This is a genomic window from Thermanaerothrix daxensis (assembly GCF_001306145.1).
Lineage (GTDB): Bacteria > Chloroflexota > Anaerolineae > Anaerolineales > Anaerolineaceae > Thermanaerothrix > Thermanaerothrix daxensis.
Window position 1 is genome coordinate 1 of sequence record NZ_LGKO01000005.1, and the last position, 227,575, is coordinate 227,575.

The 227,575-nt window shown below is 59.4% G+C and carries 215 protein-coding genes, 4 tRNA genes, 1 other RNA gene and 1 CRISPR repeat array (1 of these 221 cut by a window edge); of the genes, 120 read left to right on the plus strand and 100 right to left on the minus strand.

All coding sequences use genetic code 11. The annotated features are described in order from the left end of the window. On the minus strand, positions 1-320 hold a 320-nt coding region (locus SE15_RS14180; protein ID WP_160316692.1), incomplete at its 3' end, for a class II aldolase/adducin family protein. 227 nt (positions 321-547) lie between these two features. Here SE15_RS14180 and SE15_RS08670 point away from each other — a divergent pair. The 3 genes from SE15_RS08670 to gtfA all read left to right on the plus strand — a co-directional run bounded on the left by SE15_RS08670 (position 548) and on the right by gtfA (position 3,555). Next, positions 548-1,555 (plus strand): LacI family DNA-binding transcriptional regulator, encoded by a 1,008-nt coding sequence (locus SE15_RS08670; protein ID WP_054521737.1) that lies wholly within the window; start codon positions 548-550, stop codon positions 1,553-1,555. A gap of 75 nt (positions 1,556-1,630) precedes the next feature. Continuing rightward, complete coding sequence (locus tag SE15_RS08675) at positions 1,631-1,864, plus strand: hypothetical protein (protein WP_054521738.1); 234 nt, start codon at positions 1,631-1,633, stop codon at positions 1,862-1,864. Between the two features lie 176 nt (positions 1,865-2,040). Further along, positions 2,041-3,555 carry a sucrose phosphorylase gene (gtfA, locus tag SE15_RS08680; protein ID WP_054521739.1) on the plus strand — a complete coding sequence of 505 codons (1,515 nt, stop codon included), beginning with the start codon at positions 2,041-2,043 and terminating at the stop codon, positions 3,553-3,555. Positions 3,556-3,730: 175 nt separating this feature from the next. Here gtfA and SE15_RS08685 read toward each other — a convergent pair whose 3' ends face one another. The 4 genes from SE15_RS08685 to SE15_RS08700 all read right to left on the minus strand — a co-directional run bounded on the left by SE15_RS08685 (position 3,731) and on the right by SE15_RS08700 (position 7,838). Continuing rightward, positions 3,731-4,135 (minus strand): hypothetical protein, encoded by a 405-nt coding sequence (locus SE15_RS08685; protein ID WP_054521740.1) that lies wholly within the window; start codon positions 4,133-4,135, stop codon positions 3,731-3,733. 350 nt (positions 4,136-4,485) lie between these two features. Next, positions 4,486-5,715: an ABC transporter permease gene (locus tag SE15_RS08690; RefSeq protein WP_054521741.1), complete on the minus strand. Its 1,230-nt coding sequence runs from the start codon at positions 5,713-5,715 to the stop codon at positions 4,486-4,488. Between the two features lie 18 nt (positions 5,716-5,733). Next, complete coding sequence (locus SE15_RS08695) at positions 5,734-6,936, minus strand: ABC transporter permease (protein WP_054521742.1); 1,203 nt, start codon at positions 6,934-6,936, stop codon at positions 5,734-5,736. Next, positions 6,933-7,838 carry an ABC transporter ATP-binding protein gene (locus tag SE15_RS08700; protein ID WP_054521743.1) on the minus strand — a complete coding sequence of 302 codons (906 nt, stop codon included), beginning with the start codon at positions 7,836-7,838 and terminating at the stop codon, positions 6,933-6,935. Before SE15_RS08700 ends, SE15_RS08695 begins: the two co-directional genes overlap by 4 nt. A gap of 370 nt (positions 7,839-8,208) precedes the next feature. On the opposite strand from SE15_RS08700, the gene SE15_RS08705 reads away from it, so the two are divergent. Continuing rightward, positions 8,209-8,282, plus strand: a tRNA-Arg gene (locus SE15_RS08705). 79 nt (positions 8,283-8,361) lie between these two features. Here the strand turns inward: SE15_RS08705 and SE15_RS08710 are convergent. Continuing rightward, positions 8,362-8,718, minus strand: coding sequence for a hypothetical protein (locus SE15_RS08710; protein ID WP_054521744.1), 357 nt, complete (start codon positions 8,716-8,718; stop codon positions 8,362-8,364). Between the two features lie 204 nt (positions 8,719-8,922). Between SE15_RS08710 and phnF the strand changes: the two genes are divergently transcribed. From phnF to SE15_RS08755, 9 genes are all read left to right on the plus strand, one after another. Continuing rightward, complete coding sequence (gene phnF / locus SE15_RS08715) at positions 8,923-9,651, plus strand: phosphonate metabolism transcriptional regulator PhnF (RefSeq protein WP_054521745.1); 729 nt, start codon at positions 8,923-8,925, stop codon at positions 9,649-9,651. Between the two features lie 25 nt (positions 9,652-9,676). Next, entirely contained in the window at positions 9,677-10,660 is a 984-nt protein-coding gene (locus SE15_RS08720) for an ROK family protein (RefSeq protein ID WP_054521746.1), read from the plus strand. Positions 10,661-10,741: 81 nt separating this feature from the next. Continuing rightward, a complete protein-coding gene (locus SE15_RS08725; protein ID WP_201778083.1) occupies positions 10,742-12,079 on the plus strand; it encodes an ABC transporter substrate-binding protein in 1,338 nt (445 codons plus the stop codon). 81 nt (positions 12,080-12,160) lie between these two features. Then, a complete protein-coding gene (locus SE15_RS08730) occupies positions 12,161-13,087 on the plus strand; it encodes a carbohydrate ABC transporter permease (protein WP_054521747.1) in 927 nt (308 codons plus the stop codon). Positions 13,088-13,097: 10 nt separating this feature from the next. Further along, positions 13,098-13,979: a carbohydrate ABC transporter permease gene (locus SE15_RS08735; protein WP_083461838.1), complete on the plus strand. Its 882-nt coding sequence runs from the start codon at positions 13,098-13,100 to the stop codon at positions 13,977-13,979. A 20-nt stretch (positions 13,980-13,999) separates the two neighbouring features. After that, a complete protein-coding gene (locus tag SE15_RS08740) occupies positions 14,000-15,007 on the plus strand; it encodes a Gfo/Idh/MocA family protein (protein ID WP_054521748.1) in 1,008 nt (335 codons plus the stop codon). Next, complete coding sequence (locus SE15_RS08745; RefSeq protein ID WP_201778084.1) at positions 15,004-16,014, plus strand: Gfo/Idh/MocA family protein; 1,011 nt, start codon at positions 15,004-15,006, stop codon at positions 16,012-16,014. Before SE15_RS08740 ends, SE15_RS08745 begins: the two co-directional genes overlap by 4 nt. A gap of 71 nt (positions 16,015-16,085) precedes the next feature. Continuing rightward, positions 16,086-17,276: an N-acetylglucosamine-6-phosphate deacetylase gene (nagA, locus tag SE15_RS08750; RefSeq protein WP_083461839.1), complete on the plus strand. Its 1,191-nt coding sequence runs from the start codon at positions 16,086-16,088 to the stop codon at positions 17,274-17,276. Then, a complete protein-coding gene (locus SE15_RS08755) occupies positions 17,273-18,310 on the plus strand; it encodes an SIS domain-containing protein (protein WP_054521749.1) in 1,038 nt (345 codons plus the stop codon). The genes nagA and SE15_RS08755 overlap by 4 nt, the downstream gene beginning before the upstream one ends. A gap of 14 nt (positions 18,311-18,324) precedes the next feature. On the opposite strand, the gene SE15_RS08760 is transcribed toward SE15_RS08755, so the two are convergent. Continuing rightward, positions 18,325-18,690 (minus strand): DUF488 domain-containing protein, encoded by a 366-nt coding sequence (locus SE15_RS08760; RefSeq protein ID WP_054521750.1) that lies wholly within the window; start codon positions 18,688-18,690, stop codon positions 18,325-18,327. A gap of 204 nt (positions 18,691-18,894) precedes the next feature. Between SE15_RS08760 and rarD the strand changes: the two genes are divergently transcribed. Continuing rightward, positions 18,895-19,881 (plus strand): EamA family transporter RarD, encoded by a 987-nt coding sequence (gene rarD, locus SE15_RS08765; protein WP_083461840.1) that lies wholly within the window; start codon positions 18,895-18,897, stop codon positions 19,879-19,881. Here the strand turns inward: rarD and SE15_RS08770 are convergent. From SE15_RS08770 to SE15_RS08790, 5 genes are all read right to left on the minus strand, one after another. Continuing rightward, positions 19,803-20,726 (minus strand): cation diffusion facilitator family transporter, encoded by a 924-nt coding sequence (locus tag SE15_RS08770; RefSeq protein ID WP_054521751.1) that lies wholly within the window; start codon positions 20,724-20,726, stop codon positions 19,803-19,805. The genes rarD and SE15_RS08770 overlap by 79 nt on opposite strands. Positions 20,727-20,729: 3 nt before the next feature. Then, on the minus strand, positions 20,730-21,206 hold the full coding sequence (locus SE15_RS08775) for a GbsR/MarR family transcriptional regulator (RefSeq protein ID WP_054521752.1): 477 nt from the start codon (positions 21,204-21,206) through the stop codon (positions 20,730-20,732). A 90-nt stretch (positions 21,207-21,296) separates the two neighbouring features. After that, entirely contained in the window at positions 21,297-21,470 is a 174-nt protein-coding gene (locus SE15_RS14500) for a hypothetical protein (RefSeq protein ID WP_160316693.1), read from the minus strand. A gap of 121 nt (positions 21,471-21,591) precedes the next feature. Further along, positions 21,592-23,115 (minus strand): glycosyltransferase family 39 protein, encoded by a 1,524-nt coding sequence (locus tag SE15_RS08785; protein ID WP_054521754.1) that lies wholly within the window; start codon positions 23,113-23,115, stop codon positions 21,592-21,594. Next, the gene (locus SE15_RS08790; RefSeq protein WP_054521755.1) at positions 23,102-24,343 is read right to left on the minus strand and encodes a glycosyltransferase family 87 protein; all 1,242 of its coding nucleotides are present in this window, start codon (positions 24,341-24,343) and stop codon (positions 23,102-23,104) included. Before SE15_RS08790 ends, SE15_RS08785 begins: the two co-directional genes overlap by 14 nt. Before the next feature lie 199 nt (positions 24,344-24,542). Between SE15_RS08790 and SE15_RS08795 the strand changes: the two genes are divergently transcribed. The 4 genes from SE15_RS08795 to SE15_RS08810 are packed head-to-tail and all read left to right on the plus strand — an operon-like array spanning position 24,543 to position 27,505. Continuing rightward, the gene (locus SE15_RS08795; protein ID WP_054521756.1) at positions 24,543-24,800 is read left to right on the plus strand and encodes a glutaredoxin family protein; all 258 of its coding nucleotides are present in this window, start codon (positions 24,543-24,545) and stop codon (positions 24,798-24,800) included. A gap of 35 nt (positions 24,801-24,835) precedes the next feature. After that, positions 24,836-25,123, plus strand: a complete 288-nt coding sequence (locus SE15_RS08800) for a co-chaperone GroES (RefSeq protein WP_054521757.1) — start codon at positions 24,836-24,838, stop codon at positions 25,121-25,123. A gap of 24 nt (positions 25,124-25,147) precedes the next feature. After that, positions 25,148-26,134, plus strand: coding sequence for an NAD(P)/FAD-dependent oxidoreductase (locus SE15_RS08805; protein ID WP_054521758.1), 987 nt, complete (start codon positions 25,148-25,150; stop codon positions 26,132-26,134). 21 nt (positions 26,135-26,155) lie between these two features. Continuing rightward, on the plus strand, positions 26,156-27,505 hold the full coding sequence (locus tag SE15_RS08810; RefSeq protein ID WP_054521759.1) for a dihydrolipoyl dehydrogenase family protein: 1,350 nt from the start codon (positions 26,156-26,158) through the stop codon (positions 27,503-27,505). Here the strand turns inward: SE15_RS08810 and SE15_RS08815 are convergent, their stop codons facing one another. The 6 genes from SE15_RS08815 to thrC form a co-directional block, all read right to left on the minus strand. After that, positions 27,506-28,069, minus strand: a complete 564-nt coding sequence (locus SE15_RS08815; RefSeq protein ID WP_054521760.1) for a DUF4126 domain-containing protein — start codon at positions 28,067-28,069, stop codon at positions 27,506-27,508. A gap of 18 nt (positions 28,070-28,087) precedes the next feature. After that, on the minus strand, positions 28,088-28,888 hold the full coding sequence (locus SE15_RS08820; protein ID WP_054521761.1) for a DUF2085 domain-containing protein: 801 nt from the start codon (positions 28,886-28,888) through the stop codon (positions 28,088-28,090). A gap of 25 nt (positions 28,889-28,913) precedes the next feature. After that, positions 28,914-29,678, minus strand: a complete 765-nt coding sequence (locus tag SE15_RS08825; RefSeq protein ID WP_054521762.1) for a sulfite exporter TauE/SafE family protein — start codon at positions 29,676-29,678, stop codon at positions 28,914-28,916. Between the two features lie 153 nt (positions 29,679-29,831). Continuing rightward, positions 29,832-30,455, minus strand: a complete 624-nt coding sequence (locus tag SE15_RS08830; RefSeq protein WP_054521763.1) for a DUF3267 domain-containing protein — start codon at positions 30,453-30,455, stop codon at positions 29,832-29,834. Continuing rightward, complete coding sequence (gene thrB, locus SE15_RS08835; protein WP_054521764.1) at positions 30,452-31,393, minus strand: homoserine kinase; 942 nt, start codon at positions 31,391-31,393, stop codon at positions 30,452-30,454. Before thrB ends, SE15_RS08830 begins: the two co-directional genes overlap by 4 nt. Further along, positions 31,390-32,457 (minus strand): threonine synthase, encoded by a 1,068-nt coding sequence (thrC, locus tag SE15_RS08840; RefSeq protein WP_054521765.1) that lies wholly within the window; start codon positions 32,455-32,457, stop codon positions 31,390-31,392. The genes thrB and thrC overlap by 4 nt, the downstream gene beginning before the upstream one ends. Positions 32,458-32,705: 248 nt before the next feature. Here thrC and fbp point away from each other — a divergent pair, with 248 nt between their 5' ends. Next, positions 32,706-33,806, plus strand: coding sequence for a fructose-1,6-bisphosphate aldolase/phosphatase (fbp, locus tag SE15_RS08845; protein ID WP_054521766.1), 1,101 nt, complete (start codon positions 32,706-32,708; stop codon positions 33,804-33,806). 9 nt (positions 33,807-33,815) lie between these two features. On the opposite strand, the gene SE15_RS08850 is transcribed toward fbp, so the two are convergent. Then, positions 33,816-34,529 carry a 2-phosphosulfolactate phosphatase gene (locus tag SE15_RS08850; protein ID WP_054521767.1) on the minus strand — a complete coding sequence of 238 codons (714 nt, stop codon included), beginning with the start codon at positions 34,527-34,529 and terminating at the stop codon, positions 33,816-33,818. A gap of 282 nt (positions 34,530-34,811) precedes the next feature. Here SE15_RS08850 and SE15_RS08855 point away from each other — a divergent pair, with 282 nt between their 5' ends. Beyond that, the gene (locus SE15_RS08855) at positions 34,812-36,854 is read left to right on the plus strand and encodes a hypothetical protein (RefSeq protein ID WP_152965583.1); all 2,043 of its coding nucleotides are present in this window, start codon (positions 34,812-34,814) and stop codon (positions 36,852-36,854) included. After that, on the plus strand, positions 36,851-38,407 hold the full coding sequence (locus SE15_RS08860) for a phospholipid carrier-dependent glycosyltransferase (protein WP_054521769.1): 1,557 nt from the start codon (positions 36,851-36,853) through the stop codon (positions 38,405-38,407). Before SE15_RS08855 ends, SE15_RS08860 begins: the two co-directional genes overlap by 4 nt. 112 nt (positions 38,408-38,519) lie before the next feature. Here SE15_RS08860 and SE15_RS08865 read toward each other — a convergent pair whose 3' ends face one another. Genes SE15_RS08865 through fadR form a run of 6 tightly spaced genes read right to left on the minus strand, consistent with a single transcriptional unit; the run spans position 38,520 to position 44,953 of the window. Further along, positions 38,520-38,993, minus strand: coding sequence for a glycosyltransferase family 2 protein (locus tag SE15_RS08865; RefSeq protein ID WP_054521770.1), 474 nt, complete (start codon positions 38,991-38,993; stop codon positions 38,520-38,522). A 59-nt stretch (positions 38,994-39,052) separates the two neighbouring features. Next, positions 39,053-39,274, minus strand: coding sequence for a glycosyltransferase (locus SE15_RS14945; protein ID WP_054521771.1), 222 nt, complete (start codon positions 39,272-39,274; stop codon positions 39,053-39,055). A gap of 4 nt (positions 39,275-39,278) precedes the next feature. Further along, the gene (locus tag SE15_RS08875) at positions 39,279-40,838 is read right to left on the minus strand and encodes an FGGY-family carbohydrate kinase (RefSeq protein WP_054521772.1); all 1,560 of its coding nucleotides are present in this window, start codon (positions 40,836-40,838) and stop codon (positions 39,279-39,281) included. 1 nt (position 40,839) lies between these two features. Continuing rightward, positions 40,840-42,582, minus strand: a complete 1,743-nt coding sequence (locus SE15_RS08880; protein ID WP_054521773.1) for an FAD-binding oxidoreductase — start codon at positions 42,580-42,582, stop codon at positions 40,840-40,842. 18 nt (positions 42,583-42,600) lie between these two features. After that, entirely contained in the window at positions 42,601-44,190 is a 1,590-nt protein-coding gene (locus tag SE15_RS08885; protein WP_054521774.1) for a glycerol-3-phosphate dehydrogenase/oxidase, read from the minus strand. A 52-nt stretch (positions 44,191-44,242) separates the two neighbouring features. Then, positions 44,243-44,953 carry a fatty acid metabolism transcriptional regulator FadR gene (gene fadR, locus SE15_RS08890; RefSeq protein WP_054521775.1) on the minus strand — a complete coding sequence of 237 codons (711 nt, stop codon included), beginning with the start codon at positions 44,951-44,953 and terminating at the stop codon, positions 44,243-44,245. A gap of 120 nt (positions 44,954-45,073) precedes the next feature. Here fadR and SE15_RS08895 point away from each other — a divergent pair, with 120 nt between their 5' ends. The 3 genes from SE15_RS08895 to galE all read left to right on the plus strand — a co-directional run bounded on the left by SE15_RS08895 (position 45,074) and on the right by galE (position 49,244). Next, positions 45,074-46,078, plus strand: a complete 1,005-nt coding sequence (locus tag SE15_RS08895) for a glycosyltransferase family 2 protein (RefSeq protein WP_054521776.1) — start codon at positions 45,074-45,076, stop codon at positions 46,076-46,078. Next, complete coding sequence (locus SE15_RS08900; protein ID WP_054521777.1) at positions 46,047-48,086, plus strand: hypothetical protein; 2,040 nt, start codon at positions 46,047-46,049, stop codon at positions 48,084-48,086. The genes SE15_RS08895 and SE15_RS08900 overlap by 32 nt, the downstream gene beginning before the upstream one ends. Positions 48,087-48,152: 66 nt before the next feature. Continuing rightward, positions 48,153-49,244, plus strand: coding sequence for a UDP-glucose 4-epimerase GalE (gene galE, locus SE15_RS08905; RefSeq protein WP_083461843.1), 1,092 nt, complete (start codon positions 48,153-48,155; stop codon positions 49,242-49,244). A gap of 6 nt (positions 49,245-49,250) precedes the next feature. Here the strand turns inward: galE and SE15_RS08910 are convergent, their stop codons facing one another. The 9 genes from SE15_RS08910 to SE15_RS08950 all read right to left on the minus strand — a co-directional run bounded on the left by SE15_RS08910 (position 49,251) and on the right by SE15_RS08950 (position 59,330). Beyond that, positions 49,251-50,681: a Gfo/Idh/MocA family protein gene (locus SE15_RS08910; RefSeq protein WP_083461844.1), complete on the minus strand. Its 1,431-nt coding sequence runs from the start codon at positions 50,679-50,681 to the stop codon at positions 49,251-49,253. A gap of 175 nt (positions 50,682-50,856) precedes the next feature. Beyond that, the gene (locus SE15_RS08915) at positions 50,857-51,855 is read right to left on the minus strand and encodes an ABC transporter ATP-binding protein (protein WP_054521778.1); all 999 of its coding nucleotides are present in this window, start codon (positions 51,853-51,855) and stop codon (positions 50,857-50,859) included. Next, a complete protein-coding gene (locus SE15_RS08920) occupies positions 51,852-52,838 on the minus strand; it encodes an ABC transporter ATP-binding protein (protein WP_054521779.1) in 987 nt (328 codons plus the stop codon). The genes SE15_RS08915 and SE15_RS08920 overlap by 4 nt, the downstream gene beginning before the upstream one ends. A 16-nt stretch (positions 52,839-52,854) precedes the next feature. Beyond that, entirely contained in the window at positions 52,855-53,811 is a 957-nt protein-coding gene (locus SE15_RS08925) for an ABC transporter permease (RefSeq protein ID WP_054521780.1), read from the minus strand. A 12-nt stretch (positions 53,812-53,823) separates the two neighbouring features. After that, positions 53,824-54,978 (minus strand): ABC transporter permease, encoded by a 1,155-nt coding sequence (locus tag SE15_RS08930; RefSeq protein ID WP_054521781.1) that lies wholly within the window; start codon positions 54,976-54,978, stop codon positions 53,824-53,826. A gap of 216 nt (positions 54,979-55,194) precedes the next feature. After that, positions 55,195-57,264, minus strand: a complete 2,070-nt coding sequence (locus tag SE15_RS08935) for an ABC transporter substrate-binding protein (RefSeq protein WP_054521782.1) — start codon at positions 57,262-57,264, stop codon at positions 55,195-55,197. 256 nt (positions 57,265-57,520) lie between these two features. Next, on the minus strand, positions 57,521-58,021 hold the full coding sequence (locus SE15_RS08940; RefSeq protein WP_054521783.1) for a DUF402 domain-containing protein: 501 nt from the start codon (positions 58,019-58,021) through the stop codon (positions 57,521-57,523). Next, entirely contained in the window at positions 58,018-59,076 is a 1,059-nt protein-coding gene (locus SE15_RS08945) for an ABC transporter ATP-binding protein (RefSeq protein WP_054521784.1), read from the minus strand. Before SE15_RS08945 ends, SE15_RS08940 begins: the two co-directional genes overlap by 4 nt. Positions 59,077-59,248: 172 nt before the next feature. Continuing rightward, positions 59,249-59,330, minus strand: a tRNA-Leu gene (locus SE15_RS08950). A gap of 55 nt (positions 59,331-59,385) precedes the next feature. Here SE15_RS08950 and ychF point away from each other — a divergent pair. The 9 genes from ychF (at position 59,386) to SE15_RS08995 (ending at position 68,867) form a co-directional block, all read left to right on the plus strand. Further along, complete coding sequence (gene ychF, locus SE15_RS08955; RefSeq protein WP_054521785.1) at positions 59,386-60,453, plus strand: redox-regulated ATPase YchF; 1,068 nt, start codon at positions 59,386-59,388, stop codon at positions 60,451-60,453. Positions 60,454-60,547: 94 nt separating this feature from the next. Then, a complete protein-coding gene (locus tag SE15_RS08960; protein WP_054521786.1) occupies positions 60,548-61,561 on the plus strand; it encodes a hypothetical protein in 1,014 nt (337 codons plus the stop codon). 42 nt (positions 61,562-61,603) lie between these two features. Then, a complete protein-coding gene (locus SE15_RS08965) occupies positions 61,604-63,232 on the plus strand; it encodes a R3H domain-containing nucleic acid-binding protein (RefSeq protein ID WP_152965584.1) in 1,629 nt (542 codons plus the stop codon). A gap of 31 nt (positions 63,233-63,263) precedes the next feature. Beyond that, entirely contained in the window at positions 63,264-63,923 is a 660-nt protein-coding gene (tmk, locus tag SE15_RS08970) for a dTMP kinase (protein WP_054521787.1), read from the plus strand. Next, entirely contained in the window at positions 63,920-65,158 is a 1,239-nt protein-coding gene (locus SE15_RS14185; RefSeq protein WP_083461845.1) for a peptidylprolyl isomerase, read from the plus strand. The genes tmk and SE15_RS14185 overlap by 4 nt, the downstream gene beginning before the upstream one ends. Then, positions 65,155-66,402, plus strand: a complete 1,248-nt coding sequence (locus SE15_RS08980) for a PrsW family glutamic-type intramembrane protease (protein WP_054521788.1) — start codon at positions 65,155-65,157, stop codon at positions 66,400-66,402. The genes SE15_RS14185 and SE15_RS08980 overlap by 4 nt, the downstream gene beginning before the upstream one ends. 21 nt (positions 66,403-66,423) lie before the next feature. Then, on the plus strand, positions 66,424-67,092 hold the full coding sequence (locus SE15_RS08985; protein ID WP_054521789.1) for a DedA family protein: 669 nt from the start codon (positions 66,424-66,426) through the stop codon (positions 67,090-67,092). An 18-nt stretch (positions 67,093-67,110) separates the two neighbouring features. Continuing rightward, entirely contained in the window at positions 67,111-67,842 is a 732-nt protein-coding gene (locus SE15_RS08990) for a lysophospholipid acyltransferase family protein (RefSeq protein ID WP_054521790.1), read from the plus strand. A 77-nt stretch (positions 67,843-67,919) separates the two neighbouring features. Then, positions 67,920-68,867: a DMT family transporter gene (locus tag SE15_RS08995; protein ID WP_160316694.1), complete on the plus strand. Its 948-nt coding sequence runs from the start codon at positions 67,920-67,922 to the stop codon at positions 68,865-68,867. Here the strand turns inward: SE15_RS08995 and SE15_RS09000 are convergent. Then, positions 68,854-69,372, minus strand: a complete 519-nt coding sequence (locus SE15_RS09000; RefSeq protein WP_054521792.1) for a redoxin domain-containing protein — start codon at positions 69,370-69,372, stop codon at positions 68,854-68,856. The two genes, SE15_RS08995 and SE15_RS09000, sit on opposite strands and share 14 nt — an antisense overlap. A gap of 204 nt (positions 69,373-69,576) precedes the next feature. On the opposite strand from SE15_RS09000, the gene SE15_RS09005 reads away from it, so the two are divergent. From SE15_RS09005 to SE15_RS09025, 5 genes are all read left to right on the plus strand, one after another. Then, the gene (locus tag SE15_RS09005) at positions 69,577-70,875 is read left to right on the plus strand and encodes a hydroxymethylglutaryl-CoA reductase, degradative (protein ID WP_054521793.1); all 1,299 of its coding nucleotides are present in this window, start codon (positions 69,577-69,579) and stop codon (positions 70,873-70,875) included. Continuing rightward, positions 70,872-71,951, plus strand: coding sequence for a hydroxymethylglutaryl-CoA synthase (locus tag SE15_RS09010; RefSeq protein WP_054521794.1), 1,080 nt, complete (start codon positions 70,872-70,874; stop codon positions 71,949-71,951). The genes SE15_RS09005 and SE15_RS09010 overlap by 4 nt, the downstream gene beginning before the upstream one ends. Positions 71,952-71,962: 11 nt before the next feature. Then, positions 71,963-73,123 carry a thiolase C-terminal domain-containing protein gene (locus tag SE15_RS09015; RefSeq protein WP_054522467.1) on the plus strand — a complete coding sequence of 387 codons (1,161 nt, stop codon included), beginning with the start codon at positions 71,963-71,965 and terminating at the stop codon, positions 73,121-73,123. A 101-nt stretch (positions 73,124-73,224) separates the two neighbouring features. After that, entirely contained in the window at positions 73,225-73,632 is a 408-nt protein-coding gene (locus SE15_RS09020) for a Zn-ribbon domain-containing OB-fold protein (RefSeq protein WP_054521795.1), read from the plus strand. Between the two features lie 589 nt (positions 73,633-74,221). Then, positions 74,222-74,782 (plus strand): PH domain-containing protein, encoded by a 561-nt coding sequence (locus tag SE15_RS09025; protein WP_054521796.1) that lies wholly within the window; start codon positions 74,222-74,224, stop codon positions 74,780-74,782. Between the two features lie 833 nt (positions 74,783-75,615). On the opposite strand, the gene SE15_RS09030 is transcribed toward SE15_RS09025, so the two are convergent. The 4 genes from SE15_RS09030 to SE15_RS09045 are packed head-to-tail and all read right to left on the minus strand — an operon-like array spanning position 75,616 to position 81,045. Further along, positions 75,616-76,788 (minus strand): HlyD family secretion protein, encoded by a 1,173-nt coding sequence (locus tag SE15_RS09030; protein ID WP_054521797.1) that lies wholly within the window; start codon positions 76,786-76,788, stop codon positions 75,616-75,618. 22 nt (positions 76,789-76,810) lie between these two features. After that, positions 76,811-79,219 (minus strand): ABC transporter permease, encoded by a 2,409-nt coding sequence (locus tag SE15_RS09035; RefSeq protein WP_054521798.1) that lies wholly within the window; start codon positions 79,217-79,219, stop codon positions 76,811-76,813. Further along, the gene (locus SE15_RS09040) at positions 79,216-80,289 is read right to left on the minus strand and encodes an ABC transporter ATP-binding protein (protein ID WP_083461848.1); all 1,074 of its coding nucleotides are present in this window, start codon (positions 80,287-80,289) and stop codon (positions 79,216-79,218) included. Before SE15_RS09040 ends, SE15_RS09035 begins: the two co-directional genes overlap by 4 nt. Before the next feature lie 12 nt (positions 80,290-80,301). Beyond that, the gene (locus SE15_RS09045) at positions 80,302-81,045 is read right to left on the minus strand and encodes an ABC transporter ATP-binding protein (protein WP_054521799.1); all 744 of its coding nucleotides are present in this window, start codon (positions 81,043-81,045) and stop codon (positions 80,302-80,304) included. 120 nt (positions 81,046-81,165) lie between these two features. Between SE15_RS09045 and SE15_RS09050 the strand changes: the two genes are divergently transcribed. After that, positions 81,166-81,828 carry a TetR/AcrR family transcriptional regulator gene (locus tag SE15_RS09050; protein ID WP_054521800.1) on the plus strand — a complete coding sequence of 221 codons (663 nt, stop codon included), beginning with the start codon at positions 81,166-81,168 and terminating at the stop codon, positions 81,826-81,828. Between the two features lie 108 nt (positions 81,829-81,936). Next, positions 81,937-82,533: a DoxX family protein gene (locus SE15_RS09055; RefSeq protein WP_054521801.1), complete on the plus strand. Its 597-nt coding sequence runs from the start codon at positions 81,937-81,939 to the stop codon at positions 82,531-82,533. A 96-nt stretch (positions 82,534-82,629) separates the two neighbouring features. Here the strand turns inward: SE15_RS09055 and SE15_RS09060 are convergent, their stop codons facing one another. The 3 genes from SE15_RS09060 to SE15_RS14550 all read right to left on the minus strand — a co-directional run bounded on the left by SE15_RS09060 (position 82,630) and on the right by SE15_RS14550 (position 84,559). After that, the gene (locus SE15_RS09060; protein WP_054521802.1) at positions 82,630-83,529 is read right to left on the minus strand and encodes a prenyltransferase; all 900 of its coding nucleotides are present in this window, start codon (positions 83,527-83,529) and stop codon (positions 82,630-82,632) included. Positions 83,530-83,656: 127 nt separating this feature from the next. Then, complete coding sequence (locus SE15_RS09065; RefSeq protein ID WP_054521803.1) at positions 83,657-84,391, minus strand: hypothetical protein; 735 nt, start codon at positions 84,389-84,391, stop codon at positions 83,657-83,659. Between the two features lie 24 nt (positions 84,392-84,415). Further along, the gene (locus SE15_RS14550; protein ID WP_169786538.1) at positions 84,416-84,559 is read right to left on the minus strand and encodes a hypothetical protein; all 144 of its coding nucleotides are present in this window, start codon (positions 84,557-84,559) and stop codon (positions 84,416-84,418) included. A gap of 146 nt (positions 84,560-84,705) precedes the next feature. On the opposite strand from SE15_RS14550, the gene SE15_RS09070 reads away from it, so the two are divergent. Then, positions 84,706-85,797, plus strand: coding sequence for a pyridoxal-phosphate-dependent aminotransferase family protein (locus SE15_RS09070; RefSeq protein ID WP_054521804.1), 1,092 nt, complete (start codon positions 84,706-84,708; stop codon positions 85,795-85,797). Here SE15_RS09070 and SE15_RS09075 read toward each other — a convergent pair. The 5 genes from SE15_RS09075 to SE15_RS09095 form a co-directional block, all read right to left on the minus strand. Then, positions 85,794-86,564 carry an HAD family hydrolase gene (locus SE15_RS09075; protein ID WP_054521805.1) on the minus strand — a complete coding sequence of 257 codons (771 nt, stop codon included), beginning with the start codon at positions 86,562-86,564 and terminating at the stop codon, positions 85,794-85,796. The genes SE15_RS09070 and SE15_RS09075 overlap by 4 nt on opposite strands. Positions 86,565-86,573: 9 nt before the next feature. Beyond that, positions 86,574-87,596 carry a D-2-hydroxyacid dehydrogenase gene (locus SE15_RS09080; RefSeq protein WP_054521806.1) on the minus strand — a complete coding sequence of 341 codons (1,023 nt, stop codon included), beginning with the start codon at positions 87,594-87,596 and terminating at the stop codon, positions 86,574-86,576. Positions 87,597-87,627: 31 nt separating this feature from the next. Continuing rightward, positions 87,628-88,389 carry a CoA-transferase subunit beta gene (locus SE15_RS09085; RefSeq protein WP_054521807.1) on the minus strand — a complete coding sequence of 254 codons (762 nt, stop codon included), beginning with the start codon at positions 88,387-88,389 and terminating at the stop codon, positions 87,628-87,630. A gap of 1 nt (position 88,390) precedes the next feature. Further along, positions 88,391-89,299: a CoA transferase subunit A gene (locus SE15_RS09090; protein ID WP_054521808.1), complete on the minus strand. Its 909-nt coding sequence runs from the start codon at positions 89,297-89,299 to the stop codon at positions 88,391-88,393. A gap of 76 nt (positions 89,300-89,375) precedes the next feature. Further along, a complete protein-coding gene (locus SE15_RS09095; RefSeq protein ID WP_054521809.1) occupies positions 89,376-90,962 on the minus strand; it encodes an aldehyde dehydrogenase family protein in 1,587 nt (528 codons plus the stop codon). Positions 90,963-91,121: 159 nt separating this feature from the next. Here SE15_RS09095 and SE15_RS09100 point away from each other — a divergent pair, with 159 nt between their 5' ends. The 8 genes from SE15_RS09100 (at position 91,122) to SE15_RS09135 (ending at position 102,453) form a co-directional block, all read left to right on the plus strand. Beyond that, entirely contained in the window at positions 91,122-92,450 is a 1,329-nt protein-coding gene (locus SE15_RS09100) for a C39 family peptidase (RefSeq protein ID WP_152965585.1), read from the plus strand. Beyond that, positions 92,371-93,729, plus strand: coding sequence for a metallophosphoesterase family protein (locus SE15_RS09105; protein WP_160316695.1), 1,359 nt, complete (start codon positions 92,371-92,373; stop codon positions 93,727-93,729). The genes SE15_RS09100 and SE15_RS09105 overlap by 80 nt, the downstream gene beginning before the upstream one ends. A 32-nt stretch (positions 93,730-93,761) precedes the next feature. Next, positions 93,762-95,087: a hemolysin family protein gene (locus SE15_RS09110; RefSeq protein WP_054521812.1), complete on the plus strand. Its 1,326-nt coding sequence runs from the start codon at positions 93,762-93,764 to the stop codon at positions 95,085-95,087. Next, complete coding sequence (locus SE15_RS09115; protein ID WP_054521813.1) at positions 95,084-97,648, plus strand: SbcC/MukB-like Walker B domain-containing protein; 2,565 nt, start codon at positions 95,084-95,086, stop codon at positions 97,646-97,648. Before SE15_RS09110 ends, SE15_RS09115 begins: the two co-directional genes overlap by 4 nt. Next, positions 97,636-98,790 carry a glycosyltransferase gene (locus SE15_RS09120; RefSeq protein WP_054521814.1) on the plus strand — a complete coding sequence of 385 codons (1,155 nt, stop codon included), beginning with the start codon at positions 97,636-97,638 and terminating at the stop codon, positions 98,788-98,790. The genes SE15_RS09115 and SE15_RS09120 overlap by 13 nt, the downstream gene beginning before the upstream one ends. After that, positions 98,781-99,968, plus strand: a complete 1,188-nt coding sequence (locus SE15_RS09125) for a glycosyltransferase (protein ID WP_054521815.1) — start codon at positions 98,781-98,783, stop codon at positions 99,966-99,968. Before SE15_RS09120 ends, SE15_RS09125 begins: the two co-directional genes overlap by 10 nt. 64 nt (positions 99,969-100,032) lie before the next feature. Continuing rightward, positions 100,033-100,995: an ADP-ribosylglycohydrolase family protein gene (locus SE15_RS09130; protein WP_054521816.1), complete on the plus strand. Its 963-nt coding sequence runs from the start codon at positions 100,033-100,035 to the stop codon at positions 100,993-100,995. Positions 100,996-101,178: 183 nt separating this feature from the next. Further along, positions 101,179-102,453 (plus strand): PQQ-dependent sugar dehydrogenase, encoded by a 1,275-nt coding sequence (locus SE15_RS09135; protein WP_054521817.1) that lies wholly within the window; start codon positions 101,179-101,181, stop codon positions 102,451-102,453. Between the two features lie 51 nt (positions 102,454-102,504). On the opposite strand, the gene SE15_RS09140 is transcribed toward SE15_RS09135, so the two are convergent. From SE15_RS09140 to SE15_RS09235, 20 genes are all read right to left on the minus strand, one after another. Continuing rightward, the gene (locus SE15_RS09140) at positions 102,505-103,140 is read right to left on the minus strand and encodes a hypothetical protein (RefSeq protein ID WP_054521818.1); all 636 of its coding nucleotides are present in this window, start codon (positions 103,138-103,140) and stop codon (positions 102,505-102,507) included. Between the two features lie 9 nt (positions 103,141-103,149). Then, the gene (locus SE15_RS09145) at positions 103,150-103,431 is read right to left on the minus strand and encodes a thioredoxin family protein (protein WP_054521819.1); all 282 of its coding nucleotides are present in this window, start codon (positions 103,429-103,431) and stop codon (positions 103,150-103,152) included. 23 nt (positions 103,432-103,454) lie between these two features. Next, positions 103,455-103,832 (minus strand): YlbF family regulator, encoded by a 378-nt coding sequence (locus SE15_RS09150; RefSeq protein ID WP_054521820.1) that lies wholly within the window; start codon positions 103,830-103,832, stop codon positions 103,455-103,457. Positions 103,833-103,864: 32 nt separating this feature from the next. Beyond that, a complete protein-coding gene (locus SE15_RS09155) occupies positions 103,865-104,260 on the minus strand; it encodes a YlbF family regulator (protein ID WP_054521821.1) in 396 nt (131 codons plus the stop codon). A 157-nt stretch (positions 104,261-104,417) separates the two neighbouring features. After that, on the minus strand, positions 104,418-105,254 hold the full coding sequence (locus tag SE15_RS09160; RefSeq protein WP_054521822.1) for a hypothetical protein: 837 nt from the start codon (positions 105,252-105,254) through the stop codon (positions 104,418-104,420). An 89-nt stretch (positions 105,255-105,343) separates the two neighbouring features. Next, entirely contained in the window at positions 105,344-105,907 is a 564-nt protein-coding gene (locus SE15_RS09165; protein WP_054521823.1) for a 2'-5' RNA ligase family protein, read from the minus strand. Between the two features lie 178 nt (positions 105,908-106,085). Beyond that, positions 106,086-107,348 (minus strand): diaminopropionate ammonia-lyase, encoded by a 1,263-nt coding sequence (locus SE15_RS09170; RefSeq protein WP_054521824.1) that lies wholly within the window; start codon positions 107,346-107,348, stop codon positions 106,086-106,088. 153 nt (positions 107,349-107,501) lie between these two features. Next, positions 107,502-108,482 carry a phytoene/squalene synthase family protein gene (locus SE15_RS09175; protein WP_054521825.1) on the minus strand — a complete coding sequence of 327 codons (981 nt, stop codon included), beginning with the start codon at positions 108,480-108,482 and terminating at the stop codon, positions 107,502-107,504. Between the two features lie 13 nt (positions 108,483-108,495). Continuing rightward, positions 108,496-109,989, minus strand: coding sequence for a phytoene desaturase (locus tag SE15_RS09180; RefSeq protein ID WP_054521826.1), 1,494 nt, complete (start codon positions 109,987-109,989; stop codon positions 108,496-108,498). A gap of 145 nt (positions 109,990-110,134) precedes the next feature. After that, positions 110,135-110,593: an SRPBCC family protein gene (locus SE15_RS09185; protein WP_054521827.1), complete on the minus strand. Its 459-nt coding sequence runs from the start codon at positions 110,591-110,593 to the stop codon at positions 110,135-110,137. 7 nt (positions 110,594-110,600) lie between these two features. Continuing rightward, complete coding sequence (locus SE15_RS09190) at positions 110,601-111,824, minus strand: MFS transporter (protein WP_054521828.1); 1,224 nt, start codon at positions 111,822-111,824, stop codon at positions 110,601-110,603. A gap of 7 nt (positions 111,825-111,831) precedes the next feature. Beyond that, positions 111,832-112,803, minus strand: a complete 972-nt coding sequence (locus SE15_RS09195; protein ID WP_054521829.1) for a MerR family transcriptional regulator — start codon at positions 112,801-112,803, stop codon at positions 111,832-111,834. Positions 112,804-112,916: 113 nt separating this feature from the next. Continuing rightward, a complete protein-coding gene (locus tag SE15_RS09200) occupies positions 112,917-113,882 on the minus strand; it encodes a MerR family transcriptional regulator (protein WP_054521830.1) in 966 nt (321 codons plus the stop codon). 247 nt (positions 113,883-114,129) lie between these two features. Further along, positions 114,130-114,831 carry a hypothetical protein gene (locus SE15_RS09205; RefSeq protein WP_054521831.1) on the minus strand — a complete coding sequence of 234 codons (702 nt, stop codon included), beginning with the start codon at positions 114,829-114,831 and terminating at the stop codon, positions 114,130-114,132. 53 nt (positions 114,832-114,884) lie between these two features. Further along, positions 114,885-115,490, minus strand: coding sequence for a hypothetical protein (locus tag SE15_RS09210; RefSeq protein WP_054521832.1), 606 nt, complete (start codon positions 115,488-115,490; stop codon positions 114,885-114,887). Positions 115,491-115,493: 3 nt separating this feature from the next. Continuing rightward, the gene (locus tag SE15_RS09215) at positions 115,494-116,360 is read right to left on the minus strand and encodes a protoheme IX farnesyltransferase (RefSeq protein ID WP_054521833.1); all 867 of its coding nucleotides are present in this window, start codon (positions 116,358-116,360) and stop codon (positions 115,494-115,496) included. A gap of 27 nt (positions 116,361-116,387) precedes the next feature. Continuing rightward, entirely contained in the window at positions 116,388-117,329 is a 942-nt protein-coding gene (locus tag SE15_RS09220) for a formylglycine-generating enzyme family protein (RefSeq protein WP_054521834.1), read from the minus strand. Then, entirely contained in the window at positions 117,326-118,804 is a 1,479-nt protein-coding gene (locus tag SE15_RS09225) for a hypothetical protein (RefSeq protein WP_054521835.1), read from the minus strand. Before SE15_RS09225 ends, SE15_RS09220 begins: the two co-directional genes overlap by 4 nt. A 173-nt stretch (positions 118,805-118,977) precedes the next feature. Next, positions 118,978-119,754 carry a hypothetical protein gene (locus tag SE15_RS09230; RefSeq protein WP_054521836.1) on the minus strand — a complete coding sequence of 259 codons (777 nt, stop codon included), beginning with the start codon at positions 119,752-119,754 and terminating at the stop codon, positions 118,978-118,980. Between the two features lie 17 nt (positions 119,755-119,771). Continuing rightward, entirely contained in the window at positions 119,772-120,203 is a 432-nt protein-coding gene (locus SE15_RS09235; protein ID WP_054521837.1) for a hypothetical protein, read from the minus strand. 82 nt (positions 120,204-120,285) lie between these two features. On the opposite strand from SE15_RS09235, the gene SE15_RS09240 reads away from it, so the two are divergent. The 3 genes from SE15_RS09240 (at position 120,286) to trxB (ending at position 123,456) form a co-directional block, all read left to right on the plus strand. Beyond that, positions 120,286-120,957: a Crp/Fnr family transcriptional regulator gene (locus tag SE15_RS09240; RefSeq protein ID WP_054521838.1), complete on the plus strand. Its 672-nt coding sequence runs from the start codon at positions 120,286-120,288 to the stop codon at positions 120,955-120,957. 92 nt (positions 120,958-121,049) lie between these two features. Then, complete coding sequence (locus SE15_RS09245; protein ID WP_054521839.1) at positions 121,050-122,399, plus strand: aminotransferase class III-fold pyridoxal phosphate-dependent enzyme; 1,350 nt, start codon at positions 121,050-121,052, stop codon at positions 122,397-122,399. A gap of 85 nt (positions 122,400-122,484) precedes the next feature. Next, entirely contained in the window at positions 122,485-123,456 is a 972-nt protein-coding gene (gene trxB, locus SE15_RS09250; protein ID WP_054521840.1) for a thioredoxin-disulfide reductase, read from the plus strand. Positions 123,457-123,550: 94 nt separating this feature from the next. Here trxB and SE15_RS09255 read toward each other — a convergent pair whose 3' ends face one another. Both SE15_RS09255 and SE15_RS09260 read right to left on the minus strand, forming a co-directional pair. Next, entirely contained in the window at positions 123,551-124,690 is a 1,140-nt protein-coding gene (locus SE15_RS09255; protein WP_054521841.1) for a LysM peptidoglycan-binding domain-containing protein, read from the minus strand. A gap of 97 nt (positions 124,691-124,787) precedes the next feature. Further along, on the minus strand, positions 124,788-125,819 hold the full coding sequence (locus SE15_RS09260; RefSeq protein WP_054521842.1) for a L,D-transpeptidase: 1,032 nt from the start codon (positions 125,817-125,819) through the stop codon (positions 124,788-124,790). Positions 125,820-125,854: 35 nt separating this feature from the next. On the opposite strand from SE15_RS09260, the gene SE15_RS09265 reads away from it, so the two are divergent. The 12 genes from SE15_RS09265 (at position 125,855) to glpX (ending at position 136,447) form a co-directional block, all read left to right on the plus strand. Next, positions 125,855-126,709: a DMT family transporter gene (locus SE15_RS09265; RefSeq protein ID WP_054521843.1), complete on the plus strand. Its 855-nt coding sequence runs from the start codon at positions 125,855-125,857 to the stop codon at positions 126,707-126,709. 156 nt (positions 126,710-126,865) lie between these two features. Next, a complete protein-coding gene (locus SE15_RS14360) occupies positions 126,866-127,279 on the plus strand; it encodes a hypothetical protein (protein WP_054521844.1) in 414 nt (137 codons plus the stop codon). Between the two features lie 99 nt (positions 127,280-127,378). After that, positions 127,379-127,702, plus strand: coding sequence for an Asp-tRNA(Asn)/Glu-tRNA(Gln) amidotransferase subunit GatC (gatC, locus tag SE15_RS09275; RefSeq protein WP_054521845.1), 324 nt, complete (start codon positions 127,379-127,381; stop codon positions 127,700-127,702). A gap of 18 nt (positions 127,703-127,720) precedes the next feature. Next, positions 127,721-129,319 (plus strand): amidase, encoded by a 1,599-nt coding sequence (locus SE15_RS09280; protein ID WP_054521846.1) that lies wholly within the window; start codon positions 127,721-127,723, stop codon positions 129,317-129,319. 22 nt (positions 129,320-129,341) lie between these two features. Beyond that, complete coding sequence (locus SE15_RS09285) at positions 129,342-130,283, plus strand: DUF4870 domain-containing protein (RefSeq protein ID WP_054521847.1); 942 nt, start codon at positions 129,342-129,344, stop codon at positions 130,281-130,283. Next, entirely contained in the window at positions 130,280-131,737 is a 1,458-nt protein-coding gene (gene gatB / locus SE15_RS09290; protein WP_054521848.1) for an Asp-tRNA(Asn)/Glu-tRNA(Gln) amidotransferase subunit GatB, read from the plus strand. The genes SE15_RS09285 and gatB overlap by 4 nt, the downstream gene beginning before the upstream one ends. 152 nt (positions 131,738-131,889) lie before the next feature. Further along, positions 131,890-132,642 (plus strand): class I SAM-dependent DNA methyltransferase, encoded by a 753-nt coding sequence (locus tag SE15_RS09295; protein WP_054521849.1) that lies wholly within the window; start codon positions 131,890-131,892, stop codon positions 132,640-132,642. A gap of 39 nt (positions 132,643-132,681) precedes the next feature. After that, a complete protein-coding gene (locus SE15_RS09300) occupies positions 132,682-133,035 on the plus strand; it encodes a cupin domain-containing protein (protein ID WP_054521850.1) in 354 nt (117 codons plus the stop codon). A 235-nt stretch (positions 133,036-133,270) separates the two neighbouring features. After that, positions 133,271-133,828 (plus strand): ribosome recycling factor, encoded by a 558-nt coding sequence (gene frr / locus SE15_RS09305; RefSeq protein WP_054521851.1) that lies wholly within the window; start codon positions 133,271-133,273, stop codon positions 133,826-133,828. 4 nt (positions 133,829-133,832) lie between these two features. Further along, positions 133,833-134,585, plus strand: coding sequence for an isoprenyl transferase (locus SE15_RS09310; protein ID WP_054521852.1), 753 nt, complete (start codon positions 133,833-133,835; stop codon positions 134,583-134,585). A gap of 3 nt (positions 134,586-134,588) precedes the next feature. Then, positions 134,589-135,404, plus strand: coding sequence for a phosphatidate cytidylyltransferase (locus SE15_RS09315; protein WP_054521853.1), 816 nt, complete (start codon positions 134,589-134,591; stop codon positions 135,402-135,404). 29 nt (positions 135,405-135,433) lie between these two features. Continuing rightward, positions 135,434-136,447 (plus strand): class II fructose-bisphosphatase, encoded by a 1,014-nt coding sequence (gene glpX / locus SE15_RS09320; RefSeq protein ID WP_054521854.1) that lies wholly within the window; start codon positions 135,434-135,436, stop codon positions 136,445-136,447. Between the two features lie 68 nt (positions 136,448-136,515). Here the strand turns inward: glpX and SE15_RS09325 are convergent, their stop codons facing one another. The 4 genes from SE15_RS09325 to SE15_RS09340 all read right to left on the minus strand — a co-directional run bounded on the left by SE15_RS09325 (position 136,516) and on the right by SE15_RS09340 (position 139,927). Further along, the gene (locus SE15_RS09325) at positions 136,516-137,229 is read right to left on the minus strand and encodes an SIMPL domain-containing protein (RefSeq protein ID WP_083461855.1); all 714 of its coding nucleotides are present in this window, start codon (positions 137,227-137,229) and stop codon (positions 136,516-136,518) included. Between the two features lie 124 nt (positions 137,230-137,353). Then, positions 137,354-138,412 (minus strand): LiaF transmembrane domain-containing protein, encoded by a 1,059-nt coding sequence (locus SE15_RS09330; RefSeq protein ID WP_054521856.1) that lies wholly within the window; start codon positions 138,410-138,412, stop codon positions 137,354-137,356. A 14-nt stretch (positions 138,413-138,426) separates the two neighbouring features. Continuing rightward, positions 138,427-139,071 carry a hypothetical protein gene (locus SE15_RS09335; RefSeq protein ID WP_054521857.1) on the minus strand — a complete coding sequence of 215 codons (645 nt, stop codon included), beginning with the start codon at positions 139,069-139,071 and terminating at the stop codon, positions 138,427-138,429. Between the two features lie 61 nt (positions 139,072-139,132). After that, positions 139,133-139,927, minus strand: a complete 795-nt coding sequence (locus SE15_RS09340; RefSeq protein ID WP_054521858.1) for a LiaI-LiaF-like domain-containing protein — start codon at positions 139,925-139,927, stop codon at positions 139,133-139,135. 232 nt (positions 139,928-140,159) lie between these two features. On the opposite strand from SE15_RS09340, the gene SE15_RS09345 reads away from it, so the two are divergent. The 4 genes from SE15_RS09345 (at position 140,160) to SE15_RS09355 (ending at position 142,354) form a co-directional block, all read left to right on the plus strand. Then, positions 140,160-140,453 carry a hypothetical protein gene (locus SE15_RS09345; RefSeq protein ID WP_054521859.1) on the plus strand — a complete coding sequence of 98 codons (294 nt, stop codon included), beginning with the start codon at positions 140,160-140,162 and terminating at the stop codon, positions 140,451-140,453. A 9-nt stretch (positions 140,454-140,462) separates the two neighbouring features. Then, a complete protein-coding gene (locus SE15_RS09350) occupies positions 140,463-141,266 on the plus strand; it encodes an N-formylglutamate amidohydrolase (protein ID WP_152965586.1) in 804 nt (267 codons plus the stop codon). Between the two features lie 80 nt (positions 141,267-141,346). Then, positions 141,347-141,446, plus strand: an RNA gene (ffs, locus tag SE15_RS14195) — signal recognition particle sRNA small type. 23 nt (positions 141,447-141,469) lie between these two features. Beyond that, the gene (locus SE15_RS09355) at positions 141,470-142,354 is read left to right on the plus strand and encodes a methyltransferase domain-containing protein (RefSeq protein ID WP_054521861.1); all 885 of its coding nucleotides are present in this window, start codon (positions 141,470-141,472) and stop codon (positions 142,352-142,354) included. On the opposite strand, the gene SE15_RS09360 is transcribed toward SE15_RS09355, so the two are convergent. Genes SE15_RS09360 through SE15_RS09370 form a run of 3 tightly spaced genes read right to left on the minus strand, consistent with a single transcriptional unit; the run spans position 142,351 to position 145,488 of the window. Beyond that, positions 142,351-143,112 carry a class I SAM-dependent methyltransferase gene (locus tag SE15_RS09360; protein ID WP_054521862.1) on the minus strand — a complete coding sequence of 254 codons (762 nt, stop codon included), beginning with the start codon at positions 143,110-143,112 and terminating at the stop codon, positions 142,351-142,353. The genes SE15_RS09355 and SE15_RS09360 overlap by 4 nt on opposite strands. After that, positions 143,109-143,813, minus strand: coding sequence for a ubiquinone/menaquinone biosynthesis methyltransferase (locus tag SE15_RS09365; RefSeq protein ID WP_054521863.1), 705 nt, complete (start codon positions 143,811-143,813; stop codon positions 143,109-143,111). Before SE15_RS09365 ends, SE15_RS09360 begins: the two co-directional genes overlap by 4 nt. Continuing rightward, on the minus strand, positions 143,803-145,488 hold the full coding sequence (locus tag SE15_RS09370) for a GAF domain-containing sensor histidine kinase (RefSeq protein ID WP_054521864.1): 1,686 nt from the start codon (positions 145,486-145,488) through the stop codon (positions 143,803-143,805). Before SE15_RS09370 ends, SE15_RS09365 begins: the two co-directional genes overlap by 11 nt. 207 nt (positions 145,489-145,695) lie before the next feature. Here SE15_RS09370 and SE15_RS09375 point away from each other — a divergent pair, with 207 nt between their 5' ends. The 5 genes from SE15_RS09375 to SE15_RS09395 all read left to right on the plus strand — a co-directional run bounded on the left by SE15_RS09375 (position 145,696) and on the right by SE15_RS09395 (position 149,238). Then, on the plus strand, positions 145,696-146,394 hold the full coding sequence (locus SE15_RS09375; RefSeq protein WP_054521865.1) for a phage protease: 699 nt from the start codon (positions 145,696-145,698) through the stop codon (positions 146,392-146,394). A 227-nt stretch (positions 146,395-146,621) separates the two neighbouring features. After that, the gene (locus SE15_RS09380) at positions 146,622-146,969 is read left to right on the plus strand and encodes a roadblock/LC7 domain-containing protein (protein WP_054521866.1); all 348 of its coding nucleotides are present in this window, start codon (positions 146,622-146,624) and stop codon (positions 146,967-146,969) included. 9 nt (positions 146,970-146,978) lie between these two features. After that, on the plus strand, positions 146,979-147,611 hold the full coding sequence (locus SE15_RS09385) for a V4R domain-containing protein (RefSeq protein ID WP_054521867.1): 633 nt from the start codon (positions 146,979-146,981) through the stop codon (positions 147,609-147,611). Between the two features lie 2 nt (positions 147,612-147,613). Then, positions 147,614-148,486: a response regulator transcription factor gene (locus SE15_RS09390; protein WP_054521868.1), complete on the plus strand. Its 873-nt coding sequence runs from the start codon at positions 147,614-147,616 to the stop codon at positions 148,484-148,486. Continuing rightward, complete coding sequence (locus SE15_RS09395) at positions 148,483-149,238, plus strand: polyprenol monophosphomannose synthase (protein WP_054521869.1); 756 nt, start codon at positions 148,483-148,485, stop codon at positions 149,236-149,238. Before SE15_RS09390 ends, SE15_RS09395 begins: the two co-directional genes overlap by 4 nt. Here the strand turns inward: SE15_RS09395 and rsmA are convergent. From rsmA to SE15_RS09410, 3 genes are read right to left on the minus strand one after another with little or no spacing between them, the layout of a single operon-like run. Further along, entirely contained in the window at positions 149,214-150,089 is an 876-nt protein-coding gene (gene rsmA, locus SE15_RS09400; protein WP_201778085.1) for a 16S rRNA (adenine(1518)-N(6)/adenine(1519)-N(6))-dimethyltransferase RsmA, read from the minus strand. The two genes, SE15_RS09395 and rsmA, sit on opposite strands and share 25 nt — an antisense overlap. After that, positions 150,074-151,480 (minus strand): ubiquitin-like domain-containing protein, encoded by a 1,407-nt coding sequence (locus tag SE15_RS09405; protein ID WP_054521870.1) that lies wholly within the window; start codon positions 151,478-151,480, stop codon positions 150,074-150,076. The genes rsmA and SE15_RS09405 overlap by 16 nt, the downstream gene beginning before the upstream one ends. Before the next feature lie 34 nt (positions 151,481-151,514). After that, entirely contained in the window at positions 151,515-153,125 is a 1,611-nt protein-coding gene (locus tag SE15_RS09410; protein WP_054521871.1) for a hypothetical protein, read from the minus strand. Between the two features lie 76 nt (positions 153,126-153,201). Here SE15_RS09410 and SE15_RS09415 point away from each other — a divergent pair, with 76 nt between their 5' ends. Continuing rightward, positions 153,202-153,474: a hypothetical protein gene (locus tag SE15_RS09415; protein ID WP_054521872.1), complete on the plus strand. Its 273-nt coding sequence runs from the start codon at positions 153,202-153,204 to the stop codon at positions 153,472-153,474. On the opposite strand, the gene SE15_RS09420 is transcribed toward SE15_RS09415, so the two are convergent. Together SE15_RS09420 and SE15_RS09425 are read right to left on the minus strand one after the other, a co-directional pair. Then, positions 153,448-154,392, minus strand: coding sequence for an SWIM zinc finger family protein (locus SE15_RS09420; RefSeq protein WP_054521873.1), 945 nt, complete (start codon positions 154,390-154,392; stop codon positions 153,448-153,450). The genes SE15_RS09415 and SE15_RS09420 overlap by 27 nt on opposite strands. Beyond that, a complete protein-coding gene (locus SE15_RS09425) occupies positions 154,376-157,543 on the minus strand; it encodes a DEAD/DEAH box helicase (protein ID WP_054521874.1) in 3,168 nt (1,055 codons plus the stop codon). Before SE15_RS09425 ends, SE15_RS09420 begins: the two co-directional genes overlap by 17 nt. Before the next feature lie 400 nt (positions 157,544-157,943). On the opposite strand from SE15_RS09425, the gene SE15_RS09430 reads away from it, so the two are divergent. From SE15_RS09430 to SE15_RS09480, 11 genes are all read left to right on the plus strand, one after another. Further along, positions 157,944-159,008 carry an ArsR/SmtB family transcription factor gene (locus SE15_RS09430; protein ID WP_054521875.1) on the plus strand — a complete coding sequence of 355 codons (1,065 nt, stop codon included), beginning with the start codon at positions 157,944-157,946 and terminating at the stop codon, positions 159,006-159,008. A gap of 17 nt (positions 159,009-159,025) precedes the next feature. Continuing rightward, on the plus strand, positions 159,026-160,333 hold the full coding sequence (locus SE15_RS09435; protein ID WP_054521876.1) for an MFS transporter: 1,308 nt from the start codon (positions 159,026-159,028) through the stop codon (positions 160,331-160,333). 40 nt (positions 160,334-160,373) lie between these two features. Further along, positions 160,374-160,781, plus strand: a complete 408-nt coding sequence (locus tag SE15_RS09440) for an OsmC family protein (RefSeq protein WP_054521877.1) — start codon at positions 160,374-160,376, stop codon at positions 160,779-160,781. A gap of 100 nt (positions 160,782-160,881) precedes the next feature. Further along, positions 160,882-161,385: an LptM family lipoprotein gene (locus SE15_RS09445; RefSeq protein WP_054521878.1), complete on the plus strand. Its 504-nt coding sequence runs from the start codon at positions 160,882-160,884 to the stop codon at positions 161,383-161,385. A 43-nt stretch (positions 161,386-161,428) separates the two neighbouring features. Then, complete coding sequence (cas6, locus tag SE15_RS09450; protein ID WP_054521879.1) at positions 161,429-162,307, plus strand: CRISPR system precrRNA processing endoribonuclease RAMP protein Cas6; 879 nt, start codon at positions 161,429-161,431, stop codon at positions 162,305-162,307. Positions 162,308-162,403: 96 nt separating this feature from the next. After that, on the plus strand, positions 162,404-163,414 hold the full coding sequence (cas1, locus tag SE15_RS09455; protein ID WP_054521880.1) for a CRISPR-associated endonuclease Cas1: 1,011 nt from the start codon (positions 162,404-162,406) through the stop codon (positions 163,412-163,414). Then, complete coding sequence (cas2, locus tag SE15_RS09460) at positions 163,414-163,704, plus strand: CRISPR-associated endonuclease Cas2 (protein WP_054521881.1); 291 nt, start codon at positions 163,414-163,416, stop codon at positions 163,702-163,704. The genes cas1 and cas2 overlap by 1 nt, the downstream gene beginning before the upstream one ends. A gap of 433 nt (positions 163,705-164,137) precedes the next feature. Beyond that, positions 164,138-166,066: direct repeats of the CRISPR family, unit length 36 nt; unit sequence GTCTGAATCATTGAATGCCCGTAAGGGCATTAAGAC. A 540-nt stretch (positions 166,067-166,606) separates the two neighbouring features. Continuing rightward, positions 166,607-166,680, plus strand: a tRNA-Val gene (locus tag SE15_RS09465). Positions 166,681-166,870: 190 nt separating this feature from the next. Continuing rightward, positions 166,871-168,070, plus strand: coding sequence for a DUF5666 domain-containing protein (locus SE15_RS09470; protein ID WP_054521882.1), 1,200 nt, complete (start codon positions 166,871-166,873; stop codon positions 168,068-168,070). Between the two features lie 183 nt (positions 168,071-168,253). Further along, positions 168,254-168,793 carry a sigma-70 family RNA polymerase sigma factor gene (locus tag SE15_RS09475; protein WP_054521883.1) on the plus strand — a complete coding sequence of 180 codons (540 nt, stop codon included), beginning with the start codon at positions 168,254-168,256 and terminating at the stop codon, positions 168,791-168,793. Continuing rightward, entirely contained in the window at positions 168,790-169,986 is a 1,197-nt protein-coding gene (locus SE15_RS09480) for a DUF5667 domain-containing protein (RefSeq protein WP_054521884.1), read from the plus strand. Before SE15_RS09475 ends, SE15_RS09480 begins: the two co-directional genes overlap by 4 nt. A gap of 12 nt (positions 169,987-169,998) precedes the next feature. Here SE15_RS09480 and SE15_RS09485 read toward each other — a convergent pair whose 3' ends face one another. Then, a complete protein-coding gene (locus SE15_RS09485; RefSeq protein WP_054521885.1) occupies positions 169,999-170,505 on the minus strand; it encodes an HIT family protein in 507 nt (168 codons plus the stop codon). A gap of 220 nt (positions 170,506-170,725) precedes the next feature. On the opposite strand from SE15_RS09485, the gene SE15_RS09490 reads away from it, so the two are divergent. The 3 genes from SE15_RS09490 to SE15_RS09500 are packed head-to-tail and all read left to right on the plus strand — an operon-like array spanning position 170,726 to position 173,472. Beyond that, the gene (locus SE15_RS09490; protein ID WP_054521886.1) at positions 170,726-171,787 is read left to right on the plus strand and encodes an L-threonylcarbamoyladenylate synthase; all 1,062 of its coding nucleotides are present in this window, start codon (positions 170,726-170,728) and stop codon (positions 171,785-171,787) included. Positions 171,788-171,803: 16 nt separating this feature from the next. Next, positions 171,804-173,075: an alkaline phosphatase family protein gene (locus SE15_RS09495; RefSeq protein WP_054521887.1), complete on the plus strand. Its 1,272-nt coding sequence runs from the start codon at positions 171,804-171,806 to the stop codon at positions 173,073-173,075. Position 173,076: 1 nt separating this feature from the next. Then, the gene (locus tag SE15_RS09500) at positions 173,077-173,472 is read left to right on the plus strand and encodes a thiol-disulfide oxidoreductase DCC family protein (RefSeq protein WP_054521888.1); all 396 of its coding nucleotides are present in this window, start codon (positions 173,077-173,079) and stop codon (positions 173,470-173,472) included. A gap of 131 nt (positions 173,473-173,603) precedes the next feature. On the opposite strand, the gene SE15_RS09505 is transcribed toward SE15_RS09500, so the two are convergent. The 4 genes from SE15_RS09505 to SE15_RS09520 all read right to left on the minus strand — a co-directional run bounded on the left by SE15_RS09505 (position 173,604) and on the right by SE15_RS09520 (position 180,880). Continuing rightward, complete coding sequence (locus tag SE15_RS09505; RefSeq protein WP_054521889.1) at positions 173,604-177,617, minus strand: GAF domain-containing protein; 4,014 nt, start codon at positions 177,615-177,617, stop codon at positions 173,604-173,606. A 23-nt stretch (positions 177,618-177,640) separates the two neighbouring features. Continuing rightward, on the minus strand, positions 177,641-178,159 hold the full coding sequence (nusG, locus tag SE15_RS09510) for a transcription termination/antitermination protein NusG (RefSeq protein WP_054521890.1): 519 nt from the start codon (positions 178,157-178,159) through the stop codon (positions 177,641-177,643). Between the two features lie 95 nt (positions 178,160-178,254). Next, entirely contained in the window at positions 178,255-179,982 is a 1,728-nt protein-coding gene (locus SE15_RS09515) for a DUF2207 domain-containing protein (RefSeq protein ID WP_054521891.1), read from the minus strand. A 16-nt stretch (positions 179,983-179,998) separates the two neighbouring features. Beyond that, positions 179,999-180,880, minus strand: coding sequence for a CPBP family intramembrane glutamic endopeptidase (locus tag SE15_RS09520; RefSeq protein WP_054521892.1), 882 nt, complete (start codon positions 180,878-180,880; stop codon positions 179,999-180,001). A gap of 123 nt (positions 180,881-181,003) precedes the next feature. Here SE15_RS09520 and SE15_RS09525 point away from each other — a divergent pair, with 123 nt between their 5' ends. From SE15_RS09525 to SE15_RS09600, 16 genes are all read left to right on the plus strand, one after another. Next, positions 181,004-182,875: a hypothetical protein gene (locus tag SE15_RS09525; RefSeq protein WP_054521893.1), complete on the plus strand. Its 1,872-nt coding sequence runs from the start codon at positions 181,004-181,006 to the stop codon at positions 182,873-182,875. A 134-nt stretch (positions 182,876-183,009) separates the two neighbouring features. Next, positions 183,010-183,366 carry an NADH-quinone oxidoreductase subunit A gene (locus tag SE15_RS09530; protein ID WP_054521894.1) on the plus strand — a complete coding sequence of 119 codons (357 nt, stop codon included), beginning with the start codon at positions 183,010-183,012 and terminating at the stop codon, positions 183,364-183,366. Continuing rightward, on the plus strand, positions 183,357-183,839 hold the full coding sequence (locus tag SE15_RS09535) for an NADH-quinone oxidoreductase subunit B (protein WP_054521895.1): 483 nt from the start codon (positions 183,357-183,359) through the stop codon (positions 183,837-183,839). The genes SE15_RS09530 and SE15_RS09535 overlap by 10 nt, the downstream gene beginning before the upstream one ends. A gap of 85 nt (positions 183,840-183,924) precedes the next feature. Then, positions 183,925-184,449 carry an NADH-quinone oxidoreductase subunit C gene (locus SE15_RS09540; RefSeq protein ID WP_152965588.1) on the plus strand — a complete coding sequence of 175 codons (525 nt, stop codon included), beginning with the start codon at positions 183,925-183,927 and terminating at the stop codon, positions 184,447-184,449. Positions 184,450-184,451: 2 nt separating this feature from the next. Further along, positions 184,452-185,693, plus strand: coding sequence for an NADH dehydrogenase (quinone) subunit D (nuoD, locus tag SE15_RS09545; protein WP_456243298.1), 1,242 nt, complete (start codon positions 184,452-184,454; stop codon positions 185,691-185,693). After that, positions 185,690-186,211 carry an NADH-quinone oxidoreductase subunit NuoE family protein gene (locus SE15_RS09550; protein WP_054521896.1) on the plus strand — a complete coding sequence of 174 codons (522 nt, stop codon included), beginning with the start codon at positions 185,690-185,692 and terminating at the stop codon, positions 186,209-186,211. Before nuoD ends, SE15_RS09550 begins: the two co-directional genes overlap by 4 nt. Beyond that, positions 186,208-187,473 carry an NADH-quinone oxidoreductase subunit NuoF gene (gene nuoF, locus SE15_RS09555; protein ID WP_054521897.1) on the plus strand — a complete coding sequence of 422 codons (1,266 nt, stop codon included), beginning with the start codon at positions 186,208-186,210 and terminating at the stop codon, positions 187,471-187,473. Before SE15_RS09550 ends, nuoF begins: the two co-directional genes overlap by 4 nt. Beyond that, the gene (gene nuoG / locus SE15_RS09560; RefSeq protein WP_054521898.1) at positions 187,466-189,937 is read left to right on the plus strand and encodes an NADH-quinone oxidoreductase subunit NuoG; all 2,472 of its coding nucleotides are present in this window, start codon (positions 187,466-187,468) and stop codon (positions 189,935-189,937) included. The genes nuoF and nuoG overlap by 8 nt, the downstream gene beginning before the upstream one ends. A gap of 15 nt (positions 189,938-189,952) precedes the next feature. Further along, the gene (nuoH, locus tag SE15_RS09565; RefSeq protein ID WP_054521899.1) at positions 189,953-190,957 is read left to right on the plus strand and encodes an NADH-quinone oxidoreductase subunit NuoH; all 1,005 of its coding nucleotides are present in this window, start codon (positions 189,953-189,955) and stop codon (positions 190,955-190,957) included. A 3-nt stretch (positions 190,958-190,960) separates the two neighbouring features. After that, the gene (gene nuoI / locus SE15_RS09570) at positions 190,961-191,452 is read left to right on the plus strand and encodes an NADH-quinone oxidoreductase subunit NuoI (RefSeq protein ID WP_054521900.1); all 492 of its coding nucleotides are present in this window, start codon (positions 190,961-190,963) and stop codon (positions 191,450-191,452) included. 9 nt (positions 191,453-191,461) lie between these two features. Then, on the plus strand, positions 191,462-192,022 hold the full coding sequence (locus tag SE15_RS09575) for an NADH-quinone oxidoreductase subunit J family protein (RefSeq protein WP_054521901.1): 561 nt from the start codon (positions 191,462-191,464) through the stop codon (positions 192,020-192,022). A gap of 4 nt (positions 192,023-192,026) precedes the next feature. After that, entirely contained in the window at positions 192,027-192,326 is a 300-nt protein-coding gene (gene nuoK / locus SE15_RS09580; RefSeq protein ID WP_054521902.1) for an NADH-quinone oxidoreductase subunit NuoK, read from the plus strand. A 7-nt stretch (positions 192,327-192,333) separates the two neighbouring features. After that, positions 192,334-194,313: an NADH-quinone oxidoreductase subunit L gene (gene nuoL, locus SE15_RS09585; RefSeq protein ID WP_054521903.1), complete on the plus strand. Its 1,980-nt coding sequence runs from the start codon at positions 192,334-192,336 to the stop codon at positions 194,311-194,313. A 42-nt stretch (positions 194,314-194,355) separates the two neighbouring features. Continuing rightward, positions 194,356-195,864, plus strand: coding sequence for a complex I subunit 4 family protein (locus SE15_RS09590; protein ID WP_054521904.1), 1,509 nt, complete (start codon positions 194,356-194,358; stop codon positions 195,862-195,864). A gap of 11 nt (positions 195,865-195,875) precedes the next feature. Continuing rightward, positions 195,876-197,321 (plus strand): NADH-quinone oxidoreductase subunit N, encoded by a 1,446-nt coding sequence (locus SE15_RS09595; protein ID WP_054521905.1) that lies wholly within the window; start codon positions 195,876-195,878, stop codon positions 197,319-197,321. Positions 197,322-197,348: 27 nt separating this feature from the next. Beyond that, positions 197,349-197,422: transfer RNA gene (locus tag SE15_RS09600), tRNA-Arg, on the plus strand. Positions 197,423-197,528: 106 nt separating this feature from the next. On the opposite strand, the gene SE15_RS09605 is transcribed toward SE15_RS09600, so the two are convergent. Then, a complete protein-coding gene (locus tag SE15_RS09605) occupies positions 197,529-198,350 on the minus strand; it encodes an alpha/beta hydrolase (RefSeq protein ID WP_054521906.1) in 822 nt (273 codons plus the stop codon). 137 nt (positions 198,351-198,487) lie between these two features. Between SE15_RS09605 and SE15_RS09610 the strand changes: the two genes are divergently transcribed. The 5 genes from SE15_RS09610 to SE15_RS09630 all read left to right on the plus strand — a co-directional run bounded on the left by SE15_RS09610 (position 198,488) and on the right by SE15_RS09630 (position 202,477). Next, on the plus strand, positions 198,488-198,925 hold the full coding sequence (locus SE15_RS09610) for a Fur family transcriptional regulator (RefSeq protein ID WP_054521907.1): 438 nt from the start codon (positions 198,488-198,490) through the stop codon (positions 198,923-198,925). 54 nt (positions 198,926-198,979) lie between these two features. Further along, positions 198,980-199,951: a metal ABC transporter solute-binding protein, Zn/Mn family gene (locus SE15_RS09615; RefSeq protein WP_054521908.1), complete on the plus strand. Its 972-nt coding sequence runs from the start codon at positions 198,980-198,982 to the stop codon at positions 199,949-199,951. A gap of 26 nt (positions 199,952-199,977) precedes the next feature. Continuing rightward, positions 199,978-200,829, plus strand: a complete 852-nt coding sequence (locus SE15_RS09620; protein WP_083461859.1) for a metal ABC transporter ATP-binding protein — start codon at positions 199,978-199,980, stop codon at positions 200,827-200,829. After that, entirely contained in the window at positions 200,822-201,673 is an 852-nt protein-coding gene (locus tag SE15_RS09625; RefSeq protein ID WP_054522472.1) for a metal ABC transporter permease, read from the plus strand. Before SE15_RS09620 ends, SE15_RS09625 begins: the two co-directional genes overlap by 8 nt. A gap of 66 nt (positions 201,674-201,739) precedes the next feature. After that, the gene (locus SE15_RS09630; RefSeq protein ID WP_054521909.1) at positions 201,740-202,477 is read left to right on the plus strand and encodes a sulfite exporter TauE/SafE family protein; all 738 of its coding nucleotides are present in this window, start codon (positions 201,740-201,742) and stop codon (positions 202,475-202,477) included. 16 nt (positions 202,478-202,493) lie between these two features. On the opposite strand, the gene SE15_RS09635 is transcribed toward SE15_RS09630, so the two are convergent. Continuing rightward, positions 202,494-203,402, minus strand: a complete 909-nt coding sequence (locus SE15_RS09635; protein ID WP_054521910.1) for a hypothetical protein — start codon at positions 203,400-203,402, stop codon at positions 202,494-202,496. Positions 203,403-203,712: 310 nt separating this feature from the next. Between SE15_RS09635 and SE15_RS09640 the strand changes: the two genes are divergently transcribed. From SE15_RS09640 to SE15_RS09660, 5 genes are all read left to right on the plus strand, one after another. Further along, positions 203,713-205,449 (plus strand): ABC transporter substrate-binding protein, encoded by a 1,737-nt coding sequence (locus tag SE15_RS09640; RefSeq protein ID WP_054521911.1) that lies wholly within the window; start codon positions 203,713-203,715, stop codon positions 205,447-205,449. Between the two features lie 98 nt (positions 205,450-205,547). Further along, complete coding sequence (locus SE15_RS09645) at positions 205,548-206,627, plus strand: ABC transporter permease (protein WP_054521912.1); 1,080 nt, start codon at positions 205,548-205,550, stop codon at positions 206,625-206,627. A gap of 6 nt (positions 206,628-206,633) precedes the next feature. Then, the gene (locus tag SE15_RS09650; RefSeq protein WP_054521913.1) at positions 206,634-207,572 is read left to right on the plus strand and encodes an ABC transporter permease; all 939 of its coding nucleotides are present in this window, start codon (positions 206,634-206,636) and stop codon (positions 207,570-207,572) included. Positions 207,573-207,582: 10 nt separating this feature from the next. Further along, positions 207,583-208,641 (plus strand): ABC transporter ATP-binding protein, encoded by a 1,059-nt coding sequence (locus SE15_RS09655; RefSeq protein ID WP_054521914.1) that lies wholly within the window; start codon positions 207,583-207,585, stop codon positions 208,639-208,641. Between the two features lie 5 nt (positions 208,642-208,646). Further along, the gene (locus tag SE15_RS09660; protein WP_330218235.1) at positions 208,647-209,693 is read left to right on the plus strand and encodes an ABC transporter ATP-binding protein; all 1,047 of its coding nucleotides are present in this window, start codon (positions 208,647-208,649) and stop codon (positions 209,691-209,693) included. Here SE15_RS09660 and SE15_RS09665 read toward each other — a convergent pair. Both SE15_RS09665 and SE15_RS09670 read right to left on the minus strand, forming a co-directional pair. Further along, a complete protein-coding gene (locus SE15_RS09665; RefSeq protein ID WP_054521915.1) occupies positions 209,674-210,759 on the minus strand; it encodes a WD40 repeat domain-containing protein in 1,086 nt (361 codons plus the stop codon). The two genes, SE15_RS09660 and SE15_RS09665, sit on opposite strands and share 20 nt — an antisense overlap. Positions 210,760-210,812: 53 nt before the next feature. Continuing rightward, positions 210,813-211,808: a glycosyltransferase family 2 protein gene (locus SE15_RS09670; RefSeq protein ID WP_054521916.1), complete on the minus strand. Its 996-nt coding sequence runs from the start codon at positions 211,806-211,808 to the stop codon at positions 210,813-210,815. 202 nt (positions 211,809-212,010) lie between these two features. On the opposite strand from SE15_RS09670, the gene SE15_RS09675 reads away from it, so the two are divergent. The 4 genes from SE15_RS09675 (at position 212,011) to lexA (ending at position 215,922) form a co-directional block, all read left to right on the plus strand. Beyond that, positions 212,011-212,742 carry a hypothetical protein gene (locus tag SE15_RS09675; RefSeq protein ID WP_054521917.1) on the plus strand — a complete coding sequence of 244 codons (732 nt, stop codon included), beginning with the start codon at positions 212,011-212,013 and terminating at the stop codon, positions 212,740-212,742. A gap of 224 nt (positions 212,743-212,966) precedes the next feature. Beyond that, complete coding sequence (gene greA / locus SE15_RS09680) at positions 212,967-213,431, plus strand: transcription elongation factor GreA (protein WP_054521918.1); 465 nt, start codon at positions 212,967-212,969, stop codon at positions 213,429-213,431. 101 nt (positions 213,432-213,532) lie between these two features. Next, complete coding sequence (gene lysS / locus SE15_RS09685; protein ID WP_054521919.1) at positions 213,533-215,050, plus strand: lysine--tRNA ligase; 1,518 nt, start codon at positions 213,533-213,535, stop codon at positions 215,048-215,050. A gap of 161 nt (positions 215,051-215,211) precedes the next feature. After that, positions 215,212-215,922, plus strand: coding sequence for a transcriptional repressor LexA (gene lexA / locus SE15_RS09690; protein ID WP_054521920.1), 711 nt, complete (start codon positions 215,212-215,214; stop codon positions 215,920-215,922). Here lexA and SE15_RS09695 read toward each other — a convergent pair. From SE15_RS09695 to SE15_RS14365, 6 genes are read right to left on the minus strand one after another with little or no spacing between them, the layout of a single operon-like run. Beyond that, on the minus strand, positions 215,894-216,280 hold the full coding sequence (locus SE15_RS09695) for a hypothetical protein (RefSeq protein ID WP_054521921.1): 387 nt from the start codon (positions 216,278-216,280) through the stop codon (positions 215,894-215,896). The genes lexA and SE15_RS09695 overlap by 29 nt on opposite strands. An 8-nt stretch (positions 216,281-216,288) precedes the next feature. Then, on the minus strand, positions 216,289-217,605 hold the full coding sequence (locus SE15_RS09700) for an ABC transporter substrate-binding protein (RefSeq protein WP_083461860.1): 1,317 nt from the start codon (positions 217,603-217,605) through the stop codon (positions 216,289-216,291). Positions 217,606-217,616: 11 nt separating this feature from the next. Beyond that, complete coding sequence (locus SE15_RS09705) at positions 217,617-218,615, minus strand: M42 family metallopeptidase (protein ID WP_054521923.1); 999 nt, start codon at positions 218,613-218,615, stop codon at positions 217,617-217,619. 25 nt (positions 218,616-218,640) lie between these two features. Further along, on the minus strand, positions 218,641-219,696 hold the full coding sequence (locus tag SE15_RS09710) for a M42 family metallopeptidase (protein WP_054521924.1): 1,056 nt from the start codon (positions 219,694-219,696) through the stop codon (positions 218,641-218,643). Positions 219,697-219,699: 3 nt separating this feature from the next. Next, positions 219,700-220,764: a zinc-binding metallopeptidase family protein gene (locus SE15_RS09715; RefSeq protein WP_054521925.1), complete on the minus strand. Its 1,065-nt coding sequence runs from the start codon at positions 220,762-220,764 to the stop codon at positions 219,700-219,702. A 32-nt stretch (positions 220,765-220,796) separates the two neighbouring features. Next, complete coding sequence (locus tag SE15_RS14365; RefSeq protein ID WP_054521926.1) at positions 220,797-221,207, minus strand: hypothetical protein; 411 nt, start codon at positions 221,205-221,207, stop codon at positions 220,797-220,799. Between the two features lie 176 nt (positions 221,208-221,383). On the opposite strand from SE15_RS14365, the gene SE15_RS09725 reads away from it, so the two are divergent. Further along, positions 221,384-221,872, plus strand: a complete 489-nt coding sequence (locus SE15_RS09725) for a SixA phosphatase family protein (protein WP_054521927.1) — start codon at positions 221,384-221,386, stop codon at positions 221,870-221,872. 10 nt (positions 221,873-221,882) lie between these two features. Here SE15_RS09725 and SE15_RS09730 read toward each other — a convergent pair whose 3' ends face one another. The 4 genes from SE15_RS09730 to murJ form a co-directional block, all read right to left on the minus strand. Continuing rightward, positions 221,883-223,760 carry a cellulase family glycosylhydrolase gene (locus tag SE15_RS09730; protein WP_054521928.1) on the minus strand — a complete coding sequence of 626 codons (1,878 nt, stop codon included), beginning with the start codon at positions 223,758-223,760 and terminating at the stop codon, positions 221,883-221,885. A gap of 63 nt (positions 223,761-223,823) precedes the next feature. Further along, entirely contained in the window at positions 223,824-224,573 is a 750-nt protein-coding gene (locus SE15_RS09735) for a SagB/ThcOx family dehydrogenase (protein WP_054521929.1), read from the minus strand. Further along, a complete protein-coding gene (locus SE15_RS09740; protein ID WP_054521930.1) occupies positions 224,570-225,199 on the minus strand; it encodes a GNAT family N-acetyltransferase in 630 nt (209 codons plus the stop codon). The genes SE15_RS09735 and SE15_RS09740 overlap by 4 nt, the downstream gene beginning before the upstream one ends. Further along, a complete protein-coding gene (gene murJ, locus SE15_RS09745) occupies positions 225,196-226,830 on the minus strand; it encodes a murein biosynthesis integral membrane protein MurJ (RefSeq protein ID WP_054521931.1) in 1,635 nt (544 codons plus the stop codon). The genes SE15_RS09740 and murJ overlap by 4 nt, the downstream gene beginning before the upstream one ends. A 78-nt stretch (positions 226,831-226,908) precedes the next feature. On the opposite strand from murJ, the gene SE15_RS09750 reads away from it, so the two are divergent. After that, positions 226,909-227,575, plus strand: the 5' portion of a protein-coding gene (locus SE15_RS09750; RefSeq protein ID WP_054521932.1) for a rhomboid family intramembrane serine protease. 35 nt of this gene lie beyond the right edge of the window; 667 of the gene's 702 nt are visible here — the first part of the coding sequence; it begins with the start codon at positions 226,909-226,911; the stop codon falls past the right edge of the window.

Genomic DNA, 227,575 nt, shown 5'->3' on the forward strand with positions numbered 1-227,575 from the left:
GAGAGGGAGCAGAAGGGGAGGACGTGGAAAGGGTGGGCGTGGATGACCGCCTGGACGTTCGGGAAGGTTTGGTAGATGAGGAGATGGGCTTTGCCCTCCCGGGAAAAGCGGGGGTGATGGAGCCAGTGGTCCAACGTCAGGGGGCCGCTGAGGATGTCCTGAGGGGACAGTTGCCAGTGGTATCGGCTGCCGCTGTATTTGGGGGTGATGTAGAGGGTGTCGCCTTCTCTGGCACTGATGTTGCCTCCGGACATGTCGGTCAAGCGTCGTTCAAACATTCGGCGCCCGATTTGAGCAATTTGTTCGGGAAGAGATGCCATTAGGAACATCCTTAAAAATAATTTTATAAATTGTATCATATTGTCGAATGTCAATAACAAAAGAAAAACTTTTTGGGCCTCTTTGCTATGTGATATTCCTAAAAAGGTAAAGTGCTCATAGATGGGGTAAGCATTGGTTACACCCATTGGTCAAAATGGTTGACAAGCATTTCCCGTCAATGGTATAAAAGGTGAAAGTGCTTTCATCAGTTGTTAGAGGTTGTTTTATGATCAATGGAAACAAAAGGCCAACCATATATGATGTGGCCAGGCATGCCGGGGTCAGCATTACCACGGTCTCGCGTGTGCTCAATGATCCCGGCAGGGTCAATCCCGAGACGCGAAGAAAGATATTGGCTTCCATAGATGCATTGGGCTTTGTCCCCAAGGCCGAGGCACGTGCCCGTGCAATGCAGAAGAACGGTCGTATTGGGGTGGTAACCCCCTTCTTTACGGCTCCGTCATTTGTTCAGCGTTTGCGGGGCATTGCCACGGTTCTATCCTCGAAAAACTTTGAATTGGTGATTTATCCGGTCTATTCGGCCGATCATTTACAGCGCTACCTTTCCACACTGCCGCTGACCGGTAACCTGGATGGGTTAATTGTCCTGTCGCTGCCGGTCAACGATGAAGAAGCAGAGAGGTTGATTCGGCACAATCTGCCAACGGTCTTGATCGAGTATCCTCACCCTGCCCTGAACTGCGTAGAGATTGATGATGTGGAGGGCGGGCGCATGGCTGCCAATTATCTGCTCAGCAAGGGGCACCGCCGGATTGCCTTCCTGGGAGACACGGATCTGCCGGAGTATGCGATTCATCCGGTCAGCCTACGCCTGAGCGGCTTTCGTCAGGCATTGAAGGAAGCGGGTATAGATCTCCCTGAGGCCTTTGTGCGCCTCGCCCCTTATACGCAGGAGCAAACCCGGCAAGTGGCCAAGGAATTGCTTGAGTTGCCCGAGCCACCCACTGCCATATTTGCGGCCACGGATTTCCAGGCGTTGGGAGTGCTTAAGGCAGCCCGCCAATTGGGGGTGGAGGTGCCGGGCCAGCTGGCGGTAATTGGGTTTGATGACCTGGATATGGCGGAGTATGCGGATCTAACAACCATAAGCCAGCACCTGGACGAATCGGGAAAACTGGCAGTGGAGATATTGTTTGCGCAATTAGAATCACCATCGCGCTTGCCGAGGCACGTAAAGCTCCCACTCACGTTGATCGAACGAAAAACCGCCTGAATATCGAAAGGCTCTTGGAATGGATATTGACTTTTTAGTGGATTTGTTGTACTATCTCACTTAGAAAGTGCTTTCATGTTACTTCTTTCTAACAGCCTGATTGTTCTTCAACTATATATGGCGTGTGGTGTTGATGACGAACTTTATGATATGAGCATTAGATTCCGCGACCTGGCTAATGAACACGGGATTGATTTGACTTATGAAGAGGGCCCCGGGGCGCATACTTGGGAATTCTGGAATGAGTACTTTCCTCGCGCATTGGAATGGCTCGATCGAAACTTTATCCAGGAAAAACGCACTCATTAAAAATACGCTCTTGGTTTTTGTGGGATGGTTAGGAAAGGGTGGGCTTTGGTGTGGCGGTATTTTTTTGTGACAATGGGCGACTTTTGTGACGTGAGTTGCGGTTTGCTTCTCTCGGAAAAACACCCGGGCAGACCCTTTGAAGGCAACACCTTTATGCTACGACATATCGGGGTACTATGAAAAACCAAGTTCAACTCATCACCTACGTAGACCGCCTGGGAAGCGGTAACATCAAAACACTCCACCAATTGCTGCGTGGCCCCCTGGCTGGCTTATTCGGCGGTGTCCACCTTCTCCCCTTCTATTACCCCATTAAGGGAGCCGATGCCGGGTTTGATCCGATTGATCACACCCGGGTTGACCCCTGTCTGGGCAGTTGGGAGGATATCAGGGCATTGGGGCAGGATGTTGACTTAATGGCGGACTTAATCGTTAACCATATTTCATCGTCCTCGCCCCAGTTCCTGGATTATTTGGAGAAGGGGGACGACTCGATCTACAAAGATTTGTTTCTTACGATGAGCAGTGTTTTCCCGAACGGTGCCACCGAAGCCGACTTATTGACCATTTATCGCCCCAGACCCGGTTTGCCTTTTTCTTATATAACCCTGAAGAACGGCCAAAAACGTTTATTGTGGACCACCTTCTCCAGGCAGCAGATTGACATCAATGTATTGCACCCTATGGGGAGAGAGTACCTGCACTCGGTATTGCGCACTCTGCATGAAAACGGCATTCGCATGGTGCGTCTGGATGCTGTTGGGTATGCCGTCAAAAAGGCGGGAACCACTTGTTTTATGATCCCCGAGACGTTTGATTTTATTGAAAACCTGACCCATCAAGCCCAGGAATTGGGGATGGAGGTCTTGGTCGAAATCCACTCGCACTATCGCAAGCAAATTGAGATTGCCCGTCAGGTGGATCGTGTCTACGATTTTGCTTTGCCCCCCCTGGTTCTGCACGCCATATTCAATCGCACGGCATACTACCTAAAGCAATGGCTGAGTATCAGCCCGCGCAATGCGATTACCGTTCTGGATACGCATGATGGCATTGGGGTGATTGACATCGGCGCCGACAGCAGTGATCCACAAAACTACCCCGGTCTCATTCCTCCGGAAGAATTAGAGGCTTTAGTGGAGCAAATTCATCTTAACAGCAACGGGCAGAGCCGTCTGGCCAGCGGTGCCGCCGCCTCCAACTTGGATTTATATCAGGTGAATTGCACTTTTTATGATGCGCTCGGGCGCAACGACCGTGATTATTTGTTGGCACGCGCCATTCAGTTCTTCTCGCCGGGCATCCCTCAGGTTTACTACGTGGGTTTGCTGGCGGGCGAAAATGACATGGATCTGCTGGCCCGCACGGGTGTCGGGCGTGATATCAACCGGCATTACTACACCCTGGAGGAGATTGCCCAGGCCATCCAGCGCCCCGTGGTGCAATCGCTGTTCCGGCTGATTCGCTTTCGCAACCAGCACCCCGCTTTTAACGGGGCGTTTAGCATGCCCGAATCCCCGGATTCCCGGCTCATCTTGCGTTGGGATAATGGGGCAGCCTGGGCGGTATTAGAGGTGGATTTTGCTGCCGGGACCTTTTCCATTTCCGGTTCGCCGTTAGAGGGGGCGGAACCCATAGAGGCGTTACCAGGTGCCCACCCAGACAACCGCTACGGGGGTATCGCCACTTAATGGGTTTATGCTTCACCGCGTTGTTGAAAAACGCTCACCCAAGGTTGCTCCTCGGGTGAGCGTTTTACCCGCTAACGAGGTGCTCATGAGGTGAGGGGTTGATCCCCTGCGGCAGTTGTGCGAAGCACTTGCGACAAGGCGCCCTGTGATCAGAAGAGAGGGAGAAACCCCGCCGTTACTTCACCTCAAACTCGACCGTCTTGGCCAGTTTGTCGTCCAGGTAGAGCTCGACCTTGTACTTGCCTTGTGGCCAGGGGTTGTTGTTGCTTAGACTGAAGTGAACAAGCCCGCTCCCAGAGACAAACTCGGTCTCATAAATGGTGAGATTGGGATCCGCGCCTTCCACATCTACCGCGATCCAGACCGCTTTGAGCCTGGTGTCATCGGGCGCATTGCGCAAATCGGCCTGGACGTAAAAGACGGCGTTCGGCGTATAAACCGTAGTACGATTATTGCCCTCTTCGTCTGTGGACATCCAGGCATCGGCAATGTTGGCTGTGGTAACACTTCCGCTGCAGGCCAGGACGGACAACACGATCACCAGCAGCCCGATCAAAATGGGTAGTTTGTTGGAACGCATTATTGGGGTCTCCTCTCTAAAATGGGGGATGGCTTTCAGAATTGCCGCCTGGGGGAATGTGCTCAGCGGAGCGAGGGCGCGCCGGAAGAGCAAAGGGTCCAGCCGGGTGTGCCTAATTGGTTTTAAACCTAAAAACCTAATTTGAGATATTGTACCGCTTATTTGAGTACGGGCTACCCTCCATAACCCCGGATATCGGTGTTCTTGGGACTTGCGCGCCCTTACAGGCATGGGGGATGGAGCGGTGCGTGCTCTCTTGCCCCGTATATACGAGGTACCGCGGCACCTGCTCCTTTGCCCCGTGGGGCGGTCTTCGCTCACGGGGACATCCCTCTCTGCTGAGTGGGGGGTCAGACCTTACCGATCAGCGCGCGGAAGAAGAGGCCCAGGTTAAACGGTTGCCCCGAGAGCAGGTTTTGAGCGCGGAACATGCCTGCCACCACGCGAATCACCAGGAAAGCCGTGAGGGCCTGCAGCACGGCACCCAGCCCCAACTGCCAGGTCGGCACCGGCTCCGCCGCCAGACGCGTCATCATGGCCACCGGCGAGGTAAACGGGAACAGGCTCAGGACGAGGGATAAAGCCGAATCGGGGCGGTTGATCAGCAGTTGAAGGAACATGAGGGGGATGATGAGCGGCAGAATTACCAGAGAAGTGACTTGCGAGGCTTCGCGCAGGTTGGGTGCCAGGGCACCGATGCCCCCCATCAGCGCGGCGAAAATAGTGTAGCCCAGGATGAAGTACAAGATGCCCCACCCCAGGAGGTTGGGGGGTAGTTGAATCCCCTGCAAGGCGGTAAAGGTCCTGCTGCTGAACTGCAACAGCCACAGCCCGGCTGCCAGCCAGACCGTCATCTGCAGCAAGCCCACCAGCCCCAAGCCGATGATTTTTCCGGCCATCATTTGCGAGGGGGTGGCTGAGGAGAGCAGGATTTCAATGACGCGGTTTTGTTTCTCTGTGTTGACACTGCTCAATAAGAGCGAGGAGGTGCCCAAAATAAAAAGATAAAAGAACATGGCAATGCCGTAAGGCACAAAAAAGGCAACCGTCTCATTTGTGGCGCGCGGCGGTTTTTCCGAAGCCACCCGTTCCACGCTCAGGTTCATTGAGACGGTAATGCGGTCAAACAGGGCCGGCCGGTCTTTGAACAGGTTGTAGGAAATGAGCCAATCAACCGGATAAGCGGTGCGGGCATCCTGAAACGGGTTGATTTCTTGTGCGTAGAGTTCAATTTTCCCACTGCTAAGGTAATCCGGCGCGACCACGTAGAGCATGGTGATCTCGCCGGCCTGCAAAGCGCGCAGCCCGGCCTCCGGGCTGGGGTAAGGGCGCACCTGCCCTTCCATTGCGGGGGGAATTTCCCGGATCAGACCGCTCAGATCCACCACCCCTTTGATGGGGGGCTTTTCTGGGGTGAGCAAGGTGATTGGGTCTGGGCTGGGGTTGCGGCGTTGAAGGGCACCCGCGATCAGCAGGATGATGAAGGAAACCAACGGTACCAGGATCAAGGCCAGAAGGAACGAACGGCTGCGCAGGGTGGTCAGGGCCTCGTGACTCAGAATAAGCCAGGTTTTGTGCATTGGAGGAGCCTCCCTTTGTCAGCGGGAACGGAGGATTTGAGCCAGGGTCAATCGCTTTCCGTAAAGCAGCATGCCCAGGCGAAAAGCACGGCTTGCCAGCCAGATGGCGGCGGCAGCGGCTGCCCACAGCACGGCGACCGAAAGGACGATTTGCCAGACTGGGAGGTTTGTCACCATGGCGCGCAGGGGCAGAGTCATTGGTGCGGTGAAGGGGAAGAGGCTGAATCCGATGGCCAGAGGGCTATTGGGATGCTCGATGATGGCGCCCATAAACCAGAAAGGCACGATGGCTGGTAAGGTGAACAAACCAGCAATTTGCTGAGCCTCGCGCGATTCGGTGGCCGTTGCCCCGACCGTGGTCATCAGCGCGGCGATCATTACGAATCCCGGGAGAAATGTGAGCGCCACCAACCCGAAAAAGGAGGCGTTGATCTCCATGCCTTGAAAATCGGGGAAAGCCCGCAGCGCAAACAGGGCGGCCAGCCCACCCATGAGCAGCCAGAACAGCAACTGGGTGAGTCCAACACACAAGTTGCCCAGCACCTTGCCGACCATGAGTGAGTCGGTGGAAATAGAGGTCAATATCACTTCAATCGTGCGGTTTTCTTTCTCCTCCACAACTGCCCGGAGCAGATACCCGCCGCTGGTGCTGATGGCGATCACGAATATGACGCCGCAGAACAAGGCGACCAGCAAACTGAAGAAGTTGCGGGAGCCAATTTTCTGGTTGCTGGTGAGGGTGTGCAAGGTCAGGTTCGGCCCTTCCAGAACGCGGTCACGCACGGTGGGGTCTTCATCCTTCAACAAGTGGGTCAGCAGAAACTTCGAAAACTGACGGTGAATATCTGCCTCTACGGTATGGCTGGTCACCAACCTGACATTGCCCGTGCGGAGATAATCTGCCGCGATCACGTAATAAGCCTGAATTTCACCGGCTTCGAGGGCACGGCGGGCGGCGGCTTCATTCTCAAAGGGACGCATTTCTACATCACGGTCCAGCCAGCCGGTGTTTTGGGGCGGCAGGGGCTGTGCATTGGCAAACAATCCCGAAAGGTCCACATAACCCACCGGCCGCATGTCCTCGCTCGAGAGAGCCGCCACGATGCTGATCCCCATGCTCACGACCAGGAAGATGGGAATGGAAAGCAGTCCCAGAATGAAGCCTTTGCGCTTGACATGGCGCAGGTATTCATGACGGAAGACAATCCAGGTCTTGCTCATAGGGGTTCTCCGCGCGCGGTGACGATCTGGATGAAAATCTCATCCAGCGTGGGCAGGGCCACTTCAAAGCGCTCCAGGGCCACCCCTTGTTCAACCAGGTGTTTTAGAATGGCCTGGGGATGGGTGTGTTCTGTCAGGTGTAGCAGGTAGCCGGAGTTTTCCCGCTCGATGCGCTGGACACCGGGGAGATCGGCGGGCAAATCCCCCAGGGGACACACCAGAATTTTGCGCGCAGCGTAGCGCCGGCGGATTCCGTCCAAATCCCCATATAACATGACCTTTCCATGATTGATCAGTACCAGCCGGTCGCAGAGTTCCTCGACCTGATGCATTTGATGGGTGCACATGATGATGGTCTTTCCGCGCTCCCGTTCCTCGCGCAACAGGTCTTTGACCATTTGAGTGTTAACCGGATCCAGCGCGCTGAAGGGTTCATCCACGATGATCAACTCCGGATCGTGGACCAGGGTGGCGATCAACTGGGCTTTTTGCTGCATTCCTTTGCTTAATGCTTTGACCTTTTTCTTGCGATGTTCGTAAAGGTCAAAGCGTTTCAGGCTTTGTTCAATGCGGTGAGCCGCCTCTGTCGGCTTCAGACCCTTTAAACGAGCCAGGTAGTTCAGGCAAACTTCCAGCGAGATATCCTGATACAATCCCCGCTCTTCGGGCAAGTAGCCGATGCGGTTTTTCTTCTCCTCGTTCATGGGCCCGCCAAGGACCTCGACCTCGCCGCTGTCGGGTTTGAAAATATCCAGGATGATCCGAATGGTGGTGGTTTTACCGGCGCCGTTTGGGCCCAGAAGACCGAAGATTTCGCCGCGTTGAACTTCAAAGGAGACGTGATCCACAACTTGTTGATTGCCAAAGCGTTTGGTAATTTGATTAACTTTGACCGTTGACATGGGAACTTGGCCTTTCTCAGGGAACGTGAGCATTATGTTTACGTAAATGCTGAGACGCTGGTTTCAGTCGGGGCGAGCATCTCCATTTGATTATAAAGAATTGCCTTGCAGAACCTTCCCCAAATGCGTCAGCGGATTGCCCAAATGGGGGCAGGCTCTGCCTGGCCGTTGGGTTGAAGCGGGCGCTTCCCGATGAGGTTTGGGTGGAACTCGGGGTGGGAAGGCAGACTTCTTGCATTCGTGCGGGTAAATGAGGGGGCAGCGTTACCTGGCGCGATAGCGACACCTGCCACGGGCGCAACCGCGATGGGGGATTAGAGGGCGGCACCCCGCCAGATGGCCGATGACCGTGTTATAATAATTGCACCGCGCCCCAGTAGCTCAAAAGGATAGAGCAAGGCACTCCTAACGCCTTGGTTGGGGGTTCGAGTCCCTCCTGGGGCACACCCCCCATAGAAACAGCCCCTTCCCAGATGCGGAAGGGGCTTTGGGTTGTCATGAAAGCAGGGAGGTGCCGCCGCGCTCAGTTGTTGTAGTCGTCGCGGTCTTCAAAATCGCTGCCGATCTCCTCGGCTTCTTCGTGCTTGTGGCGCACCCACAAGAAGAGCACCTGCCCTTCGGGGGTCTCGACCGAGCGCGCCGCCAGGATCGGCACGCGTTCTTCTAGCCCCAGCGGGTTGCGGAAGTGAAGGTAAATCGGCTGCTGGCGCCGCCACATGCGGTGACAACGTTCGACCAGCGCCGTGCCGTTAAAGGTGCGCAGGCGGGTCAGCGCCATATGATACAGGTTGGGGCTTTCATTGAGCCCCAGTGCCCACCCGTCATCCACTTCTTCAAATACCGGGGGTGGGCCTTCAATGATCGTGATTCGGTCGTCCATAGGTCAGTTCACCTCAAGCCCCAATCATATCACAAAGCCAGCAAAAGCGGGAATAGGAAAACCCCTCAACCTTAAAAATTTGTCGGTCCGGCTTAAAAAATGCGCTGGCCTATTGATTTTCTCCTTCGATTTCTATATAGTAAAAATATCCACGTCCCAACGTCATGATGTCATAACAATATATTTACCCCGTCCCTCTGGTTCATGCTGAACGCAAATAGCCCCATTCCCCTCTATCACCAATTGAAGAGTTACCTTCAGGATCAGATCCTGCAGGGGCTGCTTAAGCCGGGTGAACGCATTCCCACGGAAAGAGAATTGGAGAAGCGCTTCAAGATCAGCCGCACCACGGTGCGCCAGGCGATTGGAGATTTGATCAACGAGGGATTGCTGGTGCGGGTGCACGGCAAGGGCACGTTTGTGGCCCAGCCGCGCATCCAGCAGCATCTGGGGTTGCTCACCTCATTTACGCAGGATATGGAAGCCCAGCGCCGCACGCCCGCCTCGCGCGTCCTGCAGTTTGAAATGCTGCCGGCCTCGCCGCAGGTAGCGCGGGCTTTGCAACTTAAAATCGGCGAGATGGTGATCGTCCTCAAACGGGTGCGGCTGGCCGATGGACAACCCCTAGCGCTGGAAACCGCCTACCTCCCGGCGGGACCGTTTCGCGCACTGCTTGACCTGGATATGAGTCAGCGTTCTCTCTATGCCACCCTCAAGGCACACTTTGGGGTGGAGCCGTGGCGAGCCCTGCAGCAAATTGAAGCAGTGGCCTGCCCGGCGGAAGAAGCCCGTCATCTGCAGGTGAGCAAGGGCGGGCCGATTCTCCATATCTACCGCACCACGTTTGATCAGTCCAATCACCCTTTTGAGTTTGTGGAATCTTACTACCGCAGTGATCGCTACTTCTTCACCGTCGAAATCTGGAGTAGGTAACCCGCATTTTGATGGAACAAATGCAATGAACACCCTCGCCATTGGTATTGACATTGGTGCTACCAAGATCGCCGCGGTTCTGGTAACCGCAGAGGGTCAGGTGCTGGAGGCGCGGCATCTGCCCACCCTGCCCCAACGCGGTCCGGCGGCGGTGCTGGATGATATTGGAACTGAGATCAACCGGCTGAGCGCCGTGGCGAATGCGTATGGGGGAAATCTCCAAGGTGTGGGGATGGGCAGTCCCGGTCTGGTCAACCCTGTGGAAGGCAGTGTGCGCAATGCGGTTAACCTGGGCTGGGAGGAGGTCTTCCTGGTGCGCGAGGTGCAGGCGCGCCTGAGCACTCCGTTGCCAGTCTGGATCGAGAAAGACACCAACGCCGCCGCACTGGGCGAATACTACTGGGGGGCGGCGCGGGGGTGCGAGGATTTCGTTTTCCTGGGCATCGGCTCGGGGCTGGGCGGAGGCATCATTGCCCATGGCGACCTGATACGCGGCGCAGATGGCAATGCCGCGGAGGTTGGCCACATTGCATTGGATCCCGAGCATGGGCGGCTGTGTGCATGTGGTTTGCGCGGCTGTGTGGAGACGGTGGTTTCCGGGCCGGGGCTGGTGGCGGTTGCCCGGCGGCTTTTAGCCGCACAGGCGCACCCCACGCACCTCTCGGTAGAGGCGGTGCAGGAAGCGCATGCTGTGGTTCAGGCTGCCGCAGCAGGTGATCCGCTGGCGCTGGCGGCAATAGACGAAGTGGCCGCCGCGTTGACCACCCTGGTTGCCTTCATTGTGGGGTTACTCAACCCCGCCCGCATTGTAATCGGCGGAGGTTTGGGGCTGGCGATTTTTGATCACCTGCGGGCGCGTTTACAGCGCGATTTGCCCCGGCGGGTTCTGCCGGCCAGCCACCAGAACCTGCACATCGTCGCTTCCCAATTGCAGAATCCGGCGCTGGGGGCGGCGTGTCTGGTCTGGCAGGCCGCCCGGCGCGCAGAGAAGAAAGGAGGTGGTCGGTAGCCGAAAGTCATACAAACTGGACCCGGTTGCCTCGATGTGTGTCCCACCAATCTTGAATTCTGAGAAATGAGGAGGAAGAAGATGCGTAAGCAAGTGTTTCTGGCCATGTTGCTTCTGATAGCGCTGGTGCTTTCTGCCTGTGCGCAAGCCACCCCTACCCAGGCTCCCCCCGCAGGTGAGGCGACCCAGCCCCCCGCAGCCGGCGAAGCCACTCAGCCACCTGCCGCGGGTGAAAAGGTCACTCTGATCATTGAATCCTGGCGCAACGATGACTTGCCCATCTGGCAGGATGTGATCATCCCCGCTTTTGAGGCAAAGCACCCCGATATCCATGTGGTGTTCAGCCCCACCGCGCCGGCAGAGTACAACGGCGTGCTGAACTCTAAACTGGAAGCGGGCACCGCGGGCGATTTGATCACCTGCCGCCCCTTCGATGCCTCGTTGAAACTCTATGAGAAGGGCTACCTGGCTCCGCTCAACGACCTGCCCGGAATGGAGAACTTCACCGATTTTGCCAAGACCGCATGGAGCACGGACGATCTTTCCGTGACCTTCTGCGTGCCGATGGCCTCGGTGATCCACGGCTTCTTCTACAACAAAGAGGCGTTTGATAAATTGGGCCTTCAGGAACCCACCACCTGGGATGAGTTCTACCAGGTGCTGGATAAGATCAAGGCCGATGGCACCTACATCCCGCTGGTAATGGGGACGGCGGATATGTGGGAAGCCGCCACCATGGGGTTCCAGAACATTGGGCCGAATTACTGGAAGGGTGAGGAAGGCCGCTTGGCGCTCATCCGCGGCGAGGCCAAGTTCACCGATGAACCCTACATCAAAACCTGGCAGCAACTGGCGCGCTGGCGCGATTACCTGCCGCCGGGCTTCGAATCGGTGAAGTACCCGGATGCGCAGGCGCTCTTCACGCTGGGCAAGGGCGCCATCTACCCGACCGGCTCGTGGGAGATTGCCCTGTTTGAGAAGCAGGCCTCCTTCCCGTTGGGCATCTTCAAGCCCCCGGTGGAGAAAGCCGGCGATCAGTGCTACATCAGCGATCACGTGGATATTGCGCTGGGCATGAACGCGGCCACCAAACATCCCGAAGCGGCGCGGACCTTCCTCTCCTGGGTGGCTTCTGCCGAGTTCGCCGAGTTGTACGGCAACGAACTGCCCGGCTTTTTCCCGCTCCACAGCACGCCGGTTGAGTTGAAGGACCCGCTGGCGCAGGAATTCGTCTCCTGGCGCAATGAGTGCAAATCCACCATCCGCAACTCGTACCACATCCTCTCGCGGGGTGAGCCCAACCTCGAGAACGAGTTGTGGCGCGTGAGCGCAGCGGTGATCAACGGCACTCTGACCCCCGAACAGGCCGCGCAGGAAATCCAGGCCGGTCTGGATAAGTGGTATAAACCCAAGCAGTAGGGCAGATAGGGCAGAAGGGGGTGGCCTTCCTGACATGGGGTCACCCCCGCCCCAATTCCAATTAGCGTTGGAGGGGTGAACGTGAGCACAAAACCCGGGTCACGCGCTTTTCCTATCCATATTGTGGTTTTTCTGGCGCCGGCGGTCATTGTTTATACCCTGTTCATGATTTATCCGCTCATTGATTCCCTGCGTCTCTCGTTTTTTGCTATCGGATCGGACAACCGGGAGTACTTCGTCGGGTTGCGCAATTACGTCCTTTTATTTACCGATTCCAATTACGCCCCGCGTTTCTGGGGGGCACTCAAAAATAATATTGTTTTCTTCCTGGTGCACATGCTGGTGCAGAATCCCATCGGGCTTTTGCTGGCGGCACTGCTTGCCAGTGGTGGGTGGGGGCGCAAATTTTATCGCACCGTGCTCTTCATGCCTACGGTGCTTTCCTTTGTCATCATTGGTTTTATCTGGAACCTGATCCTCAGCCCGCTGTGGGGCGTGGCTGAAAGCATTCTAAAGGCGGTGGGGCTGGGCTCGCTTTTCCGCCCCTGGCTGGGGTTGGAAAGCACGGCCCTGGTGACCATCTCTCTGATCTCGGTGTGGCAGTTTGTGGGAATTCCCATGGTGCTCTTTTACGCCGCGCTCATCGGCATTCCTGAGGAGTTGCTTGAAGCAGCCCGGGTGGATGGGGCTACCGGCTGGCAGGTGTTTTGGCGCATCAAGTTCCCGCTCATCCTGCCCACCGTGGGTATTGTGGGCATCCTGACCTTTGTGGGCAATTTCAATGCCTTTGATCTCATCTACACCATCAAGGGAGCGCTGGCCGGACCGAACTTCTCCACAGACATCATGGGCACCCTCTTCTACCGCACTTTCTTCGGCCAGCAGTTGCAATTGGGCAACCCGACCATGGGCGCTACCGTGGCTGCGATGATGTTCATTATCATCCTGAGTGGCGTTTTGATTTACATGTTCTTGTGGCAGCGGCGTATCCAAGCGGTTGAGATGTAAGGAGGCCTGGATGAGCACCTCTTCGCGTTCCCTCACCTACGGCAAGGATTTTGGCCTGCTCTACCGCCTGCGCCTGCTGTTGGGCGGGTTTGTGCCACACCTGATCCTGACCAGTTACTCCCTGCTGGCTGTTTTTCCGGTGGTGATGATCTTGATCAACTCGTTCAAGACGCGCAAGGCCATCTTTGGCGAACCGTTCGCTTTCCCCAACGCTTCCACGTTCAGTCTCATCGGTTATGAAACGGTGCTGAGCCGTTCCAATTTCACGCAGAACTTCATCAACAGCATTGTGGTCACCGGGGTGTCGTTGTTGTTCATCCTGTTGTTTGGCTCCATGGCGGCCTTTGCCCTCTCGGAGTACAACTTCCGTGGTAACACCCTGACAGCACTTTACCTTTCGATTGGGATCATGATCCCCATCCGTCTGGGCACGGTCAGCTTGCTGCGTTTGATGGTTAAATTGGGGCTGGTCAATACCCTGACCGGGTTGATCCTGGTTTATATTGCGCAGGGGTTGCCGCTGACCATCTTTATTTTGAGTCAGTTCATGCGTCAGGTGCCCAAAGAATTGAAAGACGCGGCCCGTATTGATGGGGCCAGCGAATACCGCATCTACACCATGGTCCTGCCGTTGGTACGTCCGGCGCTGGGTGCCATCGGCATCTTCACCATGATTCCCATCTGGAACGATTTGTGGTTCCCGCTGGTGATCGCTCCCAGTGCCAAAACGGCGACCATTACCCTGGGGGTGCAGCAGTTCCTGGGGCAGTTTGTCAGTGATTGGAACGCCGTGCTTTCCTCGCTCAGCCTGGCCATGGTGCCGATTCTCATCCTCTATGTGATCTTCTCGCAGCAGATGATCCGCAGTATTACTGCGGGTGCGCTCAAATGATCTCTATCAGGGAGGTTTCCATGCGCGTTGGAATTGCCGGAGTTGGTTTTATGGGCTCCACCCATGCGGCGGCGTGGGCGGAGACCGAAGCGCAAATTGTGGGGTTTGTGGCAGAAACCGTGGAGGAGGCCCAACCCATTGCCCAGCAGTACGGCGCCAGGGTCTTCCCGGATTTTGCCTCAATGCTCGAAGCGGTGGATGTGGTGGATATCTGCACCCCCACCCACCTGCACGTGCCGATGATCCTGGAAGCGGCCGCCAGAGGCAAGCACATCATCTGCGAAAAGCCCCTGGCCCTTTCCGTGGAAGATGCGCTGGAAGCCGTGCGTGTCTGCCGCCGCGCCGGGGTCCAGCTCTATGTAGCCCACGTGGTGCGCTTTTTCCCGGAGTACGCCCTGGCTAAGCAGATTATCGCCCAGGGGCAAATTGGGCAGGTGGCCACCCTGCGCTTGCTGCGTGGCAGTTATCGCCCTAAGAAGCCCGTGGGCAACTGGTTCCTGGATGAGACCAAGTCGGGTGGCATCCTGATGGATTTGATGATTCACGATATGGATTATGCCCGTTGGGTGGCCGGCGAGGTGGAAAGCGTCTTTGCCCGCAAGGTCAGCGCGGTGCACCAGGGCAGCCCCGTGGATTATGGTCTGGTCATCCTCAAACACCGCAACGGTGCGATCTCCCATGTGGCGGGGGCCTGGGCCTATCCCCCGCCCACGTTCCGCACCCGCTTTGAACTCTCGGGGGATCGTGGGATGATCGAATTCGACTCACAGGCCACTTCGCCCATTGAGAGCCTGATCATCAAGCCCCATGCCGAAGCGCCGGACGTGGGGTTGCCATCCAGCCCGGTACGCGAAAGCCCTTACACCACGGAGATTAAAGAATTCTACGTAGCCCTCAAAGAGGGCAAGACACCGCGCGTAACCGCCGAGGACGGTCTGGCGGCTGTGCAGATTGCGGCTGCTGCCGTGCAATCTGCGCAGAGCGGTAAGGTGGTCTATCTCGAATCGTTAGGGGAGAGGCTGCTATGAGCATCCGAATTGGGATTATGTCCTTTGCCCATTTACACGCCGAGGCGTATATCCAAAATCTGCGCGCCATCCCCGGCGTGGAGATGATTGGCCTGGCTGATGATGACCCTCAGCGGGGAGAGCACTTTGCGCGCCTTTTCGGGGCGCATCGTTTTCGCAGTTACGAGGAACTGCTGGAAGCCAGACCCGATGGGGTGATCATCTGTTCCGAGAACAGCCGCCACCTGCCTCTGGTTAAACTGGCGGCGGAGGCGGGGGCCCACATTTTGTGCGAAAAGCCGCTGGCCACAACGGCCCAGGATGCGGAAGCCATTGTGCGTACCTGCCGCCAGGCGGGGGTATTGCTGATGACGGCTTTCCCCATGCGCTTTTCCACGCCGCTTCTGGAAGTTAAATCCCGTCTGGATGGGGGTGAACTGGGGCAGGTCTACTGCTTCAACTCCTCCAACCAGGGCGAACTTCCCAAGAAGCATCGCGCCTGGTTTGTGGACAAAGCGCTGGCGGGGGGCGGTGCGATCATGGATCATACGGTTCACCTGGTGGATATCATGCGCTGGTACCTGGGCAGTGAAGTGACCGAGGTGTATGCGGTTGCCAACCGCATCTTCCATGCGGATGAAGTGGAGGTAGAGACGGGCGGGATGGTTTGGGTGACCTTCGAAAATGGGGTCTTCGCCACCATTGATTGTTCCTGGTCGCGCCCGCCTTACTGGCCATCGTGGGGTGGTCTGTCGTTTGAGATGGTAACCGACCGCGGCGCCGTGTGGGTGGATGCTTTTCGGCAGAATCTGACCGTCTTCACCCATGCCCTGCAACGTCCCTACTGGGCGTTCTGGGGCTCAGATCCCAACCAGGCTATGATTGAGGACTTTGTTCAGGCCATCCGTGCTCAACGTCCACCGCGGGTGAGCGGCGAAGATGGTCTGCGCGCGGTCGAGGTGGTTGAAGCCGCCTACCGGTCTGTGGAGAGCGGCCAGCCGGTGCACCTGGAACGGCGCCAGGTCTAGGCAATGGATGCCGGGCCATATCACCCTCGAGATAACCCCTTCGATCCTCGAAGGTAGGAGGAGACCCTTGCATGCTTCTCATTGACAATGCCACACTCTATACCCCTACCGAATGTTTTCACCCCGGCCGGCTGTTAATTGAGGATGGGCGCATCCTTGCGTTGGGAACGCCAGAGCACCTGACGGCGCCTGCGGAGACGCCCACCCTGGATGCTCACGGCCTTATGGTGACCCCGGGGTGGCTGGAACTGCAAATCAACGGCGGGTTCGGTCACGATTTTACCGAAGCCCCGGCCACCATTTGGGAGGTGGCGCGTCACCTGCCCCGTTACGGCGTGACCGCTTTTCTGCCCACCATTGTTACCAGCCCGCTGTCGCAGGTGGAAACCGCCATGGAAGCCTGGCACAGTGGTCGCCCTGCCGATTTCCACGGCGCCGAGCCGCTTGGCTGGCATGTGGAGGGGCCTTTCCTCAACCCGGGGCGCAAGGGAGCGCACAACCCGGCTCACCTGCAACTCCCCAGCCTGGGCGCAGTGGAGGGCTGGCAGCCGGCCAATGGGGTACGGCTGGTCACACTGGCGCCGGAACTGCCGGGGGCAGATGCAGTGATCCACTACCTGGTCAGCACCGGAGTGCGCGTCTCCGCCGGGCACAGCCTGGCGACCTACGAGCAGGCGCTACATGCGTTCGATCTCGGTGTAACTTACGGCACGCACCTCTTCAATGCCATGCCGCCGTTGGAACATCGCGCGCCGGGTTTGGCGGGGGCGTTGCTCACCCACCCCGATTTGACGGTGGGTCTCATTGTAGATGGCATTCACGTTCACCCCGCCATGGTTGCGCTGGCCTGGCGGGCCAAGGGGCCAAACCGCTTGAATTTGGTCACGGATGCCATTGCAGCGTTGGGGATGCCCCCGGGCGAGTACCGCCTGGGTGACCTGGAAATCCGCGTAGATGCCACCTCGGTGCGCCTGCCCGATGGCACTCTGGCCGGCAGTCTGCTCAGCCTGGATGCGGCCGTGCGCAACCTGATGGCCTTTACAGGGTGTACCCTGCCGGAGGCTCTCTGCACGGTGACCACGACCCCTGCGGCGGTGTTGGGGTTGAGCGATCGCGGCCGACTGGCGCCGGGTTACCGCGCCGACCTGGTTTTGCTCTCACCTCAGCACGAGGTGGTCATGACCCTGATCGGTGGGCAACCCGCATTCGGGGCTGAGGCCTTTGAAGAACGCCTGCACGGGCGGGTGGAGAGAAGCCCATGAGCCTGGAAAATGAGATTTTTGAGCAGCCCCGAACGTTGCAGCGTTTATTAGATGAGGGCTGGCCGCGCATCCAGGCCATTGCCGAAGGACTTCAGCGCCAGCCGTTTGATTACGTCTTTCTGGCGGCGCGGGGCACCTCGGATAATGCGGGGCGGTATGCTCAGTACTTGTGGGGGGCGTTCAACCGCCTGCCCATTGCCCTGGCTACCCCCTCGCTCTTCAGCCTCTATCAATCGCCTCCGCGTTTGAGCGGCGCACTGGTGGTGGGTATTTCACAATCCGGGCGCTCTCCGGATCTTCTCAGTGTCATGCACGAAGCGCGCCGTCAGGGTTGCCCGACCCTGGCGATCACCAACACGCCCGATTCGCCCCTGGCCCAGGCCGCCGATTTTGTGGTGGATATCCTGGCCGGTCACGAAGAGGCGGTGGCGGCTACCAAGAGTTACACCGGGGAATTGCTGGCCATTGCCTTGCTCTCTATTGCCCTGGCCGGGGATGCGGAGCGCCTGGCGGTGCTGACTCATCTGCCCGAATGGGTGGAAGCCATGCTGGCCCAGCATGCGGCCATTCAACAACTGGCGCAGCGCTACCGCTTCATGGAACAGTGTGTGGTCCTGGGACGCGGCTTCAACTATGCCACGGCGTTTGAGTGGTCGCTCAAATTGAAGGAACTGTGCTACATTGCGGCAGAGCCCTACTCCTCCGCCGATTTTCAGCACGGCCCTATTGCACTGGTGGAGCACGGCTATCCGGTGATGGCGGTGGTACCAGCAGGCAGAGTTTACGCCGGTATGTTGGAGTTGCTCCGTTACCTGCGCCATGAGCGCCACGCCGAACTCCTGGTGCTTTCGGATCAACCCGAGGCGCTGCGCCTGGGGCAGGCAGCCGTGGCGCTCCCCGCCGAAGTGCCCGAATGGCTCACGCCGCTGGTCAGCATCATTCCGGCGCAATTATTTTGCTACCACCTCAGCGTGGCACGCGGTTTTAGCCCCGAACGTCCGCGCGGCCTGCGCAAGGTAACCGAGACCGAGTGAAAGGCGAGTGCGGGTCAGGGTTGCTCCTGGCCCGCCCGTCGCAATAAGTACTCCCGCAGCGCTACTGCCTGGTTGTGTGCCTCATCCCGCGCTGCAAACAACAGGGTGACCCGCTGTTCGCGTGCCAGCGCCAGCAGATGTTCCACGGGCTGAGGGTTGGCATCTAACTCGGCAAAGTAGCGGTTCTTGAAGGCCTCCCAGCGCGCGGGAGCGTGCCCAAACCACTGCCGCAGGGCTGTGCTGGGGGCTACTTCTTTAAGCCACAGGTCGGCGTGCAAGGCCTCGCGCGTCATTCCGCGCGGCCAGACGCGATCCACCAGGATGCGCACGCCGTCCTCCGCTGTGGCTGGTGCATACACGCGCTTAACCCGAATCTCCATGTCATACACCTGCTTGTAACAAATAGCATAACACTAAAAGAGGCCGGGCATAGGGGTGATTTTTGATGCGGATGTTCGGCATTGGGGGATAGAAAGGGGCGGGGATTTTCTAATCACCAGTCGGTGGGAGAAGATTGCCGGCCCGATGCGTCCCTGGTTTGGGGTGGATGGGAGTATAATCGCCAGAACGTAGAGGAGGAAGCCATGAGAACAAAGTTGAACAGCGGTGTGCTCTTCGCCGCAACGGCCTACACGCTGTGGGGCTTTTTTCCGATTTACTTTAAGGCCCTTCAGGGGGTGCCGGCCCTTCAAGTGCTGGCCCATCGCATCGTGTGGGCTTTCCTCTTTCTGCTCGTTGTGCTGGCTTGGCGAGGAGAGATAGGCCATTTGCGGCGCTTGCTCACCCCACGCATCGGGCTGAGTTACCTGGGGGCGGGGGTTTTGCTGGCAATCAACTGGCTGACCTATGTTTGGGGGGTCACGGCCGGGTTGATTGTCGAGACCAGCCTGGGCTATTTCATCAACCCGCTGGTGAGCGTGGTGTTGGGGGTGGTCTTTCTGCGTGAGCGTCTGCGCCCCCTGCAGTGGCTGCCGGTGGGCCTGGCGGCAGTGGGTGTGACTTACCTGACCCTGGCCTATGGCCGGTTGCCCTGGCTGGCTCTGGTGCTGGCTTTCTCCTTTGGGTTTTATGGGCTGCTCAAGAAATTAGCGCCGCTAAACGCGCTCCACGGTCTTACCCTGGAAACGGGTAGCGTCTTCCTGCCGGCGCTGGGTTACCTGGTGGCTGTGGAAATTGGCGGTCAGGCAGCGTTTGGGCATGGGCCGGCCAACCAGACCCTGCTGCTGGCGCTTTCGGGTGCGGTTACGGCCGTACCTCTTTTACTCTTTGCCGGTGGGGCACGGCGTGTGCCCCTCAGCACGCTGGGGCTGTTGCAGTACATCGCGCCTTCCCTCCAGTTCTTGCTGGGGGTCTTTGTTTACGGCGAGCCGTTCGGAACCAGCCGCTTGGTGGGCTTCAGTCTGATCTGGCTGGCGCTGGCGCTTTTTTCTGCCGAGAGCGCGCTGGCCCAGCGCCGCCATGTTTCGGCCACCTCCGCCGCGGTTGGCAGTGGCTATGAATACGCAGAGGGGACGGTTGCCGGCGCCGGCTCTGGGTGCACGGTCACATCCGCATCGGGTAAAAGCGTCTGAATAGTGCGCTCCACGTCTTCGGTCAGGGTGTGCACGGCGGTAAAATCCATCTCCGGTGCGACCAGGATATGCACATCCGCGAAGGGCTGGGGGCCGGCATAGCGCAGACGCACGTGGTGGCAATCCACCACCCCCGGCAAGCGCTCGACGGCTTGTTTGATGGCATTGGCTTTGTCGCGGGGGGCGGCGTCTAGAAGGGCCTGGATGGCACGTTCGCCCAGTTGCAGGCTGATGTAGATCACGATGAGCGCCACCACCAACGCAGCCATAGCATCCGCCTGGCGCAGGAAACCCAACTGGGGGTGGATCGCGGAAAGTTTTACCCCGATCAATCCCAAAATTACCACGCTACTACTCCAGATGTCGGTGCTGAAGTGGAGCGCATCGGCTTCTAGGGCCTGGCTGTTGTGCTTGCGAGCCGCCCGGTAGAGCACGCGCGAGCGGGTGAGATCCACGGCAATGGACACGAACATGACCAGGAAAGCCCAGAACGTGACCTCGATCTCCACATGGCGGAAGAAGAGCCGTTGCACGGCTTCATAGATGATCCACACACAGGTGATCAGGAGCAGGAGCGTCTCGAAGAGAGCGGAGATGTTTTCGATCTTCCCATGGCCGTAGAGATGCTGATCGTCGGCGGGCTTGCTGGAAAGGCGCACGGCAAAGAAGGTCATGAGGGCAGCCAGTAAATCCAGTCCTGAGTGGGCGGCTTCGGCCAGGATGCCCAGACTGCCGGTGCTCACCCCGACAACAAGTTTGAAGGTGGTCAAGCCCACAGCGGCCACTACCGAAGATAGGGCCGCCGCATGTTTTTCGCCATCCGCGGTTTGCAGATAGGAGGTCAAGGTTCAAGCCTCCGAAGCGGGGGATAGAGGATGAAGTGGAGCCGCGGTCTGCTGGCGGACGCGACGCGCCGCCTCCATATCGGCAAAGACCGCCGGCAGGCGCGCCTCCAGAGCGGAAAAGAGATCGTGGGCTTCCAGCAGGCGCTGTTGGTTCTCGGGGGTGGGATGAGCGAGCAGGGTCAGCCCATGCTCTGAAAGCGCGTGCAGGGTACGCAGATGGTCCAGCCATTGTTGCAGGTAGGCAACCCACCCTCCGGGTTTGAAACGGTAGTAGTCCCGGCGCGCATGTAGCCCGGGCACTTGCTCGATCAGCCCGCGCTCGGCTAACAATCGCACCATCTGGCTGACGGCGCCTTTGCTGGCGTTCAGGGCAGCGGTCATTTCGCCCAGGGATTGGGCGGGTGGCTCACAAATGAGCAGCCAGGCCAGGATGCGCCCGGCCAGGCGGGGCAGGCCAGCGGCTTCCAGTGCCAGCGCCATGGCGTCAACAAACTGCTGCTGCGCCTCACCTGGCGCGGTGGTATAGAAGAGGGAGCATGATGCTGCGTTCTTGTTTTCATTGTTTCGTGATTATAAAACTTTCCAAACATCGTCAATGGTATTGGGTTCTTGCCTGGCAGGGTCTTTAGCACGATTGGATGGTTTCTCGCCAGGCTGGATGGTCCAGAAGGTCATCGCCCCCGACAATGGGATGACCAGGCTGATGCGTACCCAGGGAGGCTCGGCCGGTATTATCAAGGCCATGCTTGCGCAATTGACACAGCGCCGGCAACCCCGCACCCGCCGGCCTAGTGGGGGCAGCAGGTCGGTGGCTTGCGTGCAAAAAAACAGCACCCCCAAAAAGTCCCTTCATAGCCGGTAGGCCTCAGGGGGTGTGCTCAAATGTGAGGATCCACAGGTCGCCGTAGCGCTCGCGGGCGCGTGGGGTAAAATGCTCGGAAAGCCAGCGGATGATAGCGTGCTCGGTGTACCCCATTTCGTGGTATTCCTGAATGGCCTTCTCAAAGACGATGAACGCCACTGCGTCGCATCCCTGGACGGCGGCCTCAATGGAAGGGGTGGGGAACAGGCCAATGGCCGCTTGCGTGGCCGGGGCGTAGGTATCGTTGTGCGAGCCGGGCACATCCGCCAGGAAGGTCTGCGGCAGGTCACGGGCGTAGAAATGGCTGGGGAAGAAACTCAACTTATTATCGTGCACAATACATAAACGCTTGCTCTCGGAAGCGGCGCGCCGGGAAATCTCCTGCACGCTCTGCATGGCGGCTTGAAAGGGGGAGCGTGGAAATGCGGCATACCCGGCTTGGTAGAGGAGGCCGCCCAGGCTGCCCACTGTCAACAAAATTCCCAGGAGTACTGCCGGTGCGCGCCGAGTCGGGTGGGTCAGCACCCGGCTGCAAAAGAGAAAATACACCACCTGGCTGAGCATGAAAGCCCGTGGGACGAAGATAGGGCGCATCAGGTAGGAGGCAATGAAGAGCAAGGCGGGTGGGAGCAGGCCAGCCGTGAGCAATAACCCTTCTTCGGCCCGACGGGGCTGATAACGCAGTGTCTCAAACACAACCAGCGTCACGCCGGTAAGGGTGATGAAGAGCGCTCCGCCCAGCCAGAGGGATGGCAGGGGCAGATTGGTGTGGAAGATGACCAGCGCCTGTAAAATTTCCACTACGCCCGGGCGCGGTGTCCAAAAGGCAGCCTGGATCTTTGCCACTTGCCCCGGCACCAGCCACAGCCAGGGCAGGCTCAGTAGCCCGATCCCCGCCATGGCCCCCAGCCAGTTACGCAGCAGCCGCCATTCCCGGCGGATGAGTAAAAACACCCCCGGAAAAACCAGGGTGAAGGGCGCCAGGTTGTGGGTGTACATGGCAAGTGCACCCGTCAGGACCAGCCCTACCCAGGCGCGCCAATCCTGCCGTTGCCCGGCCCGGTGAGCCTGCCAGAGGCGCACAAAGGCCAGGGTGTAGCCTACCAGCATCAAGGTTAGCAAGGCGTACATGCGCACTTCCTGCGCGTGGTAGACCTGCAACGGTGAAAGGGCTGTCAGCCAGGCGGCTGCCAGGCCGCTTGGGGCGTTCCAGAGCCGCCGGCCCAGGGCATACACCCCCAGGATGATCGCACAGGAGAGGATCACGTTCAAGCCGCGGATGAAGGCGATGGAATTCCCCAGGTGCAGCCATCCATGCAGAAGGAAGTAGTACAGCGGCGGCATGGTGTCTGCCGCCGTGCCCTGGATGATGGCGCTCAAGGGACGCTCGGACAGGAAGATTGAGAAGGCGTCATCGTACCAAATCCCCCGATCGGCGAGGTGATAGAGGCGCACGCCCACTCCCAGAAGCAAAATGGCTGCCAGCATCCAGCCGTGGGTGTGGGTGGAGCGTTTATCCGGTTTCATCGTGGCTCCTTGCCAACCCTGCCCGCCGTGCCCAGAGCAGCCCGATCAGGCAAAAGAACGGTAACGGCGGGTACATCCATGGCGATTCCGTATTTCCCTCCAGAGTAGCAAAAAACAAAACCCAGTGTCCCACAAATAGCAACAGCGCCCATCCCCAGACCCACGCGCGGCCCCATTGTTCTCTGCGCTCTTCAATGGCTCGGAAGATCAAAAACACGGCCGGTAATAGTGCTGTGTAGTGGGGGGTGGCTGTGCGCAAGGCGATAAGATTGGTGATCGTCAGGGTTAACAGGGTGGCAAAAAGGAATTTCTCTCGGTCCTTGCCGAGGGCGCGCCACCATTCTACTGCCAGATAGAGGGCGCATCCTGTATGGAGGATGACGTTGAGCGGTGTTTCCAATCCGGGCACCTGACTGGCAAGGATGGAAAGGGTAGAGCCAATCCGGTTGGTGTAGGAGGGATACTCCAGTAACTGACGCAAAAATTGCATTGGCCAGCCAGGAAGCAGCGCCAGCGAGCCGAGCATCAGCAGGGTTAATCCCCCTACCAGCCCGCCCGCGAGGCGCCATCGGCGCGTGGAGAGTGCCCACAGCAAGACGAAAGGCAGCAGCAGGAAGGTCATCTGAGGTTTGCTGGCAGTGAGGGCCAGCACCAACCCACCTTCCAAATCACGCCTGTGGTAGATGAGAGCAATGCCGACTACGATGAGGAATGCATTCAGCCCGGCAAATTGTCCCAGGATGATGGTGCGAATGCCAATATACCCCAAGAGGCCGAAGAGCACCCACAGCGCCAGCGCCCCACCGCGCGCCCGATACCCTGCCAAACGCAGACTGAGCGGGGTGAGCGCCACCAGGGTTACTTCCAGCACGGTCATCCATAAGGCCCGCGCCAGTGTGTAATCGAGCAGGCCGAAGGGGGCAAAAAAGAGCATGGAGAAGAGAGGATAGACAAAATGGGCAATATCCTCCCCTTGGCTTGCGTCAGCAGGGCGCCCATAAATGGCGTATTGCGAAGCCAGGCTGACCCGGTCGTCGTAAGGGCTGAGCCCCTCTTTCAACCACATGTGGGCGCCCATCCAGCGGGCCAGGAAGTCGTTGCCGCCGGGGTTGGCAAGGGCAAAACGGTAGTTCATCCAGGTCAGGCCGGCCAGGGTGACCAGTACCAGGAGCATGACCCCCAGGTAGGTCCACAAAGTGGGTTGTGCCGTCCGTGCTTGGGAGGGCATGGTTGACCCCATACAGGATGATTCTATCCAAGGTGGGCACATGGGTCAAACCGGAGTGTGCGCTGTTCTTGCCAGTGGGTGACCGGGGGTACAGGCCGGCTGTTTGCTTGCGTGGAGGGTGCTCTCAGGTTGTAACTTTTTGTCAGGTGGTGCATCTAATCAAACGGATTAATTCTCACGCGGAGGGAAAAAGCGAGGTATGAGCACTGGCACGACGTCTCAACCCCGGGTGATTGTATTTTCTACCCCGAACTGCCCCTTCTGCAACATGGCGAAGCGCTATTTGCGCGAACGGGGCATCAAGTTTCGCGATGTAGATGTCAGCCGCGATGCCGCTGCGGCGCGGGATATGGTGCGCCGCTCTGGTCAGCAGGGCGTCCCGGTCATTGACATCAATGGCAAAATTGTGGTCGGTTTCGATCGGCCAAAAATTGACCGCCTACTAGGCCTGAAATAATCCTGTATAATGAACATACTAAGGAGGTTCTGATTATGAGCGAAACCCTTACCAATCCCCCCATTCAACCCCTGGGTTCACGGGTGCTCATTCGCCCACTGGATCAGGAAGCACGCACGGCCTCGGGTATCCTGCTCCCCGAGACGGCCAAGGAGAAGCCCCAGACCGGTGTTGTGGTGGCGGTTGGGGACGATGAAGAGATCAAGGTGCAGGTGGGCGACAAGGTCATCTTTGCCAAGTACACCGGCACTGAGTTTCGTCATGACGGCACAGAATATTTGATCATGGAAGCCAGTGATATTCTGGCCAAGATCACGCAGTAAACCAGATTTGAAAGGAGGTTGCGCATGGGCCTGGAATTCGGTTTGGAACTACCCCTCGGCGGTGAAGAAACCGTCTATGATGTGGCGATCATCGGTGGAGGGCCGGCCGGTACAACCGCGGCCATCTACACCGCCCGTGCCAACCTCAAAACGGTGGTGATTGACAAAGGCCTCACGGCCGGCGCCCTCGGCATCACCAGTAAGATTGCCAATTATCCCGGCATTCCGGAAGAGATCAGCGGAGCCGAGTTGCTTCTGCGCATGCGGCGGCAGGCGGAGCAATTTGGGGCGCAGTTCATTCAAGATAAAATCCAGGGCTGCGAACTGCAGCGCGACCCCAAGGTGCTTTACGGTAATAACGGCACCTACCTGGCACGGACGGTGATCATCGCCACTGGCTCGATGGGGCGCGGCAACCGCGTGCCGGGTGAGGACCGCTTGCTGGGGCGCGGAGTTTCGTACTGCGCGACTTGCGATGCGGCCTTCTTCCGCGATCAGGAGGTGGTGGTGGCGGGTAACAACGATGAGGCCATCGAGGAGGCCCTCTTTTTGACTCGCTTTGTCCGTCGCGTGCATTTCCTCTCGCCCACTCCCGATCTCAAAGCCCCGGCTGAATTGGCGGAGGAGTTGCTTCACCATCCCAAGGTCACGTTCTACCCCGGTGCGGTTTTGAAGGAGATCGTGGGTGAGGAACGGGTTGAGGGGGTGCGCTTCCGCCAGCGCGGTCAGCCCGAGCAAACCCTCTCGGTCAGTGGTGCGTTCATTTACCTGCAAGGTGGTCAACCAATTACCGATTTCCTGCAGGGGCAATTGCCGCTGAGCGAAACCGGCTGCTTGATCGTGGACCGCGAGTTCCAGACCGCCATCCCGGGGGTTTTTGCTGTGGGGGATGTACTGTGCAATCACGTCAAGCAAGCCGTGGTGGCGGCAGCGGAGGGGGCCGTAGCCGCCATGGCCGTGGAAAAACTGCTGCGCGGGCGCGAGAAACTGGCCGTGGATTGGTCGAAGTAGCCGCTTGCACGGAGGTTGTCCATGCCCCGTCTGGTCGTTATCGGCGGTGGCCCGGCTGGGGTCACCGCCGCCCTTGAGGCTGCCCACCGGGGAGCCCAGGTCACCCTGGTGGAAGCGGCGCATCTGGGCGGACGTGCCACCTGGCACAGCCTGGTGCCCAGCAAAGTCTTTTTGAGCGCTGCCGAAGCCCTGGGCACTGCCCGGCCCTGGCTGGATGCGCCTCTGCCGCGCCCACCGCTGGCACTCCTGCGTGAGCGCATTCACGCCCTGGCAGTCGCTCAAAGTCGGGCTCAGCAGGAAGCGTTGATCCATGCCGGAGTGACTCTGGTTCAGGCGGTGGCGGCCTTTGAGTCTCCGCACATCTTGCGTCTGGAAGGCGAGGATGGTCGTCAAATGCGCCTGGAATTTGATATAGCCATCCTTGCCACCGGTTCCGAGCCAATCTTCCTGCCCCAATTGAAGCCGGATGGTAAGCGTCTGCTGGCGCCGCGTGCCATGGCGCATCTGGAAACCTGGCCTGAGCACCTGATCATGATCGGCGGTGGGGTGACGGGCAGTGAGTACGTCTCCTTTTTTAACCAGATGGGCGTGCCGACTACCTGGGTGACCGATCTGCCCACCTTCCTGCCGCGTGTGGATGCGGATGTGGCGGCGGCTTTTGCTGCCATCATGGCGGCGCGTGGGGTTGCGCTTTATCCCAATGCGCCGGTGGAGGCTGCCGAGAGCGATGGCCAGGGGGTACGGGTGGTGCTGCGCGATGGGCGCGTTCTGGAGGGCAGCCACGTGTTCATCGCCATCGGACGACAAGCCGATACCGCCCGACTCAACCTTGCGGCAGTCGGGCTGAGTGCCAGCCGCCGGGGTCTGGTAGTGGATGCGTTTGGGCGTACGGCGCTCTCTCATATTTATGCCATTGGCGACGTGGCCGGCCCACCTTACACGGTCAACCGTGCCCAGGCCCAGGCGCGCGTGGCGGTTCGACATGCGCTGGGGCTGCCCACTTTGCCCCTGGATGCGGTAGTCACCGCAGAAGCCATTTACAGCGATCCTCAGGTTGCGCAGGTGGGGTTGGGGGAGGATGCGGCGCGCCAGCAGGGGCGCATGGTGCGCATATTGCGGGCCGATTTTGCCCAAGGGCTCAAGCCCCAACTCGGGGCTCATGCACAGGGCTTTCTAAAACTGGTGGTGGAGGCCCAGAGCGGGCATCTGTTGGGCGCCGCCGCACTTGGCAGTCATGCTGCCGAACTGATCAATGCGCTGGCGGTTGCCGTTCAAATGCGGGCAACGCTGGATGATCTGGCCCGCTGGGCGCCTGCCTACCCTACCCTGGGAGATCTGGTCGGCATTGCTGTGCACGGGTATGGGGTGTGATTATCCAGCGGCGCGCTTTGCCCGTCGGTAGAAGCGGAACACGATCCACGACGTGACGATGATCAGCACACAGGCAATCACAACCGGCACCACCACGGCGAGGATGGAGACCAGGGTGGCGGTCAGGTCTTCCAGGAGGCTGACCGGCACATTGCCCGCTCCGCCGGTGGTGGCGGTGACCGCCGGGCGCACGGCCAGGGTTTTGGTCGCGTGCACGCCCCCGGCCACCAGCAGTCCCAGCGCCAGTGCCAGCACGGGGTGAATCTCGGTGATCACGTTGGCGCTGGCGGCAAAAACGATGGCACCGGCAGTTGGACGCACGAAGGTTTGGAGGATGTCGTTAATGTGATTGACGGCGGGGATTTTATCGGCAAAGAACTCAATCAGCGCCAGCACAACCAGCAGGGCAATGATCCAACCATTGCTCAGGGTGTCCCAGGGCGGGCGCAGGGTGATTAATGTGGTGTAGCGCCCGAGCAGTGCCACGACCAGCAGTGGGATGTAGGCGTTTAGCCCCGCGCTGGCGGAGAGGCCAAAAGCCGAAAAGATGCCCAGTACTTCCATAACTCCCTTCCTTCTCGCTTAGGGAAGCACAAAGCCGGCCCAGGTGCCGGTGAGAAAGAAACGCACGCCATCTACCAGAAAAATCTGAAGCAAGGCGGTGCCCAGCCCGGCCAGCAGGAACCCACGCAGGGCGTTCCAATCGCTGAAGGAATTCTCACGTTTCAGCAGGAGAATCCAGAACAGGGTGTAGCACAGGGTGAGCAGGGTCAGCACGCCCAGCGCGCTAAGCAGCGCCAGCGGAAGGACGAGAATCGGAATGTGAGAGGCAATGCCAAGCGCGCCCAGTGCTGTGGTGCCAAGCAAGCCGAATAACTGCCACCCCTGCGACAGAGCCGGCTCGGGGCAAGGATCGGTCCATACCACCTGGCTGAAAAGAGGGACAAGCAAGACCGATATCCCCAGTCCGAAGCCGCTGCCGGTGGCCAGGCGTAGGAGATTATTGGGTGGGTAGAGTGCAGGTAGGTGAGGTATCAGACTGAGGAATGAATTGACCCCATCCAGTACAAAAGCCAGGGCAAAGGCAATGAATACCAGCCGGAAGGGCCAGGAAGGGGCCAGGGCACGCCGTCCGCGGGGCAGTTGAAAAGTCAGCCCGATCAGGGCGCCCAGAAAAGTGCCGCTGCAACGGGCGCACAGGGGGAGCGGACGGTCGCCGAGGAAGAACGAGTGCGAGGGGATGCGATGGCAAACGGCGTAACCAATGGCATCGGCTTTACCCAGCACCCCCGGTGGGGTGAATTCCCACCAGGCCAGCAACACTCCCAGGGCCAAAGCCCCCAGGCCTGCCTTCAGCCACAGTTGCCAGGGTGGGCGCTGCATGAAGGTATTTTAGCACAAATGGGGGTTAGCCCCGCACAAAGTAAATGAGAGCCACCAGGATGCCGATGGTGACCACGATCCAGCGCAAGACGATGGGGCGTACCCGCCCGGCCAACATGCCGCCCAGCATGCCCCCCACCAGGGCTCCCACAGCCATTACCACAGCCGCCGACCAGAGCACCCGGCCCGAGGCCACGAAATACAGCGCCGCGGTCAGGTTGGCGGCCAACGAAAGCCCCTGCTTGAGCGCGTTGAGGCGGGTGAGGGTGTCTTCGAGCACCAGGCCCAATACGGCCAGCAAGATCACGCTCAGCCCGGCGCCGAAATAGCCCCCATACACACAAGCCAGGAAGATGGGTAAAAAGGCCAGGGCTTCGCGCGAGGCGCCAGGTTGATGGGGGTCGGGATGAGCGAATACACGTCGGCGGATCTCATCCTGGACCGCCAGCAAAAGCGCGGCAAAGAGGATCAGGTAAGGTACCAGGGCGCGGAAGAGACGCTCGCCGCTGAGCAGAAGCAGCAGCCCGCCCACCAGGCCGCCTGCCAGCGCGGCGGGCAGCAGCACGCGCAGGCGATTGCCCTGCCCCTGGAGGTCGGTGCGTTGGGCCCAGGTGCCGCCCAGGTAACCCGGCAACAGGGCCACGGTGTTGGTCACATTGGCAACCACCGCTGGCACTCCCACTGCCATCAGTGTGGGGAAGGTGATCAGGGTGCCGCCGCCGGCCAGGGCATTCACCGCCCCCGCGGCCACTGCGGCCAGGGCGATGCTGAGGTAGGATAACCAGTCCATAGATGATACCTCGATGAATGGAGCATTAACCGCGCCAATGATAACATACCCCTTGCCGTCTGGCGGATTTCAGGGCTGGCGAGACGAATCCCACTGGGGATTGAGGGTTGTCACGCCTGGGCGCCTCCCCCGGTGCAGATTCTATGTGTCGGGCTAGCGCTCGGCGCCAAACCGGGCGGATTGGGGTACGTAGGCCACGGTGCGGGTGTGGAAATCTTGCACCAGCGCGTTGCGGGGCAGGGTGAACAACCAGCCAACGATCATGACATCGCCAATGGCCCCCGCCGCGTTCATCGTCAGTAAGGCCCAGGTGGGCACAATCCAGGATTCCGGCAGGAGAGGTGCCAGTGCCAACCCCAGCAGGCTGATCCCGAATAACGGAAGCAGCCCGATGATGGCGTAGGCCGGGAGGGTGAAGTACCATCCGGGCGCTGAGGCTGAGGCGTACCAACCCTTGAAGGTAAATTGAGGCCGGCTGCGGGTAAAGAGCCAAAAAGCCAGGCCGTGCAGTCCTTCGTGCAAAACGATCATCAACACCAGCAGGACGAGGAAGGTCAGCAACGTGCTCAACACTTGCCACGGCGTCTCGCTGCGGAAAATCAAGATGAACTCGCCTGTGTGTGGGCGCAGGCGGGTGAACAGCACTGCGAACAACCAGCCTGCGCCGACCAGCAGCACCAGACCGATCAGATTCATGGCCATGAGTAGGCGCGAATTTTCCAGGTTAAATTCGCCTCGTTCTACATAATCGGGTGGCAGTTCGGAATAGGCTCTCATGGGGGTGTTTCCTCAACGGGCGGAAATTCAGGCACACTGACCCACTCCCAGGTTGCTCCGCCTGGGCTGAGATGGAGTTGCCAGGTGCGTGCCGGCAGACCAGCCCCTTCAAAGGCGGTCTGCATGGCCTCCGCCAGGGGCTCGGTGTGGGTACGGGTAAAGGCGATCACGCTCGGTCCTGCCCCTGAAAGGGCAGCGGCAGCTCCCAGGCGCTGCGCCGCCTCCAGGGCCTGCGCTGCTCCGGGGATCAGCGGCAGGCGATAGGGTTGGTGGAGACGATCTTGCATGGCCCGGCGCAGCAGGGGCAGGTTGCCCTGGATCAGCGCCTGCACGACCAGCGCGGTGCGCCCCAGGTTGTACACAGCCTGCTCCAGGCTTACCTGGCGCGGCAGGGCCGCGCGTGCGGCGTGGGTCGGAAGGTCAACCTGCGGCAGCGTCACAACCGCCCGCCAGGGGGCCGGGTTGAAGCGGTGGGCAATCCAGCGGTCCTCGTCGTTCAATACGACCACCAGCCCACCCAGCAATGCCGCTGCTGCATTGTCGGCATGGCCTTCCAGATCCACTGCCAGGTTGAGCAAGGCGGAGGCATCCAGGGGATGCTGGCTGAGGGCACTGGCGGCCAGCAAACCGGCCACGGTCGCCATCGCACTGGAACCCAGGCCTGAGCCGGGCGGAATGCGGTTATATTGGAGAATTTCCAGCGGGGGCGGGGCACTCTGCAAGCATTGCTGGTAAAAATAGTGAATGGCCTGCACCAAGCGGTTGGCTTCCAGGGGCAGGTCGCGTCCTTCGCCTGCGATGCGCACCTGGGTGCCCCTTGGGCTTGGGCGCACCCAGGCTTCATTCCACATCTCCAACGCCAGGCCAAGGGCATCAAAACCCGGGCCCAGGTTGGCTGTGGTGGCCGGTACGCGTACGTGCACCCAAGCGGCGTTCATCGCACCTCCGTCAGAAGAGCCTCGGTCAGTGCTTCCAGGCGGGCGGGAAGGGTGCGCGGGGGGGGGCTCCAGCGGGTGACGATATCGGGATCCTTGAGCCCGTGCCCGGTGCAGACCACCACAATGCGCTGACCGCGCGGGTTAAGACGGCCTGAGGCGATCTCGTGGGCCAGGCCGGCAGCGCCCGCGGCAGAAGCCGGTTCCACCCAAACGCCGTGGCTGGCCAGACGGCGTTGCATGGCCAGGATCTCATCATCCGTGACGGCAATGATGCGTCCGCCGGATTCCTCGGCGGCTTGCAGGGCCTGCTCGCCCCGCGCTGGTCGCCCAATGCGGATGGCCGTGGCAACCGTCTCGGGTTTTTCTACCGGGTGTCCCAGGACCAGTGGGGCTGCACCGGTGGCCTGCACACCCAGGAGATGCGGCAACCCACTCCCCTGCCGGGCGTGGTACTGGCGAAAGCCCATCCAGTAAGCGGTAATGTTGCCGGCGTTGCCCACCGGCAGACACAGCCAGTCGGGGGCCGCTCCCAGCGCATCGCAGATTTCGAAGGCCGCGGTTTTCTGACCTTCCAGGCGGTAGGGGTTGAGCGAATTGACCAGGGCAATGGGGTAGTTCTGGCTGATTTCCACCACCAGTGCCAGGGCATCATCAAATGAACCGTCAATTTGGATGACTTCGGCGCCGTAGGCCAGGGCTCCTGCCAGTTTGCCCAGGGCCACCTTGCCCTGGGGGATGAGCACAATGGCGCGCAATCCAGCGCGGGCGGCATAGGCAGCGGCTGAGGCCGCGGTGTTGCCGGTGGAGGCGCAGATGACCGCGCGCACCCCGCGCCCGAGCGCCTCGCTAATGGCGGCCGTCATGCCGCGATCTTTGAACGAGCCGCTGGGGTTTAGTCCCTCGTATTTGATATATAGTTCAAACCCCCCACCGAGTTCCTCGGCCAGGCGCGGCATGGGGATGAGAGGGGTATTGCCTTCCAAAAGGGTGACGGGGTGGGTGTAAGGGGGCAGGTCAAGCCATTCCCGGTAGCGATGGAGCAAGCCTGAGTAGGGCGTATGCATGATAGACCTCGGCGGTCAATAAGGTGCCGTGGGAGATTGGATTGATTATACCTAAAAATAAAACGAGGGATCCGGATTTGGAGAGAGTTGAATAAGAGATGGGGCACAATGGTTCGATCCGATGTGTGGAGTTCGAAATCAAGGATTGAATCCCATGTTCTATCGTGTCATAATGTTAATAAAATTGACACGTTGACATCGTACTTGCCACCATCGTTGCCGTGTACCTGAAGAAAAGGGAGGGAGCCATGGCAACGCTAACGTTAAGTGTGATCAAAGCCGATGTGGGCGGTTTTGTGGGGCATTCCGCCTGTCACGAGGCCCTGCTTGAGGAAGCGCGCACTTTGCTGGCACAGGCTCAGGCAAAAGGGCTGTTACTGGATTTCTACGTTACCGCGTGTGGGGATGATTTGCAACTCATTCTCACCCATCGCCATAGTACCGATCATCCTGAAATTCACCACCTGGCCTGGGATGTCTTCAAGGCCTGCACCGAGGTGGCGCGTCGGCTCAAACTTTACGGCGCAGGGCAAGACCTGCTGGCGGATGCTTTTTCAGGCAATGTGCGCGGCATGGGACCGGGTGTTGCCGAGATGACGATTGAGGAACGCCCCTCCGAGCCGGTGATCATCTTCATGGCGGACAAAACCTCCGCCGGGGCGTGGAACCTGCCCCTCTACAAGATGTTTGCCGACCCTTTCAACACGGCAGGACTGGTGATCTCGCCCAGCATGCACGCGGGCTTTCGCTTTGAGGTCCACGATGTGCTCGAGCATCGGCGCATCTTTTTCGATACCCCCGAGGAGGCTTATGATCTGCTGGTTTTCATCGGGGCGGCGGGACGTTACATGGTCAAGGCGGTTTACACCAAGAGCGGTACCGTTGCCGCGGTGTCCTCTACCCAGCGTTTGGCCCTGATTGCCGGTAAGTATGTGGGGAAGGATGATCCGGTGTGCATTGTGCGCTGTCAGGGCGAATTTCCGGCGGTGGGAGAGGTGCTGGAGCCTTTCACCCTGCCCCACATCGTAGAAGGGTGGATGCGCGGCTCGCACTACGGCCCACTGATGCCGGTGCCGGTGCGCCATGCCACGCCTAGCCGGTTTGACGGTCCGCCGCGCGTGATTGCGCTGGGCTTCCAGCTCGCCGAGGGGCACTTGATCGGCCCGCGTGACCTGTTTGATGATCCCGGGTTCGACGAAGCGCGCCGACTGTGTAATCAGTTAGCGGATGCCTTGCGCCAGCATGGTCCGTTTGAGCCGCACCGCCTGCCGATGGAGGCCATGGAGTATACCACCCTGCCCGAGGTGATGGCGCGCCTGGCCGAGCGCTGGCAGCCCCTGGAAGAGTGAGGGACGTCCTCAGGTGATCTGATGCGGGTCAACTGCTTGCAGAACCCACAGGTCGCCTGTGCGGGTCGCCACCATGGCGAAGTTGAAGCGGTCTATGGCCGTGCAATAATCCAGATCGGAGGGTGGAAAATCTGGGCTGCCAAGGGCCAGGAATTTACGCGCGGTGGAAGACTCGCGTACCCGTTGAATGAAAGGCTCGGGGGCAGGATTCTGACCGCTTAAAAGCGCCTCGATGTAGTCGGCACAGGCGGCGTCCTCTTCTCCGCCGTCCTCGGCGCGCTGGCCTGTGATGACGAAGGTGATGGTGGTGGGTGATAGGCGGCGCAGGTACTCGGCGGTGGCGTGAGCCGTGCAGAAGGCAGTTGCCAGCAGGGGCTGTGCCTGCCGGCTGCGTACGATTCCCTGCGTGCCAGCGGTGGTGCGCTGGATGAGGGTACGTCCGTGCAGATCGCGGCCCACGATTTGGGTGGGCGAGTTGCAGAAATCAAACCCCGGCACGCTGAAGCCGTTGACCTCGCCGATTATCAGAGCGCCGGGGAAACGTTGTTTGAGCGTGAAGGCTTCCTCAACCTCGCCGACCAGCAGGATGCGTTCGGCGCCCGCGGCAAATGCATAAGCCGCAGTGCTAAACGCACGTAGAACATCAATGACCACCACGGCGCCGGTGGCCTGAGCGCAGGTTTCGAGGGTGGCGCGCTGGAAGGTGAAGGAAGAGGGGGGCATGAGGTGTCTCCTGAAGAAGGGGGGTATTATAAACTCGGGTCTATTATAGCCTGGCAGGCATTCTCAGAAGGAGAATGCCGAAGCGTTATTCGGAGCTTTTCTAAATCTGACGCGCACTGCATATCAGGAAGGGGCTGATGGCGCTTCCCTATAACCTGAGCCCTCCATGAAGCCCCAAAGAGCGGTGCAAATCTGAAAAGGGGAGGGCGGTGGCTTCAACGGATGGGGCAAATCTATTGTAAAATTCAGGCACAATCCCTGTGTGCGCATTCTCCTAATTCTGTGATAACATCCGGGTTTTCCTCTTCTGAGCACTCCCCTACCTCTCGCGATCCCGCTCGCGGCTGGCTGCTGGGATTAATTTTGCTCAATCTGGTGGTTGCGCTCTTTACGTTTGATGATTTTGGCTTCGCCTGGGACGAGCCGCTTTTTTACGCCTACGGGGATGCGGTGGATTATGCCTACTCGATCTCGGCGCGTCTGAGCGGGAATTTCGACATCGAGAACGCCTACGGCCCGAGTGCTGGCGACCATAAGTATTACGGCCCGGCTTACCTTCTGCTGGTGCGCCCCCTGGTGGATGCCCTCCGCCAGTTACCTGTGCCCGGTGTGCATCGGGATGAATGGTGGCATTTGGTGAATTTTCTCACCCTGCAAGTCGGTGTCGTGTTTTTCTATAAATTGGCTCGTCGTTGGGTGGGGCCTTGGGCAGGGCTGGGGGCCGCTGCGCTCTTTGCCACTCAGCCGGTGGTGTGGGGACATGGCATGATCAATCCCAAGGATATGCCGTTCATGGTTTTCTTCATCCTGGCGGTGGAAAGCGGGCTGACCCTGGTGGATCACTTAAGGGCAACCTCTCCCCCAGCCTCTACTGAAGCCGCACCGCCGGGGGAAGTCTTTGCACTGGCGCGGTGGACGCTGTGGCGGGTGGCCGTGTTGGTGGTAGGGAGTATGGTGCTGCTCACCTATCTCCTCGCGGGCCCGATCCAGAATGGGATTCGCGCCCTGGTGGAGGCGGCCTATCAAGCAGCACCGGGTAGTTTGCTCGGGCGGTGGTTCCTCTGGGTGGCTGCCCGCGCACCCGAGACTCCGCCAGACGCCTATGTTAACAAGGCCTGGGCCCTATTCCTGCGCCTGCGCACGGGGGTCACGGTGCTGAGCGTGCCACTGGTGCTCCACACGCTGGTGGGGCTGATCTGGCCGGCGGGGATGCAAAATCTGGGCCGGGCCCTAAGCGCGCGCCTGGCTCCGTTGCCGACCTGGCCGCAGTGGCGGGCCGGTGCACCTTTCCGATGGCGCAATGCGGGTTGGCGCCTGGGTGTGGCGGCGCTGATGCTGGGGCTGTTGACCTCAATACGAGTGCTGGGGCCGCTGGTCGGGGCGCTGGTGGTGCTCTATTTTCTCCTTCAATCTTACCCACGCAGTTGGAAGCCTTTGCTCGTGTACGGACTGATCGCAGCAGGGGTGACCTACCTTACCTGGCCGTTCCTGTGGGACAATCCCCTTGTTCGACTCATTGAAGTGGCCCGCCACATGGCAAACAATCCGCACATCTTGCCGGTGCTTTTCAATGGGCAGGTATTCCCTTCCAATCAACTCCCGCGCAGTTACCTGCCAACGCTGCTGGGGCTGACCCTGACCGAGCCGGTCTTCCCGCTGTTGGTGCTCGGCTCAGGCGTGGGGCTGGTGCGTTTCTGGCGGCGGAGCCTGGAATGGCGGTCCTTCTTAATCCTTCTCCTCTGGGTGGGCCTGCCCCTGGCTTACGTGCTGTGGCGTCGCCCCCCCATGTACGATGGGTATCGTCACTTTCTGTTTTTACTGCCGCCGCTCTTTGTGCTGGCCGGCCTGGGCCTGGATGCGCTCTTTGGGTGGCTGCGCCGGGGGTGGCAGCGTGTGGGGTTGGGTTTCCTTCTGCTCCTCCCGGGGGTGATTGGCCTGGTACGCTTGCATCCTTATCCATATGCCTACTACAATGCGTTCATGGGCGGGGTGGGGGGTGCGTTTCGCCGCTATGAAACCGACTACTGGCTGACCTGCTACAAGGAAACCATGTGCTTGATCAATGCAGAGGCCAGGGATCATCCAGTGACCCTGTTTGTCCTGCGCCAACCCCAGATTGCTCGTCGTTATGCGGCGCCGGGGGTTACGGTGCAAAGTTTTGATCCGGCAAATGATGCTACCTACCCGGGCAGTTGGCTGTTGCTCATCACCCGCTATAACCAGGATTTGACCAACCATCCGGAAGATCCGGTGCGCTACGCGGTGGGACGCGCCGGAGCGGTTTTCTGCGTGGTCAAAGAGGTGGGAGGGACGGCAGTCCCATGAAGGCATCCCGTTGGAACGAAGCGATCTTCTTTGTTGGGGGATCATTGCTCTTGAGTGTGGTGGGAGGGGTGTGGCTCTCTACCTCAACCCCCTATGGAATGGGGTTGGTCAATGATTCGGCAGTATATATTGGTGGGGCGCGCAGCCTGTTGGCCGGGAATGGGTATATGCGCCTGTCAGGTGACTTAGGGCTTAAGCCGATCACGCATTTTCCACCCCTCTTCTCGTTGACGCTGATGCTGGCAGCGCTGGTAAGCCAGAGCGATCCTCTGCTGGCAGCGCGCTGGCTGATGCCGTTGCTCTTTGGCCTCAACATCTCCTTGTTGGGCGGGTGGGTGTATCTGATGACGCGGAGGCGGGACCTGGCTTTGCTGGCTTCTGCGTTGTGGGCTTTTTCTGATTGGGGATTGAACCTGCATACGTATGTGCTGAGTGAACCCCTGTTTTTAACCTTCTTTTTGCTGGCGTTCATTACCTGGTTGGCGTACCAGCACCAGCCCCGTCCGTATTGGGCCGGGTTGAATGGCTTTCTGGCGAGCCTGGCTTACCTGACGCGCTACGCAGGAGCAACGTTGCTGGCGACGTTTGGCCTGCTGTTGCTGGGGTATGCCTGGCGGGAGCAGCGCCGCTGGAAGGATCTGAGGCGTTGGCTGATTGGAGCGTTACCTCTGCCGGCATTGTGGACCCTCTACACTTGGCGGGTGGGTGAGGGGGTGGGCAACCGACAAATTGCCTGGCATCCCATTCCCTTGGATACCTTGCGGCACGGGCTGCAAAACAGCCTGAACGCGCTGGCACCGGATTGGTTGATTCGCCTTTTTCCACCGCTGGGAAGCCTTTTCTCGGCGCTGGGATTATTGGCCAGCCTGGGGCTGGTGATTGGTATCGGGTTAGGGGTCTGGCGGGTGTGCCGGCAGCCGAAGGCAGTGTTTCCGCAATGGCTGGCGCCGGTCTTGTTTGGAGGAAATTACTGGGGCTTTTTGGTCCTTTCCATCAGCCTGCTGGATGCCAGTACACCTCTGGATGACCGCGTCCTGGGGCCGCTCTATCTCACCCTCCTGGCCTTGAGCTTGGTGGGGTTGGGGTGGCTTTTGCGCTACCCTGGGCGCTGGTTGCGCCTGATTGCTCTGATAGGGGTGGTGGTAGGGGTGCCGCTTCTGATGGGAGATGGTGTGATGCGGGGGCAAGCCTTGCGTCAGGAGGGGCTGGGTTTCGCTCACCGTGAAGTACAGACCACGCGCTTGTGGGACCTGCTCCGCCAGTATCCGGCGGGGAAGTACGTGTACAGTGATCGTCCAGCGGCCATTCATCTTTATGCTGAACGCCCCTGCTTGCCCCTGCCTGCGCCCGTGGACCCGGTGCAGGCGCGGTTTCGCCCGGACTATGAGGCGGATCTGGCGGAGATGAAGGCGCGCATTCGTGCTGGCCAGGCCATTCTAGTGCTATTTGATTTGCACCGCAGTGGTGATGCAGCCTATCTGGGCGAGATCACGGCTGACCTGGGTGATCCGCAGATGGTGGATTTTGTGTGGGTGTACGGTGTCCTCAGGTAAAGAGTGACCGAGGTGGGGCACTTAGCAATACTTTGCCCTTACCCTTTCTTTGCATCTATTGGGAAGATTGTGCGAACTTGAGGGAGAAGTTATACTACCTACTAGAGTCAATTCACCATTGGCAAGATGCCCTCATCTTGGACATGGTTCGAATGATTAGTTTTCCAGCGCGCCGAGTGCTGTCTTCCCCTTCTGGATAAATGCGTCGTCCAATCGTAAGGTCAGCATTTTGTTGCCTATGGACCTCCAACATCGCGGGTATATCTTCTAAACAGTGCTGACCATCGGCGTCAATGGTAATTAGGTAGGGAGTGGTGCATTGGCTGATGCCGGTTGTAAGGGCCGCTCCATAGCCTCGATTGACCTTGTGATGAATAATCCGAACAAGGGGGTGGTGAGCGTAATTGGCAAGGATTGCGGCTGTTTGATCGCGAGATCCATCGTTGACGATGATCAATTTCCAGTTATTGGTTTCGCAGAACTTAATAATCTCAGGCAGAACCCGTGGAAGTGCCTTTTCTTCGTTGAAGCAAGGCATCACAATGGTGAGTTCGTGGAGAGAGCTGTTGGGTTGGGTTTCTTCCATGAAACTTTTACCCCGAAGAACTTGAATGGGTTTTGCTCAACATGAAATAAAGATAATTGTTATAGTGCGCCAGGTTCATACTGGTCATCCGAGTTAATAAAGCCAATGATCTCGCCTTGGCAAATGCGCAGGCCTTTGTTGAGTGCATGGGATTGTCCTCGATCGGGTTCGTTCCACCACCGGATCCGGTCGGCGTATTTCTCTAAAATTTCTTGGGTTCCATCTGATGAGCCACCGTCAAAAACCAAGTACTCCGGGTCGGGGTAATTTTGCCCTAACATCTCTCTATTCGTTTCCCGCTTTCTCCATCTCCTCCATTTCGGCGTAGAGCGGGCGGAGGCGGTCGTAGAGGCGACGGTAGATGCGGTGGTACAGGGCGTTGTAGCGCCGATGGTGTTCCGGGATGGGCTCAAAACGTTTGCCCGGACGGGTCATGGCTTGCGCAGCGCTCTCAAAATCGCGGTGCAGGCCCAGCCCTACCGCCACCACAATGGCGGCGCCAAGCCCCGAGGCTTCGTAGATATGTGGACGGGACGCCGGCAGGCCGAAGATATCGGCGGTCAGTTGCATGGCCGCTTCGCTTTGACTGCCACCCCCGGCCACGCGCAATTCACGGATCGGCACGCGCGTGCGCCGCACAATGCGTTCGCCCCCTTCGCGCAGGGCATAAGCCACCCCTTCCAGGATGGCGCGGTAGAGGTGGGCGCGGGTGTGCAGATCGCGAAAGCCAATCACCGCGCCGCGTGCCTCCGGTCCCGGTTTCTTCAGCCCGGGGGACCAGTAGGGCTGCAGGATCAATCCATCGGCACCCGGCGGCACGGCATTGACCAGGCGATCAAAGAGCGTTTCCGGTTCCTGGCCCTGCTCCCGTGCCAGCGCTTCTTCGGGCTGGCCGAACTGACTGCGGAACCAGGTGACCATCCAATAGCCCCGGTACACCTGCACTTCCAGGCTGTAGGCACCGGGCATCGCCGAGGGATAGGGGGGTAGCAACGGCGTGACTTCCAGGTAGCGCTGCGAGGTCACGTTGATGGTGGCGGTAGTGCCGTAACTCAGGCAGGCCAGGTCCGGCAGCAGGCAACCGCTACCCAGCACTTCACAGGCTTTGTCCGCGGCGGTAGCAATCAGAGGCAGCCCTGCCGGTATCCCGGTGGCCTCAGCGGCGGTGGGGGTGATATACCCAAGGACCTCGCCCGGGCGGCGCAGCGGTGGCAGGGCTTCGCGTGGCAGTGGGACCACTTGCCATTTCCAGTCCCAGGCGGCGGCCCAGTCCTGCTTTTTGTAGTCGAAAGGCAGGTAGCCCACCTGGCAGCCGGTCGAATCCACCAATTCTCCCACCAGACGGTAGGTCAGGTAGCCGGAGAGCAAGACGTACTTGTGGGTCTGAGCCCAAATTTCGGGCTGGTGGGTGCGGATCCAGGAAGCCTCGGCCTCGGCCTGCAGGTAATTGACCGTGGCGGTCATCCCGCTGAGGCGGAAAGCCAACCCCCACAGCCCACCGATGGGCTTAAGCCCCGGCGTACGCCGCTGGTCCATCCACACAATGGCCGGACGTAGCGGGCGCAAGTCGCGATCCAGGTTAATGACCGTGGCACGCTGGGTGGTCAGCCCCACACCACGGATGCTGGCCTTATTCACGCCTGGCTGCTGCCATAACTTCTGGCAGGCAGAGCAAATGGCCTGCCAGAAAACTTCGGGGTCCTGTTCGGCCCAGCCGGGTGCAGGGGAGTAGTAGGGTTCGATTTTTTGCTGTCCTTTGGCCAGCAAATTGCCCTGCAAATCAAAAAGAAGCGCGCGGGCGCTCTGGGTGCCCATATCAATGGCCAGCAGTGTCGGTTCGCTCATCTTACCCTCCCTGGTTTTTACCCCAGCGTTTAGCGGCTTGCTCCGGGGTCATATCCAGTCCCAGCGTACCCCCCGGATTGAGAATGTGGTGGGGATCAAAGTAATTCTTCAGGGCGCGCAGGACACCCATGGCGGTGGAATCCAATTGTTCTACCAACCAGGGGGCCGTCTGCTTACCGACCCCGTGGTGGTGGCTAACCGCTGCACCGCTTGTTTGAATGGCTTCGATCAGGGCATATTGTACATCCAGATAGTCGGCGATGGAGGTGTAGGGGAGGATGAAGATGAAGTACAGGTTGGCGCCCTGGGGATAGACATGGGAGATGTGGGTCATGACCAGGGGGACCCCGTGCGCCTGCGCGGCGGCACGCACCGCCTGGTAAGTGATTGGGAGGCGCGTCCAGGTACCTGCACATTCGAGTGTGTCAATGACAACGCCGAAATCCAGCAAGTCCTCGCGCAAATAGGGGTCGCGAAAGCGCTCACGCTCCCAGCGCTGCGTGATGGGCAGAAGGCTGAGGTTAAGAGCGCCGTGATCGCCGCAGATTATGCGGATGCGTCGTTGCAAATGACTGCAAAAGCCGCGTTCGCCATCGCAGGAGCCGATGAGCAGGCAACGCTCCCAGGGGCGGTAGCCCAACCGGGTAAGTAGCCCATCCAGGGGGGTGCCGGCCAGGCCGTACATGTGCATGGCCACCTCGGTTTCGTCCCCGTCAGAAAGGCGGAAGATGGAGGGAGCACCGGCCTCATCCTGCATGATCTCGCGCAAGGCGGCCTGACCCTGCTCCCAGGACTTGAAGAGGAAAGCAAAGCGGCGCGTGTTTTCGGGCTGGTAGCGGAAAATGCGCAGGGTGGCATTCAGCAGGATTCCATAGGCCCCTTCACTGCCGATCATAATCTGGTCCAGGTCGGGCCCAATCGCGGCGCGTGGATAGGGGGGCGTCCGCAGTCGCCCAACCGGGGTGGCGTATTCCTGTGCCAGCACCAGATCTTCGATCTTACCGTAGTAGGTGGAGTTCTGGCCGGCCGAACGGGTGACAATCCAACCTCCCAGACTGGAATATTCGAAAGATTGGGGAAAATGCCCGCAGGTGTAGCGTCGTCTGGCTGCGAAACGCTGGGGGGCCTGGTTGAGCGCCGCTTCCAGGTCAGGGCCACGGATGCCGGCTTCGGCGGTCACGGTTTGATCGGTTTCGCTAAAGTCCAGAATGCGGTTTAGGTGGCGGCTTAGATCGAGCGCTACCCCACCCAGCACGGCTTCACGTCCGCGGGTGACCGTGGAGCCACCGCCGTACACATAGAGTGGAATGCGCTGGGCATGGCAGTAATCCACAATTGCCTGGACCTCATTCGGTGTGCGGGGACTGAGCACGGCGGCGGGCAGGTTTTCCAGAATGCCCAGGCGCAGGCGCAGTTGATCTACCATGCCCGCACCGTAGGAGGCGCGTACCCGGCTAAAAGGATCCGTCCGCACATTCTCTGCACCCACCAGATCGCGCAGGGCGTTCAGGTGGGTACCCTCTAGAGGGATGGGAAGCGCTTCCGGCAAGGGACGTAGCCCCAGCCATTCTGGGGTTGGCTCGGTTCGGAAGGCGATCCCCAGGCGGTCCTGCAAGAGGCGCACCAGGCCGAGGTTGGGGTGCTTGAACGTGTGTGGGTCGCCCCATTTGAAGATGGCACGAAATGAGCCGGGAGGGGGCGGGCTTTCAATCCAGCGGGGCGCGGAGACGGAGTTGGGTGTCATGCAAACCTCCTGAGGGGATTAGCCGGTTGGACGAGGGCTGTAAAAACGCCACCAGGTTTCACGATAGGCATTGACCTCTGCTTCCCAGCGAGCATCTTCCCAACCTAATTCGGTTTGTACCAGAGCCCGAATGCGGTCGAGGTGGTCCATTCCGCCGTTGGGCAGGAGTAGCCCCAGGCGCACCCGGCGCAGGAGCAGATCTTCCAAGTGCACCACTCCCTCATGGCGGGCTGCCCAGCGCACTTCTGCCCACACGTTGGGCAGGGTAGGAATGGGTTGCCACTCTGCAGGGGGCATTTCGGCAAGAAACTGGGGCAAGTCGGGGCCGAGTCGCCCGGCCAGGTAAGCCAAGGTTTCAAAATCGAGATCGGGGGCTGCTACTTCCGCCGGGGCAGGGGAAAAGAAGGAGGCGCGCGGGCGAGGAACTGCGCGCAGGTTCAGGTATGGAGCGGCCAGGCGCAACGTGTCCAGTGCCATGCGCCGGAAGGTGGTCAATTTTCCCCCGGTGATGGTGATCAGCCCTTGCTCGTCCCAGACGCTGTGGGCACGAGATTCCTTGGAAGGATGCTCCGCCCCACTGCGTATAATCGGGCGCAAGCCGGCAAAAGTGGCGATGAGATCCTGATCGCCAGCCTCTACGCCGGGGAAGACGGTGTGCAGGGCTTCCAGCAAGTAGTCAATCTCCTCAGAGGTGGCAAACGGTTCGCGATCTTCCCACTCTTTGGGGTGATCCAGGTCGGTGGTGCCGAGCAGGGTTACCCCCTCCCAGGGGATGGCGAACATGGCGCGGCGATCGCGCGGGTGAAGCAGGGTAACGGCTTCGCTGAGTGGGAAGCGTGCATGGGGGAAGACCAGGTGGCTACCGCGAGTGCGGCGCAGGCGAGGAACCCCGCCGACTTGCTGACGCAGGTCATCCGTCCAGGGGCCGGTAGCGTTGATCACCACCCGGGCGCGTATTTCAGCGGTGCGTTCGTGGGGGTCGGCTTCATCCCGCACCACGGCGCCGCACACCTGCCCGGAGGCGGTGCGTAACAGTGCAGTGGCACGGGCGTATGAAAGGGCGACAGCCCCGGCCTGAACGGCCTCACGTAGCAGGCGCAACACCAGGCGCGAATCATCCACCCGTGCATCTCCATAATAAACTCCACCTGCCAGGTCGGTGGGGTTGAGCCAGGGACAGCGTGCCAGCAGATTCTGCGGGGTGAGTTTTCCGTGCTGCCAGCGCAGGGCCATGCCATCGTAGATAAGTACCCCCATCTGAAATTGGCGCAAGGATGCGCGGTAATAGGGGTAAACCGGCAGGACAAAGGAGAGCGGCGTCACCAGGTGCGGTGCGGCACGCAGCAGCCATTCCCGCTCGCGTACCGACTCGAAGGTGACATTGAACTGACGATTGCGCAGATAGCGGAAACCCCCATGCACCAGTTTTGAGGAACGACTGGAAGTACCGAAAGAAAAATCGCGAGCCTCAATCAGCAAGGCGCGCAGTCCGTAAAACGTGCACAAGCGCAATAAACCGGCCCCGGTCACCCCGCCCCCGATGATGAGCACATCCCAGGGGCGATCCAGAGATGCCCAGACGGCATCGCGCCAACCACGAGACCACATAATCATAACCTCCTGAAGGGGTAAAAGCACGAAATGAAGGCGAGCGAGGGCTTCAGAGCGCCGAATTCCCGTTGCGAACTGTGGCTTCCCACAGGCGGATGCTCTCCAGCATGACGGCTCGTGTCAGGGCTTCGGCGGCATCCGGCTGATTCTGGCGGGCATATTCGAGCAAGCCCTCATAATAGGCGCGCGAGCGGGCGCGGGCGGCGGCGCGAGCGAAGTAGCGCCGGGCCATGCTCAGGTAGAGTTCGCGAAACCCGTTGAGAATGAGCGTGAATACCGGGTTGCCCGAAAGCACGGTCAGAGTGTGATGCAACTGCCAATCTGCGGAAGCAAAGGCATCTGCTTCGTCGGGGACTCCACACAAGGTTTCCAGCAGGGCTTCTACCTCACCGCGGGCGCGCTCGAAAGCCAGGCGACAGTAGGCCGGTGTCAGCAGGACACGTACCTGCAGTAAATCCGGGATGAACGTGGGGGGAAGGGCTTCGGGGTGGTTGATGAGCGCGCTCAGGATGTTGAGGTTGCCCTCGCGCCAGTAGTCGCGCACACGAGTGGGCTTGCCGTGGTGAATCTCGATCCAGCCATCCCGCGCCAGGCGTTGGAGTGCCTCACGTAGCGTGGGACGGGTAATGCCCAGGCGGGCCGCCAGATCACGTTCGTTGGGCAGGGTGCTACCTGGGGGGAACGTGCCGGTGAGAATGGCTTCGATGAGGCGGTTTTCGGCGATTTCGGCAGGGCGGGGGGGAGGGGGCAGCCAATCCATAAGAGGCTCCTGATAGGTAAGAGGTCATACCAGTTACAGTATAGTGAAGTCGGACCCAAAAAGCAAGTGGTTTTTCTGATATACTTACTTTGAACTTATTTCCTGACGATTGTTCCTGCGTTGATCTCAAAAAACGCTCTCCCCTCTCAGGTTGCCATTGTGGTGCCGGTTTACAATGAAGAAGCCGTGGTGGACGCGTTTCATCAGCGTCTGCGCAGGGTGATTGACGTGCTTCCCGTTACCTTTTCGATCATTTACGTCAACGATGGTTCTACCGATGGTACCCAGGTTGCTCTTGAAGCAATAGCGCAGGCGGACCCGCGGGTCGTCGTGGTGGAACTGAGCCGCAACTTTGGGCATCAGGCCGCCCTGACCGCGGGTCTGGATCAGGTCGAGGCCGAGTGGGTCATCAGCATGGATGGGGATGGTGAGCATCCTCCTGAACTGATTCCCGAAATGCTGGCGCTGGCAACCCAGGGCTACGAGGTGGTGCTGGCTCAGCGGCAAGAGCCCCAACAGGCAGGTTGGTTCAAGCGCTGGACCTCGGAGGCTTTTTACTACCTGATCAATCGAATCGCCTCCACTCCCATTCCACCGGGGGTTTCGGATTTTCGCCTGCTCCATCGCCGGGCTTTGGAAGCCCTCCGTCAGATGCGCGAATATCACCGCTTTCTGCGGGGGATGGTGGCCTGGGCGGGCTTTCGTACGGTGATTTTGCCTTATGCGCCCACCCCACGCCTGGGCGGGCACTCGCACTATTCTCTGCAAAAAATGTTACGCCTGGCGTTCAATGCCATCTTTTCTTTCTCCTTGGTTCCTCTCTATCTCGGGATTTCGCTGGGGGGCGTCTTCTTGTTCCTGGCCCTGCTGGAAGCCCTCTATGTGCTCAGTTTCTGGTTAACCGGGCGCCAGGCCAGTCTGGCGCCGGGCTGGTCTTCGCTCATGTTTGTTCTGCTCTTTGTGGGCGGCTCTTTGATGATCATGTTGGGAATCATTGGGTTGTACGTGGGGTATATCTTCCAGGAGGTTAAGCAGCGCCCCATCTACTTTATCCGACGGATGGTCACCTTTTCCTCGGATGCTGAGTCCAAGCATGACCCGCATGCCCCTACGACGCCTGATTGAGTTTCTGCATACCCTTCCTTTCCCCCTGTGGTTGGCCGGGATTCTCCTTCTTGCCTATGGCCCCTTCCTGCCCTGGCTGGGATTCTACTGGGATGATTTGCCCCTATTATGGATTGCCAATACTTACGGTGCAGAAGGGTTACAACGTTATTTTTCCACGAATCGCCCGATCTGGGGGGTGTTTTACCAAATCTCGATGAGCTTCATGGGCACGGTGCCCTGGCAATGGCAACTCTACGCGCTGTTCTGGCGCTGGATGGCCGGTCTCACGTTGTGGTTGACCCTGCGGCAGGTTTGGCCGCAGCGCTCGGCAGAGGCGGCCTGGATGGCTTTGGGGTTCAGCCTGTATCCCGGCTTTGGGCAGCAACCGATCAGCATCGTGTACAGCCACTTTTTCATTGTTTTAACGGCGTTTTTTACCTCGCTCTATGCCATGCTGCGCGCGGTTCGTTCCTCTTCTCGTGGCTGGGGCTGGCATCTCCCTGGTCTGGGGCTAAGTGCGATCAACCTGCTGAGCATGGAGTATTTCTTCCTGCTCGATCTGTTGCGTCCGCTGTTGTTGGCGCAGATACTGCCGGGGGAGTACACCCAGCGCTGGCGCAAGGCCCTTCGCCTTAGCCTGCCCTACCTGGCAGTGTTTGTGGGGGTGGCGCTTTGGCGTGCCTTTTTCTTCCCCTACCAGACCTATAATTATCAGCCGCACCTCCTGCAATCCCTGAGCCTTCAGCCCCTGGCCGTGTTGGGGCAACTGCTGGGGCGCATGCTTCGCGACATTCTGCTTACCGGCATATTGGCCTGGTTTCACCCCTTAGCCCGTCTGACGGCACTCCCCGAAGCGGGTCCGCGTACATTGCTCCTCACCGCAGGGGTTCTGGTTGTGGCGCTGGGAGTATTTTATTGGCTGGTGCGGTGGGTCTGGCCACTCTGTGGGGGTAGCCGTCTGGTGGAGCGGTGGGCAGAGGCACGCCCTCTCCTGATCCTGGGTGGGGTTAGCCTGCTTCTGGCTGGCTGGCCGTTCTGGCTCACCGACCTGCCGATCCAACTTGGTTTCCCTTACGATCGCTTCACGTTGCCCTTCATGCTTGGGGCGGCATGCCTGTTGGTGGGTCTGGCGCGACTTCTGCCGGCAACTTGGGGGACGGCAGCCCTGGGGATTGTGGTTGGGCTGGCTGCGGCCTTTCAAACCCAGAATGCGGGTGAGTACCGGCGGGATTGGGAGACCCAGCGCGCGTTCTTCTGGCAAATGGCCTGGCGCATTCCTGATCTTAAGCCTGGGACTACCGTGGTTGTGCAGGGACTGCCGCTAACTCATTACAGCGATAACTCCCTGACTGCGCCGCTGAACTGGATTTACGCTCCGGAAAACCGCACCCAGCAGATGGACTACCTGCTGATGGACCTTGACGTGCGTCGTTCTTATCCGGCTCTTCAGGCAGGCATTCCGCATCAACCGGTGGTGTTGGATTATCTGGCCGCCACATTCAATGGAACTACCGATCAGGTGCTGGTGCTTTTCTTCCGGCCCCCTGCCTGCCTGCGGGTCATTGACCCTGCCCTGGAGGCCGACAACCTGTTCTTACCCCCACAATTGCGTCGGGTGGCCGCACGACTAGGTGCCCCGGCGCAAATTGAGGCTCAGGCCGATCCGCCCAGCTTGCCTGCGTTTTACGGCCGTGAACCGGCGCATGGCTGGTGTTACTACTACGAGCAGGCCGATTTAGCCCGCCAGCGTCAGGACTGGGAGACCGTGGTGCGTCTGGCTGAAGCCGCTTTTGCCCTCGGCGATTACCCCAACGATCCTGCCGAGCGCCTGCCCTTCATTGAAGGGTACGCCCATGTGGGTGAGTGGGAGCATGCGCTGACCCAGAGCCTGGAAGCCGCCCGGGTGGCTCCGACCATGCAGGAGGTGGTATGCCGCTTGTGGCAGCGTCTGCTACGTGAGACCGCGCCAAGCCCACAGCGTGACCGGGCAACCATGACTTTACGTCAAGAAATTACCTGCCCTTAGTTGGAGGATGCGCCAAAATCGTCTATAATCTCACCCGTGTGAGCATTTCCATCCCCAAGGAGGCGTATGAAGATTCTAGTCAGCGGTGGTGCCGGTTATATTGGGAGTACCATCTGCTCCGCTCTGCTGGATGCCGGCCACACCCCCATCATCCTGGATAATCTCTCCACCGGGCGGGTGGAATTCACCCGCGGGCGCATTTTTTACCATGGTGACATTGCGGATGTCGTGCTCCTGGAACGCATTTTTCGGGAGCATCCCGACATCCACGCGGCCATTCACTGCGCGGCGCTGATTGTTGTCCCGGAGTCTATGGAGAAGCCCTACGAGTACTATCGCGAGAATGTGGGCAAATCCATAGAATTTTTCTACCACCTTCAGCGGCTGGGTTGTAAGCGCGTGGTCTTCAGTTCCTCTGCCTCGCTGTACGATGTGGTGCCGGGGTTCATGGTGCGTGAAGACTCGCCGCTCAAGCCTTCCAGCCCCTATGCACGCACTAAATATATGATGGAGATGGTGCTGCGGGATTACTGCCTCAGTTATGGCATGTACGGCATTGCCCTGCGCTACTTCAACCCCATTGGGGCCGACCCCAAGATGCGCAGTGGCATCCATGTGGAAAATCCCACCCATGTTTTAGGGCGGATGGTGGACACCGCATTGGGGAAGTACCCCTATTTTGAGATTACCGGCACCCAATGGCCAACCCGCGATGGCACGGGGATTCGTGATTACATCCACGTTTGGGATCTGGCCGAGGCCCACCTGGCCGCCGTCCTGGACTTCGACGCCGTCTTTGAACGGGCTGGCAACCCACCGGATCGCTATCTGGTGATCAACCTGGGGACGGGCCGTGGGGTGACCGTGCGTGAATTGCTGGAGGCCTTCCAGAAGGTCATTGGGCGGTCCATCCCGGTGCGGGAAGCCCCGCCGCGCCCCGGCGACATTGCGGGCTCCTACGCCAACGCGGATACCGCAGAGCGCTTGCTGGGGTGGAAGGCGCGCCTTTCAATTGAGCAGGGCATCCGGGATGCGTTGCGCTGGGCGGAGATCCGCCGGCAGATCTTAAACGCTGGAAATGCCGGCACAGTCTCGCTCCAAAGCGCGGTGTCTGAAGTGGATTCGTCGGCTTTAGATCACGGCCCGGTGCACCCGTGAGGCATTTCACTCAAAAGTGAACACGCGCCCGGTGAGGCGGGATTCCTCAGCAGCAAAAGCCAGACGGTGGCTCTCCAGCGCCTCGCGCGCTGTTTGCAGTACCTCGGCGGGGTTGCCCCCGGCCCGCACGCAGGCAACAAAGTGTTCCATCAACCCCATATCGCCGCCGCCGTGTCCCTGGCCCGGGGGTGGGCTGGTATCGTAGGTGCGGCGGGTAAGGGTGCGGTGCTCCTCGACTTGAATCCATCCCCCGCCATTGCCAGCGATGCTCATCAAGCGTCCGCGGGTGCCTTCGATGCGCGTGGAACGGTGCTCCACATGCGAATGCCCGTGCATGGTCAGGGTGACCGTGGTGCCGTTGTCGAATACCATGCTCACTACCTGATGATCTACCACGTCGTTATCGCAGTGGTAAACGCAGCGTCCATAGGGACCGAGACGCAGGGCCTCCAGCAGGTTTTCGGGCGTGGGATCAAGCGCCAGGACCGTCAGCGGCCAGCCGCGGTACTCGGTGATCTGGCGCAGGTCAGGGTAGACTCGACTCAGGGCACGCACCAGGCCGGGCCGCTTGACCTGCTGCTGGGTGGCCCAGCGGGCAATACCGCGCGGCGCTGTCTCGGCGTAGTTGTGCCAGAAGGGCTTCATCTCCAGGTAGATGTAAGGCGCGTAGTAGGGGCAGGTTTCTGCTGCCGGACAGCCATCCAGGCAGCGCTCCGGAGCACCGGGGGGAGCATTTTCGGGGCGGAAGTGCAGCAGGCTGCCCACGCTGTAAAGGCGGCGGCAGCGCTGCCCCAGGGCCCAGGGCAGCATATCCAGGTCGTGGCAGCATTTGGCCAGAATCATTGGGCTGGAAAGGGCCTGATTGCGCCAGTTGCCGCGGACGTAGGAGTGTGCCATGTGCCAGAATGCAACATTCTCGCGGTGATCCACATCCACAATTTGCCCCAGCACACCGGATTGCACAATCTCGCGCAGCAGGCGGTAGTGGCGGGTATAGCGCATGACGTGCCCCACGTGCAACTGCCGGCCGGTGGCTTCGCTGGTCGCCACGAGTCGCTCGCACTCCTCCAGGCGCGGGGCAAGGGGTTTTTCCAGCAGGATGTGGTAGCCGGCACGCATTGCCGCCAGTGCGGGGGCGGTGTGCAAGGTATCCTGAGTGCAGATCAGCGCGGCGTCGGCCATCTGGGGTTCATCCAGTAAATCTTCCCAGGTGGTGTACTGACGCTCGCGTGGAATGTGGTGCTGGGCAGCGAAGCGAGCACGACGCTGGGGATCCGGCTCGGCGACCGCCACAAATCGCAATTGATCGGGGTGTTGTAAGGCGTAAGGGGCGTAGGCTTCGGCGCCGCGTTGTCCGGCGCCGATCAGCACAGCGGTGACAGGTTGCGAGGGCATTGGCAGGGCTCCTTCCAGAGTACGGGCTGGAGGGGGGATCATGACACCCACTCCCGGCTAATTATATCTGCCTTGCGACTGCGGGTGGGGCGCGTTAGCAGGGCATTTTTCGTTGCCGTTGGTGTGCTCGGTGGAGAGGCAGTGCCATGCCCTCCCAAACGACTCAAAACGCCGGGCATATAGCCCGGCGCTGGGTCGCTGAGCAATCGAAGGAGGCCTATACCCGGTAGCAAGCGGCTAGGTGGCCCCCGCCTTTATCTTCCAGAGGGGGGTGGTCATTATCTTCACAGACTTTGGCGGCAATGGGGCAGCGCTCGAAGAAGCGGCAGCGCGGGGCCGGGTTGATGGGCTTGCTGATACTGCCTTTGATCTCGGGTGTGCCGCGCTTGAAGGTCGGATCGGGCACCGGCACGGCTGAGATCAGCGCACGGGTGTAGGGGTGCAGAGGGTGATGCAGTACCTCCTCGGTGGGCCCGTATTCCACGATTTTGCCCATGTACATCACGGCCAGCATGTCGCTGGTGTAGCGCGCCACGGCCAGGTCGTGGGTGATGTAAAGGTAACTCACCTCGAGTTGCTGGGCCAGGTCCATCATCAGGTTCATGACCCCGGTGCGGATCGAGACATCCAGCATGGAGGTGGGCTCGTCGGCAACCACAAAACTGGGGTTGATCACAAGAGCACGGGCAATGGCCACGCGCTGGCGCTGCCCGCCCGAAAGTTCATGGGGGTAGCGGAACATGAACGAGGTGGCCGGGGTCAGCCCAACCTGCTCCAGCATCCTGGCAACCATGACCTCGCGATCCAGCACGGTCCCGATGCCCTGTACCGCCAGCGGCTCGGCGACGATGTCGAAGATGGTGAGGCGCGGGTTGAGCGACTCATACGGGTCCTGGAAGATCATTTGCACCCGGCGGCGGAAGCGTTTCAATTCCTTGCCTTTGAGCGCGGCCAGGTCCACCAGATTGTTTTTCTCGTCGGCAATGAGGATCTTGCCCTCGGTGGGATCAATCAGGCGGGTGAGCAACTTGCCGGTGGTGGTCTTCCCGCAGCCCGATTCGCCGACCAGGCCGAGGGATTTGCCGGCGAGGATGGTGAAAGAAATATCATCCACGGCGTGCACTTTGAGCCTGCCAGGATTGAAGATGTTCCCCCCCACCGGATAATATTTCTTGAGACCTGTGACCTGTACCAGAGGGATGCCGTTTGGGGTCATGATTGCACCTCCGCCACCGGAGCGGGATTCCAGCAAGCCAGGTAGTGGCCGCCGCCGATATCTTCAAAGGGGGGCTGTTGCTGTTTGCAGATATCCAGTGCGCGCGGGCAGCGAGGGTGGAAGCGGCAGCCCGGGGGCGGGAAAAGGAGATCCGGGGGCTCGCCGCCCAGCGCAACCAACGGACGCTTCTCGCCGACGATGCTGGGGAAAGCCGACATCAAAGCCACGGTGTAGGGGTGACGCGGGCGCTTGAAGATTTCCACCGCATCGGCCAGTTCACATAAGCGCCCGGCGTACATGATGGCAATGCGCTCGGCCACTTCGGCGATCACGGCGATATCGTGGGAGATGTAGATCATGCTCATGCCCATCTGCTTCTGCACCTGGCGCAGTTCACGCAGCACCTGGTCCTGGACGATCACGTCCAGGGCGGTAGTGGGCTCGTCGGCGATGATCAGGTCGGGGTTGCAGGCCAGGGCCATGGCGATGATGGCGCGCTGACGCATCCCGCCGCTGAATTCGTGGGGGTAGCGATCGGCCATTTTAGGGTCAATGCCCACCAGGTGGAAGAGGGCTTCCACGCGCTTGCGTGCTTCGGCGGGGTCAATATCCCGCTCGTGACGCTCGATGGCTTCGATGATTTGATCGCCCACTTTATACACCGGGTCCAGGGCATTCATCGCCGCCTGAAAGACCATCGAGATGCGCTTCCAACGCACGTTCTGCATCTCTTCTTCGCTGAGTGTGGTCAAGTCCATTCCATCCAGCAGGATTTGCCCGCCGGTGATCTGCGCGTTGTCGGGCAGAAGGCGCAAAAGCGCCATGGCCACCGAGGTCTTCCCGCAGCCCGATTCGCCGACCAGGCCAAGGGATTCACCGCGCTTCAAATCGAAAGAGACGTCATCAATGGCCGAGACCGGGCCTTTGCGCGTCTTGTAGATCATGGTGAGGTTGCGAACCGAAAGCAAGGGTTTTTCTGCCATAGGTCTATCCTCGGGTTTAGCGCCGACGCAGGCGCGGGTTGACCACTTCGTCCAGCGCACGCCCTACCAGGTAAAAGGCACTGCACAGGAGGGTGATCGCCAGGCCTGGCGGAACGATCAGGTACCAGTATTTCCAACCGCCCAGCAGGTAACCTGCGGCCTGGGTGGTGTTGATCATGATGCCCCAGGACATGCGCAGGTTGAGCAGGCCAAAGAAGGATAGAGCCGCTTCAGAGAAGATGGCTCCGGTGACGGTAAACATCATGTTGAGGAAAGCTAGGGGCATCAGATTGGGGACAATGTGGCGGAAGATGATATGCAGGTCGCTGCCTCCGGCCACCTTGGCGGCTTCGATGTAGGGCTTGACCTTAATGGTCAGCGCCTGGGCTTTGAAGATGATGGTAGTGCCGCCAAAGCCGGAGAGGATTCCGATCAATAGCGCCAGTTCAATCATCCCAAAGTCGAAAAAGGCTGTCAGCACCACCAGGAGGGCGATAAAGGGCAGAATGTTAATCAGGTCGGCCAGACGCATGAAGAAAGCATCCAGCGCACCACCAAAGTAGGCCGAGATGGCGCCCACCGAGGTGGCAATGGTTACGGTGACGATGGCAGCCAGCAAGCCCAGGACGAACTCCGATTGCGTGCTGTACATTAACTGGCTGAGCACATCCCGTCCGACCGGGTCGGTGCCCAGCAGGTGACGTGCTGAAGGTGGGGAGGGGTGCTGCAAAATTGTGGGGTCGTTGCCGATGAAGGGATCGTAGATGTTCGGTTCCCACACCGTGTGCATCAGAATGGGGTGCGCCAGTGCCATCAAGCCGAAGAAGACGATGATTCCCAGCCCCACCAGGCCGATTTTGTTCTCGGTAAAGAGGGCCCAGCTCTGCTTCAGCCCTTTCCAGGCGATGCGCAGGCGGATTTTCCACAGCGGTTCCTGTATGTGAAAAGCGGTTTCGGCAGGTGCAGTGGTCATGATTCGGCTCCCTCAGGCATAACGAATACGCGGATCCAGGAAGGCATAGGCAATATCTGCCACCAGGTGGGCCAGCAGGGCCAAGGTTCCGATGAACAGGAAGGACCCCATGACCAGGGGGATATCCCCTGTGGTAGAAGCCGTGAGCAGCGTTAACCCCAACCCCTCCCAGGAGAAAACGGTTTCGGTGATGATGCCGCCGCCGAGAATGAAGGGCAAAGAGATGATCAGGCTGGTGAAGACCGGCAAGACCGCATTGCGTGCGGCGTGCTTATCGCGCACTACACGTTCCGGCAAGCCCTTGGCGCGGGCTGCCATGATGTAGTCTTCGCGCAGGGTTTCCAGCATGGTCGTACGGGTGAGGAGCATGGTGCCCGAGAAGTTGATCAGGGTCAGCACGATGATGGGCAGCGCCATGTGGTAGAGAATATCCCAGGCGTACTTAGCCACTGGCGAGGCTGCCCAGTAGCCCACGACAATGGCGGCACCGCCGATCAGAGCGCTCCAGCGGAACAGCGAGGCGCGGTAGGGGTTCATACGGCGGGTGAGGTAGTACACCACCACCAGAGCGACTGCCAGGAGGGTCATGGTGAGCAATAAGTTGATAAAGATTTGATTGGCCGTCAGCCCTTTAGGAGCGGCGCGCCAGAGAGTCACATCCAGGAACTTGCCAATGGGGAACCACTTAAGGGTGAACCCAAACAGGTAAATCATCATTAACGCAAACCAGGGTGTGAAGACGGTGTAGAAGAAGGCTCCTACGACTGTGATCCCGTATTCCAGCCCCGTTCCGCGCTGCCAGGCCAGCACGCGTCCTAACCAGTAGCCCACGAAGAACTCGATCAGAGTTGCCGTGAGAAAGAGAAAGATGGTGCGCGGCGCGCGCTCGAGGAGGACATCCATGACCGGTTTGCGATACTGATACGATTCGCCCAGGTCACCGCGCAGGGTGTTGCCCATCCACTGGAAAAACCGCACGTAAGCGGGCTTGTCCAGCCCCAGGCGGCGGCGCAGGGCTTCGCGCTGTTCCTTGGTGAACTTGGGGTTGTTGACGTATTGGAGAGTGATGTCGCCGGGTTGGGCATCCAGAATGAAGTACGTCAGCGCGAAAAACACGAACAGGGTGACCACAATCTGCAACAGGCGGTTGGCGATATACTTGAGCATCCCAACTCCTCAGCGTGGATTAGATACCAGATTGTGCAATCTTATCATGATCTTAATGACATGTCACCCCAAGTACGGGTAACAAATATCAGTCAAAGCGGATGATTTTTGACCCAAGATGATTGAACAAACCCTCTTTGTGATCATAAAAACGAGGTTGAGGGGGGAGAGTCCCCTCAACCTCGCAGGTTACCGCTTCAGGTGCGCACCTGGGGGTTACTGAGCGGCAGGTTTGGCAATAGTGGGCGCACCATAGAGCCCGGAGCCGATTCCATCCAGCACCTCGGTGTAGGGGTATTCGAGGTTGCGGAAGGCATCGTAGATCGGGTTGGTGAAGAGTGTGATATAGGGCAGTTCGGTCGCCAGGATGTTCTGGATTTCGAACGCCAGCTCTTTGGCCTTATCAACATCGGTCTCGAGCAGGAAGGCATCGCATTTTTCCTTCAGCGCGGCGCTCTCGTACCCATAGGGGTTGGTGGGCACGCCGCTGTCGAAGAAGGTGCAGATGTAATCCGGATAGATGCTCAAGCCCCAGCCGAGGATGAACATGTCGTAATCACCCGTGTCGTAGACGGCGGAGAGGATGTTGTTGAAGTTGGTCAACTCAGCCGTGGCGGGGATGCCTAACTGGCGCATCCACTGCTCAATATACACACCCGTGGTGGCGCGCAGGGGGTCATAGCCCGCGGAGGGCGCCAGTAATTTCACCTCGGGGAACTTCTCGCCGTTGGGCAGTTTCAGCCCCTGACCGTACTCCACCGAACCGCCGCGAGCAGGGTTCCAGGTGGGCTCTTTCTCCCAGGTGAAACCAGCGTCCTTGAGAATCTGCACGGCTTTCTCCATGCGGGTCTTGGTATCATCCCCAACGCACCACTTGGGCACATCCGGGTTGTGCCAGAAGCCATTGCCCTCGGGCACTAGCGTGTACACCGGTAGTACCGCGCCCTGGAGCACGCGCTCAGTGAGGAAGTCCAGGTCAATCATGCAGGCAATGGCCTGGCGCAGGGCCTTACCCGCCTCGCCCTTGAAGTAAGAGCGGTTCTGGTTGAAAGCCAGGTAGCGGAAGCCGTTCTGCTCGTTCTCCACGATGGTGATATTGGGATCTTCTTTCAACTGATCCACAAAGCCCTGCTGCAAGCCGCTGGGGTTGAGCAGGAAATCTACATCGTTGTTGCGCAGGGCCAGCACGGCGGCATCCGGATTGCCGTAGAGGGTGTAGAGCGCGCTGTCAAAGTACGGACCGCTCTTGTACTCAAGCACCTTTTCGCCCTCGGGGGTGCCGTAGGCGACGAATTCATAGGAGCCGTCTTCCTTGTACTCGCGGTAGGCGCCGTTGGCGTATTCCTCAACTACCGTGCCGATGAAGAAGTTATTTTCATTGACGCGGTTCTCAGCGAAAGCGCCGACTTCCCACTTCTCCAGCCGCCAGGCGCCGAAGGTGGGCTCACCTTCATTGTCCAATTTGTGCAGGATGTCCACGGCTTCAGCAAGCTTGGCATCCAATTCGGCCTGCTTGGCATCCAGTTCTTCCTGGGTAGCGGTGCCTTCCTTGACAGCCTTCTCGAGGTCGGCGACTTCCTGTTCAAGCGCCTTGTACTCGTCGCTCTCCAGCACGGCCAGTGCTTCGGCGACTTTGGGCTCCCAGTAGGCCTTGCTCACAAACGGAGTTTGTAGAGCCCCGTACTGCCACAGTGAAAGGCCCGGAATCTGGTTGTAGTAGTACTTCACCGTCAAGGGATCCACCGCTTCGGCCTTGACCAGGAAGTCGGGATTGTAACCCGATTGCCAGTTGAGGCCCAGTTTGAACTTAAGGACGGTGTTGACGGTGAAGGCCACATCCTCGGCTGTGACCGGGCTGCCATCGCTCCACACCAGCCCGTCTTTGAGTTTCACCGTGGCAACGTAGAGGTCACCTTCCTGAGTGAAATCGCTGGGGAAATCGGCCGCTACTGCGGGGATGAAATCATAGCGCTGATCCGAGAGGGTGAACAGCGTAGGCCAGTGATAAATCTGGACGACATAGTTCCAGTAGGACGCTCCTACATCATCGAAAAGGGCCCATACGTTGGTGGTGGTCAAGTCCTCCAGCGTAGCGAAGCGGATGACCGGCGCTCGCTCAGTAACGGGCTGGGTGGGTTGTTCTGCCGGAGGTTGGGTGGGCTGCTCCTGCGCGGGCGGTTGCGTGGCTGCAGCCGGGGGTTGGGTCGGCGTGGCCTGAGCGCACGCAGCCAGCACCATGCTGGCAATGAGCAGCAGGCTGAAAACGAACAACAGATGACGCTTCATTTTTCTCTCCTCCTTACCTTGGAATGGGAATTAAGAGGGACTTACTTAACAAAACGGCATGGGGAAGCCCCGGACTGCCCTCTCGACAGCCCACCGGTCCAGTCCCATAGCAGAAAGGGGTGAGTGAGCCGGTGGTTTTCCAGTCCATGCAGGCATTCTCCAGCCTGACAACTGCCCATGTGGGCAAGGAAAGTATAGCATAAATAAAAAATAGGCGTCAAGTTAAATACCAAATGGGACTAATTGTCTCTACAATTCAAGGGCGAAACAAGGAGCGCAGGCCACTCAGGAGTGCCAGCCCCTGGGGAGAAGCGGTGTGGGTTTGCAGTTCTCCCAGGGCTGCCAATGCCTGCAAGCGCTCTTCCTGGCTCAGCGGCAGGGCGGCGAACTCCTCTTCATCCAGTACTTTTTGCTGTCCATCGGGGTAGATCAGCAGATCCAGGGCCAGGTCCACGTATGCGATGGTTTCCGTGCCGATTTCAGCCGGGCGGGTGATGTTGGCATACCAGGCTTTCAGGGCATCGGTATCGCGGTCGTGAATTTCAAAGATGTTGTACCAGCGATCGCCGAAATAGGCTTCGAGGAAGCGATCGCCTGGGCGCAGAACGAGGCCGAAGAAGGGCATCTCGGCGCGGTCGAAAAAAGCCTCCAGAAGCACCCTTTGCGGCTGTCGCTCCAGCACCCGCCCGCGGTAGCGCCACACCTCGCGCCCATGCAGGTCTTTTTTGATCACCCACACCCATTCGGGGCCGGTCATGGCTCGGACTCCAGCACCAGGATGCCAGCCGGGTCTAGGCTGAGAGTCAGGGAAGTGCCGGGTTGGACCGCGTGGCTCAGGGTGAAACCCAGGCGCAGTCCGGTGGAAGTGCGCAGTACCAGGCGGTAACCTTCACCCCGAAAGGTGACATCTTCTACCAGGCCCTCGATGCGGTTGGGGGCGGCCGTGTCCGGCGCAACCGTGCGGGCCGCAGCGGGCCGAAGCAGTGCGGTAACCCGCTGGCCGATTTGCCAGGGCAGGGCTGTGCCATCATGGGCGGCTTCCAGTATTCCCAAGGGGGTTTCCAGGCGTAGGGGAGAAACGCTCTGCACCCGTGCCGGGAGCAGGTTGGTCAGGCCGAGGAAACGCGCTACCCAGGGGGTGGCCGGGCGGGCGTAGACGGCGTCTGGCGGGCCGTCCTGGACCACCTGCCCCTCGTGGAGCAGGATCAGGCGATCGGCGATGGCAAAGGCCTCCTCCTGATCGTGGGTCACGTAAATGGTTGGGATGCCACTTTCGTGCAGGAGACGGCGTAGGAACTCGCTTAGTTGTTCACGCAGGGCACGATCCAGTGCACCTAGGGGTTCATCCAGCATCAGCAGGCGCGGTCGGGGGGCCAGCGCACGCGCCAGTGCCACCCGCTGCTGCTCACCGCCCGAGAGGTCGGTGACACGGCGATGGGCAAAATCGTGCAGGTTGACGCGGGCGAGGGCTTCTGCTACGCGGCGGGCTATCTCCGTACGAGGTAGCCCCTGCATGCGCAGGCCAAAGGCTACATTCTCGGCCACGGTGCGGTGTGGGAAGAGGGCGTAATCCTGGAACATTAACCCAAAGCGGCGCTGGTGCACCGCTACCCCGGCCAGATCCTTCCCCTCCCACAGAACCTGCCCCTGTTCGGGGGCTTCTAACCCGGCAATGATGCGCAGGAGGGTGCTCTTGCCACTGCCTGAGGGTCCCAGCAGGCATACCGTTTCGCCGGCCTGCACCCGGAACGAGACCCCGCAGAGTAAGGGCTGGCCTTCGTAGGATTTCCAGATGTTGCGGACTTCAAGCATGGTGCGCCTCTTGCTTGTGCCGGGATGCGTTCTATATCCTACCATAAAACGCCGCCGGGGCGGCCAACGGAGGGCAGTGTGGGCGAGGGATGAGGCGTGTTATAATTTGACCCGGCAATAAAAAAGGCGCCGCCAGGGACGCCAAACCGGGTTGAAAGGATCGGGAAGTTAGTGCCGAAGGTGGGAGTCGAACCCACACCCCTTTCGGGACACGATTTTGAGTCGTGCGCGTCTGCCTGTTCCGCCACTTCGGCTGGTTGCGCTTCTTAGTATAATGAGAACTCTTTTCAGGGTCAAGGGATATTAATCATGCGTCTTGGAATCATCGGGTTACCTCAATCGGGAAAGACTACTATCTTTAATGCGCTCACCCGTGGTCACCAGCCCACCGGTCTCTCAGCCGGTAAGGTGGCCATGCACACCGCGGTGGTGGATGTGCCGGACCCGCGAGTGGATCGCCTGGCGGCGATGTTCAATCCCAAGAAGGTGATTTACGCTAAGGTAACCTACGTGGATATTGCGGGGATTGAGGGCACGCGCAGTCAGAGCGGGCTGCCAGGCCCACTGCTGAACCAGTTAACCCAGATGGATGGTTTTATCCAGGTGGTGCGCTGTTTTGAGGATGATGCATTGCCTCACCCGCTGGGGAGCGTGAACCCCCAGCGCGACATTGACGTCATGGAGAGCGAATTCATCCTCAACGACTTGATTGCGGTGGAGCGCAAATTGGAACGCCTGAACGAAGAACGGCGCAAGGGGGCACGCGATAAAGGCAGTCTGGAACGAGAGGTGGCGCTCTTTGAGCGCCTGCACCAGGCGCTCAGTGCCGAAACGCCACTGCGTGATCTGGAACTCAGCCCCGAGGATGAGCATATGCTGGCGGGGTTTGGCTTCCTCACCCGCAAGCCCATGCTGATCGTGCTTAACCTAGCGGAGGGGCAGACGCCCCCTACAATCTCCTATCCTCATCAGCGCAGTCAGGTGGTGCCTTTGCAGGGAAAATTAGAAATGGAGATCGCTCAGTTGCCTCCTGAGGAAGCCACGGAATTCATGCAAGCCTACGGCTTGAGTGAGCCCAGCCTCAACCGCGTGATTCGTCTTTCGTATGAATTGTTGGGGTTGCAGTCGTTCTTCACGGTTGGGCCGGATGAAGTGCGTGCCTGGACGGTGCACCGGGGTGCCACTGCGCCCGAAGCGGCGGGTGAGATCCACACCGATATGCAGAAAGGCTTCATCCGCGCTGAGGTCATCAGTTACGAGGACCTGATGGCGCTGGGCGGGATGAGCGAGGCGCGTGCCAGGGGAAAACTGCGCTTGGAAGGCAAGGAGTATGTGGTGCAGGATGGCGATATCCTGACCATCCGCTTCAGCGCCTAGGCCGGCGCGGAAATGATAGCAATTTTGTTCTATTGCTATTGTCTGAACCGGGCAGACGTGGTAAAATCAAACCCAGAAAAAGCGGCGCTTCGGTGTGAGACCTGGAGTTGGCACGATAAAGGCGCGACCTTTTAACTGGGCTGATTTAGTAACCTTATATCGCTACCGTCATCAAATTGCGTGTCTGGATAGTATCCTGGCGCTGACGCGTGGCCAGCCGTTAGGATTCTGGGTGGTTTTGCGCCACCTGCGGTTAGAAGAGAATGCCTTTACCACCGTCCTGCATCCCAGCGATGGCAAGCCTGCGCTGATTGGTCAGGCTAGCCTGCGCAACGGCGGCAGTTTGGGCCAGATGACCTTCGTCCTGCCGGCTGTTGCAAGCCAAACCGCATTGGTGCCGTTCCTGATCGAGGAACTGGTACGGCAGGTGGGGCAGCAGGGAGGGCTGGGTCTGCTTGCGGCAGTGGATGAAGAGAGTCCACTGTTTGAGGGACTGCGCCACAGCGGGTTTGCGGTATATGCCTGGCAACGCATCTGGCGGCTGATGGGAGCGCCCCTGATGGGCAACGGCCAGGGCGATTGGCTGCCGACGACCGGGCTGGATGAATTCGCCATTCGCAGCCTGTACCAGGCGCTGACACCCCCGTTGGTGCAGCGAGCCGAACCCCTTGCTGAGCGTGCGCTGGCGGGCATGGTCTTCCAGCAGGAAGGTGAGATCCTGGCCTATATGGAAGCCCACTTTGGGCCGCGTGGCATTCTGCTCTTCCCGCTCTTCCACCCCGATGTGCAGCGGCCGGCAGAGGTGCTAAAGGCTTACCTGCGCGGTCTGCACTTCTCGCTGGGACGGCCCGTGTACGTGGCGGTGCGCTCCTATCAGGCGTGGTTGGAGGATGCGTTGACCGATCTCCAGGGCGAACTTTATCGCCAGCAGGCCCTCATGGTGCGCTACCTGACGGTGACGACGCGGTCAGCGGTGTGGGCGCCAGTCAAGGCAGGGCGCGACAACCGCCAGCCGGCGTTGATCGGCCCCCTGCCCAGAGAGATGTGCGTGGCGCCAATCCAACGTGTGACTGAAACCGCTACGTTGAGCGAAACTCATTACAATTGAAATATGAACCTTTTGGAACGAAGTAACAGGTGAAGAACGACTATGACACAACTGCGAATTACTGATGACTTGCAAGCCTTGTTGGATGTCCTGCCGCCGCGGGTCGCTGAGGCGGTGGTGCGCGTGGACGACAGCGACAATTTACTGGAGATTATCCTCGATCTTGGGCGGCCTCCCATGGCGCGCTTCGTAGATCGAGAGGTCGTTTTACTGGAAGAAGAGGTTACCCACGAGGACATTCAAACGGTGGTCTCCAGGGTGGGTGAATTTGATGCCGACAACCGCGCTGGCCTGGAGCGCACCCTGCACCGCATTTCGGCCATCCGTAATCGCAAGGGCTACATTGTGGGGTTGACCTGTCGGGTGGGGCGCGCTGTTTACGGCACCATTGACATCATCCAGGACCTCATCGAATCGGGTAAGAGCATTTTGCTCCTGGGACGCCCCGGCGTGGGTAAAACCACCATGCTGCGCGAGGCAGCGCGCATTTTGGCCGAGAAGGCACGCGTGGTGATCGTGGACACCTCGAATGAAATCGGTGGGGACGGCGATGTGCCGCACCCGGCCGTGGGCAAAGCCCGCCGTATGCAGGTGCCCACGCCCTCGCTCCAGCACGAGGTCATGATCGAGGCGGTGGAGAACCACAACCCCGAGGTGATCATCATTGACGAAATCGGGCGCGAACTGGAGGCCCAGGCGGCCCGCACCATTGCCGAACGTGGGGTGCAACTGGTAGCCACGGCTCACGGGCGCACTCTGGAAAACCTACTGCTCAACCCCACCCTTTCTGACCTGGTGGGAGGCGTGGAGTCGGTGACCCTTTCGGACGAGGAGGCGCGCCGCCGCGGCACGCAGAAGACGGTGCTGGAGCGCCGTTCTCCGCCCACCTTTGATGTGCTGATTGAGATCCAGGAGCGCAACCGCTTGCACGTTCATGCGGATGTGGCGGCCGCCGTGGATGCCCTGCTGCGAGGGTACCCGATCCCGCCGGAAGTTCGCTACCGCGATGAAAACGGCGAGATTCACATCGAGCGCCCGGCGGCGCCGGCCATGCCGCGTGCCCTACCGAGCGGTCTGCGGCGTGCCTTTGGCAATGCCAGCGAGTACGCCCCGGCCACCGGGCGGGGGACACGCACCCCGGCCACGCCCTCGCCTTCACCTTCCCTGCCGGAGTACGAGCCGGCTTCGCCTTCCACCCCCACCCCGCTGCCGACCATTCGCATCTACCTATATGGGGTGGCGCGCAATCGCCTGCTGCAGGCTGCCAAGCGCCTGGGCGTACCGGCCATCGTGGTGCCCACGCTAGAAGAGGCGGATGTGCTGATGACCCTGCGCACCTACTACCGCTCCCGCCAGCAGCCGGTGGTGATGGCCGAGGAGCGGCAGATGCCGATTTACGTCCTGCGTGCCAACACCATCAACCAAATGGAGCAATCGCTGGTGGAGATTTTTAACCTGACCCCAGAAAATACGCCAGCGGAGTGGGAAGTCATTGCGGCGCAGACTCAGATTGCCATTCAGAGTGTGCTGAACGGCCAGCGCTATGTGGATTTACCTCCCGCTTCGGCAGAAGTGCGCCGCTTCCAGCACCAGATGGCCCGGCAGTACAATCTGGTCTCGCATTCTTACGGCAAGGAACCCAACCGCCGGGTGCGCATTTTTCGCGATTAAGCCTGCCGGTTGACTTCAGGAGCATGCCACGGTGTTCATCACTCTGGAAGGACCGGAAGGCAGTGGAAAGACGACCCAGGCGCGGGAACTGGCCGAGTTCCTGCGCCAGCAGGGTTATGCCATTCTGACCACGCGCGAACCCGGGGGAACCAGCATTGGGGATCAGGTGCGGGCGATCCTGACCGATTTGCAGAATGCGACCATGCATCCCCGCACCGAGATTTTGCTTTTCCTGGCTGCGCGTGCGCAACTGGTGGAAGAGGTGATTCGTCCGGCGCTGGCACGGGGCTATGTGGTGCTGTGTGACCGTTATGCCGATTCCACCCTCGCTTATCAAGGATACGGGCACGGTGTCAGTCTGGAGACCCTGCGCGCCTTGCTGGCTTTTGCCACCGGGGGGCTGATTCCCGATTTGACGCTGTTGCTGGATGTGGACCCTGAGGTGGGGCTGCAGCGGCGCAGGCGAGCCGGGCAGTGGAACCGCCTGGATGCCTACGACTTGGATTTTCACCGGCGGGTGCGTCAGGGCTACCTGGAATTAGCGCGCCAGGAACCTCACCGTTGGTTCGTGGTAGATGCGTCGCAACCGGCAGAGGTGGTACAATCTACCCTGCGGCAGGTGGTGATGGAGCGCTTGCGCCTTCACCCTGCCTCAGCGACTCCAGCTGAAAGAAAGGATCCCCTTGCATGAGGAAATTACTCTGGTTAATCCTTCTGAGCCTGGTCGTGGGTGCTTGTGCGCCTGCTACCCCAGCCCCCACGCCCACCCCAACCAGCGCCCCCACCGAGGCGGCACCTCCGACCGAGTGCCGGGTGGTGGATTTGTTCCCAAGTCCAAAGAATCCCGCTGACCTAAGGTTACCGGCGATCACCGCGCAGGATCACAGCCGTGGTGCCAACAAAGCCCGTGTGACCATTCTGGAATACACCGACCTTCAGTGCCCGTATTGTGCTCTGGCGGCGGGCTTTCTCAAAGATTTTGAGAATCAACACGCTCAGGAAGTACGGGTGGTCTTTCGCCATTTTCCGCTGAATTCGCATGATAAAGCGCAATTGGCAGCGCAGGCCACTGAAGCGGCGGCTTTGCAGGGTAAGTTCTGGGAAATGCACGATTTTCTGTTTGAACAGCAACCGGCTTGGGCAATGAAGACACCCACCGAATTTGAAGCCTGGGTCATAGAGCAGGCTGCCACGCTGGGGCTAGATACTCAGCGACTGGCCAGGGATATGAAGAGCGATGCCGTGGTGGAAAAGGTGAAGAAATCCCTGCAGGAGGCGATTGATCTGGGGCTGGGCGGCACTCCATCTTTATTTATCTTCCTGGATGATCAACTCACCTTTGTGCCCAATGATCGGGTGCCCTATGATGCGCAGACCCTCAACCTCATCCTTGACCTGCATAAACTGCGCGATCGCCAATACAAGCAATGCCCGCCCATGGTCATCAATCCAACCAGGCAATACACGGCCACCCTCAAAACCGAAAAAGGCGATATTGTGATTCGGCTCTATGCCGATAAGGCTCCCTTTACAGTGAACAACTTTGTCTTTCTGGCGCGCAACGGGTGGTACAACGGGGTGACCTTTCACCGGGTCATTCCGGATTTCGTCGCCCAAACCGGTGATCCGACCGGTACGGGCCTGGGTGGGCCAGGGTATCAATTCCCGAATGAGATTGACCCCAATTTGAAGTACGACCGTGCGGGTATCGTGGGGATGGCGAACGCCGGCCCCAATACCAACGGCAGTCAATTCTTTATTACCTACCAGGCCTTGCCGGATTTGGACGGCAATTATCCTATCTTCGGCGAAGTGATTTCTGGGATGGACGTGCTCAAAGCCCTGACCCCACGCGATCCTGATCAGAGTCAGGGTGTTCTTCCGCCGGGAGATAAGATTCTCAGCGTCACCATCGAAGAGAAATGATACCCTCATCCTTCACTCCGTCGGCGCCTCCCGCGTGGCAATCCGTGCTCTTTCTGGTCTTCAGCAGCCTGGGAACGCTGCTGGGCCTGGGCGGTGCGGTGATGTTGGCGTTTTTGGGGCTAGTGGCATTGGTAGCCGGGGAGGCCGGGGGCGTGCAACAGGTAACCGGCGCGCTGAGTCTGGCGGCGACGGCGCTGTTGGTGACCTTATTGTGCCTGCCGGGAGTGATCCACGCTTACCGCGCCTTGCGGGGCCATGTGCGCCCCATGCGCCCGCTGGGACGCGGATTGCCTTGGCTCACCCTGGGCGTGCTGGCCTGGCCTTTGCTGGTGGGGCTGTATGGGGCGCTGGAAAAAGCACCGGGTGCGTGGCTGGTTCTCCCCCCTTTGATTGTAGTGAGCGCACTGTTGCCTTTGCTTTGGTTCCTCTATCTGGGGGCGCAAGGTCTGGCTCTGGATTGGGAGAGCGATGGGTGGGGGGTGATAAGCACCAGCCTGGTGATTACCATGCCGCTAATCCTTGTGGTGGAGGTGGGGCTGTTCCTGGTGCTGGCCGTGGGAGCATTCGTCTGGGTGGCAGGACGGCCGGAACTGGCTCAGCAATTGCAGGACCTGGTGCGCACTCTGGAAACGGTGGATCCGCGGGTGCTGGAGGCCTACCTTCAGGATGTGTTTTCCCAGCCCAGTGCCCTCACCTTGCTCCTCCTGCTCGTCGCGGGGGCCATTCCGCTGATTGAGGAATTCTTCAAACCGCTGGCCGTTTGGACGTTTGCGGGGCGCAAGATTACCCCGGCACAAGGGTACCTGATTGGATTGCTGGCCGGCGCCTGCTTTGCCCTCTTAGAGAATTTGAGCGCGCTCAGTGGGGTGGCCGGGATGGGCAGTCTGCCCACGCTGGTAGGGCGGGTAGGCACGGCTCTGCTTCATATGACCACCAGCGGTCTGGTGGGCTGGAGCCTGGCCAGTGCCTGGCAAGGGCACAGCCCCTGGCGGGTGCTGGGCACCTATCTGCTGGCTGTGTTTTTGCACGGTCTGTGGAATGCTTTTGGATTGCTGATGGGCATCGGGACCCTTTTCCCGATGCCGTCAAGCGCTACTTCACAACTGGCTCATCTTGGTTCGCTGGCTCCGATCATCTTGGGAATTTTAGCGATCTTCAACTTTATTTTCATCCTCGCCGCTAACCGGCATTTCCGCCGCGAAGTGGCGGCAGGCAGGGAAACCCCACCGCCGACGGTGGGATAAATCTTTTAGGGAGTGTGGTTTGTGGACTGGATTTCGTTCGGCATTGATCTGATCCTGCACCTGGATCGTTATCTTGATCTCATCATCCGCAGTTTTGGGCTGTGGACGTATCTAATCCTTTTTGTGGTGATCTTTATCGAGACCGGCCTGGTGGTAACACCCTTCCTGCCGGGGGACTCGCTGCTCTTTGCGGCCGGGGCCTTTGCCGCTAAGGGGTCATTTAACGTGTCTTTCTTGTTTTTCATGCTCTGGCTGGCGGCGGTATTGGGAGATACGGTGAACTACTGGATTGGACACTATGTGGGGCCGCGCGTCTTCCGCGAGAATGTGCGCTGGCTCAAACGCGAGTATCTGGAGCGCACCCAGGCTTTTTACGAGAAGCACGGCGGTAAGACCATCTTTCTAGCGCGTTTTATCCCCATCATTCGCACGTTTGCTCCCTTTGTGGCCGGGATCGGCAAAATGCGCTACGGTTACTTCATCACCTATAACGTGGTGGGCGGGCTGGTTTGGACCGCCCTGTTCATCTTTGGGGGGTATTTCTTCGGCAATTTGCCGGTGGTGAAGCATAATTTTTCCTTAATCATCATTGCGATCATTGTGATCTCGGTGATGCCTGCAGTTGTGGAGGCGCTGCGCAGTCGGCGCGCTCCGGCTTCGGTGGCGCCGCCTAAAACCTCAGTAGATTAAGAGGGTTATACTTTAAACATGGAGCATTCCCTGCGCCGTTCGGCTCACCCGGTCATGACCCGCGAGCAACTGCAAGCCCTGTTGCGCTTTCTGTACCGACACCTCACCCGCACGGAATTTGTCGGGTTGGAACACTTGCCGCGTGAGGGCGGGGTGCTGGTGGTAACCAACCACGTCAGCCGTTTGGACGTGCCTTTGCTTTTCATCAACCCGGTGCGGCCGGATATCACCGCGTTGGTGGCGGACAAATACCTGCGTTATCCGCTTTTCCGCTTTATGGTCGAGGTGGCTGAAGCCATCTGGATTGACCGCAGTAAAGCAGATTTTACGGCGCTCAAGCAGGCGGTTGAGGTTCTGCGCCAGGGTCGGGCGTTGGGCATTGCTCCCGAAGGCACGCGTAGCAAGACCGGCCAACTGCTGGAAGGCAAACCGGGGACGGTGCTGGTGGCGCAGCGAGCCAACGTCCCGATTGTCCCGGTAGGGCTGGCCGGCACGGAAAAAGCCCTCCGCTCTTTGCTCACTCTGCGCCGCGGGCGGATTGTGGCGCGCTTCGGCCCGGCCTTCCGCCTGCCGCCGCTGGATCCGGCCAACCGCCAGGAGGACCTGCGCCGTCAGACGGATGAGATCATGTGCCGTATCGCGGTTTTGCTGCCCGCATCCTACCGCGGCTATTATGCCGATCATCCGCGCGTGAAGGAATTGGAGGCCGAAGGCAACCCGCCCCCGCCGCAAGAGGTGGTGCGCCTGTAGGCGGGGCTTACCGGCTGCGTCAATTCATTTTCCCTTGCCCTCCCATGCCGGTCCGGGTCATTCCCCACACTCATTCGATGAGCACTGCTGCCCATCGTCGGGCTGTGCTGGAAGCGTTGCTGGTTACCTTCCTGTGGTCCACCTCTTGGGTGCTGATCAAACTGGGGCTGCGGGCCGATCTGCCCTCTCTGACCTTTGCCGGCTTGCGTTACTGCCTGGCGTTTGTGTGCCTGCTGCCCTGGTTATTGGGATCACCGGAGCATCGGGCCACTTTGCGCAGGCTTCCGCGTGCCTTGTGGGGGCAGTTGCTTCTCTACGGAATTATCTCCTACGCCGTGGCACAGGGGGCGCAATTTTTCAGCCTGGGTTTATTGCCTTCGGCGACCGTTTCGTTGGTGCTCAACCTTTCCCCTCTGGCCGTAGCCGGCCTGGCTGCCGGGCTGACCCGCGAACGCCCGGCAGGGTGGCAGTGGGTGGGGGTGGGACTTTCTGCCGCCGGGACGCTGCTCTACTTCCTGCCCCTTAACCTGGCCGGCGCCGGGTTGGTGGGTTTGCTGGCGGCGGGGGTGGGGATGCTGGCCAATGCAGGGGCTTCAATCCTGGGACGGGCCATTAATGCACGTAGCGGGCTCTCGCCGCTGGTAGTCACCACGCTTAGCATGGGGTTGGGTTCCTGGCCAATGTTGGCGGCGGGGTGGCTCTGGCAGGGGCCGGCCACCCTGGGGCCGCTTCAATGGGCCATCATTGCCTGGCTGGCAGTTGTCAATACCGCCCTGGCGTTCACGCTTTGGAACCGCACCTTGCAAACTCTGAGCGCCGTAGAATCCAGCCTGATGGCCAACACCATGCTCCCTCAGATCGTCCTGCTAACCTGGCTTTGTTTGGGTGAAGCCGTGGGTGTGAAGGGCATTATTGGTCTGGTGCTGGTCACCCTGGGGGTGGCGCTGGTGCAGTGGTCATCTTCTGGCGCGCAGGGGGCTGCCCGTGATGAGGGCCCAGGCGTGCCGCAGGCTAGTGGAGAGTAAGGGCACAGCCGTAAGCCAGCGTTTCGCGCACCTCCGGTAAGCGACCTGCCAGCAAGGCCTGCACGGCTTCATCTACGTAAAATCGGGTGGGGGTGCGCTGACGGAAGGTTACGTCATCAAAGGCGCCCTGATAGCGCAGGAGGCCTATCGTGTCAACCACGAAGAAATGTGGGGTGGTTTGGACGACATAATGCCTGGCTACGGCTTGATCGGCGTCATGCAGTACACGTGGCAGGCCACGCTCGATAGCGGCTTGTTTCAATTGGGCCGGAGTTTCTTCCAGCACGGAGGCGATCGGAAGCAATACCACCGGCTCACCCCAACTGGCAGCACGCTCCACCACACGGGGATCGGTGCGCTGACACCAGGCGCATTCTGCCGACCAGAAGTACAACACCACAATTTTGCCCCGCAGGTTTTCCAGGGACCAGATGTGCCCTTCCAGATCCGGCAGGGAGAACAAAGGGGCGGGTTGATCCAGAGGTAGAGAGGGTGGAGTAGCCATAGGTGAGGTTTTCCTTGTCAGGGATAAATGCCAGGAAAGTGTCTGTGATGCAAATTATAGCAGGAGATAAGCGATCAGAATTTTCCGGTTTCCTGAATTCCGAATCGTGTATAACCTTTGTTTCACAAATTGATAGATTTTGAGGGTTGCCCCCGAGTATGATAGGGCCAGGTAAGTGAATTTGAGCCGTGAGGAGTGCTTTCTGTGGCCGAAACATCTACCGGGACAACCCCGAAATTTTACGATCTCACCCTGGAACAGCGCTGGCAGTGGTTGCAGACGCACACGAATCTGAGCGCGGAAGAGATTGCCGCGCTGAGCGGGAAGGCGGGTTTGAGCGCCGAACAGGCCGATCACATGATTGAAAACGTGATCGGTACCTTTGCCCTGCCGCTGGGAATTGCGCGTCACTTTGTTGTCAATGGACGTGAAGTGTTGGTGCCGATGGCGGTCGAGGAGCCTTCGGTGGTTGCGGGGGCGTCTTTTGCGGCGCGCCTGGCCCGTGCCGGGGGCGGCTTTACGGCCCATACGACCGAGCCGCACATGATCGGACAAATGCAAATCCTGGATCTGCCCGACCCATCCTCGGCGCGCCTACGCCTGCTGGAAGCCCGTGAGGCCCTGCTGGCCGAAGCAGCGGCGGTGGATCCGGTGCTGCAACGCCTGGGTGGGGGGCCGCGTGATTTAGAGGTGCGGCTGATCGAATCCTCCCCCATTGGGCCGTTCCTGGTGCTGCACCTTATCTATGACGTGCGCGATGCCATGGGGGCGAATGCCGTCAACACGGCGGTAGAGCGCCTGGCCGGGCGAGTGCAGGCCATCACGGGAGGCAGGGTGCTTTTGCGCATTCTCTCCAACCTGGCCGATCGCCGTCTGGCGCGGGCGCGCTGCACCATTCCCCTCCGTGAACTGGCCTTTGGTGATTTTCGCCCCGAGACGGTGCGAGATGGCATCATCGCCGCCTGGGCTTTTGCGGCGGCTGACCCCTACCGCGCCGCCACGCATAACAAAGGCATTATGAACGGCGTGGATGCGGTGGTCATCGCGACTGGCAACGACTGGCGTGCGGTGGAGGCCGGGGCACATGCTTACGCGGCGCGCAGTGGGCGCTATACCAGCCTGAGCACCTGGGGAAAGGATGCCGAGGGCAACCTGGTGGGCACGCTGGAGATGCCGTTGGCGGTGGGCATCGTCGGTGGGGCAACCCGGGTGCACCCGGCGGCGCGGGCGGCGCTCAAACTGATGGGCGTTTCAACCGCGCGTGAACTGGCTGAGATCATTGTCTCGGTGGGGCTGGCGCAGAACCTGGCGGCGCTGCGTGCCCTGGCAACCGAGGGCATCCAGCGCGGGCACATGGCCCTGCACGCCCGCCAGGTGGCGATTGCTGCCGGAGCGACTGGTGAGATGATCGAGCGCCTGGCCGAGCAACTGGTGCGTGAAAATACCGTGCGCATAGACCGCGCCGAAGAAATCCTACGTGAATGGAGTCAGAAACACTCATGACGGAGACTTTCCCTCAAACTACGTTTGCGCCTTTGAAACCCGATCGCCCGGTTGGAATAATTGGCTACGGGGCATATGTTCCCCAGTATCGCCTGCCCGCGAGCGAGGTCGCTCGCATCTGGAAGGGGGGACGGGCTGCCACGCCCATCAAGGAGAAGGCCGTGGCGGGCCTGGACGAGGACGTGGCAACCATGGCCATTGAGGCAGCACGCAATGCTCTCAAGCGCGCTGGCATTCCGGCGGATCACCTGCGTGCTGTGTGGGTGGGTTCGGAATCGCACCCCTACGCGGTCAAACCCACTTCCACCATTGTGGCAGAGGCCATCGGTGCAGTGCCGCATATCCAGGCCGCCGACTGGGAATTTGCGTGCAAGGCCGGCACGGAGGCGCTGGTGGCCAGCATGGGTCTGGTGGGTTCGGGCATGGCGCGCTACGCCATGGCCATTGGTGCCGATACGGCCCAGGGGCGCCCCGGCGACGAACTGGAATTCACCGCGGCCTCGGGGGCGGCGGCCTACATCGTGGGTCCGGCAGAGGAGGCGTTGGCGGTGATCGAGGCCTCGTTCTCCTATGTCACCGATACCCCCGATTTTTGGCGCCGCCCGGAGCAGAAATTCCCCATGCACGGTCAGCGCTTTACCGGTGAACCGGCATACTTCAAGCACATCACCGAAGCCGCTCAGCACCTGATGAAAGCAACCGGCACGACGGCGCAGGATTTTCGTTACGCCGTTTTTCACCAGCCCAACACCAAGTTCCCGCAGCGCGTGGCGAGTTTGCTTGGCTTCACCCCGGAGCAGATCAAGCCGGGTTTGCTCTCTCCGATCATCGGCAATACCTACGCAGCGGCGGCATTGATCGGCTTGGCGGCAACGCTGGATGTTGCCCAGCCTGGTGATCGCATCCTGGTGACTTCATTCGGCTCGGGTGCCGGGTCGGATGCCTTCATCATCCGCGTCACCGAGGCCATCACCCAGCGCCGGGGGGTGGCACCCACCACGCAGGCGTACATTGCCCGCCGGGTTGAGATTGATTACGGAACCTATGTGCGCTTCCGCGGGAAACTGGCAAGTTGAGGGGGATGGCCATGCGCGATGTGGTGATTGCAGGGATCGGAATGACCCCGGTGGGCGAGCACTGGGAAATTTCGTTGCGCAGTCTGGCCTACCGTGCCATTCGGGCCGCGCGCCAGGATGCGGGCGGGTTACAGCCCCAGGCCCTCTATGTGGGCAATTTTCTGGCCATTGACTCTTCGCGTCAGGCCAACCTGGCCTGCCTGATTGCCGATAATGCCGGTTTGGGTGGGATCGAGGCGATGACGGTTGAGGCGGCCGATGCCTCGGGCGCAGCGGCGTTTCATGTGGGCTATCTGGCCGTGGCTTCGGGGTTGGTGGATGTGGTGCTGGTGGTGGGGGTCGAAAAGTATACCGATGCCCTTGGCCCGGAGCAGGAGAGCGCTGTGGCGCAGGCGATGGATTACGATTACGAGGTCATGCAGGGGTTGACCCTGGCTGCCCAGGCGGCACTGGTGATGCAGCGTTATCTTTACGAATATCGCCCCCCGCGCGAGGCATTTGCGGCGTTTCCCATGCTGGCCCATGCCAATGCGGTGACTAACCCCTATGCCATGTACCGCCGGGCAGTCAGCCGCGAGGCGTATGAGCGGGCGGAGATGATTGCCGATCCCCTGCGCCTGTTCGATATGGCCCCCTATGCCGATGGTGCAGCAGCGGTGGTGCTGACCACGCCGGAACGGGCACGTGACGTAACGCACCCGCTGGTTGCCGTGCGCGGCTCCATCGGTGCCATTGACACCCTGGCGCTCCACGATCGCCCTGATCCGCTGGCGTTTGAGGCGGCCTACCACTCGGTGCAGCGTGCCTGCGAAATGGCCGGGATCAGGCCGGGCGAGGTGGATCTCTTTGAACTGGACGATGCCTTTTCGATCTACGCCGTGCTCAGCCTGGAAGCGGCGGGCTTTGCCGAACGCGGGCAGGGCTGGCGGCTGGCCGAGCAGGATGCCCTCGGCCTGCGCGGGCGTCTGCCCATCTTGACCATGGGCGGCTCGAAGGCGCGTGGCAATCCGCTGGGCGCGACAGGCGTCTATCAGATTGTGGAAGCGGCGCTGCAATTGCGGGGCGAAGCGGGCGCCAACCAGGTTCCCAACGCGCGGCGGGCGCTGGTGCAAAACCTGGCCGGGCCGGCTTCCAGCGCCTTCACGCATGTCCTGGAGCGCTATTCGGGTTGATGCAAGGTTTTGAGAGTCTTCCGCCGTCAATTTGATAGGAATTGATAGGTGTACATGGTTAAAGTTAGGCTGATTGTAAAGGACAGAAAGGAGAAGCAGGCATGGAAATTCCGCGACATTGGCGCTTGAAACAGCAACGTTATGCCCTGGTGGGGGAGGTTTGCCCACACTGTGAGGAGAAAATTTTCCCTCCCCGGGATGTATGCCCTTATTGCGGCAACGAAGCCAAGACCCAGTTCACCTTCAGCGGGCGGGGCACGGTGTTTTCATTCACCACGCTGACCGAAGCGCCGGCCGGGTTTGAACAGGCAGCGCCCTACACGGTGGCGCTGGTCAAACTGGAAGAGGGCCCGGTGATCACCGCGCAGTTGACCGATCTGGGGGATCGGCCGGTGGAGATCGGGATGCCCGTGGAGATGGTCACGCGCAAGATCCGTGCCGAGGATGAGGCGCGCGGGGTGATCCTTTACGGGTACAAGTTCAGGCCGGTGATGGAAACGCCAAAGTAGTCAACCGCCTCAAGATAACCGGAAATTTTAGTCAAAAGCGTTCCCGATCGTTGGGAACGCTTTTTTGTTTCCTTATTTATTGACCGGTTTTACCGCCAACTTCTCCGCCTCGGGTTCAGGCGTGGCGCTGAAGTGATACCGCTTCCGTGCCAGGTGGGTGGGGAGGGGCTTTAATGGATTGTGTGTCAATGGCTGCTTCCAAGAGGTGAGAGTATATAATAATTTTTAGAAAGGTGGCAGCGGTTGTTGAATGCGGCGGGGGGAAAATCGGCTATCTTGACTTTGAAAAGGGTGATCTTGATTGGCTCAAGGGTTATTATCATGGTGACCCCATGGCACAGAGGTAACTTCACAAAAGGAGAGCAGAATATAGATGGGCGAAGGCGCAAAGGGCAGCAGGGAGTTCGTCTGGAGATGGTGGGAAATGCAGATACCCAACGTCTGTTCAACCGGCGCACGCCGCCGACCGCTTTGCAGTGCAGGTGAAGTCCAAGCCGTTCGCTGCCACATTTCGAAGCAAGGACCAAGACGACTTGTCCCGTTCTAAAAGGAGCGAAGAAAACGTATAAAACACAGGAGGATTGGATAAATGGGTTACGTCAAAGACAGTTTAATGCCTAACGAGAAGGTTCTCTTTACTGCACGTGTTCATCCCGCGGTTTTTTTGCCCTCAATTTTGACGTTTGTTATGACAATTGCATTTTTTGTTTATAGCAGTAAGGTAATGATGGTCAGTAAAGCAGGCTCACCGCCTTCTCAAACTTCTGCTGTCAATGGTGGAGGAATTCTATTGCTTTGCTTTTCTGGTTTTCTATTTCTTTACTCAATATGGCTTGGTTTGCAAGCATTAATCGTAGTATTAACAACTGAGTTTGCGGTTACAAATCATCGCGTCATTGCCAAAACAGGGTTTATCCGCAGACACACTCTCGAAATGCTTTTGCCTAAAATTGAGAGCATATCAGTAAATCAGAATATACTTGGTAGGTTATTGAATTTTGGTACGGTCACTGTAACTGGCACGGGCGGAACAAAGGAAAGTTTTAGAGCGATTGTTGACCCTATTGGAGTTAGGAAGAAAATCAATCAAATTATTGAAGGTTATATGCGGTATCAACAACAACTTTCCAATCAACAGACAGGTGGATAACAGAGCGTACACTTGACATGTGGGATTCAGCGGCGCTTTCGAGCATTTTCCTTACTTCGGGTTTTTCTTGCTCACGAAGCAAAATACCATCCTGTCCATGTACAGGATAATGCAAACCATTAGCGATAAGGGTTCAGGGTTGTCCACAATGCTAAACTCAGAAACTAAATCTCGTCTAGCACATGTTATATGTCTATTAGGGTTATTCTTGCGCGTGTTTTTCTTTGGAACGGGTCGCTCTCTTGGGTTGGACAAAGCCATGTTGGCTCTCAATATTGTAAATCGTTCATTTCTAGAATTAATCAAACCCTAGATCACAATCAAGCAGCACCGATCGGTTTTTTTGCTTTTAGAGAAGGCAGTGGTTAGTTTGTTGGGCAACAGCGATTACGCCTTGGGAACTATCGCGCTTGTGGCCGGCTTGATCTCAATTCAATGATGTATGCAGTGTCAAAACGATATATTGAAAAGTCATGTGTGCTTGTTTCAATCGGACTGTTGGCTCTCTCTCCAAGGCTCATTTATTACATTACTCTTCGGAGTTGAGACAATACTCGGTTGATATATTGGCAATATTGACATTGTTGTTGATTGCTTCAAGATACTACCATGAGGAGGTGGAACTCCGTAATTTAATTGTCTTTGGTGAGTTGTCTTTGGTGTCGCGGTAATGCCTCTCTCGGTTATGAGAGAGACACACGCCTTCCCGGTTTACAGGAAGGCGTGCGTTGATTCTGGGGAACAGATGATTTTTTGAATCGATCTGCGCGCTTGCCTTGCGGTGGGTAGGGGGTGCCGCTTAATCCGCCGGCCCTACCTTGGCGGCAGAGGCGCTAGGGCTTGAAGCGCACCTCCACGGTCATGCCCCAGCGCAGGCGCGGGTCGGGTGCCTCCAGGCGTAGGCGCACGGTGTAGACAATGTCACCGCCCTTGGTGGCGAACTGGTCGCTGATGCGCTCCACCGTGCCCTTCAGCGTCACCTCGGGCAGGGCATCGGCCACAATCTCCGCCTCCTGCCCGACGTTGATGTTGACCACGTCCGTCTCGCTCAGGTCGGTGGTTTCCACGTAAAGGGTGTCCAGGTCCGCCAGCAGGATCACGGGCTGGTTGGGCATTACCGATTCGCCCGACGCCACCCGCACCTCCACCACGGTGCCGGCAAAAGGGGCTTTGAGTTCTAGGCTATCCAGGCTGGCCTGTGCTGCGGCCACCTGGGCCTCGGCCTGGCGCAGTTGCGCCTCGGCCAGCGCCAGATCATCCGGGTCGGGGCCCGACTGACGCTGTTCGTAGGTGTGGCGCGCCTCTGCTAATGCGGCTTCGGCGGCGGCCACCGCCGCACGCGCCTGCTCCAGGCGGTTGTTCAGACGATCATAATCGCGTTGGGCTTTTTTCAGGCGGTCCTGGGCATTTTCCAGCCGATCTTCGGCACGCTTGCGGGTGGGGTTGTCGGGATCCAGGTTCTTGTATCTGTCCACCTCTTCCTGGGCGTCCTTCACCTCATCCTGGGCTCGGGTTACCTCTTCCCAGGCGCGATCTATCTGGTCGCGGTAAGCATCGGTATCCAGGTTGTCCAGCGCCTGTTGGGCATCCAGCAGAGCCTGTTCGGCCTGCGCGACGGCCTGGCGGGCCTGGGCTGCGGCCAGGTCGGCGGTACGTTTGAGGTCATCCAGGTGTTGCTGGGCCTGCAGGCGTGCCAGTTCGGCAGCCGCCAGCGCGGCTTCAGCCTGCTCACGATCGCCCAGGCGCATCAGCACCTCACCTGCCTGGACGCGCTGGCCTTCCTCCACCAGCACTGCATCAACCCGACCGCTGACGCGGAAAATGAGCCAGGCCGAGTCGCGCGGTACCACGCGTCCTTCGGCAATGATCCAATCCGGCGCTGACGCAGCGGGAGGTGCGGTGGGGGTTGGCGCGGGCGCCGGTTGGCCCACCAGGTTGCACCCGCTGAGGCTCCCGAGCAGAAGGATAAACAGGGAAAGAAGGCCCCAAAAACGTTTTGCGCTCATTTTGCTCCCTCCAGAGTGGGGTTTATTCATAAGCCAGCACCTCACGTATGGTCAAACGGACGGCCGTGCGTGCCGGCAGCAAGCTGGCGATCACCGAAAGCACCAGCACAACGCCCAGCCAGGCCAGGAAGCCGGTTGGGGTGTAGGCAAAGAGGGCCGGTGCGTTGAAAATGGCGTGGCTGATCACGTTGGAAAGCAGGCGACTGATGGGGAAGGCGGCCAGCGAAGCCAGTATCCAGGACATCAGCCCAATGAGCACGCCCTCAACAATGACCAGCAAGCGGATGGTGCCATCCGAAGCGCCAATGGCACGCATGATACCGATTTCACGCGTGCGCTCCATCACATTCAGGCTCATCGTGCCGGCCAGGCCAATGCTGCCGACGATGGCCGCCAGGCCGGAGAGGATGAGCAGGAAGTTCGTCAGCACATCCAGACCCTTGGCGGTCTTCTCCAATACCGAAAGCCCTGCCCGCGCCTCGCTGATGTTGTAGCCGCGCCCTTTCAGGTAGGCATCCACACGGCGGGCCAGGTCTTCCTGCTCGGCGAGGGTGAGGTTAGCCCGGTCGGCGGCCACGCGGAAGAGCAACCCCCGCCCCGATTGCCCCAACTGCCGGCTTAATTCATCGTAGGGCACATAAGCCAGGTGCCCCAGGTTTTGCCCGGCCAGTTGGAGAAAGCCCACCACCACCCAATCGCGCTCACTGCCGTTTATGCGCAGATGCAGGGTATCTCCCACATGTAGGTTGGGCAGGGTGGCGCGGAAGCGTTCGTTGACCACCAGCACGTTGCGGTCGCCGGCTTGCAGCCAGCGTCCTTCACGCAGGATGGGGGTAACCAGGGTCGTCTCAATGGGCACTCCGATCAGTTGAACGGTATCCAGAACCTGATCGCCCTCCCCCATCAGATCGGCGCGGGTATACGCCCAGCCCTCAACATGCCCCACACCGGGCACCTGAGCCAGGTCGTTTTTCACGCGCTGGATGCGCTGCGGGGCTTCAAAGGTGAGGTTCACATCGGCCAAGAAGTAGCGCGAGAGTTGCTGGATGTACCGCTCAATCGCCGCCTGGGTGTTGAAGGTGGCAATGAAAATGGCCCCGCCCAGCGTCAAGGTGATGAGGGTCAGGATCAGGCGCTGGGTGCGGCGGAAGGTGTTGCGCAGGGAGATGAGGAGCGGGCGGGGCAGGCCGCGGAAGCGCTTTTGCAGACGTTCGATCCAGTGCGGGGTTTGGACAGCCTCGCTGGGGCGGATGCCGCTGATGACCTCGTGTATGCGCACGCGCACGCCGTGCAGAATGGGCAGCAGGGCTGCCCCCTGGGGCACGGCCAGCGCCAGCACCACCTGAACGAGGATCGCCAGCGGTACGACGCGGAAGCCCTGCAACTGCAGGTTGATGCGATTGGCCAGGTAGTCCAGGAGAACATAGGAAAAGCGAGCCGAAAGCGGCAGGGCAAGGAGCAGGGCCAGCACCCCGTAAGTCAGAATGAGCACCTGGTAGATGCCGGCGACCTGCCAGCGCCGCGCGCCGATCAACTTCATCACCCCAATCTGCACCATTTGCTGGGCCAGCAGGGCGTTCAAAGTGTTGGTGATCAGGAAGCCGCTCAGAAAAACCACCAGCGCACCCAGGACGAAGAGCACCCCCACTACCGCGTCCACGTAGATGCGGTTGGGGTGGTTTTCAGAGGTGCGTACGGCCGAACTGAGGATGAGCACTCCCTGGGCTTCTACCTCACGGCGCACGCGCTGGGCGACTTGGCGGATGGCGGCCTCATCGTTTCCCTCCTCGACTGTCACGTAAAGGGTGTTCCAGGCCTCATTCTGGTCCAGCCAGGGCAGGGTGGCGGGGGTGATGTAGCCCTGGGGCGCGGCCAGGAAGAACCCCCCGCCGCCTGCTGCGGCACCGAGGGTCAAGTCTTTAACGATGCCCACGAAGTGCAGGCGGCGCGTCTTGCCAGAAGGCAATTCCACGGTGATCCAATCCCCCAGCCCAACCCCAATTTCGCTCAACTTGGATTGTTCCACCACCACCTCTTTATCTTCTGGCGGCCAGGTACCCTCCAGAAGATGCACGCGGTTGATGGCCTGGGTGCCCATATCCGGGATGGCGTTGAAGTCCATCGGAATCCAGTCGCCGTGTACAGTCTGCACGCGCAGGCTGATTTTGTGCACCCCCAACGCATCGCGCACGCCTTTTACGCTTTTGACTCGCTCCACCAGATCATCGTCGAAGGGGGTGGTCACCAGCATGATGTTGGCCGGGTTGACCGCGCGGTAACCGGTGACCATGTCTTCGGCGATCACGCGGTGATTGGTGATCAGGATGCCAATGGCGAACAGCCCCACGGCAATCGAGAGTACTACCAGGAGCGAGCGCCCCAGGTTGCCGATGAGATCGCTGAGCACTTTGCGCCATCGGGGTCGCATCATGCGTGGCCTCCGTGTCGGTTTTGCAGCGTGGTGATGAGGTCCGGGGCACTCTGGCGCAGGCTCTCCCAGGCTTTCTCGTCGAGCAGGAGCACGAGGGCACCACTGGTGTCAGCGGTGTAGGTGGTTGCTTCCTCAGCGTGCGAAAAGGCACGCCACGTACCAGCCGAAAGCGGCGCAGGGCGCGCCAGCAAGCGCCGGCGGCTTGGGCGGGGATGCAGAGTGCCTTCCAGCACCATGGCCCAACGACAGGCCGGCAGGGAAGCCGTGGGAGGCAGGCGCAGGGTCTGCAAGTGGCGGTTGAGCAGGCGCATCTTCGTGTGGCTGAGGTGCGGCCAGGTGGCCACAATCGCAGGATGGATCAATTCACCATCAGAGATGACCAGCACGCGGTGAGCCCGTTGCGCCAGGCTGAGGTCGTGGGTGACCATGACCAGGGTCTTGCCGTGTGCCACCAGGTCGGTGAAAATCTCCATCACCTGGGCGGCCGTGCGCGAGTCCAGGTTGCCGGTGGGTTCGTCGGCCACCAGGATGGGCGGGTCGTTGGCCAGGGCGCGGGCGATGGCGGCACACTGCTGCTGGCCTCCCGAAAGCGCTGCCGGAAGTTTGTGGGCCACTTTTTCCAGCCCCACCCGGCGCAGGAGCGCCATGGCACGCTCCTCCCGTTCGGCCGGGTCGTAGCGGTTGCAAAAGTCCATCGGCAGCATGACGTTTTCCAGCACCGAGAGCATCGGCAGTAACTGGAAGAATTGGAATACAATGCCCAGGTTGTGCCCGCGCCAGACGGAGAGTGCCCCTTCACTCAGAGTGTTGAGCAGGGTGCCATTGACGCGCACCTCGCCGCGGGTGGGACGATCAATTCCGGTGATCATGTTGACCAGGGTGGATTTACCGCTGCCAGATTTGCCGGTGACGCTGACAAATTCACCGCCGCGGATGCTCAGGTTGATGTTTTTGAGCGCCTCAAAGGTGCCTGCCGGCATCTTAAAGACCTTCCACACCTCTTTCAGGTGGATGAGGGCTTCCTCAGCACTGGGTTGACTCAGGGCGATGGTGGGTTGAGTCAGGGGCATGGTTTTGCCTCCTTACCCCAGTGCTGCTTGGCGATCGGCAACCAGGCGCCCATCGGCGATCCACACCACGCGCGAGAAGCGCCGTTCCAGGCTGAGGTCATGCGTGACCATGAGGATGGTCTTGCCCGCGGCGACCAGGCGTTCAAAGATGTGCAAGATGCCCTCCGCCGTCCCCGAATCCAGCCGGCCGGTGGGTTCATCGGCGAGCAGGATGGGGGGATCGTTGGCCAGGGCACGGGCGATGGCCACCCGCTGCTGCTGACCGCCGGAGATGGCCGAGGGCAGCTTGTGAATGTGCTCCTCAAGTTCCACCTGGCGCAGCAACTCGCGTGCGCGCTCCACCGATTTGCGCCCCTGCCACAGGCCGCAGAAGTCCATCGGCAAGAGCACGTTTTCCAGCAGGGTGAGGGTGGGCATGAGCAGGAAGTTTTGGGTGATCACGCCCAGCGTGCGCCCCCGCCACAGGGCCAGGCGGTCCTCATCCAGGTCGTGCACCCGCACGCCGTTTACCAGCACCTCGCCTTCGGTCAGCGCGTCAATTCCGCTGATCATGTTGAGCAGGGTGGTCTTTCCCGCGCCGGATTTGCCGATGATGCCGAGGAACTCCCCCGGGTAGACCTCCAGATCAATGCCGTGCAGCGCCCAAAAATCCCCCGCCGGGGTGTGGTAAGCCTTTTTGACCCCGCGCAGGGAGATGATGGGGGAGGGCGTTGCGGCGCTGACCGGAGCACTGTTGGAGAGGGAAGGGTTCAGCATAGGGCTTGGATGTCGGATCAAGAAACAGGATTGCTGTTCTGTGATAAAATAGATAATGTGTCCAATTATGGACGCAGTGTCTATAATTATATGCCGTTAGCCGGGTTTGTCAATTAGCCCATGCGTCAGATTCCCCCTGTCAACCCCGAGGACGCCTTGCGGGCCGCGGAAGAAAGCGACCGCCGTGCCGACCGGCGCATTCAGCGCACCCGGCAGCAATTACGTGAGGCGCTGCTGGCGCTGATCCTGGAGCGCGGCTACGAGGCACTGCGCGTGGAGGACATCACCGAGCGGGCGAACCTGGGACGAGCCACCTTTTACCTGCACTATCGGGATAAAGAGGCCCTGCTTCTGGATAGCATCCAGCAGACGGTGGATGAACTGCTGGCGCAGGTGAGCGCCTTTGCGCCTCCACGCCTGGAAGCGGGCTCGGAGGCTGCCGCACGCTGGCTGCAGCGTGCCATTGCGCTGGTGTTTGAGCACGCTGCTGGCAGTGCCACGCTGTACCGCGTGATTCTGCGCGGAGAGGGCACGGCGGCCATCTCCCGGCGCATTCACGCCATGATCTGCCAGGCGGTGCTCGCCTACCTGGAAGCCCATCGCCCACACCAAATGCCCCCCTTGCCGGCGGATGTGTTGGCGAACTACTTTGCCGGCGCGCTGCTGGCCCTGCTGACCTGGTGGTTGGAGAACGGTATGCCCTACGGCGCTGCGGAGATGGCGGCCATGTTCTACCGCCTGTTTTACAATGGGGTGGGGCACCTGGGGGCGACGGAAGGCTGAGCGTTACCAGAGAGCGGCTTCGCCCTGCAACTCGCAGGGCGTTTTTTAATGTAAGTTTCCAAAACAGATGTTATGATGAGGTTGCAAAATATCCTAAGGAGGTGAAAGATGTCCGCAAAAGAACGGGTTATTGAGATCACAGACCCTCCGTTCATTCAGCATTTGTTCGGCAGTCCATCCTGGGCCTGGTTGTGGCTGATTGTGCGTGTTTATGTGGGCTACACCTGGCTGACCTCAGGCCTGGGCAAAATCAGCAACCCGGCCTGGGTGCAAACCGGCCTGGCGCTGAAGGGCTTCTGGCAGAACGCCGTCGTGGTGCCGGAGCCCCCGGCCCGTCCGCCCATTGCCTTTGAGTGGTACCGGGCGTTCATTCAGGCTCTGCTGGATGGTGGGCATTATGTCTGGTTTGCCAAATTAATTGTGGCCGGGGAGATCCTGGTCGGCATTGCCTTGATCCTGGGCGCCTTTGTGGGGATTGCCGCTTTCTTTGGTGCCTTCATGAACTGGAACTTTATGATGGCTGGCACCGCCAGCATCAACCCGGTCTTGTTCACGCTGTCCATCTTCCTCATCCTGGCGTGGAAGACGGCGGGATGGTGGGGTCTGGATCGCTGGCTGCTACCCTTGTTGGGGACGCCGTGGCGCCCCGGGCGGGTCTTTGCCGGGGGAAGTCCCGGGACCGCACCTGGCGAAGGCACGCCGTAATACGCGGTAGCCCGGCCTGCTTCATGATGCCGTAAAAAAGCCCCCGGGATCTGACCCTCCCGGGGGCTTTATGCTCCGGTTTGTGGGCGGGGGAGGTTACGCGGCCAGGAACAGTCCCACTGCCACCAGGACCGGCGTGATCAGGTTGAGGGTCACGTTCAAGCCCAGGTAGGGCATCAGGTGGGGCAGGTCATCGGCATGGCGTAACACGCCGCGGATCACACGGGGCAGGAGGATGGCTGCAAGCAGGCCCAGCAGACTGGTGGCGGGGAGCACGCCCCCAACCACCCCCACCACGACGGAAAGGTATGCCAGCCCCAGGAACAGGGCGTAGATATAGGCACTGCGCTGGCGCCCCAGCAGGATCGGGTAATGGTGGCGCCCCACACTGCGGTCGGCTTCTACATCGGGGAACTGATTGAGCAGAAGCAGGTTGTTGACCAGGAAGAACGGCACCAGTGAAGCCACTACAACCGTGGCCGAAAGTTCACCCCCCAGGGCCAGATGCGTTCCAATGACCATCAGCGGGCCAAAGCCCAGCCCCGGCGCGATCAGGCACAGGACCGGCAGGCGCGTGATCAACGGGGTATAGGCCACAATGACCAGGATGCCCAGCAGGCCGATCATGGCCAGGGTCCACCCACGCAGGGCCACAAAGTAGGCCCCGATCAGGCTCAGCACAAGCAGGCTGATCAATCCAATCCACAATGCCGCTGGCGCCAGGGTGGGTTGCTGCGGGAGAGTGCCGCTCCCGCCGCTAAAGGGCGTGCGCTGGGTGCGCAGGTCCAGCCCGGTTTTGAAGTCCACGTATTCATTGAGGGCATTAACGCTGATGTGGGCCGCCAGGGCGGCGACCAGCACCAGCCCTATGTGCCACCAGGCGGCCAGGTGACCGGTTTGCCAGTAGGCTGTGCCTACCCCCAGGAGCACGCACGCCGGGGTCAGCAAAAGAAAGGGGACACGCATGGGGCCAAGCAGATTTTTCCACGAGGTCATAGGATGGCTATCTCCGTGCAGCAAGATTTCGATGAGGAATGGGGGGGCCAGGGATAATCTATCCCTGGCCAGATGCCCCCTAATTATCACGAGATCCGGGCGAAGCGTCAAGCCATTTGGCGCAGGATCAGGAAGTGGCCGTTTGGGAAGCCCGGAGCGCTTCAACCGGCTGCGGGAGCGGTGTGGTGGCGCGTAAGAAGCCGGCAAAGAGGAGCACCGCACCGATGAACTCGCTGATGTAGAGGGCGCCCGGGATGCCCATGCGACTGAACGCGCCGCCGAACGCTGGCGATAAAGCACCGAGGGCAATCAACACGTTGCCGATGGTGCGGTGCAGCAGTACCCGCTTGCGCCAAAATAGCCAGGCCGAGTAGGCCGCGCCGCCGACCAGCAGCACTGTTCCATAGAGGTTAAAGAAGGGCGTCAGTGTGCGCACGCCGGGAGTGACTATGGCGCGCCCACTCAGTTCGCTTGCGGAGGCGCTCCCGCTTGCCATCAAGGCGGGGTTGAGTTCGGCTCCAAAGACGCGCCATGCCCCGTAGAGCGAGCCCAGCGCCAGGATGACCATGAGCGCATGGGCGACTCCGCGTTTGCGTATCAGCAGGTACGCCGTGCCTTGCCCCAACCAGGCTGCGACCAGCATGGCTCCGAACAGGTACCACAGGCGAAAGATCAAGGGGTTCCAGCCAAAAGCGCCGTAATACCCCTCGCAGAATCCGCCGATGGCGTAAAAGAGCATTCCAATCCCCCACAGCAGGTGATGGGCGCCCCGCTTTCGGATGAAGCGGCGCAGCACCGCCCCGGCAAATATCAAACTCACCCCACTGGAAAGAAACGGTAAAACGGTGGTGAAGAAGTTCATTGAAAAACCTCCTTGGAAATTTTTTTAAAGACCGCCCAGTACCACCGCTAGGCTGATGCCGATCAACACCAGGATTGCCAGGCCAATGAGAATGAGGATGATAGGAATGACCCGTTCCCAGAAAGGCGGATAGCGGCGCGGTGGGCGGTGGTGGGGAGACTGGATCATGGTGACCACCTTTGTCCATAATTATGCAACGCCGGAATTAAGACAGGATGAAATTTTCGCCATCGTCGCTCTACTATTTTCAACCTGCGAGGGGCGTGGGATAATTAACCCGCGCAAGAGGATCTTCGTTCCTGGAGGAGGCTGCGATGGAAACGTACCCCATCCCCATGGTGCCGGGCCCGGTACGGGTACCGCCCGAGGTTCTGGCTGCGCTACAGGTGGATTACGGTTCGGGGGACCTGGAGCGTGAGTTCCTCGACCTGTACAATCAGGTTGAGGCAAACTTGCAACAACTGTGCGCCACCCGTAACCGTATTGTCGTCCAAACTGGCGAGGGGATGCTGGCACTGTGGGGGGCGCTGAAGAGCACGCTGCGGCCGGGAGAGCGGGTGCTGGCGCTGGCTACCGGTGTCTTCGGCTACGGCATTGCCGAGATGGCCAGGGCCATCGGTGCCGAGGTTAAAATCATTGGCCTGCCGTACGATGCCACCCTGAACAATTGGGAAGAGATCGAGGCGGCCATCCACGAATTCAAGCCCAAGATGATCACCGCCGTGCATTGCGAGACCCCTTCGGGCACGCTCAACCCCCTGGCTGAGGTGGGACGCTTGAAGGCAAAATATGGGGTGCCCCTCCTCTATGTGGATGCGGTTTCCAGCATTGGGGGGACGCCGGTAGAGGTAGATGCGTGGGGAATTGACCTGGCGCTGGGTGGCTCGCAAAAGGTGCTTTCGGCGCCGCCCATGATGGCGTTTGTGGCGGTCAGTGAAGCAGCCTGGGAGATCATCGAGCAGGTGGATTATGTGGGCTACGATGCGCTAAAGCCCTTCCGCCATGCGCAGACGCGCTTCGAGTTTCCCTATACCCCGAATTGGCACGGCGTGGCGAGCCTCAAAGTGGCATCGGATCTGCTCCTGCAAGAGGGGTTGGCAAATGTGTTTGCGCGTCATGAGCAGGTGGCGGCTTACTGCCGGCAACGTCTGCAGGCGTTGGGCTTACGCTTACTGCCGCGCCCGGAGGCCATCCCCTCACCGACGGTCACAGCCGTTTATGTCCCTGAGGGCATTGCCTGGCCGGATCTGGATGCGCGCTTTCGCCAGCATGGGCTGGTGGTGGGCGGTTCCTACGGGCCGCTGGCGGGCAAGGTCTTTCGCCTGGGGCACATGGGCAGTCAGGCAGATATGCGTCTGGTAACCCAGGCGCTGGATGTGATCGAACACGTGGTGCGTGCTCTTTAGGCAGGCGGGCGGTTTTGCCAGGTTTCCAGCAGTGCGGGTAGGTCGCTCAGGCGCTCCAGCGCGGCATCGGGCTGGATGGGTTCGGGCAGGCTGGAGGGGGCGGTTGGGCCGCTATGGCGGGTGAGCCAGATCCCCCGCATCCCGACCCGCTGTGCGCCCCACACATCTGCCCAGAGCAGGTCCCCCACCATGACTGCCTGGGGGGCCTTGACCCCAAAATGATGCAGGGCATGGGTGAAGATGGCCGGGTGGGGTTTGCGCCAGCCCACCTCCGCCGAGATGAAGATGTGGTCCAGCAAAGGCCGTAACCCGGCCTTGTCTACCAGGCGTTGGACATCTGCGGCATCGCCGGCATTGGAGATCAGCCCCATGCGGTAGCCGCGCCGCCGCAGGGTATCCAGGGTGGGCAGGGCATCGGCTTCGGGCTGCCAGCGTGCCTCCGTAGGGGCGTAAAGGGCTGCCAGCGCTTCCGCTAGATCCGCAGGTGCAGGTTCGGGGTGGCCGTAGGAGCGCAGAAACTCTCTCAGCAGGGTGTTGGTGGGAGTTTCGATCAGGGTCTGATCGCGCCGGAAGTAGTACTCTTGCAGCCTTCGTAGAAAGAGTGGCGCCAGGGCAGCGGCATCCAGGGCGTAGCCGCGGGCACGGAGGGTTTCCAGCATGGCATGGGCGCCCTCGGCCAGTGCTTCATTCAGGTTTCCCTCAAAGTAGATCAGCGTGTGACCTAGGTCAAAGAAGATTACCTCAATTGCTTGGGTTGTTCCGACCAAGGCGGCACCTCAATAACCCCGCTGTCCCTGGTAGCGGTTGAGCAGTACACCCCCGCTCAGGTAGCGGCGCAGGTTTTCGGCAAACAACTCCACCGCTCGCTGCATGTAGTGACGGCTGACCCCGGCAATGTGGGGGGTGATGATCACGTTAGGCAGTTTCCAAAAGGGGCTTTCTGCCGGCAAGGGTTCTTCCGGGAAGACATCCAGCGCGGCGCCAGCAATGCGGCGTTCCTGCAGTGCCTGGAGCAGGGCGGCGCTGTCTACCACTCCACCCCGGCTGACGTCAATCAGGTAGGCGGTGCGTTTCATCGCTGCCAGAGCCTCGGTGTTGATGATCCCGCGCGTGGCTGGGGTAAGCGGCAGGCAAATCACCACAAAGTCGCAACCGCGCAGCATGGAGGCGAGAGCCTGAATGGGGTAGAGGCGGGTAAAGAGGTCGCCAGTGGGGTCGCCCAGGCCCGGGCGGGTGTAGCCCTCGTCCTCTGGGTGCATCACATCGCGCTTGGTGGCCAGCAGGGTCACCCCAAATGGGCGCAGCAGGCGGGCGATTTCGCGCCCCACGCTCCCATAACCGACGATGCCCACCGTGCTCTCGCGCAATTCCAGGGGTGCCAGGCGCTCCCAGCGGTCGCCGGGCCATTCGGCGCGATGTTGCAGGTTGAACACCTCCGGCAGGTGATGCCCCAGCGCCAGCATCATCATTAGGGCGTGCTCGGCCACCTGAGAGGCGGCGGCTCCGCTCAATGTGGTGATCTGCACCTCGGGCTTTTGCAGTAGAGGGGCATTAAGGAGGTGATCAATGCCGGCGTAGTGGATCTGGACCCAGCGCAGGCGGGGGGCCTGCTCGGGTTTGGGCAGTACCGAATCGGTGTAGAGGACTTCCGCCTGGGTCCACAACTCGGGAGGGATCTCATCTGGGTGGCGTGCCGGGTGCACGGTCAGGCGCAGGCGTGGCGAGATTTCGCGCAAAATGGTCACCAGAGGCTCGGGAAAGGCCACCGTGATGAGTACGTGAACAGGGGTTGTTGCCATGTGCAGGTCGTCCTCCGCATATCCGCTGCAATCAGCGGATGTAAATTCCCTGGGGGTCCAGTTCCTCGCGTAGGATGCGCAGTTCTTCGTCGGTGGGGGGCTCGGTGGTGCGCAGGTTGGCTGCCACCCGAAGTGGCCAGCCGGTATTGGCCTGGACCTGCTCCACCGTCACGCCGGGGTGGAGCGCCGTCAGGATTAGTTCGCCGCTCTCATCCGGTTCCAGGATGCCCAAATCCGTGACCACAGCCTGGGGGCCGCCGCCGCGCACGCCGCTGGCAATGCGTTCGGCACGCCCGCTCAAAAAGCCGGCTGAGGTGCGGAAATCCACCCGCTCGGGAAAGCGACGCTTTTGATGGGGGGTGATGATGTAACAGCGGTTGGCCCACGCTGCGATCTCCATTGAGCCCCCCGAGCCCGGCAGGCGCACCTTGGGGTGGAAGTAATCCCCGATGACGGTGGCGTTGATGTTGCCAAAGCGGTCAATCTGGGCTCCGCCGAGAAAGCCCACGTCAATCAATCCGCGTTGCAGGTAGAGGCTGAAGATATCGTACATGCTGCACACCGAAGCGGCGCCGCTGACCAGGGTGGGGTCGCCAATGGAGAGCGGCAGGCGCGAGGGGCGGGCGCCGATTACCCCCGCCTCATACACTAAAACCAGATTGGGGGCGTGGGTGCGCTGGGCCAGATTGCAGGCCAGATTGGGCAGCCCCACCCCAACGAAGACGACATCGTGATCGCGCAACAGACGCGCGGCGTTGATGGTCATCAGTTCGGCAGCGGTGTAGGCGCTCATTTCAGTAATCTCCGTAGTTGATTGGGGCTGACCAGCGCGGCTTGACTGCCAGTCGCTGATGGGTCTCTTCACCCAGTTTTTGCCAGTATTCCTGGCGATCCTTGACGCCGAAGACCCATTCCTCCAGCCAGGCCAGCACGGCTTCACGTGACTCACTCAGTTTATCCCAGGTCAGGTAGAAGGCGTTATCCCGGTCGTAGTAGCCCTGTGTGTAGGAGGGATGCGCGCAGTAAGGCACGTGGCACACGGCATCCACAACAAATTCGGGGATCAGCGTGCGGTTGGGATCAGAGCGGATGACTTCCTCTTCCACAATTTCCTCGGCGGTGAGGATGACATGGCGGGCGGCAAAAGCGGCTTCTTTTTGCTCTCCAATGATGCCCCAGATATGGGCGTTACCGCGGCGGTCGGCACGCTGGACGTGGATGATGGCGACATCCGGGTTGAGGGGGGGGACCACCACCACCTCGCGCCCGGTGTAGGGGTCCTGCAAGCGGCGGTAGTTGGGGTTGACGCGCTCCAGATCACCCGCCGCAGTTGGGTTCATAGGCATGAAGGGCAATCCGGCGGCTCCGGCCTGCAGGCGTGAGATCATGCCAAAGTGGGAGTACTCTTCCCACTCCAGCCGCCCCGCTTCGATCTCGGCGCGCACAATGCGCAGCGAACCCACACCGGGGTTGCCCATGTAGGAAAAAATGAGTTTTCGCGCACAACCGGCGGCGATCATCTGTTCGTAAATCAGGTCGGGGGTGGCGCGGGCCAGGACGAGATTGCGCCGCCCCTGACGGATGATCTCGTGCGCGGCGGCGAAGGGGATCAGGTGGGTGAAACCGGCGGCGTAGACGCAATCGCCATCGTGGACGAACTCAGCAATGGCTTCGGTGAGAGAACAGCGTTTATCGGAGGGCATGGCAGGTCAGTCAGACGTCCTTTCTGGGGGTTGAGGCGGGGGCTGTCCGGAAACAAGACAACCCCCGCGGCAGGGGCTAGAGTCGGCGGATCAGGGTGCGCGATTGCTCGTGCATGTAGAGTTGCAGGTAGTGCACGCCGCCGGCGTTCTTCCCGGTCGAACCGGAGCCTTTCCATCCACCAAAGGGCTGGAAGCCGGGCCAGGCACCCGTGGTCGCGCCTTGCGGGCGGTTGGCGTATACTACGCCCGCTTCGATGTGCTCGAAGAACCATTGGGCTTCCTCTTCCGTGCCGTAGAAGCCGGCAGTTAGGCCGTAATCTACGTCATTCGCCAGGCGCATGGCCTCTTCGAGCGATTCGACCCTGGCGATGGTGCTGATGGGCAGAAACATCTCGTACTTCCACAAACGATGGTCCAGCGGCACATTCGCCACCAGAGTAGGAGTGCAGAAGTAGCCTTTAGCGTACTCGCCTTCAGTGAGCACTTTGCCGCCGGTCAGGATGGTGCCCGCCTGGCTCAGTTCCTCGCAGAAGGCCTGGTAATCGGCATAGGATTTGCGGTTGATCACCGGGCCGAGGAAGTTCTTGCGCTCGGTTGGATCCCCGATGCTCAGTTTGTTGGTGAGTTCGATCAGACGACTGACCAACTGGTCGTACACCGGGGCTTCAATGTAAATGCGCGAACAGGCGGAGCATTTTTGCCCCTGCAGTCCGAAGGCCGAGCGCACAATTCCGGCGGCAGCGTCTTCCAGGTTGGCGTGGCGGCTGACGATGGCGGGGTTCTTGCCCCCCATTTCAAGGATGGTCGGGCGCGGCCAGCGTCCCTGGGCGAACGAGCGGTAGATGTGCATGCCCACATCGTACGAGCCGGTAAAGGTGATTCCGTCCACCTCAGGGCTGTCAATGAGCGCCTGGCCGAGGGTACTGCCGGGACCGGTGACGTAGTTAATCACACCATCCGGTAAACCAGCATCGCGCAGGCACTCGGCGATCAGGCGCACGCTCCAGGGGGTATCACTGGCGGGCTTCATTACCACGGTGTTGCCGGTGACCAGCGCGGCGGCGGCAGGCCCACCGGTCAGCGCGCAGGGGAAGTTGAAGGGGCTGATCACCAGCCACACGCCGTAGGGGCGCAGCACTGAAAAATTGCGCGCTTCAAACCCAACCAGCGGATCACGGCCCATCTCGACGACAAAACCGTTGTTTGCCTCCATGCGGTCGCAAGCGTAGCGGAAAAGGTCCGCCGTTTCGGCCACGTCGCCCAGGGCTTCCATGCGGTTCTTGCCCACTTCCAGCGAGACCACCGCGGCGATTTCGTAGATGCGCTGGTCAATCAGGTCGGCAGCCTTGCGGATCAGGGCGACGCGATCTTGCCACTTCATGCGGCTCCAGGCCGGGAATGCGCGTCGTGCAGCCGCCAGGGCGGCCCGAGCGTCCTCAGCCGTGCCCTGTTGGAAAATTCCTAATACCACATCTGTATTGGCGGGGTTGCGGTCTTCGAATTTTTTCTCAGCAAACACCTCTTTGCCATCAATGATCATGCCGTACTCGTGTCCCAGCCTGGCTTTGACCTGTGCCAGGGCTTGCTCAAAACGCGTGTGCAACTCTTCTGGCGGGTTGAACATGGTGGCATAGGTCAGTTTGAATGTGCTTTCGGCGGTCATAAACTAACGCCCTCCTTTGTGAGACAGGAAAAATTTGGGGTGCGCCTGAACCGCTCAGGCAGTATTAAGTATAGTCAGGGCGGATAGGCAAGTCAAAGCCAGGGTGTCAGGCAGTTGGCAGGAAGTTCATCCTGATTGACCGCTGCCCAGAGGGGGTGGGTGAGCAGTGTTATAATCGAAAATGTGTCAAGATTCTGGCGCTTTGCAGGGCCGATTCTGCTGATCGGTGGTGTGGGGCTGGGTGCGTTATGGACGATGCCGGGCGTGCGTGAGCGGGTACTGTGGCATTTTGAATCCTGGCGGGTCCAGATTCGTTATGCGCTCAAGCCACCCCAGGCGGCTGTGTTTGTGCCGGAGGCAACGATCTCGCCTCTGGCGGTGACTCCTAGCCAAACGCTGGCCACGCCCACGGTGACGCCGACCGCCCTACCCGTGCTTGCCGAGGCCTCCTCTGTCGCTGTCACTCCCACGGCACTGCCTACCCCCACTCCCACCCCCTTGCCACCTGAAGTGCATCTTACCGGCGGGCGCTATTACGATCAGCACGGGCTGTGGAATTACTGCGCCCCGGCTACCCTGGCGATAGCCCTTTCCTACTGGGGCTGGGAAGGGGATCGTACCGACATTGGCCGGGTGGTCAAGCCGTTTGAGAAAGATAAGAACGTCATGCCGTATGAACTGGCGGATTACGTGGAAAGTTACACCGGTCTGCGCGCCCTGGTACGGGCGGGAGGCACATTGGATCTGCTCAAACGCTTGGTGGCGGCCGGTTTCCCGGTAGTGATTGAAAAGGGCGTGTACCTGCGTGACTACAACGGTCGTCTGGGCTGGATGGGTCACTATACCGTGGTCAGCGGTTATGAAGAGGCGGCGGGGCGCTTTATCACCCAAGATGCTTACTTCTCACCGGATTACCCGGTAACCTACGAAGATCTGCTCTGGCAGTGGCGTTCATTCAACTATGTTTTTCTGGTGATCTACCCACCGGAGCGAGAGGCAGAGGTGATGGCAGTACTGGGTCCCTATGCCGATGCGACCGAGTCTTACCGCCAGGCTATGCAAACGGCCTCGTACGAAGCCAGTGCATTGAGCGGCCTGGAGCAGTTTTTTGCGCTTTTTAACTACGGCACCAGCCTGGTCAATCTGCAAGACTACGCCGGCGCCGCGCGGGCCTACGATCAGGCTTTCAGCCTGATGGCCAGCCTGCCGGAGGATAAGCGCCCCTGGCGCATGATGTGGTACCAGACCGGTCCCTATTTCGCCTACTACTACACTGGGCGCTACTGGGATGTCATCCGCCTGGCAGATACCACCATCGGCGCGGCGGATCAGCCCTATATCGAAGAGTCGTTTATCTGGCGGGCGCGAGCGCGCCTGGCGCTGGGGGATACGGCCGGGGCGGCTGAAGATGTGCGCACGGCCCTGGAATACCACCCTGGTTTTATCCCTGCTGTGGAACTGGCCCAAGCCATGCATCTTCAACCCTGAGGATGAGGAGATCATGCTGCGCATTCTGCACTTTGCCGATGCTCACATTGATATCGCCAACCGGGGGCGTCAAGACCCCCAAACAGGCTTGCCCATCCGGGTGCTGGATTTTCTGAATGCGTTGGATGTCATTGTTGAGACTGCTATTCGCGAGAGGGTGGACCTGGTGCTATTTGCCGGGGATGCCTATAAAGACCGCACACCGGCTCCCACGTTTCAACGCGAGTGGGGTAAACGGATGATGCGCCTTTCACGGGCGGGCATTCCCACATTGCTGCTGGTGGGCAACCATGACATCTCGCCGGCTTTGGGGCGGGCGCACACGCTGCAAGAATTTGAGACGCTTGAAGTGCCGAATGTGCGCGTGCTGGGGCGTCTGGCCCTGCTTAAGCCCGTTGACTTATGGGGCCTGCCGTTGCAGGTGCTGGCCATCCCCTGGATCTCCCGTTCCACGTTGATAGGGTTGGAAGAACTGAGTGGCAGTGAGCCGGAACGGGTCTACGAACGTTTGCAGGAAAATTTGACCTGGGCAGTGGAGAAGTTGTTGGAGGAAGTGGATCCCACCCTGCCGCTCATCCTCACCGCACACGCTTCGGTAGAGGGGGCCGTGTATGGAGGCGAGCGACTGATCATGCTGGGGAATGATTTCGTGATCCCGCGCGGCCTGTTACTGCACCCCAAGGTGGATTACGTGGCGCTAGGGCACATTCACAAACACCAGGATCTGAATCCGGGGGGCTACCCGGCGGTGGTCTACCCGGGTTCGATTGAACGCGTGGATTTTGGAGAAGCCGCGGATGAGAAGGGTTTTGTCCTTGTGGAGGTGGATCGTGGAACCACCCGTTACGCGTGGCGTCCGTTGCCGGGGCGCCAAATTGTGGATACAAAGGTGGATTTGAGCGAACTGGAAAAAGTGGAGTGCGAGAAGCCTCTGCCTGGGGTGGTGATGGAGACCATTCGCCGACACCTGCCCCCACCTCAGGCTCTTGAAGGGGCCATTGTGCGTTTGGTCCTGGAATACCCGCGGGCCTGGGAGACGCTGCTGGACGAGGCGGCGCTACGCAAGTTGCTAGAGCCTGCCCTGGAAGTCCATCTGGTGCGCCGTCCACGGGCGGAGATGCGCCTGCGCCTGGCCGGGGAGGCAAGCATTGCCCAGCGCACGCCGCTCGAACTGCTGGAATTGTATTGGAAATCGCTTTCACTGCCGCCGGACGAAATTCAGGCACTGCAAGATCTGGCGCGACAGGTGCTGTCCCAGGCGGAAGGTAAATTCATTTAGCATGAACCTGTGTTTGGATCTCATTCAGTACAATGGACGAAAGTAACCACATTTTAGAAATTCTGGTCATCTTTCTGTTGATCCTGCTGAACGGCTTTTTCGCGATGTCGGAAATGGCGCTCGTCTCCGTGCGCAAAGTGCGTTTACAACAGCAGGCCGAAGAAGGAGAAAAGGGGGCGCAGACTGCCCTGGAACTGACCGAATCGCCCAATCGTTTTCTCTCCACCATTCAGGTGGGCATCACGCTGATCGGTATTCTGGCGGGTGCACTGGGTGGGGCGACCCTCTCGGGCGACCTGGCGCGCTGGCTGTCGCAGTGGCCTGCGCTGGCCCCGTACGGCCAGGCCCTTGCGCTGGCACTGGTGGTGCTGGCAACTACCTACTTCTCGCTGGTGCTGGGAGAACTGATCCCCAAGCGCCTGGCGCTTTACTACCCGGAGCGGATTGCCACGGTGGTCTCACGGCCCATGCTGACGCTCTCGCGGCTCACGGCGCCGGTGGTTAGCCTGCTGAGTGCCTCTACAGAAGTTGGATTACGTCTGCTGGGAGTGCGCCCTTCGGCAGAGCCGGAATTTACCGAGGAGGATATTCGCGGGTTGATTGAGCAAGGCACCCAGGAGGGCATTTTTGAGAGCAGCGAACAGCGCATGGTGGAAGGGGTGTTTCGCCTGGGGGATCGAACGGTAGATGCGATCATGACGCCGCGCACGGAGATTGAATGGATTGACCTGGAGGAAAGCCCCCAGGAGATCCTTGAGCAGGTTCTCGGCAGCCGCCACACCCGTTTCCCGGTGGCGCAGGGCGATCTGGATAGCGTGCTGGGGGTGATTTCGGCGCGGGACGTGCTGGCGCAGTCTTTGCGTGGGGGCGAATTCAACCTCTCCCCCTGGATTCAGCCGCCGCTCTTCGTTCCCGATAGCATGAGCGTGCTGAAAGTGCTCGAAGCCCTCAAGAGTGCAGGGGTTTCTGTTGCCCTGGTGATTGACGAATACGGTGGTGTGCTGGGCATGGTGACGCACTATGACCTGCTCAAAGCCATTGTGGGTGAACTGGGGGAAGCGGGCGAAAGCAGTGAGCCGCTGTGGGTGCAACGTGAAGACGGTTCCTGGTTGATGGATGGACTGCTCCCCATTGATCAATTCAAAGAACTGCTGGATTTGGAAACCCTTCCTGAGGAAGAGCGGGTGGGCTATCAAACTCTGGCGGGATTTGTCCTGTCCCAGTTGGGGGTCATTCCTGTGGCGGGCCAGGTGTTTGAGTGGAATGGTCTGCGATTTGAGGTGGTGGATATGGACGGACGACGCATTGATAAGGTATTGGTCTCGCGTATCCCATCTTCTGCGCAGGAGGGGGCATGATTCCGGTCCGTCTGCGCTTGCAGGGGTTTTTATCGTACCGCCAGCCTCAGGAAGTGGATTTTACCCAGTTTGATATGGCCTGCATCAGCGGGCACAACGGCGCTGGCAAATCCTCTTTACTGGATGCCATCACCTGGGCTCTGTTCGGCGTAGCCCGCACCAAAAGCCAGGACGATGTGATTCACAATCAGATGGATCGTGCCGAGGTGATGCTGGATTTCCAGTACGAGGAACACCTTTATCGGGTGCAGCGTGCACGCTTGCGCGGCAAATCTACCTTGCTGGAATTCTTTGTTCGGGATGAGGACGGTAATTGGCGGCCCCTCACTGAAAGCAAGATCAAGGACACCGAGGCACGGATTCAGCATCTCCTGCGCATGGATTATGAGGCCTTTATCAATGCCTCCTTCTTCCTTCAGGGAAAGGCAGATCAGTTCACGGTGAAAAGCCCCGGCGACCGCAAAGAGATTCTGATGAGCATTTTGGGGCTGGATGCGTGGGATGCCTATAAAGAAGCGGCCGCAGCCCGTCGGCGGCAGGCGGAGCAGGAACAGGCGGCTTTAGAAGGTCAGATGCAGGAGATTGAACGTGAACTGGCCGAGGAAGGTGAGCGGCGGGCAGCCTTGCAAAAATTAGAAGAGGACTTGAGGCAAGCCGAGGCCCTACGCCGGGCCCGCGAAGAGGTGTTGGCCTCTGCCCGGCAGGTAGCAGCAGCACTGGCCGAGCAGAAGCGGCTGGTTGAAACGTTGCGCGAGCAGTGGCAGAAGGCGTGTCAGGCGCTGGAAGGCCAGCAGGCCCTGATGGCCGAGCGAAAAGCCCAGTGGGAGGAAGTGCAGGGGCTTTTAGTCCATGCGGCGGAGATCGAGGCCGCCTACGCGGAGTGGCAGGCAGCACGGCGCGACCTGGAGGCTTGGGAGGCGTTGGCGACCCGTTTCCGGGATCTGGAAAGCCAACGGCAGGCTCTGCGCCAGGAGATTGCGCTGGAACAAACCCGATTGGAGGGCGAATGGCGGGGATTAAAGGAGAGGGAAGCCGAAATCCTTGCTCTGCAGGCTCAGATGCTGAATACGGAGAAGGAAGTGGCTGCCTCACGCCAGAACCTGCAGGTCCTGGAAACTCGTTTGGCCGAGCGCGAAGCCCTTCAGCGCAAGAAGGAAGCCGCCTATCAGGAGCAGGCGGAACTGAGTGCGGAAAATAACCTGCTCAAAACCCAGATGGAGGAGATTAAAAGGCGCATTGAGAGCCTGCAAGCCGTCACCGGCGCAGTGTGTCCGCTATGTGGTCAACCTCTGCCGCCTGCCGAACGTCTGCGCCTGATCGAAGAGTTACAGCAGGAGGGAAAAGCGAAGGGTGATCGCTTCCGCGCCAATAAAGCGCGCTTGCAGGAACTGGGCGAGGAAATTCGTGACCTGGATGGGCGCCTGAACGAGTTGGAAGTTGTTGAAAGTCAGATCAAGTCGCTTACCGCCTACCTGGCACAGGTAGAAGAGCGCCAGCAACACGCCCTGCGTCAAATGGAGATGTGGCAGTCCGAAGGGGCACCGCGCCTGGCAGAAATAGAGGCGCGCCTGCGCGAAGGGCAGTTTGCCCTGGCCGTGCGCGAGGCACTGGCCGCATTGGATGCCCAATGCCGTGAGTTAGGGTATGACCCGGCGGGGCATGAGGCCGCCCGGCAGCGTGAGCAGGACCTGCGCTCCAGCGAAGAGGCCCTGCGCCGTCTGGAGAGAGCACGTGCCGAGGCGAGCAGCCTGGAACGGGAATTGGCTCATTTGGAAGCACAACGCGCCGAAAAGGAGCGCGAGGTAAGCGAATCAGAGGAGATGTACCGCCAGGCTGAGGCACGTTATGTCCGTGATGCCGCCAATTTGCCGGACCTGGAGGCGCTCGAGCAGGAGGTTCAGGCGCTTAAACTGAATGAGAATCGCTTGCGGGTTGAGGTGGGGGCTGCCCGGCAGAAAGTGCAGGTGCTTCCTCAACTCAAAAAACGGCTGGAAGATCTGCAATCCCGCCGTGATGAAACCAAACGCATGATTGCGCGCCTGAAGACCCTCGAACGTGCGTTCGGCAAGGACGGGGTGCCGGCTTTGCTGATTGAGCAGGCTCTGCCGGAGATCGAGGCTCAGGCCAATGAGTTACTCGACCGCCTCAGCAACGGGAGCATGTCGGTATCGTTTGAGACCCAGGCGGAGTACAAGACCAAGGTGGGTGAGAAGAAAGAAACCCTTGAAATCATCATCCGGGATGGAGCCGGCTCTCGGCCCTATGAGATGTTCTCCGGGGGTGAGGCGTTCCGCATCAATTTTGCCATCCGGCTGGCATTGGCGCGGGTGCTGGCCATGCGGGCCGGGGCGCGCCTGCAAACGTTGGTCATTGATGAGGGGTTTGGCAGTCAGGATGCCGAAGGCCGCCAGCGCCTGGTGGAGGCCCTCTCCATTGTGCGCAATGATTTTGCCAAAATCCTGGTAATCACTCACTTGGATGAACTTAAAGATGCCTTCCCGGCGCGCCTGGAAGTTGAGAAAACCCCCAACGGTTCGCAGATTCGTCTATGGAAGGCATGACAAGCATTCCCTGGCGCGTGGGGGTGCAGCAGCGCGTGCTTCCCACCTATCGCGTCCCCTTCTTCACAGCCCTGGCACGTGCCTGTGCCGGGGGGCTGAGCCTCTTTGCTGGCCAGCCCCGCCCCCAGGAGGCCATTGAGAGCGCTTGCCAGGTGGAGGGGGTCACTCTCTACCCAGCCCGCAATCTGCACTTGCTGGGAGGGCCGGTTTACCTCTGCTGGCAGTGTGGGCTGCGCACCTGGTTAGAAGTGTGGCAGCCCCAGGTCCTGATTGTCGAGGCTAACCCCCGCTATTTGAGCACCCCCACGGCAATTGGGTGGATGAAGCGTCATGGTGGGGTGGTCATCGGCTGGGGACTGGGTGCACCGGGGGGGCGAGCGCCTGCATGGCTGGCGTGGGCACGTGTAGCCTGGCGGCGGCGCTTCCTGAAGGCTTTTGACGCCCTCATTGCCTACAGTCGGCGCGGGGCGGCGGAGTATGCGGCACTCGGATTTGACCCGGCGCGCATCGTGGTGGCCCCCAACGCGGTCGCCTCACGACCTGCCGGTGCCCCTCCCATGCGTCCGCCCGAATACCGCAACGGGCAACCAACGGTGCTCTTTGTGGGGCGCTTGCAGGCGCGTAAGCGGGTGGATGTGCTCATACGCGCGTGTGCTGGCTTGCCGGCTGTGCTTCAGCCCCGCTTGCTCATTGTAGGCGATGGGCCGGCGCGTCCCGACTTGGAGGCGCTGGCTCGGGCAGTGTACCCGCACACCGAGTTTCTGGGAGCGCGCCACGGCGAGGCACTGCGCCCCATCTTTGAGCAGGCGGATCTCTTTGTCCTGCCCGGCACGGGTGGGCTGGCCGTCCAGCAGGCCATGGCGCATGCGCTGCCAGTGATTGTAGCCGTTGGGGATGGGACGCAAGAAGATCTGGTGCGCCCGACAAATGGTTGGCACGTGCCTCCCGATGATTTGCCTGCGCTGACCGGAGTCCTGGCTGAGGCGCTGAGCGATCCCCTGCGGTTGCGGCGGATGGGGGCGGAATCGTTCCGCATCGTGGATGAAGAGATTAATCTGGAGAGCATGGTGGCGACCTTTGCCCAGGCCATTCACTTAGCCTGGGCTTACCGCCATGGAACGGGAGATGCACCATGCACCTGATGCTCATTGCAGATGGCCGCAGCCCGATCACCCGCGCCTGGCTGGGGATGCTGCGCCCGCTAGGATGGCATCTGACCCTGATATCCACGTACCCTTGTCCTGCCCCGGCTGAAGTGGAGCATTTCGAGATTCTACCGGTGGCATTTGGCGGCCTGGGTGGGGGTGGAGCAAGGGCTTCCGGGACGGGGGGGATGCGCCGCCGCTGGCGAAGGCCCCTGCAGGGGTTGCGTTACTGGCTGGGACCCCTCACTCTGGGGTTGTATGCGCCGCGCCTGCGGCAATGGGTGCGCCGATTGCAGCCCGATGTCGTTCACGCCCTGCGCATTCCTTATGAGGGGATGCTGGCGACTTACACTCCTGCGGAAGTGCCGCTGGTTATTTCCATCTGGGGCAACGACTTGACCCTGCACGCGCGTGGTTCTCCTCTGATGGCGCGTTTGACCCGGCGTGCCCTGCACCGGGCCGCGGCGCTGATCACCGACTGCCGCCGGGACCGGCACCTGGCTCTCCATTGGGGATACGCTCCGGCCAAGCCAACTCTAGTGGTTCCGGGGAACGGTGGGCTGGATTTGGAACGTCTGCCCACCCTGCGTGCCCGGCTGGGAGAACCTTGGGCAGCGCACCTGGGGGAGGACGAGTCGCTCTGGGTGCTTAACCCCCGAGGGATGCGCCAGTACGTGCTGAGTGATTTGTTTTTCCAGGTGGTGCCTCTGGTGCGCGAGCGCTTGCCTGGGGTGCGTTTCCTCTGCCCCGGCATGGCTGGCCAGCCCCAGGCCGAGGCCTGGGTGAGTCGCCTGCACCTGGAAGAGGCGGTGGTGCTCTTGCCTACCCTGCCTCAGGGCCAGTTGTGGGATCTTTTCGCACGGGCGCCGGTGATGGTCTCGCTGGCCACGCACGACGGTACGCCCAACACCCTGCTGGAGGCCATGGCCTGGGGGTGTTTTCCGGTCCTGGGGGATCTACAAAGCCTGCGAGAATGGGTGGTGCCGGGCGTAAACGGCTTGCTGGTGGATTTGCGCCGCCCGCAGAACATCGCCGAGGCCCTGGTCCTGGCGCTGGAGGCCCCCGACCTGCGACGGCGTGCCGCCGAGATCAACCGGGGGTTGATTCGCGAGCGCGCCGAGGTTAATCGAGTGCGCCAGGAGGTGCAGCATTTTTTCCAAGAATTGGGCAAATAGGATTAGAATAACAGGCGCATCAGGTCTTTTCCCTTTCCAGCATTCTCTCAGGCGTGAGGTCATCATGGACGATGAAATGCAGATACGGGCGCGGTGGCGTGGCGTGGCGGTCGGCGCGGCAGTTGGTGATGCGCTGGGCATGCCTCTGGAATTCGGGCTGGCTTCGCACCCGCGCGCGCTGATTCGCACCATGTTACCAGGACGCCTACCGGCAGGCAGTTTCACCGATGATACTGAACTGGCGCTGGCAGTGGCTGAGACCTTGCTGGCACGCGGGTACCTGGATGCGGATGATTTGGCAGGGCGCTTTGCCGATTGGTACCGCAGCGAGCCACCGGATGTGGGCGTGCATACCCAAGCAGTGCTCAGTCGCCTGGCGGCAGGTGAACCCTGGGAGGAGGCCGCCGAAGCCGTTTTTCGCGAGCGCCCGGAGAGCGCGGGGAATGGCGCCTTGATGCGATCCTGGCCGGTGGCGCTGGCCTACTGGCGTGATCTGGAAGCCCTGCGTGAGGCCAGCGTGCTCCAATGCCGGGTGACCCATCGCCATGCGGAATGTGTGGCGGCGTGCGTGTTTCTCAATACCATGCTGGCGCGGCTCATTGCGGGTGCTACTCTGGAAGCCGCGTTGGAGACGGCTTTCGCCCAGGCGGCGCCCTTGCCGGAAGGATTGGCACATGCCATTCGGCTGGCACCGCGACGGCGGCGCGAAGAACTGCGCAACACCGGGTGGGTGCGCCACACGCTGGAAACGGCAGTCTGGAGCCTCTTCAATAGCCACACCTTTGAGGAAGCCCTCATTCAAGCCGTCAACCTGGGGGCAGATGCCGATACGGCAGGCGCGGTGACCGGTGCACTGGCGGGGGCGCTTTACGGCGTGGAGGCCATCCCTGAGGCATGGCGCACGGCACTGCGGGGGGAGTGGCCGCTGAAGAGCGGGCGTCTCTGGCGCTGGACGGATTTCGTTGCCCTGGCTGACCGCCTGGCGGCTCTGGCAGGGCATTCAAATGATGCCCCTAATAAGATATAATAGATACAATAAACCTTAAATAGGCAGATTGGGCGTGGTAACCCCCACCACCCATGAGGGGTGGTTCTTGTTTTTGGGGGAGGGTGCGCACAGTTCGTCTTGCCCGGTGTTAGGTCATTTACGGAGCCAGAAAGTTAGCCGGGTGAGGGGAGTGCCGATCTACCTCCCCAGGGATGGGAAAAGATGAAAATGTGTCGCATCATTTTAGGCCTTTTGTTGATCGCCGGGCTGGGTTGGGCCGGCCAGCAGGTTGGGGCGCAGACAGGTGGGGTTACCACCCTCTACCTGCCTCTGGTAGGGCGGGGTTTGCCTCTGCCACCGCCGGATGAAGCCGCAAGCCGATTACGGGTGCCGCCCGGCTTTGCCATTCGCATTTTTGCGCAGAATCTACCGGCCCGCCCTCGCTTCATGGCATTTGGGCCGGATGGCTGGCTCTACGTGAGCCTGATGAACAGCGGGCAGATTGCGCGCCTGCCCGATCGCGACGCAGATGGGCTGGCGGATGCGGTCGAGGTGGTGGCGAGCGACCTGTATTTGCCGCACGGGCTGGAGTGGCACGCGGGCTGGCTTTACGTGGCCGAGGGAGATCGTGTTGAGCGCCTGCGGGATGAGGATGGCAATGGGAGTCTGGAGACGCGCAAGTTGGTCACCGATAACATTCCACCCCCGGTGGGGCATTCCAGTCGCACCCTGCACATTGGCCCGGATGGAAAACTCTATGTGAGCGCGGGCTCGAGTTGCAATGTATGTGAGGAAGAAGATCCGCGTCGGGCGGCCATCCTGCGCTTTAACTTGGATGGCAGCATTCCCGCCGATAATCCCTTTGCTGGCGACGCAGATCCTCACAGGCGTCCGCTGTGGGCATGGGGATTGCGCAACAGTGTGGATTTTCTGTGGATCCCCTCCGGTGACCTGTGGGCCGACCACAACGGCAGTGACGGGCTGGGTGATGATCTGCCGCCGGAGGAAATCATTATTCCCGTGCAGCGCGGCGCCTGGTACGGCTGGCCGTACTGCTACACGCCTGGGGTGGGGCGGGTCAGTGGGCTGGAGGTCCGTGACGAACGATTGGCTCTGCCGAGCGGTCTGAATTGTGCCCAGGCCGTCCCGGCGCTGTTTACAGCCTCGGCTCACAGTGCTCCATTGGGGATGACGCTGGGGGCGGGAACGCTCTTCCCACCGGCTTACCGCCAAAGCCTCTACGTGGCCTACCACGGTTCGTGGAATACGAGCCCGGCGAATTATCGTGATTGCAAGGTGGAGCGCATCCTGTTGGATGATCTCGGCCAACCGGTTTCGGCTGAGCCTTTTGTGGATGGTTTTCGCGCGGCGGGAAAACCCTGCGGCGATACGGCCACCTGGGGACGCCCGGCGGATGTCATCTTTGGCCCGGAGGGGGCCATGTACATCTCGGATGATAAGGGCATGCGGGTGTATCGGGTCATCCCTACACCCTAATCTCAGGGGGCAGTGTCGGCAGGGGATTCGGCGGAGCGTCTGCGGGTGGCTTCAGGGGCAGGGCCGTAGCGTGGCCTGCAAGTCGGGCCAGGCCCATTCGGGCAGGGGGACGATGAAAGTGAGTTCCCAACCCGCGGCGCGGCGGTAGAAGATCAAGCCGGTTGCTACCACCCCACGGCCACTCAGACTCAGCGCCTCCCAGTCCAGAGCGAGGTCACCCAAGACCAGCAGGGCTTTCTGGGGGCTTTCGCCGTATTCCGGATTGTAACCCAGGCAGGTCGGGGTGCCGGCTTGCAAGGCCTGGCGTATGGGCGCTATGATTTCCGGCGCATTGTTGTAGCCCGGTGGGGTGGCGCCAACAGCAAAGGGGGCAAAGGCAACTCCTTGATCGCCGATCACCCCGACCAGTGCTTCTGCCCGCTGGTGGCTAAGCGCATCTTTCACCTCCCGCAGCACTTCTACCAGGTCGGCGGGTGTGGAAGAGGTGGCCGTGGGCGGAAGCGTTGGGGGTGGAGTAAGGGTGGAAAGCGCTTGGGTGGCGAACGGAGAGGGGGACGGGCTGGAGGTGGCAAGGAGAGGGGTGAGGGCAGGGGGTGACGGGGACGTGATGGGCGTGTGCAATGTACAACCGATTGCCAATCCTACCACCCCGGAAATCATCCACAGAATTTTCAGGGAATTTCGCACACCTGTATCTTAACCCGCTTTTTGACCGTTGCCGCTCAAGGCTTGACGGTACCAGGCCAGAATTTCCTCACGCTTGGGCAGTCGTCCGGCACATACCACTTTTTCATTCACAACCAACGCCGGAGTGAGTAGCACCGGGTATTGTTCAATAGCCAGAATATCTCTGATATGCTCCAGGGTGGCCGGAAGGTCGGGGATTTCCTGAAGAAGTTGTTGAAGCGCGCCTCGCGCTGCCTGTTCGAGCGCGTAGCATCTGGCACAACCGGTTCCCAGGATTTTGATGTTCAGCATGGGCACCTCCTCAAATGAAGAAATCAGGCTGAGTGGTTCTCGACGGCTAACACAGCGGCGGAGTAATCTATGCCAAGGCGGAGGGTCAATTCATCGGCGATTGTCGCCAGGTAGGGTTTCAACGCGTTCAAGGCCTCCTCACGCGCCTGGATGCTGGGATGTTGAAAAACTTGTTGCTTGAGGTTGTTGTAGAATTGAATTTCTGCACGAGAAAGCACCTCACCCCCCTCCTGGCGGCGTACCAAATCGGTAAATAGTGCGTAAAGGCGCTGTTCCAAATCCACCGCCTCGGGATCGGCTTCGAAACGGCTCAGGGCTAGATGATAGGCCTGTACCAGGGGGTGCTGGCGCAGGCTTTCGCCCAGGGCTTGGGCAGCGGCGATAATCTCAGGGCTCAGCAAGGTTGTACTCTCCTTATTACGGTGTACATTGTTTAGTGCCCACAGGCACAGCCGCTGCGGCGCGCGTTGCGAGCAAAAGCCACGCCGGCGGCCTGGCTGATCACAGCATCTACCTCGGCCAAAAGGTGGATTACCTCGGCTTCACGTTGACGATAAGCCTGCATCACCGGCAAAGCGTTCATCTCATCCATCAGTTGCTCCTGAGCCTGTGAATGGGCCAGGAAGTCGCCCTCATTTCTCTGCATCGCAGCATGATGCTCACGGATTTGGGCAGTTAACCGCCGTACCCGCTCATCATGGCTGGCAGCCTGGTAGGCCTGCACAAAGGCCTGATAGATTTCGGTCGCTTGCAGGAGGGTTGCCAGCGCATGGGCTTGGGTCCCGATTGTGGCTTCCAGGGTGGGATCAGAAAGGGATGTATCGGGCATTGGCTGCGAATCCGAAGTTGAAGGTTATTCACAAGAACGAATGTTATTCTAAACCCCTTTTGGGGGCGGAGCAAGTGTCAAACCTCATTCTCTCCCAATGATGACGAATGACAATTGACATCTGGGTGGAGGGTGGGCAAAGCCTACTGGCCGGAGCTCAATCCGTGGCGGGGGTCGCAAGTTTCTGCGCTGACCCTTTGAGCATGTCCCATCCCTGCAGGAACAGCCCTGCCTGGGTCAGCCCCATTCCCACCAGCAGTACCGTCAGTGCGATGGTCAACAGCGTGATCATACGGGGCAGGTTGGCTTCCAGCCGCCTTGCGGATTCCAGCAGATTCTGGGTGGTAGTCTGGTATTCTGCGACGACCGCTTGGGCGTTCTCCAGGCTTTCACGGATGTGCCGGATCTCCCCGGCCATGCGACGAGTTTCGCTTTGGATGCGGCCCAGGTTGCCTCCTGTATTTTTCAGCCCATTTTCCATGTCGGAGAAAGAGGCCGATAGCCCATCTAGGCTGGTTGCCACCTCTCCCAGTGCGGTGGAGAGGGGCATCTCGGGGGTGTAAGGCTTGCCGGGGAAGAAGGGAATGGAGGTTACGGCGTGCAACACCCCTTCCAGTACCTGGGCGCTGGTCTGGGCGGCCAAAAGGGAGCCTTGCGCGGCTTTGACGGTGGTGGGTAGACTGCGCCCGGTCAGCGCCACCAGCGAATCCATCAATCGGGCCGTGTCTTCAATGGAATTTTCCAGCGTTGTGAGGGCTTCGTCCAGATGGATCACACTGGCTTTGGCCGCGCTCAGCGACTGTGAGACCACTTCCAGTCCCCGTGAGGTGGTCTCAAGGGTGGTGATGATTAACCGCACCCCTGAGGTCAGCGATTGGGTGACGGGCTTCCGTGCCCACCACACCCCTGCCACCCCAGCCAGGTTGATCAGCAGGCCGAAGATTGCTGTGATGACCAGTGCAAGACCGATTAATCGTCGGGATAGCGTTCTCATGATAACCTCCTCGTTATAAGGGATGGTCCTATCCCGGTCTACTCAGATCCACCAGGAGGGGAGAATTGGGCTGGTATGGTTGTGCCTCATCATAAGGCCGGATTCAGGACCGCCCCACCACCCAGAGGAAAGAGGCGGAGCGATTTGCTGTGAGCCGGGGAGACCTCAGTGATGCCCAGGGCAATCCCCTGCGTTTGAATGGGGAGGGTCACTCTCTGGGCAATGGCAATGGCTTCTGGCACGCGATTCGATGGCAGGCCGAATGCCAGCGTACAATGGGGCACCCACGCACCTACCCGATAATGCTCCCAAAGACCCTCGGTGCAAGGCTCAAAGACGGTCTGGAATTGGGCGTGGAAGTTGAGAAGGAAGTGCGTGACTGTGACGCCCAGATACACGGTGGCTTCTGGGGTGGGAAAGACACCCAGGCTCGAAAATGTGAGGGGAAATGGGGCGTATTGGCGGGCAAACTGCTCGAGCGCAGCCACGACTTCCCCCAGATGGAGACGGTCACTAATTCCTAAGGAGAGGTGGGGGCGGTAACCACTCTCGCGCATGGAGGAACTCACTCGGGCTTCGGCAAGCCAACCCCACACTTGGAGCACTAGCATTTCCGCAGGGGGACCAAAATAAAGTTCAACCGCGAAACTCATGGAGGGCTTCCGTTTAGTGTTCTGCCCGACTTTGGTGAAGCATGGGTGGCAGGGGGCACTGGCTGAGAAGTATTTTCACCGGTGGTGTCTTAATTGTAGCCGAAAACGCAAAATGCCCCCTCGGTACAGATGAATTAACCCGGGGGTTACCCCGCGGGGTGGGAGCGAAGCGCTGTGGCTAACCGTGCAGACTGCTGCGAAAGATTTTGTACTCGTCGGGGACGGGGTTGCCACCTTCCCACATAACGTAACGGAAATCATCCGGCGAGGTGTTCCCCTCGGAGTTGATCAGCAGTACCTGTGAATGCGGTCCCAGACCGAGGTAATCGCGCAGTTCGCGTGCGCCGGGGTACTCCATGATAAAGAGCAGGGCGCCTAACGTAACCGCTCCCGATTCGCCGGAGATGATCATGGGATCGCCGCGCAGAGGAACGCCGTACACACGCATCCCCTTGGCGGCCACGTAATCCGGGCAAATGGCGAAGACATCAGCGATTTGGTAGAGAACCCGCCAGGCCAAGGGGTTGGGCTCGCCACAAGCCAGGCCCGCCATGATGGTGTCCAAGTCTCCTTCAAACTTATGCGGCTGACCATCGCCAATTTTGGCCGAAAGGTACAGACAGGCGGCTTTGGTCGGTTCGACGACCACCGAGAGCGGGCGCTCCGGGCCGAAGAGGTTGGCGTAATAACCCAGCGTGGCGGCAGCCAGTGAGCCGACTCCGGCCTGGACGAAAACGTGGGTCGGTTTGCTCAACCCCTGGGCAGCCAGTTGCTCCTGGGCTTCGCTGAGCATGGTGGTGTAGCCCTGCATGACCCACGTGGGGATGGATTCATACCCTTCCCAGGCTGTATCTGAGATGACCACCCAACCATAGCGCTGGGCATCTTCGTTGACCTGACGCACGGCATCGTCGTAGGTGCCATCAATCACTACCACCTTGGCGCCAGTCTGCTGAATGGCCTGGATGCGCTGTTGAGAGGTCAGTTTATGGACGTAAATGACCGCTTTAAATCCCATTTGCGCAGCAGACCAGGCCACCCCGCGCCCGTGATTGCCGTCGGTGGCGGCGGCAAAGGTGATCTCGCCCAGGCGCTCGCGCAAAGCGCCGCTGCTCAGTTCGGCAAAGGAGAGCTCGCGGTCGGTAATGCCCAGACGCTCTCGCACCCACCGGTATATGGCGTAAGACCCTCCCAACACCTTGAACGAGCGTAGATCCAGGCGAGCCGATTCGTCTTTGACCCAGATGCCCCCCAGGCCGAGACGCGCGGCCAGATTGGGCAATCCCACCAAAGGGCTCATGCGGTAGCCCGGCAACTGGCGGTGAAACCGCCGCGCTTGCCACGGAACTTCGGGGGGAAGCAGTGCCTGTACCACCGCCGGGTCAAACCCGGCCCGTGCGCGCGGGTTAATCCACCATTCAATAGGTCGTTCGCTGGCCATGGCTCACCTCATCAAAATGTCTGACAACTTTTTACTGCATATAGTATAACCCCAAATTCGGCACCGGGATAGAGACATGCCTTCACGGCCGTAGGGAGAATATCCCCTCTTCTGCTTAGCGAGCGTCTGAATGGTGAGGTCGTTCTCGGCCGGCTAGGCTGTCTCGGGTTTTCCCCATTCCTCCATTAAGGAATCCCGGGGTAGGTCCGGGGGTGGAAGTTCGGAGGCCAGTACGTTTTCTAACGGGGGCAGGCGTTGGACCTGCAGCAAGATGGTGGGCAGTAAGCGGAGCTTGCGCCAGGTGGAGGTGTGGGCGCGGCGGGTATGCACCTGATAACCGATCCGCTCAATTTCATGCAGTATGGCAGCATATAACAAAGCGGCGGCTCCCACCGCCGGACGCGCACGCGGGTGGAGCAGACGTATGCCCGGTAGAGCGCGGCGGTAGAGGACGCGGGCGCGGGCGATCTCGAATTGCATCAGCCCGATGAAGCGGGAGTCCATCACGCCGTTCAGAATGTCCTCGCGCTGGAGGCCGAACTTCTCCAGGTCCTCTTGGGGCAAGTAAACCCGTCCACGGTGGGCATCCTCCCCCACATCGCGCAGGATGTTAGTCAGTTGCAACGCAATTCCCAGTTCAATTGCGAAAGGAGCGGCTTGCTCGAAGGTGGCACCCGGTGCCAGGCCAATGATGGGGATGGCCAATAGCCCCACTGTGGAGGCAACGTGGTAGCAGTACAGCCGCAGGTCATCCCAGGTGCTGTACTGACAGTAGGTCAGGTCCATGGCAACCCCGTCAATCAGCGCCTGTTCATAGCGGCGGTCCACTCCGTGGATACGTCGTACCATGCCCCAGGCATATAGCAGGGGATGAGGTTGGTCTTCGGGCTCTAGGGCCACCTGCGCCCGCCAGCGCTCCAGGTCGTTCAGAGTGGCGCATTGCGAGTCTACCAGGTCGTCGGTGGCGCGGCAGAAGGCATACAGCGCACGGATGGCCTGCCGTTCCCGGCGTGGTAATAGCGCGGTAGCAAAGTAGAAAGTGCGCGAGTATGATTTGATCACCGCTTCTGTGAGCGCAAAAGCCTCGGCTGGGCGCAGGGGGGCAGGTGAGTGGAGCGGGGATTGCCGGGTCATGACATGGTCCTGGTCAGGAGGATGGCGGGTTGAGAATGAGTTTTTCAACCACCTTAGCCGAAGACACCACACCCGGTAAACCGGCGCCCGGGTGAGTGCCCGCACCGACAAAGTAGAGATTTTCGAATTCCTCCGAGCGGTTATGCGGCCGGAACCAGGCCGATTGGGTCAGGATGGGTTCCACCGAGAAGGCAGAGCCAAGATAACTGTTGAGCACATCGCGGAAGTGGAGCGGGTCAATGTAATGTTCAACCACCAGATTTTCACGTAGACCAGGCAGGTAGTGGGCTTCCAGGAACTCCAGGATGCGGTTCTTGTAGGGGATGGCGGTTTCCTCCCAGTTTACCTTACCCCCCAGGTGCGGGACCGGCGAGAGGACGTAGAAGGCTTCATGGCCTTCGGGTGCCAGCGAGGGGTCGGTGAGCGTGGGCATGTGCAGGTAGAGCGAGAAATCTTCAGCCAGCACCTTGCGGCGGAAGATGTCATCCAGCAATCCCTTGTAGCGGGGGCCCAGGATGATGTTGTGGTGTGCCAGGCGACTATCCAGGTAGCGCCGTCGGGTACCAAAGTAGATCACGAACAGGGACATGCTGTAGCGCATGCGTTCGATGCGACGGTTGGTGTATTTGCGTCGGTAGACTTCTGGGATGAGGTAGCGGTAGGTGAAGGCGACATCAGCGTTTGAGATGATGATATCTGCTGTCTCCACGCTACCGTCTTTCAGGCGGATGCCCTGCACGCGCCGCCGCCCTGTATCTACCAGGATTTCGTCCACCTCGGCATTGAGCACCAACCGCCCGCCCATTTCCTGGAACAGGCGCACCAGCGCATTTACCAGTGCCCCTGTACCGCCCATAGCAAAGTAAACGCCCCATTCGCGCTCCAGGTAGTGGATCATGGCATAAATACTGCTGGCATCGTACGGATTGCCCCCGATCAGGAGGGGGTGGAAGGAAAAGACCTGGCGCAGAAAATCATTCTGCACAAATTGAGAGACATAAGTATAAACACTTTGATAAGAACGCAGTCGCACCAGATCTGGGGCCACTTTGAGCATGTCTTTCAGGTGGGTGAACGGCTGATCGGCCAGTTGCAGAAACCCCTTCTCGAAGATGGGGCGGGTGCTTTCCAAAAAACGCCGGTACCCTTCTTTATCGGCCGGATTCCATTTTTCAATTTGAGCGTAGATCAGATCTGTTTGGTTGTTATATTCAAAAGAACGCCCCTCAGCGTCGAAAATGCGGTAAAAGGGATTGACCGGTACAAAGGTGACATAATCCTCACGCTTGCGCCCAGCCAGTTCAAACAATTCATCGAATAAAAAGGGTGCTGTGATGACGGTGGGCCCGCCGTCAAATTTGAATCCATCCATTTCATACACGTAGGCTCGGCCGCCCGGCTTGTCGCGCTTTTCGAATATCGTGACCGGGTAGCCCCGTGCGGCCAGACGTATGGCAACGGCCAGACCGCCGAATCCGGAGCCTATGACAATGACGCGTTTTGACATGAGATGTCCCTCCAAGGTGTGAATTATTCCGATTTCAGTTATAGCATAGAGCGAGACGGGGCACCCCGTCTTTGTATAAGGATTGTCAAGGTGCGAGCGAAAGAATGAACGCCTGGGGCTTGAACCTACGCGCTAGAAAAAATCTTTAGGGCGTTCCCCTGTGAGCCAGGGCGCGGGCCAGCGCGTGCTGACGATAGGTGAACAGGAAGCGCAACCCCAATGGTGAGAAGATCACGCGCGTCCAGAGGTGGCGCCACCCGGGGCGGTAAGTGTATCGGATTTGGTCCTCAACAACGGTGTGATTGGCATCCAGAGGGATAAAGGTGTGTCGGTGACGCCAGAATTTCAGAGGACCTTGCACCTGCTCATCCGTAAACCCCTGCCTGAAATCCACCTCGCGATGGATGGCCTCCCAAAAGATTGAGAAGAGACCCAGGCTCAAGCGGAACCGCAGACGGGAGCCCTCGCCCAGGGGTTCATGGTAGAGGATCTCTAGGCACAAAGGGGGTGGGGTAAGCCGTGCCAACGCCTGGGGCTGTTGATGAAAGGCGATGACGGCTTCGAGAGGCGCCTTCAAGGTGAAGCGATGGCGAAATTCTGGCATCTTGGGGTTACTGTTCTGGAGTGACTTTCACTACCGGTTGCCTTTGGAACTCCAGGGAGAGGGGAGCCCGATAAACATAGCGCCAGACATAGGTGGTAAGCCACAGTAACAGAACACCACTGAACACACCAGGTGCCCATGTTCCCAGGTTGGCCAGCAGAAGGCTGCCCACGGCAGGGGATAGGATGCGCGTCAGGGCTTCCAGTGCCGAGGCGATTCCCAGCGTGCCGCCGACTTCAATGGGGGCAACCGTCTTGCTAATGGCGCTGTTGATGACGGTGTTGAGCACGCCCCCGCTGAGAGCGGTGGGAGCCAGGATCAGCAGGAGAACCGGCACGCTTGGGGCCAATGCCCATCCGATTAAGGAGAGGGCCATCAGAGCCGTGGAGGCCAGGATGAGCGTGCGCTCCTCGAAGCGCTGAGCCAATTTCCCAACTGCCACGCCCTGCACCAGGACCGAGAGCAGTCCCACATAAGCCAAAATGTAGCCCGTCTCCCGCGCGCCCAGGTCAAAGCGCCGCAGGGCGTAGAGAGCGAAGATGGTCTGGAACATCGAGAAGGCCAGTGCAAAGAAAAAGCGGGTGTGCAGTAAGGGCCCGACCAGGGGCTTGCGCAGCGCTTCTACCATGGCTCGTAACGTCAGCGGAGGGCGCTCGCGAGCATCCTGGCGTGCTTGCGCCGTCAGGGATTCGGGCAACCAGGCAACGACCAGGAGGAAGTTAATCAACGAGAGCGCTGCAGCGCCCAGCGCCGGCACCGCAAACCCCCACTGCGAGAGCAATCCTCCCAGGGCCGGGCCGATGATAAAACCCAACCCGAAAGCGGCCCCGATCAGCCCCAGGCCACGGGCACGGCTGCGTGCATCCGTGACATCGCTGATGTAGGCCTGGGCCACGCTGATGTTTCCGCCGGTGAAGCCGGCCAGAATGCGCGCGACAAAGAGCATTTCAAGGGACTGCGCCAGGGCCAGCAGAACGAACCCGACCAGGTTGCCAGCAATGCTGATCAGCAGCACCGGCCGTCGCCCCACCCGGTCAGAAAGGCGTCCTAGCAGGGGGGTGCCAACAAATTGGGCGGCTGCGTAAACGGCTACCAGCAGCCCCACCTCAAAATCCGTGGCGCCAAAGGTTTCGGCATAATAGGGCAGGAGGGGCAAAATCAGCCCAAAACCCAGCAGATCAATGAAAACGATTAGGAAAATTGAAGATAAACGTCGGTTGTTTCGTAGCATGAGAGAGTCACCTCCGGGAGGTCTTGGAGATGTGTTCTTGCATCAAACGTTCAATCAGAGCGACGGCTTCGGGGAGAGGTGCCCGCAGGTAGATGGCAGGGATCTCTTCGGGTAAACGCAGATCCTGGAATGCCTGGCCACCCAGCACGACCCAGGGTTTAGGGTCGGGAAATGCGGCAAGGGCCTGTGGCAGATCGAGCAGGTTGCGCGTCACTTCCGGCCGGGTGGCCGTGAACAGCAGCAGGCGCGGCTTGAGCGGTCCCAATGCTTCGGCCATGCCCTCCAGTTTCAGGTCCTGGCCCAGGTACTTCACATTCCACCCACGCCAGCGCAGCATTACCACCAGCATGAGCAGGCCAATCTGATGGGTTTCGCCCGGGGCGCAGGCGGCGACGATGACACCAGGGTGGCGGGGCGGTGCCGAGGCGGCCAGCAGGCTCATCAGATGCTGTAAACAGAACTGAGTGGCAAAATGCTCCACGGCAACCGGCAACTCACCGCGGTGCCAGGCCTCGCCAATTTCCACCAGCATGGGCTGTACGACCTCAGCCAGCACCTGGTCAATGGCGTACAGCGCTGAGGCACGGCGCAAGATTTCGGTGGCGGCTTCTTCGTTGAAGTGCGTCAGGGCCTCGTAGAGGTCGCGGGCCAGGTGGCTGGGGGAGATGGGCTGCCGGATGGGGTAAAAGCGCGTTTGCTCGGCCACCGGGTCACGGCCCAGGGAGCGTAACTCGCGCCAGTACTCCACCGCCCGTCCAATGCTTAAACCGCTCTCGATTTGCTGTTTGAGCCAGCGCAGCAGGTGGAGATCGTACTCGGAGTAAAGGCGGTAGCCCTGGTGGCTGCGACGGGGGTGAGGCAGGCCGTAGCGGCGTTCCCAGGCACGTAAAGTGACGGGCGGTAGCCCTACCAGGCGCGATACAGCCTTGATGTTGTAGACCGGCGCGTAAGGATCGTGAGAGCTCTCAGTGTTTTCCATCTAATTTTGATTGGGCGCAATTCTACCTATATGGATGATATATGTAAATATTATCACAGAGGAGTGCTATATGTATCTCCTTTGTACAAGCCCGCGTTGCTTGCACAAGCCCCTTAACGGACGGTGCGCGAGGTACTCTTCAACAGGTCACCGATTTTATCCGCGCCCTCCGAGAGGGTCTTGCCCAGGAAAACGCCCGGTACGCGCTGGATCAGATCGGGCATCCTGAGAAAGGCAGCCCCTCCGTACCCGAAAAGCGGCGTCGGGCGCAGTCGGGATAATTTTTCCTGCAGGCGGCGCATCGCCAGGGCGGATTCTTCTGAGGTGGCGGTCAGAACGATCAGCGCGGGGCGCTCTTCGCGGGCATAATCAACCAGATCCTCCAAGGGAATGTCGGGCCCCAGGTACTCCACGCGATACCCTTCACTGCGCAGCAGGATAGCCAGCATCAGGGCGCCTAGTTCGTGCTGCTCATAAGGCGCTCCGCCTACCAGGATGAAGGGATTCCCCCGGCGCACGGGGTAGGTTTGTAAGAGAGTCAGCAGTTTACCGCGTAAAAAGGCGCTGGCAAAGTGCTCGGTTGTAATGCGAATATCGCCCCGGTACCACGCTTCTCCAATCTGAACCAAACAGGGGACCAGCACTTGTTCAAACAAGGGGCGCAGGGCGTAGCTGCTCATGGCCTCGCGCAGGATCTCGCTCGCGCGGGCTTCATCATGCCGGATCAGGGCTTTGTAAAGTTGCTGGGTATAAACCTCCGGAGCAGCGCTGGCGGGCCGGGTTGGAGCCTGAGGCGTGGTAGGAATGGCCTCGGGCCACAAGCCGTTGCGGACCATCTGGCGCAGTTCAGCCACTGCCTCGCTGATGCTCAGGCCGTTGTCGGTGCGGTCTTTGAGCCAGCGCAGGATGGCCACATCGCGGTCGGAGTAGAGTCGGTACCGGTTCTCGGAGCGGTGCGGGGTGAGCACCTCGTGCCGTCGTTCCCAGGCGCGCAGGGTCACCGGGCGCACACCCGTCTGGGCGCTAACGGCCTTGATGGTGTACTTGGGTTCATCAGAAAGTTCTAAAATGCTGGGCATGGCCTTCTCCTTTTCAAGTCGGTACATTCGGCCTGTTGTTGTACATAGTGTAGCATATTATACAGCCTTTGTATAGCCCCTATTTGTATAATCTTGGGTTTGGAGGGGTTTCAAAGTTTGATCTCGAGGGCCGTTTTCTTTGGCCAATTAGCGGCAAGTGATTGTCTTAATGTTTCAGATTCATAAAAAACATCTGGCCTTGCCGCACTCCGCGGCAAGGCCAGGAAGGGTCCACAATAGGGTGCACCTAGCGGCGTAGCAGGGGTTCAGAGTGAGGAGGGGTTAAAGGTAAATGGATATGGAAGTGCCACTTTCGGACGAATAAATAAACCCCCAACCCTACCTGCCCTACCCCTGCTAATATTCTCAGAACTGGGAAGGCGGCGGCCCAATTTACCCCATTCCAGGTGTGAGTTGCGGCCATCCAAAATGGTAGAGTCAATGTAAAGATGCCGGTTACCCAGAGCGTAAAGGCAGCGATTTGGTCGCTCCCGTGTGTTGTATCCTGCCTGGTACCTGCGAAAACAGACCGCAATCTGGGTAGAAGGAAGACCAAAAAGAAGATGAGGGTAAGGGCAGTGGTATAAACGACTGCATCCACTGGCATGGATTTCCCGCGCAGGGCCCGCGAGGTCGCCATATGGAGCACACCAACCAGCAAACCCGCGATCAAGACCCTCACCGCATATTGGTGGGCGCCTGTGTGCCTGCGAATCAGGAGAACAACTGCGCGTATTCCCAATATACCAATAGATGTTGTGATGATCACGAACAAGATATATAGCCACTGAAAGCGAGCCAGTGGAGCCATATTCGGTCCAAACCCGTTAGGGTTAATGGCAACGCAACTCGTTCCCAGGCCGCTGGCCAGGGTGAAAAGGGCGGTTATTCCCATCATGAGGATCGCCAAAATGCGCAAAAAGCGAATCCATCCAGGTAATTCTTTCATGGTGCCCTCCCTAAATTGAAAGGTGAATTTTGAAAGATCTCCAACTGCTTACCTCAGCGTAGATTAAGGCCGATAACCAGGCAGAGGGTTGAAAACAATAGTGACCACGGGAGTCGTTCCATCCATTTGTCCCATTTGCTTGCCGAACGCCCCATCCGCTGCCAGAGTAAGATCATGCCACTAATGCCAATGATGGCCCCCCCTAAACTCATTCCAAGGATAAAAGGCCTGATTTGATACAGTGCAAAAGCCAATAGAGGCAGTCCCACGATAACCAGACCAGCGACTCCATGGACGAAAGCCACTGCTCCCACCCGTAGAGTCGGATGGGCTCTCATAAACCGGGTTATGGCGATGCCCACCCAGCCAATCAGTATGAAACCCAGATAAGCGCTGGTGAAAGTCGGGGCATATTCGTTAACCAATCCCAGGGAGAGGCTCAAGGGGATTAGGGCCGCGAACCAGACTCCAACGACGCTATTTAACACTTCTCGCCCCATGAGGATCAACCAAACGCTCGCTACCAGGAGGATGCCAAAACCCAGGGTATAGGCCCAAGTGGCAAAGGGTGTGCTTCCAGGGTGACCCGCTGCAATTTGCCAGGCAGAAAGCAGAGCGGTGAGAGCAAGAGGGAGGACAAAGGAGAACTTTGCACGCATGGGTCAGAGAGCCAGAAGGAGCATGGCAGAAAGCATGTAAAGCGAAGCATATTTATACAGGCTAAAGTGGGTGCGTTCGGTAGGTCTAAGCATGACGATCAAGGCCAGACAGAGCAACCCGGCTGAAAGGACCAACAGCAGGCGTAGATAACCCCATTGCATGCCCAGCCAAATTCCCGCTAATGTAATGGCAGCAGTGGCTAACAGACTGGAGATAGTTATGATCAATCGGGTGGTCCTGAAGCCATAGCGTGCGGGAAAGGTCGGGATGTGGGCAGCCTGATATTCATTAAAGTGCTTCAAAGAGAAAGTCAGGATGTGCGTGGGTATCCAAAACAGGACGGCCAGGGCCAGCAAAAGGCCAATCCCATCAATGGTCCCTGTCCCCAGGGTACGCCCTGCTAAAACCGGCATTCCTCCTGAGATGCCCCCCCAGAGGATGCTCCAGCAGGTGCGGCGCTTTAGCCAGAGGGTATAAACGATTACATCGAAAAACCAGCCAGCGAAGACAATCCAGCCGTAGCCCGTGCTGATACCGAATGCCCAACCCACGCCCAGTACTGAAAGGATGACCCCCAAAATGAATGTCTCGTGGGGCGTAAGGACGCCCGCGGCCAGTGGTCGGCTCTGGGTACGCTGCATTTTGGCATCAATATCGCGGTCCCACCACATATTGAGTACGGTGCTCCCGCTGATAGCCAATCCAAGACTGACCCCGAGGACGAACACACTGTCCAGGTGATAGACTGGGCAACGGGCACTCATGTAACCGGCCAACCCGGTAGCCAGGAGCAAGCCAGTTTGTAAAGGTTTAATCAGCGAACCATAGAGCCTGATCCGCTGTTTGATCACCGTTAACCATGTTTGCATAAACACCTCCGAAAGTGACAGCACGCCTCAGGGTTCGCGCACACAGCGAAAGCCCGTCCCGGGTCCGTAATATGAAGGAGTGGCATTGTTGGTTACCCACACCCGTAAATCTGGAGGGTAGCTGTCTTTAGAGCCGCCGCGCATGAAGCGATAATGCATGCCCGGGGTAATGTCACTTACCCACTGCCAGACATTTCCCGCCATATCGTAAAGCCCGTATGGGCTGGGAGAGTCCAGGGTGGCAAAACCGGCGTAAGTCTCCCCATTGTAAAATCCGACAGGGGTGGTGCCGGACCCGTAGGTTCGCATATCCTCAAAAGGATCGCCACTGGCGTAGAAATTGGCATTTGCCTTTGTGAGATCCCATCCCCAGGGATAAGGTCGTCCGTCAATTCCGCGCGCGGCTTTTTCCCATTCTAGGCCAGTTGGCAAGCGGTATCCGTAATAGCGGCAGTATCCCCAGGCCCCGAACCAGGAAACGTTGGTCATTGGGTGATTGCTTAAGCCGGAGCGGGGGGCAAAGATCTTTCCATCGAAAGTGAAGGGAGAGGCGGGATCGTTAAGCGGCACAAAGGGGTAATTTTTGGGAGAGATGGCTTCCTCGTGTTTTGCCCCATGGAACGGGTCGCCAGGATAAAAGCCTACCAGTTGGTCCGCCTCAATTTTGACAAATCCATCGGCCAGCGCTTGATTGAGAAAACGGGTGTATTGTTCAACAGTAACATCCGTGACCATGATAGTATAAGAGTGTGTCAGGGTAACCTGATCATTAAACTGCCCGGCCAGGAAAGGCCCTGCCGGAATGACCACCCAGGCCTCCGGATCAATACTAGTGTCAACGCTTAATACCGAGGCTTCGGCCACGCTGGAACGACAGGCGCTCAATCCCAGCAGGCCGAGCAGGCAAAAGAGCCCCCATGTAAGGCGAGGAATCATTTCACAAATAGAGGAAAATTGTACATGCCTCATGCCTTTACCTCCAATGCGGGGTCACTTTGTTGGGCTTCTTCTGCCCAACGGCCCTGGCGCCGAAACAGATCCAGCAATCGCCAGACCAGAATCAAGGCTAGAATGACCAGCACCGTTCCCAAACCGATGTCGGTGAGCAGGAGCACGGTGTTGACCAAGGATTGTTGAGCACTTTCACTCACTACCAGGCGCTTAAGTTCGTAAACGGTCACGGCTGCAAAAGCTAGGTCGGAGAACACAATCACCCCCCAACCGTAGAGCCGACGCACAAGCCCTTTCAGACCGATCATGTCTCCGTAGTAGAGCAAGATGATGGTGGCAATGATCCCGGAAAGGACGTGCCAATGGCCAGTCAGGATAAGGCGTTCTTCACGCGCGGGCCATTGACGGAAGATCTCGTCCAACCTTACAGCAACAAAAATTCCAACCCCGCTGACGGTGAAATTCATGAATACCATTTGCCAGAGCGGGCCAAAACGCAGGGGGTCGTGAAGCAAGGCACGTAATTTCTGGATCGCATTTGGTTTGACAAATCCCTGGCTCCCTTCGCGGATCAACTCGTCCCAACCATAAATGACCAGCATTAAAGCCCCCAGCATGGCCGGGGTGGCTCCCACGTAAATAATCATATGGGCAATGGGCTCCAGGGGTGTTACCACTCCCCAGACTCCCAGATTGAGAACAAGGGTACCCAGGATGAACAGGGGCATGGCAATTTTATGTAAAATGCCTTTGAAATCTAACCAGCGCCCGATGATAAGCGTTAACATGATGGCAATAAGCGCCAGCATGATGTGGAGATGCCCAATAACTGCATACTGAAAGCCGGTTTTTTCCGGTAAGCGGATAATGTTCTCGGCCAGGAAGACCCGAAATCCGTTGCCAAAGTACGCCCCGGGCACGGCTCCAAAGAGGGCCGAGATCACAGTGGTGAGAGCGGTGGTAAAGAAAGCCACCCGTTCAAGGTCAACGCCGTTGCGGGTGTGAGCGTAAGCCTTGGTGGTGACGAAGTAAGCCCGATCCCAAGGCCACAAAGCGATGCAGAGCAACACACCAGCGAAGAAGATCAGGGTTAGACCAGCGATGTACAGACCGTGTAAAGCCCAGTTGTGCCCCCAGTAAGCGAACCCCATTCCAGAAATCATCGCGACCAGGTACCCCACGGTGATCAGAGTTCGCACTGCTGTGCGGAGAAATGTTTTCATTTTCAGGAGGGCGGTGATGATGTAGGTCTCAATGGCAATAACCCCCATAGCAATCGTGTGGTAGAGAATAATGATGCGTCCCTCGCGCTCTGCAGGTAATAACTGCATCCCCAGGGAGCGTACAATCCAATCCCGTACCCCCAATTCTGCCATGGGACCCGATAACATCCCGAATAATGCGGTTTCCAGCCCGATCATGGCAACGGCTACTAAAATTAAGCCTTTGGTCGAACCGAAAAGATAACTCAAGCGCTGCCGAATCGTAAGCATAGCCAATCTCCTGGCAAAGTGGATTCTCTGACCCTTTGCCCCATTTGTTATGTTAATCACAAAAACGCACCTGGTCTTTGACTAAGGTTAATCCCTAACTGTGAAATGACCCATAACGAATGTTCCTAAGGGGAAATCCCTTAGGAACCTTTGGGGCATAGGAAGAGCATCCTTTACGCACGTGGCTTTACGAAATAATCCCACCATCGGGGTTGAATCAGAATTACGAGTAAACCCAAGCTGGCTAAGGGGGCCAGGGCAAAGAGCGAGAAACGCCCCAATTGTTGTGCGGTTACCACCGCTAACGGGATGCCAACCACCAGTTCGGTGGTTGCGGCAAGTAATCCCATCACCCGTGCCCATTCACGGGGCTTATGCAGAATGGCTAGGGTTACAACGGCCCAACCCAACATGGCTATCCAATGCAGACGTTGCACCAGGGTAAAAATGGGATCCCCGTGGGTGATTATACGGCTGGTGCTTGAGACGCCATTCATCCAGCAAAAAATGTATGCCATGCCTGTCAATAGCCCCAACAGCGTCTGGCGCCAGGACACTTTTTCCACGGCTCTTAAGAATAGAAAATACAGCGCCAGGTAGGGCCAGAAGAGGGGGAAGTAGACCGGGGGTAAGCCGGCGGCCATATAGGGGACATTTACAAACCACGATCCTAACAGGGCCAGTACCAACCCGATAGTGGAAAGGAAAAAGGCCCAGGAGCGCCCGGTAAAGAATCCGTAGGCGCTCACGGCGAAGAAAACTCCCGCCGACAAGCCGAAATCTGCCATCAGTGGGTGAATGTATTTCAATAAGATTTCACATCCTGGCTCGGCGGATTCGGCGCTCATCCCAACGCGGTACCATTGCAGGAAAAGTACAATGTGCCCAATGATCCCCATGAGGGCTGCAATGAGCGCCAATACACCACCTAAAACTTGACGATTTTTCATCCTAGCCTCCTCGTTTTCTATGGATTGTTAATTTCGCCGGTGTGGCAGGAACAGCCATTGTAATAAGCCGCATCATGATGAGCCGCTACATAAACAACCGTTCCTGGGGCAATGGTTAGATTGCAACCTTTCAGAAATGTGGGGGATCGCTCCCAGGCCATGACCTGGACTTTGCACGAAACGTAGACGGTGCCGCTCCAGGTATCATTGCAGAGGGGACCTTCAACAACTTTATCTACCACCACCATCTTTCCTCCGATCTTGACCAGGATGGGGGTTGGGGAGGGTCCTGGCGTTGGGGTTGTCGGAGGCATGGGGGTGGGTAAGGCTGTCAGATAAGAAGGGGGTTCGCCCGCAGATTGACAGGGATTCTTTTCAGACTGACAGGCGGAGATCAGGATGTTTGCTAAGATTAGTACGAAAAGCCTCAACAAGTGGGTAGGCCGCATGTTCACCTCCCGTCTGTGTGAAACATAGCACAAAGGCGGTCAAGGCGGCTTTAACTTAACGCAAATAAGATAGAATGGAGTTATGAAACTCTTCGATGTGCTCCAAACGCATTCTGTCTTTGCCTCCCTGGAAGAGGAAGAGCAAATGTACCTTGCCCAACATGCCCGGGTACACCCGTATCAGAAAGGCGAGGTGGTGGCGGTACAAGGTGATGAATGGCCTCATCTTTTCTTGATTCTGAAAGGGGAAATCCAGGCGGTTAAAGTCTCACCCGAGGGCCGGGCATTGATGGTGACGACTTTTTCCAGAAATGAGATCTTTTGGGGCCCTGCTTTTTTTGAAGAGGGTCTCTTGCTGCCAGTTACTCTGGAGGCTGCCCAACCTGCCACCCTGGCCATATGGTCGCGAGCGGTCTTAGAGCCCTTGCTGGTTAAGGGGGGAATAGGGTGGGCATTAGCGCGCCTGATGCTTCAGTACATGCTGCGAGCAAACATCCTGCTGGAACGTCTGGCGTTTCAGCCCGTAACGGCACGGCTGGCACACTTACTGCTTGAGCACTTCCAGGCCACAGAAAGCCCCGCCATTCCACGTACTTTGACCCTGGATGAAATTGCCGCGCGCATCGGCACCACGCGCGAGGTGGTCTGCCGCACCCTTTACTACCTGGCAGATCGGAACATGATCGAGGTGACCCGGACGGAGTTCATCCTTGTTGATCGTGAGGGATTGAAGCATTTGGCAGAGGGTTCTTAAACTCTCAATTCCACTTTCCCATATTCCGCTTCGCGTGATAGCATTAACATGCCCTTCCCATGAGAGGGGTATCTTATCGTGAGGTTGACTCTATGTCTGATCTTCCCGATTCTGAGCTTCTGCCTCTATGCCTGGAACACAATTTTTGGACCTGGTCGGCGCAGGCTCAGGTACAGCCCATTCCAATCCAGCGCGCCAGGGGGGTCTATTTTTGGGATATTCACGGCAAGCGCTACCTGGATTTCAATTCCATGGTCATGTGTGTCAATATTGGTCATGGGGATGAGCGAGTGGTGGAGGCTATTGCCCGTCAGGCGCGTGAACTGGCGTTTGCTGGCCCGCAGATGGCTACCCGCCCGCGTGCCTTGCTCGGCAAATTGCTGGCGGAAATCACTCCCCCGGGCTTGACCAAGTTCCTCTACACGTTGGGCGGGGCAGATGCTAACGAGAACGCCATCAAATTGGCGCGCGGCTATACCGGGCGATGGAAGATCCTGACGCGCTATCGCTCTTATCACGGGGCCACCTACGGCGCCATTGCTGCTACCGGCGATCCGCGCCGCCTGGCCTGGGAGCCCCTTACCATGCCCGGCGTGGTGCATTTTCTGGATCCCTATCGCTATCGCTCCACCTTTCACCGCACCTGCCCCGACCTGCCCGAGGAGGAATTCACACAGGATTACCTCAACCACCTGGAAGAAGTGATCCAGTACGAAGGGCCGCAGACCATTGCTGCCATTCTGCTTGAGACGGTCACCGGCACCAACGGGGTGATCATCCCTCCTCGCGGGTACCTGGAGGGGGTGCGCGCGCTGTGCGACCGCTACGGCATTCTGCTGATCTGTGATGAAGTGATGAGTGGGTTTGGGCGCACGGGGGCGTGGTTTGCGGTGGAGCATTACGGCGTCGTGCCCGACCTGATGACCATGGCGAAGGGGTTGACCTCGGGATATGCTCCGCTGGGAGCGGTGGCCATGAAACCCGAGATCGCCGCGTACTACAACGAGCGCGTCTACCAGGGTGGGCTGACCTACAACGGCCATCCCATCTCTCTGGCGGCGGCCATTGCCACCATCGAGGTGATGAAAGAAGATCACCTGGTGGAACGTGCCCGCGCCACCGGTGAGGTGCTGGCCGAGATGCTCGCAGAACTGATGGATCGCCACCCCTCGGTGGGTGAGGTGCGCTCCATCGGTCTTTTTGGGGCGATTGAACTGGTACGAAACCGTCAGACGCGCGAGCCTCTGGCTCCTTATAACGGTAGCAGTCCCGAGATGATGGCTCTGCGCCGTTTTTTGCTGGATCGCGGGCTGTTCCTCTACACTCATTGGAACGTCGTGCTGATCATCCCGCCGCTCATCATCACCCCGGAACAACTGGCTGAGGGTTTTGCCATCCTGGATGAGGGCTTACAGATTACCGATCGGGCGGTTGAAGCATAGGTGTAACCTTATTCCCCGCCCACGCATCTAAGTAAAGGTTATTGTTTCGGAGATAAATCATCCAAATCAACGAGGAGTACAAGCCATGGAGATCAATCTGGGTGCAGTGACTGCGTCCTCGTCATCTCACTCCAATGATGTGGAAAATTTGCTCGTCCTTGGGGCCGGGCCGGCCGGTTTGGCGGCGGCGCTCTATGCCGCCCGTGCCGAACTTGCGCCCCTGGTGTTGACTGGTACTGAATTGGGCGGTCAGGCTGCGCTGACCCACATGATTGAAAACTACCCCGGTTTTCCCGAGGGCGTTGGTGGGATGGAACTGGGGGAATTGTTTCAAAAGCAGGCAGAGCGCTTTGGAGCACGCCTGGAATTTGATACGGCCGAGGCGGTGGACCTATCTCAACGACCTTTCCGGGTGCGTACGTACGACAAGGAGTACCTGGCGCGCACGCTCATCATTGCCACTGGCGCCAGCCCCAACCACCTTCAAGTTCCCGGAGAGGCAGAATTCACGGGTCGCGGAGTTTCCTACTGTGCTACGTGCGATGGCTGGTTTTTCAAGGATAAGGAGGTCATTGTGGTGGGGGGCGGCGATAGCGCGCTGGAAGAGGGAATTTTCCTCACTCGCTATGCCAGGCAGGTGACCATCGTACATCGGCGTGATCAATTACGCGCGGGGGCCATCTTACAGCGCCGCGCGCGTGAGAATCCGAAGATCCGGTTTATCTGGAACACGGTGGTGCGCGAGATCCGCGGCAACACGGCGGTGGAGGCAGTGCGCCTGGAAAATGTGAAGACCGGAGAAGTCTGGGAGCAACCCACCGACGGCGTGTTTATCTTCATCGGCCATCGGCCCAATACAGCGCTCTTCCAGGGGCAATTGAAACTGGATGCCCAGGGCTACATTAAAACGGATGCGCTGATGCGGACCAGCGTGCCCGGTGTGTTTGCGGCGGGTGAGGTGATGGACCCGCATTTTCGCCAGGTGGTGACCTCTGCCGGTATGGGCGCCGCAGCGGCTATGATGGCCATTCGCTTCCTGCAAGAGCAAGAGGGGTAGAGCATTGACCTTTGAGGGCGGGTAAGGCTGACCACCTGACAAAAAGGCTGCCCTGATCAACCGGGCAGCCTTTTGTATTTACTAACCGCGCGGGTCAGGGTGTGGGCGAGGGTGAACCCGCTGCCCACCAGACGAAGACGCGCAGTGCACTGGGTGATCCGGCCTGTTCGTAAATGGGCTTGCCATCCAGGGAGGTCCCGGTCTGGCGCACCGGCACTACAAACCATTGTAGTACATGGGGCACGGTATCCACCGGGCGGAACGAAGCCGGCACGATGTATTTGGTATCCGTCACATAATCTACCAGGCGGCGACCGCGTCCTTCTGTCAGGTCCTCAATGGTCACGGCGTACGCCTCGTTATCTCGCAAAGTGCCCACCGAAGCCCATTGCAGGGTCACCGAATCGTTGGCAGCAGTAAAGACGGCGCCGTTGGCGGGCAGGAGCAGGTTAGGTGCCGGATACGGCGGGGGTGGGGTTGGGGTGGGAGTGGGGCCGGGGGTGGGCAGTCGCTCGCACAGCGGGATTTGCAGTACCTGCCCCTCGTAAACAATGTCGCTGGTCAGGCCGTTATAGGTCTTGATGGACTCCATGGAGACGTTATAACGGGCGGCAATGATGCTCAGGGTGTCATTGGCCGTCACCGTGTAATCCAGTTTTTGGCAGGCGGCTTCGGTGGCTTCGGCCGGGCTGAGCGTGTTGGTCGGTTGCGGAGATGGGGTGGGGGTGGGTTGGGGAATGAGCAATTTTTGCCCCACCACCAGGTTATCACACGCCACCGGCAGGTTGTTCAGAGCAATGATGCTGGAGACGGAGACCCCAAACGTGTAGGCGATGGTGATGCAGTTATCCCCAGAGCGGACGGTGTACTCAATGGGTGGCAGGGGGGTAAAGGTGGGCTCCAGGGTTGGGGTCGGGCTGGCGGTGGGGGTCAGGGTGATGGTGGGGGTCACGGTCAGGGTAGGTGTGGCCGTGGGTTCCACCACTCGTCCGGTGCCTTGCAGTGCCGCAAAGACCGTGCCCGCGCCGATGGCCAGCAGCAGGACCATTAATCCCAACGCAATCGGGAGTGAAAGGGTGATTTCAGGAAGGCGAGGCCCCTGGAGCGGGCTGCCTTTTTTGCTTCCCTCAGGGGTAAAGGTGTGGCCGCAGACCAGACAGCGGGTTGCTCCTTCACTGGTGCGCGCTCCACAAATTGGGCAAACTTTGGTTTTGGTCGTTTCCTCTGGACTCATAGACCTTATCCTTAAAATATGCCGTATAAGGGTTCGCGGCAGGGGGTATTATAACATAGTCGTTTTTCTGGCAAGGGGTGGCCTCTCGGCTGCCGGTTCAGACAACTATCACGCGTGTGCCGTAGCCTATCTTTTCGATGTCCTCCGGACCGGCTACGGGGGTTGTCCAGCGGTAAAGCCAGCGTGCTTCGGCGGTGCGCATGTTGATGCAGCCGTGGCTGCGGGGGGTGCCAAAATCGGTGTGCCAGTAAGTGCCGTGAAAAGCCACGCCGGTAGCCTCAAAGAAGCACGTCCAGGGTACACCGGGTAGTTCGTAGTCTTCGGGGTTGCCCGTCAAGCGACCCTCCCCCATGTGTTTGGAGGGCATCTTGGAGTAGATGTTGAACTCCCCCTTGGGGGTTTCCCATGGAATTTCTCCGGGAGGTGAACGGAACAACCCTGAGGAGATCTTGGTTTGGAAAACCGGCGTTTCCCCTTCGTAGCAGGTCAGGGTTTGGCGGGCAATGGAGACTTCAATCCACTTCTGGTGAGGGGGCACATCCGGAGAGATGGGAGCAAATTCTTCCGGTCTCAGCAGGCGCAGATGCAGAGCAGGGGCGTGATACTCAATTTCCAGCAATTCATCCTTAATGCGGTACCAGGGACTGCCATCAGGTCCTTCGTCTATTCCCACCACCCAGTGGGTGGATTCGAAGTAAAGGCGGTATAATGGCTGCCAGCCCTGCGACCTCGTGTAGCGCAAAGCCTGGGTGTAGGGCACGGTGACTTCGGCCAGGTTGAGCGCCGCTGGCAGGTTCGTGGGGACCGGATTATATTGAATGCGCACGCGCTGCGTGTTGGCCCGATGGATGTAACCGCCCCATACCCGATACCACACCGGATTGTAGGCAGGGCCGGCTTCCGACTCCACCTCGGCGTAGATGTTGACCAGTTCGTCGCGGTAGCGCTGAAAGCGAATGCGGCTTTTGTCCGAAGGCTGGCTGTAGACGCTGACCGAACGCACGGTGACACGCAGCAGATCCTCTTGGGTGGCATCGCGGAAGGTGCCCTCCCAGGGGCGGAACGCCAGTGTCCCCAGGCTGAGCGCCATCAGGCGCAAAAATTCGCGGCGCGAAAGGCGGGTGCTCATTTGCAAAGGATTATACCAGTGTGAGGGATCTCCTTTTGGCGCTTCTTTCCGCGGTGCTGGGGGCGCTAGCCAACTGGCTGGCGCGTGATCTTCTGCGCCGTTTTCGATTGCGGGAGATCTTCGGGCTCAATTTTGCCCTCATCTTTGGCATGATGTTGCCTCTGGCTCCGCTCTACTTTAGGCTGGCGTGGCAACCAGAGCCATTGGGATGGTTGGCTCTGAGCGTTGGGTTGGATGCGCTGGCCAATTATGCTTATTTTCGGGCATTTGTGGATCTGGATGCCGTCTCCGCCTCCACGCTCCTGGCCCTCTCGCCTCTGTTCACCTTGCTGATTGCTTTGGGGTTGCCAGGCCAATCGGTGGGTCTTCAGCCATTGCAAATGGTGGGGGTGATTGTGTGTACCGGTGGTGTGCTGGCTCTAACGCGCGTCCAGCCCCATGTGAATGAAGCGGTGCGGGGCGATGCGGGACCGACCCGAGCTTGGCTTTACCCGCTGGTTGCGGCGGCGCTTTTTGGCCTGAGCCTCTACCCGGCTCGGCTTCTCTTTACCCGCGGGTGGACCAACCCGCCCACGTACTACCTGGTGCGCGCGGGCCTCATTGCGCTGGTGGCGAGGTGGGTGGCTCCTTCGGGTTCTTTCCGCTGGCAAGCGGAGCAAGTGGGCAGGCTAGCCCTGCGCGCCGTTCTGGTCATTGGGCAGTGGTTGGCGCTTTTATTCGCGTTGGAGGGAGGCGCCCCCGCCGCGGTCAAGGCACTGGCGGATACTTCGCCGCTCTTTGTGGTGGGGTTTAGTGCGATCCTGGGAAGGGAGAGACCTACGCGCGCCCAGGTGATGGCGGCCTTGGGAGTGGTGGCCGGGGTAGCGCTCTTGCTGCTGGGGGCAGGTTGAGATGAGCGGCGCCTTGGTGAAGGCGGGTTTACCGTCATTCTCACCGATGTAGCGAACGCCTTCGCTTGACAGTTTGCCAATCTTGTATATACTGACACTGACCTTGCCAAGCATCGTGTGCAGGGTTGCGACCCCCGGCAAGAGGAGTCCTCGCGCATGCGCGATAATGTTTGGAATGTGCTTACCCTCCTCGCCCTGCTGGCCACGCTGGGCGTTGTGCTTGTTTTTGTATTCATCTTCCTGAACCCCTATACTCCTCTGAATCCGTTCCCCCCTCCCACCCTGCCTCCACGCCTGGTGCTCCCCACCAGTACCCCCACGTTGCGCCAATTGCCCCCCACCTGGACGCCAACTCCCCCCTTGGGGGCTGAGACCCCAACTTTGCGCCCAACTTCCACCCTTCCGCCAACTTACACGCCTTACTTCATTCCCACGGCCACGCCCACTCTAACCCCAACTCGCACTCCGACCATTACCCGGACTCCCACGCTGACCCCAACCGTTACTCCCATCCCCACGGATACACCGGTTCCCCCGCCCGAACCCACCGCAACCGAGGGCAGTACGTAATTTCATCCGCCCTCTCTGCGCTTTGGGAAAAGTGGGATGGTTTTTTGCCGATGCGTGGGCGGGTGGGGGTCCATGTGGATAGAACCAAGAGGTGAGTTTATGCCTGCTGAAACAATTGATCCTGCAACCTTTGCGCATCTTGTGCACCTGGCTGCCCTGGAACTGGATGAGGCTCAGGCGGAGTACCTGCGCCGTGAGTTAAACCGCCAGCTTGGGGCTATTCACGAATTGGAAGCCATTCCCCTGGATGACAGCGTGCCGATCACTTCGCACGGTGTCCCTTACACCCCTGAGATCAGCCCGCCATTGCGCGAGGATGACTGGCAGCCTTTCTCCGATGCGGCGGAGATCCTTGGGCAGGCGCCGCAGGTTGAAGAGGGGTATGTTGTTGTGCCGGATATTCCCCACACTACTCTGGAATAATAATGATGATGAGGTCACATGGAACTGTGTGATTTATCGGCGTATGAACTCAGTTTGCTCCTCCGCCAGCGACGCGTCTCGGCGGTGGAAATTCTGGAATCCTGCTTGCGGCGCATTGCCCAGGTGGATGGTCGTCCTGGCAGCTTAGAGCCGGGGGAGCCCCTGCCCGAAGATGCTGAGCGCGTGCACGCGTTCATCACCCTGACGGCAGAGCGTGCCCGTGCCCAGGCCGAAGAGGTGGACCGGCGCCTGGCAGCGGGTGAGCCGGTCGGCTTGCTGGCGGGCATTCCCTTCACGGTTAAGGACATCTTCTGCGTCAAGGGCACCCCCTCGACGGCTGGCTCGCGCATTCTGGCGAATTTTGTGGCCCCCTACACCGCAACGCCGGTTGCCCGCATGGAAGCCGCGGGGGCGCTTATGCTGGGCAAGGTCAACCTGGATGAATTCACCTACGGCTCGTCAAATGAGTCCTCCGCTTTCCGCCCTACCCCGCGTAACCCCTGGAATCTGGATCGCGTACCGGGTGGTTCTTCGGGTGGGAGCACGGCCAGCGTAGCCGCGGGCGAAGCTCCGCTCTCGCTTGGCACCGATACCGCGGGTTCAATTCGGCAACCGGCGGCCTTCTGCGGGGTGGTGGGCATCAAGCCCACTTATGGGCGCGTCTCGCGCTACGGTCTGATCGCTTTTGGCTCCTCGCTGGATTGCCCTGGACCGATTGCCCGCAACGTGGTGGATGCCGCGCTCATGCTCCAGGTGATTGCCGGCCCGGACCCCCACGACAGCACTGCAGCCAACTTGCCGGTACCCGATTACCTGGCGACGTTGGACGAAGGGGTGCGAGGACTGCGTATCGGTCTCTCACCGGATTACTTCCGTATCACCTTTCCCGATGCGGTGCGAGGTGAGTATGATCAGCAGCCCATCCCCGGCGAGATTGAGGCAGCGGTGCGCCGTGCTGCCGATATCCTGGCCGACCTGGGGGCCGAGATTGTCGAGGGCGTGCCCATGCCCAACACTCGCTACGGCATCCCGGCCTATTTTGTGATTAGCCGGGTGGAGGCGGCTTCGAACCTGCACCGCTACGACGGCGTCAAGTACGGCTACCGCACCCCGCAACCCGTGCAGGACCTGCACGAAATGTATCGCAAGACGCGCAATGAGGGGTTTGGGTTGCAACCCAAATTACGCATTTTGATGGGCATGTACGTTAGTGCGGCGCAGTACAGTGCTCAGTATTATCAACGCGCTCTGCGCGTGCGCACCCTCATTCGCCGCGATTTTGAACAGGCATTTGACCCGCAGGGCAAGTACCGTTTGCATGCTCTGCTCACTCCAACCACCCCCACCACTGCCTTTCGCATGGGCGCTATCTATGGTGACTCGGTGCTCATGCAGTACGCCGATCAGCTCACCGTCCCGGCCAATCACGCGGGCATTCCCGGCATTTCTATACCGGCCGGGCTGGATGGTGAGGGACTACCTATCGGCATTCAATTCCTTGGCCCCGATTTCAGTGAGGCATTGCTTTTGCGCATTGCGCGGGCTTTTGAGCGCGCCACCGAAGAAGCCCCCTGGCGCAAGGTCAAACCGCAGGTGTTGCAGCGCCTGGCGGCTTGAATGAACGAAGGATGGTAATACCATGGCAAGAGTTACCCTTTCCCCAACGTCCGGCGCTGAGCACACACTGGCCGCGCTAGCGCATGCGGCGATTCTCCTCCCTGGGTGGGGGCTACTGGCTCCCACGGCCATTTGGGCGGTCCAATCGCGCCGGGGACAGTACCTGTCCTTTCAGTCTTTGCAGGCGTTCACCTACCAGGCAGCCCAATTGTTATTCCTGATGGTGGTGGGGTTGGGGCTGGGGGTACTCTACCTGGGCGGCATCGGGGTTGTGATTTTGCTCTCTGGGCTGGTTTCCAAGGATGTGGCCTCGGTGCTCCTCCCTCTGGGACAAATTTTCTTCATCGGGAGTCTGGTGGTATTGTGGGGGCTGTGGGTCCTGGGTGGACTCGTGGCTGCCATCCTATGCCTGAGCGGCCAGGATGTGCGCTATCCCCTCTTGGGTGCTTTCCTTGAGCGGTACTTGAGCGTTGAAGCCGGTGCGGATCCCTCTTCATTTACTCCCTTTGCCCCCGAACGCGAAGCACGCTGGATGGCGGCGCTGACCTACGCGGGAGTGCTCATCAATCCTTACGGTTGGCTGATTCCGTTGATCGTGTGGCTGACGCAAAAGGAGCGCTCTGCCCTTTTGCGCTATCAGGCTCTGCAGGCGCTGCTTTACCAGGGGATTGGAACACTGGTGTTGATGGGATTGAGCCTCCTGATGGGGGGATTGGCCATCCCAATGATTCTGGTGCTGGCTTTCGTCGGCAGTTTTTCATCCAGCCTGCCCGTGCTGGTGGTGATCCCCTGGGTGGCGCTGGTGCTTTTGATTACCACGCTTTCGCTAATCTATGTATTCTTTGGGCTGTGGATGGGTATGCGGGTGGCCCAGGGGCAGAATTTCACCTTCCCCGGTTTGGGGCCCTGGCTGCGCCGTCGTCTTGACGTTACCTCACCCGTTTATGGAGGTTCGACCCTATGACTGAGTACGAGGCCATTATCGGCCTGGAGACCCACATTCAGTTGAACACCCTGACCAAGATTTTCTGCGCTTGCAAGGCCGATTCCTGGTACGACCCGCCCAATACGAACATCTGCCCAGTGTGCACCGGGCTCCCCGGCGTCCTGCCGGTGCTGAACCGCGCTGCAGTGGAGAAGGCGGCCCTGCTGGCCATTGCCATGCACGCGGAGATTAACGAGATCTCATACTTCGACCGCAAAAATTACTTTTATCCCGATCTGCCCAAGGGCTACCAGATTTCGCAGTACGATCAGCCCTTGGCCTCAGGGGGATACCTGGATGTACCGATGCCGGCAACGCCGGAGCGCCCGGCCTACGTGCGTCGGGTGACCATCCGTAAGTTGCATATCGAGGAAGATGCGGGGAAGACCAAGAATGTCAACGGGCGCCGCTGGATTGATTTCAACCGCTGTGGTGTGCCCCTGGTGGAGATGGTCACCGGACCTGACCTGCGCTCGGCTGATGAGGCGGCCCAGTACCTGATTCGTCTGCGTCAGTTGCTGCGCTGGCTGGGCATTTCCGAGGCAGATATGGAGAAGGGCCACCTGCGTTGCGACGCTAATGTCTCCATCCGCCCCAAGGGCGCCGATTATTTCAACCCCAAGACCGAGATTAAGAACGTCAATTCGATTGAGAACGTACGGGATGCCATCCAGCACGAAATCGAACGCCAGATTCGCGAGGTGGAGGCCGGGCGCACCATTGAGGCCTGGACGCTGGAATGGGATGAGGATGCAAGCGTCCTGCGCAAGATGCGCTCCAAGGAAACCGAGGCGGATTACCGCTACTTCAAGGAGCCAGATCTGCTGCCACTGCGCATTGATGCGGCATGGAAGGCAGCCATCCTGGCCCAGCGCGTGGAATTGCCGTTGGAACGTCGTCAGCGTTTCATTGAAGCCTACGGGTTGCCGGAATACGATGCCGAAATCCTGACCGGCGAGCGTGCCCTTTCGGATTATTTTGAGCAGGCTGTGCGCGCATATGGTGGGGACCCCAAAAAGGTCTCGAACTACCTGATGAACGATGTGCTGCGCATGCTCAATGAGAGCGGCAAGAGCGCGACTGAACTGCGTCTGACCCCGCAGTACCTGGCGGATATTCTCAGACTGGTGGATGCAGGCACCATCAATACCTCAACGGCTAAAGCCCTCTTGCAGAAAGTGGAGGAGAGTGGCCGTTCCCCGCAGGCAATTGTCGAAGCCGAGGGGCTGGCAAAGGTCAGTGATGAGAGCGCCATCCGTGCCGTGTGCCAGGAGGTGCTGGCCGAAAACCCCAAAGAGGTGGAATCCTACCGCAAGGGCAAAGTGACACTGATTGGCTGGTTCGTGGGTCAGGTGATGAAGAAAATGCGCGGCAAAGCCGATCCCACCCTGGCGCGGCAGATTTTGGAGGAACTGCTCGGCACTCAGGAGTGATTTGTATTTAGAATTTCGGTTGAGCCAAAGGCATAAGTTGCTGAGACCCTTGTAGGGCTTACACGAGAATTCTTAACGGATCACTGGAAGTTCGTTGGGTTGTCATTGGCAAGGTAATTTGCAAGAGTCAAAAACCAGCCGGAGTTGTCCAAGTGCAAGCATATGGAAGAGGTTTTGCCCGGGCCTATGACCTGAAATGGTCGGGTTTCGCCAGACAGATTGCCCCGTTTATCCTGGATTTTTACGCGGCTACACCGCTGGGGCAGAAGAAGAAAAGCATTCTTGACCTGTGTTGTGGTACCGGCCATCTGGCCGTTTGTTTTTTGGAAAAGGGATACCGGGTGGTGGGCCTTGACCTGTCGGCGCCCATGTTGCACTATGCACGGGAGAATGCCCGCCAATATCTCGAGTCCGGCCAGGCCGCCTTCATCCAGGCTGATGCAAGCCATTTTTCACTAAATGAGCGTTTTGGGCTGGTTGTTTCCACGTATGACGCCCTCAATCACCTCGAGGACGAAGCAGCGCTACGCAGTTGTTTTGAGTGTGTGTACAGGGTCAGTGAGGGGTATTTCATCTTTGATTTGAACACACGGCGTGGGTTAAGGCGTTGGAATAATCTCCAGATAGATGCGGATGACGATGTATTCACCCTTACTCGGGGGTTCTATGACGGACAAAGTGACCGGGCCTGGGTAAAGATCACCGGTTTTCTCCGGTTGCCCAACGGGCTCTATGAAAGGTTTGAGGAGACCGTGTTCAATACTGCCTTTGAAATGAAAAAGGTAAAGGAAGCACTATTAGATGTGGGCTGGAAGACGGTCTATTTTGCCCGCATTCAAGACCTGAAAACTCCACTTGATGACCCTGAAGAGGAGGGGCGGGTGTTTGTTGTGGTAAGCAAGTAATACAATGAGCAATGGGCAAACTTCCTGAGAGGTTTTGAAATGATCCTTGCCGTCAGTAAGGCAAATGCGGAGCATTATGTCTGGGGCCAGCAATGTGATGGCTGGCACCTTCTCAACTTACCCTCGCTGAGCGTTATCCAGGAACGCGTCCCGGTGGGGGCCGGTGAGGTACGGCACTACCATCAACAGGCTCAGCAGTTCTTCTTTGTGCTTTCTGGGGTTGCCATGTTGGAAGTTGGGGGTGAGTGCACCCGGCTCAGTCGCGGGCAGGGCTGCCATGTCCCGGCGGGGGTGGCTCACCTGCTCTACAACGAAGGCCCTGAAGACCTGGAATTTCTGGTCGTGTCGGTGCCCCCTGCCCACGGGGATCGCGTGCCGGTGGCAGATGGCTGACCCGCCTCCGGAGCCCTTGCCAGGGCTTGCTGAGGGGGGCCGGAACTTACCGGCAAACCTCGGCGGTAAGCCATAGCGCATTTTGAGATTTTAAGGTATGCTTTAATCACCTTCGTTTGGGCAAACCGGGGGGTGAGGTTCCCTTTCGCCCAGCGGCTGCCCGGAAGGCAGCCGGAGGTGCTCCGGCGCGTGCGCGCATGATCCTGACGCTGCTAAACGGAAGGAGGTCTGGCCTATGATTAAAGACGCTCTCAAAGAAGCCGAAGCCCGCATGAAAGGGGCGCTGCAAACCCTGGAAGAAGACCTTGCCGGGATTCGCACTGGCCGCGCCACACCGGCGTTGATTGAAAAGATCCCGGTAGAGTACTATGGAGTGCCCACCCCGTTGATGCAATTGGCGGCCATCAGCGTGCCTGACCCACGTACCCTGTTGATTAAGCCATTTGACCCTTCTACCCTGCGCGCGATTGAGAAGGCGATTATTGCCTCTCCGTTGGGGCTGACCCCCTCGAATGATGGCAAGACCATGCGCCTGGTGCTCCCTCCCCTGACCGAAGAACGCCGGCGCGAACTGGTCAAAATGGTTCATGCGCGCCTGGAAGAAGCACGTGTGGCCATTCGCAACATCCGCCGCGATGTGATGAAAGATCTGCGCGAATTTGAGAAGGAAAAACTGATCTCAGAAGACGACTTGAAAAAAGGTGAGGAAGAACTGCAAAAACTCACCGACCGCATGATTGGAGAAGTGGATACGATTGGTGCCCGAAAAGAAAAGGAAATCCTGGAATTCTAATCCTATGGAATCAACCCCTGCGGCTGTTTCAGCCCCTGAATTGACCAAAGTCCCCACCCACATTGCCATCATTATGGACGGTAACGGACGCTGGGCGCGTCAGCGTGGTCTGCCACGCCTGGCGGGCCACCGCGCCGGCACTGAGAACCTGCGCCGTATCATTCGGGCTTGTGTGGAATTTAACATCAAATACCTGACCATTTATGCTTTCTCGACCGAAAATTGGGGACGGCCTGAAGAAGAGGTCAACGGGCTGATGGCCATTCTGGAAGAAGTGATTGACAAAGAACTGGATGAATTGCACCGTGAGGGGGTGCGCTTGCAGCATATTGGCCGTTTGGAGCGTCTCAATCCCACCCTGGTAGAGAAGGTCAAATACGCGGTTGAGTTGACTCGGGATAACGACCGTTTGATCCTCAACATCGCCTGGAATTACGGGGGACGGGATGAGATTGTCTGCGCTATTCGCAAGATGATCGAGGATGGGATCAGGCCCGAAGAGGTGACCGACGAACTGGTCAGCCGTTACTTGTTTACGGCCGGCATTCCCGATCCCGATCTGATCATCCGCACGTCGGGGGAGATGCGCATCAGCAATTTTCTGATCTGGCAAGCCGCTTATGCTGAATGGTATGTGACCCCGACCTTGTGGCCGGACTTTGATCGCGAGGAATTGCTTAAAGCCCTGGTGGATTACAGCCGCCGCGAACGTCGGTTTGGCCGCCTGCCCACAGATGAGTGCTGCTCCGAGGTCTGATAAATGCTTGCCCAGCGCCTCATGGTCATCATTGTCCTGATTCCGGTGGGTGTGACTTTTGCTGTGTGGGGGGGCTGGCCCTATGCGGCGTTTATTGCCTTGATCTTAGTGGTAGCGGCCTGGGAATATTGGCGCATCTTCCGTCGGGGAGGGTATGCACCGCTGGCGGGTGTGCTTTTGCCCGGCGTGGCGATCCTGGTGTTGAGCCGTGCTGCCTGGGGATTTGATCACAGCCACCTGATCCTTTCAGCGCTCATTCTGGTGACCATGCTGGCCCACATGGTGGCGATGGCCACCACGAACACCGCCCAAGGCGTGGATTTCGCGATCACGCTGGGCGGGTTGCTCTACATTGGATGGTTGGGCAGTTATCTGATCTCGCTACGTGCCCTACCTCAGGGGTTATGGTGGCTGTTGCTGGTCATCCCGATTATCGGGATTGCGGATTCGGCGGCCTTTCTCATCGGGAGGCGTTTTGGTCAGCACAAACTGGCACCCGCCATCAGTCCAAACAAGACCTGGGAGGGTTACCTGGCCGGAGTGGCCTTTGCCATCCTGAGCGGTCTGTTGCTGGCGTGGTTGTGGCAATTGCGTTTTCCTGCTCTGCAACCCTCGCAAGGGCTCATCCTCGGGGTATTGATCGGTACGCTGGCGCCATTGGGGGATTTAGGAGAGAGCATGTTCAAGCGCCAGTTTGGGGTAAAAGAAGCCAGCCATTTACTGCCAGGCCATGGGGGGATATTGGATCGCATTGATTCCTGGATTTGGGCGGCCGTGATCGGGTACTACCTGATCACAGGTTTGTGGTTATCCGTGTAAACCTTATTCCCAATAGACGGAGGAAAGCGATGAGTGAGGTCCCCTTACACAGCGAGATCGGTGATACCCGACCGACGCGCAACCTGGCCTTGGAACTGGTGCGGGTGACAGAGGCGGCGGCGCTGGCGGCCGGGCGCTACGTGGGACGTGGCGATAAAGAGGCTGCCGACCGTGCGGCCGTAGATGCCATGCGCCTGATGCTCAACACCATTCAAATGGACGGGGTGGTGGTCATCGGGGAAGGAGAAAAAGATCAGGCCCCCATGCTCTACAATGGGGAGCGTCTGGGCACCGGGGATCCACCGCAGGTGGACATTGCCGTGGACCCCATTGACGGGACACGCCCCACTGCGCATGGGTTGCCCAATGCCATCTCGGTAGTGGCGCTGGCGCCGCGGGGGACCATGTTCAACCCCGGTCCGGCGGTGTACATGCATAAAATTGCCGTTGGTCCGGCAGCGCGGGATGTGATTGATATTGAGGCTCCGGTCGAGGAGAACCTGCGCCGTATTGCCAAAGCCAAAGGGGTGCCGGTTGAAAATCTCACCGTGGTAGTGCTGGACCGCCCGCGCCATGCTTCGCTGATCGCCGAAATCCGCCGGGTTGGGGCGCGCATCTCGCTCATCCCGGATGGGGATGTGGCAGGTGCACTGATGACCTGCATCCCATCTTCGGGCATTGATGTGATGATGGGAATCGGCGGCTCGCCCGAAGGGGTCATTGCCGCCGCGGCGCTGCGGTGTGCAGGGGGCAATCTCCAGGGAAAATTGTACGCCCGAACCCCTGAAGAGCGGGCGCGCTGTGAAGAACTGGGTTATGATTTTGACAAAGTCTTAACCCTGGATGACCTGATTGCATCGGACGATGTCTTTTTTGCCGCGACCGGGGTGACCAATGGCGATCTCCTGCGGGGGGTACAGTACTTCCCGGATGGGGCGACCACGGAGAGTCTGAGCATGCGCGGGCTGACCGGCACGGTGCGTCGCATCATTGCCACCCACCGCCTGAGCAAACTGGCGCGCATCAGCGCGATTCCGTACTGAACCGCAAATCAGAACGCCCCTGCGTCAATCTACGCAGGGGCGTGACCTCAGCATACAGGTTTGGATACCTAGCGGATAAGGTAGGTGATGTTGGCGTCGGCGCTGATAATCAATTGCCCGGCGGCGATTGGGGCGCTGCCACCACCCCCCAGGCCCATGCCCTTGGCCTCATACACCGGGATGGGGCTGCCTGAGGAGTACACACTGACATTCTGCACCTCGCCCAGGGTGACTCCAACGGTCTGGGCCAGTTCCTGAGCACGGGCCTTGGCGTTCTCGATCGCTAGGCGGCGGGCCTCCGACTCGGCTTTTTCGCGGTCGGCGACATCAAACGTGATGCCGTAAATGTTGTTGGCACCGGCCCGCACCACCGCATCCAGCAGACCGCCCAACTGGCTCAAATCGCGTGCGGTGATGAAAACGGTATTTTCCACGACAAATTTAGTGCCGAGCACCTCACCGTTGGGACCGAAGTTCTGCTGGGGGTATACGTTGAAGGCGCTGGTCTGAATATCTTCCTGGGCAACGCCGCGTTCCTTGAGCAGATTGACGATGGCCTGGGCTTGTTGGTTGTTCGCGTTCAGGGCACTGGCAACGTCATCGGCTTCGGTGCGCACTCCCACGTAGATGTAGGCGATGTCCGGCACCACATATACCTTCCCGCTTCCCGAAACATTCAGGGTGCGGATTTGCTCTTGAGACGATGCTGGCACCTGGATGCAGCCGGCCAGCAATCCCAGCATGACCAGGGTCAGCAGGGCGAGCATAAGGGGCTTTCTCATGAGGTTTCCTCCTTACAGAGAGATGAGTGAAATTGGTTTATTGACACCAATAAGACGCCCTGCTGGCGAAAAAGTTCCCTTCCGCTGGACTGGTACCTGGCTTGGGGGAAGACTCCAAACACCTTCACGGCGCGTAGATCACCCGCAGCCCCCCCATGGGTTGTTCTACGCTCAGGCGCTGACGCGCGTTGGTAGCGGTTGTTCCGGGCGAGTAGCAGAGGTTTTCCTGGCAGGTAAAATCTGTGGGCAGAGTCAGTGTGGACAGGGCGCGGTTAATGCGCAGTTCCAGGCGTGCTGTGCGGGGCACAATCAGGGTGGTGAAACCAATGGGATTGGCCAGTCGGCCTTCCAGTTCACCGGTGGCTGGCAGAGTCACGGTCAGGCTGCCCAAAGCCACCTCGCTTTCGAGGCGACTGAGGGAAGTGAGTGCGCTCAAATCCAGCACCTGCTCACCCAGCCCACTTTTCAGGCTGATTTCCATGGGAATTTGCGCGTTGAGGCGTAACCGCCAGAGTGATTGGCTTGGCCCTGCGCTCCAGGGGAAAACAACCGAACGGCCTTCTGCGCCGATTCGCACCTGGGCGGTGCCGCCAACCGTCTCCATCTGGGTGGTCAGGCCTAAACCACGGGGCAGGGTGATTTCACCCTCAACCAGGGTGCGCTCGGCGGCTCCCCCGCTGAGTTCCAGGCGGCCCAGGGGTTGCTCAATCTCAATCTGAGCGCGCTGTGCCCCGGCAGGGAGCGCGTAGGTGAGCGGTTGGGCATTCGCAGGGATACGCGCCTGGCCAATGGCAAACCAGGTAATCCCACCTAGCAGAACCAACATGACTGCCATTGCCAGCGCTGAGGCCCAAGCGGGGCGCTCGCGCACCACCAGATCCAGCCCAAGGGCGATCAGGAAGATCGGCCACAGGCGAAGAAGCAGTTCCCATCCCCCCAGGGGGAGAAAACCGAGGTTAGCCAGCAGGAATACCCCGCCCAACAGGATGGAAAACACTCCCCAGGTCCAGCCTTTGCCCTGGTAGATATGATCCAATCCGCCGATGATGAAAAGCAAAGGCCACAGGCGGATCAACAGTTCCCAGCCATCTACATGGATCACCCCCAGGTTATTCAGCAAGAACACCACTCCCACGGCGATCAGCAGAAGCGGAAAAAACAAACTTGGTCGAGTTTTTTGCATGACATTCCCTCCCTTCAGGATCGTGTTCCCCGCAAAGCGCGGTAAACCAGAAAGACTCCTACGAGGATGAGCGCCAGTGGCCAGAAGAAGCGTCCTAACGCGGTGGTGCCAAGGAACAGCAACAAAGAAAGAACCAGGAGAATACCCGCCGGGTACAGAGGCCAGGTCATGTGCGTACCGCCCGGCCCGGGCAGTAAATAGAGCACGAGGAATGTCAATCCTAAGCCGGCAAAAAACACCCAACCACCGCTGGCACCGGGGAGGAGAGACTCCGCGAGGGTGACTAGCGCCAGGGTAAGCATCGTGCCAGCCGGGATGATAGCCCACCAGAACTCCCGACGTAGCAGGTAAACCACCACAAAACTCAACCCAATGCTTCCCAGGACCAGCGCCCCACCCCAGTAGCGGGTGGCTTGCGGGGCAAACGTGCCCAGCAGGATGAGAGCGGCGATGCCCAGGAGCGGGAAAGCGGGGAAGGCGGCCCACCAGGCCTCACGATTGGAGAGCAGGACCCCCAGGAAGATCACTCCACCTACCGCCAACAAAATACCCCAGACCACGCCTGCCAGGTTGACCTCAAACCACAGACTGACCAGGGCCAGCAATCCGGCCAGGATGAGAGCCACCCCGCCGATGATGCGCCAGCGCGATTCGGACATGTTTCCCTCCTCAAGAGAAAGAAAATAACGAGATCGGCCTTTTCTATCTACGTAAAATGGGCTAAAAGATTTCGACTGAGCCCAAACCTGTTTCTACATGGATCTCAAAGCGGTTGGTGGCTGTGGGGTAATCCGGCGATTCGTAAACCTCGCCGTTATGCGGAAACCGCTGGGTATCCACGTTGACCCCGGCCAGCCCGCTTTGCACGCGAATGCGTACGGCCAGGGTAGGAGGAACCCGAATCTTCAGGCTGGCAACCCCACTTTTGAGGTGGGCGCTGCCCTGACCCTGGGCAGGGAGGATGAGGGTGGTCTCACTGGCCCCGGTTTCCAGGTGTAGATGCCGGACCTGCAGGGCGCTGAGATCGAGGTGGCTCTGATTGGCCCCCAGGCGCAGATCCAGATTCAGCGGGACATGCGGATTGAGGCTGAGTTCCCAATGATGTCCTCCTGCGCTGCTGACCCAGGGTAGGAAAAGGGCGTCGGCTTCCACCCGCATCTGCACCGAGAGGTCCTCTCCCTGACGTTGTTGCTCCAACCTGACCGCGCTGCCCAGAATCCCGTGCAGGAGCAGATCCTCGTTTGTTTCCAGTGCCCCTAGGCGCAGATACCCCGCGCCGTGGTCCAGGCGCACAGAGGCTGTGCGGGCCCCTTCAAGGGGGAGGGTGATCTCACGGCGTGCACCCGCGGCAGCCTCGGGTCGAAACCGTAATAACAACCCAATTCCCAGGAAGATCAAGAGAAGCGGCCAGAAGATCGCCCAGGCGCTGAAGGGCAGAAGCCCCAGGTTTTCTAACAGCAAGAGCAGCCCCAGAATTAAGAGCGCTCCACCCCAAAACAAGCGTCGTCGGTTCATGTAAAGAGTCTCCTCCCTTGGAAGACGAGTTACCAGAAGTAGATTGTTTGAGCCCCCCTCTTTATAATTTGTCTAGATATCTCTGGTTTGGTTCCATTATACCATGGATATGTGGTTTGGGAGCGCTCTCAGCATCAAGGGTGTCGGATTGAGATTTGCGCTTGTCTGGGCAAATTTTGTATAATGAAATTGGGCACGCTCTTCGGAGGATGGGCTGGCCCAGGAGGTTACCATGTATGTAACCGTTTTGATGGGTTATGTGGCCCGTGAGAACTGGAGCACGCTCCAAAAGGCCTTTGCCGAAGCGGTGCGCCATCCGCCGAAAGATTTGCTGCATTCGGTGCTGGTGCAGTCGGTGGATGATCCGATGCAGTGGCAGATCATCTCATTCTGGTCCTCTTACGAGGCCTACAAAGAAGCCGAAGCCAAAAAACAGACCGACACCTGTGTACAACTCTTCTGTGCTGCCGGGAGCACCCCTACCCGGCGCGGTTATCGCGTCAGTGAGCGGTTCAGTCGCATTTAAGGGGTGAATGTGGAAGCGTGGTTAGAGCGCTTGGTGGCGCTGGAGTCTGAAGTGGCGTATAAAACCCCACCTGCGCCGGGGGAGCGTTATTTCCGTTTCTTGCCGGGACGGTTGCCGATTCTATTATCGGCGCCACATGGCGCAGCCCATGTGCGCGAAGGCCGTCTGAAGGAAGAGGAGGATTATACTGCGGCACTGGTGCGCCTGGTGGCGGAATTGAGCGGGGCGCATGCGCTTTTCACCTGGCGCAAGGCGGATCCGGACCCGGGCTTTTATCCAGAGACGCCGTACAAACGGGCCTTACGTCAAATCGTACGCCGATACTCCGTTCGTTTTATCGTGGATGTGCACGGTTGCGCGGCCTATCGTGATTTTGGATTGGCTCTGGGCACCCTGCATGGGCAGAGTTGCCCGGGCGAACGCCGCCTAATCCTGAGTCTGCTGTCTCGTTTTGGTTTTCGCGAGTCGGGTCCCTGGCTCTCGGTCGTGGACGTGGATCACACCTTTACGGCTAACGGTCGTCTGGGGCAGGAAACCATTACCCGCTTTGCCTGGCAACGGTTGGGGGTACCGGCAGCGCAGTTTGAATTGCACCCGCAAATCCGTGTAGTGCGGCGATTGAGCGAGGCTACTGAGCGTGAGCCTTTTCAAGGCGACAGGCAGATGATTCTGCGCACGGTAGTATTCTTTCAAGCGCTGGTAGAGGCGCTGGCACTGCGGTTGGGCAAAGATGCACCAGAGCGGGAAGGGCTGGCGGCCCCTTCATCGTTTGAGGGTGAGGACGATGCGCCCTGGGTCCCCCAGGAGGATTAGTCTGCCTGCAGGGGACTGAAGTAACGGTTACGGTCGTGATTGACAGCCCGCGCAGAGCGGGGTATGATTAAGGCGCGTTCGGGTGGGACCGGCGCGGCAGAAACCGCCGAACCCTGTCAGGTCCGAGAGGAAGCAGCAGTAAGGCGGCCCTTCTGGGCGCCGCCGGCGAACCTGCCCGACGCAATTTTTACACCTGTTAGCCTATGGAAACTCCTCCCATTTGCAATTATGAAGGCTCAGATTATCAGCGCTCTTTCTGGGAGCAGGGCGGGCGTGCCTACGAGGATGCTGTAGAAGCCCTGGCCCTACGTCGTCTCCTGCCTCCTGAAGGCGGGCAGTGGCTGTTGGAAATCGGAGCGGGGGCAGGGCGGAATACACCGCGTTATCATGGCTACCAGCGCATTGTACTGCTGGATTATTCCCGCACCCAGTTGCAACAAGCCCAGGAACGCCTGGGGCAAGATGGGCGTTATCTTTATGTTGCGGGGGATGCGTACCGCCTGCCGTTCGTGAGCGGCTTCTTTGATGCCGCCACGATGATCCGCACTTTGCACCACATGGTGGAGCCGCGGCGGGTGTTGGAGGAAGCCCGACGAATTTTGCGCCCGCGTGGTGTGTTTATCCTGGAGTTTGCCAATAAATGCAATCTCAAAGCCATTCTGCGCTACCTTCTGCGCCGCCAGGTATGGAGTCCTTTCACCCCGGAGCCGGTGGAATTCGCTCCCTTGAATTTCGATTTTCATCCTGCCACGGTGCGTACCTGGTTGAACCTGAGTGGCTTTGCCGTTGAGCGCCAGTTGACCGTTTCACACTTTCGGCTGGGGTTGTTTAAGCGGCTTTTGCCACTGGGATTGTTGGTAAAACTGGATGGATTGGCCCAGTGGACGGGGGACTGGTGGCAACTTTCGCCCAGTGTCTTTGTACGCGCGCGTGCCCGTGGCGAAACCCCGGCGGCTTCGACGTTTGCCTTCCGTTGTCCGGCCTGTGGTCATGAGCCCCTGGCCGATACCCCCCCTGAGATCACTTGCCCGGAATGTGGGCGCACCTATGCGGTAGAAGACGGAATTTACGATTTTCGTCTGCGCTAGGGTGTGATCTTTTCCAGCACCCAGAAGTGTGAAAGCCCCAGGAGGCGCAGGGGGGTCTTTTCGAGCGCCTGCAGGACCGCTCTCAGGAGACGTCCCAAACGAGGGAAGCGGGCAATGATGTTATCGTAGGCGCCGAAGATGATCGTGCGTTGGACCACGCGCAGGGGCAGGCCGGCGATCAGGCGATCCAGGTCGCGGCTTGAATAAACGCGCACATGTGGGGCCAGGCGGTCGCGCCAGCGCTGGGGGAGGTAATTGACCAGCGGAATGTTGCCGAAGCGGTACCTGCCCCGCCAGTAGATGCCATGGGTCTCGAAGGGGTAGCCCCGGTTGGGGCAGAAGAGTACCAGCCGCCCACCGGGTGCCAGTACGCGAGCAATCTCAGCCAATGTCTGACGATCGTCGGCCACGTGTTCGATTACTTCGTGGCTGAGGACGAGGTCGAAGGTGTGGGCAGGAAAGGGCAGGGCCTCGCCGGCTCCACAAACCACCCGCGGGTGACGGCCATAGGCCTCGCGGGTGCGCTCCCATTCGATATCCAGCCCCACGGCCAAATGTGCCGACTCGCCCAGACGGGCTAAGTACTGCCCCACGCCGCAACCATCCACGAATACCCGCCCCCGTTCGCGTCCTTCGGCGGCCGCCAGGATCATGTTCAAACGGCGTTCCTGTCCGGCTCGCCAGACGTAGGAAGGGGTGCCACGCAGGGCGGCTTTGGATGCATCGGCAGGAGAACCAGGAGGATGGCGGGAGGTCATGTATGGCCCCAGTGAATGGCGATAGTGCCCATCATTTTATACACAAAACGCACGTCTGAGAAGCCCGCTGCTTCCAGAGCGGTGGCCAATTGGGGCGCGGAGAGAAACCCAGCGCTGGAATGCGCCAAGTACTCATAGGCCTCGCGCTTGCCGGTGAGCACGCCGCCGATCCAGGGGATCATCCTGAACATCAATGCATCGCGGAGCGGGCGGAGGGGGTGGGGGGTAGGACGGGTTGTTTCAAGGATGGCGATCTGTCCACCGGTTTTGAGCACCCGAGCCATCTCGCGCAGGGTCTGGGGCAGGTCGGCCACGTTGCGCAGCAAAAAGGCGCAAACCAGGGCGTCGAACGTCTCGGTAGTAAAGGGCAGGGCCAGTGCGTCTGCGGCGCACCATGCGGGGGGATGTGGAAAAGTGCGGCGTTGCCCCAGCAGAAGCATGGGCAGGGTGAAATCGGCGGCCACCACCCGCACTTTGGGCACCTGGCGCATCACCTCACGGGCAAGATCGCCGGTACCACAGCCCAGATCCAGCACAATGGCCCCCGGTGGCAAATGCAGGCCGCGCACAGCCTCGCGCCGCCAGGCTAAATCTAAACCGCCTGTCATCAGGCGGTTGGTCAAATCGTAGCGTGGGGCAATCTGCCCAAACATGTGGCGGATGCGCGCGGCGCGCTCCGCCGGATCGGTGTTACTCGTCATTGGTCAGGGGCACCCAGGCCAGGATGGTCGTGCCCGCCCCGGGCTCGGAGATGATCTCCACCTCTCCCCCTGCTTGGCGGGCGCGAGTTTGCATGTTGGAAAGCCCGTGACCGATGGACTGACAAACCTGTTGGGGGTCGAAGCCACGTCCGTCGTCCCGGACTTCCAGCAAGACGCGGTCCGTAGTTTTCCACAAGGTGACTTCCACGTGTCGGGCGCGGGCATGTTTGGCAATGTTGGCGAGCGCCTCCTGGCAGATGTGGAAAAGCGCTACCGCCTGAATTTCGGGCAGGCCGGCCAGTTCATCTTCTGGCCCTTGCAGGTCCACATTAAGCAGAGTGTTGGCATGAAACTCCTTGACCAGGCGACGGATGCCCTGCATCAGGGTCTCGTTTTGCAACTGGCGTGGTCGCAGGTCAAGGATGTAGGCGCGGATGTCGCGAATGGTGCTGTCAATATCCCGGATGGCCTGCTCAATCCGCTGCAGGGCGGCCTGGGGGTCCTGGTGGATCAGCAGACGGGCGTGTTCCAAGGTCAGCCCTACCGCGTAGATGGACTGGATCACGCCGTCGTGCAGGTCCATGCCGATGCGCTCGCGTTCCTCAAGCACGGCCAGGCGGCGGCCCTGCAAGTTTAGACGCACATTCTCAATGGCCAATCCCATCCAGGAACTGATGGTGGCCAGGAACTGCATTTCCAGATCGTCCAGGGGGCGTGCATGACGGCTGGCTACGCACAATACTCCCAGCACGCCCTGGCGGCCGCGAATGGGGAGGCAGGCCACCTGCTGAAAATGCTGCAGAATCACCTGTGGATGCAGGCCTTGCCCATCGGGTGGGGCCGGCTTGAAGACAAAGGGCTGGTCGCGCTTGGCCACCTGGCCGATGATGCTCTCGCCCAGGGCAAATTCTTCGCGCTGCCACAGCGCCTCAACCACCGAGCCGCGGTGCAACATGCGTTGCAGGGTGCGCCCGTTTTCCTGGCGCAGATAAACCTCCCCCACTTCCAGTTGCAGATAATCCAGCACCTGGGTGAGGGCTTTATCCAAAATCTGATCAATGTCCGAGGAGGTGGCCAGGGTAGATGCCAGTTCGTTGAGCAAAGCCAGGTTTTCGTTGCGGCGGGTGAGGATGCGGTCGCGCTCGACTAATTGGCGGTAGATGCGTGCGTTGGTGATGGCAACGGCGGCATATGCCGCCAGCATCTCGATCAGTTGCTCATCTTCTTCGGTAAATTCCGGAGCATCTCGCTTATTGGTCAGGTAAATCTGCCCCAGCTGGCGGTTGCCCTGGCGGATCGGCACGCCCAGGAAGGAGGTCATAAAAGGATGGTGAGGAGGAAAGCCCACACTGCGGGGGTCGCTGGTAACATCGCGCAGGCGGATGGGCTTCTCGCTGCGCATCAGCGTGCCGATGAGCCCCAGCCCACGTGGGGGGTGAGCCATGCGACGAATTTCCTCTTCGCTCATCCCCACCGGGATGAAGGCTTCTAATTCCCCGTTGGGGCCAACCACCCCGACGGCCGCATATTGGGCGTTGACCTGTTCACAGGCCAGGCGCGCGATCTTTTCCAACAGGGATTCCAGTGAAACATCGCGCACTAATTCCAGGCTGGCATGATGAAGCGCCAGCAGGCGCTCTTCCAATTGTTCGCGGGTAAGATTGACCGTGCTCATAGCACTCCTTTGGCTTTTACTATTTTACTGGTCATTGTCTGTTTTCGTCAACTTTGTTACAAGGTTCACAAGAGCGATTCCCGTCCGAATGGGTTATCTTCAAGCCCTCTTCGTCAGGACTTCACAAATTCTTCACACGTGTTTGCTATGATCATGACTGCAAGCGCAAGCCAAGAACCCTTTACAAAAAGGAGGTTTTAGCGAAAGATGAAACGATTGATTTGGATAGGCGTAAGTGCCTTACTGGTACTGGGAGTGGCATTTGGGGCGGTCTCATGGGTGCATGCTCAGGCACCCACGCCGACCGAAACCCCTTCAACAACGTCCACGACCCCATCCTGGGGATGGGGCGGCTGGGGGCGTCATGGCCGCGGGATGATGGGATGGTGGGGCGGCTACCTGCAAGACGAAATGCTGACCGCCCTGGCCAACCGATTGGGCCTCAGTGTGGATGACTTGAAGGCAAAACTTCAGGCCGGTACCACCCCAGCACAGATTGCTCAGGAAAAGGGCCTGACCCAAGATGAGTTCCGCACGCTGATGCAGGAGGCACGCAACGATGCCCTTGACCTGGCAGTGAAGAACGGCAAACTCACGGCTGAGCAAGCGGAGCAGATGAAGCAGGGTACCTGGGCGCTGGGCACCTACCTCAAGGACACGTTCTTCGCCACCCTGGCCGAAAAACTGGGGCTGACCACGGAGGAACTCCAGGCCAAAATAGATGAGGCTCGCGGTGCTACCCTGGATCGCGCCGTGCAGGACGGCAAATTAACCAGCCAGCAGGCGGAGTGGCTCAAGCAGAACGCGCCCAAGGGCTGGGGCCTGGGTGGTTTTGGCTGCCGTGGGCCATGGGGAGGTTGGGGCCTGAGCAGCTCCACGCCCACCACGACCCCCACCCAACCCTGATCTCGCGTCACCCGGCTGACGCTGAAAGAGGGCAGAGCACGCACTCTGCCCTCTCGGTTTTTATGGAATCCCTGGTTGACCCTTACACTTCTGCAAAGCCGGGACAGGCTTGCTTGACATCAACCGGGGGCTGTGCTAAATTAGTAAACGCTAGGTATCTTCCCCGTGGTTGGATGAAATTCGCATAAAAAGGAGTTGCCGCCTTGACCAAGTCTCGCACTCAACTGATGGTAGAGCGGTTACGCGAATTGCAGGCCTCCTCACCAGATATTGAAGCCTCGGCAGTGGTCAGCCTGGATGGGCTGACAATTGCTTCGGCGCTGCCCCAGGGCGTGGAAGAGGATCGCGTTTCGGCTATGTCGGCGGCCATGCTTTCGCTGGGCGAGCGCATTGCGAATGAATTGGGGCGCGGTGCGCTGGATCAGGTGTACATCAAGGGTCAGAAGGGCTATGTGGTGCTGATGTCGGTGGGTGAAGAAGCGGTGCTTACCGCGCTGGCGCGTGAACAGGCCAAGCTCGGTCTGATCTTTTTGGACATGCGCCGAGCCGCCGAAGACCTGGCTAAACTGATCTGAGACGCAACCATGGAAGCGATTCCCAAGAGCGGCTATTATTACCCGAATAAAATTGCCCGCATTGCCCTGCTGGCACTGGAAGATGTGATGGGGAAGAACGGCGTTAACGCCATCCTTAACCTGGCCAACTTGCAGCACCTGATTGATAACTATCCTCCCGACAATTTGGAACGTCAGTTTGATTTTGCCGACTTCTCGGCCATTAATGGCGCGTTGGAGGAAATGTACGGCCCGCGTGGCGGTCGCGGATTGGCCCTGCGCGCCGGTCGGGCAACTTTCCAGGATGGGTTGCGTCACTTCGGTGCCCTGGCTGGCGTAGGCGATTTGGCCTTCAAGGTACTGCCTCTGCAGGCTAAACTGCGCATCGGCCTGCCCGCCATGGCGAAGATTTTCAGCACCACCAGCGATCAGTACTCCACTGTAGAAGAAAAGGACACTCATTTCGTTTATACCATCCATCGCTGCCCGGTGTGCTGGGGGCGCAAAAGTGACCGCCCTGATTGTTACATGGCAGTGGGACTGCTTCAAGAAGGCCTCAAATGGGTCTCCGGCGGGCAGGAGTTCCGGGTCAATGAGTCGAAGTGTGTGGCCATGGGGGATGCAGTGTGTGAGTTTGTGATCTTCAAAGAGCCAATTGGCTGATCATGAGTGAGATCGTTACCCCATCTACCCTGTTAATTATCGAGGATGATCTGGACGTGGCCGAAATGCTGGCCACGTTTTTCAGGGAGCAGGGCTATCGAGTGCTTACTGCGAACTGGGGAGAAGATGGGGTTCAAACGGCTACCGAGCAGATACCGCATCTGGTCATCCTGGATATTCGCCTGCCGGATATTGATGGATTTGAAGTGGCACGACGGCTGCGTGCCCAGCGCCGCACCCGCTACATCCCGATCATTTTCCTGACCGAGAAGCGCGAACGGCGAGATAAACTCCAGGGGTTGCAACTGGAAGCCGATGATTACATCACCAAGCCCTTTGATATCCGCGAACTGGGGCTGCGCGTGCGGAATGCGTTGAGCCGTGCCCGGCGTGAGTCGCTGACCCACCCGGTCACCGGATTGCCTCAGGGCACCCTGGTAGATGAAGCACTGGCACGCTGGTTAGCAACGCCTTCGCAGCCCCCTTTGTGGGTCATTGGGTTGCGCCACCTGGAAGCCTTTCGAGAGGCTTACGGGTTTGTGGCGGCGGATGATGCGTTACGAGCGGTGGCTTTGTTGTTAGGGCGCCAATTGCCCGATTCGGCAGATGATGCAGTCTTTTTGGGGCATCTGGATCACACTTCCTTTGTGTTGATTGGGGCTGCCGAGCCGCAAAGTGGTGTGGGGGAGCGCCTGACCCGTCAACTGGACCAGGCCCTGCAATTGTTCTACCGCAGCGAGGACTTGCAAGAGGGGCGCTTTGAGGGGAAGCGCCTGAGCGTGATGATCCGCCCCTTTGAATCTTCCACCCTCCCCGATTCTGTTGCGGCGCTACGCACGGCGCTGCTGGCGTTGGTGGAGGCGCCGGGGGCATGAGGCTCACGCTGGTCATCCCAACGTACAACGAAGCCGAGAACCTTCCCCTCCTGGCCGAGACGCTGTTTGCTTTACCTTTGCCCGATCTGCGCCTGCTGGTCGTGGATGATGCCAGCCCGGATGGTACCGGCCAGATTGCCGAAGGTCTCAACGAGCGCTGGCCGGGGCGGGTGCGCGTCTTGCACCGACCGGGCAAACTGGGGCTGGGCACGGCCTATATCCAGGGGTTTCGGCTGGCCATGGAAGAGGCCGATGCTGTGGGGCAGATGGATGCGGACTTTTCACACCCGCCGGCCAAGGTGGTGGAATTGGTGACCGCCTTGGAGACCTGTGATCTGGCCATCGGCTCGCGTTATGTGCCGGGCGGGTCGCTGGATGAGCGCTGGCCGTTCTGGCGGCGCTGGCTCTCAGGATTTGGTAATGCGTATGCGCGGGTGATTCTGGGACTGCCGGTGCGGGATGCTACGGGGGGCTTTCGCCTGTGGCGGCGAGAAGCCTTAGAGCGTCTGCCGCTGGAGCGAGTGCGCTCAAACGGCTACGTCTTCCAGGTAGAGATGGCTTACCTGGCGTACCTGCATGGGTTACGCATTCGCGAAATCCCCATTCACTTTGCCGATCGGCGCTGGGGGCAATCGAAGATGAACCTGCGCATTCAGATTGAGGCAGCCTACCGGGTGTGGTTGTTGCTACGTCAGTACGCCGATTTGCGCCATCGGCGCGTAGCCCATCAGGTCAGGTCGTCTTCTCGCTGAACCTGCGTTTGGCGATAAATTTGGACCAGGCGCGCCCACTCGTCCAGCCCAAGCGTCTCGGCGCGACGCTGAGGATCAATCCCGGCTTGTTCCAGCAGAGTTTCCACCCGGGTAGAGTGCCAACCCAGGCCGGCGGTGAGGGCGTTACGCAAAGTTTTGCGGCGCTGAGCGAAACCAGCCTGCGCCAGGCGGAAGAAAAGCCCCAAGTCCTCCGTGGGGATGCGTGGCTGGGGATATAGGTCCACGCGTAAAATGGCCGAATCCACCTTTGGCGGGGGGTAAAAAGCGCCGGCCGGAATGCGCCCAATGGGCTGGGGGTGGCCGTAAACCTGCACGCTCAGCGCTAGCAGGCTCATCTCGCCTGGAGCGGCGCAGATGCGCTCGGCAACCTCGCGCTGTACGGTCAGTACCAGGCGGAGAGGGCGCACCGGGCCCTCCAACAAGCGCCGGATGAGGGCGGAGGTGATGTAGTAGGGGATGTTTGCTACGACCAGCAACGGGTCGGCATTGCCAAGATACGGGGTCAGGTCAAGGCTCAGGATGTCACCCTGGAGCAGGGCCACGTTGGCCGCGTTGGACAGCACCTCCCGTAAAAGGGGGATCAGGCGCTCATCCAGTTCTACGGCCACTACCTGCTTGGCGGCGCGTGCCAGATAGCGCGTCAGGGTGCCCAGGCCAGCCCCAACTTCCAGCACTGTGGCATGGGAGGGGATCTCGGCGGCGGCCACAATGCGCTGAAGGATGTTAGAATCGAAGAGGAAATTTTGGCCCAATGACTTTTTGGGTTGCAGGCCGTGCTGGCGCAGCAACTGCGGCACGTTGAGCGGGGGCAGGTCTAGGGCAGAATCCATGGGATGGCGCTCGGAACGGGAGTGAGAAAATACACCGTGACGTACTGGTGCCAAGGTTGGTAGTCTTCGTCGCTGTAACCCAGATCAATCCAATAGCGCCCGGGCACACCTCCACCCACATCGGCGATCACGCCAATGCCGTAGCCGGGCACATAAAGACGTTGGCCCAACATCCACGAGTACCAGGCTCGGGTGACGGCGATGATGCCGTGTCGCAGAGGCAAGCCGCTGGCCGTAGCGGTGGAACAGCGATCCACTCCCAAACGGCAGGGAGAGTACGAAGTGGCGTACACGGTCACGGCTCGCCAGTACTCGAGGGTCCCCTGAGGGGTCTCCAGGGTGTGAATGACCACTTTCGTGCCGTAGCCCACGCGCTGCGGTTTGGGCTCCTTGGCCACCCACCGGGCCTCTACGGTGCGCCCCACCTCTTGCCCGTCCTCGTAGCGCACGCGCAGGCGGCTGACCTCAACCCCGTATTCGCCGGGCTCAATGATGCGACGCTGATCCAGTTCGGTTTCGGGGTCGGGCTCATACTCATTTTTGAAGGGCAGGGTCTCTTGCTCCAGCACGACTTCCTCGCGCACACGCACCACTCGGATGACCCCATCGGCGGGGAGGGGCTGGTCTTCTGGCGGCTGGCTGTAATCCAAACCCTGGAGGGCGATCCCGGCTTCGGCGAGGGCTTCGCCCACCGTGGCAGCGCTGCTGTAGAGAGTAAGGGTGTTGTCGTTTACCTGGACCCGGAGGAGGCGGGCTCGCCTCACCGTTACCTGGATTTCAGGGGTGAGCGGAGTCTCTGGTGCGGGGCTTACCTCATCGCCGCTTTCCAGGTGCAGGGCGCATTCAGCGAGGGCTTCCCCCAGAGTGGGTGCGGCAGAGTAGCAGGTGCCGGTTTGTCCCTCATCCTGCCAGGTGAGCGGGACAGCGTGACGCACTTCCAGATGGTAGGTGGTGGCAGGGGGGAGCGGCTGATAAGGGTCAATGGGCTGACCCTGCCAGTACACACGGTCACGGGGAAAAAGACGCACTCCTGCTTGCAGGAGCAGGTTAGCCGGAATGCGCTCGGCGCTCTTAAAGGCGAGGCCCCGGTGTTCCGGCCAGAGTGCTAGGTGCACCAGTCGGGCGTGCTCAAGGCGTAGCGGAGCGTCCCACCAGGGAGTAAGGGCGGGCCGGGCCGGAAGGAGGCGGTCCTCGGAGTGAGGGACAAGGTCGGCAGCACGCAGGAGGCTGCCCAGCGTCAGGGCACGTGTGCGTATTCCCACCCACTCCCCATCTACCTGTACCGGGACGATGCGCTCCAATCCCGCGAAAAGCAGACCGGCGCCCACCAGCCCCAGTAAAGCCGCCAGTGCCAGCAGCCAGTGAGGACGAGAATCGCGTGGTTCAGCCATGTGTCACCAATTGTACCGCGAGGTGGCCGGGTGCTCAGGGGGTCAGGTAGTCACCGCGCTGCTCCACCTGAGGGGGGAGGAGGGGGGCGAAGGCGCGCAGATGGGCTTGCAGGCTTGGGATATCTGCCTCGCGCAGCGCGTAGAACGATACGGTAGCATCCCCGCAAACGAGATTGGCGGGGATTTCCCATTCCCCCACCTTATGCCAATGGCTCGGCAATTGGCCGGGAAACCACGAGTCGTATACGATAGCCAGATCGGCATTGGCCTGGCGAGTCACCCGATCAATGGTTGTAGCGTCCAACGTCCCGTGGAGACGTGCCTGGGCAATTTCGCGGTTAGCCAATCCCACCAAGTCCACAACGTGAGCATTGGTGAAGTAAGCCACGGCCCCGATGTCGTTAAGGGCCACCGTTCCCTGGGGGTAGAAGCGGCTCACAAAGCGCGCCATCTGCACCTGCTGCTGGTAGATGTTGGCGCTGGCACGGGGCACGGAGAGGGTGAAGTAGGTTCCAGCCAATACCGGCACGGCTAGGATGGTTGCAGCCACCAGCGTCTGGGCAAGCGCGGCCAACCAGGGGATGGAGAACCAGCGGTGCAGATCGAGGCGCATTAGAGGAGGCACCAGCACCAACACGGCGGCGGCGATCAGATAGGCCTGGTAGCGTGCATAACCCTGCACCGACGCCAGGGTCAAATGGATCAACATAGATGCCGCCACGACCACAAGCAAGGCTTTTTCACCCTCCATGCGCCGCTCTCGGCGCCACTCGTTCCAGAATCCAACTCCCAATCCCAGCAGCAGTAACCCCATCTGCGGGGCGTGGTTCAGGTTATCGGCCAGGCGGGCTCCCAGGGTGCTGAGCAGTTCCAGCAGACTCCGACCCGTGCCGGGTGAGCTTTTGATCAGCAGAGTGGCGGGCAAAAACCACCAGCCCTGTTGGACGAAAAACAACCCCATCAAGGTAACGGGAAGCAGGGCCAACCCTGCCAGCGCCAGCCCCAGCCGCCATCGGCGCTGCCACATTAGCAGAAGGGTTGTGACGCCAATGAGGAATAAACCCTCGTAGCGCACCAGGGGCAGAAGCATGCCCAGAGGCAGCAGGCGGGAGTGGATACCCCTTGGCGCGGAAGGGGTCAGAACGTGTTCCAGAACCCACAAGAAAACCAGGGTGAGCACGGTGTGCAGAACGTGCTCCATGCCGCTAAAGATCATCGGCAAGAGCGGCATGGCCAGGATCAGCAAGACCAGTGCCAGGCTGATTTGAAGTTGATTCAATCCGTGCCGGGCCCAATACTCATACCCCAGGATGATCATGACCACGGCTAACCCCAGGTTGATCCAGAGAGGCAGAGTGGGGTGGTTACCGATGAGGCGCATTAGCAGTGCCAATCCTCCTGTCCACAGCAGGGAGGAAGATGAGGAGGAAAAGGCATATGGCGTGACCCCCCAAACCCCATACTGAGCCAGACTGCGCGCCATGGCCAGGTGAATGTAGGCATCGTCCACCACGTAGGTCAGGTGACCTGCATTACGTGCCAGCACGCTGAGGCCAAGCAGAAGGGTCGAAAGCCCCAATAACGCCAGAGCGGCACCCAGTGCCCAGGCACGACGCAAATTGAGAGGCTTTGTCTTTTGACTCATCGCTAAAATTTTACTATCATAAGGGTGTAAGCCATGCGTATTCACAAGGACTGCTCGCTGTAAAGGAGCCGCACCTATGCCCCCTTTACCTTTTAACCTTCCCCCGGTTCCACCTCTCCCGTTTTATATTCACCCGCTTGTCTTCTGGAGCATCGTTTTGGTGATCGGTATCATCTTTGCGGTGGTCTTTTTGCGCTTTTTGTTTGCCCCCCCGGAAGAGCGGACAGGAGCGCTGGTCATTTTTGTGTTGATGGTGGTGGGGGTGGTTGCGCTCTACGCAATTGCGCTGAATGCTCCGCTCATCATTTACCACTTCAAACGCTTAACCCACCCCATTTTCCGCTGGTGAGTTCCCCTCTTCACCACCCAATGTTCCCACATCTCCATAAGCCAGGAAAAGCGCCATCTGCGTCACGGCCTGGTACATGGCCTCTAACTGGGCGCTCAGGCTCAGATCGGCGGCGATTTCCGGGTCTCCCAGGCGCTTGAGCAGGGGCTGAGAGATGAGGGGGGGCTGGACGTAAAGGGGCAGGCCGCTCAAGGGGTTGCGCAACGTCCAGAAGGCTCCCCAATCTGACTCCGGGGGTCGGGGGCGTTCGCGCTTGGCAGGGGCGGGTTGCGTCCCGCGGCGCATCGCTGCCCTATCGGTCACGCCGCGGCGTTTGCGCAGTCCTTCGAGAATTTGTTCCTGGGTGCGCCCGCGCATGCGGAAGAGCAAAAAGGGGTCTTCGTCAAAGCGCTCACCCAAGATGTAGTGGGTGGCCGCAATGTGCTTGCAGGGGTTGGCTTTATCGGGGCAGGAGCAGGTAGTGTAAAGGTCACCCCGGGCCGTGGGGAAGAGGTTAACCCCTGTAGTGGCAAAGGCCTCTTCGATGTTCGGGGGCATTTCGCCAGCCAGCAGCTGGGCGGCAAAGACGGCCTGGTCGGCCAGCACGTCCAGCACTTTTTCCCACTGACGGGGGGTGAGGGGGGTGAGGCGGATGGTCACCTTGTAGGGGCGGGGGCGGGTGCCCTGCACCAATGCCTCGATCTCGCCCTCGCGCTCTTCAATACGCAGAACCTGACCGGCACGGGCGTAAGCACGTCCGCGCTGTAGCCGGCGCAGGTCGGTAATTTGCTCAAGGGCCTGGATCCAGCGGCGTGACCACCAGTTTTTGCCGAAATCGCCCCGCGCGCTGATGGCTTTGATCCCCCCTTTGGCTTTGCGCGGTGTGCGGGGTTCCCAGGCGTAAAATTCGTGATCGTCGAAATTATCGTACCGACTCATAGGTCTCTTTTCCGTGAGTGCGCAGCGCCACCAGATCACGCAGTTGTTCGTTGCTCAGTTCGGTGAGCCACGATTCGTCCTCGCCGATGATGGACTGAGCCAGGCCAATCTTGGATTCGATCAACTCGTCAATCCGTTCTTCCAGGGTGCCCTGGGTGATCAGTTTGTGCACCTGCACGTTGCGTTTTTGCCCAATGCGGAAAGTGCGGTCGGTGGCCTGGTTTTCCACCGCCGGATTCCACCAACGGTCAAAGTGGAAGACGTAATTGGCACGGGTCAGGTTAAGCCCCAGACCGCCCGCTTTGAGCGAGAGGATGAAAATGGGTGGGCTGTGTTCATCCTCCTGGAAGCGGCGCACCATCTGTTCGCGCTGACGCGGCGGGGTGCCGCCGTGGAGGAAGTAAACGGGGACGCCCAGGTGCAGGGGCAGGGCTTTAGCCAGCAGGTCTCCCATCTCGGCAAACTGGGTGAAGACCAGGGCGCGGTCGCCTGAGGCGATCACCTCTTCCAGCATTTCAATCAGGCGGTTCAATTTGCCGCTTCGCCCGTTCTGAAGGGCGCTCTCCAGGCGCTCATCCAGCGGCTGATGCAGGTACTGCGCCGGGTGGTTGCATACCTGCTTCAACTGGGTGATCATGCTCAGGATCAGGCCGCGACGCTGCATTCCCTGGCTTTGCTCGATTTGCGCCAGTGTCTTATCTACCACGGCCTGGTACAGGGTTGCCTGCTCCTCGCTGAGGGTGCAGTACTGCTTGACCTCGATTTTTTCGGGCAGGTCCTGGATGACGCGCGGATCGGTTTTGACCCGGCGCAGGATGAATGGCGCTACCATGCGCCGCAGACGCTCGGCGGCGTGCTGATCGCCGAAGCGCTGGATGGGCAAGGCAAATTCACGGCGGAAGGTTTGCAGTGACCCCAGATAGCCCGGGTTGAGGAAGTGCATGATGGACCACAAATCGTCCAGGCGATTTTCGACCGGCGTGCCGGTAAGGGCCAGGCGAAATTGAGCCGAAAGGCGTCGCGCGGCCTGACTCTGACGGGCGCTGGGGTTTTTGATGTTTTGCGCTTCGTCCAATACCACCCCAAACCAGGAGACCGACTCCAGCAGGGCTTGATCCTGGCGCAACAGGGCATAACTGGTCACCACCAGGTCGGCCTGCTGGGCCGCCTCCCGGAAGGCCTCGTCCCGCAGGCGGTTTGGCCCCTGGTGAATGAGCAGGCGCAGTGAGGGGGCAAAGCGCTCGGCTTCGCGCTGCCAGTTGGTTACCACAGAGGTGGGACACACCAGCAGTACCGGCCCGGGCAGTTGCCCCGCCACTTCTTTTTCGTGTAGGAGCAGGGCCAGGGTCTGAATAGTTTTCCCCAGCCCCATATCATCGGCCAGGCAGGCTCCCAGGCCGTAGCGGCGGAAGAAGGCCAACCACGAGAACCCCAGGCGCTGGTAAGGGCGCAGTTCGCCGCGCAGGGTGCGGGGTTGGGGGAGTTCGGTTAGGCGCTGGGGCTCCTTGAGCCGCTCCAGCCATTCGGCCAGCCAGCCCTCGGCTTCCACAGCATCCACGGGCAGGTCGTGCACCTGCTCACTGCCCAGCGCCAGGCGCGTGGCTTCGAGTAGGGTAACTTCGGTGCCCTGGCGCTGTTTCTCCCAGAAGCGGATGGCCGCTTCCACCTGGGCGCTATCCAGCAGGACCCACTGGCCGCGTACCTGCACCAAAGGCGATTTGAGGGCAACCAGGGCTTCAAATGCTTCGCGAGTCAGGGTGGTCTCGCCGAGCGCAATTTCCCACTCAAAGCGCACCAGTGCAGCGAGGTTGAGCAGGCCGCTTGCCTCGCCTGGAGCCTGAGGAGTGGCCGGTTTAAGGCGCACGCGCACCCCCAGGCGCGCCCCGCGCTGATTCCACCACGGCGGGACCAGCACGCCAAAGCCGGCCTGTTCCAGAATGGGAGCCACTTCGCGCAGGAAGCGGTAGGCCGCTGGTGTATCCAGGCTGATGCCAGTCGGATGACGCGCTGCCAGGCTGGTGAGGATGGGCGGGAAGAAGCGCGCCGCGTACCCTAATCCGGCCAGCAGGCGCTCCTGGGGGGCAACCAGACGGTCGCTGATGCGGGCCAGTTCGTGGCTGGATCTGAACCAAACATCCTCTGCCGAGATCAGCAGGCTAGGATCGCTGCGAGATTGAAGCAGGTAATGCAGTTCCCATGTGCCATCGGCGCTGGGCTCTTCTGAGGCGGGCGGTGCTTCCAGCAGGAAGGCTACCCGGAAGTGCTCATCCCCCGCCACCTGAAGGTTGCGCAGCCAGGCTTGCAGCGTGCTGTGCAGGGCACGCACCTGGGCCAGAGAGGCCCGTACCACCGGATCGGGGCGGAAAAGGGCTTCCAACCAGCGATCCTGGATCTGATCCGAATCGGGGGGGATGAGGGGCATCTGACTGCGCCCCCAGGTGCGCACCAGGGCATCGGTAGCACTCTTTATGAAGGCATCCAGCAGGAAGCGCGCTTCGGGGAAAACCGGTGTCCCACGCGGGTTTGGCTGACGCTCCGCGCGGCAGACCGGGGGCATTGCCCGCTCCAGTTGCAGCAGGCGCTGGGCGTCGTTAGGACCATCCAGGACGGGTTGCCAGCGCGCTAGGTACTGTCCCCGCGGCTCGGAGGGGTGCAGAAGGACGGGCAGGTACTTTTGCTGGGCCAGAACTTCCAGCACCAGGTTGCAAACGACCTGCCAATAGCGCGCATCCTGCCCCAGGTGCACCTGCCCCGATACGCCTTCGGGGGGCAGGGTGGTCAAAATGCTGAAGGCTTTGGCAATCGGTAGCCACAGCCCTTTGACCCGCCAGGGACGCAGGCGGGGTGTGCTGGCCTGGTCCATCTCATACAGCGGGTTGAGTTCGGGCGAGGGCCAGGGGGTGTGCTCGTCAGAGGGAAGGCTGAGGGTAGCGGTTTCGGGTGTGGCCTCGGCCAGCGGTGTACCTTCTCCCAGGCGCTGGCGCAGTTGCTCGGGAGAGACGCAGAAGGGGTGATCTTGCGTCTTCCCTTGCCCGTTGGCCGGGGGAGAGGGTGGGGAATGGAGCCCGGCGAGGTCCTCAGCCCAGAAGAGCACCCCGCCCGCATCGGTTGGGCGCTTAGGAGGGCGCCAATGCGCGTGTAGAACCCACATATGGGCGTTCAGCCGTCCTTATATGAAGCATGGAGGGAAAGACCCGGTCGAACCAAGTGTTAACCCAAACGTCTATCTATGTGTGAAACCAAAACCAGGGCTTTGAAAAGCCAGTGCCTGGGGCATGCCGAGAGGAAATAATCCGTTGAATAAGTTCTGAGGCTTAAACGCAGTCTCTGACTGCGCATTATTTTCGTTCCCTTAGAGTGCTTTTATTATACCCTACTCTGCACCTGTCAAGGGGACGCACACCAAGTGGATTTCCAGAAAAGCCGCCTTAGGAGACGGGTTGTGCGCTTCCGCCGCTCCGGATGCACAACCGGGCATTTGCCAAAATTTGACAGAAAGCCGGTCTTCGATTATGATCTATTGTATTAGATAATTATCTAATGGATAGTTCATGACCACCCTGCTCTGGGAAAGCGGTAGCGCATACGATTTCTTCATTGCCCTCTATGTCCTGCATCATCCGCAGGAGTTTGGGGTGCGCCCCACCTGGGCAGCGGGGATGCGGTCGCGGTTGCCGGCGGGGCAGCGGGCGCTGCTGGAGATGGCGCAAACCTTCCTGGGGGTGCCCCTGCCATGGCTGCACGGGTTGCCGGCAGAGGCCAAAGCGGCGTACCCCGCCTTGCAGGCGCTGGCGGCCCTCCCTCCTGCCCAGCGCCTTAAAGCCCTGCTTTGGCGGGGCGATTTCACCCCTGCAGCAGAGCAGGCACTGGAACACCTGATCGCTCGCGGCGAAGCCACGCCGGAGGAACGGGAGGTGCTGCGCGAGACCTTGACCCGCCGTGGGCGTCCCTTGCGCCCCGAAGCCTTTCAGGCGCTCCTGCGCACCGCTGCCCAGGCCGAGGCGTTTGGCAGCGCCTACCTGGAGGCATTGGAGACCTTCTGGCGCGTTTTCTTCTGCGAAGAAGAAGCCCGTCTGCGCCCCTGGCTGGCCCGCGGTTTGGAGGAGGCCCAGGCTCTGGCGCGCCGTACCGACCTGCCGAACCTGCTGGACTTACTCTCGGGCGGGGTGCATTTTGAGGCCCTGGAAGGCATCCCCGAACTGGTGCTGGTGCCCTCCTACTGGAGCACGCCGCTGGTGTTCTACAGCCGGGTTGCGCCGGAGCGGTGGATGTTGGTTTTTGGCTGCCGTCCACCGCAACAATCGCTGCTGCCGGGCGAGGACCTGCCTGAAACTCTGCTCAACCGCCTCAAGGCTCTGGCCGACCCCACCCGCCTGCACATTTTGCGCTACCTGGCGCAGGGTCCTCAGACCCCCACCCAACTGGCGCGCCGGTTGCGCCTGCGTGCCCCCACCGTGGTACACCATTTGCAGGCCCTGCGCGTGGCCGGCCTGGTGCAAATCACCATCACCCGTGAGGGCGAGCGCCTCTACGCCCTGCGCCCCGAGGCCATTCGCCAGGCCCACGCCGACCTGGTAGCCTTCCTCAATGTTTCGGATACCCCATCTGAACCTTAATGCCCGGAGTTGCTTCGATGCCGTCTTTCATGAATCGCGTTGCCCATGTCTTGCGCCTCTACGCCGAACGCTTGCGGGCTTTCTCGCTCAATGCCCGCCTGTACCTGCTCAGCGTCGTTCTCAGCGGCGCCGCCATGGGGGTGTTTCGCTTGCTGTTCAACTTCTACGTGCTCAGCCTGGGGTACGATGAGGCCCTGCTGGGCACGCTGATTGCCATCAGCAGTCTGACCGCCTTGCTTTCGGCTCTGCCCATGGGCTACTTGGTGGATCGCCTGGGGCACAAGCCCGCCCTGCTCCTGGGGAGCGGGTTGAGCGGGGTGGCGGTGCTGATCATGGTGCTTTTCCCATCTGCGGGGGTCTTTCTGGTCATGAATGCCTTGCTGGGGTTGGCGCAGAGCCTCAGTGGTGTGACCATGGGGCCCTTCCTGATGGAAAACAGCGGCGAACAGGAGCGCACGTATCTTTTCTCCTTTGCGTCGGGCTTGCAGACGGCTTCGGCCTTTGTGGGCAACTGGGTTGGCGGCTACCTGCCCACCTGGCTGGGGGCGCTGCGGGGGGTCTCGCCCACCAGTGCGCAGGCGTATGCGCTGGCGCTGGCGACAATTGTGGCCGGGGGCGCGCTGGGCATTGTGCCGCTGTTCTTCCTGCGACCGGTGCGCCTGGCTGTGGGGGAACGCTCGCTTTTCACCCCCCTGGCTTACCTTTACCGCCATTTGGGCACCCTGGGCAGGTTGATCCTGCCTACCTTTCTCACTTCCATCGGGGCCGGCCTGGTCATGCCTTTTATGAATGTGTTCTACCGCCAGGTGCACCATCAGCCCGACCCGGTCATTGGCACTCTGTTCGCCTGGGGCTCGCTGGCGATGGGGCTGGGACTGCTCATTGCTCCGCCCCTGGCCGACCGTTGGGGCAAGGTGCCGCTGGTGGTGGTCACCCAGGCGCTTTCCATTCCTTTCCTGTTCCTGATGGGCTTTGCGCCCTGGTTTGAGGTGAGCGCGGCGGCCTACTACATCCGCCTGACGCTGATGAACATGGGGCTGCCGGTCTATCAGGCTTTTGTGATGGAGCGCGTGGAGCCGCAAGCGCGCGGTACGGTGGCCAGCCTGGTGAGCATGGCCAATAACTTCGGTTGGGCCTTCAGCCCCACTGTGAGCGGCTGGATTCAGGTGCGCTACGGCTTTGGGCCGGCCTTCATCGGCACGCTGGTGCTCTACTCGCTGGCGGTTTTTTGCTACTGGTACTACTTCTGGCGGCCCCAACCCCAGCCGACGCCGAACGCAGGCGCGCCTGCAACTTTTCGGCCCCCTGTGCATCTGAATAAGTGATGTTTGGCACAAATCTACGTTGAAGGGAGTTACTCAATCCATGGAGATGATCATTGATTTTCCGGGCGGCGCGCGGGTGGATGCGCACTTTGGCCCTTACACGGTGAAGACCGACCAGCCCCCCATGGGCGGTGGTGCGGGTTCGGCCCCCACCCCCTTTGCGCTCTTTCTGGCTTCCCTCGGCACGTGTGCGGGGATTTACGTGCTTGGCTTTTGCCGTCAGCGTGGGTTGCCCACGGATGGCATTCGCCTCATCCAGCGTGTGCGCAGCAACCCCATGACCGGCATGGTGGAGGAGGTGGAACTGGAGATCCAGGTGCCGCCGACCTTCCCGCAGAAATACTACGAGGCGCTGGTGCGTTCGGCGGAACAGTGCGCGGTCAAGAAGCACCTGGAGCGCCCCCCGCGCTTTAACGTGCACACCGAGGTGGTGGGCCAGCCGGCCTGAGGCCCGCCGGCTGCCCTGCGGAGCGGCCTACCGCTTTCGGCGAGTTTTCGGTTAAAATGGCCTCATCCTTATCTGTGTAGTTGAGCGAGGAGAGGCCGTCATGCGTAAACTTCTGCTGGGTGTCGCAATTGTGGTGCTGCTGGGCGTGCTCAGCGGCTGTGGGGCCAAGGTCGAGGGCGGCCGGGTGGTGGTGCCGATCAGGCTGGATGAAGCCGCCCTGCGCGCCCTGGTGGATCTGGCCGTCAAAACCTACGCCGCCCGTCAGGGCAGCAACCCGCTGACTTTGGAGGTTCAGCAGGTGACTTTCCTGCCCCCGGAGACGGTGGTGATTGCCATGCAGGCGCAGGTGGTGGGTGGGGTGAAGATCGCGGGCAGTGCCGAGATGCGCTTTAGCGTTCAGGATGGCTTGCCCCGCGTGGAGATCACCCGCCTTGAAATCCCCGGTGCCACGATCAGCGAGGCCATGCTGAGCGAACTGAATGCCCTGCTGAGCAACCTGCTGCAGGAGCAGGTGCGCCGGGCCGGAGATCGGGTGACCCTGCGCGAGATCGCCGTGGAAGCGGACGCATTGGTGCTGAAGGTTGAGGTGCAGGTGGCGCGCTGAGCCACCCGGGGGGCGGATGAGGGATGTGATAGAATCAGGGGCGATGACTTCTACCGCCCCTGATTTGCTCTCGCTGGTGCTCACGCTGCGCCCTGCGCCGGAAGTGGCCGCGGCTCAGCGCCCCATGCCGCGCTGGTGGGGCCGGGCGGCCCATGCGCTCTTCCTGCGCGCGGTGCAGGCGGCTGATCCTGCGCTGGCCCAGCGCCTACACGACGAAGAGGGCGTGCGACCCTTCACGGCCTCTAATCTGCTGGGTGTGTTTCCCCACGGACGCCCCGACCCCGCCCAGACCTACACCCTGCGCTTCACCGCGCTGACCGCCGAGGTGGCCGCGGTTCTGCTGTGGGCCGTGCGGGTAGGGCCGCTGACCCCCGGCGCTAGCGTGATCCTGGATGAGGTGTCTTTCGAGGTGGTTGCGGCGGCGCTGGATCCGGAGGCGCATCCCTGGGCGGCGACCACCACCTACGCCGACCTGGGGGCCGCGCACCTGCTCCCCCGTCACCATCCGCCGCGCCGCCTGAGCCTGCACCTGGCCAGCCCGACCGCCTTTCACACCAACGGCCGCACCCAGCCCCTGCCCCTGCCCGATCTGGTCTTCGGCAATCTGCTGGAGCGCTGGAATCGCTTTGCCCCGCTGGCCCTGCCCGAGGCGGCGCGTCAGTATGCCGCCGAGTGCCTGGTCATTTCGCGCTTTCACCTGCGCAGTCAGGTTGTGCCGCTCAAGGAGGGCGGCTTACGCATCGGCACGGTGGGCGAGGTGACCTACACCACGCGCAATTACGACCGCTACTGGATGGGGGTGATGAGCGCGCTGGCGGCACTGGCCCAGTTTTCGGGCGTCGGAACGGCCGTTTCGGTGGGCATGGGGCAGTGCCGCGTTCGCCCGTCAGCGGCGGTTGCGGCAGAGGATTTCCTCGCCTGAGAACCGCGCTGCTGGCAAAAACCTTGCAACCCTCCTGAGGGGGGAGGGCTTTTCGGCCCTGTCCACTCGCTGGTAAGGAGGGAGGTAATTTCTGCCATGCCGCCGTTGTATGTGGTTCATCAGGGCGCGCGCTTGCGCATTCAAAACCGCCGGCTCACCGTTGAGGCCGCTGAGGGTGACCCGCCGCCCGTGCTGGCAAATGTGCCGCTGGGGCAGGTTTCGCAGGTGGTGCTGTTCGGCAACATCGGCCTGACCACACCGGCCATCCACGCCCTGCTGGGTGAGGGGATTGAGGTGATCTTTCTCACCCAGGATGGTGATTACCGCGGTCGTTTGAGCGGCAGCCTGACCCCGCATGTGCCGCTGCGACGCGCGCAGTATCGCACGCTGGAACAGCCCCAATTTGCCCTGCGCATGGCCCAGGGCATGGTGCGTGCCAAACTCGAGCACCAGCGCACCCTCCTGCGCCGCCACCAGCACGAAGCCGACTCTCACGCCGTGGCCGCGGCGCTGAGCGGTTTAGACGATTTTCTGCGCCATGTGGAGCATAAGACCACCCTAGCGTCGTTACGCGGGCTGGAGGGAGCCGCGACCGCGGCTTACTTTAGCGGCTACCGGCGCTTTTTCGACCCGGCCTGGAAATTCGAGGCCCGCCAGCGCCGTCCTCCGCCCGACCCGGTTAACGTCCTGCTCTCGCTGGGCTACACCCTGCTGGCCGAACTGGCCACCAGCGCCGTGCGCACGGTGGGGCTGGACCCTTATGCTGGCTACCTGCACGAGGTGGTTTACAACCGCCCGGCGCTGGGGCTGGACCTGATGGAGGAGTTTCGCCCGGTGGTGGATGGGCTGGTGCTGTGGGCCTGCCGCAGTGGTCAGATCACGCCGGAAGATTTCAGCCCCGGAGACGCTGAGCGTCCGGTGGTGCTGGGGGAGCGTGGGCGACGGGTGTTCCTGCAGGCTTTTGAGGAGCGTATGGAGCGGCGCTTCACTCACCCGCTCAGCCAGCAATCGCTGACTCTGCGTCAGTGCCTGATCGAACAGGCGCGCCAGATTGCCCAGCGAATCTTGGAAGACCGACCGGGATACCAGGGCATGGGGTTTCGTTGATGAGTGACGAGCGTGCTTTTTACGTGCTGGCTTACGATATCAGTGATGACCGCCGCCGCTTGAAGATCGCGCGGTTAATGGAGAGCCTGGGTGAACGGGTGCAGGAAAGCGTTTTTGAGGCCTACCTGACCCCGCGTGAACTGGATCGCCTGCTCAGGCGGGTGGAGCGCCTGCTGGAGAGCCAGGAGGATTCGGTGCGCGTGTACCGCTTGTGTGGAGCGTGTCGGGGGATGATCCGCACGCTGGGGCGGGCGCAGTTAACCCCCCCGCCCGGGGTGATTATTGTGTAAAAGGAGCCTCGCTTGCCGTCACGGCGGGATATGCGGTTTTTGCGCTGGCGGGGGTGCGGTCGTCTGTCCGAAAGAAGTGCCGTTTGGCACTTGCAACCCTGTGCACACCTCTTTATAATAGAGGCAACAGGTTTTTATTGCACCGCACCTTAACAAGTGGATAAGGAGCGTGGACCTGAGGAAAAGTGTTGCACCGGGTGGTAATATCCGAGGGTGGGTTGTGAAAAAAATCACTTTTGCGTACCCCCCCTCAAAAATGAGCCAAAAATGGGTCAAAACGGGAGGGGGGTACGCAAAAATTGGCGTGGGGTAGAAGGGGCGCATAAAATGCTTAAATTTACCCCCTTAAGTGGGAGAAAAAGTGCTGTTTTGACCCCGAAAAATGCTCTAAAATGCGAATTTCCTCCCACTTTCAGTTGTCTAGATGTCTGCAGTCTGAATCATTGAATGCCCGTAAGGGCATTAAGACCGACCATCGAACCGTCCGTACCGGCTGCGGATGGCAAGAACGGTCTGAATCATTGAATGCCCGTAAGGGCATTAAGACTCTTGAATTTCATTGGTTTTCCTACTTTAAATAAATAATTGTCTGAATCATTGAATGCCCGTAAGGGCATTAAGACCCGACGCAATTGTGGAAAGTTTCGTTGAGGGGATAATAAAAGTCTGAATCATTGAATGCCCGTAAGGGCATTAAGACGGAATTGGCTGAGGGTCTGGCAGAATTCGGTTACAACATGTCTGAATCATTGAATGCCCGTAAGGGCATTAAGACAATTCAAGCAGCGTGCCGTTGATGAGTTTGTACCAATCTGCGTCTGAATCATTGAATGCCCGTAAGGGCATTAAGACTAATTTTTGCTAATCTATGATTAACGAACCTTAGTGTCAGTCTGAATCATTGAATGCCCGTAAGGGCATTAAGACTCAAGCGCGCGCACGGCAATTCTCTCTTCGTGACGTCTGAATCATTGAATGCCCGTAAGGGCATTAAGACCCACCTCAAATGTCAAAAGTTTCAATAAATAAACCGTAAGGTCTGAATCATTGAATGCCCGTAAGGGCATTAAGACAACCGATAACCCGCGATATCCGAGGCACTTAACAATGTCTGAATCATTGAATGCCCGTAAGGGCATTAAGACCTACCCAAAGGTCACTCCTGCGGGACTTGCACCCACAGTCTGAATCATTGAATGCCCGTAAGGGCATTAAGACCCTCCTCTTTCACAATCTTCACAATGTTTAAGGGGATGAAGAGTCTGAATCATTGAATGCCCGTAAGGGCATTAAGACAAAAAGCCGTCGCGTAAGTAACATTCGTACTCGCCTTTTGCGTCTGAATCATTGAATGCCCGTAAGGGCATTAAGACCTGATGCGACCGGGCGTACCATACTAACGCCCGCTTATCAGTCTGAATCATTGAATGCCCGTAAGGGCATTAAGACCGATGACCTGAAGAAACTCGACGAGATTGCGGATTACATGGTCTGAATCATTGAATGCCCGTAAGGGCATTAAGACCGAAAAGTGTCATCGCGTTGAGGAGTACCACGTTGCAAAGGGTCTGAATCATTGAATGCCCGTAAGGGCATTAAGACCGCCGCAGCGCGCCCGCCGCGCGCTGAGCGGCGCGCGAGGTCTGAATCATTGAATGCCCGTAAGGGCATTAAGACATTATCGCATCATGGCTTGCCGGCTATCCTCAAATCCGTCTGAATCATTGAATGCCCGTAAGGGCATTAAGACGGAAACACCTGCGCCAGGCTGAGCAGGTTGATTTCGCCGTCTGAATCATTGAATGCCCGTAAGGGCATTAAGACAGGCTTTTGGTTATTTCTTCAGGCTTGCGCAGCGAGCGGTTGCGTCTGAATCATTGAATGCCCGTAAGGGCATTAAGACCACGTCAAAAACTCCGTTTTTCGATCAAGCCCCCCCACAAGTCTGAATCATTGAATGCCCGTAAGGGCATTAAGACAAAGCGAAATCGAGGCAGCGCTTGCGCTTGCCGACGAATGTCTGAATCATTGAATGCCCGTAAGGGCATTAAGACTCGACTTCTTCCGGCTTGAGAACATCGCGAATGTTGGGCACGTCTGAATCATTGAATGCCCGTAAGGGCATTAAGACGCGAAAACCCTTAATACTTCGTTCTTTCTCATTTTTTCACCGTCTGAATCATTGAATGCCCGTAAGGGCATTAAGACCTGTTTTTTTACCCAACCGGCCCCACCTCTCAAAAACCGCAGTCTGAATCATTGAATGCCCGTAAGGGCATTAAGACTTTCATCGTTTATAACTTTTGCCGTCCCGATGAAAACCACCGTCTGAATCATTGAATGCCCGTAAGGGCATCTAGATGGCCGCCCAGGCCTGCACAGAAAAACGGTCCGGGTGAAAGGTGGTTCGCCCGTTCGTCTCGAGGCCTCCAAAAGCCCGCAGGGGCCATCCAACACCGCGGCCCGCCCGCCCGAGTGGCTGGGAGGGGGCATTCGAAACCAAATCACCGTTCCAGAGTTTACGCCATGACCCTGCCAATCGAAGAACTTGAAATGAATGCTGTATCGGGCATGCCGTTTGTACGTGAAGGATTGGGGCATGGATGCGCCGATCTGGATCCACATCATCGCAGGCGCAAATCCAGAATCGCCCCGATATGGCCATTGAGATGGCTCGTAAGGATGATTCCTACGAGGAAACCAATCGTGAAATTTGAGGATCAGGAATCAAGCCTTCCCCGGGATGCGGCATCGGCCGCAGAGCGGGGGCGGAGAACCCGCGGTGGGCGCCTGCCCGGGTGTGGGCGCTCCTCAGGTAGCCCCCATACCCCCGCGAGGTGCCACCTGCGCGCGTGAAAATATTGTCTTTTTGCGCCCCTGCGGGTATAATAAAAATGCGCGTGGGCGGTTAGCTCAGTTGGTTAGAGCGTCGCGTTGACATCGCGGAGGTCGTAGGTTCGAGTCCTATACCGCCCACCTCCCCCGATCCACCCCTCCATCCCCCACCACCCTGCGCGGCTTTTTGCCGCGCGGGTTTTTTTATTTTCCGCTCCCTCATTGAGGAATGCAACAAGTGCGGGGATTCCCGCTGTACTGCGTAACTTTTTGAGACAAAAAGCGACTTTACTTATGAACATACCCTTATAGTCCTGAGGAGGATGGCAGAATGAAATCGCAACCCTGGCGATGGCTGATGATGGGAGTCGGCGTCCTGCTGGTATTGGCACTGGGGGGGTGTGCGACCCTGGATGCCAGTGCGGACTTTGATCTGCTGAATGGGTTGAACGGCGCAACGGCCACTGCAGAGCCCGGCGCAACCCCGACCCGCCTGCCCACCCTGGGCGTGGTTCTCTTCAAAGGCACCCTCGAAAGCCTGAACGGCGACGCGCTGGTCGTCAGCGGGGTCACCTTCCGTGTGGATGCTCAAACCCTGATACCGCCCGATCTTCAGGTCGGTGAAAGCGTGGCGGTGAAAGCGGTGCTCCTGCCGGATGGCACCCGCTACGCCCTGGAGGTCGCTCGCCTGGACAAGACCGCCTCGGAGAGCGAATTTAAGTTCTACGGCGTGGTGGAGAGCATCTCCGACTCGACCTGGCTCATTTCCGGCGAGTCGGTTCAGGTGGATGCAGAGACCCAAATCGAGCCGGGCATCCAGGTGGGCAGTCTGGTGGAGGTAGAAGGGATTGTGCGCGAGGGTAACTTGGTGGCGCGCAAGATCCACCTGGAAGATGAGCGGGCCCAGCCGACCCCCGGTCCCAAGCGCAGTACCCCTGATGGTGAGGAGGAGTGGTTTGGCGTGGTGAGCCAGATCGAGGGCGAGATGTGGACCATCGGCGGGCGCACCGTTCAGGTCACAGCGCAGACGGAGCGCCAGGGCAACCCGGGCATGGGCGACCTGGTGAAGGTGCACGCTTCGGCCCAGGCCGACGGCACTTACCTGGCGCGCGAGATTGAGAAGATCCGTACACTGCCTACCGCGGGTGCGCCGCAAGCCCGCAACTTCGAGTTCTACGGCACCGTGCAGAGCATGGACGGAAGCACGTGGGTGATCAGCGGCGTCAGCCTGAGCGTGGATGCCAATACCCGGATCATGGGCAATCCCGTCGTGGGCAGTCAGGTGGAGGTTAAAGCGCTGGTGCAGTCCGACGGCACTTACCTGGCGGTGGCGATCAAGGTGAAGGAAGGCGGGAGCGGACGCTTGGATTTCCGGTCCACGCCTAAGAGCGAGGACGGGCAGGATGACGATGACGATGCCAACCCCACGGTGCTGAGGCCCGGCACGGATGACCCCAAGAAGGCCGGGGGCGACCGTTCCGGTAACGGCAAAAATCGGGGTGACTCAGAGGAACACGAGGATCGCGACTAGGGCAAGGGCGGGTAGCCCGGTGCTTCCATGTTGACCTGTGGGGCGCTTTTTCTTCCGGTTTCTGCATGGGCGCGGCCTGTTGTACCGACAACAGGCCGCTCTTGCGCGCCGGATGTGCCTCGCTGCGCTTGCATTAGGGTATACTGGAAGCGTGGTGGCCCTGCCTGTGACCCTCAAGTCCGAATGGACGAATTTGGCGATCTGATCCCCCGTGCGCGTGCTCTGGATGCCGAGGCGCTGACGGCCCTGCACGATGCGCTGTACCCGGCCGTATATCGCTACGTGGCCTACCGGCTGGGGGATGGCCCGCTGAGTGAAGATCTGACGGCGGAGGTCTTTCTGCGCCTGCTAGAGGCCCTGCACGCCGGGCGTGTGCGTGGTTCTGGCTTGCGGGCGTGGTGCTTCACCACGGCGCATCATCTAGTGATGGACCACCTGCGCCAGCGCTACCGCCGTCCACAGCAGGGGCTGGAAGATGGTCATCTGGCCGCGGAGGGCGACCCCGAGCAAACGCTGGAAGCCCAGCAGCGCCTGGAGGCCGTCCAGCGGGCCATGCGCCATCTCACCCCCGAGCAGCAGCACGTGCTCACCCTGCGCTTTTCGCAGGCGATTTCTCTCGAAGAGACCGCCGCGCTGATGGGCAAAAGCGTCAATGCTGTCAAGGTTTTGCAGTTTCGCGCCCTGGCGGCACTGCGGCGCTGGCTGGAGCGGGAGGAAGCATGAGCGCTAAACGCGGTGTGACCCCCGAGATGCTGGAAGCGTGTCTGCGCGCTCTGGAGCAGGGACAGGCGGTAGAGGCAATTCTGGCGCGCTACCCCGCCGAGCAGGCCGAGGAACTGGCGGCGCTTCTGCGCGTGGCTCAGCACAGCCGCCAGGCCGCTGCCAACCTGCGGGTGCCGCTGGCGGGCCGCGCACGCAGCCGTGCGCTTCTTTTGGATCGGGCGGCTCGAGAAGCCCTGGCCCCCTCTCGCCCACGCCTGCACCTGGCCTGGGGAAGCCTGGCGGTCCTGCTGGTGCTTTTGCTGAGCCTGGTGGTCACCACTTTTGCCTCGGCACAGGCCCTTCCGGGCCAGCCGCTCTACCCGCTCAAGCGGGCGGCCGAAGCAGTGCAGTACAACCTGACCACCCGTCCGGAGGCACGCCTGGCGTTGGCCGAAGCCCTGGATCAGCGCCGCGCCCAGGAGGTGCAGGCCCTCATCCGGCAGGGGCAGAGCGTCGAGGTGCGGTTTGCCGGCTTTCTGATGCAAGGAGAGACCGGGCTGTGGGAGGCTAACCGCATCCCCCTGCTGTTCTCGCCCAGCCAGGAGGCCCTGGCGCGCTCGCTGGAGGGGGCTTACGTGGATGTGGAAGGGGTGGTGGAGCCGTTCCTGGGCGTGCGGGTGCAGCGCCTGGAACTGCAACTTTTGAGAGTGCACGGCACCCTGGCCGAGGTGACCCCGGACTACCTACGCCTGGATGGCCTCACTCTCTGGCTCGGCCCGGCCACCCAGCACCGCGGCACGCTGCGGGTGGGGCAGAGCGTCTCGGCGACGGTGGTGCGCCTGGCCGAGGATCGCTTTCTGGCGCTGGTGGTTCAGGGTCAGGGGGAGCGTGCCGGGCCCACTCCGGATTTCTCGGCCACCCCCTGGCGCGAGTTCCGCCAAAGCCTGCCGAAGGAGTTGCCCACGCGTCCGGCCCAGCTTCCGCCCGCTCAGCGTATCTCACCGCCGGGCCAGGGTAAATCAACGCCTCAACCCGGCCCCTCGCCGCGCTTTGAAGCCACCCGCGAGCGCACCCAAGAGGCTGAGAAATCGCCGGAGCCGACGCGTACACTGCGCCCCAGCAAGACGCCAAAGCCCACTGAGGAAAAATCCGAGGCGCACGAAACACCGCGACCCACCAACCCCGAAGCGGGTGATCACGAGGAGCGGGATTGAAGGAAGGGTGCCCTAGCGCGCTGCCCCGGGCGGGAAAAGGCGTTCCCACCCTTCGCGCAGACGGCGGTAGGTGTCTTCCAGGGCTTCGGGCAAAACCCGCGTTCCGGCCAGGGTGGACATGAAGTTGGTATCGCCCGCCCAGCGCGGCACCACATGAAAGTGCACGTGATCGGCAATGCCCGCTCCGGCGACCGTGCCGATGTTGGCCCCAATGTTGAAGCCCTCGGGCCGGTACACCTCCCGAATCACCTGCACGCTGGCAGTGATCAATTCAAAAATTTCGCTCCGTGTGGGGGCATCCAGGGCTTCCAGCATTGCCGTGTGCTGGTAAGGCACTACCATCAGATGTCCGCTGGTATAAGGAAAGCGGTTTAAGATGACGAAGGCGAACTGACCGCGCGCCACCACCAGATTCTGCTCACCATCCGATTGCTGCGCGGCTTCGCAAAAGACACAGCCTTGATTGCGATTGGTTTGCTCGATGTACTGGCTACGCCAGGGGGACCATAATCGTTCCATGCATCGCTCCCAACTGTAAAGGGATTTCAACCCACGCGCGATGTTGTTATCGGTAAGCCTAAACGCACCCCCGCGAGCAGGCTCTTGGTTGCCCTGATTTTATCACAAGTTGCCTGCCATTTTCTCATCCCGTTGAATGGGCTGGACGCTTCCAAAGATCGGGCCTTAGCCTGCGACACCCAGTTGCACGAAGCCCCTGCCCCTGGTATGATTGGGGGCGATGATCACGACCCGCCTGATTCGCGTCAATGCTCAAGACCCAGAGCCGGCGGCCATTGCCGAAGCGGCGGCCTTACTGCGCCAGGGCGAACTGGTGGCCTTTCCCACCGAGACTGTTTACGGGCTGGGGGCCAATGCGCTGGATGCTCATGCCGTGCGCCGCATTTTTGAGGCCAAGGGGCGCCCCGCCAATGATCCCCTGATCGTGCACCTGGCCAGCGCAGCCTGGCTGCCGCGGGTGGTAGCGGCGCTTCCCGCTCCTGTGGAGACGCTGGCGGCGCGTTTCTGGCCCGGCCCGCTGACGCTCATCCTGCCCCGTGCCCCCGCCGTGCCCCTGGAGGTCACCGCCGGCCTGGAGACGGTCGCCGTACGGGTGCCGGCTCACCCGGTAGCGCTGGCGTTGCTGCACGCCAGTGACCTGCCCATTGCGGCCCCCTCGGCCAATCGCTTTGGTGGGGTCAGCCCAACCACCGCGGAGCACGTCTGGCATGACTTGGCGGGGCGGGTGGCGTGTATTCTGGATGGTGGCCCCACCCCCATCGGGGTGGAATCCACCGTGCTTGATCTGACCGCGTCGCCGCCGCGCATTCTGCGCCCGGGGGGCACCCCCCGGGAAGCGCTTGAGGCTGTTCTGGGCACGGTGGAGGTGTGGGAGGGCAGCGCTGCCAGCGCGGCTCAGCCTTCGCCGGGGTTGCTGGCCAAGCACTATGCCCCACGCGCCCGCTTGACGCTGGTATTGGGCGAGGATGCCGAGGCTCTGCTCATGCGGGTAGTGGAGGAGGCACAAGCCCTCTGCGCCCGGGGTGAGCGAGTGGGTGTCTTGCTGGCCGATGAGGACGCGCGCCAGGTAGAAGCCCTTCTCCCCGGCGTGACCCTGTTGGCGCTGGGGCCGCGCGACGATCTGGCCGAAATTGCCCGCAACCTTTATGCGGCGTTGCGTCATTTAGATGCGCAGGGCGTGACAGCCATTGTGACGCGCGAGTTCGGTCGCCGTGGTCTGGGCCTTGCCATTCGCGATCGCCTGCGCCGCGCCGCCTCACAGATCATTACGCTTGACTCCTGAAACCCGGAGAGCACGGATGGCCTCTTCAATTTCCCCGTCCCCTGAGACCCTGGGTAGGACCCTGTTGCCTGGTTTACCACTGGCTCCCGAACGCGTTTTTCCCGCTTACGCCGGGTATTCGATTGCCAATTTGCCCGCTACCATCTGTGCCTGGCTGGGTGTTCCGCCGCCGGATGGGGCGGCACCATCTCTGGCCGAACCCTACCGGCAGGCGCTCCACTCGCGGTATCGGCGGGTGGTACTGCTGGTGGTGGATGGGCTGAGCTGGCATTTTGCCCATCAGCGGGGTGGGTTGGCACCCGGGGGAGCGGCGCCGGTTTTGGGCCTGCCGCTCACCAGCGTGGTGCCCAGCACCACCGCCACCGCCCTGACCACTCTGTGGACGGCGGCCTATCCTGCGCGCCATGGCGTCCTGGGCTATGAGATGTGGCTGAAGGAGTACGGCCTCATCGCCAACATGATTCTGCATAATCCGGCGTCATTTAGCGGCGATTTTGGATCGCTGCGCCTGGCAGGTTTTGACCCGGAAACTTTTCTGCGGGTGCCCGTGCTGGCCCCCCACCTGGCGGCCTACGGGGTGCGCACCCTGGGGCTGATGCACGTTGCGATAGCCCGCTCCGGCCTCTCGCAGATGCTGATGCGCGGTAGTGAGATTCTGCCTTTCCGCAACAGCAGTGACCTCTGGGTGACCTTGGAACACCTGCTGGATGAACCCGCAACGCGCACCAGTTACATCTATGCTTATTGGGGGGATCTGGACGAACTTGCGCATCGCTTTGGGCCGGAGGACGAGCGGGTTAATCTCGAATTCAACGTTTTGCGCCTCTTGTTGCAGCGTTTGCTCCAGCCTCGCCTGGGGCGAGGGCGCGAGGATACGCTCTTCCTGGTGGTGTCGGACCACGGCTTTGTGCCGACGCCCCGTCAGGCGCTTTACGAACTGCGCCAGCACCCCGAATTCATGCGCCATTTGCTCATGCCCCCCTCGGGCGAAAACCGCCTGCCCTATCTGTTCCCGTACCCCGGGCACGAGGCCGACCTGCGCGATTATATTGAATCCACCTGGCCCGAGACCTTTGACTTGATCTCAGCGCGTCAGGCCGTGCAGAGCGGTCTGTTTGGGCCGGGAGAGCCTGACCCCATGGTGTATGATCGTCTGGGGGAATGGGTGCTCTTGCCTCGCGGAACAGCCTACCTGTGGTGGGCAAACAAGGAAAACAGCCTGTTGGGACGGCATGGTGGACTGCATCCCCATGAAATGCTGGTTCCCCTGTATGCCTGGTGTTTGTGAGATGAATGTCCCGTTGTATGTCTTCTATGATGGTGAGTGTCCGCTGTGCCTGCGGACGGCCCGATGGTTGCGCCGCCTGGATTGGCAACGACGCCTGGTGTGGGTTTCGTTCCGTGCCCCCGGAGTGGTGACGCGCTTCGGGTTAGACCCGGTTCGTGCCGAGGCGCGTTTGCAGGTTCAGGCTGACGGGCGCACCCTGGAAGGCATTGCGGCAGTGGAGGCGATTGTCGCGCGTTTGCCCGCGCTTTGGCCGTTGTGGCCCTGGCTGGTGCTGGCCCGGTGGGTGGGGCTTGGCCAGAGGCTCTATGATTGGGTGGCGCGCCATCGCTGGCGCCTGGGAGCGCGACAGACCTGCGCGGGCGTCTGTATCCGTCCTGACCCCTCCCATGAGGGGTAGGGGGCGCCAGGGTTGCCCCTGCTTCATGGGGTGGGAGCTTTGTCTTGTAGGGCTGAGGCGGACGCGAAATTTTTCTGCTCCATGGGCTCTTTCCCTACCCTGGGGATTTGCTCCGGAGCCTTGCGCGCGGACTAGGCCGGGGTGATCTCGGCGATAGGTACCGTGAAATGGAAGGTTGTGCCCTTGCGGTATTCGGATTCGAACCAGATTTTGCCGCCCTGCATTTCCACCAGGCTGCGAGTGATGTTGAGCCCCAGGCCACTGCCGGGCACTTCGCGGGTTTTCGGGTCTTCAGAACGGAAGAACTTTTGGAAGATCTTGGGCTGATCGGCGGGGGCGATGCCGATGCCAGTATCCTGCACCCAGATGTGCACCACCTCTCGTGGGCCGTTGGGATCCCAGTGATTCGGGGTTTGCTCCGCCCCCAGGAGGATCTGCCCGCCGGGGTCGGTGTACTTGTGGGCGTTGTTGACCAGGTTGACCAGAATTTGTATCAGGCGGGTGCGGTCGGCCCATACCGGCGGCAGGTCGGGCGGCAGATGCAGGGTGAAGGTCTGCTGTTTTTCTTCGATCTGGCGGCGCGTGGAACGCTCCACTTCGCCCACGATCTCGGCCAGATTCAGGGCGGCAAACTCCAGGCGCATGCGCCCGGCCTCAATCTTGGAAAGATCGTTCAAATCCGAGACCAGCGTGCTCATGCGGTCCACGTTTGAGCGAATCACGTTAAGGAAACTGGCCTGCGCCTCGCTCACGGGTCCCACCGCGCCGGCGATGAGCAGTTCGGTGTAGCCCTTGATGGAGGTCATGGGGTTTTTGAGTTCGTGGGCTACGAACGAGACAAACTCACTCTTGGCCAGGTTGGCAGCTCGCACGGCAGCGTAAAGTTGCGCGTTGGCAAGCGCAATGGCGGCATGGTCACACAGGCGCTGGAGAAATTCCAATACATCCGGTGGAACGAAATCGGGGTCAGCGGATTCGAGGATCAACAGACTGCTCACGCTCTCCTCGCGGCGGATGGGCAGAAGCACCTGGACGCGGCTTTCGGGGTGCAGGCGCAGGGTCCCGGCGTCCAGGTTGCGGCGCATGGCTTTGCCGCTCGCCAGTAAGGCGGTCAGGGGCAGGGCCGCCTGGAGATCTGCGGGCGCGGGGAGGGCTTCTTCTTCGATACCTTGCCACGCCATGGGGCGCAGACCCATCTCGTCTATTGGCCCGATCAGGCCTGCGCTGGCTCGCGAGCGACGCATGGCCCAGTTCAGGGTAATGGCCATAGCCTGGCTGAGATCAAGGGTGGCGTTTAACTCGCGGTCAATGCGTTGCATAACCGAGAGTTCTTCCACACGCGCCGCCAGAGCCTGATCGGTCAGGGTGTAGAGGCGGGCGTTCTCAATGGCAATGGCGGCTTGCGCTGCAAAGGCGCTCAACAATTCCGCATCTTCTGGGGTGAAGTTGCCGCCGTCTTTGCGGTTGACCACCTCCAGCACCCCAATGGGGCGTTCCTTGACCACCAGCGGGACAGCCAGCACGGCACGGGTGACGAAACCGGTCATTTCGTCCGGCAGACGGAACCACTCCGGCGAAGTGCTGACGTCATTGACGATCTGGGGTTGACGGGTCTGGAAGGTCTTGCCAGCCAACCCGCGATTGGAGGGCATGCGCTGGTTGAGCAGGCTTTGAGCCACTGGCCCCAGCACAACACGGAAGACCAGTTCATCGCTCGGTTCGTCCCAGAGCAAAAGGCTGCCGGCTTCGCAGGCGAGGATATCCACGGCGTTTTCCAGAATGGTATGCAGCAGGGGCTCCAGGTCGAGCGTGGAGGAGAGTTTTTGAGTGACATCATGCAAGGTTTTCAACTGGCGAGCGCGGCGTTCTGCTTCATTCAGCAGGCGGGCTTTCGCAATGGCGCCGGCTGCCTGGTCGGCAATGGCCTGCAGCAGGTTGACCTGTTCCTGGGTGTAGTGCACGTCGGGGCGCTGTGACCCCACACTCAAGACCCCGATGGTTTCGGCCCCGGTGTTCAGTGGAACTCCAACCCAGGCGTAGAGGTCGGCCTGGGGGCTTAAAATGCCGCGCGCCCGGCACTCGCGGGTGTAATCCCCGGTCAGAATGGGCTTGCGCTGGCGCAGTACGATTCCCTCCAGGCTGCTCCCCAGGGGGATGAGGCGGTTCTCCCGTTCGCTCAGGCGCTCGTCGCGCCACACCTCAAAGACCACGCGCATAGCCTCGCTTTGGGTTTCGTGTAGTACCAATTGAAAAGCCTCAACCGGGATGACCTGGGCGGTTTGTGCGTAGATCAACTCGTAGATATCTTCCAGGGCCAGGGTCACGTTAACCCCCTGAGCTACCCGGATGAGGACATTCATCTGGTGCACCCGCTGGTTGAGATCTGCGATGACCTGAGCACGTTCGATGGCCAGGCTGGCCTGATCGGCCAGGGCGCTCAAGAAGGTGTAATCGCGGGTGGTGTAGGTTTGGCCCGAGGCAGGGAACCCCAGGGCAATCCATCCGCTCAGGTGGGTGCGGGTCTTGAGCGGGTAGTAAACACGTGCTCCCAGAAGCGCCAGGCGAGCCTGTTCCCCGTAGAGGGCGTTGGGCATGCGTGCAGGGTTGCTGATATAAAAGGGACCAGACTGCTGGTGCAGAGCGTGCACTAGGGCGCTGTTGGCGGGGAAGCGCAGGTCGCTGCTGGGCTGGCCACTTGCATCCGGGGTGGCCACATACTGATCACCCAGGGGATCATAGAGGTATATGTGGAGAAGGGAGGGTTGCAGGGTTTCTTGGATCGTTGTGCGCAGGATGCTGAGAATCTGCGGTAATTCCACCGCGTGGGTCAGATCGCGGATGAAACGATTGAGGCGCTCCTGGAGGGCCTTCTCACCGGGGAGGAAAAGGGCATCCAGGCTTTTTTCGATCCCGTGGTAGATGGGCAGCAGGCTCAAGGCTACCAGCGCAAACAAGACACCGGTCAGGATTGGGCGCGAGGTGAGGTTGAGGGTGTTAAGAATCGTCATTCCACCAGCGACTATCAGCCCGTACCCAATCCCCACCAGGGCATACAGCAGCACCTGCCACAACAGGTGATTAGGCGAGGTGATCAGGGAGCGACTCTGATTTAGCCCTGCCGTGAGGGGTAACGCCAGAGTGAGGCCTGCCAGAACGGGCGTGGCTTCACCGGGTTGTCTCAGGTTGAGCAGTAAACCAGCGGCCCACAGGTAGAGAGCAGGTAGAGTGAGCAGCATGCTTGCCAGCAGGCCCAGGGCGCGGTTGCGCTGGGGCGCTGTTTCGGCCTGACGGGCCGCTAAAACCAGCAGGGCCGATCCTGCCAGCCCGTAGATGCCGAGCAATGTAAACAGCACCTGCCAGATGAAAATGGACTGGCGGGCGGAGTTAAACAGGAAAATGCCATCCAATGCCACGGCAGTGCTCAGAGCCAGGGCATAGCCTCCGCGGCGCAGACGCGAGCTCCATGGGGGTGGGAGCACCGTGTCGGCGACGCTGATCAGGAGGTCGAGCAAGGCTGCAAGCGCCAGGGCAAAGGTGAGCACCCACACGGGAACCAGGCGATGCGTTTGCCAGAGATCGGTGCTACCAGCCAGGACAAAGCCGAGCGACGCTGTCAGCAGGACCAGTGCCCGATTGGCGGAGTGATCGGGAAGGCGCAGGCAGACCAACCAGGCCAATGCCACTAACAGGATACCCAGAGCATGGGGAATGTCGTTCAGGCGCACCTGCCAGCGCCGCGGCCAGGGTTGCAGCACCTGAATCCGGGTGGTGTAATCCCCGCTTGCGCTTTCCACGCTGAGGAAGACTTCCTGGCCAATCTTTTTCCCTTCCAGGCTGGCCAATAGAGCGCTTCCATGGGGGGTGGCGCGCCCATCCACCCGCAGGATGTGATCGCCGAGTTGTAATTGAGCACGGCTGGGGTTGGCGGTGTCAGCGGTTGGGTGGAAGGAGGCTCCCACACGCATCCCCGGCAGGACAAGCACACCCAGCGAAGGGCGCGAAAGCCAGGCGTGGCTTGCAAAGGGCAAGCTAAGCATGATCATGGTCAGGAAGATCAGCCAGAGCAGGAGTGTGGCTCTGATTCCGCGTTGGGCGTGGATACCTGCGAATGGGGCGGAGGGGGTCTGGATGTCAGATTCGACCATGAGGGTGCTCCACCTGAAGAGAGTCAGGAGGATTGCGTCGGCTTACGCAACTGGTGCGGGTCAAGTTCCAGAGGCACACGGCGCTCCCCCAGGAATTTGAGCAAGACACGGACGCGCTCTCTGCCGGGCAGGTGGGCATCAAAAATGGCCTCATACCCTGCAAAGGGACCTGTTTCGATTTGTACCTCTTCGCCTTTCCGAAAGGGTTCCGCAGGGGCGTGGGCTTCTGCGCGGTTAAGCCGCTCAAGGTGCGCTTTGAGCGACAAAATCAAGGAATCGGGTACAATGGCCGGCTCGCCCCCGAATGAAACCAGGCCGGTGGCAAAGGGCATCCATTGGAAAAGCGAATGGCCGGTTTGTTCCAGATCGGCACGTACGAAAACGTAGCCTGGAAAGTAGGCGCGAATGCGACGCGAACGTGGGTTGACCGGCGAGACTCGCAGATGCGGGTAAAACACTTCCAGGCCGCTTTCTTCCATGTAGCGGGCCAGGCTCTCTTCTCGATGAGGATGGCTATGGACAGCATACCAATGCGGGGGCATAAGGCATCTCGCAGGTCAGGAGGTAACCTTATTATAATGAGATTCCCTCTGCGCTGGCGGGGGGCTCTGGTTTACAGTTTTCTTAAGTGTGGGGACTAGCCGGCCCCGCTGGCGCCTCCTCCACCACCCCCTGCTCCTACGCCACCATCGGCCCCGGTGGAGGTGATCACACTGGTTGCGGCGATTGCCCCGAGCAAGTCGTCCATGTTGCCGGCGCCCGCGGGGGTGAGCAGCCAGGAAATGGCAGGAGCAAAACCCTGATCGCGAAATGCCTCGGTCCATTGGAGTCCGTTACCAAAAGCCACCGCATAGGGCAGGTAGGCTTCTAACCACTCTCCTTGCAGCCCGCTGCGTTGCTTGATCAGATTGTCCAGGTAGTGTTTGAAGCCCTTCCAGCGTGCGGCGTGCGTTTCGCCTTGGGGGGTGAGCAACAGCCAGCCATAGGTGAAGAGAATCATGCCAATTCCGGCGATCATCAGGCCGCCAGCCAGTCCCAGTGCTAGTGTCCCCACACCGACCAGCGCATCACTGCCCAGGACCAGGACCAGACCCAGGATTAGCAGGGGAATTTCCAACAAGAAGGTCAGTGTGGTCAGGACATTCAGACGCTGGCGCTCGCTCAAGCGCTGGGCATCCAGGAAGCCCAGCCCGAGCAGCTCACGGGTCAGGGCCTGCTTGAAGGGGGTGATGAGGCGGGGAAGTTTACCGCCCAGAGTGCTCAGCCGTACCGAGGATTGGAGTCCCTGGCGGGTGGTAAAAAGTCCCTCGAAGAGCACCTGTTCGTGCTCTTTCAGCCCCCCTGTATCGCGCAGGCGTTGCAGCGCGTAATCACGGCTTTTGAAGAGCCCTCGCCCTCCGTGGGTAGCTTCCAAGCGTAGCCAGCCCTTTTGAGCCAGGTGAACCAGGGTAGCGGCTACCTGAGCAGGAGTGACTGCTGTGGGGTTGAGCAGGAAAGCAGCCTGGGCTGGGGCAAGGTTATCAGGCGGGTTGGTGACAATCCCCGGCGGGATGATCACCGTGGGGCGTTGGTGTTGACGGCGGTACGTCCAGAGGGCCACCAGTGCCGCGAGCCCCACCAGTAATCCCAGCCCAATGGCCCAGGGGGCCATCTGACGGGCCTGTGCTCCGCGTGCCAGCAGCCGCGCCTGCCAGTCCGGAGGTTGAGCAATCAGGCTGCCGCGGGGGAACAGGATTTCAATGGTGACGCCCTGGTTGGCGGGAATATTGTAAGCGGTGAAGATAAGCCCTCCGGGTATCGGGGTGGTTGTGTACTGCGCGCCGCGCAGTTGGGGCCGCTCAGCCGGGGTCAAATGAGCCGGATAGTGCACCGTGATTTGGGCCTGGCGGATGACGTATTCGTGTTCTTCAGGGATGGCCTGCCAAAAGATCCCTTCGGCATTATCTCGCAGGTGAATGTGTCCGTGGACCTGATATTGCAAGCCAAGGGTGCGAGTGTCGTCCTGAGTGGGTGGAAAATGCCAGGTGATCTCGATTGGATCGGCGCTTCGTTTGATCTCGACCTGGTTGGGTTGATCTCCTTCGGGCAGTTGTACCCCATCTAGCGTGGCGCCCTGGATTTCAATCCCTTCCAGTTGGTCCAGGGCCAGTTGACGAAAAGCATAGGTGTAGGGTCCCCCCTCAAAGCGGAACGTCACCGTTTCTTCAACCTGGATGCGGTTGTTGCTCAGGATTTGGAGTGACACATCGTAGCGCTCGGCAAAATAGGAGCGGGCCGCGGCATGGGTGGCCGGCGGGAGTGCCAGCACGAACAGGAGAACCGCCAGGATGACCAGTCCAAATGGAAGTGTTTTGCGTGCGAGCATCTCTCCCTCCCCGGAGTCACAGACCTTCAGCGGGTTGGATGGGGGTGCGTGGCCAGCGGGCGAGCACCCCTAGATAAATAAGGGCCATCAGAATAAAGGCGATTAACCCCACCACGGGATCATAAGTGCGCATTTGGATCAGCGCCGGCGAAGGGAGTGCCGAGGCTGGAAAGGTGACCACTAGCGCGGCATAAAAGTTATTGGCCGCATGCATGCCCAGCGCATATTCCAACCCTCCGCTCTGAAGAGTGGCCCAGGAAAGGACCAGGCCGATGCCAAAGTAGAGCGGCAATGTCAGCCAGGCTCCGTAGGTCTGAACTTCAGGATTTAGCCCGTGAAGCAGAGCAAAGATGAGGTTGGGAAGGATCAGTGTGGCCCAAAAGCCCAGGCGCGAGCGCCCGATCCACTGGGTTAGATAACCGCGAAAGATCAGTTCCTCGGTGCTGGTCTGGAAGGGAATAAGCAGGGTTGCCAGCAACGCGTATGGCAAAAAGCGCGACCAATCCGCTGCCCAGATGTAATTGGAAGGATGGATGAGCCATAAAATTAGATCGGTCAATGCGCACAGAAGCAGCCACAAGCCAAAGGAGCGCCAGAGGTAGGCCCAACGTACGCGCCCCGCAGGGTTGATGAGCGAAAGCAGAGAACGGTGATGAAACAGGCGCAATCCGATGACCAGCCCCAGGAGGCCGCCCAGCGGAAATGGCAGCATGGCGATAACCAGCACCAGCAGGGGTGGGAGGGCATTGAGGTCAGTGGTGCCGGTAAGGATCACGGCTACCAGGCTGGCCATCAACGAGACGCTGATGAAGAGCCAGATCACCAGGGCCAGAGTGGCGATATATCGCCACGTCTCATGTCGTCCTTCACGGGCGGTAGAGAGATAAGAGGAAACCATCTCGACTCCTTTGCGATGCGGGCTTGGGTTGAGAGCGAATGAAGCGGGTGAGATGATGGGGGTGTGTTTCACCTATTATAATAATCCTGGCAGGTTAACGGCATATCAAAGGGATTTCAACAGGTGATTAACTCTCCGCTTTCTCTGCTGATCCTGGCGGCACTGGCGGTGCTCTTTGTGCCGGGGGCGATTTGGGTGGTCTGGCGCACCCCTGTCGGTCAAGATGTACTGGAACAACTGGCTGAAGCCTTGGGGCTCTCAGTAGCATTGACGGCGCTGGGCGGGTTGCTGCTTTTTACCGTACAAACTCCCCTGACCGCGGGTGATTTACGCGCCGGGTATGCGGCGCTGGCCCTGGTGGCCTTGGGAGGGTTGGGATGGCGCCGTGGGCAGATGGGCAGACGGATTTCACTCCGATCTGTAATGGGGGGACTGGTGGGTGGGGTTGTGCTGGTGGCGGTGGTACTTTGGCGCTTCTACCAGGCGCGGGGCATGGTTTTCCCGGCCTGGGTGGATTCGGTTCACCATGCGTTTATCGTGCGTAAAATCCTGGAGGTGGGAGGCATCCCGGCCACTTTGCAACCCGAGATTTCCACCTTCTTCTCGTATCATTACGGCTTTCACCTGATCACGGCCTGGTTTGCTAGCCTCAGCCATCTGGAAGCGGCGTCAGCCGTATTGTGGTTGGGGCAGGTCCTGAATGCATTGGTGGCGCTTTCGGTGTATCGGCTTGGCAAGGCGGTATGGGGTGAGCCATTACGCGCCGGGTTGGCGGCGCTCCTGGTGGGGTTTGCCTTTCAAATGCCGGCCTATTACCTGGCCTGGGGGCGCTACACGCTTCTGACCGGGTTGATCATGTTGCCCCTGGCCATGGCAGCAATACTGGATCTTTTGCGCAATCCCCAATCGGTGGAAGCATTTATGCGCCTGGGGGTGCTCACGGCAGGCGTGGCACTATCGCATTACACGGCCTTGCTGTTGCTGGCTTTGTTTGGGGGAGCCTTGATCCTGGTCAGAGGCTGGGGAATTTGGCGGCGTTTGGACCGGGCGGCGCGAATGCAACGGGTCTTGCCGCTGGGAGCGGTGGTGCTAGGGTTGGGGCTGGGGGTTGGGCTGGCGATGCCCTGGCTGTGGCGAGTGGCATGGCACCTGGGTGCGCAAGCCACAGTGCGGGTGGTTTCTCCTCTGGATACTTCTCAAATGGGTTATTTCCGTTATATTCTGGATTTGCTGGGGCCGCGCCACAATCATATCCTGATGATTGCAGCGGGTATGGCTGGAGTCCATGGGCTGACCCGTGTGCACAGCCGTCTTTTGGCGGGATGGGGGCTGGTGTTGGCCCTGCTGATGCTGCCATGGGGAGTGCGTCTGGGACCTTTTCGCCCAGACCACATGGCGATTGTGCTTTTTCTGCCCGCGGCGCTTTGCCTGGCGGACGGTGGGGTGAGTTTTTGGGGCTGGCTGATGGGCCGTGTGCCCGCTCCCCTTTGGCGTCGGGTGGGTTGGGTAGCAGGGGGGCTGCTGGCGCTGGGGGTATTGGGTTGGGGCGCCTGGTCCACACGCACGGTGACCCATCCGGCTACACAGCTGGCCGATGCAGTGGATAAGATGGCCCTGGATTGGGTGCGTGAGAACTTGCCGGAGAACGTGCGTTTCTTTATCAATGTGACCGCATGGCAGGGAGGTACCTATCGGGGTGTGGATGGGGGGTACTGGTTGCTCCCGTATGCCGGGCGTGCCAGTTTGTTGCCGCCTGTGCTATATGCCTGGGGTGAACCAGTGGCGGCGGCGCACATTAGCCGCTGGGCTGCCCAAGCGGCGCAGTTAAAGGATTGCGATGCAGCGTTCTGGGCCCTGGTTGAGGAGGCTGAGTTAACCCATGTGTATGTCCGTGAGGGGGTAGGCAGTTTACAACCGACAGCGCTCAACCAGTGTACGGGGGTGGTGCCGATTTACCGGCGCGCGGGGGTGTACATCTATGCATTGGAGCGGTGAAATGTCCAGACAAGGCGACTTACGGGTGATTTTTGTACAATTATTTTGTGAAAATTGCCACCAGACCACACTTGTGATATACTAGGGCAAGATTGTGCCGGTCAGATAGACATCTTCTGTCGTGAGGACCGCTCATGCTTCAAGACTATCTCCCCCTATTTGTTATTCTGGTTGTTGGGTTTGCTGTTGCGCTGATTGCCGTTTTGCTGGGGATGCTTTTTGGCCCCCGGCGGCCAACGCCACGGAAAGCAGCCCCCTATGAATCGGGAATTGTGCCCTATGGACCAGGACGGCGACGAATGTCCATTCGGTTTTATCTCGTAGCCGTCCTTTTTATTCTCTTTGATGTCGAAGTAGTTTTTGTAATTTTTTGGGCGGCGGCTGCCCGCCAACTTGGGTGGCTGGGCTTTCTGGCGATGCTGGTGTTCCTGATTGTTTTAGAGGTAGCCCACGTGTATGCGTGGAAGAAAGGAGCGCTGGAATGGGATTAGAGCAAAAAACCGCACAAATGGGGGTGGTTACCACCACCCTGGAGCAGATGGTCAACTGGGCGCGCACGCGCTCGATGTGGCCGATGTTGTTTGGGTTGGCCTGCTGTGCCATTGAGATGATGGCAGCGCAGGCTTCTAGTTACGACTTGAGCCGCTTTGGAATGGAACTGATGCGTGCCAGCCCGCGCCAATCCGACTTAATGATTGTGGCGGGGCGGGTTTCGCGTAAGATGGCGCCGGTGCTGCGCCTGCTTTACGACCAAATGCCTGAGCCCAAGTGGGTAATTGCCATGGGGGATTGCGCCTCTTGCGGCGGTATTTTCAACAACTACGCCATTGTGCAGGGCGTAGATGAAGTGGTGCCGGTAGACGTTTACGTGGCGGGTTGTCCCCCGCGTCCTGAGGGACTGATTCACGGCATTCTGACTTTGCACGACAAGGTGCAAAGAGAAAAACTGACTAAGTGGGCTTAGGGCAAAGCGCCTGGCTCACTGGCTCCCATATACACCCGACCATGGGGGTGCCGGTTTGGAGAGTTGCGAGGACGAGGTCAAAGCGATGGCAAACACAAACACTGAGGTGTTGGAAGAGGCGGTACGGGTCATCAAAGAGCGTTTTGGCGCCAGTGAACATCGCTTCCGGGATGAGGTCACGCTGATCATCCCCCCCGAAAACATCATTGAAGCCGCCCAGACGCTTAAGGAGACCTTCGGGTTCAATGTGTTGATTGATGAGACAGCGGTGGACTACTGGCCCCAGCAAACTCCGCGCTTTCATGTGGTCTATCATCTCTATTCCATGCCCCATAACCTGATATTGCGCTTGCGGGTGCCGCTCAACGGCAACGCCCCCCACCTGGAAACGATGGAGAGGGTCTTCCCCAACGCCAACTGGAAAGAGCGCGAAATCTGGGACATGTTTGGAATCGTTTTCGATGGGCATTCCGATTTACGGCGCATCCTGATGCCCGCGGACTGGCAGGGACATCCCCTGCGTAAAGATTATCCGCTAGGTTACGAGGAAGTGCAGTTCTCTTTCAACGCGGAAGAGATTGATCGCCGCAAGCCGTATGCCAAGTCTTAAGGGTGGAGCCGGCTATGGTAATGTTACGTGAAGTTTCTGTAGATGAGTTGCGCCATCTGGTTTCAGAACGCGCGTTGGCGGGCGAGACCATGCTGTTGAACATGGGGCCTCAGCACCCCAGCACGCACGGGGTACTGCGCCTGCTGCTGGAACTGGATGGGGAGATTGTGGTGAATTGCATCCCCGATATCGGCTTTCTGCACACGGGCGTTGAGAAGAACATGGAAGCCAAGACCTATCAGAAAGCCGAGGTGATGACGGATCGGTTGGACTATCTCAACCCCATCGGCAATAATCTGGTTTACTGCCTGGCAGTGGAAAAACTGGTGGGGTTGGACGTGCCGCCACGGGCGCAGGCCATTCGGGTCATTCTGGCTGAATTGACGCGTATTGCATCGCATTTGCTCTGGCTGGGCACCAGTTCGCTGGATCTGGCGGCCATGTCCACTTTCCTCTACACCATGCGCGAACGCGAGATGATCCTGGATATCTTCGAAATGTGCTCTGGGCAGCGCATGATGACCACCTACGTCCGCCCGGGCGGGCTGTGGCGGGATGTGCCGGTGGAGTTTGAGGATGCCGTGCGTCGTGTGCTGGAGATCATGCCGCGGCGCATTGATGAATACGAACGCTTGCTGACCACCAATGAACTTTTCCTGGATCGCACGCGTGGTATTGGGGTGATCACGGCTGAGGAATGCATTCAGTGGGGCATCTCGGGGCCGGTGGCGCGCGCTGCGGGCCTCAAGTATGACTTGCGCAAAGTGCGCCCCTACAGCGGTTACGAGCAGTATGAATTTGATATTCCAACTCAGCCCGATGGCGATGTGTACTCACGCTACCGCGTGCGTGTGGAGGAAATGCGTCAATCCTTGCGCATCATCCGACAGGCATTGGATAAACTGCCTTACGGCCCGGTGCGCAGCAACAACCGCAAATTTGTACCGCCCCCGCGATCCGAACTGGGGGTGAGCATGGAAGCGGTGATCCATCATTTCAAGTTGTGGACCGAGGGATTTGTGGCACCCAAGGAGTCGGTTTATGCGGCCATTGAAAGTCCGCGTGGGGAACTGGGTGTCTTCCTGGAAGGGGATGGAGGCCCCAAGCCCTATCGGGTGCACTACGTGACGCCGTCCTTTGCCAACCTGCAAATTATGCCTTTGCTGACTCGCAATCACTTTATCGCCGATGTGGTGGGGATCATCGGCAGCATTGACATTGTCTTGGGAGATTGTGATCGGTGAACACGCTACGCGCCAAATACGCCGATGAAATTCAAGCCATCCTGGCTAAGTATCCGCCGGAACACAAGCGCTCAGCGGTCATGCCCCTGCTCTACCTGGCCCAGCGCGAAGCGGGCTATGTAACGGTGCAGGCCATGGCTGAAATCGCCGAGATTCTGGAGATTTCGATCACGGATGTAGCCTCCATTGTGGGCTTTTACACACTTTATTACGACCAGCCGCATGGGCGCTACCACATTCAGGTTTGCACGGACCTTCCCTGTGCCCTACGCGGCGCAGAAGATTTTCTGAAAGCCCTCTGCCAGGCGCTGGGGGTAGAGGTGGGGCAGGTCACGCCAGATGGGCTCTTCGTCATCGAAGAAGTGAAGTGCATTGGGGCCTGTCATCGGGCGCCGGTTTTCCAGGTGCAGGGAGATGGGGAAATTGTCTTTCACGAAAATCAGACCCTGGAGACGGCCCTGGCGGTCATTGAAGCCTTAAGGCAAAAAGCCCAGCAGGAGAAGGAGGGCACAGCATGAGCGAGTATCTCATCCTACGTCACCGCGCCATCCCGGGCCTGGAGCGCCTGCCGGTGTACCTGGAGCACCAGGGGTTTGCGGCCTTCAAAAAGGCCGTGATGGAGTTGCCGCCAGCGCAGGTCATCCAGATGGTTAAAGACTCGGGATTACGCGGGCGCGGTGGGGCGGGCTTTCCAACGGGCTTAAAGTGGTCATTTTTGCCCAATGATCTCTGGCCGCACTATGTGGTAGCCAATGCGGATGAATCTGAACCGGGCACCTTCAAGGACCGTGAGATCATGGAATCCAACCCCTTCCAGTTTTTGGAGGGGTTGATGATTGCCGCGTATGCGGTGCAGGCCAATGTGGCCTATATCTATATTCGGGGCGAGTACTGGCACATTGCCAGGTGGTTGGATCAAAAGATTGCCGAATTGGAACAGGCCGGGTTGCTGGGGGAGCGTCTTTTTGGCACCGACTACTCCCTTCGCATTTACACCCATTTGGGGGCGGGTGCGTACATCTGTGGCGAAGAAACGGCGTTGTTGGAATCGCTGGAGGGCAAACTGGGCCAGCCGCGCCTGCGCCCGCCCTTCCCGGCTACGGCGGGGCTGTACAATCGCCCAACGGTAGTCAATAATGTAGAGACTCTGGCAAACGTTCCGCTAATTGTGCTTAACGGACCGGCCTGGTATCACAATTACGGCACGGATAAGAGCCCCGGCACCAAGGTTTTCAGCCTTTCAGGATGTGTTAACCGGCCGGGTAATTACGAGTTGCCTTTTGGGGTCACCTTCCGCGAGTTGATTTTTGAGCATGGGGGAGGCGTGCCGGAGGGACGCACGCTCAAAGCCGTGATGACGGCCGGGGCATCCTCGGTGCTAATTCCAATGGACGAAAGCGTGCTGGATACCCCAATGGATTACGAATCCCTGAACAAATTCGGCGGTTCATTGGGATCGGCTTCGGTGATTGTGCTGGATGATTCGGTCAACATGGCGTGGTTGACCCAGAAGACGGTCAATTTCTTCAAACATGAGTCATGTGGCAAGTGCACGCCCTGCCGCGAGGGTACCTATTGGATGAATCGCCTGGCCGAACGCATTGTGCGCGGCAAGGCCGGCCTCCGTGAGGTGGAGTTGCTCTACCAGGTGGCGCGTCAGATGCAGGGCAAGTGCCTGTGCGCGTTGGGAGAGTTTTCTACACTGGCTGTGGTTTCCAGCATTGATCGCTTCCGAGCCGATTTTGAAGCCGTTGTGACGAAGGAGCCGATTTATGGGTAAGATGGTCACCCTCACCATTGATGGCCAGGTGATCAGCGTCCCGCAGGGAATGCTGATTGTGGATGCTGCCAAAAAGGCGGGAATTGACATCCCAGTCTTTTGCTATCACCCCAAGATGGAACCGGTGGGAATGTGCCGCATGTGCCTGGTGGAGGTGGGGCGACCCGTGATTGACCGCACCACCGGGCAGCCCATTTTGGAAGCCGACGGTACACCGAAGATTCAGTTCGGGCCTAAGCTTGAAACCGCCTGCACGACGCCGGTGAGCGAGGGCATGGTTGTGCGCACTCAAACCCAGGTGGTCGCGGAGGCGCGCCGGGGTATCATTGAGTTTCTCCTCACCTCGCACCCCCTAGATTGCCCGATTTGCGATAAGGGCGGTGAATGCCCGTTGCAGAATCTGACCATGGCTTACGGGCCGGGGGAGTCGCGCTTTCAGTATGAAGATAAAATGCACCTGGCCAAGCACGTACCGCTGGGTGAGTTGATTTATCTGGATCGTGAGCGCTGCATTTTATGTGGCCGGTGTGTGCGTTTTCAGTCCAATGTGGCCGATGACCCGGTGATTGCTTTTAGCCAGCGTGGCCGGGCTTTGCAAATTGTAACTTTTTCCGAGCCCGGCTTTGATTCTTACTTTTCAGGCAATACCACCGACATTTGCCCGGTAGGGGCGCTTACCACAGCCGATTTCCGTTTTGGCGCGCGTCCCTGGGAGATGATCCCAACGGCGTCCATTTGTCCGCACTGCCCGGTTGGGTGTAATCTGACCTTGAACGTGCGCCGGGAGGCCGCGGCGGGTGGGCGTGAGGTGATCAAGCGTGTGATGCCGCGTCAGAACGAGTGGGTTAACGAAATTTGGATTTGCGACAAAGGGCGCTTTGGCTATCACTATACCGAAAGCCCGGAACGCCTGCGCCAGCCGCTGGTGCGCAAGAACGGTCGCCTTGAGCCAGCCACCTGGGAAGAGGCGCTGGCTTTCGCCGCGGAGGGATTGCGTGAGCGCTCGGGGGTGGTCGCGCTGGCTGGGGGTCGTCTCAGCAACGAAGATTTCTTCAATTTGTATCAGGTTGTCACGGCTCGGCAGGGACGGGCTGTGCTTTACTCCACCATGGCCGGAGGAGACTACGTTCAGCGCTACGGGTTGAGCGGGGATGCCAATCTGGCGGGGCTGGGTAAGGGTGATGCCGTCCTGGTAGTGGCGACCGACCTGCATGAGGAAGCCCCGCTGTGGTGGCTGCGGGTTAAGCAGGCTGCCGAACGCGGCGCGACGCTGATCGTGGCAAATGCCCGTCCCACCAAATTGGAGCGCTACGCTGCCCATGTGATACGCTATGCGTACTCAGAGGTGCTGGAAAAAGTACAATCGCTGCTGGCAGGGGAATCGCCAGAAGCCCAGGCACTGGCAAAAGCGACCAATCTGGTGATCTTTTTCGGTCAAGAGGGGCTGTCTCTGGAAGCCTCCGAAGCCCTGGCCACTATGCTGGCGCGCCTGCTGGTGCAGAACGGGCAGGCAGAACGACCACTGAGCGGACTGGTGGCGGTCTGGCCGCACGCCAACACCCAGGGAGGGTGGGAGATTGGCTTCCGTCCCGATCCCGACCTGGCACACACCCTGGCCACTGCCGGGGCCGTGTGGGTAGCGGCGGCTGATCCGGCGGGTGATGATCCCATCCTGGCTCAGGCACTGGAGAAGGCAGGTTTTGTCATCGTCCAGGACCTGTTCTTGACCGAGACAGCGCGGCGAGCGGATGTGGTCTTCCCGGTGCAGGCCTTTACGGAACGCGAGGGCACCTGGACCTCAGGGGAGCGACGGGTGCAGCGTTTTTATCCGGCAGTGCCGGAACTGGAGAACACCCGCCCCGATTTTATGATCGTTGCCCAGGTGGCAGACCATCTGGGCATTCCATTGGTGGGGCGTTCGGCAAGCCGGGTGTTCGACGAACTGGCTCGCGCGCTGCCGGCTTTTGCAGGCCTTTCTTACACGCGCCTGGCGGAAGTTGTGGAACAGTGGCCACTTGTTGGGCGGGGGGATTTGTACTACGGGGGAACGGTCTATGAGAATACTCAGGGTTTGGGGGTGCGTCTGGCGCGGATGAGTGCGGGCGCGGAATTAAGTGAGTGGCCCGCGGTGGAGATAGCACCGGCGCCGGCAGACGATGCGCTCTATCTGGTACCGGTGGTACGTCTCTACGATCAGGGGCAGACCCTGGTTCCTTCCCACCTGCTTCAGCAACGCATGGCTCGCGCGGCTCTGTACCTGGCTCCGGCCACAGCCGCCCAGCTGGGCGTGCAGACAGGCGAGCGTGTGGAAGTCAGTGCGGGCGAGTGGGCCGAGACGCTAACCGTTTATGTGGATGCCAACGTTCCGGTAAAAGCGGGTTTGGTGCCGCGCAGTACCGGTGTGCCGTTGCGTCAACCCCTGTGGGTGCGAGCGCAGCGGGCTGTGCTTGAACCTCAGCCCTGAACTTAAGGAGATCGCATGGACGCTGGCTTGTTTTGGGAGTGGGTGATCAAATCGCTGATTATTGTGCTGATGCTGACGGCCGGCTTTGCCTACGCCACCCTTTATGAGCGTCGGGTCATTGCGCGCATTCAGGTGCGCATTGGACCCAACCGGGCTGGCCCGTTTGGGTTGCTTCAGCCGGTGGCGGATGGGATTAAGTTGATTTTCAAGGAAGAATTGACACCGGCTGGGGCGGATAAGGTGCTTTTCTTCCTCGCACCGATCATCACAGTACTGCCCTCCCTGGTCATTACCGCGGTAGTTCCCTGGGGAGATACGGTGGTCATCGGTGGGCGTGTGATTCGTCTCTACCTCACAGATATCAACGTGGGGATTTTGTACATCCTGGCTGTGGCGTCCATCTCGGTTTATGGAATCGTGCTGGCGGGTTGGGCCTCTAACAATAAATATGCCCTGTTGGGCGGGCTGCGCTCAACGGCACAGATGATCAGTTATGAACTGGCGCTGGGGCTCTCCTTTGTCGGTCCGATCCTGCTGGCCGGTTCGTTGAGCCTGATGGACATCATCAATGCCCAAAAGCACCTCTGGTTTGTGGTTCTTCAGCCGGCAGCATTTTTGCTGTATTTTCTGGCTTCTCTGGCCGAAGTGAATCGCGCCCCGTTTGACATGCCCGAAGCCGAGCAGGAACTGACGGCGGGTTATCACGCCGAGTACTCGGGGATGAAGTTTGCCCTGTTCTTCATGGCCGAGTACATCAAAATGATTGCAGTAGCCATGATTGGTGCCTCTCTCTTTTTGGGCGGTTTCATGGGGCCGTTTGTGGACCGTTTCCCCTGGTTGGGGCCGGTGTATCTATTCCTCAAAGTAGCGGTATGGTTGTTTGTGATGATCTGGCTGCGTGCCACGTTGCCCCGTATTCGGTATGATCGTTTGATGCAACTGGGTTGGAAGGTCATGTTCCCCCTGGGACTGCTGAACGCTGTAGTGACCGCCTTTGTGGTGGTTCTGGTTGGAGGATAAGCCATGCTTAAAGGTTTGCTGGAAACTCTTCGCTCAATGACCGAAAAACCGGTCACCATTCAGTACCCGGAAGTCAAGCGTCCGGTGCGAGCGCGCTTCCGCGGGCGGCACATCTTGCGCCGCTATGAGAACGGGCTGGAACGCTGCATCGGTTGTGCCCTGTGTGCGGCTGCCTGCCCTTCCGATGCGATCTTCGTTGAGGCGGCGGAGAACACCGATGACGAGCGCTACTCACCGGGTGAACGTTACGCCCGGGTCTACGAGATTAACATGCTGCGCTGCATCTTTTGCGGTTTCTGTGAGGACGCTTGTCCCACCGAGGCCATTGTACTTACTGACAATTACGAACTCACCTTCACCGACCGCCATCACTCCATCTACACCAAAGAGATGCTGCTGGAACCCGTGCCGGAAGGTGGAAAACCTACTCCGCAGAAGGTGGAGCCGGGGGTTTACACGCGTGCGATTCCGATCATGCAAGATCCCACTGATTAGGGAGGTTGGATGGCCTTAGGAACGCTCATCGTTTTCGCTGTTTTGGGCCTGGTTGTGGCCGGATCGGCCATTGGCATGCTGGTCAGTCGGAACGCCATCTATGCGGCGCTTTTCCTGGTGCTTAACTTTATCACGGTGGGAGTGTTGTACCTGATTCTGGGCGCGCCGTTCATCTCGTTCGCGCAGGTGGCAATTTATGCCGGCTCGATCATGGTGCTTTTCGTGTTTGTGATCATGCTGCTGGGTGCCGAGCAACTACCTGTCCAAGAGCCCTTGCGCGGGCAGCGCTGGATTGGCCTCCTGGCAGGGGTGCTGTTTTTACTTGAGGCCGGTGCTTTCTTCTACCTGCGCACCAGTGCTCCCCGGTGGGCGGCTGAGATTGGGTTTGGGTTTGAGAGCCCGGTGGTCGTGGGGCGGATGCTGATTGAGAAGTACCTCCTTCCTTTTGAGATCACCGGTTTCTTGCTGCTGATTGCGGTGGTCGGTGCAATTTTCCTGGCTCGCCTGGATACCCCGGTCAAGGGGACGGGGTTGGGGCGGCACGCTCAAATCGGCGAGCGAAAGGAGTGACGGCATGCCTCTGATGTATTATTTGGGTCTTTCTGCCTTCATGTTCACCATCGGCATCCTGGGAGTGCTCCTGCGTCGCAACCCGCTGGTCGTGTTTATGGCGCTGGAATTGATGTTCAATGCCGCCAACCTGGCCTTTGTGGCCTTTGCGGCGTTCCACAAAGTGCTGGACGGCGAGATTTTTGTTTTCTTCGTCATTACCACGGCGGCTGCCGAAGTGGCCATCGGGCTGGCGCTGATCATAGCAATCTTCCGCACCAAGCACTCGGTGGACATTGATCAGATGAGTGAGTTGAAAGGATGAACCGCCCATGCACATGGAGGTGATGAGCGTAACCGAACCGTTGTTCCGCCTGGCGCCGGGGGTGGTGTTTTTGCCGGTAGCGGGCATTCTGTTGAACTTGCTCCTGGGAGAGCGTTGGAGCGAGAAGGTCGTGGGTTGGATTGCCAGCCTGGCGACTGTGGGGGCGTTTGGGGTGGCCGTTGCTCTGGCTGTGGGCTTGAGCCGCCATCCTGAGGGTGCGGTGGTGCCTCTTTTGACCTGGATTCACATCGGTGATTTCCGGGTAGATTGGGCCTTCCGGGTGGATACCCTCTCGGTGGTGATGATGTTGGTAGTGGCGGGGGTTGGCGCTTTGATCCACATTTACTCCATCGGGTACATGCATGAAGATGTGCGCCACAACGGTGACCCGCGCCGTTTCCGCCGCTTCTTCGTCTTCTTGAATCTCTTCATTGCCGCCATGATGATCCTGGTCAGCGCCAACAACTTCCTCATGCTCTTTGTGGGCTGGGAAGGCGTGGGCCTGTGCTCGTACTTGCTGATTGGCTTCTGGTTCGAAAAAGGCGCTGGCGGTATTGGAAATGCATTGGCGGCCAAAAAAGCCTTTGTGGTCAACCGTATCGGTGATTTCGGCTTGCTGATTGCTCTTTTCCTGATCTTTGTAAATTTTGGTAGTTTGGACTTTGATGCGGTGTTCGGCCAGGCCTCCCATCTGGCGCAGGTGGCGCCGGGGGTATTGACGGCAATCACCTTGTTCATGTTGCTTGGGGTAACCGGCAAGTCGGCGCAGATTCCGCTTTATGTATGGTTGCCGGATGCCATGGCCGGTCCTACCCCGGTTTCGGCGCTGATCCATGCGGCTACCATGGTCACTGCCGGTGTGTATCTGGTGGCACGTTCGCAGGCGCTCTATCTGGAGGTGCCGCTAGCCCAAAGCACGGTCACCTGGGTGGGAGGGCTAACGGCATTGCTGGCAGCCACCATTGCGCTTGGGCAGTATGATATCAAGCGTGTGCTGGCTTATTCCACCATCAGTCAATTGGGTTTCATGGTGGCTGCCGTTGGGATGGGAGCCGCCGTCGCGGGAATGTTTCACCTGGTTACCCATGCGTTTTTCAAGGCGCTACTCTTCCTCTCTGCCGGTTCGGTCATTCTGGGCATGGAGCGCGGTCATGAGGCCGGCCATCACCATCAGGTGGAACTGGATCCCCAGGACATGCGCTACATGGGGGGATTGCGTCAGCGTATGCCGCTGACCTTTTGGGTTTACCTGATTGGTGCGCTGGCGCTGGCAGGCGTTGCGCCCCTGGCTGGCTTCTTTTCTAAGGATGAGATTTTGGCGGCTGCCAACCTGAAATTCCCGGCTGTCTTTGGAATTCTGCTCTTCTCGGCACTACTGACAGCGCTCTATATGGGCCGGCAACTGGCTCTGGTGTTCTTCGGCTCCCCCCGCAGCGAGGCAGCGGAAAAGGCTACGGAAAGCGCGCCAATTGTGACGGCACCGCTGGTGGTGCTGGCAGGGCTTTCAGTTGTGGGGGGCCTGATCAATGCACCGGGGATTTATGCCCTGGAACACTGGTTGGAACACACGCTGCACACGGTGGAGGCTATTCCCTTCCAGTGGACGATTGCAGCGTCGTCGCTGGCGGTTGCGTTGATCGGCCTGGGACTGGCCTGGTGGCTCTACGGGCAGCGCCCCTTACCCAGCCCGCGAGAGACAGACCCCCTGGCACGCCTGTTGGATGGAGTTTATCACGCCCTGGAGCGCAAGTGGTGGGTGGATGAGATATATCATGCCCTCTTTGTGCGTCCTTACCAGGTACTGGCGCAGGGGCTGGCCCAGGCAGTGGATCTGGGGGTGATTGATGGGATCGTCAACGGAGTGGGGCAACTGGCCCGCCAGATTGCGTTGTGGTGGCGGAAGTGGCAGAATGGCTATGTCCGCTCTTATGCCCTGACCTTTGTGGTGGGGGTAGTGCTGATTGTGGCTTACTTGCTCCTGAGATGAGCGGGTGGGCTCACGCCAATTCCGTAGGAACGAGGTTTGAGGATGATTCTGGGCATTAGTTGGCTGGTTTGGCTGATTGCACTCCCGCTGATGGGGTTTTTCATCCTTCTGTTTATTCCCGCCAGGGCCAAAAATGCCTTGCGCTGGGGGGCATTGCTCACCTCCCTGCTCACCTTTGGCGCGGCGCTGGGGATGCTGGCGCAATTTCAGGTCGGGAATCCGGCTTTACAGCAGGTGGTGCGCCTGCCTTGGGTGCGCATTGGTGATCTCACCATTGAGTTCTACCTGGGTGTAGATGGCCTCAGCCTGCTGTTGGTCCTGCTAACCGCTTTCTTAACCCCCATTGCTATCCTTTCCACCTGGAGTGCGGTGGAAGAAGGGGTGAAGGGATTCATGCTCTTTTTTCTCTTGCTGGAAAGCGGCATGCTGGGGGTTTTTCTGGCGTTGGATCTGGTGCTGTTCTACATCTTCTGGGAGTTCACCCTGGTGCCGATGATTTTCCTCATCGGCGTGTGGGGGGGCGAACGACGCATCTATGCCGCGGTGAAGTTCTTCCTTTTCACCATGTTCGGCTCGGTTTTGATGTTGCTCGGCATCCTGTACCTGGGATTGCAGACGCGCACCTTTGCCTGGGATGCTTTGCTTCAGCAACGTGAGGTTTTCGCTGCCGCCCAGGTCTGGCTCTTCCTGGCGTTTGGGCTGGCTTTTGCCATCAAGGTGCCCATGTTCCCTCTGCATACCTGGCTACCGGATGCGCATGTGGAAGCCCCTACTGCCGGTTCGGTCATTCTAGCGGGGATCCTGCTAAAGATGGGCGCCTACGGCTTTTTGCGCTTCAACCTGCCGCTTTTCCCGCAGGCCACACTGCAACTGGCTCCGTGGATGGCGGCCCTGGCGGTGGTGGGCATCTTGTACGGGGCGGCTGTTGCCTTTGCCCAGCAGGATGTAAAGAAACTGGTGGCATATTCATCAGTGAGCCATCTCGGTTTTGTGGTGCTGGGGACTTTTGCCCTGACCGCACAAGGGCTTGAGGGTGCAGTGCTTCAGATGATCAATCATGGTTTGAGCACGGGGGCCCTGTTCCTAATCGTGGGAATGCTCTATGAGCGCCGGCACACGCGCCAGATGAGTGCTTTTGGCGGGATCTGGAAGGTCATGCCGGTGTTGGGTGCTCTCTCACTTATCGTTACGCTTTCTTCCCTGGGCTTGCCGGGCTTAAACGGCTTTGTGGGCGAGTTCACCATTCTCCTGGGAGCGTTTCGCTCCGCAGTGTTGGCGTCCCCCTGGTTTGCCGGGCTGGCAACGCTCGGGGTGATCCTGGCAGCCATTTATTTGCTAACCATGTTTGAGAAGGTGTTCCTGGGGCCGGTGCGCCACGAGGAGAACCGCCGATTGCCGGACTTAAATGGGCGCGAGATCCTAACCCTGGCACCCATTATTCTTCTCATCTTCTGGATTGGTTTGTACCCCCAACCCTTCCTTGACCTGATCCATCCCAGTGCCGAACGGTTGGTGGCGCTGGTGCAATCGGTGGCCCTGGCCGCCCACTAGGAGGACAACCTATGAGCCTGAGCGATTTGATGATGGTGCTCCCGATTGCCTTTACTCTTGTATGGGCGTTGGTGCTCCTGCTGATAGATTTGTGGCTGCCGCGTGAACGGCAGGGGATTCTGGCACTGCTGACGGCATTGGGACTGGCGGTTGCCTTGGGGCTAGATCTGGCTCAGAGCGGGCGAAGCGGTAGTGCGTTTAGGGATATGGTGGTGCTGGATAACTTCGCGGTCTTCCTCAACGCACTTTACCTGATTAGCGGTCTGATTGCTCTGGCGCTGGGCTACGACTATCTCAAGCGGATGGAAATGGAGCGAGGCGAATTTTATGCCCTGCTCCTTTTCTCCATTGCCGGGATGATGTTGCTGACCCAGGCGAATCATCTGATCCTTGTCTTTCTGGCTTTAGAGTTTCTTTCCATTCCGCTGTATGTGCTGGCGGGTTTTGCTCGACCCCGCCTCGAATCGGAAGAGGCCGCTCTGAAGTACTTTCTGCTCGGTGCCTTCTCCTCGGCCTTTGTGCTGTATGGCATTGCACTCGTCTTTGGCGCAACGGCCAATGCCAGTTTGACGGGCGTGATTGAGGCGGTACGCAGCGGAAGCGCTGAGGTGGGCTTTCTGACCGCCGGGGCAGTGATGCTGCTGGTGGGCTTTGGTTTCAAGGTGGCAGCAGTGCCTTTCCATGAGTGGGCGCCAGATGTCTATCAGGGCTCGCCCACTCCGGTGACCGGTTTTATGGCGGTGGCAACCAAAGCGGCGGGTTTTGCCGTGCTGATGCGCATTTTCCTGAATCTCTTCCCTGGCCTTGCCACCAGCCTGACCCCGATTTTCTGGGGTATTGCGGCGCTGACGATGATTGTGGGAAACCTCCTTGCTCTGGCACAATCCAACATCAAACGATTACTGGCTTATTCCAGCATTGCGAATGCGGGCTACCTGCTGATGGCGTTTGTGCCCTATGGAAACGCCCAGGTGGCCGGTCAAGCCATTTCCTCTATGCTTTTCTATCTTCTGGCCTATGGGCTGACCACCTTTGGGGCCTGGGCAGTGGTAGTAGCGCTGGAGCAGGCGGAAGGTCGCGGGCTGACATTGGAAGATTACGCCGGGTTAGGACCCAAGTATCCCTGGCTGGGCGTGACGATGCTGATCTTCATGCTCTCTTTGACCGGTGTGCCCCTGACGCTGGGATTTTGGGGCAAGTTCTTCCTATTCCGCACGGCGGTGGCTGCTGGTTATGTAGACCTGGCCATTATCGGGTTGCTGACTTCGGTGATTTCGGCGTACTACTACCTGCGGATTGTGGTGATCATGTACATGCGTGCGGGTGAGCCCCGGGTGCGCCGGGATGGCTGGCTGAACCTGGTAGCCATTGGTACAGCGGCGGCAGTGGTGCTGCTTAGCGTGGTGCCGGTGCAGATGTTGGAACTGACGGCGCGGGCCGTACTGCACTTGCCCTAGGGGATTGCGGTATAATAAAGACGCAACGCCCCCGTAGCTCAATCGGATAGAGTAATGGACTTCGAATCCAGAGGTTGCGGGTTCGAGCCCCGCCGGGGGCGCTCCTCCACAAGCAAAGCGGCTTTTCGCCTAGAATGTTGCTAAGACGGTTACCTGACCTCTATCCGTTCAGAGAGATCGGGTGGCTGTTGCTTTATGAGCCAATGCTCATGCGCTGATCTTGCGTAGAAATCTGAGCACGGTTTGGATGTAAGGACGGTAGGCTTCGCGGTGAATGCTATGGCCAGCCTCGGCAAAGTGCACCACCTGGACGTGAGGCCATAAGGTTGCTACCTCTTTTGCCACCTCTGGTGTGATCAACCCGCCGCGTTCGGGCGCTGCCGTGAGCAAGAGTCCTGGACATTGCAACGCGCGTACCACCTCGCGCCAGGGACGCCGCGGTTCCATCCAGCCGTTAAGGGCTTCTGGGCGCAATTCGTGCTTGGCTTTGGCCCACTGAAAGCGTTCGCTTTCATCCCAGGTAGGGTGGCGCGCCTGGCACAAGGCCATCAGGTCGTCAATGGAGCGCTCTCTGTTGGCCAGCAGGTCATCACGGATTTGGGTATACTGAGGCGATTGAGGATCCAGGTGATTCAGGGGAAGATGGTCCCCCCAGGGAGGGTCTTCTAGCACCAGTCCGTGAACCAGGTCGGGTCGGTTGGCGGCCAGGCGTGCGGCGACATCGGCTCCCATGGAATGGCCAATGACCACAGGGGGGGTCAGGTCCAGAGTTTGGATCAGTGTCTCCACATCCCGCGCCTGGACCTCCGGGCCTACACCCTCAGGACCGATCCCGGAGGAGCCATGCCCACGTGCGTCGGGGAGAATGACGTCGAATTCCTCTTCCAGTGCCAGGGGGACACGGTTCCAGCACAGGGCGTTGTCGGAAAAGCCGTGCAGGAGGATGACCGGTGGTTTCTCGCCGCCGGTACGATAATAGGTCAGGCGCATCTGGCCAATGGTTATGTGACCGTAAAACAAGCGTGGCATAAGCGCTCCAGATCAAGCGAGATCTATCTCTAGTATACCTGCAATTTTGGGGCGAGAGGGTGGCAAGGGACGGGATCTTAGGAAAAACCGGCCATGCAGGATTGACTTGAAAATGATTTTCATTTATAATTAGGGCAATGAATCTACCACCCTTGAATCTCACAGAGGAATGGCTGGACCGGCTCCAGGCTAGCGGTTATCGCCTGACACAGCCCCTGCGTCGGATTGTGGAACTGCTGGTTGCCAGTCCGCGCGCGCTCGGCCCGATTGAGATCTATGATCTGGTGCGTGTGCACTACCCCAACCTGGGCCTGGTGACCGTCTATCGGACGTTGGAAAAACTGGAGGCACTGGGGCTGGTGCAGCGGGTGCACCAGGAGGATGGGTGCCATCGCTATCTCCGCGCAACCCAGGGGCATCAGCACCTGTTGATCTGCACGCGTTGTGGGCGAGCGACGTACTTTGCTGGGGATGACCTTTCGCGCTTGATCCGGCATACCGAGGAAGAAACCGGATACCTTGTCCAGGATCACTGGCTCCAACTTTACGGTCTCTGCCCGGCCTGTCGGCAGTAGAAGGTCGTTTTTAATGTCTGTTGAAAATGATATTCATTTTTATGGAGGTGTTTTATGAACCAGCGTTTCTTCCTGCGTTTGCGTAATTGCGTAGCCATCTGGAGCCTCATCCTTGTTCTGGCGGCCTGTTCCTCCGCTGGGCAGCTTGTTACCACTTCGGAGGCTCCTTCATCCCAAAAATTGCAAGTGGTTGCGACCACAACTTTAATCGGCGATGTGGTCAGGCAGGTTGGTGGCGAACATATTGAGTTGCAGGTGCTGTTGCCGGTAGGGGCCAATCCGCATAGTTTCGAACCGGCGCCGCAAGATGCCGCCAAACTCTCTCAGGCAGATCTCATCTTTGCAAACGGCCTGGACCTGGAGGAGTTTCTAGAGCCGCTGATCGAGAGCGCGGGTGCAGCGGAGCGGGTAGTGTATGTTTCAGAGGGCATTGAACCCTTATCTCTGGCCGAAGAAGAACCTGCTCAAGAGGCGGAGTCTCATGCCCATTCCCATGGCACGAGCGACCCGCATGTCTGGATGGACCCCAATAATGTAATGATCTGGGTGGAGAACATTGAAAAAGCGCTCAGCGCCAACGACCCGGCGCACGCCACGGCATACGCGGCGAATGCCCGGGCTTACCGGCAGGCATTGCAGGATCTGGATGCCTGGATTCGCGAGCAGGTAGCGCAAGTGCCCCCAGAAAAGCGCAAAATCGTCACGGATCACCTGGTCTTCGGGTATTTTGCCCGGCGTTATGGGTTTGAGCAAGTAGGGGCGGTGGTGCCTGGCTTTAGCACCTTGGCGGCGCCCTCGGCACAGGAACTGGCGAGCCTGGAGGCCCAGATCCGGCAGTTGGGGATTAGGGTGGTTTTTGTGGGTACGACCGTTAACCCCGTTCTGGCCCAACGCCTGGCGGAGGACGTGGGAGCCGAGGTGGTGACGATTTATACCGGTTCGCTTAGCCCGGCGGGAGGGCCCGCGGCGACGTACCTTGATTTTATGCGCTATAATGTCCTTGCGTTGGTCAGCCACCTGAGGTGAAATTTGCACGGGATAAGGGAAAGCCTATGACCCTGATTCGTGAGATTCGACAGGCACGCTGGTCCCTCAATGGGTATCGCGCCGTCCATGACACTGCTCGGCCCATTGTTCGGGCGGTGGACTTAACGGTTACCTATGAGAGCGGGCCGGCGCTCGATCGGGTTAGTTTTGAGGTCTATAAAGGTGAGCGCTTGGCGGTGGTTGGGCCGAATGGGGCCGGTAAAAGCACATTGTTCAAAGTGATTGCCGGCATTCTCCAGCCCACGGCCGGACGAATTGAGATTTACGGCGGGGTGCCAGGTGAGCACATTTGCGTGGCGTATGTGCCTCAACGCTCGGTGGTGGATTGGCGCTTCCCGGTAACGGTTTACGATGTGGTCATGATGGGACGTGTGGGACGGATTGGTCTGCTCCGCCGTCCTGGGCGGGAGGATCATCAGAAAGTGCAGCAGGCGCTGGCACGTGTGGGTTTGAGCGATTTCGTGTCACGTCAGATCGCCCAGCTTTCTGGGGGGCAGCAGCAGCGCATGTTCCTGGCACGCGCGTTGGCCCAGGAGGCTGAACTGATGCTTCTAGATGAACCCTTCACTGGGCTTGACCTGCCATCCCAAAATGATTTATTGGATCTGCTGGAGCGTTTACAGCGCGAAGGAATCACCCTCATGATCTCATTGCACGATCTGAACCTTGCTGCTCAGCACTTCACCCGTGTTATGTTGCTCAATCGTTCTTTGATTGCGTTGGGTTCCCCGCAGGAAGTTCTGAACACGCAGACCCTGCTGGCGGCCTATGGGGGGCAGTTGCACATTCTGAGCGAGCAAGTGGGACAGGTGGTCTTAGGAGATACCTGCTGTGATGGAGGGGAACACGGTGCTTGACGTACTGCTGCAACCGTTTCAGTATGCCTTCATGGTGCGAGGGGTGCTGGCTGCCATTTTGGTGGGGGTGGTCTGTGCCGTCGTAGGCACATTTGTGGTCCTGCGGGGCATGGCGTTCTTTGGTGATGCACTGGCGCACACCATTCTACCCGGCCTGGCGGTGGGTTACCTTGTGGGGGGCGGCTCGCGGGAGGCTCTTTTCTGGTGGGCGCTGGGAACGGCGGTGCTCAGCGCGGTTTCGATTGGCACCCTCAGCCGCAAATTGCATCTGAAAGAGGATACCGCCATCGGCATCATCTTCGCGGGGATGTTTGCGTTGGGTGTGGCGCTGATCTCATCGGTACGCAGTTATTCGGTAGATTTGGCCCATTTCCTGTTCGGTGATATTCTGGCCGTGCGCGCGAGCGACCTGGCGCGGAGCGCCATTTTTGGGGGCACCGTGTTGCTTTTGCTTTATGCCTTCTATAAGGAATTTGCGGTGCTCTCATTTGACCCGATCCTGGCGGCCACACTGCGCTTGCCGGTCCATCTTTTGGATTTACTACTCGTAATTCTAATTGCCGTGGCCATCGTGGTTTCGTTGCAGACGGTAGGTGTGGCGCTGATGGTGGCTATGCTGGTCACACCTGCGGCGACTGCCTCGTTACTCACCCGCCGCCTGCCGCTGATCATGCTGTGGGCAGCGGTCATCGCCGCCTTCTCGGGGGTGATCGGACTATACTTTTCGTATTATTTCAATATTGCCTCTGGGGCCGCCATTGTATTAACCTGCACCTTGATTTTCATTCTGGTTTCCTTTATGCGGGCCGTACGGGAGAAGTTGATCCGTGTCTCGGTGGCGTAAGGGGGTCACCTTCAAGTGGGTTTGCAGATGATAAGACTACGCAAATAGAACCGCCAGGATGTGTCCATGTTAGATGTTCCAACCCTATTGATCGCCCTGGCATTTCTTCTGGCGGCCCTACTCTATGCTTCTGTTGGGCATGGCGGGGCTTCGGCTTATCTGGCGGTAATGGCACTGGCAGGAATGCCTCCCACGGTGATGCGCCCAACCGCTTTGATCTCGAATATGCTGGTGGCCGGGGTTGGGGCTTATAAGTACATGCGTGCAGGTCGCTTCTCGTGGAGGGTGTTCTGGCCTTTTGCCATCACCTCGGTGCCGATGGCCTATCTGGGAGGTAGCATTCATCTGCCTGCGCATTATTTTGAGGCTTTGCTGGGAATTGCACTTTTCTTCGCGGCACTGCGCTTATTGGTCAAACCGGGTGGAGTTGCTGAGACGTTGCGTCCCTTTAAGTGGGGATGGGCGTTGGGAATTGGTGCGGTGCTGGGGTTTGTTTCGGGGTTGATTGGCATTGGTGGTGGCATCTTTCTCAGCCCCCTGCTGATTTTCCTACGCTGGGCAGAAACGCGTCAGGTATCTGGCATTGCCGCAGCCTTCATTCTGGTTAACTCGGCATCCGGCTTTCTGGGGCTTTTGCAAAACAGCCCTCCACTGCCTTCGGCATTGCCCCTCTGGGCGGTGGCTGTGTTGGCAGGCGGGTGGTTGGGGGCCGAACTGGGTAGTCGCCACCTCAGTCCGCCCTGGATTCGGCGGGTTCTGGGGGTGGTGCTGGTGATAGCGGCTTTGCGAGTTCTGTTAGCCTGATCGGCTGTTTTGTGCCTCAACCTCCGGTTTGCAACAGGCGTGGCAGGATGTGGCGTTCGACTTGCTGGTCGTTGTGGGGGGTGGGTACCTCGTCGAAAAGGTACCAATCTTCGACATGTTCTAGGTATTCGCCGGGAGCAAGCGTGGTTAGTGGGCCCAGGCTTTCCAGTTCAAGCAGGCGCTCGTTGGTGAAAACCTCAACCGTGCAACCCCAGTCGGGATAGGTCGCGTCGGGGTGATAGTCGAAGCGCTTGATGAAAAGGTGGCCTCGGCGGGCATAAGCCGCCCAGCCCAGGGGCGTGTGCAGCCCGATTTTCTGCTCCATGGGACGCAGAGGATCTTGCCGGGCCAGCATGTAGGAGCGTCCCAGCGTCCAACGTGGATCGCTAAGGTCCGTATAGGCCCATAATGCCAGTGCGCTCACGGGTTGCAGATGGGTCTTGTGCGTGCCGCGCGGGGGTAGGGGGAGAATCGCACACCCCCCGGCGGCCATGGCAGTGATAGCCCAGGCAGCCAGGCGGACTTCCCAGACACCCAGATTGTGCAGGCGGTGAATCACGCGCACATGACTTCCCTCGGGGGCCAGCCAGACTTCCAGGCTTTTCTGAATGCCGGTCAGGGCTTCTACCGGCTGGGTGATGCGGACCCCCTCGGAAATGGGCTCGTAGGAGATGGGTTGGTTGTCGGGCACATAGGTGCGAGGATGAACCTCTGGTGCGTGCCACAGGCGGTGTCCGCCGTAAAGGTGCCAGGTGGTAGGGTCCGGTGGCTGTGTCGGATCGAGTACTTCGGCAAATTCGTTTTCACCCTCGAGGAATCCATACCGAATGATGCGTGGGCCGAACCCTAAAGTGATCAACACCTCTACCTTGTCATTGGCCAGACGCAGGCAGGGTCCATAGGGAGGATAAGCCGTTATGTCCATGGTGGATAATGACGCTTGAGAGATAGAGTGAGAATAAGCATTTTTATTATCCTGGTAAACTCAAAGAAGAGCAAGCGCTTTGTATGGCTATTTTGGGGGAGTATTGTGGTAGAATTCGCCAAAATCTTTTTCTGGTTATCTCCTGGGATTTGATGACCCTCTGGATAAGTTAGCGTATAATAAGTTTTATCTCAGGATTTCAACCGTCTCTCATCCTTTGCCAAAGGAGGTGATGGCCCTATCCAGTTGATATGCCTTTTAATTTCCCCAGTTTCCCAATTTGCTAAGAGATAGTACTAAGGAGGAGACAATGTTTGCCAAGAGAGTTTTTGTCGTTCTGGCTGTTCTGACGGTATTAAGCATGGCGCTGGCAGCCTGTCAGCCCGCCGCCACTCCAACTGCTGCGCCGCCTACTCAACCCCCTGCGACCCAACCTCCGGCGACTCAACCGCCAGCCACTCAACCGCCAGCCACGGAGGTTGCCTTTGAGCCGATGAAGTACCCCGAGAATCCCTCCTGTGATTATGGTGGGATTATCAAGGAAATCGCGGCTCTGGATCGGCTGACAGTGCAATTTACCCTCTGCCAGTCGGATCCGGCCTTCCCCTCCAAGGCAGCGTTCTCGGCTTTCTCCATTCAGCCAAAGGAGTGGATTGAGGCCGCTATGGCGGATCGGCGCATCCTTTCCCAGCCGATTGGTACCGGTCCGTTCAAATTGGAGGCCTGGAACCGGGGCGACAGCATTGTAATGAAACGCTTTGACGATTACTGGGGCGAGAAAGCCCAGGTAGAAACACTGGTCTTCCGCTGGAATAAGGAGGCCGCCGCGCGCTTGCTGGAGTTGCAATCGGGCACGGTGGATGGCATTGACAACCCCAGCCCAGACGATTTTGAGGTCATTCGCAACGATCCCAACCTGAAACTCCTCGAGCGCGAGGCCCTCAACGTCTTCTACGTGGGCATGACCAACACCTTCAAGCCCTTTGATGATGTGCGGGTGCGTAAGGCGATTGCCATGGGCATTGATCGCGAGCGCATCGTCAAGAATTTCTTCCCGGCCGGTTCAGAAGTGGCTACCCACTTCACCCCCTGTGCCATTCCCAATGGCTGCACCGGTGATCCATGGTATGAGTTTGATCCTGCCAAAGCCAAGGAGTTGCTGGCTGAGGCAGGCTACCCCAACGGCTTCAAGACCAAGATTTACTACCGCGATGTGGTGCGTTCGTACCTGCCCGAACCGGGTCTGGTTGCGACCGACCTGCAAGCCCAGTTGAAAGACAATCTGGGTATTGAGGCCGAAGTGGTGGTCATGGAATCCGGCGCGTTCATTGAAGAGTCGAGCGCTGGACGGCTGGATGGGCTGTATCTGCTGGGGTGGAACGCGGACTACCCACACATCACCAATTTCCTCGATTTCCACTTTGGGGCGTCGAATCCGCAGTTTGGTAAACCCCATCCTGAGATTTACGAGTTGCTTCAAGAGGCTGCGCGAATTGCTGATCCCAAGGAAGCCGAAGATCTCTATACTCGGGCCAACAACGCCATTCGCGAACTGGTGCCGATGGTGCCCATTGCACACGGTGGTTCAGCGGTGGCTTACCGAGCCGATGTAGAAGGCGCGCACGCCAGCCCGCTGGGCAATGAGTACTTTGCCGTGGTAAAGCCCGGCGACCGCAACACCTTCGTATGGATGCAGAATGCTGAGCCCATCTCGCTCTACTGCAATGACGAGACAGATGGTGAGTCGCTGCGCGCCTGCGAGCAAATGCTGGAGTCTCTCCTTGCTTTTGAGGTTGGGGGTACCGCGGTTAAGCCGGGTCTGGCCACCTCCTGTGATCCTAATGAGGATCTCACGGTGTGGACCTGCAAACTGCGCGATGGGGTGAAATTCCACGACGGCTCCGACCTGGATGCCAATGATGTGGTCATGTCCTGGATCGTTGCCTGGGATGCCAAGCACCCGCTCCACATTGGTAACACCGGGGCTTTCTCCTACTTCTCTTACCTGTGGAACGCTCTGCTTAACGCGCCGCCCAGTGAAGATTAGGCAGAGGTAACCCCTCAAGAGGTTTTGAGCGGGATGGGGAGAAATTGTTCGATCCCCATCCCGCTTCCACCATGCTTTTGGTGAGGGCCTAGCGACCCATGATTCAGTATTCCATCCGGCGTATCCTGGCTTCTTTCCCGGTCCTGCTGGGTATTCTGATTGCCACTTTTGTCCTGGCACGGCTCATCCCCGGCGACCCCTGCAAAGCGATCCTGGGCGAAAAAGCCACCCAGGAAGTATGTGCCCAGTTTGCTGAGCGGTATGGGTTGAACAAGCCCATTTACGTGCAGTTGGGCATCTACATGGGCAACGTTCTACGCGGGGATTTTGGTACCTCCATACGATTCAGTCGGCCGGTGACCACCATCCTGGTGGAGCGCCTGCCCACCACCGTGGAACTGGGTCTGGCGGCAATGACCATTGCGTTGCTGGTGGGCATTCCCGCGGGGATCATTTCCGCCATCAAGCGCAATTCCATTTTAGACGTGGTCACCATGGTCGGTGCCAACATTGGGGTGTCCATGCCGGTTTACTGGCTGGGCTTGATGCTGGCCTATCTCTTTGCTCTGGTGCTCAAAGATACCCCCTTCTGGTTGCCGCCCAGCGGCCGCCTCAGCCCCGGCGTGACTGTGGTGCCGTTCTTTCAGGTTTTTGGCTGGCCGGTGCCCGAGGCGGGCTTTTGGCGGGGGATCCTGGATTTCATCGCCCGGCTTTATCTCTTCAATTCTTTGATCACAGGCAATTGGACTGTCTTTAAAGATGCGTTGACGCACCTCATCCTGCCGGCGCTGGCGCTGAGCACGATCCCGATGTCCATCATTGCTCGTATGACGCGTTCGAGCATGCTGGAAGTGCTGCGTCTGGACTATATTCGCACAGCGCGCGCCAAAGGGCTGATTGAGCGCCTGGTCATTCTTAAACACGCTTTGCGCAATGCTCTGCTGCCGATTGTGACGGTTGTAGGCATTCAGGTGGGCAACTTGTTTGCCGGTGCGGTGCTGACGGAGACCATCTTTGGCCTGGCCGGCGTGGGGAGCATTCTGTTCGAAGCCATTACTGCGCGCGATTTTCCGATCATTCAGGCTTTCACCGTGGTTATTGCAATTGGTTATGTGATCATTAACCTGCTGGTAGATTTGTCTTATGTCTTTATTGATCCTCGTATCCGATTGGAGTAATGCCTGATGACCTCTGCATCGGCCCCCATATCTGTTCGAGCCGTTCGAGATTACCGCGCCAATAGCCTGTGGCGTTTGACGCTGAGGCGCATTTTCCGCCAGCGACCTGCTATTATCGGCATGACCCTATTGGGCATTCTGGTCTTCTGCGCCGTTTTTGCTCCCGTCATCGCGCCGTATGATCCGGAGGCGGTTTTGATTGGTGTGGAGAACGTGCGCCGCCGCGAACCCCCTTGCATTCATTTGCTTGGCTGTCCCAAGGATCGCCCTCAACATTTAATGGGCATTGATGGCAACGTGCGAGATGTGTTCAGCCGGATCATTTTTGGCGCGCGCATTTCGTTGTTCATCGGGATTTCCACCGTCAGTTTTGCCATTCTGGTCGGCACCATCCTGGGAGCCATTTCCGGGTATGTGGGGGGATGGGTGGACCTGGTGATCATGCGTATTTTAGATGTATTGCTGGCCTTTCCGTCCTTGCTTTTAGCCATTGCGATTGTGACGGTCTTGGGGCGCGGTTTGCAGAATGCCCTACTGGCAATCGCGATTGTCTCCATCCCGGTCTATGCACGGGTGGTACGGGCCAGTGTGCTCTCAGTTAAAGAGAATGCCTATGTGCTGGCTTCACGGGCTTTAGGGGGCAGTCATTTTCATGTCCTGCTACGCCGCATTTTGCCCAATGCTATCCCACCCCTGATCGTGCAGGGAACGTTGGGGATTGGCACGGCAATCCTGGATGCAGCGGCACTCTCCTTCCTGGGGCTGGGTGCCCAACCCCCGACGCCGGAGTGGGGCACGATGTTAGGCACCGAGCGCAATCAGGTTTTCACGGCGCCGCACCTGGTTTTCTTCCCCGGCCTGGCGATCATGATCACGGTGCTTTCATTTAACCTCTTGGGGGATGGCCTGCGCGATGCCATTGACCCTCGTCTAAAGCAGGGTTAAGGAGGCCAGCATGAGTGTTAACGACGACTCGCAGCCTTTGCTGGATGTTCGTGACTTGAAGACGTATTTCTTCACCGAGGATGGGGTGGTCAAAGCGGTGGATGGCGTCTCGTTTCGGGTGTACCCGGGAGAAGTGCTGGGGCTGGTCGGTGAATCGGGTTGTGGTAAGAGTGTCACCTCTCTGTCCATCCTGCGTTTGCTGGATGCGCCGGGGAAGATTGTGGGGGGTGAGATCTGGTTTGAAGGGCGTGACCTTTTGCGCCTGAGTGAGCATGAGATGACCCAGGTGCGGGGGAATCAGATCTCGATGGTGTTTCAGCAACCGGTGACCAGTTTGAACCCCGTTTTTAATATCGGCAGTCAGATTGCAGAAGTGATCATGATCCACAATCCCAATGTGAAGAAAGCCGAGGCCTGGCGCGAGGCGGTCAATTTACTGCGTCTGGTGGGAGTACCGGATCCCGAACGACGAGCTTATGCCTACCCCCATGAACTTTCGGGGGGGCAGGCGCAGCGGGTGATGATCGCCATGGCGCTGGCGCTACGTCCTAAACTTCTGATTGCCGACGAGCCGACCACGGCACTGGATGTGACTATCCAGGCGCAAATTTTAGACCTGTTGCGAGGACTGCGTAGCCAATTTAACACAGCGGTCGTTCTGATCACCCACGATCTGGGGGTGGTTGCCGAGATGGCAGATCGTGTGGCGGTGATGTACGCGGGGAAAATTGTGGAAGAGGCGGGTGTGCAGGAGCTATTTGCCAATCCGCTTCATCCCTATACCCGGGGTCTGATTGCTTCGGTGCCGGTCTTGGGGCGTGTGCGAGATTATCTCGAAACGATCCCGGGGAATGTGCCTAACCTGATTGATCTACCGCCGGGCTGTCGTTTTGCGCCGCGTTGCCAGGCTCGTTTGGATTATCAATTGGATATTTGCACCCAAGAGGAACCGGATCTCATTGAAATCGCCCCTGGTCATAAAGTGCGTTGCTGGCTGTATCAAGACCGCGAGATGCACACCGCTCCATTACGCCAGATGGCGCAGGCCAAATCTTCTGTGAGGGATTGATCAAGGTGGCAAACGAAGCCGTATCTCCAAACCCAATTTCTGCAAAAAATGGGCGCGTCTTGTTAGAGGTGCGCAACCTGGTCAAATACTTCCCGGTACGCGGAGGCATTTTTCGCCACGTTGTGGCCTGGGTGAAAGCCGTAGATGATGTCAGTTTCACCATTCACGAGGGCGAGACGTTGGGGCTGGTTGGCGAATCGGGTTGTGGCAAAACGACGGTGGGACAGGCCATTCTACGGCTCACCGAGCCCACCCGCGGGCAGGTGATCTTTGATGGGCAGGACCTGCTCAAGCTCAAGGGAGAAGCCCTCAAACGTGCCCGGCGTAATTTGCAAATTGTGTTTCAGGATCCCTACGGATCCCTGGACCCGCGCCTGCCCATTGAAGAGTCGATTGCTGAGGGACTGCACATCCATGGGATTGGGACGCCTGCAGAACGATTTGAGATTGTGCTGGAGATGTTGCGTAAAGTGGGGATGGAGGATTACCACGCGATGCGGTATCCCCACGAGTTCTCCGGCGGGCAGCGACAACGCATTGGAATTGCCCGTGCTTTGGTGCTGCGTCCCAAGTTTCTGGTGCTGGATGAGCCAGTCTCGGCACTGGATGTGTCCATTCAGGCGCAGGTGCTTAATCTCTTGCGGGATCTACAGCGTGAGTTTGGCCTGACCTATCTCTTTATTGCTCACAACCTGGGGGTGGTGGAGCACATTTCCGACCGGGTAGCCGTGATGTACCTGGGAAAAATTGTGGAAGTGGCTCCCCGAGACGTGCTCTTTGGAAATCCCATGCACCCCTACACGCAGGCGCTGATGTCGGCTATCCCCATTCCCGATCCCACTGTCAAACGGCAACGCATCATTCTCAAAGGGGATGTGCCCAGTCCGCTTAACCCGCCCGCAGGCTGTCGCTTTCACCCTCGCTGCCCGATGGCCATGGGGATTTGTGCGCGCCAGGAACCGGAATTACGGGAGGTTGCACCGGGTCACTTTGTTCACTGTTGGCTCTACCAGCCTCATGAGGCAGAGCCGGTTACGGCCCAAACCGACTAACTGGCCAGAGATGTAGTAATTTGTCCTCACCCAGGCTGAGCAGATAGCGGCCATCGGGTGAGAAGGCCAGCGCCGTCACACTCCCATTGTGAGCAGTGAAGGGGGGCAACCACTGCTGACTGCTCACTCTGAGCAGATAGATCTCACTGCCGATGCCCAGGGCCAGCCATTGGTCATCCGGGCTGATGGCAATCGCATTGGCAATTTGAGGTAAGGCCAGTTTGGCTTTGGCGGTTCCGTTGCGGGCATCCCACAAGGTGAGCAGGGGGACGAATTGATCGTTGAGCGTGCCCCCCGCCACTGTTGCCACCAGCGTGGCATCGTGGTTGACAGCAAAGACGGCAATGAAATCCTCGTGATTGAGTGCCGGGCTGAGGGTGCCGCTGGTAGCGTCTTGCAGTTGAAGGGTACCCCGGGCATACCAGACCACGTGCAGCACGTCCGGCGCAAAGATGACGTTGTACACCGGTGCTGCCGTTTGAAAGCCCGTGAGCCGCAAGCCGGGTTGGCCCGAGGCCACATCCCAAATGGTGGCGGCAATTTCCTGTGTTGAGCCGATGAGCAGCAGACTGCCATCAGGAGAAAAGGAGGCGGTGTAGATCTGTCCATCCGGCTGCAGGGTGTGCCGCACCTCGCCGCTGACCAGGTCGCGCAGGGTCAGGGTGATGTTATCCGTCGTGATGGCGAGTGTGCGCCCATCGGCAGAGGCATCCAGAACGGAGGTGGGAGGCGAGTACGCCAGGTCGGCCAGGGATTGCAAGGTGTTGGCATCTATCAGGGTAACCTGTTGTTCTGCCAGGACCCAGAAGGCGCCCGAATCAGTACGCCATACGGCGCGGAAGGGGTAAGCCGGTATGCTGGCGGTGCGGGCTCCTAGCGCCTCTTCCGGGGCGGGTGTGGGCGAAGGGGTTGGGGTGGGGATGGGTGTGGGAATGGGCGGGAGCGTCGGAATACGGGTGGGTTCAGGAGTGGGTGTGGGAGTGGGGGGTACAGGTTGGCCCCCACAGCCAACTGCCACAAAGAGGAAAATCCATAACAGGAATAAGCGCAATTGAGGAGATCTCATGGGGCCACCGTTTCCTGAGACAAGAAAATTTCTGAGAGACAGAGATGCAGTGATTATACTCCGGGCGGAGAAGGGAGGTCGGGAGGTACCGCTGTGACCTCGGCCTTGGTGTGAGCATTGCTCTGTAAACGCTCGCGGTAAAGAATTTCTTCCAACAGTTTGCGGTTGAAGTTGATTAGATCAGCCACCAGGCCAATGAGAATGGTCTGGAATCCTACAATGAGAAGCACGGCCCCCAGGATGAGGGATTGGATATTTCCGCTACCGCGCCCTTGAATGTAAAAAATGAGAAAGCGCACCAGGGGTACCATCCCCAACGCGATCAGCGCCAGTCCGATGGTGGTGAAGACGCGAAGCGGGCGGTACATGGTGTAGGCCCGCACGATGGTAACGGCGGAATTGAGCAGATAATCCCCAATTCCCTTCATAAGGCGGGAGGGGCGGCGAGGAGGGTTGGTGCGAACCGGGACACTGGTGATGGCGAAGCGATGATTGCCGGCCTGGATCAAAGTCTCCAGGGTGTAGGAGTAGTGGCTGAGGACATTTGTGCGCAGCGCCACTTCGCGGGTCATGGCGCGGAAGCCGCTGGTTGCATCCGGGATGGGGATACCCGCCGCGCGCGAAACGACCCGGCTGCCCCAGGTCTGCAGGCGGCGTTTGAGCGGTGAGAAGTTGGGCTGCTCGGCCACCCCGCGATCCCCGATGACCAGTTCGGCCTCTCCCCGCAGGATGGGGGCAATAAGCGTCGGGATGTCCTCGGGCTTGTACTGCTCATCGGCGTCGGTGTTAACGATGATATCGGCTCCCAGGCGCAGGCAGGCATCCAGCCCAACTTTGAAGGCCTCGGCCAGCCCGGCGTGGCGCTTCAGGCGGACGATGTGATCGGCACCCGCGGCACGGGCAACCTCGGCCGTATTGTCTGTGCTGCCATCATCTACCACCAGCACCTCAACCCGTTCAATGCCTTCGATGCGGCGGGGCAGGTTGCGCAGTGTGGTGGGCAGTACCTCGGCTTCGTTGTAGCAAGGGATCTGGATGATCAACTTCATAGGAATAAATCTTCCGTTACCCTCGAAGGGAAAGTCTGGTAAAAGTATATCACACGCTTGGGGCAACCCATTCGAGTCTGGATAAAGAGACGGTGCATTTTGAAAAAATAAGAGTATCCAAAAAGTTGTCTGGTGGCAAGAAATGCCTCCGCGAGGGTTTTCGGCTATAATGAAGACGGTTGATTTCTCTCAGGAGCCGACAATGCCCAGGGGACGTCTTTGGTTATTTGCCTTCTTTGCCGCGCTATTTCTGACTGCCTGCCGTGTTGTTTTAGAAACCCCTGTACCCCCTCTTCCCGGCCCTGAGGTTGGCGCACCAACCTTTACGGCTTCTCCCTTTACCCCTACACTTACACTCACCCCTACGCCGTCTCCCACTCCTGCGCAGACCCTTCTTCCCACCGAGACGCCGGTGGTGCCGGAGCAAGGTGCCTACCCGGCTCCGCTGGCAAATGGGCTGCTGGCCACACCAGGGACAGGCGTGGAGGGCTTGAGCCTTCTCAGCACGCCAACGCCTGCCGCTCCCATGCTAATGGTGCAATCTGCATCGCCTGCTTTTATCCCGGCTTTCCGCTATGCCAGCCTGGGATGTAACTGGATGGGGGTGGCAGGGCAGGTTTTTGGTGCCGGGGGTAACCCGCTCCCCAACCTGGTGGTTAGTGCCAGCGGTAATGTGGCTGGGCAGAGCGTGGATGCCCTGGGATTCACCGGCCTGGTAACCGATTACGGTCCAGGGGGGTATGAGATACAACTCGCCAATCGTGTGGCACCGGCTATTTTTTGGATTCAGGTTTATGATTTGCAAGGTGCTCCTTTGAGCGAGGCGCAGATGTTCCAAATGGGGGACGACTGCGCGAAAAACCTGGCCATCATTAATTTTGTGGCAACGGGCTACCTGGACAATCGCCTTTACCTCCCGTTGGTAGGCCGATGAACCACGGTGTCCGCAAAAGAGGTAAGGCGCTTTGAGCCTTGAGATTGTGTACCTCAACTTGTCATTACGCTCATATTATGATAAGATAATTTCGCAAAGCGGCGACATCCTCGAGCAGGAATTCCTCCAAATGAGGGCTTCCTGTTATTTAACTCTAAGGACAGCAAAATAGGACCCGAACTCCCAACCCACAAAGGACACAGGAACCGAAAGGGAAAGGTGCCATGCATAATACATTCCTGACCCGCGAAGGCTATAAAAAACTTCAGGAGGAACTTGAATACCTGCGCACGCAACGCCGCCAGGAAATTGCCCAGCGCCTGCATGAGGCTATGGAGGGCGGTGAACTGATTGAGAATGCCGAGTATGAGGCGGCAAAGAACGAACAGGCTTTTGTGGAAGGACGCATTAAGGAACTGGAAATCCTGCTGGCCACAGCCCGGATTGTGGACGAAGTCCCGGCTGCAGACACGGTACAGATTGGCTCGCGGGTAACAATCCAGGAGGAAGGCAGTGATACTCCGGAGGAGTACGTCATTGTTGGAGCGGCCGAGGCCGATCCTACGGTGGGAAAAATCTCCAACGAATCTCCGCTGGGTAAGGCCTTGCTCAACAAGAAGGCCGGCGATATTGTGCAGGTGGATGCGCCGGCGGGTTCGTTCACATTCCGCATCCTCAAGGTCGAATGAACCAGGGGTAGCCAGAACGCCCCGCCCGAAGCGCAAAACCGGTAGGGCGGGGCTTTTTTATGAGCCGTGTGACATGATGATTACCTGATGAGGGTTTGCCAATGGAATTATCTGAACTGGAAAAAATACGTTTGAAGAAAGTATTTGAGTTACGTGCGGGAGGAATTGAACCCTATCCAACCCGCGCCAACCGCACCCATACATCTCAAGAGGCCATCGCCGCATTTGAGGCCGCTGAGAAGCAAGCCGATCCTGCGCCGGTAGAAGTAACCCTGGCCGGACGGCTGCGTGCCATTCGACCGATGGGCAAGGTGGTCTTTGCTCACATTGAGGATGGCGCAGGCCGAATCCAACTTTTCTTCCGTGTTAACGAACTGGGCGAGGATCAACTGCGTCATTTCACCGAGTACTTCGACCTGGGCGACTTCATCGAAGCCTTTGGTGTGATGTTCCGCACCCGCACAGGTGAGGTGACCCTGCACGTTCACCGTTTTCGGATGCTGGCTAAGGCCATTTCTCCCCTTCCAGCGGCCAAAGATGAGGTGGTGGATGGTCAGATCATCCGTCATGCCACGCTTAGCGATCCCGAGTTACGCTACCGCCAGCGTTATGCCGATCTGGCTGTCAATCCGGAAGTGCGTGAGATCTTCCGCAAGCGGGCCGCCATTGTGCGTGCGCTACGGGAATTCCTGGATGAGCGGGGGTTTTTGGAAGTAGAGACTCCGATCCTGCAGCCGATTTACGGCGGAGCGGCCGCACGTCCCTTCATCACCTACCACAATCAACTGAAACAACAACTGTACCTGCGCATCTCCTTTGAACTCTACCTGAAACGTTTGCTGGTTGGGGGCTATGAACGGGTTTATGAGATCGGGCGTGATTTTCGCAACGAGGGTGTTTCGTTTAAGCACAATCCCGAATTCACCCAGTTGGAATTCTACATGGCCTACGCCGACTACCTCAAGGTGATGAGCCTGACTGAGGAAATGCTGGCTTATGTGTGTGACCGCGTTCTGGGTACGCGCCAGGTTACTTTCAACGGTCATGTGATTGATTTCAATCCTCCCTGGCGTCGCATTTCCTTGCGTGAGGCCTTGATTGAGGCGGTGGGGATTGACATTGCTCAGCATCCGACCACCGAAAGTCTGGCTGAGGCCATGCGCCAGAAGGGGTTGGCGGTCAAACCGAATGCGCCGCGGGGAAAATTGATCGAAGGCATGCTGGGCGATTTTGTTGAACCCAACTTGATCCAACCCACATTTATTTACGACTACCCAAGGGATATCTCGCCCCTGGCAAAAAACAAGCCCGATGATCCCAATACGGTGGAGCGCTTTGAGGGCTATGTCGGAGGCATGGAACTTTGCAATGCCTTCACCGAACTCAACGATCCCCTGGAGCAGGAGAAGCGGTTCCTGGAAATGGGGCGCACCTATGAGGCTGAGGATGAAGATCGTCATCCCATGGACGAGGATTATCTGCGGGCGATGGCTTACGGCATGCCGCCAAATGGGGGATTTGGGATGGGGGTGGATCGTCTGGTTATGCTCCTGACTGACCGCCGTTCCATACGCGAGGTCATTCTCTTCCCGCATCTGCGGGAACGCGAAGATGACTGAAATTGGCGTTTGCATTCGTGGGCGAAGGCGTGGGGTACTTCGCCCACGAATCTTAAAAATAAGCCTGCACCACTTGACATAGAACATACGTTCCTCTATAATAAAGCCAAATTGTAAATAGAACAGACGGTCCATTAATAAATGCCCAAGGAGGAAGGGCCATGGTCAAACCCAGAAACGGGCTGAGCGAGCGCCATAAGCGTATTTTGCAATTTATCGAGAGTTACCGTCAGCAGAATGGATATGCCCCCTCTATTCGCGAGATCGGGGATGCCATTGGTGTGGGATCTACCTCACTGGTCAACTACTACCTCGATCAACTAGAACATTTGAAATACATCCAGCGGAATCGTTCCATTTCACGGGCAATCCGGGTTTTGCGTCCATTACCCGAAAGCAACGGTCGGCGAGGCAATGTTCTGCAAACCCTGCGCGAGGACTTCCTCGCCTTCCCTCTAATTGGGCGTATTGCCGCCGGTGTTCCCTTACCCGCGGTGCCTCAGGAAATCACTGAAGATTACGAGATGGTCCACGTCGCCACCAGCGATTTTCCGGCCCGTGTGCGCCGGGAGAATGTGTATGCGCTGGAAGTGCAGGGCGATTCCATGATTGATGCGCTGATCTACGACCAGGACATCGTCCTGGTGGAATATGCCCAGGATGCGAATAAGGGCGATATGGTGGCGGTGTGGTTTGATGACACTAATGAAACCACGCTGAAGTATTACGAACCCGAATACGACCGCTACGGCCGTTTACGCAGTGTAACATTGCGGCCTGCCAACCCCACTATGCAGCCGATCAAGGTGGAAAATCGCCCTTTGCGGATTCAGGGCAAAGTGGTCATGGTGATTCGGAAATATCGTCAGTAGCGCCGCGAGTTGCTTCAAAGCCCGGGGGATCGTCATCGCGCCGTCGGCGCAGAATCACGCTCAGCGTTCCACCAATGACAATCAGCACCAGGATGACGCTGCCCAGGATAATGCCATTGGTCTGGGTGGTATTCTCCAGGTATTCAGCGGGCAAGGGGGTTGCCAGGGCTTCACCTTCATTCTCCATGATCACTGGTGAAGGGGTGGCTACAAGCGTGGGGGTCGGCGCCACTGGCGAGTTCAGGGCAGGTGGGGCCGGGGTCTTCCAGGCCTGGGCGCCGATGAGAAAGGCCAGAATCAGGAGAAAATACAAGCCAAAGCGCAGGGAAGGGGGAAGAGAAGAAGGAAAGTCTCTCATCGTGACGTTCAGGGACGGCGGAGTTGCTCCACAGCAGCCGTTGCCGCTGTGACCGGATCGGCTTGCTGCTTGAGCACTTGTTGGGTGGCAAACGAGAGCACCGGACGCAGGCTGTCTAAAACCGGGTTGGGAGGAGGAATGTGAGCGCTCAGAATGATCTGGCTGAGCGCATCCCGGAGATTGGCGTCGTTCCAGGCATTCAGGACGCTCAGTCGGGTAGGCAGATAACCCGCAGCCTGGGACCAGGGCGCCAGGAATTCTGAGGCACTCAAATAGGCCGCCAGGCGCATGCTGAGACTGCGCCGCTGGGGGTCAGGATCGGCAATCGCCCACATCCATCCGTTGGCAAGAGTGTAGGGGTTTCCACTCAAGGCTGGAATTGGGTGAATGACAGCATCCGTGGGCAAGTCTATGAGGTAATTACTGCTCCAGGTAAGCGCCCCATCTGCTCGACGTTCCAGGAAGGTTTGCCAGACCTGCCCATCGCTCTGCAAGGTAGTAACCCAGTTGGGGAAGACACCCCGACGGGCGGCTTCGGCAAAGAGGGTAAAGACTTCGGTCAGAGGTTCTTGTTCCAGGGTAGGCAGTCCCTGACCATTTTGTACTTTTCCTCCCGCACCCTGGTAAAGAACCAGGGGGGTTAGCGCATCGTTGCCAGCGAAAGCAACAGCGCGCCCACGCGCGAGCAGTTCGTCCCAAGAGGCAGGGGGTGCCCCCAGTGCTGTTGGACGATAGACCAGAGTATAGGCATCACCGGCGAAAGGCAGACCGTAAAGGCGCTCCTGAATGGTCCCCAGGCTGCGGGCATATCCCAGCCAATCTTGGTCCAACCCCTGGGGGAAGGCCTCATCCAGCGAGTAGATCAAGCCTTTAAGTGCCGCGTTTTCCAGGTCGGCGCGGTTGAGAGCGATGACCCCAGGAACGGCTGCCGGGGCTGCTGCGGCCGCGGCGGCCAGCGAATCCAGTAATCCACCCGGCCCACTACTGGTTTTGACGCGCACCTTCACGATCACGCCCGGATTCTCGCTCATGAATTGGATGAGGCGTTGCTGGAGTAACTGGGCGGCGGGGGTTTCGTTGGCTGGATCGAATGGCGGGGGAAGCCATAGGGTGATGACCGCCGGTGCCGTTACTGAGGAGGACTCAGTCGGTGTGGGAGGCAGGGTAGGGGTGGTGGGGATCGGCAGGACCGGCGTTGGGGTGGCCGTGGCCCTACCGACCGATAATGTCCAGGGTAGGGCTTGACAGGCAAGCAGCAGCCCCCCGATAATAAGGATCATAACCCGGGCGATCCAGCGCCGTATCCTGGAATCTGCCAGTTTCATCCTCAACACGCTCAGGCCAGGTTCACCGGCTGGGAGAGCAAGGCCACCAGCAGGGATACTGCATTTTGCACATCGTCGTAATCCACCATTTCAGAAGGAGAGTGAATGTAACGACAGGGGATGGACAGACATCCGGAAATCACGCCAGCACGGGTTAACTGGATGGCACGCGCATCGGTACTGCCGGCTTCCAGGACTTCCAGTTGGTAAGGGATGTGGGCTTTTTCAGCCATCTCGACCATCCAGCGCACGACCCGTGGATCGGCCAGCATGCCACTATCGCGGACTTTGATGGCGGGCCCTTTGCCCAGTGCCACGGCCATCTTCATCCCCTTTGGAGTATCCCCGGTGAGGGTGACATCCACGGAAAGCCCCAGTTCAGGGTCTATTCCAAAAGCGGCGGTAGCGGCGCCGCGAGTTCCTACCTCCTCCTGGGTGCTGAAAACGAAATAAACCTCGTGGGGGGTTGTTTGCAAGCGGCGCAAGGCCTCAATCTGAACCGCACAGGCAATGCGGTCATCCATGGACTTAGCTACCAGACGCTTGCCCAGATCGAGGAACGGGCGCTCAAATGCAGCTACATCACCCACTTTGACCGGACAATCCTCTTTGCTGGTGGCGCCCACATCAATGAAGAGCCGATCAAAACTGTGCACACGTTCCATGCTATCGAGTTTCTCGCCGCCGATCACACCGCGTACCCCATTGACGAATTGCACCCGTCCACCCAGGCAGGTATGGGGGCGCACTCCGCCAATGGTGGTAAAGCGCACAAACCCATCCTCCTCAATATGGGTGGCGATGACGCCGATTTCATCCATGTGGGCAGCGGTCATGATGCGCAATCCCCCTTCGCGCTTTTGCCCTTTGCGAACGATCAGGTTGCCCATGGCATCCACGCGAATTTCATCGGCGTAGGGGGCCACTTCTTCCTTGATCAACTCACGGATGGCTTGTTCATACCCCGAAGGGCCAATGGCTTCAACCAGTTTGCGAATTAAGTCTTTCATGGTGTCTCCTTGCGGGCAGAGATTTCTAGCGTTCCATGTTTAGAATTTCAGGGGTGAGGGCATGAAGGGCTTGGGTCATGAGGTGAAGGGTGTTTGCCCAGTCCTCAATGCGTGCAATGGAAACCGCGCTGTGGGCATGGCGGATCGGCACCGAAACCGATACGCTGGGGATACCCGTGCGTTGGCGGTGAATGGCGCCGGCATCGGTGCCCCCGCCGCCGGGCTGGCGGATCTGATAGGGCAGATGGTGTTCGTCAGCCACCCGGAGCAGAAAACGCACCAGGCGCGGATCGGAGAGGGTAGTGCCGTCGGCAACGTAGATGGCCGGCCCCCGACCCAACCGGGTGTTGTAGGCAGTATTCTCACTGCCGTCCCACGTAGGCAGGTCATGGGCAGGAGTGGCGTCCAGAACAAAAGCCAGGTCGGGGTTCAGGGCATAAGCGGCCACCCGTGCACCGCGCAAGCCGATTTCTTCTTGGACGGTGAAGGCGGCTTGAAATTCGAGATGCGGGGGCGCCTGGCGCAGTAGTTCAATCAACGTGGCCACTCCCAGGCGATCATCCAGGGCTTTGCCCATCAGGCTTGGGCCCACGCTCTTGAAAGGAGTGGCAAACACCGCGCGATCCCCCGGCTTTGCCTTTTTGCTCCCTTCTGGCCCCAGATCAATGCGCAGACTTTCGGTGGCAATGGCCGATTTACGCTCATCGGGGGTTGTCAGATGGATGGGGCGGGCGCCAATTACCCCCGGCAGGTGGTCTTTGCCCACCCAGACCGGTTTGCCGGGTAACTGGCGCGGGTCAATGCCCCCGACAATCTCAAATTTATAGAGGCCCCCTTCTTCTTCATCCACAATCATCAGGCCTACTTCGTCCATGTGAGCGGCCAGCATGACCCGTAGAGAGGGCTGGCTTTGGGCGTGCTTGATCGCCAGGACGTTGCCCAGGGCGTCCACCCGGACCTCATCGGCCAGCGGTTGTACCGCCTCAAGGACGATTTTACGCACTTCACTTTCATCCCCTGAGACCGCACAGGCATTGGAAAGGCGTTCAAGCAGGTCGAGCGGTAAGTTTTGGGTCTCCATAGGTCAATCTTCCCAACGAATTTTTTCAAGGAAATCGGCTTCTAGGCTGGTGATAAACTCAGCCAGCAGGTGGCCAGCGCGCTGTATGTCTTTGAGTGAGATGACTTCAACCGGGGTGTGCATGTAGCGCAGCGGCAGGCTTACTACCATGGTGGGAATGCCCTCGGCCACAACCTGCATGGCAAAAGCATCTGTGCCTGAGTGACGCGGCATGACTTCGACGGCATGGGGAATATCCAGGCGTTCGGCCAGGTTCTTGAATACCTTAAAGAGGGCAGGGTGAATATTAGGGCCCCATCCCAGGACCGGACCTTTGCCCAGTCCGAAGGCGCGGTAGTCACTGTTGACCCCTGGTCCACGGGCGAAGGTCACATCCACAGCGATGGCTAGATCGGGGCGTACGCTGAAAGGCGAGGTGAACCCTCCCCCCAGGGTTTCCTCTTCCTGCGCCGTGGCGACCGCCCAAACATCCCAGACATGCTGACGCCGTTGCAGTTCTTCCAGGCAAACGGTGAGCGCAGCGACCGAGGCGCGGTTATCCAGGCTGTGGCCGGCCAGCGTCTCGCCGGTAAGTTCAAGCGGGGGCTGGGCAAACGAGACCAGATCGCCCACACGCACCAGGGCGTTGACCTCTTCTGCCGGTAAACCGGTGTCTACAAAGAGGTACTCCATATCAATCGCGCTTTTCTCTCCCAGGTGAGGCGGGAGCAGACGAGGCGCGGGCTGCAGGATCACGCCGGGCAGGTCACGCCGCCCGTGTACGATGACTGGCTGACCTGGCAGGATGCGCGCATCCACACCGCCCACTTCGGTGATGCGGATGAAGCCATCTACAATCTGGCTAACCATCATGCCAATGGCATCCATGTGGGTGGCGATCAACAAACGGGGGCGGGGTTCAGGGCCCTGGCCTCGCCGCAGGGCATGCAGGCTTCCCAGTGGGCTGACGGTGATCTCATCCACCCATGGGCGCCAGGCCTCGGCAATGGCTTCGCGCACGGGGGCTTCATAGCCCGAAAGACCGGGCAGCGATATTAATTGCTTGAGAAAATCTTTGATGTTATCCATAGTCCTCATGTGTGTGGTGGAAATAATTTTTTTCAGGAGGAAGGAGTCTCAGCCGGAGGTGAGGTGGGGCTGGGGGATGGCGTGGAGGTCACCTCCGGAGTTGGTGTGAGCGTTGTGGTGGCCGTAGGTGTGGGGGTCTCTGTGCGCGGTGGCGGTGTGAAGGGGGTAAAGGTGACGGTTGGGGTCCAGGTCTGCGTGGGGGTTTCGGTGAAGGTTGGGGTGAAGGTCAGGCTGGGCAGAGTAACCGTGGGGGAAGGCGTGCCGGCTAAAGTCGGGGTGAGGGCCTCGGGGCTGGGGGTAGCCGATGGGGTTGGGGTGGCCTGAGAGATGCGATTGCCAATCTGGAGGATGATGAAGCCAAGGCAGTAACAGGGCAGGGTTGCCAGGATGATGAGCAACAAGATAGAACGAATGCGTTTACGCCGTTCAAGGGATGAAGCCATCAAGGTTGCCTCCAGCGCTTTTCATCATAACACGGGGCTTGACTGGTGACAAGATGGCCTCCGGCAGAATTCCAACCCCGCAAGTTCATTGGGCTGTGTTATACTTTTTGCAGTAGCCATAGTTTTTCAGAAAGGGAAGACCGAGCGATTATGTTTCGGTGGAGGAACTTGAAGGGATGAAGACTTTATTGCTGATGCGTCACGCCAAATCCAGTTTCAAAGATGGCAGCATGCCCGATTTTGAGCGTCCTTTGAGCAAACGGGGGGAAAAAGATGCCCCACGCATGGGAAAGTTGCTGCGTGAGAAAGACCTGGTGCCCGACTTGATCATTTCCTCGTCGGCGCTACGGGCAAAGGCAACGGCTGAACTGGTGGCTGAAAAAAGCGGCTACAAGGGGGATATTCTCTTCGTTGAGGACTTGTACCTGGGTGAACCGGTGGCATATCTGGAAGCCCTGCGCAATCTTGACGATGAGGTGGAAACCGTTTTGGTGATCGGGCATAATCCTGGCCTGGAAACCCTGCTTCAGATCTTGACCGACAAAGTCGAATCGCTCTCGACGGCGGCGATTGCCCATCTTGAGGTGCCGCTACGTACCTGGAAGGCTTTGGATACAGTGATCATTGCTACCCTCAAGCATCTCTGGCGGCCCCGCGACCTGTAGACTGCAATTCTCACCGCCGGGTGATGTGAATCTTGTGAATTGGGTGTGAGGGGGCAGGGTAATACCGCAGAACCTGCCGGGTTGGGTCGGTTTCATGGGTTCCGTCGGAAACCCGCACATCAAAGCCATGGGGGTAGTGAAAGTTGGGGATGAAAATCTCTGTGGGAGCCTCCAGGCCTGGTATATGTCGAAACACATAATCAAACTGCCCTGTGCGGTAATCGAATTTCAGGCTTAACGGCTCACCGGTGGTCTTCATGGGGTAGGGGCGGAGGATCGCCTCTAGCGCACGCCCGCCGGAATACACATCCTCCGGGCGGGTCTGTTGGTCGCGGCTGAATATGGAAAGATCTTCATCATTCCATAGGTCGCCGTGAGCGTTGGTGTTATCGGGGGTGTAGTTCCATAGTGTGTATCCGAGCAAATTGTCTTCCATGGCGCGCAGTGTACGATCCATGGCCTGCGCGTGTGCCCTGAAATTCCCATCCCGATAGGCGCGTTTATTGTCCAGATCAAACGGAATGCCGCATTCACCGATGATGACGGGCACATTGCCCAGGCGTTCGCGTGCATGGTGCTTAAACTCAGCCAGTTGGTCGGCAAAGTTGCGCCGGATGAAGGGCCAGAGGACCACCTTGCCCCGCCCACGCGCATCGTAGGCCAGCCAGGGGAGAAAGCGTTTGGTGTAGAGCACGAAACCATCGTACCAGTGGGGGGCATAGATGATGCTGGCTGGCCTGTCGTGGATCCAGTGGGGTGGGGGTTGGTTAACCTCGGGCTCAATGAAGATAAGCACCTGGGGATGGACGGCGCGGATAGTCTGGATGAACGTTTCGTAAAATGGGCGCAGGCAATCCTGCCCAAAATCCACCGGCCGTCCGTTTATTTGCGTAAAGTAATTGGGACGCAGCAGGCGAGGTTTGCCACTGGCATCCACATCCCAGACCCCGTGCTGGCGCCAGACGCACTCTTGGCCTTCGCGCCAGGCTCGTAATCCCTGCGGATCCACGCGCTCGCGCCGCACGACACGGCTGCCCAGGATGCCGGTATCGAACACATCCACATCCTGGGGATAGCCTGCTCCCAACAGCATGGCCTGGAAGGGTGTGGGGGTAATTCCCTGGTGGAGCAGACCATTATGCCGATTGAGGTCAGGCCAGCCGATGTAACCGGGCAGAGGTTCGTTCATGATGTCGTAGCCGATGACGTTGGGCAGGGGCGCCAGGTGTTCGGCCAGGCGTCGGGCGGCGGCCAGGTAATGTCGTTGCAGGTAGTCTTGAATGTTCTCGCCTTCGACCAGGCGCTGGGGGGCGAAAAAGCGCCCTCCGAAGAACAGTGTGAACATCGTGGCAGTGGCCAGTTTGGTGGCGTTGGTGGGCCAAATCATGCGCGGGAACGGATCGCCATGGGTGGCGTGCACAATGGCGGCACCCGTGGCGGCGAAGTGGCGCATCTCCAGCCCGGCCACTTCCAGCGTCCAGCCCGGTGCCCCATCTCCACCGCTGAAGCGGCTCCACACATCCTGATGAAAATCTACCACCACCTGAATATCATGAGCCAGCGCTTTTTCCAGCACGGCGGCAACGTAATCCAGATAGGCCTCATCGTAGAGGCCAGGCCCGGCGTGTTCGATAGCTTCCCAGGTGACTAGGAAGCGCACAAAGGTCAGGCCCCACGCGCGCAATCGAGCCCAATGCTCATCGGCTTCTTCCAGTGGAAAGGGACGTCCGATGAAAGAAACGTCTCGATGCCCGAAGAAGCCCTCACTGCGGTAAGTGGCACCGTCGGGGACACGGGGCACCTTGCTGCTACCGCTTAAATTGACTCCCCGCAACATTAACACACGTCCACTTTCATCCTTAAACCACGGGCCATCGATCAGGATCATTCTCTCTTCCTCCCTGCTGGTGCTTTGGGCGGGATTATACCCTGGCGGTAAATGAGATCCGCGCTACGGTTCGGGGCGGGGGGCACGTTTACCCACTGTTGCCCCATAGATCACGAATGCCGTGCGCCCGTCCAGGTTCAAAGCCGGGTTGAGAGCCGTATCGTCGAAAGCCCCAATGGCACAGACCCCGCACCCCAAACCTTCGGCAGCCAGGTAGAGGTTCTGGCACACATGCCCCGCATCCAGGAAGAGATAGCGCAGCCCTCGTGCGCCGTAACGCCAGGTCATGCGCTCTGTGACGGCTACCCAGAAAAATGTGACTGCCGAATGGAGGATGTGCTCCTGTTCGTAACAGGCTGCATAAAGACGTGGTGCGATGTTGGCTTCCGTCTCATAAGGTAACAGGGCATGACGGAGAGCCAGGTAGCGATAAACACCTTTCCCCAGTCCGGAAACCCGATTGACCAGCAGGAGGGTTTCAAACGCATGGCGCGCGCCAGCCGAAGGTACAGTACGCAGTGTGGCGGGGCGCTTGGTTACCTGGCGCACCCCCTGAGTGGCCCAGAGTAAGAGCGCCAGTTCTTCCAGCGTGAGGGGTTGGTCGGCGTAATGGCGCAGAGTACGCCGCTGGGCCATGATCTGCCAGAGATCAGCTGGCGGTGGTTTTAGCGTTTCTACTCCGGGGAGAGGGATCAGGGTGGCTTGCGGATCATATGGCCATTCCAGGGGTGGTTGGGGGTGCCCCTGCTGCTGGGCGGTCTCACCCACGGATTGCGTGAGTTGCAGGGCGGTGAACACTTCGTTTGGAATCATTGGGGACTCCTTTCGATGAGGAATTTGACCATGCGTAAGTAGTAGGGACGGGCTTCGCGAGCCGGTTGGGGGATGAAGCCGTTCTTTTCATAGAGACGAATGGCGGTGAAATTATCGGAGGCCACTAAAAGGGCCAGTTTGAAAAGCCTGCCAGCCACGGCCAGGCGCTCGGCAAATGCCAGTAAAGCGCTGGCGATTCCCTGGCGGCGAAAATTCGGGTGGGTGGCGAGGTGCGCTATGTAGAACTCATCCCGTCGGGCTTCGAGCGAGAGGGTGAAGCCCGGGCGGGATAGCAAGCGTGCTCCCACCCGCATTAACTGCAGGCGCTCGTTGAGGGAGTACGCCCGCAGTATGCAAGGGACCAGTCCCAGGCTGAGGCGCAGCAAGTGGCCTCCCGGGAAGGCCATCAGTAATCCGGCTGGTGTTCCTTCAACTTCGGCGATGTGGCCGATTTGATAACTCATGCGGTGGCCGGGCGAGATGAAGAAGATTTCCAGCACGCGCATAAGGCGTTCCTGCGAACCCAGCCCAAAGAATTCACAGCCCAGGTCTCCCAGTGTGCTGGCCAGCAAAGGGACCCCCAGAGGCGCGTCTTCCGGTCGGGCAGGACGGATGAGAGGGATCATGGTGTGGAAACTTCGCGGTTAGGGCGCAGACGACGGTAGAGCCAGCGAATCAGCGCCTGGCTCTCCGGGGTACGCAGCAGCCATAGTCCCAAGCCGTAGAGCCCGAGGCCCAGCCCAAGGGAGAGAAGAAGAAGCCCAGCCTGGCCCACGTGGCTTTGGGCGACATGGAGCAGGACGCTGACACCGATTCCCATGGCCAAAGTGGCCAGAGCACCTCGCCCCAGGGCATCCCACAGCGGGCGCAGGGGCAGTCCGGACAGGCGACGGCGCATGAAGTAGAGCAGCCCCAACATCTCTAAGAACGTAGCCAGGGAATTGGCCAGGGCTAAGCCGCCATGAGGCATCCATCCAATTTGGTGGAATAAGCGCGCAAAAAGCGGACTAAGCCCGATATTCAGGCTCATGGCAATGACGCCGATGGTGACCGGGGTGCGAGTATCATGGAGCGCGTAGAATGCCCGGCTGAGCACTTCCACCATGCAATGACCGACCAGCCCAGCTGCGTACCAGAGGAGGGCCCATGTCACCATGGCGGTGGAGCGCGCGTCGAAGGCCCCGCCCTGGTAGAGCAGCACCACTAGGGGCTGACGCAGCAGGATCAATCCCAGGGTGGCCGGGAGGGCCAACAAAAGTACTGCCCGCAGGGTGGAAGTCAGAGAGGCGCGCATTTCGCTGTATTCACCACGGGCGACCTGCGCCGAGAGGATCGGGAGGGAAGCAATTCCGGCAGATTGGGCAATGGCCATTTGGGGGACAAGCATCAGACTGAACGCCAGGGCGATGGCGGAAACACTGCCTTCGGGAAGGCTGAGAGCGATAATGGTATTGACCACAAAGTTGAGTTGCACCACGGCTACGCCGAAGATGCGCGGCCCCATCAGGCGCAGAACCTCGCGCACGGCAGGCAGGTGGCGCCCTAGTGTCAGGACAAAACGTCCTCGCAAATGTCTAAGGGTGGGGAGTTGTACTCCCAGGTGCAGACACGCCCCCAGCACGGCACCCCATGCCAGGCGATCAATGCCCCATTGGCGGGGAAAAACCAGGACTCCCAGGATCATTCCAATGGAGTACATGGCCGGTGCAATGGCCGGCACCCAAAAGCGCTGGTGGGCATTGAGGATGCCCATCACCAGGCCGCTGATGCCAAAGATGGGTACGGTGAGCAGCAGAATTCGCAGGAGGTGGGTGGTCAGGGCTTCATGACCGGGATCCTGACCAGGTGCCAGCAGGAACAGCCCGTGCCGGACCACCTGGGGTGCAAACAATCCCACCCCAATGCTGACCAGGCTGAGGATGAGTACAAGCCAGTTTAAGATGGCTGAGGCCAGTCGCCAGGCCTGATCGCGCTGTTCCTGGGTGAGTAGAGCCGTGAAGGTGGGGATGAAAGCCGAGCCAAGCGCACCTCCCGCCATCAGGTTAAAGAGCATCTCGGCAATTCGGTTAGCGGCGTTGAACGAATCCAGCGCGGCACTGGTGCCAAAGGTGCGGTAGATCAGAATACCCCGTACCAGCCCGGTTAGATTACTGATCAGGAAAGCCAGCATGACGGTGGTTGCCGCGCGGGCAATGCGCCGGTTAGCCTGAGCGACACTGGCAACGGCCTGGTTTCGCATCGCCAATGATGATAACATAAACTGTGGTCCTTGCTATCTGCTGAGCGAGAGGCGTTCTATGATATAACTAATTTTAGATGACTTTATGGAGGCAGCATGTTTCCCATTAAAGATACCATCCGCTCGCGCTCTTTTCCCATTGTTAACTGGACTCTTATCCTCCTGAATGCGGTTGTGTTTCTCTTCATCGAACTGAGCCTTTCTCCGCGTGGATTGGAGCGATTCATCTACACGTTTGGCTTGGTACCGGCGCGCTTTTCCCTGGTCAACCCTTTGACCTGGTACCCGTTGCTTACCCACATGTTTTTACATGGGGGATGGCTGCATTTCCTGAGTAACATGTGGACGCTCTACATCTTCGGAGATAACGTGGAAGATCGCCTGGGATCGGGACGCTATCTGGTTTACTACCTGCTGGGCGGCGTGGTGGCTGGTTTGATACAAATGTTCCTGGGTGGGGCACCGGATGTGCCTTCTATCGGTGCCAGTGGTGCTATCGCGGCCGTGCTAGGGGCTTACTTCTTGTTCTTTCCCAATGCCCAGGTGATTACTTTTGTACCGGTTTTCTGGATGCCCTGGTTTGTCAATATTCCGGCGGTGGTGTTTTTGGGGTTCTGGTTCATCTCGCAGTTGTTCTCGGGGGTGCTGGCACTGGCATTGCCCGCCGGCGCAACTGCGGGTGGAATTGCCTGGTGGGCGCACATTGGAGGATTTGTGTATGGGCTGGTGATGGCGCGTCCGTTCAGTTATCGTCGCCGTTCCC

Coding starts and splice junctions, on each gene's coding strand:
- SE15_RS09345 (WP_054521859.1), top strand. CDS start 140,160: ATGTATGTAACCGTTTTGATGGGTTATGTGGCCCGTGAGAACTGGAGC.
- SE15_RS09645 (WP_054521912.1), top strand. CDS start 205,548: ATGATTCAGTATTCCATCCGGCGTATCCTGGCTTCTTTCCCGGTCCTG.
- SE15_RS08755 (WP_054521749.1), top strand. CDS start 17,273: ATGAGCCTGGAAAATGAGATTTTTGAGCAGCCCCGAACGTTGCAGCGT.
- SE15_RS09430 (WP_054521875.1), top strand. CDS start 157,944: ATGACCACCCTGCTCTGGGAAAGCGGTAGCGCATACGATTTCTTCATT.
- SE15_RS08875 (WP_054521772.1), bottom strand. CDS start 40,838: ATGAGCGAACCGACACTGCTGGCCATTGATATGGGCACCCAGAGCGCC.
- SE15_RS08745 (WP_201778084.1), top strand. CDS start 15,004: ATGAGCATCCGAATTGGGATTATGTCCTTTGCCCATTTACACGCCGAG.
- SE15_RS09675 (WP_054521917.1), top strand. CDS start 212,011: ATGCCCAGGGGACGTCTTTGGTTATTTGCCTTCTTTGCCGCGCTATTT.
- SE15_RS09105 (WP_160316695.1), top strand. CDS start 92,371: ATGTGCGCACGGCCCTGGAATACCACCCTGGTTTTATCCCTGCTGTGG.
- SE15_RS08940 (WP_054521783.1), bottom strand. CDS start 58,021: ATGACCGGCCCCGAATGGGTGTGGGTGATCAAAAAAGACCTGCATGGG.
- SE15_RS09210 (WP_054521832.1), bottom strand. CDS start 115,490: ATGCGTGCAAAGTTCTCCTTTGTCCTCCCTCTTGCTCTCACCGCTCTG.
- SE15_RS09300 (WP_054521850.1), top strand. CDS start 132,682: ATGATCCTTGCCGTCAGTAAGGCAAATGCGGAGCATTATGTCTGGGGC.
- SE15_RS09530 (WP_054521894.1), top strand. CDS start 183,010: ATGCTTCAAGACTATCTCCCCCTATTTGTTATTCTGGTTGTTGGGTTT.
- SE15_RS09445 (WP_054521878.1), top strand. CDS start 160,882: ATGCGTAAACTTCTGCTGGGTGTCGCAATTGTGGTGCTGCTGGGCGTG.
- SE15_RS09050 (WP_054521800.1), top strand. CDS start 81,166: ATGCGTCAGATTCCCCCTGTCAACCCCGAGGACGCCTTGCGGGCCGCG.
- SE15_RS08965 (WP_152965584.1), top strand. CDS start 61,604: ATGACACAACTGCGAATTACTGATGACTTGCAAGCCTTGTTGGATGTC.
- SE15_RS08945 (WP_054521784.1), bottom strand. CDS start 59,076: ATGCTTGAAGTCCGCAACATCTGGAAATCCTACGAAGGCCAGCCCTTA.
- cas2 (WP_054521881.1), top strand. CDS start 163,414: ATGAGTGACGAGCGTGCTTTTTACGTGCTGGCTTACGATATCAGTGAT.
- rarD (WP_083461840.1), top strand. CDS start 18,895: ATGAGAACAAAGTTGAACAGCGGTGTGCTCTTCGCCGCAACGGCCTAC.
- SE15_RS08775 (WP_054521752.1), bottom strand. CDS start 21,206: ATGGCGCTGGCACTGGAAGCCGCTGGCCTGCCCCGCCTGGCCGGGCGC.
- SE15_RS09490 (WP_054521886.1), top strand. CDS start 170,726: ATGATCACGACCCGCCTGATTCGCGTCAATGCTCAAGACCCAGAGCCG.
- SE15_RS09515 (WP_054521891.1), bottom strand. CDS start 179,982: ATGCTCGCACGCAAAACACTTCCATTTGGACTGGTCATCCTGGCGGTT.
- SE15_RS08935 (WP_054521782.1), bottom strand. CDS start 57,264: ATGAAGCGTCATCTGTTGTTCGTTTTCAGCCTGCTGCTCATTGCCAGC.
- ychF (WP_054521785.1), top strand. CDS start 59,386: ATGCGTCTTGGAATCATCGGGTTACCTCAATCGGGAAAGACTACTATC.
- SE15_RS09155 (WP_054521821.1), bottom strand. CDS start 104,260: ATGCCCGATACATCCCTTTCTGATCCCACCCTGGAAGCCACAATCGGG.
- SE15_RS09285 (WP_054521847.1), top strand. CDS start 129,342: ATGGCAAGAGTTACCCTTTCCCCAACGTCCGGCGCTGAGCACACACTG.
- SE15_RS09725 (WP_054521927.1), top strand. CDS start 221,384: ATGAAGACTTTATTGCTGATGCGTCACGCCAAATCCAGTTTCAAAGAT.
- SE15_RS09235 (WP_054521837.1), bottom strand. CDS start 120,203: ATGCGGCCTACCCACTTGTTGAGGCTTTTCGTACTAATCTTAGCAAAC.
- lysS (WP_054521919.1), top strand. CDS start 213,533: ATGGAATTATCTGAACTGGAAAAAATACGTTTGAAGAAAGTATTTGAG.
- nagA (WP_083461839.1), top strand. CDS start 16,086: ATGCTTCTCATTGACAATGCCACACTCTATACCCCTACCGAATGTTTT.
- SE15_RS08740 (WP_054521748.1), top strand. CDS start 14,000: ATGCGCGTTGGAATTGCCGGAGTTGGTTTTATGGGCTCCACCCATGCG.
- SE15_RS09130 (WP_054521816.1), top strand. CDS start 100,033: ATGGACGATGAAATGCAGATACGGGCGCGGTGGCGTGGCGTGGCGGTC.
- SE15_RS08670 (WP_054521737.1), top strand. CDS start 548: ATGATCAATGGAAACAAAAGGCCAACCATATATGATGTGGCCAGGCAT.
- nuoF (WP_054521897.1), top strand. CDS start 186,208: ATGAGCGAGTATCTCATCCTACGTCACCGCGCCATCCCGGGCCTGGAG.
- frr (WP_054521851.1), top strand. CDS start 133,271: ATGATTAAAGACGCTCTCAAAGAAGCCGAAGCCCGCATGAAAGGGGCG.
- SE15_RS09340 (WP_054521858.1), bottom strand. CDS start 139,927: ATGAACCGACGACGCTTGTTTTGGGGTGGAGCGCTCTTAATTCTGGGG.
- SE15_RS09060 (WP_054521802.1), bottom strand. CDS start 83,529: ATGACCTCGTGGAAAAATCTGCTTGGCCCCATGCGTGTCCCCTTTCTT.
- SE15_RS14550 (WP_169786538.1), bottom strand. CDS start 84,559: ATGATCCAGTCTCCCCACCACCGCCCACCGCGCCGCTATCCGCCTTTC.
- SE15_RS09065 (WP_054521803.1), bottom strand. CDS start 84,391: ATGAACTTCTTCACCACCGTTTTACCGTTTCTTTCCAGTGGGGTGAGT.
- SE15_RS08830 (WP_054521763.1), bottom strand. CDS start 30,455: ATGAGAGCCTATTCCGAACTGCCACCCGATTATGTAGAACGAGGCGAA.
- nuoH (WP_054521899.1), top strand. CDS start 189,953: ATGGACGCTGGCTTGTTTTGGGAGTGGGTGATCAAATCGCTGATTATT.
- SE15_RS09705 (WP_054521923.1), bottom strand. CDS start 218,615: ATGAAAGACTTAATTCGCAAACTGGTTGAAGCCATTGGCCCTTCGGGG.
- SE15_RS09390 (WP_054521868.1), top strand. CDS start 147,614: ATGAGTGAGATCGTTACCCCATCTACCCTGTTAATTATCGAGGATGAT.
- cas1 (WP_054521880.1), top strand. CDS start 162,404: ATGCCGCCGTTGTATGTGGTTCATCAGGGCGCGCGCTTGCGCATTCAA.
- SE15_RS14945 (WP_054521771.1), bottom strand. CDS start 39,274: ATGTTAGGGCAAAATTACCCCGACCCGGAGTACTTGGTTTTTGACGGT.
- greA (WP_054521918.1), top strand. CDS start 212,967: ATGCATAATACATTCCTGACCCGCGAAGGCTATAAAAAACTTCAGGAG.
- SE15_RS09620 (WP_083461859.1), top strand. CDS start 199,978: ATGACCCTGATTCGTGAGATTCGACAGGCACGCTGGTCCCTCAATGGG.
- SE15_RS08885 (WP_054521774.1), bottom strand. CDS start 44,190: ATGTGGTCTCGTGGTTGGCGCGATGCCGTCTGGGCATCTCTGGATCGC.
- SE15_RS09230 (WP_054521836.1), bottom strand. CDS start 119,754: ATGAAAAATCGTCAAGTTTTAGGTGGTGTATTGGCGCTCATTGCAGCC.
- SE15_RS08880 (WP_054521773.1), bottom strand. CDS start 42,582: ATGACACCCAACTCCGTCTCCGCGCCCCGCTGGATTGAAAGCCCGCCC.
- nuoI (WP_054521900.1), top strand. CDS start 190,961: ATGCTTAAAGGTTTGCTGGAAACTCTTCGCTCAATGACCGAAAAACCG.
- SE15_RS09195 (WP_054521829.1), bottom strand. CDS start 112,803: ATGGAAAACACTGAGAGCTCTCACGATCCTTACGCGCCGGTCTACAAC.
- SE15_RS09405 (WP_054521870.1), bottom strand. CDS start 151,480: ATGGCTGAACCACGCGATTCTCGTCCTCACTGGCTGCTGGCACTGGCG.
- SE15_RS09085 (WP_054521807.1), bottom strand. CDS start 88,389: ATGAGCGCCTACACCGCTGCCGAACTGATGACCATCAACGCCGCGCGT.
- SE15_RS09670 (WP_054521916.1), bottom strand. CDS start 211,808: ATGAAGTTGATCATCCAGATCCCTTGCTACAACGAAGCCGAGGTACTG.
- SE15_RS09185 (WP_054521827.1), bottom strand. CDS start 110,593: ATGCCAGAATTTCGCCATCGCTTCACCTTGAAGGCGCCTCTCGAAGCC.
- SE15_RS09025 (WP_054521796.1), top strand. CDS start 74,222: ATGGGTTACGTCAAAGACAGTTTAATGCCTAACGAGAAGGTTCTCTTT.
- SE15_RS09410 (WP_054521871.1), bottom strand. CDS start 153,125: ATGAGTCAAAAGACAAAGCCTCTCAATTTGCGTCGTGCCTGGGCACTG.
- gatB (WP_054521848.1), top strand. CDS start 130,280: ATGACTGAGTACGAGGCCATTATCGGCCTGGAGACCCACATTCAGTTG.
- SE15_RS09715 (WP_054521925.1), bottom strand. CDS start 220,764: ATGGATAACATCAAAGATTTTCTCAAGCAATTAATATCGCTGCCCGGT.
- SE15_RS14500 (WP_160316693.1), bottom strand. CDS start 21,470: ATGGCCTTGATAATACCGGCCGAGCCTCCCTGGGTACGCATCAGCCTG.
- SE15_RS09655 (WP_054521914.1), top strand. CDS start 207,583: ATGAGTGTTAACGACGACTCGCAGCCTTTGCTGGATGTTCGTGACTTG.
- SE15_RS09365 (WP_054521863.1), bottom strand. CDS start 143,813: ATGACGAGTAACACCGATCCGGCGGAGCGCGCCGCGCGCATCCGCCAC.
- SE15_RS09470 (WP_054521882.1), top strand. CDS start 166,871: ATGAAATCGCAACCCTGGCGATGGCTGATGATGGGAGTCGGCGTCCTG.
- SE15_RS14365 (WP_054521926.1), bottom strand. CDS start 221,207: ATGGCTTCATCCCTTGAACGGCGTAAACGCATTCGTTCTATCTTGTTG.
- SE15_RS09165 (WP_054521823.1), bottom strand. CDS start 105,907: ATGAGTTTCGCGGTTGAACTTTATTTTGGTCCCCCTGCGGAAATGCTA.
- SE15_RS09635 (WP_054521910.1), bottom strand. CDS start 203,402: ATGGACATAACGGCTTATCCTCCCTATGGACCCTGCCTGCGTCTGGCC.
- SE15_RS09500 (WP_054521888.1), top strand. CDS start 173,077: ATGAATGTCCCGTTGTATGTCTTCTATGATGGTGAGTGTCCGCTGTGC.
- SE15_RS09360 (WP_054521862.1), bottom strand. CDS start 143,112: ATGACCTCCCGCCATCCTCCTGGTTCTCCTGCCGATGCATCCAAAGCC.
- SE15_RS09180 (WP_054521826.1), bottom strand. CDS start 109,989: ATGTCAAAACGCGTCATTGTCATAGGCTCCGGATTCGGCGGTCTGGCC.
- SE15_RS09220 (WP_054521834.1), bottom strand. CDS start 117,329: ATGAGGCATGTACAATTTTCCTCTATTTGTGAAATGATTCCTCGCCTT.
- SE15_RS08675 (WP_054521738.1), top strand. CDS start 1,631: ATGTTACTTCTTTCTAACAGCCTGATTGTTCTTCAACTATATATGGCG.
- SE15_RS09255 (WP_054521841.1), bottom strand. CDS start 124,690: ATGAGTCCAGAGGAAACGACCAAAACCAAAGTTTGCCCAATTTGTGGA.
- SE15_RS09000 (WP_054521792.1), bottom strand. CDS start 69,372: ATGGCTACTCCACCCTCTCTACCTCTGGATCAACCCGCCCCTTTGTTC.
- thrC (WP_054521765.1), bottom strand. CDS start 32,457: ATGCATACGCCCTACTCAGGCTTGCTCCATCGCTACCGGGAATGGCTT.
- SE15_RS09125 (WP_054521815.1), top strand. CDS start 98,781: ATGCACCTGATGCTCATTGCAGATGGCCGCAGCCCGATCACCCGCGCC.
- gtfA (WP_054521739.1), top strand. CDS start 2,041: ATGAAAAACCAAGTTCAACTCATCACCTACGTAGACCGCCTGGGAAGC.
- SE15_RS09355 (WP_054521861.1), top strand. CDS start 141,470: ATGGAAACTCCTCCCATTTGCAATTATGAAGGCTCAGATTATCAGCGC.
- SE15_RS09135 (WP_054521817.1), top strand. CDS start 101,179: ATGAAAATGTGTCGCATCATTTTAGGCCTTTTGTTGATCGCCGGGCTG.
- SE15_RS14185 (WP_083461845.1), top strand. CDS start 63,920: ATGAGGAAATTACTCTGGTTAATCCTTCTGAGCCTGGTCGTGGGTGCT.
- SE15_RS09245 (WP_054521839.1), top strand. CDS start 121,050: ATGTCTGATCTTCCCGATTCTGAGCTTCTGCCTCTATGCCTGGAACAC.
- SE15_RS09090 (WP_054521808.1), bottom strand. CDS start 89,299: ATGCCCTCCGATAAACGCTGTTCTCTCACCGAAGCCATTGCTGAGTTC.
- SE15_RS09740 (WP_054521930.1), bottom strand. CDS start 225,199: ATGATCCCTCTCATCCGTCCTGCCCGACCGGAAGACGCGCCTCTGGGG.
- SE15_RS09440 (WP_054521877.1), top strand. CDS start 160,374: ATGGAGATGATCATTGATTTTCCGGGCGGCGCGCGGGTGGATGCGCAC.
- SE15_RS08825 (WP_054521762.1), bottom strand. CDS start 29,678: ATGGACTGGTTATCCTACCTCAGCATCGCCCTGGCCGCAGTGGCCGCG.
- SE15_RS09200 (WP_054521830.1), bottom strand. CDS start 113,882: ATGCCCAGCATTTTAGAACTTTCTGATGAACCCAAGTACACCATCAAG.
- SE15_RS09575 (WP_054521901.1), top strand. CDS start 191,462: ATGGCCTTAGGAACGCTCATCGTTTTCGCTGTTTTGGGCCTGGTTGTG.
- SE15_RS08685 (WP_054521740.1), bottom strand. CDS start 4,135: ATGCGTTCCAACAAACTACCCATTTTGATCGGGCTGCTGGTGATCGTG.
- SE15_RS09015 (WP_054522467.1), top strand. CDS start 71,963: ATGCGCGATGTGGTGATTGCAGGGATCGGAATGACCCCGGTGGGCGAG.
- SE15_RS08930 (WP_054521781.1), bottom strand. CDS start 54,978: ATGCTCAAGTATATCGCCAACCGCCTGTTGCAGATTGTGGTCACCCTG.
- SE15_RS09315 (WP_054521853.1), top strand. CDS start 134,589: ATGCTTGCCCAGCGCCTCATGGTCATCATTGTCCTGATTCCGGTGGGT.
- SE15_RS08820 (WP_054521761.1), bottom strand. CDS start 28,888: ATGCAGCGCCCACCCTGGCAACTGTGGCTGAAGGCAGGCCTGGGGGCT.
- SE15_RS09010 (WP_054521794.1), top strand. CDS start 70,872: ATGACGGAGACTTTCCCTCAAACTACGTTTGCGCCTTTGAAACCCGAT.
- SE15_RS08800 (WP_054521757.1), top strand. CDS start 24,836: ATGAGCGAAACCCTTACCAATCCCCCCATTCAACCCCTGGGTTCACGG.
- SE15_RS09020 (WP_054521795.1), top strand. CDS start 73,225: ATGGAAATTCCGCGACATTGGCGCTTGAAACAGCAACGTTATGCCCTG.
- SE15_RS09710 (WP_054521924.1), bottom strand. CDS start 219,696: ATGGAGACCCAAAACTTACCGCTCGACCTGCTTGAACGCCTTTCCAAT.
- SE15_RS09225 (WP_054521835.1), bottom strand. CDS start 118,804: ATGCTTACGATTCGGCAGCGCTTGAGTTATCTTTTCGGTTCGACCAAA.
- SE15_RS08815 (WP_054521760.1), bottom strand. CDS start 28,069: ATGGAAGTACTGGGCATCTTTTCGGCTTTTGGCCTCTCCGCCAGCGCG.
- SE15_RS09700 (WP_083461860.1), bottom strand. CDS start 217,605: ATGAAACTGGCAGATTCCAGGATACGGCGCTGGATCGCCCGGGTTATG.
- nusG (WP_054521890.1), bottom strand. CDS start 178,159: ATGCCCCCGCATTGGTATGCTGTCCATAGCCATCCTCATCGAGAAGAG.
- SE15_RS08980 (WP_054521788.1), top strand. CDS start 65,155: ATGATACCCTCATCCTTCACTCCGTCGGCGCCTCCCGCGTGGCAATCC.
- SE15_RS09735 (WP_054521929.1), bottom strand. CDS start 224,573: ATGATTCCAAACGAAGTGTTCACCGCCCTGCAACTCACGCAATCCGTG.
- nuoL (WP_054521903.1), top strand. CDS start 192,334: ATGCACATGGAGGTGATGAGCGTAACCGAACCGTTGTTCCGCCTGGCG.
- SE15_RS09335 (WP_054521857.1), bottom strand. CDS start 139,071: ATGTCCGAATCGCGCTGGCGCATCATCGGCGGGGTGGCTCTCATCCTG.
- SE15_RS09175 (WP_054521825.1), bottom strand. CDS start 108,482: ATGACCCGGCAATCCCCGCTCCACTCACCTGCCCCCCTGCGCCCAGCC.
- SE15_RS08915 (WP_054521778.1), bottom strand. CDS start 51,855: ATGACCCCAAACGGCATCCCTCTGGTACAGGTCACAGGTCTCAAGAAA.
- SE15_RS08805 (WP_054521758.1), top strand. CDS start 25,148: ATGGGCCTGGAATTCGGTTTGGAACTACCCCTCGGCGGTGAAGAAACC.
- SE15_RS09160 (WP_054521822.1), bottom strand. CDS start 105,254: ATGAGAACGCTATCCCGACGATTAATCGGTCTTGCACTGGTCATCACA.
- SE15_RS09420 (WP_054521873.1), bottom strand. CDS start 154,392: ATGAGTCGGTACGATAATTTCGACGATCACGAATTTTACGCCTGGGAA.
- SE15_RS09695 (WP_054521921.1), bottom strand. CDS start 216,280: ATGAGAGACTTTCCTTCTTCTCTTCCCCCTTCCCTGCGCTTTGGCTTG.
- SE15_RS09385 (WP_054521867.1), top strand. CDS start 146,979: ATGGAAGCGATTCCCAAGAGCGGCTATTATTACCCGAATAAAATTGCC.
- SE15_RS09640 (WP_054521911.1), top strand. CDS start 203,713: ATGTTTGCCAAGAGAGTTTTTGTCGTTCTGGCTGTTCTGACGGTATTA.
- galE (WP_083461843.1), top strand. CDS start 48,153: ATGAAGATTCTAGTCAGCGGTGGTGCCGGTTATATTGGGAGTACCATC.
- lexA (WP_054521920.1), top strand. CDS start 215,212: ATGGTCAAACCCAGAAACGGGCTGAGCGAGCGCCATAAGCGTATTTTG.
- SE15_RS09190 (WP_054521828.1), bottom strand. CDS start 111,824: ATGCTACGAAACAACCGACGTTTATCTTCAATTTTCCTAATCGTTTTC.
- SE15_RS09260 (WP_054521842.1), bottom strand. CDS start 125,819: ATGAGCACCCGCCTTTCGCGCCGCGAATTTTTGCGCCTGATGGCGCTC.
- SE15_RS08720 (WP_054521746.1), top strand. CDS start 9,677: ATGAACACCCTCGCCATTGGTATTGACATTGGTGCTACCAAGATCGCC.
- SE15_RS09435 (WP_054521876.1), top strand. CDS start 159,026: ATGCCGTCTTTCATGAATCGCGTTGCCCATGTCTTGCGCCTCTACGCC.
- SE15_RS09330 (WP_054521856.1), bottom strand. CDS start 138,412: ATGCAAAAAACTCGACCAAGTTTGTTTTTTCCGCTTCTGCTGATCGCC.
- SE15_RS09035 (WP_054521798.1), bottom strand. CDS start 79,219: ATGATGCGACCCCGATGGCGCAAAGTGCTCAGCGATCTCATCGGCAAC.
- SE15_RS14360 (WP_054521844.1), top strand. CDS start 126,866: ATGCGCGATAATGTTTGGAATGTGCTTACCCTCCTCGCCCTGCTGGCC.
- glpX (WP_054521854.1), top strand. CDS start 135,434: ATGAGTGAGGTCCCCTTACACAGCGAGATCGGTGATACCCGACCGACG.
- SE15_RS08860 (WP_054521769.1), top strand. CDS start 36,851: ATGAAGGCATCCCGTTGGAACGAAGCGATCTTCTTTGTTGGGGGATCA.
- SE15_RS09595 (WP_054521905.1), top strand. CDS start 195,876: ATGAGCCTGAGCGATTTGATGATGGTGCTCCCGATTGCCTTTACTCTT.
- SE15_RS09030 (WP_054521797.1), bottom strand. CDS start 76,788: ATGAGCGCAAAACGTTTTTGGGGCCTTCTTTCCCTGTTTATCCTTCTG.
- SE15_RS09120 (WP_054521814.1), top strand. CDS start 97,636: ATGGAAGGCATGACAAGCATTCCCTGGCGCGTGGGGGTGCAGCAGCGC.
- SE15_RS09170 (WP_054521824.1), bottom strand. CDS start 107,348: ATGGCCAGCGAACGACCTATTGAATGGTGGATTAACCCGCGCGCACGG.
- thrB (WP_054521764.1), bottom strand. CDS start 31,393: ATGAACGCCGCTTGGGTGCACGTACGCGTACCGGCCACCACAGCCAAC.
- SE15_RS09080 (WP_054521806.1), bottom strand. CDS start 87,596: ATGGCAACAACCCCTGTTCACGTACTCATCACGGTGGCCTTTCCCGAG.
- SE15_RS08910 (WP_083461844.1), bottom strand. CDS start 50,681: ATGATCCCCCCTCCAGCCCGTACTCTGGAAGGAGCCCTGCCAATGCCC.
- rsmA (WP_201778085.1), bottom strand. CDS start 150,089: ATGGATTCTGCCCTAGACCTGCCCCCGCTCAACGTGCCGCAGTTGCTG.
- SE15_RS09310 (WP_054521852.1), top strand. CDS start 133,833: ATGGAATCAACCCCTGCGGCTGTTTCAGCCCCTGAATTGACCAAAGTC.
- SE15_RS08760 (WP_054521750.1), bottom strand. CDS start 18,690: ATGGAGATTCGGGTTAAGCGCGTGTATGCACCAGCCACAGCGGAGGAC.
- SE15_RS08990 (WP_054521790.1), top strand. CDS start 67,111: ATGGAGCATTCCCTGCGCCGTTCGGCTCACCCGGTCATGACCCGCGAG.
- SE15_RS09425 (WP_054521874.1), bottom strand. CDS start 157,543: ATGTGGGTTCTACACGCGCATTGGCGCCCTCCTAAGCGCCCAACCGAT.
- SE15_RS09650 (WP_054521913.1), top strand. CDS start 206,634: ATGACCTCTGCATCGGCCCCCATATCTGTTCGAGCCGTTCGAGATTAC.
- gatC (WP_054521845.1), top strand. CDS start 127,379: ATGCCTGCTGAAACAATTGATCCTGCAACCTTTGCGCATCTTGTGCAC.
- SE15_RS08900 (WP_054521777.1), top strand. CDS start 46,047: ATGACCCGCATGCCCCTACGACGCCTGATTGAGTTTCTGCATACCCTT.
- SE15_RS09280 (WP_054521846.1), top strand. CDS start 127,721: ATGGAACTGTGTGATTTATCGGCGTATGAACTCAGTTTGCTCCTCCGC.
- SE15_RS09540 (WP_152965588.1), top strand. CDS start 183,925: ATGGCAAACACAAACACTGAGGTGTTGGAAGAGGCGGTACGGGTCATC.
- cas6 (WP_054521879.1), top strand. CDS start 161,429: ATGACTTCTACCGCCCCTGATTTGCTCTCGCTGGTGCTCACGCTGCGC.
- fadR (WP_054521775.1), bottom strand. CDS start 44,953: ATGGATTGGCTGCCCCCTCCCCCCCGCCCTGCCGAAATCGCCGAAAAC.
- SE15_RS08790 (WP_054521755.1), bottom strand. CDS start 24,343: ATGCCCTCCCAAGCACGGACGGCACAACCCACTTTGTGGACCTACCTG.
- murJ (WP_054521931.1), bottom strand. CDS start 226,830: ATGTTATCATCATTGGCGATGCGAAACCAGGCCGTTGCCAGTGTCGCT.
- nuoK (WP_054521902.1), top strand. CDS start 192,027: ATGCCTCTGATGTATTATTTGGGTCTTTCTGCCTTCATGTTCACCATC.
- SE15_RS09145 (WP_054521819.1), bottom strand. CDS start 103,431: ATGCTGAACATCAAAATCCTGGGAACCGGTTGTGCCAGATGCTACGCG.
- SE15_RS08710 (WP_054521744.1), bottom strand. CDS start 8,718: ATGGACGACCGAATCACGATCATTGAAGGCCCACCCCCGGTATTTGAA.
- SE15_RS09325 (WP_083461855.1), bottom strand. CDS start 137,229: ATGAGAAAGCCCCTTATGCTCGCCCTGCTGACCCTGGTCATGCTGGGA.
- SE15_RS09505 (WP_054521889.1), bottom strand. CDS start 177,617: ATGGTCGAATCTGACATCCAGACCCCCTCCGCCCCATTCGCAGGTATC.
- SE15_RS09475 (WP_054521883.1), top strand. CDS start 168,254: ATGGACGAATTTGGCGATCTGATCCCCCGTGCGCGTGCTCTGGATGCC.
- SE15_RS09240 (WP_054521838.1), top strand. CDS start 120,286: ATGAAACTCTTCGATGTGCTCCAAACGCATTCTGTCTTTGCCTCCCTG.
- SE15_RS09395 (WP_054521869.1), top strand. CDS start 148,483: ATGAGGCTCACGCTGGTCATCCCAACGTACAACGAAGCCGAGAACCTT.
- SE15_RS09040 (WP_083461848.1), bottom strand. CDS start 80,289: ATGCCCCTGACTCAACCCACCATCGCCCTGAGTCAACCCAGTGCTGAG.
- SE15_RS08690 (WP_054521741.1), bottom strand. CDS start 5,715: ATGCACAAAACCTGGCTTATTCTGAGTCACGAGGCCCTGACCACCCTG.
- SE15_RS08735 (WP_083461838.1), top strand. CDS start 13,098: ATGAGCACCTCTTCGCGTTCCCTCACCTACGGCAAGGATTTTGGCCTG.
- SE15_RS09375 (WP_054521865.1), top strand. CDS start 145,696: ATGAAACGATTGATTTGGATAGGCGTAAGTGCCTTACTGGTACTGGGA.
- SE15_RS08785 (WP_054521754.1), bottom strand. CDS start 23,115: ATGAAACCGGATAAACGCTCCACCCACACCCACGGCTGGATGCTGGCA.
- SE15_RS09095 (WP_054521809.1), bottom strand. CDS start 90,962: ATGACCGCCGAAAGCACATTCAAACTGACCTATGCCACCATGTTCAAC.
- SE15_RS09380 (WP_054521866.1), top strand. CDS start 146,622: ATGGTAGAGCGGTTACGCGAATTGCAGGCCTCCTCACCAGATATTGAA.
- SE15_RS09615 (WP_054521908.1), top strand. CDS start 198,980: ATGAACCAGCGTTTCTTCCTGCGTTTGCGTAATTGCGTAGCCATCTGG.
- SE15_RS09485 (WP_054521885.1), bottom strand. CDS start 170,505: ATGGAACGATTATGGTCCCCCTGGCGTAGCCAGTACATCGAGCAAACC.
- SE15_RS09480 (WP_054521884.1), top strand. CDS start 168,790: ATGAGCGCTAAACGCGGTGTGACCCCCGAGATGCTGGAAGCGTGTCTG.
- SE15_RS09415 (WP_054521872.1), top strand. CDS start 153,202: ATGCCCCCTTTACCTTTTAACCTTCCCCCGGTTCCACCTCTCCCGTTT.
- phnF (WP_054521745.1), top strand. CDS start 8,923: ATGCTGAACGCAAATAGCCCCATTCCCCTCTATCACCAATTGAAGAGT.
- SE15_RS09590 (WP_054521904.1), top strand. CDS start 194,356: ATGATTCTGGGCATTAGTTGGCTGGTTTGGCTGATTGCACTCCCGCTG.
- SE15_RS09115 (WP_054521813.1), top strand. CDS start 95,084: ATGATTCCGGTCCGTCTGCGCTTGCAGGGGTTTTTATCGTACCGCCAG.
- SE15_RS09045 (WP_054521799.1), bottom strand. CDS start 81,045: ATGCTGAACCCTTCCCTCTCCAACAGTGCTCCGGTCAGCGCCGCAACG.
- fbp (WP_054521766.1), top strand. CDS start 32,706: ATGGCAACGCTAACGTTAAGTGTGATCAAAGCCGATGTGGGCGGTTTT.
- SE15_RS09605 (WP_054521906.1), bottom strand. CDS start 198,350: ATGCCACGCTTGTTTTACGGTCACATAACCATTGGCCAGATGCGCCTG.
- SE15_RS08700 (WP_054521743.1), bottom strand. CDS start 7,838: ATGTCAACGGTCAAAGTTAATCAAATTACCAAACGCTTTGGCAATCAA.
- SE15_RS09495 (WP_054521887.1), top strand. CDS start 171,804: ATGGCCTCTTCAATTTCCCCGTCCCCTGAGACCCTGGGTAGGACCCTG.
- SE15_RS08995 (WP_160316694.1), top strand. CDS start 67,920: ATGAGCACTGCTGCCCATCGTCGGGCTGTGCTGGAAGCGTTGCTGGTT.
- SE15_RS08725 (WP_201778083.1), top strand. CDS start 10,742: ATGCGTAAGCAAGTGTTTCTGGCCATGTTGCTTCTGATAGCGCTGGTG.
- SE15_RS08920 (WP_054521779.1), bottom strand. CDS start 52,838: ATGGCAGAAAAACCCTTGCTTTCGGTTCGCAACCTCACCATGATCTAC.
- SE15_RS09215 (WP_054521833.1), bottom strand. CDS start 116,360: ATGCAAACATGGTTAACGGTGATCAAACAGCGGATCAGGCTCTATGGT.
- SE15_RS08925 (WP_054521780.1), bottom strand. CDS start 53,811: ATGACCACTGCACCTGCCGAAACCGCTTTTCACATACAGGAACCGCTG.
- nuoG (WP_054521898.1), top strand. CDS start 187,466: ATGGGTAAGATGGTCACCCTCACCATTGATGGCCAGGTGATCAGCGTC.
- SE15_RS09370 (WP_054521864.1), bottom strand. CDS start 145,488: ATGAGCACGGTCAATCTTACCCGCGAACAATTGGAAGAGCGCCTGCTG.
- SE15_RS09730 (WP_054521928.1), bottom strand. CDS start 223,760: ATGATCCTGATCGATGGCCCGTGGTTTAAGGATGAAAGTGGACGTGTG.
- SE15_RS09205 (WP_054521831.1), bottom strand. CDS start 114,831: ATGAAAGAATTACCTGGATGGATTCGCTTTTTGCGCATTTTGGCGATC.
- SE15_RS08695 (WP_054521742.1), bottom strand. CDS start 6,936: ATGAGCAAGACCTGGATTGTCTTCCGTCATGAATACCTGCGCCATGTC.
- SE15_RS09110 (WP_054521812.1), top strand. CDS start 93,762: ATGGACGAAAGTAACCACATTTTAGAAATTCTGGTCATCTTTCTGTTG.
- SE15_RS08865 (WP_054521770.1), bottom strand. CDS start 38,993: ATGGAAGAAACCCAACCCAACAGCTCTCTCCACGAACTCACCATTGTG.
- trxB (WP_054521840.1), top strand. CDS start 122,485: ATGGAGATCAATCTGGGTGCAGTGACTGCGTCCTCGTCATCTCACTCC.
- SE15_RS09610 (WP_054521907.1), top strand. CDS start 198,488: ATGAATCTACCACCCTTGAATCTCACAGAGGAATGGCTGGACCGGCTC.
- SE15_RS09535 (WP_054521895.1), top strand. CDS start 183,357: ATGGGATTAGAGCAAAAAACCGCACAAATGGGGGTGGTTACCACCACC.
- SE15_RS09630 (WP_054521909.1), top strand. CDS start 201,740: ATGTTAGATGTTCCAACCCTATTGATCGCCCTGGCATTTCTTCTGGCG.
- SE15_RS09070 (WP_054521804.1), top strand. CDS start 84,706: ATGGAAACGTACCCCATCCCCATGGTGCCGGGCCCGGTACGGGTACCG.
- SE15_RS09520 (WP_054521892.1), bottom strand. CDS start 180,880: ATGGTTTCCTCTTATCTCTCTACCGCCCGTGAAGGACGACATGAGACG.
- SE15_RS09055 (WP_054521801.1), top strand. CDS start 81,937: ATGTCCGCAAAAGAACGGGTTATTGAGATCACAGACCCTCCGTTCATT.
- SE15_RS08795 (WP_054521756.1), top strand. CDS start 24,543: ATGAGCACTGGCACGACGTCTCAACCCCGGGTGATTGTATTTTCTACC.
- SE15_RS08850 (WP_054521767.1), bottom strand. CDS start 34,529: ATGCCCCCCTCTTCCTTCACCTTCCAGCGCGCCACCCTCGAAACCTGC.
- SE15_RS09665 (WP_054521915.1), bottom strand. CDS start 210,759: ATGAGATCTCCTCAATTGCGCTTATTCCTGTTATGGATTTTCCTCTTT.
- SE15_RS08810 (WP_054521759.1), top strand. CDS start 26,156: ATGCCCCGTCTGGTCGTTATCGGCGGTGGCCCGGCTGGGGTCACCGCC.